The 228,102-nt window shown below is 74.4% G+C and carries 198 protein-coding genes and 6 pseudogenes (2 of these 204 only partly in view); 105 read left to right on the top strand and 99 right to left on the bottom strand.

Translation table 11 applies throughout. From position 1 onward, the window contains the following. Window positions 1-200, bottom strand: partial view of a TetR family transcriptional regulator gene (locus ACSU53_RS01280; RefSeq protein WP_437024351.1) — the beginning only. The gene continues 523 nt to the left of window position 1, outside the view; the window shows 200 of its 723 coding nt (coding positions 1-200); it begins with the start codon at window positions 198-200; its stop codon lies off the left edge, out of view. A gap of 133 nt (window positions 201-333) precedes the next feature. On the opposite strand from ACSU53_RS01280, the gene ACSU53_RS01275 reads away from it, so the two are divergent. Together ACSU53_RS01275 and ACSU53_RS01270 are read left to right on the top strand one after the other, a co-directional pair. Continuing rightward, entirely contained in the window at window positions 334-1,167 is an 834-nt protein-coding gene (locus ACSU53_RS01275; protein WP_437024350.1) for a hypothetical protein, read from the top strand. A gap of 73 nt (window positions 1,168-1,240) precedes the next feature. Continuing rightward, window positions 1,241-1,921 (top strand): peptidoglycan-binding domain-containing protein, encoded by a 681-nt coding sequence (locus ACSU53_RS01270; RefSeq protein ID WP_437024349.1) that lies wholly within the window; start codon window positions 1,241-1,243, stop codon window positions 1,919-1,921. A gap of 46 nt (window positions 1,922-1,967) precedes the next feature. On the opposite strand, the gene ACSU53_RS01265 is transcribed toward ACSU53_RS01270, so the two are convergent. From ACSU53_RS01265 to ACSU53_RS01255, 3 genes are all read right to left on the bottom strand, one after another. Beyond that, on the bottom strand, window positions 1,968-4,274 hold the full coding sequence (locus ACSU53_RS01265; protein WP_437032965.1) for a SpoIIE family protein phosphatase: 2,307 nt from the start codon (window positions 4,272-4,274) through the stop codon (window positions 1,968-1,970). 171 nt (window positions 4,275-4,445) lie between these two features. Further along, entirely contained in the window at window positions 4,446-4,820 is a 375-nt protein-coding gene (locus tag ACSU53_RS01260) for a hypothetical protein (protein ID WP_362097055.1), read from the bottom strand. Window positions 4,821-5,430: 610 nt separating this feature from the next. Further along, entirely contained in the window at window positions 5,431-6,351 is a 921-nt protein-coding gene (locus ACSU53_RS01255) for a MurR/RpiR family transcriptional regulator (protein WP_437024348.1), read from the bottom strand. Window positions 6,352-6,508: 157 nt separating this feature from the next. Between ACSU53_RS01255 and ACSU53_RS01250 the strand changes: the two genes are divergently transcribed. Together ACSU53_RS01250 and ACSU53_RS01245 are read left to right on the top strand one after the other, a co-directional pair. Continuing rightward, window positions 6,509-6,682 carry a hypothetical protein gene (locus ACSU53_RS01250; RefSeq protein WP_437024347.1) on the top strand — a complete coding sequence of 58 codons (174 nt, stop codon included), beginning with the start codon at window positions 6,509-6,511 and terminating at the stop codon, window positions 6,680-6,682. Window positions 6,683-6,703: 21 nt separating this feature from the next. After that, window positions 6,704-7,105 (top strand): DUF3662 domain-containing protein, encoded by a 402-nt coding sequence (locus tag ACSU53_RS01245; RefSeq protein WP_437024346.1) that lies wholly within the window; start codon window positions 6,704-6,706, stop codon window positions 7,103-7,105. A 200-nt stretch (window positions 7,106-7,305) separates the two neighbouring features. Here the strand turns inward: ACSU53_RS01245 and ACSU53_RS01240 are convergent, their stop codons facing one another. Further along, window positions 7,306-7,980, bottom strand: a complete 675-nt coding sequence (locus ACSU53_RS01240) for a nucleoside/nucleotide kinase family protein (protein WP_437024345.1) — start codon at window positions 7,978-7,980, stop codon at window positions 7,306-7,308. 77 nt (window positions 7,981-8,057) lie between these two features. Here ACSU53_RS01240 and ACSU53_RS01235 point away from each other — a divergent pair, with 77 nt between their 5' ends. The 3 genes from ACSU53_RS01235 to ACSU53_RS01225 all read left to right on the top strand — a co-directional run bounded on the left by ACSU53_RS01235 (window position 8,058) and on the right by ACSU53_RS01225 (window position 11,187). After that, window positions 8,058-8,798, top strand: a complete 741-nt coding sequence (locus ACSU53_RS01235) for an HAD family hydrolase (RefSeq protein WP_437024344.1) — start codon at window positions 8,058-8,060, stop codon at window positions 8,796-8,798. A 309-nt stretch (window positions 8,799-9,107) separates the two neighbouring features. Next, the gene (locus ACSU53_RS01230; protein WP_437024343.1) at window positions 9,108-10,670 is read left to right on the top strand and encodes a hypothetical protein; all 1,563 of its coding nucleotides are present in this window, start codon (window positions 9,108-9,110) and stop codon (window positions 10,668-10,670) included. Window positions 10,671-10,698: 28 nt separating this feature from the next. Beyond that, window positions 10,699-11,187 (top strand): DUF5709 domain-containing protein, encoded by a 489-nt coding sequence (locus tag ACSU53_RS01225; RefSeq protein ID WP_437024342.1) that lies wholly within the window; start codon window positions 10,699-10,701, stop codon window positions 11,185-11,187. Window positions 11,188-11,635: 448 nt separating this feature from the next. Here the strand turns inward: ACSU53_RS01225 and ACSU53_RS01220 are convergent, their stop codons facing one another. Continuing rightward, window positions 11,636-11,857: a hypothetical protein gene (locus ACSU53_RS01220; protein ID WP_437024341.1), complete on the bottom strand. Its 222-nt coding sequence runs from the start codon at window positions 11,855-11,857 to the stop codon at window positions 11,636-11,638. Window positions 11,858-12,151: 294 nt separating this feature from the next. Between ACSU53_RS01220 and ACSU53_RS01215 the strand changes: the two genes are divergently transcribed. Further along, entirely contained in the window at window positions 12,152-12,391 is a 240-nt protein-coding gene (locus ACSU53_RS01215) for a chaplin (protein ID WP_437024340.1), read from the top strand. Between the two features lie 236 nt (window positions 12,392-12,627). Here the strand turns inward: ACSU53_RS01215 and ACSU53_RS01210 are convergent. The 4 genes and pseudogenes from ACSU53_RS01210 to ACSU53_RS01195 form a co-directional block, all read right to left on the bottom strand. After that, window positions 12,628-13,710 (bottom strand): annotated as a pseudogene (locus tag ACSU53_RS01210) (PP2C family protein-serine/threonine phosphatase); the annotation flags it as partial. Window positions 13,711-13,892: 182 nt separating this feature from the next. Further along, a complete protein-coding gene (locus ACSU53_RS01205; protein ID WP_437024339.1) occupies window positions 13,893-15,086 on the bottom strand; it encodes a glycoside hydrolase family 64 protein in 1,194 nt (397 codons plus the stop codon). 287 nt (window positions 15,087-15,373) lie between these two features. Then, window positions 15,374-16,261: a Gfo/Idh/MocA family protein gene (locus ACSU53_RS01200; RefSeq protein ID WP_437024338.1), complete on the bottom strand. Its 888-nt coding sequence runs from the start codon at window positions 16,259-16,261 to the stop codon at window positions 15,374-15,376. A 118-nt stretch (window positions 16,262-16,379) separates the two neighbouring features. Further along, entirely contained in the window at window positions 16,380-16,787 is a 408-nt protein-coding gene (locus tag ACSU53_RS01195) for a VOC family protein (protein WP_437024337.1), read from the bottom strand. A gap of 239 nt (window positions 16,788-17,026) precedes the next feature. Here ACSU53_RS01195 and ACSU53_RS01190 point away from each other — a divergent pair, with 239 nt between their 5' ends. Then, window positions 17,027-17,284 carry a DUF5133 domain-containing protein gene (locus tag ACSU53_RS01190; RefSeq protein ID WP_437024336.1) on the top strand — a complete coding sequence of 86 codons (258 nt, stop codon included), beginning with the start codon at window positions 17,027-17,029 and terminating at the stop codon, window positions 17,282-17,284. Window positions 17,285-17,392: 108 nt separating this feature from the next. Here ACSU53_RS01190 and ACSU53_RS01185 read toward each other — a convergent pair whose 3' ends face one another. Then, window positions 17,393-18,361, bottom strand: coding sequence for a GlxA family transcriptional regulator (locus ACSU53_RS01185; protein WP_437024335.1), 969 nt, complete (start codon window positions 18,359-18,361; stop codon window positions 17,393-17,395). Window positions 18,362-18,549: 188 nt separating this feature from the next. On the opposite strand from ACSU53_RS01185, the gene ACSU53_RS01180 reads away from it, so the two are divergent. Further along, on the top strand, window positions 18,550-19,026 hold the full coding sequence (locus ACSU53_RS01180) for a hypothetical protein (RefSeq protein ID WP_437024334.1): 477 nt from the start codon (window positions 18,550-18,552) through the stop codon (window positions 19,024-19,026). 151 nt (window positions 19,027-19,177) lie between these two features. Beyond that, on the top strand, window positions 19,178-19,393 hold the full coding sequence (locus ACSU53_RS01175; protein WP_437024333.1) for a hypothetical protein: 216 nt from the start codon (window positions 19,178-19,180) through the stop codon (window positions 19,391-19,393). Between the two features lie 60 nt (window positions 19,394-19,453). Here ACSU53_RS01175 and tgmB read toward each other — a convergent pair whose 3' ends face one another. From tgmB to ACSU53_RS01160, 3 genes are all read right to left on the bottom strand, one after another. Further along, complete coding sequence (gene tgmB, locus ACSU53_RS01170) at window positions 19,454-20,443, bottom strand: ATP-grasp ribosomal peptide maturase (RefSeq protein WP_437024332.1); 990 nt, start codon at window positions 20,441-20,443, stop codon at window positions 19,454-19,456. Window positions 20,444-20,459: 16 nt separating this feature from the next. Continuing rightward, window positions 20,460-20,651: a putative ATP-grasp-modified RiPP gene (gene tgmA, locus ACSU53_RS01165; RefSeq protein WP_164336612.1), complete on the bottom strand. Its 192-nt coding sequence runs from the start codon at window positions 20,649-20,651 to the stop codon at window positions 20,460-20,462. Between the two features lie 119 nt (window positions 20,652-20,770). Next, the gene (locus ACSU53_RS01160; protein ID WP_437024331.1) at window positions 20,771-21,097 is read right to left on the bottom strand and encodes a YkvA family protein; all 327 of its coding nucleotides are present in this window, start codon (window positions 21,095-21,097) and stop codon (window positions 20,771-20,773) included. A gap of 270 nt (window positions 21,098-21,367) precedes the next feature. Here ACSU53_RS01160 and ACSU53_RS01155 point away from each other — a divergent pair, with 270 nt between their 5' ends. Then, window positions 21,368-22,957 carry a hypothetical protein gene (locus tag ACSU53_RS01155; RefSeq protein WP_437024330.1) on the top strand — a complete coding sequence of 530 codons (1,590 nt, stop codon included), beginning with the start codon at window positions 21,368-21,370 and terminating at the stop codon, window positions 22,955-22,957. Window positions 22,958-23,350: 393 nt separating this feature from the next. Here the strand turns inward: ACSU53_RS01155 and ACSU53_RS01150 are convergent, their stop codons facing one another. Next, window positions 23,351-24,499, bottom strand: a complete 1,149-nt coding sequence (locus ACSU53_RS01150) for a hypothetical protein (RefSeq protein ID WP_437024329.1) — start codon at window positions 24,497-24,499, stop codon at window positions 23,351-23,353. Window positions 24,500-24,988: 489 nt separating this feature from the next. Between ACSU53_RS01150 and ACSU53_RS01145 the strand changes: the two genes are divergently transcribed. The 4 genes from ACSU53_RS01145 (at window position 24,989) to ACSU53_RS01130 (ending at window position 27,194) form a co-directional block, all read left to right on the top strand. Beyond that, window positions 24,989-25,393 carry a hypothetical protein gene (locus tag ACSU53_RS01145; protein ID WP_437024328.1) on the top strand — a complete coding sequence of 135 codons (405 nt, stop codon included), beginning with the start codon at window positions 24,989-24,991 and terminating at the stop codon, window positions 25,391-25,393. Further along, complete coding sequence (locus tag ACSU53_RS01140; protein ID WP_437024327.1) at window positions 25,390-26,175, top strand: DUF4388 domain-containing protein; 786 nt, start codon at window positions 25,390-25,392, stop codon at window positions 26,173-26,175. Before ACSU53_RS01145 ends, ACSU53_RS01140 begins: the two co-directional genes overlap by 4 nt. 38 nt (window positions 26,176-26,213) lie before the next feature. Beyond that, window positions 26,214-26,732: a roadblock/LC7 domain-containing protein gene (locus ACSU53_RS01135; protein WP_437024326.1), complete on the top strand. Its 519-nt coding sequence runs from the start codon at window positions 26,214-26,216 to the stop codon at window positions 26,730-26,732. 87 nt (window positions 26,733-26,819) lie between these two features. Next, complete coding sequence (locus ACSU53_RS01130) at window positions 26,820-27,194, top strand: hypothetical protein (RefSeq protein WP_192233413.1); 375 nt, start codon at window positions 26,820-26,822, stop codon at window positions 27,192-27,194. A 166-nt stretch (window positions 27,195-27,360) separates the two neighbouring features. On the opposite strand, the gene ACSU53_RS01125 is transcribed toward ACSU53_RS01130, so the two are convergent. Both ACSU53_RS01125 and ACSU53_RS01120 read right to left on the bottom strand, forming a co-directional pair. Further along, window positions 27,361-28,566 carry a globin domain-containing protein gene (locus tag ACSU53_RS01125; protein WP_437024325.1) on the bottom strand — a complete coding sequence of 402 codons (1,206 nt, stop codon included), beginning with the start codon at window positions 28,564-28,566 and terminating at the stop codon, window positions 27,361-27,363. Between the two features lie 296 nt (window positions 28,567-28,862). Further along, on the bottom strand, window positions 28,863-29,246 hold the full coding sequence (locus tag ACSU53_RS01120; protein ID WP_437024324.1) for an STAS domain-containing protein: 384 nt from the start codon (window positions 29,244-29,246) through the stop codon (window positions 28,863-28,865). A 305-nt stretch (window positions 29,247-29,551) separates the two neighbouring features. On the opposite strand from ACSU53_RS01120, the gene ACSU53_RS01115 reads away from it, so the two are divergent. From ACSU53_RS01115 to ACSU53_RS01100, 4 genes are all read left to right on the top strand, one after another. Next, window positions 29,552-30,259 (top strand): helix-turn-helix domain-containing protein, encoded by a 708-nt coding sequence (locus ACSU53_RS01115; RefSeq protein WP_437024323.1) that lies wholly within the window; start codon window positions 29,552-29,554, stop codon window positions 30,257-30,259. 610 nt (window positions 30,260-30,869) lie between these two features. Next, window positions 30,870-31,604, top strand: coding sequence for a response regulator (locus ACSU53_RS01110; RefSeq protein ID WP_437024322.1), 735 nt, complete (start codon window positions 30,870-30,872; stop codon window positions 31,602-31,604). Window positions 31,605-31,710: 106 nt separating this feature from the next. Continuing rightward, window positions 31,711-33,435 carry a GAF domain-containing protein gene (locus ACSU53_RS01105; protein ID WP_437024321.1) on the top strand — a complete coding sequence of 575 codons (1,725 nt, stop codon included), beginning with the start codon at window positions 31,711-31,713 and terminating at the stop codon, window positions 33,433-33,435. A 135-nt stretch (window positions 33,436-33,570) separates the two neighbouring features. Next, on the top strand, window positions 33,571-35,943 hold the full coding sequence (locus ACSU53_RS01100; RefSeq protein WP_437024320.1) for a glycoside hydrolase family 65 protein: 2,373 nt from the start codon (window positions 33,571-33,573) through the stop codon (window positions 35,941-35,943). Between the two features lie 51 nt (window positions 35,944-35,994). On the opposite strand, the gene ACSU53_RS01095 is transcribed toward ACSU53_RS01100, so the two are convergent. From ACSU53_RS01095 to ACSU53_RS01070, 6 genes are all read right to left on the bottom strand, one after another. Continuing rightward, window positions 35,995-36,492 (bottom strand): lamin tail domain-containing protein, encoded by a 498-nt coding sequence (locus ACSU53_RS01095; protein WP_437024318.1) that lies wholly within the window; start codon window positions 36,490-36,492, stop codon window positions 35,995-35,997. 130 nt (window positions 36,493-36,622) lie between these two features. Beyond that, window positions 36,623-37,987, bottom strand: coding sequence for an FAD-dependent oxidoreductase (locus tag ACSU53_RS01090; protein WP_437024316.1), 1,365 nt, complete (start codon window positions 37,985-37,987; stop codon window positions 36,623-36,625). Between the two features lie 124 nt (window positions 37,988-38,111). Beyond that, window positions 38,112-40,856: a SpoIIE family protein phosphatase gene (locus ACSU53_RS01085; RefSeq protein ID WP_437024314.1), complete on the bottom strand. Its 2,745-nt coding sequence runs from the start codon at window positions 40,854-40,856 to the stop codon at window positions 38,112-38,114. Window positions 40,857-41,202: 346 nt separating this feature from the next. Further along, a complete protein-coding gene (locus tag ACSU53_RS01080) occupies window positions 41,203-41,397 on the bottom strand; it encodes a hypothetical protein (RefSeq protein WP_437024313.1) in 195 nt (64 codons plus the stop codon). Between the two features lie 482 nt (window positions 41,398-41,879). Further along, window positions 41,880-42,425 (bottom strand): hypothetical protein, encoded by a 546-nt coding sequence (locus ACSU53_RS01075; protein ID WP_437024311.1) that lies wholly within the window; start codon window positions 42,423-42,425, stop codon window positions 41,880-41,882. Between the two features lie 29 nt (window positions 42,426-42,454). Then, a complete protein-coding gene (locus ACSU53_RS01070) occupies window positions 42,455-42,883 on the bottom strand; it encodes an ATP-binding protein (RefSeq protein ID WP_437024310.1) in 429 nt (142 codons plus the stop codon). A gap of 329 nt (window positions 42,884-43,212) precedes the next feature. Between ACSU53_RS01070 and ACSU53_RS01065 the strand changes: the two genes are divergently transcribed. Beyond that, on the top strand, window positions 43,213-43,443 hold the full coding sequence (locus ACSU53_RS01065; RefSeq protein ID WP_164337438.1) for a DUF397 domain-containing protein: 231 nt from the start codon (window positions 43,213-43,215) through the stop codon (window positions 43,441-43,443). Between the two features lie 153 nt (window positions 43,444-43,596). Continuing rightward, window positions 43,597-44,517 carry a helix-turn-helix domain-containing protein gene (locus tag ACSU53_RS01060; RefSeq protein WP_437024307.1) on the top strand — a complete coding sequence of 307 codons (921 nt, stop codon included), beginning with the start codon at window positions 43,597-43,599 and terminating at the stop codon, window positions 44,515-44,517. Window positions 44,518-44,639: 122 nt separating this feature from the next. Here the strand turns inward: ACSU53_RS01060 and ACSU53_RS01055 are convergent, their stop codons facing one another. After that, a complete protein-coding gene (locus tag ACSU53_RS01055; RefSeq protein ID WP_437032963.1) occupies window positions 44,640-45,461 on the bottom strand; it encodes an SAM-dependent methyltransferase in 822 nt (273 codons plus the stop codon). 228 nt (window positions 45,462-45,689) lie between these two features. Between ACSU53_RS01055 and ACSU53_RS01050 the strand changes: the two genes are divergently transcribed. From ACSU53_RS01050 to ACSU53_RS01040, 3 genes are all read left to right on the top strand, one after another. Continuing rightward, complete coding sequence (locus ACSU53_RS01050; protein WP_437024305.1) at window positions 45,690-48,086, top strand: molybdopterin oxidoreductase family protein; 2,397 nt, start codon at window positions 45,690-45,692, stop codon at window positions 48,084-48,086. After that, a complete protein-coding gene (locus ACSU53_RS01045; protein WP_437024303.1) occupies window positions 48,083-48,586 on the top strand; it encodes a hypothetical protein in 504 nt (167 codons plus the stop codon). The genes ACSU53_RS01050 and ACSU53_RS01045 overlap by 4 nt, the downstream gene beginning before the upstream one ends. 105 nt (window positions 48,587-48,691) lie before the next feature. Continuing rightward, on the top strand, window positions 48,692-50,389 hold the full coding sequence (locus tag ACSU53_RS01040; protein ID WP_437024300.1) for a tetratricopeptide repeat protein: 1,698 nt from the start codon (window positions 48,692-48,694) through the stop codon (window positions 50,387-50,389). A 113-nt stretch (window positions 50,390-50,502) separates the two neighbouring features. Here the strand turns inward: ACSU53_RS01040 and ACSU53_RS01035 are convergent, their stop codons facing one another. Beyond that, the gene (locus tag ACSU53_RS01035) at window positions 50,503-50,697 is read right to left on the bottom strand and encodes a hypothetical protein (protein WP_437024298.1); all 195 of its coding nucleotides are present in this window, start codon (window positions 50,695-50,697) and stop codon (window positions 50,503-50,505) included. 138 nt (window positions 50,698-50,835) lie between these two features. On the opposite strand from ACSU53_RS01035, the gene ACSU53_RS01030 reads away from it, so the two are divergent. From ACSU53_RS01030 to ACSU53_RS00990, 9 genes are all read left to right on the top strand, one after another. Continuing rightward, on the top strand, window positions 50,836-51,048 hold the full coding sequence (locus ACSU53_RS01030) for a hypothetical protein (protein ID WP_437024296.1): 213 nt from the start codon (window positions 50,836-50,838) through the stop codon (window positions 51,046-51,048). 546 nt (window positions 51,049-51,594) lie between these two features. Beyond that, window positions 51,595-52,527 carry a bis(hydroxyethyl) terephthalate hydrolase gene (gene bdeA / locus ACSU53_RS01025; RefSeq protein WP_437024294.1) on the top strand — a complete coding sequence of 311 codons (933 nt, stop codon included), beginning with the start codon at window positions 51,595-51,597 and terminating at the stop codon, window positions 52,525-52,527. A 219-nt stretch (window positions 52,528-52,746) separates the two neighbouring features. Beyond that, window positions 52,747-55,593 (top strand): LuxR C-terminal-related transcriptional regulator, encoded by a 2,847-nt coding sequence (locus ACSU53_RS01020; protein WP_437024292.1) that lies wholly within the window; start codon window positions 52,747-52,749, stop codon window positions 55,591-55,593. Between the two features lie 142 nt (window positions 55,594-55,735). Continuing rightward, a complete protein-coding gene (locus ACSU53_RS01015; protein ID WP_437024291.1) occupies window positions 55,736-56,992 on the top strand; it encodes a PucR family transcriptional regulator in 1,257 nt (418 codons plus the stop codon). 950 nt (window positions 56,993-57,942) lie between these two features. Beyond that, a complete protein-coding gene (locus tag ACSU53_RS01010; RefSeq protein ID WP_437024289.1) occupies window positions 57,943-58,734 on the top strand; it encodes an ABC transporter ATP-binding protein in 792 nt (263 codons plus the stop codon). After that, window positions 58,731-59,633 carry an ABC transporter ATP-binding protein gene (locus ACSU53_RS01005; RefSeq protein WP_437024287.1) on the top strand — a complete coding sequence of 301 codons (903 nt, stop codon included), beginning with the start codon at window positions 58,731-58,733 and terminating at the stop codon, window positions 59,631-59,633. The genes ACSU53_RS01010 and ACSU53_RS01005 overlap by 4 nt, the downstream gene beginning before the upstream one ends. Further along, entirely contained in the window at window positions 59,630-60,526 is an 897-nt protein-coding gene (locus ACSU53_RS01000; RefSeq protein WP_437024285.1) for a branched-chain amino acid ABC transporter permease, read from the top strand. Before ACSU53_RS01005 ends, ACSU53_RS01000 begins: the two co-directional genes overlap by 4 nt. Further along, window positions 60,519-61,661 carry a branched-chain amino acid ABC transporter permease gene (locus ACSU53_RS00995; RefSeq protein WP_437024283.1) on the top strand — a complete coding sequence of 381 codons (1,143 nt, stop codon included), beginning with the start codon at window positions 60,519-60,521 and terminating at the stop codon, window positions 61,659-61,661. The genes ACSU53_RS01000 and ACSU53_RS00995 overlap by 8 nt, the downstream gene beginning before the upstream one ends. Continuing rightward, a complete protein-coding gene (locus ACSU53_RS00990; RefSeq protein WP_437024281.1) occupies window positions 61,658-62,944 on the top strand; it encodes an ABC transporter substrate-binding protein in 1,287 nt (428 codons plus the stop codon). Before ACSU53_RS00995 ends, ACSU53_RS00990 begins: the two co-directional genes overlap by 4 nt. Before the next feature lie 303 nt (window positions 62,945-63,247). Here ACSU53_RS00990 and ACSU53_RS00985 read toward each other — a convergent pair whose 3' ends face one another. The 5 genes from ACSU53_RS00985 to ACSU53_RS00965 form a co-directional block, all read right to left on the bottom strand. Further along, window positions 63,248-63,730: an MSMEG_6728 family protein gene (locus tag ACSU53_RS00985; RefSeq protein ID WP_437024279.1), complete on the bottom strand. Its 483-nt coding sequence runs from the start codon at window positions 63,728-63,730 to the stop codon at window positions 63,248-63,250. A gap of 112 nt (window positions 63,731-63,842) precedes the next feature. After that, window positions 63,843-64,886 (bottom strand): L-glyceraldehyde 3-phosphate reductase, encoded by a 1,044-nt coding sequence (gene mgrA / locus ACSU53_RS00980; protein WP_437024277.1) that lies wholly within the window; start codon window positions 64,884-64,886, stop codon window positions 63,843-63,845. Between the two features lie 419 nt (window positions 64,887-65,305). Continuing rightward, entirely contained in the window at window positions 65,306-66,628 is a 1,323-nt protein-coding gene (locus tag ACSU53_RS00975) for a lipase family protein (protein WP_437024276.1), read from the bottom strand. Between the two features lie 181 nt (window positions 66,629-66,809). After that, a complete protein-coding gene (locus ACSU53_RS00970) occupies window positions 66,810-67,991 on the bottom strand; it encodes a S1 family peptidase (RefSeq protein WP_437024274.1) in 1,182 nt (393 codons plus the stop codon). A 454-nt stretch (window positions 67,992-68,445) separates the two neighbouring features. After that, window positions 68,446-69,411: a hypothetical protein gene (locus tag ACSU53_RS00965; protein WP_437024272.1), complete on the bottom strand. Its 966-nt coding sequence runs from the start codon at window positions 69,409-69,411 to the stop codon at window positions 68,446-68,448. A 347-nt stretch (window positions 69,412-69,758) separates the two neighbouring features. Here ACSU53_RS00965 and ACSU53_RS00960 point away from each other — a divergent pair, with 347 nt between their 5' ends. Further along, window positions 69,759-70,373: a DUF2269 domain-containing protein gene (locus ACSU53_RS00960; RefSeq protein WP_437024270.1), complete on the top strand. Its 615-nt coding sequence runs from the start codon at window positions 69,759-69,761 to the stop codon at window positions 70,371-70,373. 130 nt (window positions 70,374-70,503) lie between these two features. Here the strand turns inward: ACSU53_RS00960 and htpG are convergent, their stop codons facing one another. Both htpG and ACSU53_RS00950 read right to left on the bottom strand, forming a co-directional pair. Then, complete coding sequence (gene htpG / locus ACSU53_RS00955) at window positions 70,504-72,411, bottom strand: molecular chaperone HtpG (protein ID WP_437024269.1); 1,908 nt, start codon at window positions 72,409-72,411, stop codon at window positions 70,504-70,506. A gap of 71 nt (window positions 72,412-72,482) precedes the next feature. Then, window positions 72,483-73,187, bottom strand: coding sequence for a TetR/AcrR family transcriptional regulator (locus ACSU53_RS00950; RefSeq protein WP_437032961.1), 705 nt, complete (start codon window positions 73,185-73,187; stop codon window positions 72,483-72,485). 369 nt (window positions 73,188-73,556) lie between these two features. Between ACSU53_RS00950 and ACSU53_RS00945 the strand changes: the two genes are divergently transcribed. The 5 genes from ACSU53_RS00945 (at window position 73,557) to ACSU53_RS00925 (ending at window position 81,054) form a co-directional block, all read left to right on the top strand. Then, window positions 73,557-74,471: an NAD(P)-dependent oxidoreductase gene (locus tag ACSU53_RS00945; RefSeq protein ID WP_437024267.1), complete on the top strand. Its 915-nt coding sequence runs from the start codon at window positions 73,557-73,559 to the stop codon at window positions 74,469-74,471. 342 nt (window positions 74,472-74,813) lie between these two features. Beyond that, the gene (locus ACSU53_RS00940; protein ID WP_437024265.1) at window positions 74,814-76,022 is read left to right on the top strand and encodes a carboxylate-amine ligase; all 1,209 of its coding nucleotides are present in this window, start codon (window positions 74,814-74,816) and stop codon (window positions 76,020-76,022) included. 318 nt (window positions 76,023-76,340) lie between these two features. After that, window positions 76,341-78,125: an N-acetylglutaminylglutamine amidotransferase gene (locus ACSU53_RS00935; protein ID WP_437024263.1), complete on the top strand. Its 1,785-nt coding sequence runs from the start codon at window positions 76,341-76,343 to the stop codon at window positions 78,123-78,125. Between the two features lie 68 nt (window positions 78,126-78,193). Then, complete coding sequence (locus ACSU53_RS00930) at window positions 78,194-80,455, top strand: S9 family peptidase (protein ID WP_437032959.1); 2,262 nt, start codon at window positions 78,194-78,196, stop codon at window positions 80,453-80,455. A 146-nt stretch (window positions 80,456-80,601) separates the two neighbouring features. After that, window positions 80,602-81,054 carry an ATP-binding protein gene (locus ACSU53_RS00925; protein WP_437024261.1) on the top strand — a complete coding sequence of 151 codons (453 nt, stop codon included), beginning with the start codon at window positions 80,602-80,604 and terminating at the stop codon, window positions 81,052-81,054. 33 nt (window positions 81,055-81,087) lie between these two features. Here the strand turns inward: ACSU53_RS00925 and ACSU53_RS00920 are convergent, their stop codons facing one another. Continuing rightward, on the bottom strand, window positions 81,088-83,769 hold the full coding sequence (locus ACSU53_RS00920) for a SpoIIE family protein phosphatase (protein ID WP_437024259.1): 2,682 nt from the start codon (window positions 83,767-83,769) through the stop codon (window positions 81,088-81,090). A 330-nt stretch (window positions 83,770-84,099) separates the two neighbouring features. On the opposite strand from ACSU53_RS00920, the gene msrA reads away from it, so the two are divergent. Further along, a complete protein-coding gene (msrA, locus tag ACSU53_RS00915) occupies window positions 84,100-84,612 on the top strand; it encodes a peptide-methionine (S)-S-oxide reductase MsrA (RefSeq protein ID WP_437024257.1) in 513 nt (170 codons plus the stop codon). Window positions 84,613-84,709: 97 nt separating this feature from the next. Here msrA and ACSU53_RS00910 read toward each other — a convergent pair whose 3' ends face one another. Then, on the bottom strand, window positions 84,710-85,186 hold the full coding sequence (locus tag ACSU53_RS00910; protein WP_437024255.1) for a carboxymuconolactone decarboxylase family protein: 477 nt from the start codon (window positions 85,184-85,186) through the stop codon (window positions 84,710-84,712). Window positions 85,187-85,450: 264 nt separating this feature from the next. Between ACSU53_RS00910 and ACSU53_RS00905 the strand changes: the two genes are divergently transcribed. Beyond that, window positions 85,451-85,642, top strand: a complete 192-nt coding sequence (locus tag ACSU53_RS00905) for a hypothetical protein (RefSeq protein ID WP_437032957.1) — start codon at window positions 85,451-85,453, stop codon at window positions 85,640-85,642. Window positions 85,643-85,772: 130 nt separating this feature from the next. On the opposite strand, the gene ACSU53_RS00900 is transcribed toward ACSU53_RS00905, so the two are convergent. After that, complete coding sequence (locus ACSU53_RS00900) at window positions 85,773-86,267, bottom strand: DUF5949 family protein (protein WP_437024253.1); 495 nt, start codon at window positions 86,265-86,267, stop codon at window positions 85,773-85,775. 247 nt (window positions 86,268-86,514) lie between these two features. Here ACSU53_RS00900 and ACSU53_RS00895 point away from each other — a divergent pair, with 247 nt between their 5' ends. Genes ACSU53_RS00895 through ACSU53_RS00885 form a run of 3 tightly spaced genes read left to right on the top strand, consistent with a single transcriptional unit; the run spans window position 86,515 to window position 90,411 of the window. Next, window positions 86,515-87,366, top strand: a complete 852-nt coding sequence (locus ACSU53_RS00895) for an ABC transporter ATP-binding protein (RefSeq protein ID WP_437024251.1) — start codon at window positions 86,515-86,517, stop codon at window positions 87,364-87,366. Further along, window positions 87,363-88,340 (top strand): ABC transporter substrate-binding protein, encoded by a 978-nt coding sequence (locus ACSU53_RS00890; protein WP_437024249.1) that lies wholly within the window; start codon window positions 87,363-87,365, stop codon window positions 88,338-88,340. Before ACSU53_RS00895 ends, ACSU53_RS00890 begins: the two co-directional genes overlap by 4 nt. 4 nt (window positions 88,341-88,344) lie before the next feature. Continuing rightward, window positions 88,345-90,411, top strand: coding sequence for an iron ABC transporter permease (locus ACSU53_RS00885; protein ID WP_437024247.1), 2,067 nt, complete (start codon window positions 88,345-88,347; stop codon window positions 90,409-90,411). Between the two features lie 86 nt (window positions 90,412-90,497). Here the strand turns inward: ACSU53_RS00885 and ACSU53_RS00880 are convergent. After that, window positions 90,498-90,949: pseudogene (locus ACSU53_RS00880) on the bottom strand (phospholipase). 883 nt (window positions 90,950-91,832) lie between these two features. Here ACSU53_RS00880 and ACSU53_RS00875 point away from each other — a divergent pair. The 3 genes and pseudogenes from ACSU53_RS00875 to ACSU53_RS00865 form a co-directional block, all read left to right on the top strand. Then, window positions 91,833-92,552, top strand: a pseudogene (locus ACSU53_RS00875) (vWA domain-containing protein); the annotation flags it as partial. A gap of 340 nt (window positions 92,553-92,892) precedes the next feature. Beyond that, the gene (locus ACSU53_RS00870) at window positions 92,893-94,518 is read left to right on the top strand and encodes an MFS transporter (RefSeq protein ID WP_437024245.1); all 1,626 of its coding nucleotides are present in this window, start codon (window positions 92,893-92,895) and stop codon (window positions 94,516-94,518) included. Between the two features lie 278 nt (window positions 94,519-94,796). Then, window positions 94,797-95,894 carry a glycoside hydrolase family 5 protein gene (locus ACSU53_RS00865; protein WP_437024243.1) on the top strand — a complete coding sequence of 366 codons (1,098 nt, stop codon included), beginning with the start codon at window positions 94,797-94,799 and terminating at the stop codon, window positions 95,892-95,894. Between the two features lie 81 nt (window positions 95,895-95,975). On the opposite strand, the gene ACSU53_RS00860 is transcribed toward ACSU53_RS00865, so the two are convergent. Further along, window positions 95,976-96,632, bottom strand: coding sequence for a CBS domain-containing protein (locus ACSU53_RS00860; protein ID WP_437024241.1), 657 nt, complete (start codon window positions 96,630-96,632; stop codon window positions 95,976-95,978). A 162-nt stretch (window positions 96,633-96,794) separates the two neighbouring features. Beyond that, window positions 96,795-98,231, bottom strand: a complete 1,437-nt coding sequence (locus ACSU53_RS00855; protein WP_437024239.1) for a cellulose binding domain-containing protein — start codon at window positions 98,229-98,231, stop codon at window positions 96,795-96,797. A 524-nt stretch (window positions 98,232-98,755) separates the two neighbouring features. Between ACSU53_RS00855 and ACSU53_RS00850 the strand changes: the two genes are divergently transcribed. From ACSU53_RS00850 to ACSU53_RS00825, 6 genes are all read left to right on the top strand, one after another. Beyond that, the gene (locus tag ACSU53_RS00850; RefSeq protein ID WP_437024237.1) at window positions 98,756-99,607 is read left to right on the top strand and encodes a GntR family transcriptional regulator; all 852 of its coding nucleotides are present in this window, start codon (window positions 98,756-98,758) and stop codon (window positions 99,605-99,607) included. Between the two features lie 371 nt (window positions 99,608-99,978). After that, window positions 99,979-101,208: a glycoside hydrolase family 64 protein gene (locus ACSU53_RS00845; RefSeq protein WP_437024235.1), complete on the top strand. Its 1,230-nt coding sequence runs from the start codon at window positions 99,979-99,981 to the stop codon at window positions 101,206-101,208. A gap of 66 nt (window positions 101,209-101,274) precedes the next feature. After that, on the top strand, window positions 101,275-102,387 hold the full coding sequence (locus ACSU53_RS00840; RefSeq protein ID WP_437024233.1) for an AI-2E family transporter: 1,113 nt from the start codon (window positions 101,275-101,277) through the stop codon (window positions 102,385-102,387). Between the two features lie 255 nt (window positions 102,388-102,642). Further along, window positions 102,643-103,632 carry a sporulation protein gene (locus ACSU53_RS00835; protein ID WP_437024231.1) on the top strand — a complete coding sequence of 330 codons (990 nt, stop codon included), beginning with the start codon at window positions 102,643-102,645 and terminating at the stop codon, window positions 103,630-103,632. Between the two features lie 125 nt (window positions 103,633-103,757). Next, entirely contained in the window at window positions 103,758-104,333 is a 576-nt protein-coding gene (locus ACSU53_RS00830) for a TerD family protein (RefSeq protein WP_362096847.1), read from the top strand. A 120-nt stretch (window positions 104,334-104,453) separates the two neighbouring features. Then, the gene (locus ACSU53_RS00825) at window positions 104,454-104,717 is read left to right on the top strand and encodes a GlsB/YeaQ/YmgE family stress response membrane protein (RefSeq protein WP_031102066.1); all 264 of its coding nucleotides are present in this window, start codon (window positions 104,454-104,456) and stop codon (window positions 104,715-104,717) included. A 281-nt stretch (window positions 104,718-104,998) separates the two neighbouring features. Here ACSU53_RS00825 and ACSU53_RS00820 read toward each other — a convergent pair whose 3' ends face one another. Both ACSU53_RS00820 and ACSU53_RS00815 read right to left on the bottom strand, forming a co-directional pair. Beyond that, window positions 104,999-105,364 (bottom strand): ArsR/SmtB family transcription factor, encoded by a 366-nt coding sequence (locus ACSU53_RS00820; RefSeq protein WP_437024228.1) that lies wholly within the window; start codon window positions 105,362-105,364, stop codon window positions 104,999-105,001. A 194-nt stretch (window positions 105,365-105,558) separates the two neighbouring features. Then, the gene (locus ACSU53_RS00815) at window positions 105,559-105,933 is read right to left on the bottom strand and encodes a hypothetical protein (RefSeq protein WP_362096841.1); all 375 of its coding nucleotides are present in this window, start codon (window positions 105,931-105,933) and stop codon (window positions 105,559-105,561) included. Window positions 105,934-106,408: 475 nt separating this feature from the next. Between ACSU53_RS00815 and ACSU53_RS00810 the strand changes: the two genes are divergently transcribed. From ACSU53_RS00810 to ACSU53_RS00800, 3 genes are all read left to right on the top strand, one after another. Next, window positions 106,409-107,614: a S8 family peptidase gene (locus ACSU53_RS00810; protein ID WP_437024226.1), complete on the top strand. Its 1,206-nt coding sequence runs from the start codon at window positions 106,409-106,411 to the stop codon at window positions 107,612-107,614. 210 nt (window positions 107,615-107,824) lie between these two features. Further along, complete coding sequence (locus tag ACSU53_RS00805) at window positions 107,825-111,199, top strand: pyruvate carboxylase (protein ID WP_437032955.1); 3,375 nt, start codon at window positions 107,825-107,827, stop codon at window positions 111,197-111,199. Between the two features lie 611 nt (window positions 111,200-111,810). Further along, window positions 111,811-112,557, top strand: a complete 747-nt coding sequence (locus ACSU53_RS00800) for a PepSY domain-containing protein (RefSeq protein WP_437024224.1) — start codon at window positions 111,811-111,813, stop codon at window positions 112,555-112,557. 50 nt (window positions 112,558-112,607) lie between these two features. Here ACSU53_RS00800 and ligA read toward each other — a convergent pair whose 3' ends face one another. Together ligA and ACSU53_RS00790 are read right to left on the bottom strand one after the other, a co-directional pair. Further along, window positions 112,608-114,728: an NAD-dependent DNA ligase LigA gene (ligA, locus tag ACSU53_RS00795; RefSeq protein WP_437024222.1), complete on the bottom strand. Its 2,121-nt coding sequence runs from the start codon at window positions 114,726-114,728 to the stop codon at window positions 112,608-112,610. 54 nt (window positions 114,729-114,782) lie between these two features. After that, window positions 114,783-115,010 carry a hypothetical protein gene (locus ACSU53_RS00790; protein WP_437024220.1) on the bottom strand — a complete coding sequence of 76 codons (228 nt, stop codon included), beginning with the start codon at window positions 115,008-115,010 and terminating at the stop codon, window positions 114,783-114,785. On the opposite strand from ACSU53_RS00790, the gene ACSU53_RS00785 reads away from it, so the two are divergent. Then, window positions 114,985-115,497, top strand: coding sequence for a hypothetical protein (locus tag ACSU53_RS00785; RefSeq protein ID WP_437024218.1), 513 nt, complete (start codon window positions 114,985-114,987; stop codon window positions 115,495-115,497). The genes ACSU53_RS00790 and ACSU53_RS00785 overlap by 26 nt on opposite strands. A gap of 411 nt (window positions 115,498-115,908) precedes the next feature. On the opposite strand, the gene ACSU53_RS00780 is transcribed toward ACSU53_RS00785, so the two are convergent. After that, window positions 115,909-117,591: a PucR family transcriptional regulator gene (locus tag ACSU53_RS00780; protein ID WP_437024215.1), complete on the bottom strand. Its 1,683-nt coding sequence runs from the start codon at window positions 117,589-117,591 to the stop codon at window positions 115,909-115,911. 206 nt (window positions 117,592-117,797) lie between these two features. Between ACSU53_RS00780 and ACSU53_RS00775 the strand changes: the two genes are divergently transcribed. The 3 genes from ACSU53_RS00775 to ACSU53_RS00765 all read left to right on the top strand — a co-directional run bounded on the left by ACSU53_RS00775 (window position 117,798) and on the right by ACSU53_RS00765 (window position 120,752). Beyond that, a complete protein-coding gene (locus tag ACSU53_RS00775; protein WP_437024213.1) occupies window positions 117,798-119,066 on the top strand; it encodes an NAD(P)/FAD-dependent oxidoreductase in 1,269 nt (422 codons plus the stop codon). 201 nt (window positions 119,067-119,267) lie between these two features. Beyond that, window positions 119,268-120,272: an NADPH:quinone reductase gene (locus ACSU53_RS00770; protein ID WP_437024211.1), complete on the top strand. Its 1,005-nt coding sequence runs from the start codon at window positions 119,268-119,270 to the stop codon at window positions 120,270-120,272. 45 nt (window positions 120,273-120,317) lie between these two features. Then, the gene (locus ACSU53_RS00765; RefSeq protein ID WP_437024208.1) at window positions 120,318-120,752 is read left to right on the top strand and encodes a PPC domain-containing DNA-binding protein; all 435 of its coding nucleotides are present in this window, start codon (window positions 120,318-120,320) and stop codon (window positions 120,750-120,752) included. 18 nt (window positions 120,753-120,770) lie between these two features. Here ACSU53_RS00765 and ACSU53_RS00760 read toward each other — a convergent pair whose 3' ends face one another. After that, a complete protein-coding gene (locus ACSU53_RS00760; RefSeq protein WP_437024207.1) occupies window positions 120,771-121,289 on the bottom strand; it encodes a MarR family winged helix-turn-helix transcriptional regulator in 519 nt (172 codons plus the stop codon). A 108-nt stretch (window positions 121,290-121,397) separates the two neighbouring features. Between ACSU53_RS00760 and ACSU53_RS00755 the strand changes: the two genes are divergently transcribed. Then, complete coding sequence (locus tag ACSU53_RS00755; protein WP_437024205.1) at window positions 121,398-123,527, top strand: MMPL family transporter; 2,130 nt, start codon at window positions 121,398-121,400, stop codon at window positions 123,525-123,527. A gap of 120 nt (window positions 123,528-123,647) precedes the next feature. Here the strand turns inward: ACSU53_RS00755 and ACSU53_RS00750 are convergent, their stop codons facing one another. From ACSU53_RS00750 to ACSU53_RS00735, 4 genes are all read right to left on the bottom strand, one after another. Next, a complete protein-coding gene (locus ACSU53_RS00750; RefSeq protein WP_437024203.1) occupies window positions 123,648-124,448 on the bottom strand; it encodes a thioesterase family protein in 801 nt (266 codons plus the stop codon). 87 nt (window positions 124,449-124,535) lie between these two features. Next, window positions 124,536-124,916, bottom strand: coding sequence for a hypothetical protein (locus tag ACSU53_RS00745; RefSeq protein ID WP_437024201.1), 381 nt, complete (start codon window positions 124,914-124,916; stop codon window positions 124,536-124,538). Window positions 124,917-125,022: 106 nt separating this feature from the next. Then, window positions 125,023-125,871, bottom strand: a complete 849-nt coding sequence (locus tag ACSU53_RS00740) for an NmrA family NAD(P)-binding protein (RefSeq protein ID WP_437024199.1) — start codon at window positions 125,869-125,871, stop codon at window positions 125,023-125,025. A 93-nt stretch (window positions 125,872-125,964) separates the two neighbouring features. Then, on the bottom strand, window positions 125,965-126,090 hold the full coding sequence (locus ACSU53_RS00735; protein ID WP_437024197.1) for a hypothetical protein: 126 nt from the start codon (window positions 126,088-126,090) through the stop codon (window positions 125,965-125,967). A 1-nt stretch (window position 126,091) separates the two neighbouring features. Here ACSU53_RS00735 and ACSU53_RS00730 point away from each other — a divergent pair, with 1 nt between their 5' ends. From ACSU53_RS00730 to ACSU53_RS00720, 3 genes are read left to right on the top strand one after another with little or no spacing between them, the layout of a single operon-like run. Beyond that, window positions 126,092-126,517 carry a hypothetical protein gene (locus tag ACSU53_RS00730; protein ID WP_437024195.1) on the top strand — a complete coding sequence of 142 codons (426 nt, stop codon included), beginning with the start codon at window positions 126,092-126,094 and terminating at the stop codon, window positions 126,515-126,517. 53 nt (window positions 126,518-126,570) lie between these two features. After that, window positions 126,571-127,260: a response regulator transcription factor gene (locus ACSU53_RS00725; protein WP_437024193.1), complete on the top strand. Its 690-nt coding sequence runs from the start codon at window positions 126,571-126,573 to the stop codon at window positions 127,258-127,260. Next, complete coding sequence (locus ACSU53_RS00720) at window positions 127,257-128,567, top strand: ATP-binding protein (RefSeq protein ID WP_437024191.1); 1,311 nt, start codon at window positions 127,257-127,259, stop codon at window positions 128,565-128,567. Before ACSU53_RS00725 ends, ACSU53_RS00720 begins: the two co-directional genes overlap by 4 nt. 9 nt (window positions 128,568-128,576) lie before the next feature. Here the strand turns inward: ACSU53_RS00720 and ACSU53_RS00715 are convergent, their stop codons facing one another. Next, on the bottom strand, window positions 128,577-129,446 hold the full coding sequence (locus tag ACSU53_RS00715; protein ID WP_437024189.1) for a CAP domain-containing protein: 870 nt from the start codon (window positions 129,444-129,446) through the stop codon (window positions 128,577-128,579). 239 nt (window positions 129,447-129,685) lie between these two features. On the opposite strand from ACSU53_RS00715, the gene ACSU53_RS00710 reads away from it, so the two are divergent. Next, the gene (locus ACSU53_RS00710; RefSeq protein ID WP_437024187.1) at window positions 129,686-130,291 is read left to right on the top strand and encodes a DUF998 domain-containing protein; all 606 of its coding nucleotides are present in this window, start codon (window positions 129,686-129,688) and stop codon (window positions 130,289-130,291) included. A gap of 13 nt (window positions 130,292-130,304) precedes the next feature. Here ACSU53_RS00710 and ACSU53_RS00705 read toward each other — a convergent pair whose 3' ends face one another. Further along, on the bottom strand, window positions 130,305-131,219 hold the full coding sequence (locus ACSU53_RS00705) for a YceI family protein (protein WP_437024185.1): 915 nt from the start codon (window positions 131,217-131,219) through the stop codon (window positions 130,305-130,307). Between the two features lie 966 nt (window positions 131,220-132,185). On the opposite strand from ACSU53_RS00705, the gene ACSU53_RS00700 reads away from it, so the two are divergent. Beyond that, window positions 132,186-132,695, top strand: coding sequence for a carboxymuconolactone decarboxylase family protein (locus ACSU53_RS00700; RefSeq protein ID WP_437024184.1), 510 nt, complete (start codon window positions 132,186-132,188; stop codon window positions 132,693-132,695). Between the two features lie 130 nt (window positions 132,696-132,825). Then, window positions 132,826-134,658 carry a Na+/H+ antiporter NhaA gene (gene nhaA, locus ACSU53_RS00695; RefSeq protein ID WP_437032953.1) on the top strand — a complete coding sequence of 611 codons (1,833 nt, stop codon included), beginning with the start codon at window positions 132,826-132,828 and terminating at the stop codon, window positions 134,656-134,658. A gap of 123 nt (window positions 134,659-134,781) precedes the next feature. Here the strand turns inward: nhaA and ACSU53_RS00690 are convergent, their stop codons facing one another. Next, entirely contained in the window at window positions 134,782-136,263 is a 1,482-nt protein-coding gene (locus ACSU53_RS00690) for an MFS transporter (RefSeq protein ID WP_437032951.1), read from the bottom strand. Between the two features lie 355 nt (window positions 136,264-136,618). Here ACSU53_RS00690 and ACSU53_RS00685 point away from each other — a divergent pair, with 355 nt between their 5' ends. After that, on the top strand, window positions 136,619-137,164 hold the full coding sequence (locus ACSU53_RS00685; RefSeq protein ID WP_437024182.1) for a DoxX family protein: 546 nt from the start codon (window positions 136,619-136,621) through the stop codon (window positions 137,162-137,164). Window positions 137,165-137,252: 88 nt separating this feature from the next. Here the strand turns inward: ACSU53_RS00685 and ACSU53_RS00680 are convergent, their stop codons facing one another. From ACSU53_RS00680 to ACSU53_RS00665, 4 genes are all read right to left on the bottom strand, one after another. Further along, window positions 137,253-138,467 carry a 4-hydroxybenzoate 3-monooxygenase gene (locus tag ACSU53_RS00680; RefSeq protein WP_437024180.1) on the bottom strand — a complete coding sequence of 405 codons (1,215 nt, stop codon included), beginning with the start codon at window positions 138,465-138,467 and terminating at the stop codon, window positions 137,253-137,255. 288 nt (window positions 138,468-138,755) lie between these two features. Continuing rightward, window positions 138,756-140,363, bottom strand: a complete 1,608-nt coding sequence (locus ACSU53_RS00675; protein ID WP_437024177.1) for an MDR family MFS transporter — start codon at window positions 140,361-140,363, stop codon at window positions 138,756-138,758. A gap of 261 nt (window positions 140,364-140,624) precedes the next feature. Continuing rightward, on the bottom strand, window positions 140,625-141,377 hold the full coding sequence (locus tag ACSU53_RS00670; protein WP_437024175.1) for a TetR/AcrR family transcriptional regulator: 753 nt from the start codon (window positions 141,375-141,377) through the stop codon (window positions 140,625-140,627). 239 nt (window positions 141,378-141,616) lie between these two features. Further along, complete coding sequence (locus ACSU53_RS00665; protein ID WP_437024174.1) at window positions 141,617-142,249, bottom strand: HAD-IA family hydrolase; 633 nt, start codon at window positions 142,247-142,249, stop codon at window positions 141,617-141,619. Between the two features lie 114 nt (window positions 142,250-142,363). Here ACSU53_RS00665 and ACSU53_RS00660 point away from each other — a divergent pair, with 114 nt between their 5' ends. Continuing rightward, window positions 142,364-143,722: an MFS transporter gene (locus ACSU53_RS00660; RefSeq protein WP_437024172.1), complete on the top strand. Its 1,359-nt coding sequence runs from the start codon at window positions 142,364-142,366 to the stop codon at window positions 143,720-143,722. A 31-nt stretch (window positions 143,723-143,753) separates the two neighbouring features. On the opposite strand, the gene ACSU53_RS00655 is transcribed toward ACSU53_RS00660, so the two are convergent. Next, window positions 143,754-144,326, bottom strand: coding sequence for an O-methyltransferase (locus ACSU53_RS00655; RefSeq protein WP_437024170.1), 573 nt, complete (start codon window positions 144,324-144,326; stop codon window positions 143,754-143,756). A 341-nt stretch (window positions 144,327-144,667) separates the two neighbouring features. Between ACSU53_RS00655 and ACSU53_RS00650 the strand changes: the two genes are divergently transcribed. Then, window positions 144,668-145,816: a PP2C family protein-serine/threonine phosphatase gene (locus ACSU53_RS00650; protein WP_437024168.1), complete on the top strand. Its 1,149-nt coding sequence runs from the start codon at window positions 144,668-144,670 to the stop codon at window positions 145,814-145,816. 674 nt (window positions 145,817-146,490) lie between these two features. Here ACSU53_RS00650 and ACSU53_RS00645 read toward each other — a convergent pair. Genes ACSU53_RS00645 through ACSU53_RS00620 form a run of 6 tightly spaced genes read right to left on the bottom strand, consistent with a single transcriptional unit; the run spans window position 146,491 to window position 151,751 of the window. After that, entirely contained in the window at window positions 146,491-147,720 is a 1,230-nt protein-coding gene (locus ACSU53_RS00645) for a cytochrome P450 family protein (protein ID WP_437024166.1), read from the bottom strand. A 10-nt stretch (window positions 147,721-147,730) separates the two neighbouring features. Further along, window positions 147,731-148,951, bottom strand: coding sequence for a cytochrome P450 (locus ACSU53_RS00640; RefSeq protein WP_437024164.1), 1,221 nt, complete (start codon window positions 148,949-148,951; stop codon window positions 147,731-147,733). Continuing rightward, the gene (locus ACSU53_RS00635) at window positions 148,948-149,568 is read right to left on the bottom strand and encodes a GTP-binding protein (RefSeq protein WP_437024162.1); all 621 of its coding nucleotides are present in this window, start codon (window positions 149,566-149,568) and stop codon (window positions 148,948-148,950) included. Before ACSU53_RS00635 ends, ACSU53_RS00640 begins: the two co-directional genes overlap by 4 nt. Continuing rightward, the gene (locus tag ACSU53_RS00630) at window positions 149,546-149,899 is read right to left on the bottom strand and encodes a DUF742 domain-containing protein (RefSeq protein WP_437024160.1); all 354 of its coding nucleotides are present in this window, start codon (window positions 149,897-149,899) and stop codon (window positions 149,546-149,548) included. The genes ACSU53_RS00635 and ACSU53_RS00630 overlap by 23 nt, the downstream gene beginning before the upstream one ends. Then, complete coding sequence (locus ACSU53_RS00625) at window positions 149,896-150,318, bottom strand: roadblock/LC7 domain-containing protein (protein ID WP_362096758.1); 423 nt, start codon at window positions 150,316-150,318, stop codon at window positions 149,896-149,898. Before ACSU53_RS00625 ends, ACSU53_RS00630 begins: the two co-directional genes overlap by 4 nt. A 2-nt stretch (window positions 150,319-150,320) precedes the next feature. Continuing rightward, entirely contained in the window at window positions 150,321-151,751 is a 1,431-nt protein-coding gene (locus ACSU53_RS00620) for an ATP-binding protein (RefSeq protein ID WP_437024158.1), read from the bottom strand. A gap of 740 nt (window positions 151,752-152,491) precedes the next feature. Between ACSU53_RS00620 and ACSU53_RS00615 the strand changes: the two genes are divergently transcribed. Both ACSU53_RS00615 and ACSU53_RS00610 read left to right on the top strand, forming a co-directional pair. After that, window positions 152,492-152,932 (top strand): OsmC family protein, encoded by a 441-nt coding sequence (locus ACSU53_RS00615; RefSeq protein WP_437024157.1) that lies wholly within the window; start codon window positions 152,492-152,494, stop codon window positions 152,930-152,932. A 327-nt stretch (window positions 152,933-153,259) separates the two neighbouring features. Next, window positions 153,260-153,607 (top strand): hypothetical protein, encoded by a 348-nt coding sequence (locus tag ACSU53_RS00610; RefSeq protein ID WP_437024155.1) that lies wholly within the window; start codon window positions 153,260-153,262, stop codon window positions 153,605-153,607. Window positions 153,608-153,775: 168 nt separating this feature from the next. Here the strand turns inward: ACSU53_RS00610 and ACSU53_RS00605 are convergent, their stop codons facing one another. Continuing rightward, window positions 153,776-155,563 carry an ATP-binding cassette domain-containing protein gene (locus tag ACSU53_RS00605; RefSeq protein WP_437024152.1) on the bottom strand — a complete coding sequence of 596 codons (1,788 nt, stop codon included), beginning with the start codon at window positions 155,561-155,563 and terminating at the stop codon, window positions 153,776-153,778. A gap of 173 nt (window positions 155,564-155,736) precedes the next feature. On the opposite strand from ACSU53_RS00605, the pseudogene ACSU53_RS00600 reads away from it, so the two are divergent. Then, a pseudogene (locus ACSU53_RS00600) lies at window positions 155,737-156,066 on the top strand (twin-arginine translocation signal domain-containing protein); the annotation flags it as partial. Between the two features lie 244 nt (window positions 156,067-156,310). Here ACSU53_RS00600 and ACSU53_RS00595 read toward each other — a convergent pair. Then, on the bottom strand, window positions 156,311-157,237 hold the full coding sequence (locus tag ACSU53_RS00595; RefSeq protein WP_437024150.1) for a LysR family transcriptional regulator: 927 nt from the start codon (window positions 157,235-157,237) through the stop codon (window positions 156,311-156,313). 49 nt (window positions 157,238-157,286) lie between these two features. Here ACSU53_RS00595 and ACSU53_RS00590 point away from each other — a divergent pair, with 49 nt between their 5' ends. Together ACSU53_RS00590 and ACSU53_RS00585 are read left to right on the top strand one after the other, a co-directional pair. Beyond that, window positions 157,287-158,264 (top strand): nitrilase-related carbon-nitrogen hydrolase, encoded by a 978-nt coding sequence (locus ACSU53_RS00590; protein ID WP_437024148.1) that lies wholly within the window; start codon window positions 157,287-157,289, stop codon window positions 158,262-158,264. A 175-nt stretch (window positions 158,265-158,439) separates the two neighbouring features. Further along, window positions 158,440-159,645: a cysteine desulfurase-like protein gene (locus ACSU53_RS00585; RefSeq protein WP_437024146.1), complete on the top strand. Its 1,206-nt coding sequence runs from the start codon at window positions 158,440-158,442 to the stop codon at window positions 159,643-159,645. Between the two features lie 62 nt (window positions 159,646-159,707). Here ACSU53_RS00585 and ACSU53_RS00580 read toward each other — a convergent pair whose 3' ends face one another. Together ACSU53_RS00580 and ACSU53_RS00575 are read right to left on the bottom strand one after the other, a co-directional pair. After that, window positions 159,708-159,839, bottom strand: coding sequence for a putative transporter small subunit (locus ACSU53_RS00580; protein WP_437024144.1), 132 nt, complete (start codon window positions 159,837-159,839; stop codon window positions 159,708-159,710). Between the two features lie 15 nt (window positions 159,840-159,854). Continuing rightward, window positions 159,855-161,597: a sodium:solute symporter family protein gene (locus ACSU53_RS00575; protein ID WP_437032949.1), complete on the bottom strand. Its 1,743-nt coding sequence runs from the start codon at window positions 161,595-161,597 to the stop codon at window positions 159,855-159,857. A gap of 574 nt (window positions 161,598-162,171) precedes the next feature. Here ACSU53_RS00575 and ACSU53_RS00570 point away from each other — a divergent pair. From ACSU53_RS00570 to ACSU53_RS00560, 3 genes are all read left to right on the top strand, one after another. Continuing rightward, window positions 162,172-162,744: a TetR/AcrR family transcriptional regulator gene (locus tag ACSU53_RS00570; RefSeq protein WP_437024142.1), complete on the top strand. Its 573-nt coding sequence runs from the start codon at window positions 162,172-162,174 to the stop codon at window positions 162,742-162,744. Window positions 162,745-162,833: 89 nt separating this feature from the next. Further along, on the top strand, window positions 162,834-164,027 hold the full coding sequence (locus ACSU53_RS00565) for a GDSL-type esterase/lipase family protein (RefSeq protein WP_437024140.1): 1,194 nt from the start codon (window positions 162,834-162,836) through the stop codon (window positions 164,025-164,027). Between the two features lie 119 nt (window positions 164,028-164,146). Further along, the gene (locus ACSU53_RS00560; RefSeq protein ID WP_437024138.1) at window positions 164,147-164,623 is read left to right on the top strand and encodes a VOC family protein; all 477 of its coding nucleotides are present in this window, start codon (window positions 164,147-164,149) and stop codon (window positions 164,621-164,623) included. A 76-nt stretch (window positions 164,624-164,699) separates the two neighbouring features. Here the strand turns inward: ACSU53_RS00560 and ACSU53_RS00555 are convergent, their stop codons facing one another. The 3 genes from ACSU53_RS00555 to ACSU53_RS00545 all read right to left on the bottom strand — a co-directional run bounded on the left by ACSU53_RS00555 (window position 164,700) and on the right by ACSU53_RS00545 (window position 168,488). Next, window positions 164,700-165,182 carry a GNAT family N-acetyltransferase gene (locus tag ACSU53_RS00555; RefSeq protein ID WP_437024136.1) on the bottom strand — a complete coding sequence of 161 codons (483 nt, stop codon included), beginning with the start codon at window positions 165,180-165,182 and terminating at the stop codon, window positions 164,700-164,702. Between the two features lie 338 nt (window positions 165,183-165,520). Further along, window positions 165,521-165,973 (bottom strand): DoxX family protein, encoded by a 453-nt coding sequence (locus ACSU53_RS00550; RefSeq protein ID WP_437024134.1) that lies wholly within the window; start codon window positions 165,971-165,973, stop codon window positions 165,521-165,523. A 343-nt stretch (window positions 165,974-166,316) separates the two neighbouring features. After that, window positions 166,317-168,488, bottom strand: a complete 2,172-nt coding sequence (locus tag ACSU53_RS00545) for a hypothetical protein (RefSeq protein ID WP_437024132.1) — start codon at window positions 168,486-168,488, stop codon at window positions 166,317-166,319. A gap of 116 nt (window positions 168,489-168,604) precedes the next feature. Here ACSU53_RS00545 and ACSU53_RS00540 point away from each other — a divergent pair, with 116 nt between their 5' ends. Further along, on the top strand, window positions 168,605-169,270 hold the full coding sequence (locus tag ACSU53_RS00540; protein WP_437024130.1) for an MSMEG_1061 family FMN-dependent PPOX-type flavoprotein: 666 nt from the start codon (window positions 168,605-168,607) through the stop codon (window positions 169,268-169,270). A gap of 101 nt (window positions 169,271-169,371) precedes the next feature. Here ACSU53_RS00540 and ACSU53_RS00535 read toward each other — a convergent pair whose 3' ends face one another. The 3 genes from ACSU53_RS00535 to ACSU53_RS00525 all read right to left on the bottom strand — a co-directional run bounded on the left by ACSU53_RS00535 (window position 169,372) and on the right by ACSU53_RS00525 (window position 171,965). Beyond that, entirely contained in the window at window positions 169,372-169,941 is a 570-nt protein-coding gene (locus ACSU53_RS00535) for a YdeI/OmpD-associated family protein (protein WP_437024128.1), read from the bottom strand. A gap of 226 nt (window positions 169,942-170,167) precedes the next feature. After that, entirely contained in the window at window positions 170,168-170,530 is a 363-nt protein-coding gene (locus ACSU53_RS00530; protein WP_437024126.1) for a VOC family protein, read from the bottom strand. 1,000 nt (window positions 170,531-171,530) lie between these two features. Further along, complete coding sequence (locus tag ACSU53_RS00525) at window positions 171,531-171,965, bottom strand: hypothetical protein (protein WP_437024124.1); 435 nt, start codon at window positions 171,963-171,965, stop codon at window positions 171,531-171,533. A 288-nt stretch (window positions 171,966-172,253) separates the two neighbouring features. Between ACSU53_RS00525 and trkA the strand changes: the two genes are divergently transcribed. The 4 genes from trkA to putP all read left to right on the top strand — a co-directional run bounded on the left by trkA (window position 172,254) and on the right by putP (window position 179,904). Continuing rightward, a complete protein-coding gene (trkA, locus tag ACSU53_RS00520) occupies window positions 172,254-173,567 on the top strand; it encodes a Trk system potassium transporter TrkA (protein ID WP_437024122.1) in 1,314 nt (437 codons plus the stop codon). Next, a complete protein-coding gene (locus ACSU53_RS00515; RefSeq protein ID WP_437024120.1) occupies window positions 173,564-175,096 on the top strand; it encodes a TrkH family potassium uptake protein in 1,533 nt (510 codons plus the stop codon). The genes trkA and ACSU53_RS00515 overlap by 4 nt, the downstream gene beginning before the upstream one ends. A gap of 210 nt (window positions 175,097-175,306) precedes the next feature. Further along, window positions 175,307-175,963, top strand: a complete 657-nt coding sequence (locus ACSU53_RS00510; RefSeq protein ID WP_437024118.1) for an alpha/beta fold hydrolase — start codon at window positions 175,307-175,309, stop codon at window positions 175,961-175,963. A 365-nt stretch (window positions 175,964-176,328) separates the two neighbouring features. Beyond that, window positions 176,329-179,904 carry a sodium/proline symporter PutP gene (putP, locus tag ACSU53_RS00505; protein WP_437024116.1) on the top strand — a complete coding sequence of 1,192 codons (3,576 nt, stop codon included), beginning with the start codon at window positions 176,329-176,331 and terminating at the stop codon, window positions 179,902-179,904. An 82-nt stretch (window positions 179,905-179,986) separates the two neighbouring features. On the opposite strand, the gene ACSU53_RS00500 is transcribed toward putP, so the two are convergent. Further along, window positions 179,987-180,337, bottom strand: coding sequence for a VOC family protein (locus ACSU53_RS00500; protein WP_437024114.1), 351 nt, complete (start codon window positions 180,335-180,337; stop codon window positions 179,987-179,989). Between the two features lie 521 nt (window positions 180,338-180,858). Here ACSU53_RS00500 and rpmG point away from each other — a divergent pair. From rpmG to ACSU53_RS00470, 6 genes are all read left to right on the top strand, one after another. Next, on the top strand, window positions 180,859-181,023 hold the full coding sequence (rpmG, locus tag ACSU53_RS00495) for a 50S ribosomal protein L33 (RefSeq protein WP_164334076.1): 165 nt from the start codon (window positions 180,859-180,861) through the stop codon (window positions 181,021-181,023). Between the two features lie 73 nt (window positions 181,024-181,096). Continuing rightward, on the top strand, window positions 181,097-181,219 hold the full coding sequence (gene ykgO / locus ACSU53_RS00490) for a type B 50S ribosomal protein L36 (protein WP_362096698.1): 123 nt from the start codon (window positions 181,097-181,099) through the stop codon (window positions 181,217-181,219). A 259-nt stretch (window positions 181,220-181,478) separates the two neighbouring features. Then, complete coding sequence (locus ACSU53_RS00485; protein ID WP_437024112.1) at window positions 181,479-182,588, top strand: NAD(+)/NADH kinase; 1,110 nt, start codon at window positions 181,479-181,481, stop codon at window positions 182,586-182,588. Then, window positions 182,585-183,121: a hypothetical protein gene (locus ACSU53_RS00480; protein WP_437024110.1), complete on the top strand. Its 537-nt coding sequence runs from the start codon at window positions 182,585-182,587 to the stop codon at window positions 183,119-183,121. The genes ACSU53_RS00485 and ACSU53_RS00480 overlap by 4 nt, the downstream gene beginning before the upstream one ends. A 155-nt stretch (window positions 183,122-183,276) precedes the next feature. After that, a complete protein-coding gene (locus tag ACSU53_RS00475; protein WP_437024108.1) occupies window positions 183,277-184,146 on the top strand; it encodes a GNAT family N-acetyltransferase in 870 nt (289 codons plus the stop codon). Window positions 184,147-184,377: 231 nt separating this feature from the next. Continuing rightward, the gene (locus tag ACSU53_RS00470; RefSeq protein WP_437024106.1) at window positions 184,378-184,776 is read left to right on the top strand and encodes an ASCH domain-containing protein; all 399 of its coding nucleotides are present in this window, start codon (window positions 184,378-184,380) and stop codon (window positions 184,774-184,776) included. A 48-nt stretch (window positions 184,777-184,824) separates the two neighbouring features. Here ACSU53_RS00470 and ACSU53_RS00465 read toward each other — a convergent pair whose 3' ends face one another. Both ACSU53_RS00465 and ACSU53_RS00460 read right to left on the bottom strand, forming a co-directional pair. Next, window positions 184,825-185,754, bottom strand: coding sequence for a phosphotransferase (locus ACSU53_RS00465; RefSeq protein WP_437024104.1), 930 nt, complete (start codon window positions 185,752-185,754; stop codon window positions 184,825-184,827). A gap of 196 nt (window positions 185,755-185,950) precedes the next feature. After that, window positions 185,951-186,619 (bottom strand): class I SAM-dependent methyltransferase, encoded by a 669-nt coding sequence (locus ACSU53_RS00460; protein WP_437024102.1) that lies wholly within the window; start codon window positions 186,617-186,619, stop codon window positions 185,951-185,953. A gap of 238 nt (window positions 186,620-186,857) precedes the next feature. On the opposite strand from ACSU53_RS00460, the gene ACSU53_RS00455 reads away from it, so the two are divergent. Together ACSU53_RS00455 and ACSU53_RS00450 are read left to right on the top strand one after the other, a co-directional pair. After that, window positions 186,858-187,841 (top strand): trypsin-like serine peptidase, encoded by a 984-nt coding sequence (locus tag ACSU53_RS00455; RefSeq protein WP_437024100.1) that lies wholly within the window; start codon window positions 186,858-186,860, stop codon window positions 187,839-187,841. A gap of 137 nt (window positions 187,842-187,978) precedes the next feature. Further along, the gene (locus tag ACSU53_RS00450) at window positions 187,979-188,767 is read left to right on the top strand and encodes an alpha/beta fold hydrolase (RefSeq protein ID WP_437024098.1); all 789 of its coding nucleotides are present in this window, start codon (window positions 187,979-187,981) and stop codon (window positions 188,765-188,767) included. Window positions 188,768-188,966: 199 nt separating this feature from the next. Here the strand turns inward: ACSU53_RS00450 and ACSU53_RS00445 are convergent, their stop codons facing one another. Then, a complete protein-coding gene (locus tag ACSU53_RS00445) occupies window positions 188,967-189,494 on the bottom strand; it encodes a DUF488 domain-containing protein (RefSeq protein ID WP_437032947.1) in 528 nt (175 codons plus the stop codon). Window positions 189,495-189,506: 12 nt separating this feature from the next. After that, window positions 189,507-189,716, bottom strand: coding sequence for a DUF2945 domain-containing protein (locus tag ACSU53_RS00440; RefSeq protein ID WP_437024096.1), 210 nt, complete (start codon window positions 189,714-189,716; stop codon window positions 189,507-189,509). A 298-nt stretch (window positions 189,717-190,014) separates the two neighbouring features. Between ACSU53_RS00440 and ACSU53_RS00435 the strand changes: the two genes are divergently transcribed. Next, window positions 190,015-190,440 (top strand): contact-dependent growth inhibition system immunity protein, encoded by a 426-nt coding sequence (locus ACSU53_RS00435; protein ID WP_437024094.1) that lies wholly within the window; start codon window positions 190,015-190,017, stop codon window positions 190,438-190,440. A 408-nt stretch (window positions 190,441-190,848) separates the two neighbouring features. Here ACSU53_RS00435 and exaC read toward each other — a convergent pair whose 3' ends face one another. Together exaC and ACSU53_RS00425 are read right to left on the bottom strand one after the other, a co-directional pair. Next, window positions 190,849-192,372, bottom strand: coding sequence for an acetaldehyde dehydrogenase ExaC (gene exaC / locus ACSU53_RS00430; protein WP_437024092.1), 1,524 nt, complete (start codon window positions 192,370-192,372; stop codon window positions 190,849-190,851). Between the two features lie 200 nt (window positions 192,373-192,572). After that, window positions 192,573-193,892 (bottom strand): GAF domain-containing protein, encoded by a 1,320-nt coding sequence (locus ACSU53_RS00425; protein ID WP_437024090.1) that lies wholly within the window; start codon window positions 193,890-193,892, stop codon window positions 192,573-192,575. Window positions 193,893-194,330: 438 nt separating this feature from the next. Between ACSU53_RS00425 and ACSU53_RS00420 the strand changes: the two genes are divergently transcribed. Continuing rightward, a complete protein-coding gene (locus ACSU53_RS00420) occupies window positions 194,331-194,408 on the top strand; it encodes a 50S ribosomal protein bL37 (protein WP_382554740.1) in 78 nt (25 codons plus the stop codon). A 154-nt stretch (window positions 194,409-194,562) separates the two neighbouring features. Beyond that, a pseudogene (locus ACSU53_RS00415) lies at window positions 194,563-195,171 on the top strand (class I SAM-dependent methyltransferase); the annotation flags it as partial. An 837-nt stretch (window positions 195,172-196,008) separates the two neighbouring features. Here ACSU53_RS00415 and ACSU53_RS00410 read toward each other — a convergent pair. The 3 genes from ACSU53_RS00410 to ACSU53_RS00400 form a co-directional block, all read right to left on the bottom strand. Further along, entirely contained in the window at window positions 196,009-196,746 is a 738-nt protein-coding gene (locus ACSU53_RS00410) for a nitroreductase family protein (protein WP_437024088.1), read from the bottom strand. A 225-nt stretch (window positions 196,747-196,971) separates the two neighbouring features. After that, window positions 196,972-197,934 (bottom strand): DUF5996 family protein, encoded by a 963-nt coding sequence (locus tag ACSU53_RS00405; RefSeq protein WP_437024087.1) that lies wholly within the window; start codon window positions 197,932-197,934, stop codon window positions 196,972-196,974. A 203-nt stretch (window positions 197,935-198,137) separates the two neighbouring features. Beyond that, window positions 198,138-198,878, bottom strand: a complete 741-nt coding sequence (locus tag ACSU53_RS00400; RefSeq protein WP_437024085.1) for a VOC family protein — start codon at window positions 198,876-198,878, stop codon at window positions 198,138-198,140. Between the two features lie 293 nt (window positions 198,879-199,171). Here ACSU53_RS00400 and ACSU53_RS00395 point away from each other — a divergent pair, with 293 nt between their 5' ends. Next, a complete protein-coding gene (locus ACSU53_RS00395) occupies window positions 199,172-199,627 on the top strand; it encodes an MmpS family transport accessory protein (RefSeq protein WP_437024083.1) in 456 nt (151 codons plus the stop codon). A gap of 157 nt (window positions 199,628-199,784) precedes the next feature. Here ACSU53_RS00395 and ACSU53_RS00390 read toward each other — a convergent pair whose 3' ends face one another. From ACSU53_RS00390 to ACSU53_RS00380, 3 genes are all read right to left on the bottom strand, one after another. Then, on the bottom strand, window positions 199,785-200,420 hold the full coding sequence (locus ACSU53_RS00390) for a dihydrofolate reductase family protein (RefSeq protein WP_437024082.1): 636 nt from the start codon (window positions 200,418-200,420) through the stop codon (window positions 199,785-199,787). A gap of 57 nt (window positions 200,421-200,477) precedes the next feature. Then, window positions 200,478-200,795: a hypothetical protein gene (locus tag ACSU53_RS00385; RefSeq protein ID WP_437024080.1), complete on the bottom strand. Its 318-nt coding sequence runs from the start codon at window positions 200,793-200,795 to the stop codon at window positions 200,478-200,480. Between the two features lie 196 nt (window positions 200,796-200,991). Continuing rightward, complete coding sequence (locus ACSU53_RS00380; protein WP_437024078.1) at window positions 200,992-201,600, bottom strand: TetR/AcrR family transcriptional regulator; 609 nt, start codon at window positions 201,598-201,600, stop codon at window positions 200,992-200,994. 137 nt (window positions 201,601-201,737) lie between these two features. Between ACSU53_RS00380 and ACSU53_RS00375 the strand changes: the two genes are divergently transcribed. The 3 genes from ACSU53_RS00375 (at window position 201,738) to ACSU53_RS00365 (ending at window position 205,315) form a co-directional block, all read left to right on the top strand. Beyond that, window positions 201,738-202,577, top strand: a complete 840-nt coding sequence (locus tag ACSU53_RS00375; RefSeq protein WP_437024076.1) for an alpha/beta fold hydrolase — start codon at window positions 201,738-201,740, stop codon at window positions 202,575-202,577. A gap of 294 nt (window positions 202,578-202,871) precedes the next feature. Further along, complete coding sequence (locus ACSU53_RS00370) at window positions 202,872-203,936, top strand: hypothetical protein (RefSeq protein ID WP_437024074.1); 1,065 nt, start codon at window positions 202,872-202,874, stop codon at window positions 203,934-203,936. Then, entirely contained in the window at window positions 203,933-205,315 is a 1,383-nt protein-coding gene (locus tag ACSU53_RS00365; RefSeq protein ID WP_437024073.1) for a hypothetical protein, read from the top strand. Before ACSU53_RS00370 ends, ACSU53_RS00365 begins: the two co-directional genes overlap by 4 nt. 61 nt (window positions 205,316-205,376) lie before the next feature. Here ACSU53_RS00365 and ACSU53_RS00360 read toward each other — a convergent pair whose 3' ends face one another. From ACSU53_RS00360 to ACSU53_RS00345, 4 genes are all read right to left on the bottom strand, one after another. After that, window positions 205,377-206,987: a hypothetical protein gene (locus ACSU53_RS00360; RefSeq protein ID WP_437024071.1), complete on the bottom strand. Its 1,611-nt coding sequence runs from the start codon at window positions 206,985-206,987 to the stop codon at window positions 205,377-205,379. 579 nt (window positions 206,988-207,566) lie between these two features. Next, a complete protein-coding gene (locus tag ACSU53_RS00355; protein ID WP_437024069.1) occupies window positions 207,567-209,273 on the bottom strand; it encodes a glycosyltransferase in 1,707 nt (568 codons plus the stop codon). 421 nt (window positions 209,274-209,694) lie between these two features. Next, window positions 209,695-211,077 (bottom strand): protoporphyrinogen/coproporphyrinogen oxidase, encoded by a 1,383-nt coding sequence (locus ACSU53_RS00350; protein WP_437024067.1) that lies wholly within the window; start codon window positions 211,075-211,077, stop codon window positions 209,695-209,697. Between the two features lie 835 nt (window positions 211,078-211,912). Continuing rightward, on the bottom strand, window positions 211,913-212,278 hold the full coding sequence (locus ACSU53_RS00345) for a hypothetical protein (RefSeq protein WP_437024065.1): 366 nt from the start codon (window positions 212,276-212,278) through the stop codon (window positions 211,913-211,915). Between the two features lie 23 nt (window positions 212,279-212,301). Here ACSU53_RS00345 and ACSU53_RS00340 point away from each other — a divergent pair, with 23 nt between their 5' ends. After that, window positions 212,302-213,357, top strand: coding sequence for an MmyB family transcriptional regulator (locus tag ACSU53_RS00340; RefSeq protein ID WP_437024063.1), 1,056 nt, complete (start codon window positions 212,302-212,304; stop codon window positions 213,355-213,357). 152 nt (window positions 213,358-213,509) lie between these two features. On the opposite strand, the gene ACSU53_RS00335 is transcribed toward ACSU53_RS00340, so the two are convergent. The 4 genes from ACSU53_RS00335 to ACSU53_RS00320 all read right to left on the bottom strand — a co-directional run bounded on the left by ACSU53_RS00335 (window position 213,510) and on the right by ACSU53_RS00320 (window position 217,175). Next, the gene (locus ACSU53_RS00335) at window positions 213,510-213,983 is read right to left on the bottom strand and encodes a hypothetical protein (protein ID WP_437024061.1); all 474 of its coding nucleotides are present in this window, start codon (window positions 213,981-213,983) and stop codon (window positions 213,510-213,512) included. A 441-nt stretch (window positions 213,984-214,424) separates the two neighbouring features. After that, window positions 214,425-215,063, bottom strand: a complete 639-nt coding sequence (locus ACSU53_RS00330) for a glyoxalase (RefSeq protein WP_437024059.1) — start codon at window positions 215,061-215,063, stop codon at window positions 214,425-214,427. A gap of 445 nt (window positions 215,064-215,508) precedes the next feature. Then, window positions 215,509-216,036 (bottom strand): DinB family protein, encoded by a 528-nt coding sequence (locus tag ACSU53_RS00325; protein WP_437024057.1) that lies wholly within the window; start codon window positions 216,034-216,036, stop codon window positions 215,509-215,511. 182 nt (window positions 216,037-216,218) lie between these two features. Continuing rightward, entirely contained in the window at window positions 216,219-217,175 is a 957-nt protein-coding gene (locus ACSU53_RS00320) for a MerR family transcriptional regulator (RefSeq protein WP_437032945.1), read from the bottom strand. A 124-nt stretch (window positions 217,176-217,299) separates the two neighbouring features. Between ACSU53_RS00320 and ACSU53_RS00315 the strand changes: the two genes are divergently transcribed. Both ACSU53_RS00315 and ACSU53_RS00310 read left to right on the top strand, forming a co-directional pair. Beyond that, the gene (locus ACSU53_RS00315; RefSeq protein ID WP_437024055.1) at window positions 217,300-218,811 is read left to right on the top strand and encodes an alpha/beta fold hydrolase; all 1,512 of its coding nucleotides are present in this window, start codon (window positions 217,300-217,302) and stop codon (window positions 218,809-218,811) included. A 274-nt stretch (window positions 218,812-219,085) separates the two neighbouring features. After that, window positions 219,086-219,277 (top strand): hypothetical protein, encoded by a 192-nt coding sequence (locus ACSU53_RS00310; protein WP_437024053.1) that lies wholly within the window; start codon window positions 219,086-219,088, stop codon window positions 219,275-219,277. Between the two features lie 171 nt (window positions 219,278-219,448). Here ACSU53_RS00310 and ACSU53_RS00305 read toward each other — a convergent pair whose 3' ends face one another. The 3 genes from ACSU53_RS00305 to ACSU53_RS00295 are packed head-to-tail and all read right to left on the bottom strand — an operon-like array spanning window position 219,449 to window position 221,510. Continuing rightward, window positions 219,449-220,306: a hypothetical protein gene (locus ACSU53_RS00305; protein ID WP_437024051.1), complete on the bottom strand. Its 858-nt coding sequence runs from the start codon at window positions 220,304-220,306 to the stop codon at window positions 219,449-219,451. A gap of 25 nt (window positions 220,307-220,331) precedes the next feature. After that, a complete protein-coding gene (locus tag ACSU53_RS00300) occupies window positions 220,332-220,862 on the bottom strand; it encodes a GNAT family N-acetyltransferase (protein WP_437024049.1) in 531 nt (176 codons plus the stop codon). Window positions 220,863-220,886: 24 nt separating this feature from the next. Further along, window positions 220,887-221,510, bottom strand: coding sequence for a PIG-L deacetylase family protein (locus ACSU53_RS00295; protein ID WP_437024048.1), 624 nt, complete (start codon window positions 221,508-221,510; stop codon window positions 220,887-220,889). A gap of 518 nt (window positions 221,511-222,028) precedes the next feature. On the opposite strand from ACSU53_RS00295, the gene ACSU53_RS00290 reads away from it, so the two are divergent. The 3 genes from ACSU53_RS00290 (at window position 222,029) to ACSU53_RS00280 (ending at window position 225,712) form a co-directional block, all read left to right on the top strand. Further along, window positions 222,029-223,384 (top strand): hypothetical protein, encoded by a 1,356-nt coding sequence (locus ACSU53_RS00290; protein WP_437024047.1) that lies wholly within the window; start codon window positions 222,029-222,031, stop codon window positions 223,382-223,384. 296 nt (window positions 223,385-223,680) lie between these two features. Continuing rightward, entirely contained in the window at window positions 223,681-224,823 is a 1,143-nt protein-coding gene (locus ACSU53_RS00285) for a DUF6183 family protein (RefSeq protein WP_437024045.1), read from the top strand. A gap of 364 nt (window positions 224,824-225,187) precedes the next feature. Continuing rightward, on the top strand, window positions 225,188-225,712 hold the full coding sequence (locus ACSU53_RS00280; RefSeq protein ID WP_437024043.1) for a gluconokinase: 525 nt from the start codon (window positions 225,188-225,190) through the stop codon (window positions 225,710-225,712). Window positions 225,713-225,829: 117 nt separating this feature from the next. Here ACSU53_RS00280 and ACSU53_RS00275 read toward each other — a convergent pair whose 3' ends face one another. The 3 genes and pseudogenes from ACSU53_RS00275 to ACSU53_RS00265 all read right to left on the bottom strand — a co-directional run. Continuing rightward, the gene (locus tag ACSU53_RS00275; protein WP_437024042.1) at window positions 225,830-226,804 is read right to left on the bottom strand and encodes a sugar porter family MFS transporter; all 975 of its coding nucleotides are present in this window, start codon (window positions 226,802-226,804) and stop codon (window positions 225,830-225,832) included. 76 nt (window positions 226,805-226,880) lie between these two features. Next, a pseudogene (locus ACSU53_RS00270) lies at window positions 226,881-227,171 on the bottom strand (MFS transporter); the annotation flags it as partial. A gap of 85 nt (window positions 227,172-227,256) precedes the next feature. Continuing rightward, window positions 227,257-228,102, bottom strand: the 3' portion of a protein-coding gene (locus ACSU53_RS00265; RefSeq protein ID WP_437024040.1) for a glucose-6-phosphate dehydrogenase. Its footprint extends 567 nt past the window's final position; 846 of the gene's 1,413 nt are visible here — the last part of the coding sequence; its start codon lies off the right edge, out of view; it ends in the stop codon at window positions 227,257-227,259.

Below are 228,102 nucleotides of genomic sequence, written 5' to 3'. Positions count from 1 at the left end.
AAGACCACGTCCTCCTTGGTGGGGAAGTAGCGGAAGAACGACCGCCGTCCGACCCCCGCCAGCGTCACGATGTCGCCCACGGTGGTGCGTTCGTAGCCCTGCTCCGTGAACAACCGGAAGGCCGCCGCGACCAGGGCGTCCCGCATGGGCGGCTGCTCGGTCCTGTCGCCGCGGCCGGCCGCCGCCCCGCTGGAACTCATGCAGGCGAACGTAGCACCCGCAGCGGTGCGCATGGCACTCGGTGCAGGGATCGACGGTACTCGGTGCTGCCCGGTGCCGGGCCGGGGACGGGGCTTCCTATGAGCGGACCACGCCGTTCCCGAGGAGCCCTCCATGCCGTCCGCCCGCGCCCGCCTCCTGTACGTCACCGACCTCGCCTACCCGGCCCGCGGACGCCGCTACTGCGACGAGGACGTCTTCCTCACCTCACGGCTGCGCGAGAGTTTCGACCTCGCCCTGTGCCACCCCCGGGACGCCGCCGCGCTGCTGGACGGCTTCGACGCCGTGGTGACCCGCAACAGCGGCCCCGTGCTCTACCACAGGGACGCCCACGACGCCTTCCGCGCCCGGGCCGGAGCGACCGGCATCCCGGTCTACAACCCGCTCACCGGCCGCGGCGACATGGCGGGCAAGCAGTACCTCCTCGACCTCACCGCCGCCGGCGAGGCGGTGATCCCCACCGTCGACCGGGCCGAGGACCTGCACCGGCTGCCCCGGGCGGAGCGGTACGTGGTCAAGCCCCGGCGGGGCGCCGACTCCGTGGGCCTGCGCGTGGTGAGCGCTGCGGAGGTGCCCGACCTGCTCGACGGCGACCTGCTGGCGCAGCCCCTGGTCGACTTCGCCCACGAGCTCTCGTTCTACTTCGTCGACCACGCCTTCCAGTACGCCCTCTACGCCCCCGACCCCGACCGGCGCTGGCAGCTGGAGCCCTTCCGGCCGGGACCGGACGACCTGGCCTTCGCCCGGCGCTTCGTCGAGTGGAACACCCTCGCCCACGGCATCCAGCGCGTCGACGCCTGCCGCACCCGTGACGGGGAGCTCCTGCTGGTCGAACTGGAGGACCACAACCCCTACCTGTCCCTCGACGCCCTCGACGACGCGGGCCGGGACGCCTTCGTGGCCGCCATGACGGCCTCCCTGCACCGCTTCCTGGACGCGCACGGCTGAACCGCCGCGCCCCGCGCCGCGTATCCCTCCCGTGAGGGCGACCGTGCCCCGCCCCGGCGGAAGGGAGAGCAGCGTGGCGACACCCCCCGGCCCGCGGTCACCGCACGACGGGCCGCCCCTCGAACCCATCCGGGTCCTGCGCCCGCGCCGCACCGACGCCCTCGCCGAACTCTTCCGGGAGTTCGAGCAGGACACCGCCGCGGGCTACGAGGCCGTGTCCGTCCCCCGCGCGGACGCCGAGGCGGAGGCGGAGACCCGGGAACTGCCGCCGGTGCCTCCCGCCGCCGCGGGCCGGGACCGCCTCCGGGCACCCTCCCACAGCCCCGGACAGCGCCGCGCCGCCGTGGTGATCGCCACCGCCGCGGCGGCCGTCCTGGGGTTCGGGGGCGCCGCCCTGCTCCTCGGCGCGAACGGCGACGCGGGGACGGCTCCCGGCGGGGGGACGCCGCCCGCCCGTGCCGCGGCGCCCGCACCCGGCCCGGCGACGAGTGCTCCGCCGGCGCCCGCCCCGGCCGCCCCCGGTGTGCTGCGCGAGGGCGACTCGGGCCCGGAGGTGAGCGAACTGCAGCAGCGGCTGCTGCGCATCCCCGACGTCTACCGGGACGGCGCGACCGACGGCCGTTACGACACCGCCCTGACGGCGGCCGTCGCCCGCTTCCAGCTCTGGTACGGCATCCGGGGCGACGAGAGCGGCGTCTACGGCGACGACACCCGCCTGGCCCTGGAGTCCCGCACTCCCGCCGTGGCCGGGTGACCCGGGTCCTGCCGGCCGGCCGCGGGGCGGGCGGCCCGCCGCGCCCTCACTCCTCCTTCTTGGGGACGCGGATGTCCAGGACGCACACGTCGTCGCGGCGGTCGTCGCCCGCCAGCATCGTCTCCAGCAGCGTGTGCAGGGATCCGGGCTCCTCGTCCGGATGGCTCGTCACGGCCTCCGCGAGCCGCTCCAGGCCCTGGTCGATGTTCTCCGGGGGGCGCTCCACCAGGCCGTCCGTGTACAGCAGCAGCCGGTCGCCCGGCTCCAGCACGCACTCGGCCTCCTCGAAGTGCGGGGCGGGCGTCGCGCCGAGCAGCATGCCCGGCGGGCGGCGCAGATAGGTCACGCCCCCGTCGCGCAGCAGCAGCGGCGGCGTGTGACCGGCCTGCGCCCAGACGAGCCGCCGTTCCGCGGGCCGGTAGCGGGCCAGCACCATGGTCGCGGTGGCCCGGCTCTCGCGGGAGTGCAGCAGCAGGGTGTTGAGCCGCCCGAGCGCACCGGTCAGGGAGGAGCCGGTGATGACCATGCCCTTCGCGGTGAACCGCAGCTGGGCCATGGTGGCGACGGCGTCGACGCCGTGCCCCGCGACGTCTCCCACCACGAACAGGGCGTCGCCGTCGGGCAGTTCGATGGCGCTGAACCAGTCGCCGCCGACGTGGATGTTGGTCTGGGCGGGCAGGTAGGCGACCTGCACCCGCAGCCCGGCCGGGTGCACCGGATGCCCGGGGAGCGGCAGCAGGGCGTGCTGCAGCCGGGCCACCAGCGCCCGCTCGGTGCGCAGGACGTCGTGCTGGGTGAGGATCTCCCGTTCGCTCTCCACCAGGGCCAGTTCGGCGCGGCGCCGCGCGGTGAGGTCCTGGATGAACCCGTGCACGTCGACCGGTCTGCCGTGGACGTCGGCCAGCGCCTCCGCGACCAGCCGCAGGTGCCGCGTGCCGCGCTCGGTGCGGACCCGGAACAGCACGTCGAAGGGCCGGCCCGCGCTGAGCATGTCCCGTACGGCGCACTCCAGGGCCGGGCGGTCCTCGGGCACCGCCAGCGTCGGCACGTCGGTGAGCGGGAACGGGCCGAGCGCGGGGGCGCGGTCGAGAATGGTGAAGGCCTGGGACGACCAGGAGGCCTCCCCGGTGCTCAGGTTCCAGTTGGCCCAGCCGAGGTTCCCCAGCCGCTGGAGCTCGGCGAGCCGCTGCTCCTGCCGGTCGGACGGAGCGTGCCGGACCCAGATGACGACCAGCGACTCCTCCAGCGGAGTCACCCGCACGGAGTACGTCGCCATCTCCCGGGCGCCGTCCACCGTCTCCTCGTGCGCGAACGGCTCGCCCTCGTGGCGTTCGCCGGTGGCCAGGGTGGCCAGACAGCACTGCCAGAGCGGTTCGTCCGCCACCCCGGGACGGTACGCGCGCAGTCGCCGCCCCACCGGCTCGTCCCCGGCGCCCCCCAGGAAGGCGCCCGCCTGGGCGGTCGCGGCCTCGATGCGGAAGTCCTCCGTCTCCCCGGAGGACGTGCGCAGCGGGGTGAGCAGCATCGCCGCGACCGGCAGCGCCTCGAACAGGGAGCCGACGGGGTCGGCCGACGCCGCGGCGGAGCGCCGGGCGGGCGCGGTGAACGCGTGCAGGGGGCGGGCGCACAGCCGGGCGATCTCGAGCAGGTGGGCCCGGTCGCCGGGGGAGAACGGCCGTTCCCCGGTGCGCAGGACGCCGAGGCACACGTCCGTGCCCTCACCGGGCACCGGCAGCCAGGCCCGCGACCGCCATCGCTCCGGCGGTTCGCCGATCAGCAGGTACCGCTTGCTGTCCTCGGCGAAGTCCTCCAGCCAGCGCGGTTCACCGCTGCGCAGGGCGTGCAGCGGGACGAGTCCGTTGAACGGCGGGAGCTGCCGCCACCGGACGGCCTCCCGGGCGTCGAGGCCGGCGTGGCCGACCAGGTCCAGGCCGCCGTCGGGCCGGCGGGCGTAGACCACCACCGCGTCGGCGCCCTGCGAGGCCGTGAGGTGCTCGAGCACGCTCCGTGCGAGGTCCTGCGGGGTGAGGGCGTGGGCGAGCGCCAGGGCGAGCCGACCGAGGCCGTCGTCGGAGCCGTCCGCGCTGCCGTCACCGGCGTGGGACGGGACCGGGCCGTCGTCCCGGACCGGGGCCGCGGTCCGCTCCGACGCGCCCAGGGTGAGCAGGCACTCCTCCAGCAGGGTGTGCCGGGCCGTGACCGAGCGCCGCAGGAGAGTGTCCCCGGCGGCTTCGGCGGAGCACCCCGTCAGGGCCATCACGACCCCCTTGGCGCGCTCCACGACGGCCGCGGTCGCCGCCTGCTCGTGCAGCCGGTCGAGTTCGGCGCGCTGCTGGGCCACGACCCGGGCCATGTGGGCCAGACCGGGAACGCCTCCCTGTTCCGCCGGGGTAACACGATCGCTCTTCACTTGTTGAGCATCGCACACGAAAGGTTATTCGAAGACCGGCTTCCGACCGGCCGGGACCGGGGGCCCCACGGACCCGCGCCCGGGCCCCGCGGCGGCCGGCCGCGGACCAGGCGCTCAGCGGCCCGCGTCCACCAGGGCCCGGGTCACCGCCCGGACGCTGCGCGCGATGTGCTGCAACTGCATCACCTCGGCGGCGTACAGCTTGATGGTGTGCTCGATGACACCCTCGTGCAGGCCCAGCCGGGGAAGATCGGCCCGTGCGGTCTGCAGGGCGGTCCGGGCGACCCGGATCTCGTGCTCGACCTGTATCTGCGCGTGCCGGGCGAGCAGCACGGGCTGCCGGAGGAACGCGGGATAGCTCGCGTAGCGCGCCGGTACGAGCTCGCGCAGCCACTTGGTGGCCGAGCGCTCCCAGTCGTAGCTGCCGGGGGTCTTGACCTGGCAGGGCCAGTCCGGGCCGAGGCGCGTGGAGGTCACGGTCATGGTCATCGCTTCCGGTGGTGCGGCGTCGCTGGGGTGGACGACGGGATGGGGCGGCCCCGGTCTAGGGGATGACCGGAGCCGCCACGGTGGCCGGGCAAGGGGACGCCCGGCCGAACACCGTGACCGCCGGAGCGGGTAGGACCCGGCGGTTGCGGTGTTCGTTCTGGGGCCCGGTCGGTGCCTGTGCCGTCCGCGGCGCGCGGTGTGTGCGGCGCGCGGGCGGACCGTCGGCTTCCGGGCGGAGCGGGTGGTGCGGTGGTGCGGCGTGGAGCCGGTGGTGCCGGTGGTGCGGGTGAAGCTGTCGGAGATACCGGTGGTGCTGGAAGTGGCAGGTGCTCCTGGTGGGTGTGGTGCGAAGCGGTCGGATCGCGTCCTGAGCGGTGGTCCGCGATCCGTGAGCAGTATTTATATATGCCATCTGGTTTGCAAGACGTATGAAAACATTCATGCGTGCTTCGATCGCGGGACGGCTGCTCGCCCGTGACCGTACGGCCACGCGGAGAGGGGCCGACGCGGCCGGGAGCCGGGCGCTCCGTCACGGCGGCACGCGTCGGGGTGACCCGCCGCCGTCCGGTCTCCGGGCCGGGGAGGGGGTGTTCCGGACCCGGCGCGGGCCTCAGTCCCGCAGGAAGAACTGGAGCTGGTCCGCCACCTGTTCGTACTCCTCCAGCCGCGCCTGGGAGCGCTCCGGGTCGGCGTCCGTCATCGCCTGGAGCAGGGCCGCGCACATCACGCCCGGCGCCGCGTAGGAGTCGAAGACCAGGCGGGAGCCGGTTCCCGTGGCGAGGGTGACATCGGCCTCGTCCGCCAGCGGGCCGAGCGCCAGGTCGGTGATCAGGGCGACCTTCAGCCCGGCCTCCCGCGCCACCTTCACCGCCGTCAGCGTCTCGTGCGCGTGCCGGGGCATCGAGAACGCCAGGACCCAGGTGCCGCCCGCCTCACGCGACTGCAGCAACGCGTCGTAGGCGACGCTGCCGCCGCGGGTCACCAGCCGCACGTCCGGGTGGATGCGGCGGGCGGCGTAGGCGAAGTACTCGGCCAGGGAGACGGAGATGCGCAGGCCGAGCACGGTCAGCGGCGCGGACGCGGCGAGGTCGCGGCCCACCTCGATGACCCGGTCGGCGTCCGCGAAGTCCCGCCGCAGGTTCTCCAGGTTCTCGATCTCCGCGTCGACCGCCGCCTGCAGTTCGTTGCCGCGGTTCTCCTCCGTGGCCTGGCCGCCGGCGAGGGGGCCGAGGGCGATCGACTGCAGTTTCTCCCGCAGCGCCGGATAGCCGCTGAAGCCGACCGCGGACGCGAACCGGGTCACGGAGGGCTGGCTCACCCCGACACGGTCCGCGAGGTCGGTGATCGACAGGAAGGCCGCCTCGTTGATGTGGTCGATCAGGTACTGGGCGATACGCCGCTGCCCGGGGGAGAGCCGGGGCCGGTCGAAGAGCGTGCGCAGCCGGGACGTCGGGGACACGTCCGTCTCCTGCGCCGCCCTGCCCGAGGTGATCGCGGATGCCTGTGCGCGTGCCTGCTGCGGCGATGGCACGTGTCCGCCTCCTTCGTCTTCCACGAGAGTTCAACATAGCTCACGCACCGTTGTGGCCGGCGGTGCTCACCGGACCCGCGGGGATAGCCCGGCGACCCCGGGGAACCCGCCCTCCCAGCGACAACCACCCACCCACGACACGAGGAGAGCGACGGAGATGACCGTCCCCGAGGAGAACCGGCCCAAGACCCACGACACCGACGAGACGCTCGGCCGTGCCGACACGGAGAACGGGAGCCACGACCAGGGGGCCACCGGCCGCACGATGCGCGAGGCCCTCGAAGAGGCCGACGTGCGCCCCGACGACTTCGACGACAACCAGGACCGGTGACGTTGCGGCGAGGTGCAGGCGATGAGCACGCTGCGTGCGTGGGAGAAGGCCCTGGAGACCCGGTGGGAGGCGCTGCGGGCACGGATCTCCGACCGCGGGCCGGTGGAACTCGTCGACGCCCTGCGGCGTGAGTGCGACAGCCACGCCGTGGTGTGCGCGGAGGGGCGGGTGATGGTCCCCAACGCCTACGACGTGGAACTGTCCGCCCCGGTGCACGAGGAACTCACCCGCCGGGGCAGCCGGGTGGGGCAGGCCCTGACCGACAGTCTGGCCCGGCACGCGGCCCGCAAGGGGTACGAGTGGGCGGGCCCGCTCGCCGTCCACGTCGGCCGGTCCGGCGACGTGCCCAACGGCCGCTACCGGGTGGCGAGCACCGTGATGCCCCACGTCAGCGCGGAGGGGTTCGGCAGAGCGAGCCGCTGAGGCCCGGGCGGGCGCAGGCGCCCGCCGCGCCCGCCGAGGGCGGGGGCGCCGCCGGCCCCCGTAGGTCCCGGGGCGGTGCACAGGGCGGGGGCGGTCCGGTCCGGCACCACGAGGCCGGACCGGACCGCCCCCGCCCCGCCGCGACGCGTCTTTCCCACCGCCGTACCCGGACCACTCACCGCCGTACTCGGACCACCGCTTCAGCCGTGCGTCGGCCCGTCCCCGGGCCCCGGCAGCGCCGACGCGGGGAGCACCAGGTCGGCCCGGTGGCGCGTGCGTGCCACCCGTTCGGCGTTGCGCTCGTCCGAGCGCCGCACCCAGGCCACCGCCTCGTCGTACGGCTTGCCGAACTCCACGTGCCGGGCGACCAGGCGCCGGAACCGGTCCTCCTCGTCCGGCGCGCAGAACCACACCTCGTCCAGCAGCGCCCGCACCCGCCGCCAGGGGCCCTCGTCGCACAGCAGGTAGTTCCCCTCGGTGACCACCAGGCGGGCCGTCGGCGGCACCGGGACGGCTCCGGCGAGCGGCTGCTCCAGCACCCGTTCGAAGGCGGGCGCGTACACGACCTCGTCCTCCGGCTGCTCGCGCAGCCGCTTGAGCAGGGCCGCGTACCCGGCGGCGTCGAAGGTGTCGGGCGCCCCCTTGCGGTCCCGGCGGCCGAGCCGTTCCAGCTCGGCGTCGGCGAGATGGAAGCCGTCCATCGGCACGTGGGCGGCCCAGTCCTGCCCGCCGGTGCCGTTCAGCCCCCGCACCAGCAGCTCGGCCAGCGTGGACTTGCCCGCACCGGGGCTGCCCGCGATGCCGAGGATCGCGCGCCGGCCGTCGCGGGGCAGGCTCCGGGCGCGGCGCAGGAGGTCGTCGAAGGTCGGTGCCACACGGCAGAGTGTGGCAGCACACCCCCGGTGTGCGCCGGTCACCGCCCCCGGCTGCCCCGCAGGGCACAGTGTCCCGTATGACGGACACGGGTCTGCCCGCCACCATCCGCGCCTGCCTCTTCGACCTCGACGGCGTCGTCACCGCGACGGCCGTGGTCCACGCGGCCGCCTGGAAGGAGATGTTCGACGCCTTCCTGCGCGACCGCGACGGGGAGAACTTCCGCCCCTTCACGTCCCTCGACTACGAGAACCACGTCGACGGCCGGCCCCGGGCCGACGGCGTCCGGACCTTCCTCGCCTCCCGCGGCATCGACCTGCCGGAGGGGGACCCGGACGACCCGCCCGGTGCCCGCACCGTGCACGGCCTCGGCAACCGTAAGAACGTCGCGCTGCTGCGCAGGATCCGCACCGACGGCGTCGAGACGTACGACGGCACCCTGCGCTACCTCCGCATCGTCCGCGCCCGCGGGCTGGGCACCGCGATCGTCTCCTCCAGCGCCAACTGCCGTGACGTGCTGCGCGCGATCGGCGCCGAGGACCTCTTCGACGTACGGGTCGACGCCGGGACCGCCGCCGCGCGGGGGCTGGCCGGCAAGCCCGCGCCGGACACCTTCCTCGCCGCCGCCCGCGACCTCGGCGTCGCACCGGCGCGGGCGGCCGTGTTCGAGGACGCGCTGGCCGGGATGGAGGCGGGCCGGGCGGGCGGCTTCGGGTTCGTCGTCGGCGTGGACCGCACCGGCCACCGCGACGCCCTGTACGCGCACGGCGCCGACCGCGTCGTCACCGACGTCGCCGAACTCCTGGACCCCACGCCCTGACACCGCGTCGCCCGCGGCCGGCGGCCGGGCCCCGTGCGGTTCCCCGTCCGGCGGCGGGGCGGACGTCGATACGGAACCCTTCCGCGGCACGAGGGACGGCGGGCCGGAACACCACCGGACGGCGCGGGCGGGCTCCGGGCAGGGCCCCGGCGCCCTTCCTCACGAGTGCCCGCCCGCCGTGTCCTGCCCGGCGAGCCCCGCACCCCGAGGTTAGTTTGACCATGATGCCCGGATCCCCCACGGCCGGTGCGCGCCTGCCGGCGGCCGCGGGACCCGGTACGGACGACCGCGCGGAAACGGGGACCGACGATGGCCGACGGCACCGCTGACCTGCTCCTCGGCAAGCGGCGGCACGACCGCTCCGCCACCGCCCGGCGGCCCCGGCGGGGCGCGGGGACCGGACCACTGGCCGCCGTCGCCGCCGTGTTCACCGTCGCGCAGCTGCTCCTGGTGCGGCCGGTGCTGGGCCTCGGCTGGGACGAGATCGTCTACGTCAGCCAGGTCACCTCCCACCACCCGGCCGCCTTCTTCAGCGCCCCGCGCTCGCGCGGCGTCTCCCTGCTCGTCGCACCGGTCGCCTCCTGGTCCTCCTCGACGGTGCTGCTGCGCGTCTACCTGGCCGTGCTGTCCGGCCTGGCCCTGTACGGGGCGCTGCGCGTCTGGCGCGGTCTGTTCCCCACCCGGGTGCTGGTGGCCGGCGGCGTGTTCTTCGCCTCCCTGTGGATCACCCTCTTCTACGGCCCGCAGGCCATGCCGAACTACTGGGTCGCCATCGGCGCGCTGGTGACCGTCGGCTGCTTCCTGCGCCGTCATGAGGACCCGTCCGCCCGGCTCGCGCTGTGGGGCGTCGCCGGCGGGGCGGCGCTCATGGCGCTCATGCGGCCCACCGACGCCGTCTGGGTCAGTGTCCCCCTGGTCGTCCTCGCCCTGGCCCGGCGGCACGGGCGGCTCCTGCTCGTCCTCGCCGCCGGGCTCCTCGCCGGCGCCGCCGACTGGATCGTGGCGGCCTTCGTCTCCTACGGCGGACTGGGGGAGCGGCTCGCCGAGGCGTCCCGCATCCAGGGCGGGCTCGGCTGGCAGATCGCGGTCGACGACCAGGTGCGCAGCCTGGGCGGACGCGCGCTGTGCCGCCCCTGCACCGGATCCATGCCGCACCCGGTGATCACCCTGTGGTGGTTCGTCCTGCCGCTGCTCGCGCTCCTCGCCCTCCACGTGGCGGTGCGGGCCGGACAGGTCACCCGCACCCTGCTCCCACTGGCCTGCGCGACCACGGCCGCCGTCCCCTACCTGTTCATGATCGGTTACGCGGCGCCCCGCTTCCTCCAGCCCTCCTACGCCCTGCTGGCATTCCCGGTCGCCGCCGCGCTGTGGCACCTGGCCGAGCGGCCCGGCGGCGGATGGCGGCCCGTCCTGGCGCCCCTGGTCGCCCTGTGCGTGGCCGGGCACCTCGCCGTCCAGCTGACCGTGCTGGTGTTCACCGCCGACCGGAACATCGACAGCCGGCGGGAGTGGACCCGCACGGCCGGGGAACTGCACCGGCTCGGTGTCGCCCCGCCCTGTCTCCTCACCGGCCACGAGGCCATCCCGATCGGGTACTACACGGGCTGTTCCTCCGGCGCGACCGCCGGCAACAACGCGAACACCACCGTCGGGGCGATCCTGCGCACCGCCGAGCGGATCCCCGTCGCCACCGTCGTCGCCCCCGGCGGCACCGCGCCCGCGTACGCCCGGTCCTGGCCCGAGCACCGCATCGGCGACCTGAGGTTCCGTGTCGCGCCGCCCCCGAAGGACGGACCGGGGGACGAGCCGGGCTCCGGCGGGGTTAGAGATCGCGTCACGGGAAACGCGGATCGGACACCCGGGACGACATGAGCCGACAGAGCGCGACAGGGAGGACCGCATGGGCACCGAACCGATGGCGGACGACGCCTACCAGCCCACCGGAAGCAACGAGCAGCAGGAGGACGCCGCCCCCCTGGACATGCAGGACGCGGTCGACGAGCGCACCTACGACGACATGCTCGACGAGGGTTACTCCCCGCCGGAGAAGCCGCTGGGAGTGACCAAGCACGGCACCACCGCCGCCGAGCAGAACGAGGGGGAGACCCTCGACCAGCGGCTGGCCCAGGAAGTGCCGGAGGTGTCCGCACCCGTCGGGGACGGCGTGGGCGACCTGCCCGGGGGCGAGGGCGAGCCCGTCGACCCGGAGACGGGCGCCGACCGGGCCGGGCGCCTGGTCGCCCCGGACGAGGGCCTGCGCCCCGACCGGACGAAGGAGACCGTCGCCGACGACGTGGGCATCGACGGCGGGGCCGCGGGGGCCGAGGAGGCCGCCATGCACGTCGTCGAGGACGACGAGTTGCTGCCGGAGGACCGGGAGGCCCCCTGACACCCGGCCGGCCAGGACCGGGTGACTCCCGCCCCGTGGACGAGGCCGCCGCCGGCCCGGTGCACGTACCGGGCCGGCGGCGGCCTCGTCCACGTGGCCCCTCCGCGTCCGCGAACCGTCACCGTCGGCCGGCGGCCCCGGTACTGAGGCCCCTCGGCGCACCGGCCTCCCGGCCGTACTCCCGGCTTCTCGCTCTCCCGCCGTCTCGGGGGCCGGGGGTCAGGGTGCGGGGGTCGGAGGTCGGAGGTCGGAGGGCGCAGGTCGGGGAAGTCTCCGTCGGGTGGCGGTCCCGTCGGCGTGCCCCGGTCGTGCCCCGGTCGTGTGCCTGCCCCGGGGCGTCGCGGTGGGTCCCGGCGCGCCGTGGAGCGGTCGCGGGGGTGGGGCGCCGTGCCGCCGTGGGACGGCAGAATGCCGCGGCCCGGGAGGCCCGGGCCGCGGCGACCGGAGTTCAGGGGAGCAGCTTGTCCAGGGCGGCGGGGCCCTCCTCGGCCAGCTTGCGCCTGGCCCATTCGAGACTCTCCGGCGTGAGGTCCTTGCCGGACGCGAGTACCACGTCCTCCGGCGACACGTCGGTGCCGGTGCGGGCGTGCAGCAGGTTGTCGGGGGTGGTGCCGCCCTCGGGCGGCCGGGACGCGCCGGGCTGCGACGCGTCGGGCTGGGACGTCGACATCTTGGGGCTCCTCGGGTCCGGATCGCTGTAGCGGCCCCGGTGCGGTCATCGGGTCCGCCCCCACCATTCGACGCGCGGGCCCGGCGTGCATCCGGAGCACGCGGGCCCGCGCGGGGGAGGGCCGCTCCTTGGCTGCCGGAGTACCTTCCCGCGCGTCCGGGAAACCTGCCCGGGGGGTCCGGGCCGGCCCCGCACGGCCGGCCGTCCGCCCGTTCGGACGCCCACCGATGTCGCCGCGCCGGACCCGAGGTGAAGGTGGACTCACATGTCCCTGCGAACGACAGGAGCCTTCCCATGCGCATACGTCTGATCACCGCGGCCGGCCTGGCGAGCGTGGCCCTGCTGGCATCCGCCGGCACGGCCGTCGCCGACGACGGTCCGGAGACGGTCGGCGTCGCGTCCAACAGCCCGGGCGTCCTCTCCGGAAACGTCATCCAGATTCCGGTCGACCTGGACGTCAACGCCTGCGGCAACTCGATCAACGTGGGCGGTCTGCTGAACCCGGCGTTCGGCAACACCTGCGTCAACGGCTGACCCGGGTCCCGTCGCACGGCTCACCGGCGCCCCGCCGCTCCCCCCGCTCACCGCGGGAGCGGCGGGGCGCCGTCCGCGTCCGCGCCGCCGCCGGGCCCGCCGCCCCCGCCGGACGGCCCCTCCCGCCGGCCCCGGCGCAGCCCGTCCGGCGCGTCCTGCTCCTCCCGCAGGTCCCGCCCGTCCCGCCCGTCCCGCCCCTTGCGCCCGCCCTGGTCGTCCCGACCCTCGGGACCGCCGGGCAGGACGGGGGCCAGCACGAGCATCGTGACGTCGTCGTCGACGTCGGGGGAGTGCCGCAGGAGGTCCGCCCACACCCGCCCTGCCAGGCCGGCCGGATCGCCGTCGGCGAACCGCGTCAGCCGCTCGGCCAGCGGATAGAACGCGCCCTGGGCGTCGCGCGCCTCGAACACCCCGTCGGAGGCGAGGAACAGACGGTCGCCGTGCCGCAGCCGCACCACCGTCCCACCGGGCATCCCGGGTTCCGCCAGCCCGATACCGAGCGGCAGGCACGGCTCGACCTCCAGCTCCACCGCCCGCCCGTCCCGCAACAGGAACGGCCCCGGCTGCCCGCAGGCCACCAGCCGCACCGACCGCGCGTCGGCGGCGAAGTCCAGCAGGACCGCGGTGGCGAACAGCTCGGCGTGCGGGTCGCCGGCCGCGTCCACCCTCAGCCGCCGGTCCAGCCGGGCCGCCACCGATTCCGGGTCCGGCTCGTCCAGCACCGCCTCCCGGAACGCGCCCAGCAGGGACGCCACCGTGGCCACCGCCGACAGCCCGTGGCCCTGCACGTCCCCCATGACCGCCCGCACCCCGTGCGGTCCGGCGCGGACGTCGAAGAAGTCGCCGCCGACCAGCGTCCCGCGCTGCGCGGCCCGGTACAGGCCCGAGCAGCGCACCGTGCCCACCCGGTCGGGCAGCGCCGGCATGACCGCGCGCTGGGCGGCGCGGGCCACGGCCCGTTCGGTGACCAGCTGGGCGTCCCGGCGGCTGCGGACGAACGACAGCAGCACGCTCAGCACCGCGACGAACGTTACGGTCAGCAGGTCGGTGCTGCCCGGCGCGTCGAGGTTGAACGCCGGCACGCTCAGCACCAGCAGCGTCAGGGCGCCCAGCACGGCGGTGGCGAGGGGACCGTGCGCCAGCACGGCGAGCGGGGGCACGGCCCCGAGCACGAAGCCGATGTCGAGCGGTTCGGTGCTGACCGCGGTCGTCACGCACACCGCCGCGAGCAGGACGACCGGCACCAGCCGGGCCCAGCCCGGCGGCGGTGCTCCGTGCAGATACCCCGTCCGGTCCCGGCGGGCCGTCCCGACGCGCAGTCCGCTCACAGGACCACGCTGCTACGCCGGGCGGGACCCCGCACGCCGGACGGTGCGCCGGCCCGGCGTGCCTCGCCCCGTCCTGCCCCGCCCGCGACGGGGGCGGGGCAGGACGCCGGCCGGGCGGACGCCCCCGGTACGGCGGGTCGGGGCACCCGGCCGGCGTCGCGGAGCCGGGGCGGTCAGAACCGCGTCAGGGTGAGCCGGAGGCCGGTCGGGGCGGTGTCCTGGATGTACGAGGCGAAGTCGGCCACGTCGTCGAAGGCGAAGCCGTACGCCCTGCCGTCCTCGGTGGCCGCGTGCACGGCCTTGGAGTAGTGGTTCGTCAGGTCGGTCCGGTAGAAGTCGGACGGGTCCGTGGTCGGCTGGTCGGGGTGGCTGAGCAGCGTGGAGCGGTTGAAGCCGGCCCCCAGCACGGCGGCGACCGGTCCGGTCGTGCCGTCGTTGGGCGCGGCGAGCGCCCCGTCGCAGAAGAGCACGTCCCGGGTGGACGGCCGGCCGAACGATACCTGGGCCGGCCCGTCGAAGGTGAACCGGTCGCCGCGCACCCGGCCGGTGAACGTGCCCGCGTTGGTGGTGACCTTCAGGTCCCGCCCGGTGTAGGTGCTCCACACCTCGTCGATGTAGGGGGCCAGGTAGTCCTTGTCGAACAGACCGGCGTCCAGGCCGTGGCCGGGGGCGATGATCCGGGTGTCGTCCACGACGAGCCGCGAGAACCCCTCCAGCCCGCGGACGGCGTCGAACGCGGCGGCCCGCCCGCCGTCCCGCACGGTGCCCGTCGTCTGGTCCTCGGCGCCGGTCAGCCTCAGGCTCAGGGGCACGCTGAACATGTCGACCATCGTCGTGTTGCAGAACATGCCGGCCGCGTTGTAGGTGAACTCCGCGCAGTCGTGCAGGACTCCGTAGTTGGGGTCGGACTCGACCCACCCGGCCGGGTACTGCAGGGCCGCGTTGCCGTCGCCGTCGGCCACCGCCTTGAACTTCAGCCTGCCGCCGAGGGCGACGTAGATCCGGCCGGACATGTGGGGGAGGGAGAGCCGGGTCTCGCCGCTGCCGGCCAGGTCGATCGCGTAGTCGGTGAAGCCGTCGGGGCCGTTGTCCGACAGGGAGACCGGGGCGAGGGTGCCCTCGGGGGTGAGGCGCACCTGGCGGCCGTCCTGGTTGCCGACGACGTAGAGGCGCACGCTCGCGTTGTCGAAGGAGCCGGTGTCGTTGACGATCGTCAGCGGCAGGGCGTCGGCGGCCGTCCGGTCGGCGGGGCCCTCGGCGAGCGCGTGCGGAGCGAGGGCGGCGACGGCGGGCGCGGCCACCGCAGCGCCGCCGAGCGCGAAGAGCACCTTGCGACGGCCGAGGGGGCGCTGGTGTCGGGGAGTCATGTGGGGGGTCTCCTGGAGGGTCGCGGGTCGCTGAGCGCGCCGGCCGACGTGGGGGGTGGCCGGGTCCGGATCCGCACCCGTTCAGAGAGCGCTCTCAGGACGGCCGTCGGTACCGGCGCGCGGCCCTGATGGTACGGACCGCGGCCGGCTCCGCCAACGGGTCCGACTTGTCCCCCGACCGCCGTTGACCTGGGCGTTCCCTGTGCGGGGCGGCGCTCGGCACGATTGTTTAACCGCTCCTTAAGGGTGGCTTAAGGCGGTGCCGTGCCGGGCGCCTCCAGGACGTGTCAGCGGCCGGCGGCGAGCAGGTCCTCCGCCGAGGCGAGGATCTCCGTGACGCGCAGCGCGAACGCGGCGTCGCAGGGGTGCGGCCGGCCGGTGTCCGCGGCGGCGAGCAGGGCGTCCGCGGCCCGGGTCAGGGCCGCCACCTCACCCTGTGTGGCCTCCGGCAGCCGGGTGACGCCGGTGGTGCCCCGCAGTTCGACGGTCGTTCCGGCGGCGGCGGGCGGAACGGTCAGGCTCAGCGTCGCGGTGCTCGAGGCGCCGCCGTCGTGCTCCAGCACCAGGTGCACGGTGTCGCCGGGGCCCGGAACCGCCGCCACCACCCGGCGGGCGTCCCCGAGGACCGGCAGCAGGACGGAAAGGGCGTGCGGGCCGACGTCCCAGAGCGCCCCCTTGTCCTGGCGCCAGGGTGATGCCGCGAAGGGGTTGCCGTCGACGGTGAACACCGCGCCGAGCCACTCCGCGCGGCCGGTGAACCAGCCGCCCGCCTTCTCCTGCTCGGCGATCCACGCCGCGGGCTCCGGCTGGAAGCGGGTGGTGAAGAAGACCACCGAGGCCACCCCGGCCCGGTCGGCCGCCTCGACCACCGCCCGCCCCTCGGCCACGGTCGGCGCCAGCGGCTTGTCCAGCAGCAGGTGGCAGCCCGCCCGCGCGGCGCGGACCGCCAGCTCCGCCTGCACGTCCGGGGGGAGCGCGACGGCGACCGCGTCCACGTCGGCGAGCAGCGCGTCGACGTCCGCGTAGGCGCGGGTGCCGTGCTGTCCGGCCAGTTCCTCGGCGGCCTCGGGGCGGCGGCCCCAGACACCGGTGAACTCCAGCTCCGCGTGTTCGCTGAGCGCGGGAGCGTGGGCCAGCCGGGCCCAGGGGCCGGTACCGAGCAGTCCGATGCGCATGGCGTCACCTCTCGACGTGGGGAATCACCCTCCGGCGGGGCGGGCCCGCCGGGGGTTCGCGCCCGAGCGTGCCACACGCCCCGGACGGCGGGGACCGGGGCCCCGCGGGCCCGGGGACTCAGCTCTGGACGATGTCGACCATCCAGGGAACGCCGAAACGGTCCGTACACATGCCGAACACGTCGCCCCACATCTGCCGCTCCAGCGGCACCGTCACGGAGCCGTCGCCGGACAGCTTCTCCCAGTAGCCCCGCAGCTCGCTCTCGTCGTCACCGCTCAGGCTCACCGCGTAGCTGCTCCCCGGGGCGTACTCCGTCCCGGGCGGGGTGTCGGCGCCCATCAGGGTCAGACCACCGGGGCTCTCCAGCATGCCGTGCATGATCTTGTCCGCGTGCGGGGCGTCGGTCTGCCCGAACTCGCCGAACGTGCTGAGCCGCAGCTCCCCGCCGAAGACCTCCCGGTAGAACTCCATGGCCTGCCGGGCGTCGCCGTCGAAGCTCAGATACGGGTTGAGGCGTGAGGTCATCGGAACCTCCCGGAAAGGGGTGGAAGGTGCTCTTTCGCGCAGCGTATCGCGGGGGTCCGACAACCGCCCCGGGGTGGCGCGGAGGCCGGCAGTCCCGGGCGTCGCCGGGCGGACGCGCCGGCCCGTCGGGTCCGGTCGCCCGGCGAACGGTTCAGGTCATCTGTGACCCGTTGAGTAAAAGAAGTGAATGCTTCCGCCGGGTCCGGGCATACGCACCGAAAACGAGAGAGGGGCGCTTCGTGCTCGAACCGGACCCGAAGGTCGTCAGGGAACTGCTCACGCGGTACGCGACGCTGCGGATCGCGCAGGCGGAGAGGTACTCGCCGGTCGCGGCGCGGGAACTGGAGGACGTCAGCTACACGCTCTGCGTGATGACGGGAACGCCCGGCATCCGGGACGCCATCGCGCGGGCGGACGCCCTCCTCGCGCGGAAGTCCGTGCCGGCCGGCCGGACCGCGCGCACCGAGGGCGAGAGCGGTCTGTCCCTGGCGGTCTGACCGCGCGGGCGCCGGCCGCCGCAGCGCGCGGGGCCGCGCGACGGAGCCCGGTGGGCACACGGATGCGTACCGTGTCCCCACCGGGCTCCGTGCTGTCCGCCCCCCGGTTCAGGTGACCCGGGAACCCTGCGGACCGGCCCCCTGGAACGCCGCGCGGTACCCGTGCGGCGTGGTCCCCACCACCTTGCGGAACCGTTCCCGGAAGGCCGTCGGCGACCCGAAGCCGGCCTGCCCCGCGATCCGTTCCACGGTGTGGTCGCTGTTCTCCAGCAGGTACTGGGCGCGCCGCACCCGGGCCCGCAGCAGCCACTGCACCGGGGTGGTGCCCGTCTGCTCCCGGAACCGGCGGCTGAACGTGCGTTCGCTCATCCCCGCCCGGGCCGCCATGGCACCCAGCGTGATCTCCCGCGCCAGGTTGTCCTCGATCCACTCCAGGACCGGCTCCAGATCCGAGCCGCGGGGCACCGGCGGATGTTCGTGGACGATGAACTGGGCCTGGCCGCCCTCCCGTTCCAGTGGCATGACCGACATCCGGGCGGCGTTCGCCGCCACCGCGGACCCCAGGTCCCGGCGGATCATGTGCAGGCACATGTCCAGCGCGGCGGCGGCACCCGCCGAGGTCAGGATGGTGCCGTTGTCGACGTACAGCACGTCCGGCCGCACGTCGACGAGGGGGAACTCCCGCGCCAGCTGCTCGGCCGCCACCCAGTGCGTCGTCGCGCGCAGTCCGTCCAGCAGCCCGGCCCGGGCGAGCACGAACGCGCCCACGCACACCGAGGCGATCCGCGTCCCGCTCTCCGCCGCCCCGCGCAGCGCCTCCAGGACGGCCGGGGAAGGGGGCGGGCCGTCGGCGACGCCCGGGACGATCACCGTGTCGGCGTCCGCCAGGGCCTCCAGCCCCCGGTCCACCCGCAGGGTGAACCCGCCGTCGGCGGGCACCTCGGGCGCCGGGGCGCACAGGCGCACCCGGTAGGCCGGGCGGCCGTCCGGCAGCCGGGTCCAGTCGAAGACCTGCATCGGGGCCGCCATGTCGAAGGGGATGACGCCCGGGAGCGCGAGGACCGCAACGGAGTGCATGGCGCCACGATAGACGGGTTCCCGCCAGCAGCCGGAACTGGGGTGCGGTGGGAGAACCGGAGAAGTGCCTGGTCGGCGCGGTTGGCGGGAATCCGTCGGCTTCTGTCGTTCCCGCCCCTGGGAGGACGCGGGAGCCGGGCCTAGCGTGAGGCCGGCGCCGCTCTCGTCCCACCGTCGAAAGGGTCCCGGTGACCAAGTTCCTGCTGTCCCTGCACGTCCTGGCCGCCATCGTGGCGATCGGGCCGGTGACCGTCGCCGCGAGCATGTTCCCCCCGGCCGCCCGCCGGGCCGCCGTCCCCGACGGCGGCGGGGGCGCCCTGGCCACGGCCACCACCACCGTCACGGTGCTGCACCGCATCTGCCGGGTCTACGCGCGCCTCGGGATCGCGGTCCCCGTCCTCGGACTGGCCACCGCCCTCGCGATGGGCGTGCTGGGCGACGCCTGGCTGGTCGCGTCGATCGCGCTGACCGCGGCCGCCGCGGGCATCCTCATCGCCTTCGTCCTGCCGGGCCAGGACGAACTCCTCGGGCAGATCGCCGCCGACGGACCGGTGGACCGTGCCGCCACCGCGCAACTGGCCATGTACACGGGTCTGTTCAACCTCCTGTGGGCGACCGTCACCGTCCTGATGATCGTCCGTCCCGGCTCCACGACCGGAGCCTGACCACGCGGCCCGGCCGGCGTACGGGCACCCGGCCGATTGTCCGTTCTGCGTCAACTCGTGCGCAGGAATTGGCACTCCACGGTGTGCGGGCGCCTACACTCGGCACTCGCGTCCCGCTCGGGGACCGCAGAGCAGAAAGGCACGTTGTCGGGTGTTCCAGGATTCCCCCATCTACGACCGACTCATCGCGGAGTGCGGCGATGTGCCCGGACAAGTCCGCCGTGAGGCCGAACGCGTGAGCAGGGAACTGGAGTCGGTCATGCGGCCCCTGCAGTCGCCCGGATCGCTGCCCGGAACGGACCGGCCGCAGGCCCCGGGCAACGGCTGGCAGCGCACCGCCCTGCTGCCCGGGCCCCGGCCGGCCTGACGGCCGGGCGTCCCGGACTGCGGCCGGGAGCCCGGGTTCCGGGTGCCCCGCCCGGCGGGCTCAGTGCGCGCCCGTCCGCGCCCCGTTCCCGTCACCGGCCCCCGCCGCCGTGGGGACGGGCCGGGCCAGCCACTCCGCGATGGTGCGGGCGATCGGCTGCTCCGTCTCCACCTCCACGAACCCGAACTGCCCGGACTGGTTGCACTCCAGGAACCACCACACCCCGTCGGCGTCCTCGGCGAAGTCGAAGGCCCCGTACGCCAGTCCGGCCTCGCGCAGATAGGCGCGGACGGCGTCGGCGGTGCGCGAGGGCACGTCCACCGGCTTCCAGGGGGCCGCGGACGCCGCGAAACGCACGTCCACCTCGTCCGGATCCGCCGCCGGGTCCGTCTCCTTGCGGGCGGCCAGCAGCCGCTCGCCCACGGCGGTGAGCCGGATGTCGGCCCGCTTGTCGACCCGCCGCTGGAACAGCGTCGGGCCGAACGCCACGGCGGAGAAGTCGGCGTCCGGAGGCACCCTGCTGGTCGGCACGGCCCGCGGCGGATCCTGCGGATGGGCGCCCGACACCGGCTTGACGACCAGGTCCGGGAACCGTTGCGCGAACTCCCGCGCGGCCCGCGGGAACGTGGTGATCACCGTGGCCGGCACGGGCAGGCCGCAGCGCTGCGCCAGCCGCAGCTGCCACGGCTTGTGCCGCGCCTGCCGGGCGGCGTCCGGATGGTTCATCCAGCGCGCGTCCGAGCCGCGCAGCATGCCGTAGAGCGCCTGCGACGCCTCCTCGGTCAGCCAGGCCGACGCCTGCGCCGCCCCGCTCGCCGGCGCACCCGGCCTGCGGACCCACACCGAGCGGAGCCCCCCGATGCTCACCAGCCTTCCCCCGGTGGACAGATGGCCGCGGAACCGGCCGTGGACGTACTCCCCGGACAGGGACACCCCGGCGGTGAGATCCGCGGGGTCCAGCCGCACGACGGGGACCCCGCGGCCGTTCAGGTGCACGACCACCATGTCGGCGGTCACGTCCTCCTCACAGGTGAGGATCAGCACGGTCATCGTCTACGGTCCGCTGTCAGTCGTCGAAGTGGGTCTTGGAGCCCGCGGTCGATGTCGTGGTCCCCACCTCCCGCAACAACGCGTGGTCGCAAGCGGCGATCCGTCCGTCGACGAGAACGTTCAACTGCAGTCCGGAGTCGTACGAATACGGAGTGGCGACCGCCAACTCCACCGCCGGACGGGCGTAGTTGAGCGCGAACGGTTGCATCGTCTCTCCCTCGTCGGTGCTGCGCCGACCAGACGGGGCCACCTGTGCGCCGTTGCCTGGTCCGCCGACTTCTTTTGGCTTCCAGTCACTTATACGAATCGAACGGGTGGTTGGTTTCCTCACGGAGCGTAGTCATCGGCGGGCCGGCGGACGGACCGCGCGGAAGCCGACGGAAGCGCACCCTCGCCGAGGGAGCCGCGCAAGGAGCGCAGGGCGAGCAGAAGGACGCCGATGTCGTCGAGATAGACCGGGTCGGGCAGCAGGTCCGTGGGCAGGACCAGATAGAGGACGGCACCCCAGAAGACCCAGCGGGGGCCCGTGGGCAGACCGGCACGCCGCAGTTCGCGCCGCGTACGGACCAGCCGTACCAGGACCACGAGTGCGGTGGAGAGCAGAACGGCCGCGAGTACCGCGACCACGACGAGCACCACGGTGGTCGAATCCACCAGCCGCCCTCCTCCCGGTGTGCCCCGACACGGGCCTCATGGACTGGATTCCCGTTTCCGGCCCGGGTATGGGGGCCGGGACCGGACATGTCCGACCGGGTCCGTTTCCCCGCTTCGGCGGTGCGAAACGCGGGAACGTCGCAGGTCATCCCCGTGGCCCAGTCGGGTGGCAGGGGGGTGGGGAGGGGCCTAGTAATGGTCAGCGTAACGCCGCTCGTCGCACGTGGGGGACGTCAGGAGCGGCCTCAGCCTTCACCCATGGAGCCGAGTATGACCTCCCATTCCTCGTCGCCCGAGCCGAACGACCCCTCCATACCCGGGGCCGGTCCGGCTTCCGCGCCCTTCGCGGCGACGGTCACGGCCACCGGGTCCCGGCGGCCGGATCCCGCCCCCGTCCGGCGGGACGACGCCCCCACCCGGCCCGCGGACCACCGGGCGCCGGCGGAGTCCCCGCCCGCCGGACGCACGGCGGACGCCACGGCCGCGGACATCCCCGCGCGCCCGGCCCGCCCGCCGATGCCGCCCGGCGCGCCGCCCGCGGGCGGCCCGGCGGACACCGGCGCCGCCGTGGACCGCACCGATCCGGCGGCCCGGTGGGACCCGGCGGACCCGGTGGCCGAGGACGCCCCCCGGACGGCACCGGACCGGGACCGCTCCGGTGACCCCGCGGCGGCCTGGGACCCGGTGGCCACCGTCGACCTCCTGGATCCGCCGACCCAGCCCGGCCGCGAGTCCCGGGCCGGCGAACCGGCGGCGGACGGTTCGGCGTCGGGGCCGGCGGAACCGGAACCCTTCCCGGACCCGGTCCGGGACCTCGTGCAGGCAGCCGTCGCGGACCGGCCGCTGGACGAGGTCGTGGACCTCATCACCTCCCTGGAACGCTCCCCCGAGCACACCCGCGCCGTGGTGGACGCCCTGCGCTCCGCCGGGGTGGACCGTCCCGTCGAGGACGTGACCCGCCTGGTCGCCCTGCTGACCCGCCCGCCGCGCGCGGACCACGACGCCGACGAAGTGATCCGGGCGGCCGCGGCGCACCGCCCCGTCGAGGAGGTGACCCGCCTGGTCGCGCTCCTGCACAGCGAGCCGCTGGCACCCCACTGCCGCGAGGAGGCCCTGCGGGCCGCCGCCACCGGACGGTCCGTCGAGGACCTGGTCGGCCTGATCGACCGTCTCGCGGCCGAGGGGCTGCCCCGCCCGGCGCCCCGCCCCGACGCCGGGCCGGCCGACGGTGAACGGGGCCACGGAGGACCGGAGTCCGGGCCGGGCCCGGGCCGGGACGACGGCCGGAGTCCGCGCAGGGGCGGCCCCGGCGGACGGGAGGCCCGCGGGCGGACGAAGCGTGCGCGCTCCGGCGGCGCCCGCTCCGGGCCGGGCCCCGCCGAGGCGTCCCGCGCCGGCGGGGAGACCACCGCCCGGCCCTCCGATCGGCGGCTCGGGCGCCCGGTGTCCTGGGCGGGCCGGACCGGTGCCGTCCTGCTGATCCTGTGCGCGGTGGCGCACTTCCCGCTGCACCACGACGGAGCCTCCGCCCGGCTGCACGCCCTGGCCCTCGGCCTGTCCGTGCTGTGCCTGGTGACCGGGGCGGTCCTGCTGGTGCGCCCGGGGGCACTGGTGCTGGCGCTCGCGGTCGTGGTCCCGGCCGTCCTGGCGGCGGCCCACGTCTACGGGCGGTCCCTCCCCTCGGCGGTCCCCTCCCGGGCGGTCGACCTCGCCCTGGCACCCCCGTGGCTCGCCGGTGCCGCCGCCGTCACGGCGGCCCTGGTGGCGCTGGCCGCGCTGATCGTGCGGATCGTGTCCCCGTTCCCGGGGAGGCGCTGGGCCGCCTGGCCGCCCCCGGAGGCCGGCCGCCTGGCGGACTGACCCCGGCCCGGCTGCCGGAGCCGGGCTGTCCGGGCCCCGCGGTCGTTCCGACGGGGGCCGCGCCGGACGGGGGCCCCGGGCGCCCGGGGCGTGACGTGTGCCCGTGGACCGTGGCCCCGTGGACCGTGATCCCCTCGGTCCGTGCCGGGGGCGGGGCGGCCTCGGCGGCACTCACGCGTCGCCGGCACGGCCCGGGTGGACGGCCCCGCCGCGTCGCGTGCCGCCCCCCGACGGGTGCCGGCCCGCCCGGCAGCCTCCGGGGACGGTCGCCCCGCGCGGACCGGCCCCGGCCGGCGCCCGTCCCCGCCCTTCCCGCGCGGCTGCACCGGGACGGCCGCCCAGCCCGGGGCCGGGACCACCGGACCACGCGCGGGCCCGGGGCGGAACGCGGGGTCAGGAGCCGGACGGAGCCGACCGGCCGTCCGGCTCCTGTGCCGCCCCGGAGCGGCGGAGCCCGGCCGTCGGCCTGAAGCGGTCCAGGGTGCGGGTGAGCTGCCGCAGCGGGGACGGCGCGGCGGAGGAACCGGACGGCTGCCCGCCGCCCGGCGGGTCACCCGCCGACTCCCGGTAGGCGGTCAGCGCCTCGTGCGCCCGCTCGGCCGCCTCGCGGTAGAGGTCCCGCGACTTCGTCATCGCCTCCAGCGCCTCGGCGTACATCGCCACCAACGCGCGCTGGCGGTCGAGTTCCTCCTCGACGGACAGCAGGTGCCAGTCCTCGCGCAGCGCGGTCAGCGCGCCCTGCGCCCCGTCCGGCACCGGCCGGGCCAGCGCCGCGAAGTCCCGGACCGCGCCGGTCAGGCCGACGGGTTCGGTCCCGTCCAGGAAGACCGCCCGGACCGAGAACGCGGCGGCGTCGTAGCCCTCGGGCGCCGGCCGGCCGGGCAGGACCAGCGCGCCGCCGCGCGGCACCTCGACGCCGGTCTCGCGCAGCGCCCAGTTGACGACCCGCAGCTGGTGCGGAGCCGCCCGGTGCTCCACCACCAGGGGCCGCAGCCCCGGCGGCAGCCAGTGCGTCAGGGGCACCCGTCCCCGCTCGTCCGTGGTCATGGCCTCGTGGACGAGGACGTGGATGCGCGTCCCGCTGCGGGCGCAGTTCCGCAGCAGCCGTCGTACGGCCTTGTCGTCCTCGGGCAGCTGATGGAGGGTGCCCGGCCGCAGCCCCGTGGCCGGGTCCGCGTCCCAGGCCGCGTCCGGCCCCTGCGGCCAGAACATGCCGGCCGGAGCGGGCCAGGCGGGATCCCAGGGCCGTCCGTCGGCCTCGGCGACGAGGGTCCAGTCCCGGCCGTCCTCGGTGGCGGGCGCCAGTTCGAGACGGGCCCGCACCACGACCCCGTCGCCGACCCGGGTGCGGGCCTCGAAGACCAGGTCCGGCGCCTCGCCGTCGCCCGGGGGAAGCTCCAGGAAGTCGTCGATGTCCCGGCTGTCCTTGAGGGCGCGCAGGGTGGCACGCAGGTCGTCTTCCGGGGCGGTCCCCGTGTGGCGGCCGCGCATCAGCCAGACCGTCGGGGGGACCGTGGCGCGGACGGTGGTGGAGGTCGGCATGGGTCCTGGGGGGAAGGGGACGATGGGTCCTGCCAGTATCGCCGCCGTCGGCCGGCGGACGGCACACGGGTCCACCGGACGGCGGACCCGACCTGCGAGTACCCCCGCCACCGGCCCGCATGTGCGGGGGCGTGCACGGTGCGGCGCGCGCGGGGTGTGCACGACGTGCACGCGGCAGGCCGCCGCACACGTGGCCGCGCCGCCGGGCCCCCGCCACAATGGGGTGCCGCGGGCAGGGCCGTCCCACCATCCGCATCGGGGAAGGCCCTGCCCGCACACGGCGAAGCCCCCGGAACCGGCCCCCGGCACCGTTGTCCCGGCGGTCCGTCGAACCGGCGGGCGGACGCGAGGGGCGCGGACCCTACCAAAGCCGGGATGGCCGTGTCGCATATTCCCCCGGAAAACGCCAAAGCCCCCACCTCGGTCGAGCACACACCGTAGCTTCGACGTCACGTTCGCGGTACAGCCGTGCGAGGAGGGGGATCCGGCGTGCCCGGAATAGACGAGAGCCTGCTGGAAGCCATGCGACTGCCCGGCGCCCGCGGGGCCCTGGTGGTCGACTGGATCAGCGGGCTCGCGCTGGGGGCGGTGGGCGACGCGCCGGGTGACGACCCCGAGGCGACGGCGGCCGAGACCGCCGAACTCGCCCGCCTGGCCATGGAGAGCGGCACGCTCGCCCCCGGCGGGACGAGCGTCCTGGCCCCGGCGGGCAAGGAACCGCCCGTCCAGGACCTCATCCTCACCACCGCGGACGCCTACCACCTGCTGAGATTCGTCATCACCACGTTCGACAGCACGGTGTTCCTGTACCTGTGGCTCGACCGCGGGGACGGCAACCTGGCCCTGGCCCGCATCCGGCTGGCCGAGATGGCGGACCGACTGGTGCTCGGATGACGACGACGACAGCCCGCGCGGACGGCTCCGCCCCGGAACTCCTCGGCACCCTCGCCGCCGATCGCGCCACCGGTGCCCTCACCACCCGGTACGGGGTGGTCTACCTCGCGGCGGGGCACGTCGTCCACGTCGAGTCCGGATACAGCCCCGACCTCGGTGACCTGCTCACCCGCAGCGGCGCCGTCACCCCGGACGGCTGGTGGGAGGCGGTGGAGCACGCCGGGGCCGGCCACCGGGTCGGCCGGCGGCTCATCGACAGCGGCCGCCTCACCACCGGGGCGCTCGAACTGTTCCACCTGGGCGCCCTGTTCGACGCCGCGTACTTCGCGCTCGCCCCCGACGGCGCCGCCCCGCGCTTCCGGCCCGGCGTCGCCCACTGGTTCGGCGCGGTCCGCCCCGTCCCTGTGGACGCGGTGCTGCGCGAATCGCTGCGCCGCCGCGACCTGTTGCACCGCATCTGGCCCGACCCGGCCGTCGACGTCGTACCGCTGACCCGCGCGTCGGCCGCCGATCCGGCCGACCTGCCGCCCCGCCGCGGCCGGACCCTCGCGCTGGTCGACGGCGCCCGCACCGCCGCACAGATCGCCTCGGCCCTCGCCTGCCGCACCTTCCACACCCTGGTCGAACTGCGCCGGCTGGCCGCCGACGGCCTGGTCACCCCCGCCCCGCCCCCACCCGTCGCCGACGTCCCCCCGGGGCCAGGTGACCCCCGGGGCGGGGCGTGGGACGAGCCCGACACAGCGCTGCTGCGACGGCTCCTGGACGCCTTGGAGGCACTGTGATCCGCGCGCGCCGACAGCGTGCCGAAAGGAGACTGCTCATGGCCGTCGAGACCGACGTGCTGGACGAACTGCGTCGGCTCCGCACCCGGATACCCCGGCTGACCGGATCGCTCGCGGCCACCGTCGACGGACTCGTCCTCGCCCAGGACGTCCCCGACACCGAGCCGGAGGGCCTGGCCGCCCTGACCGCCGCCGCCCTCGGCGTCGCGTACCGCATGACGGACGCCGCCGACCGCGGCGAGTTCCGCGAACTCCTCGTCCGCGGCACCCGGGGCTACGTCGCCACCTACGCCGCCGGCACCACCGCGGTGCTGACCCTCCTCGCCGACGACCGGGTCAACGTCGGCCGGCTGCACCTGGAGGGACGGCGCAGCGGCGCCCGGATCGCCGAACTGGTCGACGCCCGGATCGGCCCCGGCGGCGGGCGGCACGCCGAGCGCCCGGTCGCCGGCGGGCACCTCGCACCGCCCCCGGACCCGGCCCGCCGCATCGGCACCCTGCCGGTGCGCACCCCGCAGCGCCCCCCGCACCAGCCCCGCCCCCAGCCGGGCGGCTGATCCACCGGACACCCCTGCACGCCGGACGCCGCGGCACCACCCGGCGGCCGGCCCGAACCACCGATCACCACCGAAAGGAACACCCCCATGGCCAACACCGAGACCGCGCTCAAGGAATGCCTCGCCTCGATCGACGGCGCCACGGCCGCCGCGCTCGTCGACTACACCAGCGGCATGGCCCTCGGCACGCTGGGCGGCGGCAAGGACTTCAACCTGGAGGTCGCCGCCGCGGGCAACACCGACGTGGTGCGCTCCAAGCTGCGCACCATGGAGCACCTCGGCCTGAACGACGAGATCGAGGACATCCTGATCACCCTCAGCAGCCAGTACCACCTGATCCGCCTGCTCAAGGGCCGCGGCGGCAACGGCCTGTTCCTGTACCTGGTGCTGGACGCCGGACGGGCCAACCTCGCCATGGCGCGGCACCAGTTGCGCCGCTTGGAGGCCGAACTGGAGGTCTGAACGGCCCCGTCGACCCGCACGGCCCGGCCCGGCGGAACCACGTGGAACCACGTGACCCGCCGGGCCCGCCCGTGCCCGCCGTCCCGGGCGCCCGCGGCCGACGGCCGCCCTGCCCGTGGGGGCAGGGACCGCCGCCGGCCGTGCCGCCGGGTCCGTGGGGAGCCGGTCAGGCCGCCGTCGAGGGCAGCCAGAGGTCGGGTCCGAACACCTCGTAGTGCACGTTGCGGGGTGCCACCCCCGCGGCCAGGACCTGGGCGCGCACCGCCCGCATGAAGGGCAGCGGCCCGCACAGGTACACCGTGGCGTCCGCCGGGACGTCGATGTCCGTGAGGTCCATCAGGCCCGTGCGGGCGCCGGGCTCCTCGGGGCCCGGCCGCTCGTACCAGAACACCGCCTCCGCGTCCGGCAGCCGCTCCACCGTCTCGCGCACCTCGGTCCGCAGCGCGTGCTCGCCGGGCGAGGCGTCGGCGTGCAGGACCAGCACCCGGCGGCCGGAACGCAGGGCGTCGAGCCGCGCCAGCATGCCCGTCATGGGGGTGCAGCCGATGCCCGCGGAGACCAGCACCAGGGGCGTGTCGGCGTCGTCGAGCGACACGTCGCCGAACGGTGCGGACAGCGTGAGCTCGTCACCCGTGCCGACCTGGTCGAACAGCAGGCCGGAGACCTCACCGTCGGGCGTGCCGTCCTCGCCCGCCACCCGCTTCACCGTGATCCGGCGCAGATCGTCCCCGGGGTCCGAGGACAGGCTGTACTGACGCACCTGGTGCACTCCGTCGGGCATCCGCAGCCGGACGCTGACGTACTGGCCGGCCCGGGCCCGCGGGAGGGGCCCGCCGTCGGCCGGGCGCAGCAGGAAGGACACCACGTCGGCCGTCTCCTCGTGGCGCTCGACGACCGTCCACGGCCGCCACACCTCACCCGGTGCCACGCCCGCCTCGTGGTAGAGCCGTGCCTCCCGCGCGATCAGCGCCCCGGCCATCAGCCAGTACACCTCGTCCCACGCGGCGGCCACGTCCGGGGTGACGGCGTCGCCGAGCACCTCCGCGATCGCCCCGAACAGGTACTTGTGGACGATCGTGTACTGGTCGTCGGTGATGCCGACGGCGGCGTGCTTGTGGGCGATGCGGGCCAGCAGCGCGTCGGGCCGGGTGTCCGGCTCGGCGAGCAGCGCCTGGGCGAACCCGGCGATGGACCCGGCCAGCGCCCGGCGCTGGGCCCCGCTGGCCTGGTTGCCCCGGTTGAACAGTCCGTCGAGCAGCTCCGGGCGGTCCCGGAACATCGCGCCGTAGAAGCGCGCGGTGATCTCGTCGAGCGCACCGGCCACGGCGGGCAGGGTGGCCCGCACCACTGCGGCGGATTCTTCGGACAGCATGAGGTCTCCCAACGACGGGACGGGGAAGGGCGGTTGGCGCCGGAACCAGACTCCGGGGCCACCCTCTGTATAGCAATCGGATCATCGTGTTTTCCTGGCTCAGGGGCCGCTGAGCTGCACTTCGGGCCGACCGGACCACAGGAAGGGGACCTTCGGCCCCCGCGACCGGCCGGGGGAGGGGCCGGTCGGCGCGGCCCGCGGGACCGGGGGCCCGTGCCGCCGCCGACGGGGCCGTGCCGCGACGGGCCGCCGCCCGCCGGGGTCGGACCCGCCCGCCGTACGGCCGCGCCGAGCGGTCACGACCACCCGGCGCCGACCGGCCGGTCCGGGGCGAGCGAGCGGGGGAGCCCGGGCAGCAGGTCGAAGACGCCGTCGAGCCGGGTGTGGTGCAGCAGCCTGCGGAAGGCGGGGCTCCGCGAGACCAGCCGCAGCCGTCCGTTCCGGACCCGCGCGCGGTTGCGGGCGCGGCAGAGCACACCCAGGGCGGAGCAGTCGATGAAGGAGACGGCCCGCAGGTCCACCACCACGTCGGGGCACGGGCCTGCGGTCAGCGCGTCCAGGCGCGCCGCGAGAGCCGGTGCCGTGAGCAGGTCGAGCTCACCGTGCGGGGCGACGATCACCGTGCCGGCGACGGTGCTCTCCCTCAGCCGCACGCCGAGCCTGCCAGAGAAGTCGGACATGCGGAGAGCCAACACCCCTGATCCCGCACGGGGTAGGGCCGTCCGGCCCCGGGACGGAGGGCCGGGGGACACGGGCGCCCGGCCACCCGCCCCGCGCCGCCGCCCGGGCCCGGAGCGGCGGGCCCGAGCGGAATCCGGCGGAACGGGACAAGCTGGGTACGACGGCCCGTGCGGGCCGGCACCGCCCGACACCGTCCCGGGCCGTGCGGCCCCCGCGGCCCGCCGGAGAACCCGGCGCCCCGGCCCGGACCCCGTCCGCGCACCACCCGCCGGACGGCGCGGGGCACCGCGCGAGAGAGAAGGAAGTGACAGCCATGGCCGCAGAGGTCCCGCCGCCCGCCCAGAACGGAGCCCCGGACAGAGGCCAGGACGGCGCCCCGGTCGGTGACCTGGGACGCCGACTGGCCCGCCGCCGCACGGAACTCGGCCTCACCCGCGAGGAGACGGCGGCCCGCGCCGGCCTGGCCCCCAGCTACCTCGCCCATCTGGAGGAACACGCCGGCGCCTCGCCCAACACCGGCGTCCTGCTCCGGCTGGCCGGGGTCCTGGAGACCACCCTGAACAGGCTCGCCGGCGGCGACACCGACCTGCCGCCGGGCACCGGCCGGGCGTCCCGGCACGCAGAGTTCACCGTGCTGGAGCAGGAGGAGTCCCGGGCCCTGCTGGGCTCCCACGGCGTCGGCCGTCTCGCCGTCCCCACCGACGAGGGGCCCGTCATCGTCCCCGTGAACTACGACGTCGTCGACGACTCCGTGGTCTTCCGCACCGCGCCCGGCACCACGCCCGCCCGGGCCGTGGGACACCGGGTGGCCTTCGAGGTGGACCGCATCGACGACGCGCTGAGTCAGGGATGGAGCGTCCAGGTGCGCGGCGACGCGGTGGCCGTCACGGCACCCGAGGAGACCGCGCGGCTCGCCGAGCGGGCCCACAGCGAGCCCTGGGCGGGCGGGCGGCGCGACGAGTGGGTGCGCATCGAGCCGTTCGAGATCACCGGCCGCCGCATCACCGTCTGACCGGCCACGGCCGTGCGTGCGGCGACCCCCCGGTTGGACGCGGCGGACGCGCAGGGGACCGGCGGCCGGGCCGCGCAAGGCGGCGGCGGCCGGGACGTGCGGAGGACCACCGGCCGCGACGTGCGGAGCGCTTCCGGACCGGGCGAGAAGACGAAGCCCCGGCCCGGACACGAGGGAGGCGAAGCCCCGGGACCGGACCTGGAGGCGGAGAGGCCCCACGGGACGTGACGCTTCCGGGGCCCCGGACCGGACCTGGAGGCGGAGAGGCCCCCACCGGCCGCGACGCTGACGAGCCCCCGGACCGGACGCGAACCCGACGTGAACCGGACCGGACGCGGCGCCGACGTGAAGGAGCGGCACCGCGGGGGATCGGTGCCGCTCCGACTCCGAGGATGCCCGGCGGGACGGGTGCCGTCCAGTGGCCGGGGGTCCCGGCAGCGGGGGCCGTCCGGCCCTGCGCGGCGGACACACCCCCGGGCAGCGGGCCGGAGAGGGCCGACCGGCCCTGGCCGTCCGGCCCCGCAGGAGCGATGATCGCCGTAGCAGGAGAACCCTGCGACGCCGGAGTGCGACCGGCGGACCCAGTCGCACGGCAGACGAGGAGCACCAGATGACGGTCGGCGAGCAGCCCGGAACCGAGCAGCCCGGAACCGAGCAGCCCGGAACCGAGCAGCCCGGAGCGGAGCAGCCGATCCGGGTCTTCCTCCTGGACGACCACGAGGTGGTCCGGCGAGGAGTCCACGACCTGCTGAACGACGAACCCGACATCACCGTGGTCGGCGAGGCCGCCACCGTCGAACAGGCGCTGGTGCGGGTGCCGGCGCTGCGTCCCCGGGTCGCGGTGCTGGACGTGCGCCTGCCGGACGGCGACGGGGTGAGCGTGTGCCGCGAGCTGCGGTCCCGGATGCCCGACCTGGCGTGCCTGATGCTGACCTCCTTCGACGACGAGGAGGCGCTGCTCGACTCGATCATGGCGGGCGCCGCCGGCTACGTGCTGAAGCAGATCCAGGGCTCGGACCTGGTCCAGGCGGTGCGGACGGTGGCCGCGGGGCAGTCGCTGCTCGACCCGAGCGCCACCACCCGGCTGATGGCCCGCCTGCGGCAGGATCAGCAGCCGCAGGAGGAGGACGCGCTGCCCGGCCTGACCGAGCGGGAGCGGGAGATCCTCACCCTGATCGGCGAGGGACTCACCAACCGTCAGATCGGCCAGCGGCTCTACCTCGCCGAGAAGACGGTCAAGAACCACATCTCCCGGCTGCTGGCCAAGCTGGGGGTCGAACGCCGCGTCCAGGCCGCGGTGATCGCCACCCAGGCCCAGGACCGGCTGCGCCGCCCGGAACGCTGACCCGGACCTGCGGCAACCGGCGCGACGTCCGCGGGCCGTGCCCGATACCGTTGCTGCTGTCGGCCGCCGCGCACCGCCGGCCGCGGAGGACACGGGAGGTCCACGGGTGGGAAGCGCCGAGCGGGACGGGGACGCCCGGGTACGGCTGCCGCAGCTGAGGCTGGACGAGCTGCTGGAGGAGCTGCAGGGGCGCATCGACGCCGCCCGGGGCACCCGTGACCGCGTGCACAGCCTGCTGGAGGCCGTGCTCTCGGTCGGCCGCGAGCTCGACCTGGAACAGGTCCTGCACAGCATCGTCGACGCGGCCGCGGCCCTGGTCGACGCGGAGTACGCCGCGCTGGGCGTGATCGGGCCCGACGGCACGCGGCTGTCGGCGTTCCACACCGTCGGCATCGACGAGGAGACGATCCGGCGCATCGGGGCCTACCCCGAGGGGCACGGCATCCTGGGCGAGCTGATCCGGCACCCGGAGCCGCTGCGGCTGACGAAGCTCTCCGAGCACCCCGCCTCCTACGGGTTCCCCGCCCACCACCCGCCGATGAACTCCTTCCTCGGCGTCCCCATCCGGGTGCGCGACCAGATCTTCGGCAACCTGTACCTCACCGAGAAGCGCGGGGGCGCGCAGTTCGACGAGGAGGACGAGTCGGTCCTCGCCACCCTCGCCGTCGCCGCGGGCGTCGCCATCGACAACGCCCGGCTGTACGAGGAGTCCCGGCTGCGCGAGCGCTGGCTCCAGGCGAACGCCGAGCTCACCCACGGGCTGATGTCCGGCATGGGGCGCGGCGAGGCGCTGGCGCTGATCGCCGAACGCGCCCGGGAGATCACCGGCGCGGCCCTGGCCGAGGTCGCCGTGCCGATGGCGGACACCGGCTCACTGACCGTGGAGCTGGCCATCGGGCAGGAGGCGGACGCGCACCGCGGACTGGTGGTGCCGGTCGACGACAGCCTGCTGGGCCGGGCCTTCGCCGGTGCCGCCCCGGTCACCAGCACCGACGTCTCGTGCGACGAGCGGGTCTCGTCGGGGCCGCCCCGGTTCGCCGGTCTGGGCCCGGCCGTGGCGGTGCCCGTCGGCTCGGGGGACGGGGTGCGCGCCGTCCTGCTGCTGGTGCGGGCCACCGGGCAGGGGGCGTTCTCGGAGAAGGAGATCGAACCGCTGCGGGGCTTCGCCGCCCAGGCGGCGGTGGCGATGGAGCTGGCCGAACGCCGCGAGGACGCCGAACAGATCGCCGTCCTGGAGGACCGCGACCGCATCGCCCGGGACCTGCACGACCTCGCCATCCAGCGGCTGTTCGCCACCGGCATGACGCTGCAGAGCGCCGGCCGCTTCATCGAGCACCGGGGCGCTTCGGAGCGGGTGGCCCGCGCCGTCGACGACCTGGACGAGACCATCAAGATCATCCGGTCCACGATCTTCGGGCTCCGGGCCCGTGACGGTGAGACCGGCAGCGGGCTGCGGGCCCGGGTGGTGCGGGTGGTTGGCGAGGCGGCACCGGTGCTCGGCTTCGCGCCCAGCGTGCGGATGGAGGGCCTGGTCGACACCCACGTCACGAAGGAGACCGCCGACCACGTGGTGGCCGTCCTGTCGGAGTCGCTGACCAACGTCGCCCGCCATGCGCGGGCCGGCCGCGTCCAGGTGGGTCTGGAGACCGACGGCCGCGAGGTGCGGCTGACGGTGTCCGACGACGGGGTGGGCCTGCCGCAGGGCGGCCGCCGCAGCGGCCTGCGCAACATCGCCGAGCGTGCCGAGCAGCTCGGCGGCACCCTGGAGACCACCGTCCCCGAGGGCGGGGGCACCACGCTGGTGTGGTGCGTGCCGGTGACGCCGCGCTGAGACGGGACGCCCCCCGGCGGGTGAGGGCCTCGCCCCGCAGGAGGCCACGTGTGCCGGGTGCCGCGGAGGGGTACTTGGGTGCGCACCGTCCGCCCGGAGCGATCCCGGCGGGCCGCTGCCGGGAGGAGCGTCGAGGTGACGGGCTGGACCTGGGAGTACGAGGGCTACGACCCCGCCGACGAGCGGTTGCGGGAGTCGCTGTGCACGCTGGGCAACGGCCGCTTCGCCACCCGGGGCGCGCTGCCGGAGTGCCCGGCCGACGACGTCCACTACCCGGGGACGTACGCGGCGGGCTGTTACGACCGGCTGACCTCCGAGGTGGCCGGGATGCAGGTCGAGAACGAGGACATGGTCAACCTCCCGAACTGGCTGCCCCTGCGCTTCCGCCTGCCCGGGGGCGACTGGCTGACCCCCGAGACCGCGACGGTGCTCGACCACCGCGAGATCCTGCACCTGTCCTCGGGCCTGCTGGAGCGTCACACCCGCTACGACCTCGGCGACGGCCGGTCCCTGCGGGTGCGCCAGGAACGGCTGGTGCACATGGCCGACCCCTATCTGGCCGCGCTGCGCACCGAGTTCACGCCCGAACGCCACAGCGGCCCGCTCGAGGTGGAAGCCGCGCTCGACGGCGGGGTGACCAACGCCGGAGTGCCCCGCTACCGGGCCCTGGACGGGCGGCACCTGACGCACGTGCACACCGGCACCGCCGACAAGGACACGGCGTGGCTGCGCTGCCGCACCCGTACCTCCGACATCCGCGTCGCCCTCGCCTCCCGGCTGCTGTGCGAGACGCCGGTCGACGACCCGGAGGGGCAGGGGCCGCGCGCCGTGCAGCGGACCGTCCTGGACCTGGCCGAGGGCCTGACCACGGCCGTCGACAAGGTCGTCGCCCTGCACACCTCGCACGACCCGGCGATCAGCGACCCCCTGCACGCCGCCGTGGACCGGGTGGGCCGGGTGACGGACTTCGGCGCGCTGGTGGAGTCGCACCGCACCGCGTGGGGCCAGCTGTGGCGCCGGGGAGAGCTGGACGTGCCGGGGGAGGCGGGCGGCATCCTGCGCCTGCACCTGTTCCACGTGCTGCAGACCCTCTCCCCGCACACCGCCGACCTGGACGTCGGCGTCCCGGCCCGGGGGCTGCACGGCGAGGCGTACCGGGGGCACGTCTTCTGGGACGAGCTGTTCGTGCTGCCGTACCTCAACCTGCACTTCCCCGAGGTGTCCCGCGCCCTGCTGCACTACCGGTACCGGCGCCTGGAACGGGCCCGCACCGCGGCCCGGGACGCCGGGCACTGCGGGGCGATGTACCCCTGGCAGAGCGGCAGCGACGGCCGGGAGGAGTCCCAGACCCTCCACCTCAACCCGCGGTCGGGCCGCTGGGTCCCCGACCACACCCACCTGCAGCACCACGTCGGCTCGGCGGTCGCGTACAACGTGTGGCAGTACTGCGCCACCACGGGCGACGCCGAGTTCCTGCACACCAGGGGCGCCGAGATGCTGCTGCAGATCTCCCGCTTCTGGGCCGGCGCGGCGACCTGGGACCGGGACCTCGGCCGGCACCGCATCCGGGGCGTGGTCGGGCCGGACGAGTACCACGACGCCTACCCCGACGCGGACCGGCCCGGCCTGGACGACAACGCCTACACCAATGTCACCGCCGCCTGGGTGCTCGGCCACACGCTCGACGTGCTGCGCGGCCTGCCCGAGCCACGGCGGCGCGAGCTCGACGAGCGGACGGGCCTGGACGCGGCCGAGCTGGACCGGTGGGAGGAGATCTCCCGCACCCTGTACGTGCCCTACCACGAGGGCGTCATCAGCCAGTTCGCCGGCTACGAGGAACTGGCCGAGCTGGACTGGGAGGGCTACCGCGGGCGCTACGGCGACATCCGGCGCCTGGACCGGATCCTGGAGGCCGAGGGCGACAGCGTCAACCGCTACCGGGCCTCGAAGCAGGCGGACGTGCTGATGCTCGGCTACCTGTTCTCCCCGGCCGAACTGCGGGCGCTGTTCCGCCGTCTGGGCCACGACCTCGACGAGCACGTCTGGCGGCGCACCGTCGACCACTACCTGCACCGCACCAGCCACGGGTCCACCCTCAGCGGGCTGGTCCACGGCTGGCTGCTGGCCCGGGACCGCCGGGAGGAGGCGTGGTCGTTCTGCCTGGAGGCGCTGCGCGGTGACATCGCCGACCTCCAGGGCGGCACCACCGGGGAGGGCATCCACCTCGGTGCCATGGCCGGCACCCTCGACCTGGTCCAGCGCGGGCTCCCCGGTCTGGAGACCCGGGACGGCGCCCTGCGCCTCGACCCGGTGCCGCTGCCCCAGCTGTCGTCCTACGGCTTCACCCTGCGCTACCAGGGACACTGGGGCGTCCGCATCCGTCTGGAGCGGGGCGCGGTGGAGATCTCGGTGCCCGCCTCGGGGCCCGGGCCGGTCGAGGTGCGGCTGCCGGACGGAACGGCCCGCCTCCGGCCGGGGGAGACGGGCCGCCTGCCGCTCAGGGAGTGACCGGGGTGACCGGGGTGACCGGCCGGCGGGCGCCGGCCGGCCGACGGCCGGTCACTTGTGGAACGTGATGTACCCGTTGCCGTCGCGGTCCGAGCCCCGCTTGGTGTATGTGTGCACGTCGGCGCGGCTGCCGGACGGCTTGATCAGGTAAATGGTGTCCTTGTCGTTGTTCCAGAGGAAGTTGCAGTTGTTCCGGTAGGCGACGTTCTTCTTGTCGGAGTCCGTGCCGTGCCCGCCCCGCAGCTTCACGTAGTCGCCGGGCTCCAGGTAGTGGTTCGCGGTGAAGGTGAACCGGTTCCCGGCGGCGTCCTTGACGACGTACCCCCTGAGGTTGACCTTCTTGGTCTTCGAGTAGTTCTTGACCGTCAGGTACTCCTGGTGGGTGTTGCCCCCGGAGCACTTGTTGGAGTCGCGCCCCGGCGCGTCGTACTGGACCCCGCGCACCTTGAGCGCGGAGGTGTACTCGGCGGCCTGGGCCGGCGCGGCCGTGAGTGCGGCCAGCGCGCCCGCGGCGACGGTGGCCGCGACGGCGGCAGTGCGTATGCGCATGTGAGAATCCCCCCTCCATGTCCCTCCTGTGAAGGACATGTGGTCTTTCGGTGAAGGGGGATCGTACACAACCGCCGTCGCGCCCACCCCGGAAAGGCCGATCATCCGACCGGCCCCCGGGCCGGAGGGCTCAGGCGCCGCTCTCCCGCAGCATGTCCTCACGCTCGACGATCTTGACGCGGGCCCGCCCCTGGGGCTCGCCCAGCGCCTTCTCCGCCGCGTCCAGCCGGTACCAGCCGTCCCAGGTGGTGTGGCGGACGCCGCGCTCGGCCAGGAACGCGTCCACGGCCTCCGGGGCGGGCGCCTCGGGGGTCAGCAGCCGCCCGTTGGCGTAGTCGTCCAGCAGGTTGGCGACCGTCTCGTTGGCGTCGCCCTTGGTGTGCCCGATCAGGCCGACCGGCCCGCGCCGGATCCAGCCGGTGACGTACGTGGACGGCAGGTGCTCGCCGTTCTCCTGCAGCACCCGGCCGCCGCGGTCCGGCACCGTGCCGGAGTCGATGTCCCAGGGCAGCTTGGGCAGTTGGTCGGACAGGTAGCCCACCGCGCGGTACACGGCGCCGACGTCCCAGGTCTTGAACGTGCCGGTGCCCCGGACGTTCCCGGTGCCGTCCAGTTCGGTGCGCTCGGTGCGCAGGCCGACGACCCTGCCGTCCTCGCCGAGGATCTCCACCGGCGACTCGAAGAAGTGCAGGAACAGCTTGTGCGGACGGTCGCCGGTGTCGCGGATCGCCCAGTTCTCCAGGGTCTTGGCGACCATGTCGGCCTGCTTGTTGCCGCGCCGGGTGGCGATGGAGCCGTCGTCGTAGTCGATGTCCTCGGGGTCGACGATCACCTCGATGCTGGGGGAGTGGTCCAGCTCCCGCAGCTCCATCGGGCTGAACTTCGCCTGGGCCGGGCCCCGGCGGCCGAACACGTGGATCTCCACGGCCTTGTTGGCCTTCAGGCCGTCGTACACGTTGGCCGGGATCTCCGTGGGCAGCAGCTCGTCCGCGGTCTTGGCGAGGATGCGCGCCACGTCCAGGGCGACGTTGCCGACGCCGAGCACGGCGACCTTCTCGGCCTCCAGCGGCCAGGTGCGCGGCACGTCGGGGTGGCCGTCGTACCAGGAGACGAAGTCGGCGGCCCCGTAGGAGCCTTCCAGGTCGATGCCCGGCAGCGGCAGCGCGCGGTCGGCCATGGCGCCGGTGGCGAAGATGACGCCGTCGTAGAACATCCGCAGGTCGTCGAGGTGGAGGTCCGAGCCGTAGTCGACGTTGCCGAACAGGCGGATCTGCGGCTTGTCCAGCACCTGGTGCAGGGCGGTGATGATGCCCTTGATCCGCGGGTGGTCCGGGGCGACGCCGTAGCGGATGAGCCCGAAGGGTGCCGGCATGCGCTCGAAGATGTCGATGGACACCCCGGGGTCGGCGGCGACGTCGGACTTGAGCAGGGCGTCGGCGGCGTAGATCCCGGCGGGGCCGGATCCGACGACGGCTACCCGCAGGGGGCGGGGCATGTCAGGTTCCCTTCGAGCGAGGTCAGGCGTCTCCCGGGAAGCCTAAACTAAGGCAAGCCTAAGTCGGTACCGGGGTCCCGTCTATGCCCTCATAAGCCGATCTTATGGCATCCCTGGCATCGGCTTATGTGCCCGGAATAGCCTGTTCCGCCCAGATCACCTTGCCCGCGGGGAGGTACCGGGTGCCCCAGCGTTCGGACAGCTGCGCCACCAGGAACAGCCCGCGCCCGCCCTCGTCGGTCATCGTCGCGTACCGCAGATGGGGGGAGGTGCTGCTGCTGTCGAACACCTCGCAGATCAGGTGCCGGTCCCGCAGCATCCGCACCTGGATCGGGTCCCCGCCGTAACGCATCGCGTTCGTCACCAGCTCGCTGAGGATCAGCTCCGTGGTGAACGTCAGCTCCTCCAGCCCCCACTCGGCCAGTTTGCGGGTCACCGCGGCCCGCACCTCGGCCACGGCCGCCGGGTCGGACGGCACCGGCCACTCGGCGATCCGGTCCGCGCCGAGCGCCCGCGTCCGGGCCACGATCAGGGCGATGTCGTCCACCGCCTTCGCCGGGCGCCGGGCCTCCAGCACCGCACGGCAGGTGTCCTCGGGCGACTCCCCGGCCCCCGCCAGCGCCTTGCGCAGCTCCTCCAGTCCCACGTCGATGTCGTGGCGGCGGTCCTCCACGAGTCCGTCCGTGTAGAGGACCAGCCGGCTGCCCTCGGCCAGCTCCAGCTCCGCCGTCTCGAACGGCAGGCCGCCGAGCCCCAGCGGCGGACCGGCCGGCACGTCCGGGTACTCCACGGTGCCGTCCGGGTGGATCAGCGCGGGCGGCGGGTGGCCCGCGCGCGCCACGGTGCACCGCCGGGTGACCGGGTCGTAGACCGCGTAGACGCAGGTCGCACCCGTCACCGGGGCGCTGTGCTCGTCCTGCGTCTCGTCCTGGTCGATCCGGGCGACCAGTTCGTCCAGCAGGGACACCAGCTCCTCGGGCGGCAGGTCCAGCGCGGAGAAGTTGTGCACCGCGGTGCGCAGCCGCCCCATCGTGGCGGCCGCGTGCAGTCCGTGCCCGACCACGTCGCCGACCACCAGGGCCACCCGGGAGCCCGACAGCGGCAGCACGTCGAACCAGTCCCCGCCGACCCCCGCCTGCGCCGGCAGGTAGCGGTAGGCGATGTCGAGCGCCGTCTGCTCCGGCAGGGTGCGCGGCAGCAGACTCCGCTGCAGCGTCACCGCCATGCCGTGCTCCCGGGTGTACCGGCGGGCGTTGTCGATCGACACCGCCGCCCGCGCCACCAGTTCCTCACCCAGCGCCAGCTCGTCCTCGTCGAACGGCTCGGGCTTCTCCGAGCGCCAGAAACTCACGACCCCCAGGATCAGGGACCCGGCCCGCAGCGGCACCGTGATCAGCGAGTGGATGCCAAAGTCCACCACCTGCCCGGACCGCTCGAAGTCCTGCGCCCGCCAGCCGGGCGCGTCGCCGAGACGGGGCTCCAGGACCGGCCGCCCGGAGGTCAGGCTGCGCCCCTGCGGGGACGACACGACGTAGCGGATCGTGTGGTTCAGCGGATACAGCGGCGCGTCCTCGGTGATCCCGGCCCGCGCCGCCCTGCGCAGCGCGGCCGTGGCGTCCGGCTGTCCGCCGTCCAGCACCGGCTCGAACAGGTCCACCGTCGTGTAGTCCGCGAACCGCGGCACGGCCAGCTCCGTCAGCTCCTCCGCCGTCCGCGTGACGTCCAGGCTCGTGCCGATGCCGACCCCGGCGTCGTACAGCATGTTCAGCCGCTCCCGGGCGTCCTCCGCCCGGCCGGACAGCGCGCGCAGCTCGGTGGAGTCGCGGACCGTGGCCACACTGCCCGGCGGCCCTCCGGCCCGGTCGGTGGGCCGTTGGTTCACCGCCAGCAGCCGGTCGCCCACCAGGTGCACCTCGTCGGTGACGACCCGCCCGGAGGAGAGCAGCTCGGCGGTGCCCGGGTCCAGGCCGAGGTCGAGGACCTGCTTGCCCTCGGCGTCGTCGGGCAGCCGCAGCAGCCGGTGCGCCTCGTCGTTGGCCAGCATGAGCATGCCGTCCCCGCTGACGATGACGACGCCTTCCCGCACGGCGTGCAGCACCGCGTCGTGGTGTTCGTACATCCGGGTCATCTCGTAGGGGCCCAGGCCGTGCGTCTGGCGCAGCAGCCGCCGGCTCACCAGGGCCGCCCCGCCGGTCGCCAGGGCCAGCGCGGCGGCGGCCGCGCCCAGCACGAGCGGCAGCTGGTTGTCGGCGGCGCCCCCGACGTTCTCGGTGGTGATCCCGGCCGAGACCAGCCCCACGACAGTGCCGTCGCCCTCCTCGACCGGCACCACCGCCTGCACCAGCCGGCCGATCGTGCCGTCGATCTCCTCCACCACCGGCTCCCCGGCCAGCGCGGGATCCAGGGTGCCGACGAACTGCTTGCCGATGCGGTCCGGTCTGGGGTGCGTATAGCGGATGCCGTCGGTGTTCATGACGACGATGAAGTCGACCTCGGAGGCCTCACGGGCCGCCTCGGCCCGCGGCTGGAGCACGGCCGTGGGATCGGGGGACTCCAGCGCCTCGATCGTCCCCGGGGCGTTGGCGAACGTCTCCGCGACCGCCAGCGACCGGTTGCGGGCCTCCTGCGTGCTGTCCTTGCGCACCTGGAGCACCAGCGCGACGACGGCCGCCACGACCAGCAGCAGCACGATCACCAGATGAAGGACGAACACCTGTCCGGCGACGCTGCGCCCGCTCAGCACCGACCGCAGAGCCGCCGCCGGATGCCCTCGCGAGCGGTCGCCCTCCTCCCGCCGCTGCCGTACGGACGCGACGGCGCCGGGCCGAAGCGACGGCCGGGCCGTGGAGCGACCCCTGAGTCGGACCATGTGCCGAGTGTAACTACCGGCCAATGTGGCGCGTCTTCGCCCACGGAGGGGAGGGTGGGACGGCGTCCTCCGCCCCCGCCCCGCGGGTCGCGCCACCGGAACGGGCGCGGCGGGACCGATCGGCGCCGGTGCGCCGCCGGTGCGGTGCGCCGGGGGAGGGGGGACGGCCGCCCGGGCGCACGGCGGGCCCCGGCAGGCCACGGGACACGGTGCGCGCCGCGGCCGTGTCCCGCGCGGCGCGGCGCGGGCGCGTGTGGCGGGCCGCCGCCGGCCGCACCGCGCGACCACGGTCCGGCCGCGTCGCGCGCTGCCCCGAGAAACCCCGTCGGCGTGCCCGCCGGGCCTGTCAGGGCAGCAGGGGCCGCCCCTGCTGTGCGGCCTCGATGTGCTCACGTCTCAGCGCCTGCGCGCCGTGCTCGGCGACGAAGGCGCGCACGCGGCCGAGGGGCGAGTCGGGCGGCGGCGGCTCCTCGCTCAGGGTGCCGCCGAGGATGATCGCGCCGAAGGCGGCGCCGACGTCCTGGGGGTCGTTCATGTCCATGCGCCAACGCTAGACCGAGGGTGTGACAGCCGCGTGCGTACGGCGCGGGGGCGGCGGCGCGGGCCACGCGACGGCGGTACGCGGAACCGCGCCGGAGTACGAGAAGGGGAGCGACGGCCTCCCGCCGTGGAGACCGCGCCGCGGGGCAGCCGTACCGCGGGGGTCGCCCCTTCTCCCGGGCGCATGGCCCCCCAACTGCCGCCGATCCGCGGCGCAGAGGCGTATCCGGCACGCGCGGTGAGGGTCACGGTCCCGGCGGCGGGGGCGGCCGGCCGGCGCCGCTTCCGCCCCCGGGGTGCCGCCCGGCCGGGAGGGATAGCCACCCCGGGGGACGGAGGTCGCCCCCGTCCCCCGGCGTCACAGGGCCGCGCGCGGTCACCCCCCTGTGGCCGCGCGCGGCCCTTCCGCGGCGCACGGACCGTCCCCCGGCCATCCGCGAGCGGTCTTGCCCGGGCCGTCGTCACAGGACGGCGCCCGGTGTGTCAGTCGCCGAGGGCGCGGGCCAGTTCGCTGGTCGCGCGGGCGATCTCGGTGTCCGGCTCGGCCATCAGGCGGCCGAGGTCGGCGCGCCGGGAGCGGACCGCCTGCCGTGCGGCCCGCTCCCACACCACCGGGTTCTCCCGGCGGTTGAGCAGCTTGGGGTACGCGGCGGCGGTGCACTCCCACTGCCGGGCGTCGGCGATGGACTTGAGGAGCTGGATGATCTGCGGGCGGCAGCTGACGTGCGGCAGCTGGGCCAGCTCCCAGAGGAAGGGGACGGTGGCGGCGGTGGCCTGCTCCACCACGAACCCGTACTGGCAGATGCGTTGCCGCAGGTCCTCCAGCGCGGACCGGGCGGTCTCGGCGTCCCCCCAGGCGATGCCGTTGAGCAGCAGGGGGATGGCCGCCGCCGATCCGGTGGAGTCCTGGATGTCGGCCCACGGCACCCGGGACAGTCCGGTGAGGGGTGTCGTACGGACCACCCCGGTGGGGGGAGTGCGGCGCACGGGGCGCTCGCTGCTCGGCTGTTCCGTCGAAGCGCTGCGCATGGCGTCGGTGCCTTTCCGCGGCAGTCGTGTCAGTGGGGAGGGCGGGTGGACAGTCGGGCCCACACCGTCTTGCCCACCGGGGGCGTGGGGGACCAGCCCCACGCCTCGGAGAGGGCGTCGACGATGCACAGGCCCCGGCCGTGCTCCAGGAGGGAGCCGTTGCCGGGTCTGCGGACGGGCGGACGGTCGTCGGAGTCGGAGACGGTGAGCAGCAGGTGGGCCGGGCCCAGCCGGAGGCCGAGCCGCACTTCGGGTCCGCCCGCGCACCGCCGTGCCGCGTGGGTCGCGGCGTTGGCCGTGAGTTCGGTGATCACGAGGGCCGCGTCGTCACCGTGGTGTCCCAGGCGCCAGGCGTCCAGGGTGCTGCGGGTGAAGTACCGGGCCCGGGCGAACCCCTCCCGGCTGCACTCGACGCGCAGCGCCACCGGGGCCGGCGTGGCGCCGGCGGGATGCGGCACCGGGTGCGGCACCGCGGTGGGCGGACCGGCGGCGAGCACGGTGGCCGGGCCGGAGCCACTCGCCTGAGCTCCCGCTCCGGTCGGCAGCCGGAGGACGTGTTGCGCAGGTGATGACACGGCATCTCTCCCGATGCGACGTCAGAAACGGTGCGCCAACAAGGGGGTTGACGCCGCAGCTATTATCCACGCTGACAGCGCTCGCGTGCAATTGCACGAGAAATTGCGCGAGATTTTTCGGGAGGGGCGAGTGCGGCCGACAGTTCTCGGCTCTCCCGGGGTACGGCCGGGCCTCGTGCGCGGCAGGACACGTGAACAGCAAGGAGACTGCGGTGCCAGGAGTGCGGAACGGAGTGCGGGCGAGCCAGCTGGACGCCCACTGGATCAAGAGCCGGCACAGCAACGCCGAGGGCAATTGCGTGGAAGTGGCACCCCTGCTCGACGGAGGCGTCGCGCTGCGCAACTCCCGTGACCCCGACGGGCCCGCGCTGGTGTACACGGCGGCGGAGCTGGCCGCCTTCCTGGCCGGGGCGAAGGACGGGGAGTTCGACCACCTCGTCTGACCCTCCCGCACCGGCGTCGGTCCAGGCGGCCGGCGCCGGTCAACCGGAGCCCAACTCCCCACTTCTCAGCGGGTTCTCGTCGTCCGGTGCGGCGGACCGGGCAGAGGTGCGATAGTGTGAATCGCCCTTGTGCCGGTCTGTCTGGGAGCCAGGATGTCCGCCGCGTCGCCGCGTATCTCCCGTCTGGAGCCATATCTGGACCGGCCCGAGCCGGCCCCGACCTTGCTGAAGATGCTGGTCGGTGTGCAGCTCGCGGGCTTCCGCGAGGACGCCGGGCTCGCCCAGGAACAGGCCGCCCGTGCCGCCGGTTTCAGTGCCGCCAAGCTGTCCCGCATCGAGTCCGGCAAGGGCCGCCGCCCGCCGACCGAGGCCGACGTGCGGACCCTGCTGAAGCTGTACGGCACCGACGACTACGAGGCGTCCGTCCTGCTCAAGCTGCTGCGCCGGGCCGGTGAACCGGGCTGGTGGCAGCGGTACGACAAGCGGCTGATGCCGGAGTGGTTCGACCGGCTGGTGGGGCTGCAGGAGGCCGCCGCGACCATCCGCACCTTCGAGATCCAGTACGTCCCGGGCCTGCTCCAGACCGCCGCCTACACGCGTGCGGTGGTGGAGCGCGGCCTGCCCAACGCGCCCGCGGGCGAGATCCGGCGCCGCGTCGAACTGCGCATGCGGCGGGCCGAGTTGCTGATGCGGGACGGTGCTCCCCAGCTCTGGGCGGTCATCGACGAGTCGGTGCTGCTGCGGGTCCTGGGCAGTGCCGAGGTGATGCGCGAGCAGCTCCAGCACCTGGTGAGCATGGCCGCGCGGCCCAATGTGACGGTGCAGATCGTCCCGCTCGGCGTGACCAACGCGTCGGCCCCCGCCATCCCCGTGACCTATCTGCGGTTCGGCGGCCTCGACCTGCCGGACGTCGTCTACCTGGAGCACATCCGCAGCGCCAACTTCCTGGAGGACCGCGACGAGACGGAGGAGTACCGGATCGCGCTGGACCGTCTCGCCGACGAGGCGCTCAAGCCCCGCGACTCCCTGGAACTGCTGCGCACCACGATGGCCGAACGCTACCCCGGCCCGTAGGGCCGCGGCCGGGCCGGGTGCCCCGCGCACCCGGCCGGGACGACTCGACGCCCTTCGCCCGGCCTCCCAGGAGGCCGCGCGAAGGGCGTCGTCGTGTTCCGGGTGTCCGGGACCCGGCCGGGTCAGAGCGGAAGCCGGCCCACGCCGCCGAACTCGATCCACTCGTCCGTCAGCTGACGGGGCGCCACCTCCGTGTCGGGGCGCCACGTGGAGACCTCCACCAGTCCCGGCTCCAGGATCTCCAGACCCTCGAAGTAGCCGTGCACGTCCTTCGGCTCACGCACCCGGCCCCAGTTGCCCTGTGTCGCCTGGTCCATGAAATTCGTGACGAACTCACGGACCTCGGGGTCCTCGCTCACCAGCTGGCACATCACCATGAAGCTGCCGGGCGCGAGCCGTTCGCGCACCCGGCGGGCCAGCGCGAGCGGGCCGTCGGTGTCGCTGTCCGGGATGCAGTGGAACGTCGAGTTGAACAGCACGCACACCGGCTCGGAGAAGTCGATCAGGCGCTGGGTCTCCGGGTGGCCGAAGATGCCGTCGGTGTCGCGCATGTCGGCCTGGATGACCACCGTGCGCTCGTCCTGCTCCAGCAGGGCGCGGCCGTGGACCAGCACCATCGGGTCGTTGTCGACGTACACCACGTGCGTGGTGGGGTCGATGCGCTGGGCGACCTGGTGGACGTTCTCCTGGGCGGGCAGGCCGGAACCGTGGTCCAGGTACTGCCGGATGCCGTACTCCTGGGTGAGGGTGCGCACCACCCGCTGGAGGAAGCGGCGGTTGTTGAGGGCGAGGCGGCGCGTGCTCGGCACCACCTTGTCGAGTTCCTCCGTGGCGGCCCGGTCGGCCGCGTAGTTGTCCTTGCCGCCCAGGTAGTAGTCGTACATGCGTGCGGCCGTCGGCACGGTTGCGTCGATCTCGGTGGACAGCTGCTTGCCGGAATGCATCATTCCCCCTGCGGAGTACCGCGCCAACTGGACTGGCTGGACAGGGAGTACATCTTAGGGAGGCCCGAGCGCTCCCGGCCAGCCCGTTGGCGAACCGGCCCTCGATCGAACGACCCGCCGACCCCGGCCGGCCACAGGCCGCACGTGCACGGACACGTACGGTCATGTGACGGGCCCCGGGAACCGGGTACCCGCCGCTGAGCCGACTCTGCCCGCGGGAGGTGGACCTTGAACAGCACACCCCACCGGATCGCCGACCCCTGGGGGGCCCGCACCCCCTATGCCGCCGGTGCCCCCTGGCCGGTCCGAACAGACGTGCACCTCGCCGACGGCGTCACCGAGGACGAGGTGGACTGCTGGGTACGGACCGCGTCCCTGCTGCACTCCAACGGCGACGCGATGGACATCGCCGTGCGCGACGGACGCATCGTCGGCGTGCGGGGCCGGGCCGACGACCGGGTCAACCGCGGCCGCCTCGGCCCCAAGGACCTCTACGGCTGGCAGGCCAACCACTCGCGCGACCGCCTCACCAGGCCGCTCGTGCGCGAGAACGGCCGGCTCGTGGAGACCGACTGGGACACCGCCATGGAGCGGATCGCCGCCCGCACCCGCGACCTGCTGGACGAGCGCGGGCCGGGCTCCATCGGCTTCTACACCTCCGGACAGCTGTTCCTGGAGGAGTACTACACCCTCGCGGTGCTCGCCCGCGGCGGGATCCGCACCAACCACCTCGACGGGAACACCCGCCTGTGCACGGCGACCGCCGCCGAGGCCCTGAAGGAGACCTTCGGCAGCGACGGCCAGCCCGGCTCCTACGAGGACGTCGACCACGCCGACACCCTCGCCCTCTTCGGGCACAACGTCGCGGAGACCCAGACCGTGCTGTGGATGCGCATGCTGGACCGCCTGGACGGCCCGGACCCGCCCCGGCTGGTCTGCGTCGACCCCCGCTACACCCCCGTCGCCCGCCGGGCCGACGTGCACCTCGCACCCCGCGCCGGCACCAACGTCGCGCTCCTCGACGCCCTGCTGCACGAGATCATCCGCACCGGCCGCGTCGACCGCGCCTACCTCGACGCGCACACCGTCGGCTTCGACGGACTCGCCGCCGCGGTCGAGCGGTGCACACCGAAGTGGGCCGCGGAGATCTGCGACGTCCCGGCCGCCGAGATCGAGCGGGCGGCGGAGATCCTCGGCAGCGCCGAGCGGCTGCTGTCCACGGTCCTCCAGGGCGTCTACCAGTCCCACCAGGCCGCCGCCGCGGCCGTCCAGGTCAACAACCTGCACGTGATCCGCGGCATGCTGGGCCGCCCCGGCTGCGGACTGCTCCAGATGAACGGCCAGCCCACCGCCCAGAACACCCGGGAGTGCGGGGCCAACGGCGACCTGCCCGGCTTCCGCAACTGGGAGAACCCGCGGCACATCGAGGAACTCGCCCGGCTGTGGAACCTGGAGCCCGGGGACATCCCCCACTACGCGCCGCCCACCCACGCCATGCAGATCTTCCGCTACGCCGAGCAGGGCTCCCTGCGGATGCTGTGGATCAGCGCCACCAACCCGGCGGTGTCCCTGCCCGAACTGTCCCGCATCCGCTCGATCCTCTCCCAGGAACGGCTGTTCACCGTGGTGCAGGACGTGTTCCTGACCGAGACCGCGCAACTCGCCGACGTCGTGCTGCCGGCCGCCACCTGGGGCGAGAAGACCGGCACCTTCACCAACGCCGACCGCACCGTGCACCTGTCGGAGAAGGCCGTCGAACCGCCCGGCGAGGCGCGCTCCGACCTCGACATCCTGCTCGACTTCGCGGCCCGCATGGACTTCCGGGACAAGGACGGCGCCCCGCTCATCGGCTGGCACGACCCCGAGTCCGCCTTCGCCGCCTGGCAGCGGTGCAGCGCCGGACGCCCCTGCGACTACACCGGCCTCAGCTACGACAAGCTGCGCCGGCACGGCGGCATCCAGTGGCCCTGCACCGCCGACGCCCCCGACGGCACCCCGCGCCTGTACACCGACGGCATCGCCCACGCCGCCCCCGACGTGTGCGAGAGCTACGGCCGCGACCTGGTGACCGGCGCGAGCGTCGGCGCGGACCGGTACCGCGCCCTCAACCCGCAGGGCAGGGCCGTCCTCAAGGCGGCCGAGTACATCCCGCCGCACGAGGACACCTCCGAGGAGCACCCCCTGCAGCTCGTCACCGGCCGCACGGTGTACCACTTCCACACCCGCACCAAGACCGGCCGGGCCCCCGAACTGAACGCCGCCGCCCCCGACGTGTGGGCGGAGATCTCCCCCCGCGAGGCCGCCGCCCAGGGACTCGCCGACGGCGACCTGGTCCACGTCACCACCCCGCGCGGCGTGATCCGGGCCACCCTGCGCACCACCGCGATCCGCGACGGCATGGTGTTCGTGCCCTTCCACTACGGCTACTGGGACACCCCGGCCGGCCACCGCCCGCCCGACGACGGCGCCGGCCGGGCGGCCAACGAGACGACGGTCACCGACTGGGACCCCGTCTCCAAGCAGCCCCTGTTCAAGACGGCCGCGGCCCGCGTCACCCTCGTCGCCCGCCGCGCCGACCGGGACCGGGCCGACAGCCCGGACGAGACGACGGGGAGCGGCTCATGAACAGCATCGCCCTGGTCCTTCGCCTCCTGCACGACGGCGAACGGGACCTGGAGCAGGACCTGCTGGCCGCGGCGGCCCGCCACCGCGTCGAGCACGAGTTCCGCCACGTCGCGACCGACGTCGCCCGCTGGTCCCGGGAGCACGCCGCGCGGCTCGCCGACCTCGGCCGCGACCACGGCCTCGACCTGTCCGGACCACGCGACAGGCCCCAGGCGGGCATCCTGACCGCCCTGCGCGAGAAGGCGTCCGAGGCCCTCGGACGCCGCCCCGAGCCGGGCCTGCTCCTGCTGCACGACCTGCGCGACCTGCACCTGGCGGCGGCCGGCAACTCCCTGCACTGGGAGATGCTCGGCCAGGCGGCCCAGGCCCGCCGGGACACCCGTCTCCTCGGCCTGGTCTCCGACTGCCACCCGCAGACGGTGCGGCAGCTGCGCTGGACCGAGACGATGCTCAAGGTCCTGTCCCCCCAGCTCCTGACCAGCACGTCCGTCCCGGACTGAGGCTGCGGTCGGCAGGGGCGGCCGCGCACCGCTATCGTCGGTTCCGTCCCCTCAGACACGGGCGCGACCGCCCCGCCGGCCCGTCCGCCTCCCCGGGAGAGCGCCATGCGTGCCACGGACGACTACTACGACCTCGGCACCCACACCCGGCCCGTCACCACCGACTCCCCGCAGGCCCAGCTCTGGTTCGACCGGGGACTGGTGTGGACCTACGCCTTCCACCACGAGGAGGCCGTCGCCTGCTTCGAGAGGGCCGCGGCGGCCGACCCCGGCTGCGCCATGGCCCACTGGGGCATCGCGTACGCCCTCGGCCCCAACTACAACAAGCCGTGGGAGGCGTTCGACGGCGACGAACTCGCCCGCACCGTCGCGCGCACGCACGAGGCCGTGGAACGGGCCCACGCCACGGCGGCCCGCGCCACCCCCGTCGAACAGGCGCTCGTCGCCGCGCTGCGCGCCCGCTACCCGCAGGACCGGCCGGCCGCCGACTGCTCGGTGTGGAACGAGCCCTACGCCGACCGGATGCGGGAGGTCCACCGGGACGCCCCCGGCGACCCGGACGTGGCCGCGCTGTGCGCCGATGCCCAGATGAACCTGACCCCGTGGCAGCTGTGGGACCTGCGCACCGGGCTCCCGGCCGAGGGCGCCCGCACGCTGGAGGCCAAGGCCGTCCTCGACGCGGCCCTCGCCACCGACGCCGGCGCGCACCACCCCGGCGTCGTGCACCTCTACATCCACCTGATGGAGATGTCGCCCACCCCGGAAGCGGCCCTCACCGTCGCCGACCGGCTGCGCGGTGCCGTACCCGACGCCGGACACCTGCTCCACATGCCGTCGCACCTCGAAGTGCTGTGCGGCGACTACCGCCGGGTCGTCACCGACAACACCCTCGCCGTCGCCGCGGACGAGAAGTACCTCGCCCGCGCCGGGGCCATGAACTTCTACACGCTCTACCGGGCGCACAACATCCACTTCACCGTCTACGGGGCCATGTTCGCCGGCCTGTCCCGGACCGCCCTGGAGGCCGCGGCCCGGCTGGAGGCCGCCGTACCCGAGAAGCTGCTGAGGGTGCAGAGCCCGCCGATGGCGGACTGGCTGGAGGGCTTCCTCGCCATGCGGGTGCACGTGCTGATCCGCTTCGGCCGCTGGGACGACATCCTGGCGCTGCCCTTCCCCGAGGACCCCGGGCTCTACTGCGTCACCACCGCGATGCTCCACTACGCCCGCGGCGTCGCCCTGTCCGCGACCGGCGCCGTCGACCGGGCCGAGGAGGAACGGACGGCGTTCCGGGCCGCCGTGGAGCGGGTCCCGGACACCCGGATGCTGTTCAACAACACCTGTGCGGACATCCTCGCCATCGCCTCCGCGATGCTGGACGGCGAACTCGAGTACCGCAAGGGGAACCACCGCGCGGCCTTCGCCGCGCTGGAGCACTCCGTCCACCTCGACGACACGCTGCCCTACGACGAACCCTGGGGCTGGATGCAGCCCACCCGGCACGCCTACGGGGCGCTCCTGCTGGAGCAGGGGCGGGTGGAGGAGGCCGAGGCCGTCTACCGGGCCGACCTGGGCCTGGACCCCGTACTGCCCCGCCCGCTGCAGCACCCGGGCAACGTCTGGGCCCTGCACGGCTTCCACGAGTGCCTGATGCGCACCGGACGGACGGCGGAGGCGGCGATCGTGGCCCAGCAGCTGAGGACGGCGGCCGCGGTGGCCGACGTGCCCGTCGAGTCGTCCTGCTTCTGCCGGCTCGGGACGAGCCCGGCCGGACCCGCCGGCGACGAAGGCTGCCACTGCCCCTGAGCGCCCGTCCGCGCGGCCCGCGCGCGGACCGTCGCACCGGCCGGCGTGGCGGGCCGGCGCGGGTCCGTGCGCACACCGAGGCCCGGGTCCGGCCGTGGAGCCGGACCCGGGCCTCAGCGGGCGGACTGCGCGGACTGCATCGCGGCCTGGAACGACCGCATGCAGGAGAAGCAGTGCCGGTCGGTGGCGTGCCGCCGACGGGACTCGTCCTGCTTCTCCACGCCGCACAGCGTGGCGTTCTTGTCGGGGGTCAGGACGTGCCACACCGGCTCCCCCGAAGTGTCCGCACCGCACCACATCTCGTGCATTCCCAGCTCCCTCCGGGTCGGCATGCATGCCGCCTCCCATACGACCACCCGGGCGCCGGGGCGGCGCGCCCGGACGGCCGAGCGGGTGACGCACGGGGCCCGGATGCGGGAACCGGGCGACCGCCGGATGCTGGAGGGATGACGAAGGCGCCGATCGTGGTGCACCCGCCGCTCGGCTCGGGCGGCCGGCGGGTGACCGTGCGCGGTGAGATCGTCGGGCTCGCCCACTCCGACCGCGACGTGGTGGAGTTCCTGCGGCGCGCCGGGCTGCCGGAGGGGGAGCGGCTGCTGGACGACCCGGCCTGGGTGAAGTGGTCCGGAGGCCGCGCCCACACCTACGACGCCGCCTGACCCGGACCGGGGCGACCCGGGGGACGCCGCACGGTGCCGCGCGGCCGTGGACGAGAAGCGGCCACCGTCGGCGCCGACTCCGACGGTGACCGCGTCCTGCCCGTATACCCCGGGTTCCCCACCGCATGCAGACCGTTTTCCGACGCCGGGACGGCCCTGTCCGCGGTCGCGCCCGCGCGGTGCCCCGCCGTGCCCCGTCACGGCCCTCGTCCGGCGCTGCCGGCCTGGCCCTCGTTCCGTCGCTCCCGGCGGTGCGCCGCACCGCGTCCGCGGCCCGGGTGGCCGCTCGCACCGGGTGCCGCCGCCCCGCCCCGCCCCACGGCGTGGTCCGCCGCTCTCCCTGACTCCCGGCGGCGTTCCGGGCGGTCCGGTCCGCCCTGCCGCCGCACGAGACCGGTGATATTGCCGGTCCGCTCCGCTCCCCTCCTCTCCGACAGTGGCACCGCCAGCCCACAGGCGGCGCCCCGGCCGGTGCACGTCCGCACCTCACGCCTTCACCGTGCACCGGCCGGCCGGGCGGACCGCCGCGACAGAGAGGACCCCCTCGTGCAGCAGCACCCCCACAGCAGCATGAGCGCACCGGCCCCGGCCCGGGCGGGACGCCGCCGTACCGGCAGGCTCGCCGGACTGGCCGCGAGCGTCGCCGCCCTGGCCGCCCTCGGCGCCTTCGCCGGGCCGGGCGCCCACGCGGCGGACAACCCCTACGAGCGCGGCCCCGCGCCGACCGAGTCGAGCATCGAGGCGCTGCGCGGCCCGTACGCGGTGTCGGAGACCTCCGTCTCCTCACTCGTCGCCCGTGGCTTCGGCGGCGGCACGATCTACTACCCGACCAGCACCTCCGACGGAACCTTCGGCGCGATCGCCATCTCGCCCGGTTTCACCGCCTACGAGTCCTCCATCGCCTGGCTGGGCCCGCGCCTGGCGTCGCAGGGCTTCGTCGTCTTCACCATCGACACCAACACCACGCTCGACCAGCCCGACTCGCGCGGGGACCAACTGCTCGCGGCACTGGACTACCTGACGGAGCGCAGCTCGGTGCGCGGCCGCGTCGACAGCAGCCGGCTCGGCGTCATGGGCCACTCCATGGGCGGCGGCGGCAGCCTGGAGGCGGCCAAGGACCGGCCCTCCCTCCAGGCCGCCATCCCGCTCACCCCCTGGAACCTCGACAAGACCTGGCCCGAAGTGCGGACGCCCACCCTGATCTTCGGCGCCGACGGCGACTCCATCGCCCCCGTCCGCACCCACGCCGAGCCCCTGTACCAGGGGCTGCCGTCCTCACTGGACCGCGCGTACATCGAGCTGAACAACGCCAGCCACTTCACGCCCAACACCTCGAACACCACGATCGCGAAGTACAGCATCTCGTGGCTGAAGCGCTTCATCGACAACGACACCCGCTACGAGCAGTTCCTGTGCCCGCTGCCGCGTCCGAGCCTGACCATCGAGGAGTCGCGGGGCAACTGCCCGCACACCTCCTGACCCCCGCACCACCCCGTGCCCCCGGTGGCGGTCCGCGAACGACGCGGGCCGCCACCGGCGTTGTGCGGGCGCACCGCCCCGGCCGGGGCGCCTTGGGCCGGCGCACACTCCGTTCCCCCGCGGCGGGGCCGAAGCCGCTGGCCAGGCGGCGGATGACCCATCAACGACCCCCGGACGCACATCTTCCGGTGGAACTTACGCTTGAGTAAGGTCCCGGGGATGACCGGACAGACGACCCCCGGACCCGCTTCCCACCGCTACCGCGCGGGCACGCAGCGGCGGGCGATCGCCGACCTGATGGACCGGCTGCGCACCGAGGGCGGCGTGCGGCTGGTGACCGGTGAACCCGGAGGCGGACGCTCCGCCTTCCTCGCGCACGCCGCCCGCTCCTTCCGCGCCGGGCCGGTGTGGCAGGTGCGCGCCGACCCGGCGGGCTCCGCGCGGCCCCGCAGCGGTCTGCACACCGTGCTGCGCGCCCTCGGCCGTCCCGTGTCGCCGCCCGGCGGCCCGACGGGCGAGACGCTGCTCGCCGCGCTCCGGGCGGCCGCGGGCGGCGCCCCCCACCTGCTGTGCGTGGACGACGCGCACCTGTGGGACCCGGCGTCCCGCGCCGTCCTCGGGGAGGCCGCCGCCCGGGTGCGCGCGGCGGGCGGGACGGGCCTCCTCCTCGCCGTCCCCGGCCACCGCGCCGACGTCCCCGAACTGGCCGGCCTCCCCGCCTTCCCGCTCGCCCCGCTCACCCCGCACGACGCCGCGCACCTGCTGGACGACGTCACCGACGGCACCGTCGACCCGGGCGTCCGCGCCCAGCTGGTGTCCGAGGCCGACGGCAACCCCGCGCTGCTGCTCGCCCTGGCCCACCGCCTGTCCCCGGCACAGCTGCGCGGTCACCGCGAGCTGCCCGATCCGGTGGCGGACGCGGAGGTCCTCGGCGCCGTCGTCGGCGGTCACCTCGCCGGATTACCGGCGGACCACGCCGGCCTGCTGCTGACGGTGGCGGCGGCCCAGCGGGCGGACGGCGGGCCCGGCGCGGACGCGGACCTCGTCCGCCGGGCCGCCCGGAGCCCCGGCCTCGCAGGAGCACCCGCCGAGCCGGCGACGGCGTCCCCGTTCCTCGTCGCGGCGGAGGGCCGGCTGCGGTTCCGCAGCCCGCTGCTCGGGCGGGCCGTCCATGCCACCGCCCCGCCCGAGCGCCGCCGTGCCGCCCACCGGGCACTCGCCGCGGCCCTGCCCGCCGGGCTCCCCGCGCTGCTGCACCGCGCCTGGACGGTCACCGGACCCGCACCGCACCTCGCGGCCGCGCTGGCGGCCGCCGCGGCCTGCCCGGAGGCCGCGCCGCCGCCCGGGCTACGGCGCACGGCGCACACCCGGGCCGCCGAACTGAGCGCGGACGACGCCGAACGCGCCCGCCAGTACACCGCGGCCGCCGAACAGGCCCTGCTGGCCGGGGACGCGCCCGGCGCCCTGCGACTGCTCGACGCCGCCCGGAGCCGCCCCGTACCCACCGCCGTGCGCGGCCGGACCGAACTCCTGCGCGGCCGGGTGCTGCTCGCGGACGGCCCGGTGGACGACGCCCGCGAGTCCTTCCTGCTGGCCGCGGGCCTCCTGGCCGGAACCGGACCGGGGACGGCCGGCCCCCAGGAGCACGAGCCGGCCGTCGCGGCCGGGCTCGGCGCGGCGGACGCCGCCTGGGCGGCCGGCGACCCCGCTTCCTGCTTGCGCGCCCTCACCCACGGCCACGACGACACGCCCGGCCCCGGCGCCCGTGGTGCGTCCGACCCCGCCCCGCCCTCACCGGCCCCTGCGTCGCCCGCTCCGCCGTCACCGGCCCGGCCGACCCTGCTGCGCGACCACCGGGACGGCATGCGCGCCGTCCTCCTGGCCCGCTTCGACCTCGCCGCCGGACCCCTGGGGCGGGTGGTCGACCGGGGGCAGGACGCCGACGACTGCGAGGAACTGATGCGCGCGGCCGCCGCGGCGCTGATGCTCGGTGAGGTCACCGCCGCCCGCCGGGCGGGTGCCCGCGCCCTGGCCGCGGCCCGCACCGCCGGGTACGCCGCCCTGGAGGCGCGGGCACTGGAGTACCTCGCCTACGCCGACCTGCGGGCCGGCCGCCACCAACTGGCCCGCACCCACGCCGAGGAGGGGCTGCGGGCCGCCCGGCGGGCGGGACAGCGCAACACGGCCGCCCACCACCACGCGGTGCTGGCCCTCGCCGCGTCCATCGAGGGCGACCCGGTCGCGGAGCACGTCACCGAGGCCCTCACCACCGCCCGGCGGCACGGCCTGGTCCAGGCCGCCACCCTCGCCCAGTGGGCCGCGGCCCGGGCGGACCTGGGGGCGGGCCGCCCCCGCGAGGCCGCGGACCGGCTCGGCCCACTGGTGCGTCCCGGACCGCGGCGGGGCCACTTCGCGGTGTGGATGCTCGCCGTGCCCTGCTACGTGGAGGCGGCCGTCCTCGCCGGGCACCCGGAACACGCCCGCGCGGTGGTGGAGGACTTCGCGCTGTGGGCCGCCTGCGGCGCGGATCCCCAGGCCCCGGCCCAACTGCTGCGCTGCCGAGCACTGCTGGCCCCGCCGGCCGCCGCCGACGAACTGTTCCTGCGCGCCCTGGACAGCCACGAACGGACGAGCGGAGCGGGGGACTTCGAGCGGGCCCGCACCGAACTGCTGCACGGCATGTGGCTGCGGCGCCGGCGCCGGCTGCGGGAGGCGCGCACCCGGCTGGGCGAGGCGCTGCTCGGCTTCGAACGCTGCGGCGCGCAGGTCTGGGCCCGCCAGGCGGGGGCCGAGCTGCGGGCCAACGGCGCGGCGTCCGGCTCGGGGACGGGGGAGGGGAGCGGCGGCGCGGGCGGGGGGCTGTCCCGGCTGACCCCGCAGCAACTGCGCATCGCGCGCCGGGTGGCGGAGGGCGCGACCAACCGTGAGGTGGCGCTGAGCCTGGCGGTGAGCACCCGCACGGTCGACTACCACCTGCGGAACGTCTTCGCCACGCTCGGGGTGCGGTCCCGCGTCGAACTTGTCCGGCTGGTCGAACAAGAGGAAAAGACCGGTGCACAGCTCTAGGGACCGACCGGACGGTATGCCATCCTTCGGGGCAGGACGAGTCAGGTGGCGGCCGCCCCATGGGCTCCGCGGCCGGCCGGGCGCCGGTACGGGGACCGCCGCACGGGCACCGCCGGGAAGCCGACCCTGGGGGAGATGCGCGATGCACCACGCCGTACGGCCACGTACTCTGCCACGCCCCGGGCCCGTGCCCGCCCCGCGCCCACGGCCCGCACGCGTGCGTCCGCTGATCGACGCCGACGCGCTGCGGGTCCTGCACCGGGGCGCCCGCGTCCTGCTGGACGACCTGCCCCACCTCACCGACCGGCTGGTCGCCGTGCTCCAGGAGCAGGAAGCCGCCTACCGGGCCTCGGTGGAGGCCGACGCCACGGGCACCTGGCAGGAGGTGCACCGTTCGCTGCGGCACAGCGTCGCCTCCCTGCTCGACCCGCGCGGCACCCGCGACGCGGCCCGCCGCTGCACCTGGCGGATCGGCGCCGCCCGCGCCGAACAAGGGCTCCCGCTCGACGCGTTGCTGCACGCCTTCCGGCTGGGCGGGTCGCTGGTGTGGCAGGCACTGGTCGACGAGACCTGCCGGACGGCGCCGGAGGACGTGCGGCTGCTGGTGCACGTCGCGTCCGACGTGTGGGAGTTCGTCGACGAGCACTGCACCCTGGTGGCCGACGCCTACCGGCAGACCGAACGGCAACTCGCCTGGCGGAGGGAGAACAGGGTGCGCCTGCTGGCCGCGGCCCTGCTGGACGGCAGCAGCCGCATCGCCGACCTCCCGGAGGCCGCCGAGGCCCTGGACCTGCCCGAGCAGGGCCGGTACGTGGTCGTCGCCGTGGCCGGCGGCCGGCCGGCCGGCTGTCCGGGCGCACAATCGCTGCTGCCCCCGACTGTGCGCGTGCACTGGCACCCGGGGCCGGACGTCGACTACGGCATCGTCCTCGCCGGCGACGACCCCGAACCCGTGCCGGCGGACGCCCGGCCCGGACTGCGCATCGGCGTCAGCAGCGCCGTCGAGGGTCTGGCCGCCGTCGGCGGGGCCCGCGCCCTCGCGGACACCGCGCTGGGCCTCTGCCCGGCGACCGGCGGCACCGTCCGGCTGACGGATCACCTGCCCGCCGCGCTGGTGATGTCCTCGCCCGACCTCGGCGCCGCGCTCACCGACCGGCTGCTGGGCCCGCTGGCCGAGCTGGAACCGGCGGACGCGGACGTCCTGCTGGACACCCTCGCCACCTGGCTGGCCTGCGACGGCTCCGCCCAGCGCGCGAGCCGCCGCCTGTACTGCCACCGCAACACGGTCCTCAACCGGCTGCGCCGCTACGAGCAGTTGACGGGCCGCTCGCTGTCCCGCCCCTCCGACCTCGTCGAGGTCACCCTCGCCCTGACGGCCCACCGCCTGCTGCCGCGCTGACGCCCTCCGGGCGGGCACGGCGACGCGGCCCGCCGCGCGGCCGGCCCCCCGACAGCGGCGCCGGTCCGCGTGGTCCTCCGGACGGCGTCGGCGGGGGGACCCCCGTGCGTGCGGCCGTGCCCCTGCCGCTGCCCGGGTGGCACAGCGGGACCGGGCCGCCGGCCGCGCCCGCTCCGGGCGGACGGAGGCGCGAGCCGTACCGCCGTGTCCCCTCGCGTGGGGCGGCCACCGGTCCGTGGGCCCGGCCCGCCGCACCGGCGGACCGCACCCCGGACCGTCCCGTCGCACGGCGCCGGGCCGCGCCCCGGGACGGCGCCGCCGACGGCTCCCGGCCGGTTCAAGCTGCCGGCCGGTTCAGGCACCCGGGCGGGCCGCCACCCCACCGCCCGCGCCGGCCCGCCCGCCCGCGCGGCCGGGGCAAGGTCCTCCGCGCGGCCGGTGGGACATCCCTGCGCGATGCCGTGCCCACGCCGGCGCGCGGGCAGCGCAGCAGGACCGGACCGCTCGCCGCGCCCGCTCCGGACGGACGGAGGCGCCGGCCGTGCCCCCCGCGCCCCCCGTTCGCCCGAATGCGCGGAGCCCGGTCCGCGGGTCTCGGTTTGCGGCCCTTGGCCGCCGCACCGGTGGACCGCACCCAGGGCGGCCCCGTCGCGCGGTACCGGGCCGCGCCCCGGGATCGCGCCGCCGGCGACCCCGGCACCCGGGACCGTCCTGGCAGCCGGGACCGTCCTGGTACCCGGATCCGTCCCGGCACCCGGCCGGACCGGTCACCCCACCGCCCGTCACCTGCCCGGAGGGCATGGGCACCGGCACAACCCCCGCCCCGGCCCGTTGGGAACCCGCAGCGAGAGGCGGCGCAACGCTGTACCGCCCGCCCGCGCCCGTGCTGTCGTGGCCTCCCCTTCCCACCAAGCCGTCGCCGTCCCGCGGTACGGCCCCGAGGAGCCGTGATGCCCGAAGCACCACCGGACGACCGGCCCGCCCTGCACGTCGAGAATGTCGACGTGACCTACGGGCGCGCCCTGTCCGCCCTCCGTTCCGTGTCCCTGACCGTGCCGCACGGCGCCGTCGTGGCCCTGCTCGGCGCCAACGGCGCGGGCAAGACGACCCTGTTGCGCGCCGTGTCCGGCACGCTGCGCCTGCACCGCGGAGCCGTCACGGGCGGCCGCATCCGCTACGGCGACACGGTGCTCGACGGCAAGGACCCCGTCACGGCGGTACGGGCCGGAGTCGTCCAGGTCCCCGAGGGACGGCGGGTGTTCGCCGGCCTCTCGGTGGACGAGAACCTGCGCAGCGGCGGCCTCGGACTCACCCGCCGCGACCGGGCCGGGACCCAGGAGGCCCGGGACCGCGTGTTCGCGCTGTTCCCCCGGCTCGCCGAACGCACCCACCAGGCGGCCGGGTTGCTCTCCGGCGGTGAGCAGCAGATGCTGGCGATCGGCCGGGCCCTGATGGCCGCCCCGCGGCTGCTCCTGCTCGACGAGCCGTCCCTGGGCCTCGCCCCGCAGATGGTCGACCGGATCGCCGAGGTGGTCCGGGAGATCAACGCCCAGGGCACCGCCGTCCTGCTGGTCGAGCAGAACGCCGGCATGGCGCTCTCCCTCGCCGACCACGCGCACGTCCTGGAGGTCGGGGAGACGCGCCTGTCCGGCCCCGCCGCCGAACTCGCCCGCACCGACGCCGTGCGCCGCCTGTACCTGGGCGAGACGGCCGGGACGGACGAGGACCGGGGGGCCGCGTGAAGGACCGCACCCCGCCCGCGCCGCCCGTGCTCGACGTCCGGGGGGTGACCGTGCGCTTCGCCGGGCTCACCGCCCTGGACGAGGTGTCGTTCACCGTCGCCCCCGGCTCGGTGCACGCGCTCATCGGACCCAACGGCGCCGGCAAGTCGACCTGCTTCAACGTGCTGTCCGGCCTGTGCCGCCCGGCCGCCGGCACGGTGACGCTCGGCGACACCGAGCTGACCCGGCTCGCCCCGCACCGCATCGCCGCGCTCGGCGTGGCCCGTACCTTCCAGAACATCGTCACCACCCACGGCACGGTCGCCGACAACCTGATGCTCGGCCGCCACGCCCTGTCCCGCGCCGGCTTCGTCGCCACCGCCCTGCGCCTGCCGGGCGCGGTGCGCGAACAGCGCGAGCACCTCGACCGCGCCCGGGAGATCGCCGAACTGACCGGTCTCGGCCCCCACTTCGACAGCCCGGTCGCGCTGCTGTCGTACGGCGACCGCAAGCGGGTGGAACTCGCCCGCGCCCTCTGTCTGGAGCCCCGTGTGCTGCTGCTCGACGAACCCGTGGCCGGCATGAACGCCACCGAACGCGCCCGCACGGCCGAGGCCGTGGCCGCACTGCGGACCGAACTCGGGCTGTCCATCGTCCTGGTGGAGCACGACATGGGCCTGGTGATGCGGCTCGCCGACGACGTCACCGTGCTCGACTTCGGCCGGGCCATCGCGCACGGCACGCCGGACGAGGTGCGCCGGGACCCGGAGGTGCTGCGCGCCTACCTCGGCACCGGGGCGGCGCCCGCCGAACCGGCGGCGGACGGGCCCCACGGCCCGCCGGCGGACACGACGCCGGGCACGGCGACCGGCACGACGGCCCGCACGACGCCGGGCACCGCGGGGGAGGGCGTGGCATGACCGGGTTCCTGGACAACGTCCTCGGCGGAGTGGCGCTCGGCGCGGTCTACGCGCTCGTCGCGCTGGGCTTCGTCGTCATCTTCAAGGCGTCGGGCGTCCTGAACTTCGCCCACGGCTCCATGCTGCTGTTCGGCGGCTACCTGATCGCCGTCCTGCACGACGACCTCGGCTTCGCGGGAGCCCTGGCGCTGGCCGTCCTGGCCACCGCCGCCCTCGCGGGCGTCGTCGACCGGTTCCTGCTGCAACGCGGCGGCCAGGACGGCCACGCCGCGCACGTGCAGACCATCGTCACCATCGGCATCGACATCGTCCTGCTCACCGACCTGGCCCGCCGCATCGGCGGCGACCTGCTGTCGCTGGGCGACCCGTGGGGCTCCTCGGTCACCGAACTCGGACCGGTGACCGTCGCCGACAGCCGGCTCGCCGCCATCGTGGTGTCCACGGTGGTCATCGGCGCGGTGTTCGCCCTGTTCCGCTTCACCTCCTGGGGCCTGTCGCTGCGGGCGGCGGCGGAAGACCTGGAGGCCGCCGCCCTCATGGGCGTCCGGCTCGGCCGGGTGCGGGCGGGAGCCTGGTGCCTGGCGGGCGCGCTGGCCGCCCTGGCGGCCGTGTTCCTCGCCGCCTTCCCGGCACCCGGACTGGAGCGCACCACCGGACAGATCGCGCTGAACGCCTTCCCGGCCGCGATCCTCGGCGGGCTCGCCTCCCCGGCCGGCGCGCTGGCGGGCAGCCTGCTCATCGGCCTCACCGAGGCCCTGGTCGTCGGCTACCAGTCCGACCTGCACCTGCTCGGCGAGGGATTCGGGGACGTCGCGCCCTACGCCGTGATGCTGCTGGTGCTCCTGGTGCGGCCCACGGGGCTGTTCGGCGCCAAGGGGGTGGCCCGTGTCTGACCGCCTCCTCGCCGCCCTCACCCGCCGCCGGGCCTGGTTGCTGGTGCTCGCCGTCCTCCTGTGCCTGCCGCCGTTCTACCTGGACGCCTTCTGGCTGCGCATCGGCCTGTTCTCCATGGCGGCCGCCATCGGTGCCATCGGCCTCGCGCTGCTCTCCGGCACCGCCGGCCAGCTCTCCCTGGGCCACGCCTTCTTCCTGGCCGTCGGGGCGTACGGGTACGCCTGGTTCGCCGGAGATCCCGGGGCGGGCCTGCCGCCGGTGCTCGCGGCCGTCCTCGCGGTGCTGCTCGCCGGCGCGGCGGGCGGGCTGTTCAGCCCCGTCGCCGCCCGGGTGAAGGGCATCTACCTCGGCATCGCCACGCTCGCCCTGGTCTTCCTCGGCCACCACGTCCTGCTGACCGCCGACTCCGTCACCGGCGGCTTCAACGGCCGCTCGGTGCCGCCGCTGACCGTCGGCGGGTTCAGCTTCGCGGAGAGCGACCCCTCACTGACCGTGCTCGGCGTGCCGTTCGGCGCCGAGGAGCGGCTGTGGTTCCTGGGCCTGGCCCTGTTCGCGCTGACCTGGTTCACCGCCCGCGGCCTGCTGCGCGGGCGACCCGGCCGGGCGCTGGCCGCGCTGCGCGACAGCGAGACCGCGGCCTCGGTGATGGGCGTCGACGTCGCCCGGCACCGTTCGGCGGCGTTCGTGGTGTCCTCCATGTACGCCGGGCTCGCGGGAGTCCTCCTGGCGCTCTCCTTCCGGCGGGTCGTCCCGGACTACTTCTCGCTCATCCTCTCCGTCGACTACCTCGCCATGATCGTCATCGGCGGGCTCGGCTCCGTCGCCGGAGCCACCGCGGGCGCCGTGTTCGTCACCGCGCTGCCGCTGCTGATGACCCGGTACGCCGACCAGCTCCCCCTGGTCGCCGCCCCCGGCTCGGCCGAGGGCGCCGTGGGGCCCACCGAGGCCGCCCGCTACCTCTACGGCGCCGCGATCGTCCTCGTCCTGCTGTACGCGCCCGACGGCCTGCACGGCCTGGCCCGCCGGACCCGCGAACGCCTCCGGCGCCGCCGCGCCCGCCCGCCCGCCGAGGCCCCCGTCCCTTCGCCCCCGCAAGCCCCCGCAGCCGCACGAACCAAGGAGCACACCCCGTGAACACCACCCACCGCACCCGCCGCAACCGGCGCCGCACCACCGGTACCGTCCTCGCCGGCACCCTCGCCCTGCTGCTCGCGGCCACCGGGTGCAGTTCCAAGGCGGACGGCGGCAAGGGGGACGGCGACGCGGCCGACGGCGTGCGCACCGGTCCCGGCGTCAGCGCCGACACCATCAGACTGGGCGCCCTCACCGACCTGACCGGCCCGTACGCCACCCTCGGCAAGAGCATCGTGCAGGCCCAGCAGATGTGGGCCGAGGAGACCAACGCCGAGGGCGGCATCTGCGACCGCAAGATAGAGATCGTCGTCAAGGACCACGGCTACGACGTGCAGAAGGCGGTCACCGCCTACGCCGACATCGCCCCCGACGTCGTCGCCCTGCCGCAGGTCATCGGCTCCCCGGTGGTCGCCGCCCTGCTCGACGACATCCAGCGCGACACGATGCTGACCTTCCCGCAGGCCTGGGCGGCGTCCCTGCTCGGCAAGGACGCGATCCAGGTGCTCGGCACCACCTACGACGTCGACATGATCGCCGCGGTCGACTTCCTCACCCGCACCAAGGGCCTGAAGAAGGGCGACACCATCGGCCACGTCTACTTCGAGGGGGACTACGGCGCCAACGCGCTGGAAGGGTCCACGTGGGCGGCCGAGAAGGCCGGTCTGAAGATCGCCGGGCAGAAGATCCAGGCCACCGACACCGACCTGTCGGCGCAGGTGTCGGCGCTGCGCAAGGAGGGCGTGAAGGCGGTCCTGATCAGCGCGGGCCCCGCCCAGACCGCCTCCCTCGTCGGTGTGGCCGCCTCGCGCGGGCTGAAGGTCCCGGTGGTCAGCAGCGCCCCCGGCTTCGCTCCGCAGCTGATGAAGACCCCCGCCGCGCCCGCCCTCGCGGCCATGCTGCACGTCGTGAGCGCGGCGCCCGCGGTCAGCTCCGACCTGCCCGGCGTGCGGAAGATGGTGGCCTCGTACCAGAAGAAGTACCCGGGCTCCCCGGTGGACTCCGGCGTGCTCTCCGGCTACAACGCGGCCCAGCTGATGGGCAACGACCTGAAGGCGGCCTGTGAGGCGGGCGGTCTCAGCCGTGAGGACGTCGTCAAGGCGCACCGCGCGCAGACGAACGCCGACACCGGCCTCGGCACCGCGCAGAACTTCTCCGACGTCGACCGTCCGGCGAGCGTCGAGACGTACGTCCTCAAGCCCGACGCGAAGGCCGTCGGCGCGGTCGTCAACGCCGAGGACGCCCACACGGCGCCGGGCGTGGAGGACTACCTGGCCTCCAAGTGACCGGCGGCCGGGGCACGCCCCGGCCCGTCGCCCCGCGGGGCGAGTACCGCGCGTGACGCCGCGGCACCGGATGCCCCCGGCGGCCCTCTTCCGAGGAGCCGCCGGGGCATCCGTGCGTTCCGGCCGGGGCATCCGTGCGTTCCGGCCGGGCACCCGGCCGACCGGCGCGGGCCGCCCACCGCGTGCACCGCCCGGCCGCCGGGACACCCCCGGGGGTGGTGAGCGCGCCGCAGGGCGCGTTCCTCACCGGCACGACCGGGGTGCCGCGACCCGCCACCGGGGCCGTCCGGCCCGCCGCGGGCGTCATCCGGTGACGGCCTCCGGGTCACGGTCGGAGGAGGGCCACAGATAGGGCAGGTCGTCCGGCTCGCCGGGGAAGACGTCCGCGTAGACCTCGGGGTCCTTGCGGACCAGGGCCGAGCGGTGGCTGCGGTGCAGGCCCGGGTCGCCCAGCCAGGGCGGCAGCTCCCCGGCGTCGGCCAGCTCCCGCTGCTCGCGCACCGGCGCGCCCGGACGGACGGCGGCGAGCTCCGCCACCAGCTTGGCGGCGCAGCTGTCCTGGTGCCCCCGGTCCCGCCACACCCGGCAGATCTCCAGGCCGTAGCGCACCAGGGCCTCCTCGTACCCGGTCCACATGCGGACCGCGGGGTGACGCCGCCACCCGTAGCCGGGCACGGTCAGACCCCGCAGCACCTGCAGAGCCTCGACCCGCTGCTTGCCGAGCCGGCGCCGGTCCAGCACCAGGGCCGTCGCGTCGAAGTCCGGGTAGGGCAGGAAGGTCTGCATGGCGCCGTCCGAAGGAGTGGGAAGGCCGCCGGCGGGTGCCCGGCGCACGCACCGCGTTCCCCGTCCCCGGCCGGGCACACCCCGGCACACCCCGGCCGGGGGACCGCGGCCCTCAGCCCATGGTGCCCAGCCGGGCGTCGCGCCACAGGTCGACGCCGCCGTCGGTGGCGTACCGGTCGATCTCGGCGAGCTCCTCGTCGCTGAAGCCGGGGTTCTCCAGCGCGGCGACGTTCTGCTCCAGCTGCTCGGTGCGCGAGGCACCGATGACGAGCGAGGTGACCCGCGGGTCGCGCAGGGCCCAGGCGAGGGCCATCTGAGCGAGCGTCTGGCCCCGCTCGGCGGCGATGCCGTTGAGCGCGCGCAGCCGCTGCAGCATGTCGTCGGTGAGCCACCCGGCGTCGAACGACGTGCCCGCCGCCGCACGCGAGTCCTGCGGCACGCCGTCCAGGTAGCGCCCGGTCAGCAGCCCCTGGGCGAGCGCGGTGAAGCCGATCACCCCGAAGCCCTCCTCCTGGGCCACGTCCAGCAGGCCGTCCGTCTCGATCCAGCGGTTGAGCATGTTGTACGACGGCTGGTGGATCAGCAGCGGCGTCCCCAGGTCGCGCAGGATGGCCGCCGCCTGGCGGCTGCGCTCGGCGTCGTACGACGAGATGCCGACGTAGAGGGCCTTGCCCTGGCGCACGGCGGTGTCGAGCGCGCCCATGGTCTCCTCGAGGGGAGTGGTGGCGTCGAGCCGGTGCGAGTAGAAGATGTCCACGTACTCCAGCCCCATCCGCTTCAGGGACTGGTCCAGGGACGCCAGGAGGTACTTGCGGGAGCCGCCGCCCTGGCCGTAGGGGCCGGGCCACATGTCCCAGCCCGCCTTGGTGGAGATCACCAGCTCGTCCCGGTAGGGGGCGAGGTCCTGCCGCATCAGCCGCCCGAAGTTGATCTCGGCGGCGCCGTAGGGCGGGCCGTAGTTGTTCGCCAGGTCGTGGTGGGTGATGCCGAGGTCGAAGGCGCGCAGGGAGATCGCCCGCTGCGTCTCGAAGGGCCGGTCGTCGCCGAAGTTGTGCCAGTAGCCCAGGGACAGCAGCGGGAGGTCGAGCCCCGAGCGGCCGGTGCGCCGGTAGCGCATGGTGCCGTCGTAGCGCTCGGGATTGCTGACGTGGTTCATCGGTGCTCTCCGGAGGGGGCGGGGTCGAATCGTCGCAGGTGGATCGTGGGATCCCCGTCAACCCTGCCCCCGCCCGATCGGGAAGTCCAACCGGTCCCCGCCATGGGATTGAGCGACCGCGCTTCTGAATCGGCCGACGGCTGCGAGCGGATGTGACGACGGGCGCCCCGCCCGCTATGATCGACGCGAGCCATGGGGCCGAACCACCGGAACCATGACGCGCGTTGGTGGTCCAAGGAAAGACGCCCCGCTTCCTGCGGGGAGATGCAGGTGCAAGGCCTGCCCAGCGCTCCGTACGACGAGCCCCGCACCCGTTCCCGGGTGCGGGGCTCGTCGCGTCGTACGGCCCTCAGGGGTCTCTTCGTCGGGACCGGGCCGGGCCCCGCGAGCCCGGCGTGGTCCGGAACGGGAGGTCCCGGCTAGCGCTGGAAGGGCATGGTCCGGCAGTTCGACTGCGCCGGACGCCCTTCGAGCCGGTCGGTCAGCCAGGACACCGCGTCGCTCTGGTCGGTGAGCAGCGGCACCAGGTGGTTGGTCAGCAGCTTGTCCCCGAGGTTGGGCAGCGCGACCGCCTTGTAGGTCACGTCCGCGCCCTTGCGGCACCAGTCGACGGCCAGTTGGCGGGCCTGGGCGTGCGGGACGATGTCGTCCTGGACGCCGGTGACCACCCGGACGGGTCCGGTCGGCTTCAGGGCGCCGATGCGCTGCTTGTCCAGGACGGCCTGCGCGCGGGGCTCGTTGGCGATGACCTGGGCGAGCGAGGCGCCGCTCCGGGTCCACTTGGTGCTCTTGGTGAAGCCGTGCCCGAGGATCGCGTCGCCGACGCAGCTGGTGGCGATGTCGTCGAGCGCGGCCCGCCCCTCCGCGTTGATGTGCTCGTCGACGACCCGCTCGAGGTCGGGTTCGGCCTGCGCGAAGCCGTTGATCGACCAGCCCAGCGCGGCCGCCAGGGCGCTGCCGTCGATGCCCTTCATGACGGACGTCAGGTCGGCGGGCGGGGCGCCGCTGTAGGTGCCGACGAGGGGCAGTTCGGGGGCGTACGTGCCGTGCAGCTCGGCCGCGGACGCGCTGGCCCCGCCGCCCTGGCTGTAGCCGTACAGGCCCACCCGGGAGGCGGCGGTGACGGACGCGCCGGGCACGGAGCGCGCCGCGCGGGCCGCGTCCAGCATGGCGTGGCCCTGGTCGAGCCGGTTCACATAGGTGTGCAGCCGGTCGGTCGTCCCCAGTCCCGCGTAGTCCGTGACGACGACGGCGGCGCCGGTGGCGAGCAGCCGGTAGACGGCGAGGTTGTCGTACCCGATGGACACCGTCTCCCCGGTGAGCGTCAGCGGCCGCTCCAGCGCCAGCGACGGAGCGCACTGGTCGCCCTGGCCCATGGTGCCGGAGCCCACGACCACCAGCGGGCGCGGTCCTCCGCCCTTCCAGCGGGCCGAGGGCTCGATGTACGCGCCCGTCACGGCGACGCGCCGGCCGCCGGAGTCGGTGGAGGCGTACATCAGGCGGGTGGCCGTGCCGGGCAGCGGACGGCCGTCCAGGCCGGGCAGCGACAGCCCGAGGCGGAGCGGTTCGTGCCGGATCAACGCGCCGTTCCTCGCGGGCAGTTCCTCCGGCGGGGTGTAGAAGGCGGGGATCGTCACCCCGCGGGACTCCACCGGCTCGCTCGCGGCGGCGGGCGGTACGGCCACACAGGCACAGGCGGTCGTCGCGACGACGGTGGTCAGCACCCTGCTGAGACGGCTCACGGCTCACTCCTCGCTCTGACACAGAAAGATGAACCGGAAACTAGCACCGCTTACTTACCGGCGGTAACACGTCAACAGGTCACGGGCTGGTAACACTTACTCCCGAGTAACCACGGACCATGCGAAAGCGGGCCCCGCCGGTCGTCCGGCCCGGCGGGGCCCGCTCGTCGTGCTGGTCCGGTCAGGCCGTGTGCAGCGTCAGCCCGTAGCGGTTGAGGATCTCGTTGACCGGCTGGAACCAGGTCTCGCCGCCGCTGGAGCAGTTGCCCCAGCCACCCGAGGTGACACCCTGGGCCTGGTCACCGCTGATGAACGCGCCGCCGGAGTCGCCGGGCTGGGCGCAGACGCTCGTCTTCGTCATCTGGTGCACCGCGCCCTGGCTGTAGTTGACGGTCTCGTTCTTGGCCAGCACCCGTCCGCAGTGCCAGCGGGTCGTGGAGCCGGACCGGCAGACGGAGGCGCCGACCGGCGCCTCGGCCGAGCCGCGCACCAGCTGGTCCGGCACCGTGCCCCAGCCGAGCACCACGGGTACGGTCCACCAGCCGCTGCCCACGTTGACCCACGCGTAGTCGTTGCCGGGGAACGAGGAGCCCTGGAAATGGCCGATGTGCGAGCCGTCCCAGCCGCGCACCGCCGCACCCGCGCCCCCGCAGTGCCCGGCGGTGACGAAACCGCCGTGCACCGAGAAGCCGATGGAACAGCGGACGTTGCCGGTGTAGTACGGGTCGCCGCCGACCGTCCCGGCGGCGAAGGTCCGCGCCGGCTCACGGACCGTGCGCACGGTGACCGGGCCGGCCTCGCGGGCCTCGGCCACGAACCGCCGGACATCGTTGTCGTTCTTCCGTTCGCGCGCGACGTTCACGACCACCGTGTTGGCGGCCGGGTCCACGGACCAGCTGCTGACCCCGTCGGGGGCGTCCAGCCGGTCGATGCGCGCCTTGGCCGCGTCGAGCGTCGCGGCGCTGTGCTCGACGGTGCGCACGGCGGCGCCGGCGGCGCGGACCGCCTTCAGGGTCGCGGCGCCGGCTTCCTCGGTGACGGCGACGGTCAGTTCGCCGTCGGTGCTGTCGAGCCACGCCCCGCCGTAGGCGGAGCCGGCCGCCTCGCGCGCCTCGGGGACGGCGTCGGTGGCCCGGCGCTCGGCGGACAACCGCGCCTCGGCCTCGGAGCGGGTCAGCCCGAAGTCGCGCTGCATGGCCTGCAGCAGGCCGGCGGACGCGGGCTCGGGTGCGGTGGGGGAGGAGGCGGCGGATGTGGCCGGACCGGTGTCGCTCGCCGCGGCGGGCAGGGTGCCGGCCGCGGTCCAGCTGCCGATCATGAGCAGGGCGGCCACGCCGGCATGCGTGAGTCGGGTGCGTCTCATGGGAAGTGCCCTTCGTCGTTCCAGCAGAGGTGGGGGTGGAACAACCGCCGATTGAGAGCGCTCTCACAGGGAGTTGAGCCGAGCATAGCGACCCGGCGATGACAGGTCTATGCCAAGTGCGGGTCGAACTTGCCGCCGGGGAGAGCTCGTTGCCCGTTCGTGGACGGCTCTCGTGCAGAGCCGGAGGGGGAGTGGCCCGGCGGCGGGGGCGGCGGAACGGCAGCGGGGGCGGCGGAACGGCACCGGTGGTGACGAATCGGCAGCGGTGGTGACCCAGCGGCAAGGGGTGCGGCGGAACGGCGGCGGCCCGGGGGGTGCGGAGTGTCCGTGCCGTGCGGGCCGACGGCGCGGCTCTGTGCGTGCGAGCCTCGGCGTACGTACGAGCCCGGGCGTACGTGGGCGAGGCGCGGCGCGGACGCGGCTCAGCGGGTGCGGCGGGAGAGGCGTTCGACGCTCAGCGGGTGCGGCGGGAGAGGCGTTCGACCTCCCGCGCGGCGTCCTTCGCCGCCCGTTCGGCCCGCTCCAACGCGTCCGCCGCCGACCGGTCCCGGTCCTCGGCCTCCTGCCGGATCCCCTCCGCCCGTGTCATGTCCTCGCGGGCCGACCGCAGTTGTTCCTCGGCCCGCGCCAGATCCCGCTCCGCCCGCGTCACGTCCTCCCCGGCGGCCCGCTCCCGCTCGCGTGCCGTCCGCAGGACCTCCTCCGCCTCCGCCCGCTCGGTTCGGCGCCCACCGAGCCGTTCCTCGGCCGCCTCGGCCTCGGCCCGCGCCCGCTCCAGGCGCTGTTGCCGTTCCCTGCGCCGCTCGGCGAGTTCGTCCGTCCTCCGGGAGGCCGCCTGCTTCGACGCCCGGGGGGCGGAGCGCTCCGCGGTCTCCGGGCGTTCCCGGACCGCCGGGGCGGTCCCTCCGGCCCCGGAGGGGAACTCCGACGGCGGGGTCAGCGTTTTTTCCAGCCGGCCCGTCGCCCACCGGTCCGCGGCCTCCGCGTCGGCCAGCACCGCGTGCAGCGTCGTCTCGACGTCCCGCTGCACCGCGTCCGACAGCGGGTGCCCGGCGTCCCGGGCCAGCCCGGCGGCCTGCCGGGTCAGCTGCGTGACGAGACGGCGCCGCTGCGCGGACAGTTCCTTCATGCTCCCGGCGTCCAGCCCCGTGTACGCCTCGCGCAGCGCCCGGCCGAGCTCCAGGAACCGCTCCGCCTCCTGAGGCCGGGACCGCCGCAGCAGGTTCGCCGCCCACGCCCCGAGCGGCGGGCGGCGCGCGGCCCGCAGCCGCCGCGCGTCGTCCGCCCGGCCGGCCGACCTGGCGGCGGCGGCCAGCTCCTCGCGCCGGGGCACGAACGCGGACGGCGGCAGCCCGTAGAGCTCGTCCAGCATCTCCTCCACGTCCGCCGGCCCGCCGCCGTTCCCGCCTGTGCGCCGCATGGCACCCAGACTCCACCGCGCGGGACGCGGGCGCACATCGGCCCGGCCCGGACGCGGCACCGCCCTCGCCGTCTCCCCCTCCCGTCCCGGCGGCCACGGCTCGACCGGCCACTGCCGCACCGGTCACCGGCCACCGGCCGCCGGCCCTCGCCTCCCGGGCGGCTCCGGCTCCGGGTTCCTCCGGGAACCGCCGGGCGGAGCGCGGAACCGCCGGACCTCGGCGCGCCACCGCGGCAGCAGCCCGGGGCGAACGGGGACGGGAGCGGCCCTCCGTACGCCGGGCTCGGTACGCGCGCCTACTCCCCTGGTGGGACGCGCCCGGCGCCCGCGCCCGGCACCGTGGGGACATGCGCCTCAGCCGGCCCGCACGCCGGGCCTTCCTCGTCGTCCATGCCGCGGCCGCAGCCTGCTGGCTCGGGCTCTCGCTCGGACTGCTCGCGCTCGGCGTCGCCGCCGCCACCGGCGACTCCGCCGCGACCGTAGAGGCGTCCGTGCGCGCCATGAAGCTCTTCGCCGACCTGCTCCTGCTGCCCCTCGCGCTGCTGACCCTCGGCAGCGGCCTGGTGCTGGCCCTGGGCACGGCCTGGGGGCTGGCCCGGCACCGGTGGGTCGTCACCAAGTTCTGGCTGACCCTGGCCACCACGGCGGCGACCGCCTTCGCGCTGCGGCCGGGCGTGAACGGGGCGGTGGCCGCCGTGGCCGACGGAGGGCCGCTGCCCGACGCGGGCGACGTCCTGTTCGGGCCGGCCGTCTCGCTGTCCGCCTACGTGTTCATGACCGCGATCTCGGTCCTGAAGCCGTGGGACCGCACCCGCCGCGGACGCCGCGAGGGCGTCGCGGCGGGCCGGCCCCGGCGCGCGGTGGCGGCCCCGGCCGCGCGGCCGGGACCCGTCGCCGACGGCCCCGCGCGGCAGCCCCGCACAGCCGGATCCGCCGTCGGACACGGCACACCCCAGGATTGAGCCCACCCTTCCTCGGGCGGACGCCCAGGCGAACCGGCCCGCTCCGGAGAACGGCCGCCCAGGCGGACCGGCCGCCCTGGAGAAACAGGCCGCCCGGGCGAACCGGCCGCCCGGACAGCCACCGCGGGAGCTACAGGCCGCGCTCCATCCGGTCCGCCACCAGCCGCACGAAGCGGGCCGGGTCCTTCGGCCGGCCGCCCTCCGCCACCACCGCCAGGGAGTACAGCAGTTCGGCCGTGTCGACCAGGCCGGACCGGTCCTCCTGCTCCCGGTGGGCCGCGTTCAGCCCCTTCACCAGTGCGTGGCCCGGGTTGAGTTCGAGGATCCGCTTGCTGCGCGGGACCTCCTGTCCCATCGCCCGGTACATGTTCTCCAGCGCCGGCGTCAGGTCGTCCGCGTCCGCCACCACACAGGCCGGCGACACCGTCAGCCGCGAGGACAGGCGGACCTCCTTGATGTCCTCGGCCAGCTGCTCGCGCATCCAGTCGAGCAGACCGGCGTACTCCTCGGCCTGCTTCTCGCGCTCACCCTCGCTCTTGGTGTCCTCCGACGCGCCGAGGTCGATCTCGCCCTTGGCGATCGACCGCAGCGGCTTGCCCTCGAACTCGCCGACCGCGTCCGTCCACACCTCGTCGACCGGGTCCGTGAGCAGCAGCACCTCGATGCCGCGCTCCCGGAACGCCTCCATGTGCGGGGAGTTGTCGACGCTCTGCCGGGACTCGCCGGTGATGTAGTAGATCGCGTCCTGACCGTCCCGCATGCGTTCCACGTACGAGCGCAGCGACACCGGCCCGTCGCCGTCCTCGCCCTGGTGCGTGCTGGCGAACGAGCACACGGAGAGGAGGGCGTCGCGGTTGTCGGAGTCGGTGACCAGGCCCTCCTTCAGCACCGCGCCGAACTCCCGCCAGAAGGTGGCGTACCGCTCCGCGTCGTCGGTCATCATCGTCCGGACGGACGACAGGACCTTCTTCGTCAGGCGGCGCTGCATCATGCGGATGTGGCGGTCCTGCTGGAGGATCTCCCGGGAGACGTTGAGCGAGAGGTCCTGCGCGTCCACCACGCCCTTGACGAAGCGCAGGTACGACGGGAGCAGGGCCTCGCAGTCGTCCATGATGAACACGCGCTTCACGTACAGCTGGAGCCCGTGCCGGTGGTCCCGGGTGAACAGGTCGTGCGGGGCGTGCCCGGGGACGAACAGCAGGGCCTGGTACTCGAAGGTGCCCTCGGCCTGGAGCTGGATCGTCTCCAACGGATCGCGCCAGTCGTGACTGATGTGCTTGTACAGCTCGTGGTACTCGTCCTCGGACACCTCGTCGCGCGAGCGGGCCCACAGCGCCTTCATGGAGTTGAGCGTCTCGGGCTCGGCGGCGGCGCCGTCCTCGCCCTTCTCACCGACCAGCCGCACGGGCCAGGTGATGAAGTCCGAGTAGCGCTTGACGATCTCCTTGATCTTCCACACCGAGGTGTAGTCGTGCAGCTGGTTCTCGGTGTCGGCGGGCTTGAGGTGCAGCACCACCGAGGTGCCCTGCGGCGCGTCGTCCACCGCCTCCAGGGTGTACGTCCCCTCGCCCCGGGACGACCAGCGGGTGCCCTGCTTCTCGCCCGCGCGCCGGGTCAGCAGGGTGACCTCGTCGGCCACCATGAACGCCGAGTAGAAGCCGACGCCGAACTGGCCGATCAGCCCTTCCGCCCCGGCTCCGTCCTGCGCCTCCTTCAGCTCGCGCAGGAACTGGGCGGTGCCCGAGTTGGCGATGGTGCCGATGAGCCGGCCGACCTCGTCGTACGACATGCCGATGCCGTTGTCCCGCACGGTCAGGGTGCGGGCGTCGCGGTCGATCTCCAGCTCGATGTGCAGGTCGGAGACGTCGGCGCCGGGCGCCTCGTCCCGCAGGGCCGCCAGGCGCAGCTTGTCGAGTGCGTCGGAGGCGTTGGAGACGAGCTCCCGGAGGAAGACGTCCTTGTTCGAGTAGACCGAGTGGATCATCAGCTGGAGCAGCTGACGGGCCTCTACCTGGAACTCAAACGTTTCGGTCGGCATGGTGCGCGGTTACCTCACTCGTCACGTGCGGGCCGGAAGACTTGGCGCAGTCACTGTAATCAACTCCACCGTCACCCCGGGTCGTCGTCCCCGGCTTCCCGCCCGGCCGGGGCCCGTTCCCCGGAGTCACCGGGCACCGCCGCGGGCGTCAGCCGTGTGCCTTCCGCCCCTGAAGTTCCCGTCCCCCTCCGCGCCCGGTTCCCGTCCCCCTCCGCTTCCGGCGGGCCGGCCGCCGCGTCGAGCAGCGGGCCGAGTTCGCGGGCGACGGCGGTGAGGGGGCGGACGTCCCGCTCGGCCCGGGCCAGCAGGATCGCCCCCTCCAGCGCGCTGATCATCACGGTGGACAGGGAGGCGGCACGCGCCCGCGGCACCCCCATCTCCACCAGGGCGGCGGCCACGGCGTCCGTCCAGCGGGTGAAGGCGGCGGCCACCGCCTCCCGCGCCGCCCCGGTGGCCCCGGCGCGGTCCACGGTCGCCGCGGCGACCGGACAGCCGCCCGCGAACCCCTCGGACGCGTACTCGTCGGTCCACTGCCGCACCATCGCCGCGAACAGCCCGGACGGCGTCGGCTCGGGCAGCGCGGCCACGAAACGGCCCACCCGGTCCGCGGCGTAACCGCCCGCCCAGGCCACCGCCTCGTCGACCAGCTGCTCCTTGCCGCCCGGGAAGTAGTGCTGGAGCGACCCCCGGGGCGCCGAGGCGTGCTCGGCGACGTCCCGCATGCCGGTGGCCCCCACGCCGTCCCGCCGGATGAGCTGGGCCGCGCTGAAGACCATCCGTTCGCGCGGGTCCCGGTCACGTTCCGCCGTCACCCGACCTCCCACCGTGCGCCGCCGGGACGCCGCTCCGCCGCACCGCCGCACCGCCCCGGTCCGCAGTCGCGGTCGGTGCGCGGTCACCGCGTCGCTCCCGGCTGCTGCGGCTCCCCAAGCTGTTCCGGCTGTTCCGGCTGTCCGGCTGTCCGGCTCCACCCTATGACGTTCGTCATAGCGCGACTACTATGACGGCTGTCATGAACGTATGACGGCTGTCATAAGCGCGGCTGCGCCACGGTCCCGCCCCGTCCACACGGCGGCGCCCACCCCGGCGCGGCAGTCCCGAGCAGGCTCGCGGCGGACCCCGGGGGCCGGAGACGGTGGTGGGTCGTGAACGTCGGATTCCTCGGACTCGGGGTGATGGGGGCGCCCATGGCGCTGCGGCTCGCGCACGCGGGCACCCCGCTGGTCGTCTGGAACCGCACCGCTGCCCGGTGCGACCCCCTGCGGGAGGCTGGTGCGCGGGTGGCGCGGGGCGCCGCCGAGGTCTTCGAGCGGGCCGGGGTGGTGTTCCTGATGCCCGCCGACGAGACCGCGACCGACCAGCTGCTGGCCCGCGGCACCCCCGGCTTCGCCCGCCGGGTCGCCGGACGCACCGTCGTCCAGATGGGAACCGTGGCGCCGGAGCACTCGGCGGCCCTGGAGGCGGACGTCCGCGCGGCGGGCGGCGCGTACGCCGAGGCGCCGGTGTCCGGCTCCCGGGTGCCCGCGGAGCAGGGGCAGCTGGTCGCGATGCTGGCCGGCGACCCGGCCACCCGGGACACCGTCCGCCCGCTGCTCGCCCCCATGTGCCGCGAGGTCGTGGACTGCGGGGCCGCGCCGGGCGGACTGCTGATGAAGCTCGCCGTGAACATCTTCCTGATCACGCAGGTCACCGGCCTCACCGAGGCGTTCCACTTCGCCGACCGGCAGGGACTGGACCGCCGCACGTTCCTCGACGTCCTGGACGCCGGTCCCATGGCGAGCGCCGTCCACCGCATGAAGGCGCCGAAACTGCTGGCAGGCGACTTCTCCGTGCAGGCGGCCGCCACGGACGTCCTGAAGAACAACCGCCTGATCGCCCGGGCCGCCCGCACGGCCGGACTGGCCTCCCCGCTCCTCGACGTCTGCCACGCCCTCTACGAGGAGACGGTCGCCCGGGGCCACGGCGGCGAGGACATGGTGGCGGTCCTGCGCGCCCTGGAGGCCCGCAGCGACGGCGGAGGCACGGCGGCTGTCGCCGGGGCCGACGACGTCGTCGGCTGAGGGCGGTCTCGCGCGCCGGAGGCCGTCCCCGCGGGCCCGGGACGGCGGGGCGTCCGGGTGCTGCCCGTGCCCCTGCGTCCCGCCCGCCGGCCGCCCTGTCCCGCCGTGCCGGCCGTCACCCGGCGGGCGTCGCGCCGGTCCTCGTCCGGGCCGGCGGGGGCGACCGGGGCGTCCGGGAGACCGGCCGCAGCTTCCCGCCCGCTTCCCGCCCCGCAAGATCCGCACGCTTGTTCTTCACCCATCCGGGGAACCCGGATCCCGCCGATCCGCCGCCGGTGAACCCAGGGCCCCGACCCGAGGCGCCGCAGTGGACGGCGTTCGACTACGGGCAAGGGGACGGACGTGACGGTGCGTTTGGGAGCAGAGGAAGAGTTTCACGTGCTGGACGTGGAGAGCGGTCGGCTCGTGCCACGTGCGGACGCGTTGCTCACCCGACTCGGCAGAGCGGAGTTCACCCGCGAACTCCAGCGGTCCTCGGTGGAGAGCAACAGTCAGGTCCACGCCACCCTGGACGGCCTGTACGCCGACCTGACCGCCGCCCGGCGCCGGCTGGACTCCGCTGCCTCCTCCCTCGGCCTCGCGGCCGTCGCCGCGGGCACCGTCCCCCTCGCCGGCCTCGCCGCCGGCACCACCACACCCGACGCCCGCTACCGGCGCATGGCGGACGAGTACCGCCGGGTCGCCGACGAACAGCTCATCTGCAGCGCCCAGGTGCACGTCGACGTGCCCGACCGGGACACCGCCGTGCGCCTCATGTGCCCCGTCTCGCCCTGGCTCCCCCCGCTGCTGGCCCTGTCGGCCAGCTCACCGTTCTGGCTCGGCGCGGACACCGGCTACGCGAGCTGGCGCACCATGCTGTGGCAGCGCTGGCCCACCGCGGGCCCGGCCGGCTGCTACGGGAGCGCCGCCGAGTACGAGCGCGCCGTCGCCGAACTCATCGGCACGGGCGTGGTCAGCGACGCCGGCATGCTCTACCAGGACGTCCGGCCCTCCGCCCACCAGCCCACGCTGGAGCTGCGCATCTGCGACGCCTGCCCGCGCGCCGAGACCGTGGTCCTCGTCGCCGGACTCTTCCGCGCCCTGGTGCGCGACGCCCGCGACCGGCTGGAGCGCGACCGGGCCCCCGCGTGCGACGGCCACCACGAGTGGCTGCGGGCCGCGGTGTGGCGCGCGGCCCGTTCCGGGCTGGAGGGGGACCTCGTCGACCCGTCGACCCGCCGCGCGGCCCCCGCCCCCCACGTGCTGCGCGGCATGCTCGGCCGGCTGCGCCCCGCCCTGGAGGAGGCCGGCGACTGGGCCACCGTGAGCGCCCTGCTGGAGGAGGCACTCGCCGAGGGCAGCGCCGCGCACCGCATGCGGCGGACCGCCCGTCAGGAGGACCTGCTCGCCTGCGTCGACCTGCTGGCGGCCGAGACCCGTGGCGCGCACCTCACCCCGCAGGCCCCCGTGCGCCGCCCGCGCCCGCACCGCAGGCCCTCCGCCCCACTGGGGACGGCCTCCCGCGTTCGCCCGCGGACGCAGACCCGCGCGGCGCCCGGCGCCACCGGCTGACCCGGCGGACCGGCACCGCCCGACCGGTGCCGCGCCCCCATCCCGTGCCGAGCCCCGGCACGCACGACCGAGGAGAGTGGCAGCTCCCATGCCCCGCACCCGCACGACCCCGTCCGCGTCGTCACCGTTGTCCGCGTCGTCACCGTCGTCTCCGTCGTCGCCGCCGTCGGCGTCGTCACGGTCTTCCGCACCGGCGTCCCCGGCGGACGACCCCTCCCCGTCCGCCCGCGCCGGGCGCGCACCCGCTCCCGTACCGCCGTCGCCCGTGGGCACGCAGCCGCCCGCCCGGACGGCCCCCGGCGGAAGGAGGGCCCGCTGATGTGCGGCCTGAGCGGTGAACTGCGCCTGGACGGCGGGCGGCCCGACCTCGCGGCGGTGGAGCGCATGACCGACCGCCTCGCCCCGCGCGGCCCCGACGGACGCGGCCTGTGGTGCCAGGGCCCCGTGGCCCTCGGCCACCGCCGCCTGAAGATCATCGACCTCTCCGACAGCGGCGCCCAGCCGATGACCGACCCGGGAGCCCGGCTCGCCGGGGTCTTCAACGGCTGCGTCTACAACTACCGCGAGCTGCGCGACGAACTGCACGCCCTCGGGCACCGCTTCTTCTCCGGGTCCGACACCGAGGTCGTCCTCAAGGCGTACCGGGAGTGGGGCACCGACTGCGTCAGCCGGTTCCACGGGATGTTCGCCTTCGCGCTCGTCGAACTGGACACCGGCCGGCTGGTGCTGGCCCGCGACCGGCTCGGCATCAAGCCGCTGTACCTCTCGGCCACCGCCGAACGCCTCCGCTTCGCCTCCTCGCTGCCCGCCCTGCTCGCGGGCGGCGGGGTCGACACCTCCCTCGACCCGGTCGCCCTGCACCAGTACCTCAGCTGGCACGCCACCGTGGCGGCACCGCGGACCGTGCTCAACGGCGTGCGCAAGCTGCCCCCCGCCACCGTCCGCGTCGTCGAACCCGACGGCACCGAGCACGACCGGTGCTACTGGCAGCCCGACTACACCCGCCGGGCCGAGGACGCCGGACGCAGCGCCGAGGACTGGACCGACGCGATGCTGGAGGCGCTGCGCACCGCGGTGCGCCGCCGGACCGTCGCCGACGTGCCGGTGGGCGTGCTGCTCTCCGGCGGACTGGACTCCAGCCTCATCGTCGCCCTGCTCGCCGAGGCGGGACAGCACGACCTGGCCACCTTCAGCGTGGGCTTCGAGTCCGAGGGCGACGAGGAGGGCGACGAGTTCGCCTACTCCGACCTCGTGGCACGCCACTTCGACACCCGCCACCACCAGCTGATGGTGCCCTCCGACCGGGTGGCCGGAGCCCTCGACGGGGCCGTGCGCGCGATGAGCGAACCGATGATGAGCCACGACGTGGTGGCCTTCCACCTGCTGTCCGAACAGGTCGCCAAGGAGATCAAGGTGGTCCAGAGCGGCCAGGGCGCCGACGAGGTCTTCGCCGGCTACCACTGGTACCCGGCGATGGCCGGAGTACCGCGCCCGCAGGCCGCGCAGGCGTACATCGACACCTACTCCGACCGCTCGCACGCCGACCTGGCCGGCGTCCTCGCGCCCGGCCTGCTCCCCGGACACGACACCTCCGCCGCGTTCATCCGCGCGCACATGGCGCGGCCCGGTGCCGAGACCGCACTCGACGCCGACCTCCGCCTCGACACCCACGTCATGATGGTCGACGACCCCGTCAAGCGGGTCGACAACATGACCATGGACTGGGGCCTGGAGGCGCGGGTGCCGTTCCTCGACCACGAACTCGTCGAACTGGCCGCCGCCTGCCCGCCCGAGCTCAAGCTCGCCGACGGCGGCAAGGGCGTCCTCAAGGCCGCCGGGCGCAAGGTCCTGCCCGCCCGGGTCGTGGACCGGCCCAAGGGCTACTTCCCGGTCCCGGCGATCAAGCACATGGCCGGTCCGGTGCTGCAGCGCGTCCGCGAGGCCCTCACCGCGCCCGAGGCCCGCGCCCGCGGCATCTACCGGCCGGAGTACGTCGACGCACTGCTCACCGCACCGAACGCACACCGCACCAGGCGAGGAGCGAACGCCCTGTGGCAGACGGCCCTGCTCGAACTGTGGCTCCAGACGCACGGGATCCGCTGACCGGCGCGGCGACCGGACGGACGGCCGGCGACGGCCGGGAGACGGGCCCGGCGACCGCCGGATTCGCCGTGCACGGCGGCGGAGCCGCCCTGCGGGCCCGCCCGCCGGGACCGCCCGGCGCCGTGCCCCCGGACGCCGCCGACCACGCGCCGCGGCCCCGGCCGCTCGCCGACACCTCGTCCGTCCACGACCTGCCGCCCCCCGCCGTCCATGGCTGCTGGTACCCCTCCGCCGACCCCTCCGGGCGCCGGCTGGCCTTCGTCTGCGACCGGGCCGGGGTGCCGCAGCTGTGGACGGGAGCGGTGGACGGGACCGAGGTGCGCCTGCTGGACGCCGACCCGCACCCCGTCACCGAGGTGGCCTGGTCCCCGGACGGCCGCTGGATCGCCTACACCACGGCGCCCGGCGGCGGCGAACTGACCCGCGTGCTCTGCGTACGCCCCGACGGCAGCGGACGGCGGCTGCTGGCGGGCGGCGGCCCCGGCACCTCCGCGCATCTGGGCCGCTGGCTGCACGACGGGTCGGCCGTCGCGGTCACCGTCACCGACCCCGCCCGGCCCGGGGACGCGCGGGCCGCCCATACCGACCCCGACGTCTTCGAGGAGCCGCAGCCGCCCGACGACCCGCACTGGGCCGGTCGCGACGGCCGCGCGGTCCGCCTCGACGCCGCCTGGGCGCGGCCGGTGGACGCGCACGGCCGGCCGGACGACCGCGCCTCGGTGCAGGAGCCGGAACCGCGCACCCTCTCGGCCTACCTCGTCGACCCCGAGGGCGTCGCCGCGCCGGCCCTGGTCACCAGCGAACGCGGGGCCCCGACCCTGCGGGTCTGCGACGTCAGCCGCGACGGCCGGCTCGCCCTCGTCCACCGCGGGCCGCGCGGCCGCCGCGAGGCCCTCGTGGTCCGCACCCGCGACCGGACGGTCACCTGCGTCCTGCCGGTCGCCGACGGCGACCCGTGGATCGGCGGGTTCTCCCCCGGGGCCGGCACGGTCTGGCTGCGCAGCGACGGCGGCCGCGAGTTCGCGGCCCTCGTCGCCGCCCGCCTCACCGCCGAGGGGGAACTCCTCGGGACCACGGTCGTCGCCGAGCGCCCCGACTGCGGCCTGGAGCTGTTCGCCCTGGGCCGAGAGGGGCGGCGCGCGCTGCTGGCCTGGAACGTGCGCGGGGTGAGCGAGCTGGAGACGGCCGAGCTGACCGCGGCCGAGCCGGCCGCGGCCGGGCCCGCACCGGACGAGCCGGACCCCACCGACCCGGACCCCACCGACCCGGACCCCACCGAGCCCGCCCGGGCCGAGCCCGCCCCGGACGGGCCGCCCGCCCCCGGCCCGGACGCCGGGTTCCGGTGGCCCGCCGCGGCGGGCCCGCGCCGGCGGCTGGCACTGCCCCACGAGGTCGTCACCCGCATCGAACCGACCGCCGACCCCGACGCACCCGTCGTCGCCCTCTCCGGCTCCGTGCGCCACCCCGGCGTGTGGTGGCTGCCCCAGGGCCTGCCGCTGCGCACGCCCTGGTCCTCCCGCGACGAGGACGCCGCCCCGTCCGGCCGCACGCCCGTGCGCCCCCTGCCGATGAGCCCGGTGGCCCGCGACGGCCTCACCCTCGGCGGCTGGTACTACCGCGCCCCGAGCCGGCCCGCCGGCGAGCCCGCGCCCTGCGTCGTGCATCTGCACGGCGGCCCCGAGGAGCAGGAACGGCCCGTCCTCCACCCGCTCTACCTGGAACTCCTCGGCCGGGGCATCGACGTCTTCGCCCCCGACGTCCGCGGCTCCTCCGGCCACGGCCGCACCTTCGTGGACGCCGACCTCGGCGCCGGCCGGTTCCGCGCCATCGACGACGTCGCCGACTGCGCGGCCCACGCCGTCGTCGAGGGCCTCGCCGACCCCGGGCGGCTGGCCGTCATGGGCCGCTCCTACGGCGGCTACCTGGTGATGGCCTCCCTGGTCTGGCACCCGGAGCTGTTCCGCACCGGGATCGCCGTGTGCGGCATGTCCGACCTGAGGACCTTCTTCGCCGGGACGGAGCCCTGGATCGCCCAGTCCGCCGCCCACAAGTACGGCCACCCGGAGCGCGACGGCGAACTGCTGCGCGACCTGTCCCCGATGAACCGTGCCGACGCCCTGCGGGTACCCTTTCTCGCCGTGCACGGCGAGCACGACACCAACGTGCCGCCGGGCGAGTCCGAGCAGTTCGTCCGGGCCGCCCGGGAACGCGGCGTGGAGGCGGGACTGCTCCTGCTGCGCGACGAGGGCCACGACTTCCGCCGGGCCGACAACCGCCGGCTGTTCCGCCGTACGGCGGCCGACTGGATGGAACGCCACCTCGCCACGTGAGGCGGCGGACGGAACGCTGTCACCGGCACCTGTCACACTTTGCTGGTGTCGCGCACCGGCCGGCGCGGCCGTGTGCGGGGCCGGGGGCGTGCGGGGGAGTGGCGCGGGTAGTCGCGCGGTGTGATCGGTGAGTGAGGGCGGACCGGATGGAACCAGTTCCAGTCGACGAAGGGGATGCGGTGACGGGGGCGCGGGCCACGTATGCCCTGGAGGGCGACGGCGCGTGGATAGCCAGAGCCCGCGGGCTCGCCGCCGCCTTCCTGACCCGGGCCGCCGAGACGGCGGACGGCCTGGCCGTGTCGGCCCGTGCCGTGGAGGTCACCCAGTTGGTGGTCAGCGAACTGGTGACCAACGCGCGCAAGTACGCGCCCGGCCCCGTGCGGCTGGACCTGTGCATCTCGGGCGACGCCCTGGAGGTCGGCGTGCGGGACGGCAACCCGGTGCTCCCGGTGGCCCGGGCCGCGGACCCCGGTCGGGTGGGCCAGCACGGCCTGGAGATCGTCATGGCCCTCGCCGACGCCCTCGAAGTGCGCCCGGAGGCCGCCGGCAAGCGGGTCACCGCCCGCATCTCCCTGGTGGACGCGCCCGGCGACCGGTGACACCGCGCGCCGGACGCCCGCCCCGGCCCGCCGTCAGCCCCGGCCCGGCGGCAGCGACTGCTCGGTCCAGACGACCTTGCCCCCCGGCACGCAGCGCGAGCCCCAGCGGTCCGCGACCCGGGCCACCAGGAACAGGCCGCGCCCGCCCTCGTCCGTGCCCGACGCCCGGCGCAGATGAGGGAAGGTGCTGCTGCCGTCGCAGACCTCGCAGATCAGCACCCGGTCGCGGATCAGACGCACCCGCACCGGAGGCGCGGCGTGCCGGACGGCGTTGGCCAGCAGCTCACCGACGATCAGCTCCGTGGCGGACGCCTGTGCCGACAGCCCCCAGTCCGCCAGCGTCCGCAGCACCGCCGCCCGCGCGCCGCTCACCGCGGCGGGCTCGTGCGGGACGTCCCAGCAGGCCACGTGACGGCGGTCCGCGGCGCGTGTCCGGGCCACCAGCAGGGCCACGTCGTCGCGGGAACGCCCGGGGAGCAGCGCCTCCCACACCGCCTCGCACACGGCCTCGGCCCCCGCCCCGGCCCCCGCGCGCCCCGCCGCCTGCCGCAGCAGCGTCAGCCGCTCGCCGGCGTCGCGGTCGTCGCCGCCCAGCAGGCCCTCGCCGGGCAGCACCAGGGTGCTGCCCGGCGGCAGCGGCAGCGACGCCGTCCCGGCGGGCAGGCCGCCGCGCCCCAGCGGCGGCCCGGCGGGCACGTCGACGACGTCGGCCCGCCCGTCCGGGGCGATCAGCACCGGCCGCGGGTGTCCGGCACGGGCCAGGACGCACCCGCCCGACCAGGGGTCGTGGACCACGTACAGACAGGTCGCCCCCGTGACCGGCGCGGACTCCCCGGTGCCGGCCTCGTGCCGGTCGATCCGGGCGACGAGTTCGTCCAGCCGCCACAGCAGTTCCTCGGGCGGCAGGTCCAGGGCCGCGAAGGTGTGCACCGCCGTGCGCAGCCGGCCCAGGGTGGCCGCGGCGTGCAGCCCGTGGCCCACCACGTGGCCCGCCACCAGCGCGACCCGGGCGCCCGGCAGCGGGACGACGTCGTACCAGTCCCCGCCGGCCCCGCTGCGTCCCGCCGGGGCGGGCAGGTGGCGGTGGGCGACGTCGACGGCGTTCTGCGCGGGCAGCGCCCGGGGCAGCAGGCTGCGCCGGAGACCGGCCGCCAGGGCGTGCTCGCGGGTGTACCGCCGGGCGTTGTCGATGCTGACCGCGGCCCGCGCCACCAGCTCCTCGGCGAGCGCCTCGTCCTCGTACCCGAACGGCTCCGGGGAGCGGGAGCGCCAGAACGTCACCACGCCCAGGACGGCGCCCCGGGCCCGCAGCGGCACCACGAGCATGGAGTGCGCCCCCGTGGCGGCGTCCCCGGGCGCGGGCGGCGGCGGCCCGGGGACGAGCCGCCCGGAGTATCCCGCCGTGTCGCGCCGCAGGAAGCAGTCGCCGGAGCGGTAGGCGAGGCCCTGCGGGGTGGTGGGGGAGAACGCGATCAGCTCGCCGGCCGCCGGGAACGGGGTACCGTCCGCCGCGCCCCCGGCCGCGACGCGGCGCAGCGCGGGCAGCTCCTCCTCCGGCGGCTCCTCGCCCCGCAGCACCGCCTCCGGCAGGTCGACGGCGACGGCGTCGGCGAACCGGGGCACGGCGAAGTCCGCCAGTTCCCGAGCCGTGTGCGGCACGTCCAGGCGGCTGCCGATCCGCACCCCGGCGTCGTACAGCAGCCTGAGGTGCTCCCGGGCGGTCGCGGCCCGCCCGGACAGGGCCCGCAGCTCGGTGGTGTCGCGCAGGGTGGCGACGGTCCCGCCCGGGCCGCCGGCGCGGGCGGCGGGACGCTGGCTCACGGCCAGCAGCCTGCCGTTGGCCACGTGCACCTCGTCGGTCACGGTGCGGCCCTCGGTGAGCAGCCGGGCCAGGTCCCCGCCGACGCCGAGGGCGCCGGGCGTGTGCCCCTCCGCGTCGGGCGGCAGGTCCAGCAGGCGGCGGGCCTCGTCGTTGACCAGCGTCAGCCGTCCGTCGGCCGCCACGATCAGCACCCCCTCCCGCAGGGCGTGCAGGACGGCGTGGTGGTGTTCGTACATCCGGGTCATCTCGGCCGGTTCCAGCCCGCGGGTCTGCCGCCGCAGGCGCCGGCCGACCAGGGCCGCCCCCAGCAGGGACAGGGCCAGGGCGGCCGCGGTGGCGCCGAGCAGCAGCGGGAGGTGACCGTCGGCGGTGTCGGCGACCCCCTCCAGGGTGATGCCCGCGGACACCAGTCCCACCACGGTCCCGTCGCCGCCCGAGACGACGGGCACCACGGCCCGGGTCGACGGGCCCAGGCTGCCGTTGACGGTCTCCCGCACCGTGCCCCCCGCCGCGGCCGGGGCGACGGTGCCGCGGTGGCGCAGGCCGATCAGCGCGGGGTCCGGGTGGGTGTGCCGGACGCCCTCCGGGGTCATCACCACGATGAAGTCGACCCGCGCCGCCCGCCGCGCGCTCTCCGCACGCGGCTGCAGCACGGCACTGGGGTCCGGGGCGGCCAGGGCCTCCTCGAGGCCGGGCGCCCGGGCGAACGCCCACGCGACGGCGAGCGCCCGGTTCTCCGCCTCCCGTTCGGCGTCCGCCCGCGCCTGCAGCACCAGGGCCGCGGCGGCGGCGAGGACGAGGACGAGGACGATGGCGAGGTGCAGGGCGAAGACCTGACGGGCCACGCTGCGGGCGGTCACCACCGGTCGGAGGCGGCCGAGGAAACCGGCCATGAGTCCGTTCTAACACCGCCCACGGGGAGGCCGCGAGCGAGGGGCGCCCGGCCCAGGCCGGGACGCCCGCCCGGCCGACGGACCTCCGCACGCACCGGGGTCCCACCGCCCGGCCGCGCCCGGCGGCACCCGTCGCACCGGGGGAAGGCGCCCCCGGTGGCAGGCGTGAGGCGCGCCCGCGCGCGGGGCGGGCCGGGCCCGCCGGCCACGTGGCCGGGGGCACCCGGAACAATCGGCTGCCGGAAGCGGTTGTCATCGCTGAACGAAACGGCTGTCCGCCGGGCCCGCGCCCGGCGGAGCCGCCGCCGACGCGGGAGAAGGGCACAACGAATGACGAGGACCGAGGAGAAGGCGCTGCTCGCGGGCGGCTGCTTCTGGGGCATGCAGGAACTGATCCGCACGTTCCCGGGGGTCCTGAGCACGCGCGTGGGCTACAGCGGCGGCGACGTGCCGAACGCCACCTACCGCGACCACGGGACGCACGCCGAGTCGATCGAGATCACCTACGACCCCGCCGTGACGGACTACCGCACGATCCTGGAGTACTTCTTCCAGATCCACGACCCGTCCACCAGGAACCGGCAGGGCAACGACATCGGGACCAGCTACCGCTCGGCCATCTTCTACTTCGACGACGAGCAGAAGCGCATCGCCGAGGACACGATCGCCGACGTCGACGCGTCCGGGCTGTGGCCGGGCAAGGTGGTCACCGAGGTCGCGCCGGCGGGCCCCTTCTGGGAGGCAGAGCCCGAGCACCAGGACTACCTGCAGCGCTACCCGGACGGCTACACCTGCCACTTCGTGCGGCCCGGCTGGCGCCTGCCGAAGCGCGCGGCGTCCTGAGCCGCCGTCACACCGCACCCACCACAGGGGCACGCCCGTCGCGGGCGCGCCCCTGTGCCGTTGCGGTCCCCGTCCCGGGGGCCGGGTCCCGGGACGGTCAGCCGAACTGGCCCGGCGTGTAGCCGCCCGCGGGCTGCCGGTTGATGACGTTGATGCGGTTGTAGGCGTTGATGACCGCGATGAGGGACATCAGCGCGACCAGCTGGTCCTCGTCGTAGTGCTCGGCCACCCTCGCCCACGTCGCGTCCGTCACGCCCCCGGCCGCGTCGGCGATCCGGGTGGCCTCCTCGGTGAGTTCCAGGGCCGCGCGCTCGGCCTCGGTGAAGACGGTGGCCTCCCGCCAGGCGGCCACCAGGTGGAGCCGCTGGTGCGTCTCCCCGGCGGCGACCGCGTCCTTGGTGTGCATGTCGGTGCAGAATCCGCAGCCGTTGATCTGGCTGGCCCGGATCTTCACCAGCTCCTGGGTGGCCGTCGGCAGCCCCGACCGGGACAGCACCCCGCCGGCCGCGTTGATGTGCTTGAGTACCTTGGCCGCGAGGGCGTTGCCGAAGAAGTCGACACGGGCATCCGTCATGATCTCTCCTGGGTCGTTCGTCATGGGGTACACACCACTGACGGAGCGGCTCGGTGCCGTGTGACAGGGAGAGGATGTGGCGTGCGTCACCAGGCCGACGGGAGCGTGGTCCGGCTCCGGGAGCGGGACGTGCGGGACGTGCCGGGGGAGCCCGGGGAGCCGGGGGAGAGGGACGGGGACGTCCGGGAGGAAGGGCGGGACGGCATGGGCCGGCGGGGGAGCGGAGCATCGGCGGACGGGCCCCGGGAGTGCGACTGGACGGCCATGACGCCGGGCGACTTCGACCGGGAGGCCCCGCTGTGCCTGAACGTCGGCACCGGCCCCGTCGTGGTGCCGGCCGAGCCCGACGAGTACGGCACGGCCCCGCTGTTCGGCCGGGAGGCGCCGGAGCAGCGCCCCGGCCCGCGCCGTGCGCCGCGCCCGCCGGCCCCCGGTCAACAGGGCCGGCTGTTCTGACCGCCCGCCGCCGGCCGCCCGCCGTCCGGCGGGCGGCGGCACGGGAGGGCCCGGCGGGCGGCGCGTCAGGGCCCGGGGCCGGGTGTCCAGGAGCTGACGTTCCCTCACCGGCCCTGCCCACAGGGCGGGTTCAGCCGGTGCGCAGACTCCGCACCGGCAGCAGCACGTGCGCGGCCGAGGTCAGGGTCTCCTCGTCGGAGGTGAACGCGTCCAGCGTCGTGAGATCGCCCGGCTCCACTCCTTGCGGCCACGGACGGGTGGCGAACAGCAGGTACACATAGCGGCGTTCGTCGGCCGCGGCCACCCACTTCGGCGGCGGGACGAACTGTGCGTTGAGGCCCGGCATGGTCAGGGAGGCGGCACCCGGCACCACCAGGACGCCGGCCGACTCGCCCGACTGTCCGCTGGCGTCGACGAGGCCGCCGCCCACGGAGAGTCCGGCCGCCCGCAGCAGCTGCCGCACGGCGTCGGCGCCCGCCTCGGGGCCGTTCGCCCCGTCACCGAGCGAGCAGGCGAGCAGGAAGGGGATGTCGCCGTCGGGGGTCTCCCGGCGCCAGGCCATCACGACCAGGGAGCCCAGGTCGGCGGCGCGCCACGGCTGAGTTTCGGTTGAGGTGGAGGTCACCGCGGCACCGTACCGACGCGGGGGCGCCGGGCCCGGGTCCCCGTCACCCGGATGGACGATCCGCCGTGCGGTTCCCACACGTACGAGGGAAGCGACCCGTGGGCCGTGCCCTCCGGGGGCTCGGCGCCCGTGCCGGAGCGGGTCCGAGGCCCCCGGGACCCCAGCGGAAGCGTCGGTCCGGGTGTCCCCGCCGACCCCGCAGGTCACCGGTGCATAACGCCGACTAAGGGTAGGCTAACCTTGCTCCGTGAAACCTGGTGAAGAGGTGTCCCCGGGCCCGCGTGGCCATGAACTGACCGCCGAGGGCGTGACGGTGGCCTACGACGGTGTGGACGTCGTGCACGACGCCGCGCTGGCCCTGCGGCCCGGCGAGGTGACCGTCCTCGTCGGCCCCAACGGCAGCGGCAAGTCGACCCTGTTGCGCACCGTCGCCCGGCTGCAGCGGCCCCGCAGCGCCACGCTCACCCTCGACTCCACCACCGACGCCCTGGCGCTCGGCCCCCGTCAGTTCTCCCGGCACGTCGCCCTGTTGCTCCAGGGACGCCCCACGCCCAGCGGGCTCACCGTGCGCGACGTGGTCGAGTTCGGCCGCTACCCCTACCGCGGCCGGTGGGGCGGGACCGACCCCGGCGGCCGGGAGGCCGTGGATCGCGCCCTCGCCATGACGGGGGTCGCCGAACTGGCCGAGCGGGGCGCCGAACACCTCTCCGGCGGGCAGCTCCAGCGGGTCTGGCTGGCCGGCTGCCTCGCGCAGGAGACCGGCGTCCTCCTCCTCGACGAACCCACCACCTACCTCGACCTGCGGTACCAGGTCGAACTCCTCGACCTCGTCCGCGACCTGGCGGACGACCACGGCATCGCCGTCGGTGTCGTGCTGCACGACCTCGACCAGGCGGCCGCGGTGGCGGACCGGATCGTGCTGCTCGCCGGGGGGCGGGTCGTCTGCGAGGGCCTCCCCGAGGAGGTCCTGACCCCGGACCGGCTGACCGACGTCTACGGCATCCGGATCGAGGTCGCCACCGACCCCATGACCGGCAGGCTGCGCACCCGCGCGATAGGCCGCCACCACACCCGAGAAAGGCTCACCACCCCCTCATGAACCGCCTCCTGCGCACGCTGCCCGCCGTCACCGCCGCGGCCCTCCTGCTGGCCGCCTGCGGCACCACCGAGCCGGCCGCGAAGGACTCCGGAAAGTCCTCCGACGCCATCACCCTCACCGACGCCTCCGGCGCGAAGGTGGAACTCGACGGCCCCGCCGAGAAGGTCGTGGGCACCGAGTGGAACGTCGTCGAGAGCCTCGTCTCGCTCGGCGTCGACCCCGTCGGCGTGGCCGACGTCAAGGGCTACCGGGCCTGGGACACCGCCGTCCCGCTCACCAACGAGCCGAAGGACATCGGTACCCGGGGCGAGCCCAGCATGGACACCATCGCCTCGCTGAAGCCGGACCTCATCGTCGCCACCAGCGACCTCCCGCCGGCCGCCGTGAAGCAGCTCCGCGAGGTCGCCCCGGTCCTGGCGGTGAAGTCCGCCGACGGCGCCGGCCAGATCGACCAGATGCTCGAGAACGTGGACCTCATCGCCGAGGCCACCGGCACCACCGACAGGGCGGCCGCGCTCAGGAAGGACTTCGAGGCCACGCTGGACGAGGGCAGGAAGACCCTCGCCGACGCCGGTCTCGACGGCGAGGGCATCGCGTTCGCCGACGGCTACGTGACCTCCAACCAGGTCTCCGTCCGCCCGTACACCGGCACGTCCCTCATCGGCGAGGTCAACGAGCGGCTCGGCCTGAGGAACGCCTGGAAGCAGAAGGGCGACGAGGCCTACGGCCTGGCCGCCACCGACGTCGAGGGCCTGACCGGCCTCGGTGAGGTCCAGTTCGCCTACATCGGCAGTGACAAGGACCCCAACAGCGACCCCTTCGGCAAGCAGCTCGCCAAGAACTCCGTGTGGAAGTCGCTGCCGTTCGTGAAGTCCGGTGACGTCCACCGCCTGCCCGACGGCATCTGGATGTTCGGTGGCCCCGGCTCGATGCAGGCCTACGTCGACGCCCTCGTCGCGGCCCTGACGAAGTAGCGCGATGGCCGTCACCGCCACCACCCCCTCCGCCCGTCCGGAGACCGCCGCCTCCCGGACGGGCGCGGCCGCGGTGACGACCGCGTTCGTGCTCCTGGTCGCGGCCCTGGCCGTCGTCGACATCACCCAGGGCACGGCCGCGGTCGGCCCGGCCGAGGTCCTCAAGGCCCTCACGGGACGGGCGGACCCGGCCGACGCGTCCGTCGTCGTCGCCTCCCGGCTGCCCCGCATGACCGCGGGGCTGCTGGTCGGCGCGGCGCTCGGCATGGCGGGCGCCGCGCTGCAGGCCGTCAGCCGCAACGTGCTCGCCTCCCCCGACACCCTGGCGGTCAACGCCGGTTCCTACGCCGCGCTCGGCGTCGCCGCCGTCACCGGCGTGTCGCTGCCGCTGCTCGCCTCCTCCGGCGTCGCCTTCGCCGGAGGACTGGCTGCGGCGGCCGTGGTGCTCGGGCTGTCGGGCCTCGGCGCCGGCACCGTCCGCCTCGTGCTCGCCGGCACGGCCCTCGCCCTCGGCCTGACGGCGGTCACCGAGGGCCTGCTGCTGCTCTTCCCGGAGCAGACCGAGGGCCTCTACCAGTGGAACCAGGGCAGCATCGCGCAGAACGGCTTCGACGGCGTGGTGCAGATGCTCCCCGTCGTCGTCGTGGGACTCGCCGGGCTCCTGCTCGTCGCCCGCCGGGTCGACGCCCTCGCCCTCGGCGAGGACACGGCCCGCGGCATCGGCGTGCCGGTGCGCTCGACGCGGATCACCACGGTCGTCCTGGCGACCCTGCTCTCCGCGGCGGCCGTCACCCTGGCCGGGCCCATCGGCTTCGTCGGTCTGTGCGCCCCCGCGATCGTCCGGCTGCTCGCCCGGCGGCTGCGCGGAGCGCTCCGGCTGCGGACCGCCGTGCCGCTCGCCGGACTCGCCGGGGCCACGCTGGTCCTCGGCGCGGACGTGCTGCTGCGGACCTTCGTGTCCGCGGAGCGGTCGGTCGCGGTGCCCACCGGCGTGGTCACCAGCATCGTCGGCGCGGTCTTCCTGGTCGCCATGGCCGCCCGGCTGCGCGACACCGCGGGCGCCGCCGCCGTGGACACGCTGCGCATCCGCAGCCGCGCCGTCTTCCTCGTCACCCTCGGCGTGCTGGTCACGGTGCTGGTCGGCGTCACCATCGCCGCCGTGCTGGTCGGTGACAGCAAGCTGCTGCTGGGCGACGTCGTCAACTGGGCGCAGGGCAGGGCGGGCCGCACCGTCAGCTTCGTCCTGGACACCCGTGTCCCCCGGGTGCTCGCGGCGCTCCTCGCCGGGGCCGCGCTCGCCCTGGCCGGCACTCTGGTCCAGGCCGTCACCCGCAACCCGCTGGCCGAACCGGCGGTGCTGGGCGTCTCCGGCGGCGGTGCGCTCGGCGCGGTGATCCTGGTGACGACCGTGCCGGTGGCCGGCTCCTGGAGCGTGGCCGGTGCCGCGTTCACCGGGTCGGCCGTCACCGCGGCCGTCGTCTTCGGACTGGCGGCGCGCGGCGGCTTCCGGCAGAACCGGCTGGTGCTCGTCGGCGTCGGGGTCGCGGCCGGGACCACGGCGCTGATCAGCCTGCTGATCGTGCTGACCGACCCGTTCAACGCCACCAAGGCCCTGACCTGGCTGTCCGGTTCGACCTACGGCCGGACCCTGCCCGACGTGCTGCCGCTCGCCGCCGTGCTGGCGGCCGGCGTCGTGCTGACGGCGGTGCGCCACCGGGAGCTCGACCTGGTGTCCCTCGACGAGGACACCCCCCGGCTGCTCGGACTGCGCCTGGCCCGCGGACGGCTGGGCTTCCTCGTGCTGAGCGTGCTGCTCACCGCGACCGCGGTCGCCGCGGCGGGCACCATCGGGTTCGTCGGACTGGTCGCGCCGCACGCGGCCCGCGCCCTCGTCGGGCGCCGGCACACCCGGGTGCTGCCGGTCGCGCTGCTGCTGGGCGCCGTCCTGGTCTGCACGGCCGACCTGCTGGGCCGCACGGTCATCGCCCCGGCCCAGCTCGGCGCGGGACTGATGACCGCCGTCATCGGCACGCCGTACTTCCTCCACGTGCTGGTGCGCGCCCGGAGGTAGCCGTCGGGTTCCCGGGGCCGCCGGCGGGTCCGGGCGGCGCCGCTCCAGTGGGGTGAGCGGCGACGCCCGGCCGCCGGACCGGCGGGTCAGCCGAGGGCCCGCACGGCCTGGGAGTAGGTCCACGCGGTGCTGTTGCACGCGGTTCGGTGGCCCCGCCGTGCCCGGCGCAGACCCGTTCGAGGTCCTCGTGGAAGGCGTTGTCGAGGCGTGACTTGTGGGCGGAGAAGGTGCCCATGGCCTTGTAGTTGCGGTAGCCGAAGTCGTGGCGGGCGCAGGAGGCGGAGAACGGGAAGCCGAACGGGTTGTCGGGGGAGGAGGAGCAGTGGTCGGTGGACCAGTCGAATCCGTAGGCGGCCCAGGCCGCCCGGTCGGTCCGGGCCGCGTTCCAGCTCTGCTGACTCGACGCGCCGGTCTGCGTCCACCCCGACAGGACCCGCGCCTTGTCGGCCGGGGCGGCGTGGGCGGCGGTCGCGGTGCCCAGGGCGGTCACGACGGCCAGGACCGGAGCGGCGAGCACGGTGGCGAGTCTTCGGCGCATCCCACACCTCCACGGGGTGCGGACCCGGCCATCGCGCCCGCAGGTGCATGACAAGTGGATGCCCGCCGGAGCGCCTCGCCCAACCTCGAACAGCTGACGCAGTGTCAGATGGCCTCCCGTGCGGGGCTGGTGAGACGGGCCCGGAGAAAAATGCGCTGACGGTCCGCCGGCCGCGTGGCTATGCTCGCCGCGATGACGACTCACTGTGCACACAGATGGGGGGTCCCGTCCGCGCAAGGTGAGTGCTGATGCACCCGCCGACCGCCCACGGGGGCACCCTGCCGCCCTTCTGGCCGCGCGTGCGTGCCTACGCCGTGCCGCCCGCCATGATCGAGACGGCGACCGCCCGCCGCCGCGCGGGCGATTGGGCCGGCGCCTGCGCCGCCGCCGCCCGCGTCGACGCCGACCTCCGCCCACGGGACCTGGCCCGCACCCACGGCCGCGACCTCGCCGACCGGGTCCGCGCGGACCTCGCCCGCCTCGCCCCCGACCTGCTGCGCCGGCACCTGCCGAGGATCGCCCCCGACGGCCTCCTGCGCCCGGGCCTGACCATCCCCCTCGCCCGCTACGACCACCCTGGGGACGGCGGCGGCCCCGCCCCGGTCCACCTGGTCGTGCGGACCCCGCCCGCCCGCGCCGACGGCGGACAGCGGATCGCCCTCACCCTCTGGGACGGCGACCGCCTCCGCCACGGCGCCCGGACCCACCCGCATCCGCGCCCCTCCCGGCGCTTCCGCCTGGACCTGCACCGGCACCTGTGGGACGCCGACCGCAGCGGCGAGCTGCGGACCCGGGCCGGCACCGGCCGCCCGGACCCCCTGCTCGACGGGCAGCACCTGCTCCCGCCCGGGCACCGCTTCGCCGTCGACCGGTGGGCCGACGAGGCCCGGACCGTGCTCCGCGACGCCGGACACGACGGCGTGCCGTCCGCTTCCGGTGTCGCCCGGGGCATCACCGCCCGGCCGGGCGACACGCCGAGGAGCTGGCGGAGGTGGGCCGAGGAGGTCGTCCATCCGCCTCAGCCCTGGCGGGAGTTGCTCGGTTCGGCGCTGCGCGCCGCGGTCTCCGGCTCCGGCGCGGGCGAGGACTACAGCTACGGGCGGCCCTCGCGCCGCTCGTCCTCGGTCCCCGGCGCCGTGCTGCCGAGTCTGCGGCGCACCCCGCCGCGGGTGTCGGTGGTCATCGACACCTCCGGGTCGGTCAGCGACGGCGAACTGGGCAGCGCACTGCTGGAGGTGGCGGCCATCTCCCGTGCCGTGGGCGGCCGTCGGGATCTGTCACGGTGGTGCCCTGCGACGCGGCCGCCGGCCGGGTGCACCGGATGTGCCGGGCCGAGGGCATCCCGCTCACCGGCGGCGGGGGGACGGATCTGCGGGCGGGCTTCTCCCGGGCGCTGGCCGCACGGCCCCGGCCCGACGTCGTGGTCGTCCTCACGGACGGACAGACACCGTGGCCGGCGACCCGGCCACCGTGCCGGACGGTGGTGGGTCTCTTCCCCCGCGACCGGCCGCCCCGGGACGAGGACGACCCCGAGTACGTTCCCGACGGCCCGCCCGCATGGGCGCGCGTGGTGACGATCGGGCCCGGGCCCGCCGCGCGGTGAGGACGGCGGACCTCCGCGACGACGGGGCCCGCGCGGGCCCTGCACGGGCCCGTCACCCGGCCGGCGGATGCCGTCGTGCGGCGCCGTCCCGCGCATGGCTACGGTCGTACCGGACGCGCCCCCGGATCTCCGTCCGGGGGCCGTGCGTTGGTGGTCCAAGGCAAGACGCTCCGCCGCCCGCGGGGAGATGCAGGTGCAAGGCCTGCCCAACGCTCCGACCCCCCATCCCCGGTGACGCCCGGGGCCCGGCAGGCGCCTGCCGGGCCCCGGGCGTCGGGGCTGGTCAGTGGGGTGCCGCGCACCGGATGCGACGTCACCCGTTCCGACGCAGACTGGTCGAATGAAGGTCCAGCACTCGGGACGCGAGGGGACCGTTTCGTCCCCGCACGGGCGGGCCCGGCAGAACGTGGCCCTGGCGGCCATGCTGTTCGCGGTCGCCATGACGTTCATCGACCAGACCATCGTGTCCATCGCCGCCCCGGACATCGACCGTGAACTGGGGCTCTCGACCTCGGGTATGCAATGGGTGGTGAACGCCTACCTGTTGTCGCTGGCGGCGTTCTTCGCCCTGGGCGGCCGGCTGACGGACATCCTCGGCGCCCGGCGCGTGGTCGTCGCCGGGACGGTCGTGTTCGTCGTCTCGTCCGTGCTGTGCGGCTGCGTGCCCCGGGGGGACTTCGCGCAGACCTGGCTCATCGTCTTCCGCGCCACCCAGGGACTGGGCGCCGCCCTGCTCTTCCCGGCGGCGCTCGCCGTGGTGGTCGCCGTGTTCCCGGTCGAGCGGCGGGGCAGGGCGCTGGCCCTGTTCTTCGGTCTGTCGGGCGCGCTGACCGCCGTCGGCCCGCTGCTGGGCGGCTGGCTCACCGCGTGGACGTGGCGGGCCATCTTCTGGGTCAACGTCCCGGTCGCGATCGTGGCCCTGGTCCTGACGGCCACGGCCCACATCACCGACCGGCGGCGCGACGAACGGCTGGACGTCGGCGGAGCCGCCCTCATCGCGCTGGGCATGGGGCTGAGCGTCCTCGGCTTCCAGCAGGCGTACTCCTGGGGCTGGGACAGCGTGGCGACCTGGGCGTGCATCGCCGGCGGGCTCGCCGTCCTCGCGCTGTTCGTCCGTCACGAACGGGGGCAGCGCCATCCGCTGATCAACCTGTCGGTGTTCCGGGACCGGGCGTTCACGGTGGACTCGGTGGTGCTCTTCTTCGCGATGCTCGCCTTCGTCCCCCTGTTCTTCTTCGCCTCCGTCTACGCCCAGGTGTCGCTGAGCGCCTCGCCCAACCAGGCCGCCCTGTTCCTGCTGTACTTCTTCGCCGGTTTCGCCGTCGCCTCGCAGTGGGGCGGCCGGATCCTCGACAAGCGCGGCGCGCGCCCCGCCCTCAAACTCGGCACGGTGCTCGGCGCCGTCGGCTTCGCCCTGTGGGCCGGTGAGCTGACGAACCTGTCGATGCACGACCAGTGGCCCTACGCGGCCCTCTCGGGCGCGGGCATCGGCTTCCTCCTCGCCCCGGCCTCCACGGACGCCGTCAACCGCTCCATCGGTGCCTCCTACGGGGAGGTCACCGGCATCACGCAGACGGTGCGCAACTACGCGGCCAGCGTCGGCCTGGCCGTCTTCGGGACGATGCTCGCCCACGCCACCACCGACAAGGTGGTGGGCACCCTGACGTCCCACGGCATCCCGGACGAGGAGGCCCGCGGCGTCGCACGGAGCGTCACCGAGGCGGTCACGGGCCACTCCGACGACCGCGTCCCCGAAGGGGGCGGCAGGGCCGCCGAGTCCATGCGGGAGACGATGTCCGCGATCCGCATGGACTTCGCCGAGGCCAACCAGTGGGTGTTCTACGGCATGGCCGTCGCCCTCGGCATCGCCTTCCTGTTCTCCCTGCGCCATCCGGGCGGCCGGGTGACCGAGTCCCCGCCCCAGACCTCCAGCGACGCGCCCGCGTCCACCGCCGGCCCGCGCTGAGCCGGGCCTCGCCACGCGCACCACACACGCGCCCCTCCGTGCCCGCGCACGGCTCTGCGCATGCGCGCGCGGGCACGCCTCCCGCTTCCCGTAGGCCACCGCTTCCACCGCGCACGCCCCGCCATAGGCGCAACCCCTCCTTCGGGGTCCCTGCGTCCTGGGTCGTACGGTCATTCGTCCGGCGTCCGTCCGGAACCTTGCCATCCGGTCTCCGCTCCGGTTCCATCCTGTCAGGAAAGTTTCCTAACCTACCTCCACGGGCGAACGGAGACCCCCCCATGAGACCGGCACGATCGCACCCCCGCACGGCCACGCTCGCGGCCGCCCTCGGCAGTGCCCTGCTCCTCACCCTCGCCACCGCTGCCCCCGCCGCCGGCGACCGCGCCCCGGCCGCCGCCCCCACCGCGGCCGAGGCCACCGCCGACCCGCCCCCGGGCACCCCCGTCGCCGTCAACGGACAACTCGAGGTCTGCGGCACCCGGCTGTGCAACGAGCACGGCAACCCGGTCCAGCTGCGCGGCATGAGCTCGCACGGCACCCAGTGGTACGCCCAGTGCCTGACCGACGGCTCCCTCGACGCCCTGGCCGGGGACTGGAAGGCCGACGTCCTGCGGGTGTCGACCTACGTCCAGGAGGGCGGCTACGAGACGAACCCCCGGCACTTCACCGACCTGGCGAACTCCCTGATCCAGCAGGCCACCGACCGCGGCATGTACGTGATCGTCGACTGGCACATGCTGGATCCCGGTGACCCCATGGTGAACCTCGACCACGCCCGCCGCTTCTTCACCGACATCGCCCGGAGCAACCAGGGGAAGAACAACATCCTGTACGAGATCGCCAACGAGCCGAACGAGGTGAGCTGGTCCCGCATCAAGAGCTACGCGGAGCAGATCATCCCCGTGATCCGGGGCGTCGACGCCGACGCGCCCGTCCTCGTGGGCACCCGGGGCTGGTCCTCGCTCGGCGTCTCCGACGGGTCCGACGAGTCGGAGGTCGTCGCCGACCCGGTCGACGCCTCGAACATCATGTACACGTTCCACTTCTACGCGGCCACCCACGGTGACGCCTACCTGTCGGCCCTCTCCCGCGCCGCCGACCGCATCCCGGTCTTCGTCACGGAGTTCGGCACCCAGAACAGTGCCGGCGAGGGAGCCGACGACTTCGCCCGGTCCCGGCGCTACCTGGACCTGATGGCGGCCAAGAAGATCGGCTGGGTCAACTGGAACTTCTCCGACGACCACCGCTCGGGTGCCGTCTTCACCCCCGGCACCTGCGCCGCCGACGGTCCCTGGACCGGCACCGCGTCGCTGAAGCCCGCCGGGGCCTGGATCCGCGACCACCTCAGGACGCCGGACGACTTCCCGGTGCACTGAACCCCGCCCGGCCCGGGTGCGCCCGGGCCCCGAGCGGCCTCCGCCCGTCCGGACCGTCCGTCCGGGCGGGCGGTACCGCCGTCAGACGGTCACCGGGCCGTCGGAGTCGTCCGGCACGGGCCGGAACTCCACCTCCACGACCCCGTCGACCTCCCGGCACAGCTCCAGCAGCTTCACCGGGGCGGCGCCGGAGGAGAGCCGCCCGGTGAGGACCACGAACCCGTGCGAGACGGTGACCTGGACCGCGGACGGCGGCTCGCCCAGCGACTTCACCAGCACGTCCTCGACGATCTCCGTCCGGATCGCCTGGTCCTTGCGCACGAACACGCGCAGCAGGTCGCTCCGGCTGACCACCCCGGTCAGCCGTCCGTCCGCACCGACCACGAGGAGCCGCTTGACACCGTGCTGGGCCATGACCCGGGCGGCGTCGACGACACTCCATTCCTCCTCGGCGCAGAGGGGCGGCGAGGTCATCAGCCCGGCCGCGTCGACGGCCCACGCCTTCGTGGGCCGGGACGCCGGCACCGGGTCCCCGACGTCACCTTCCTGGCGGCCCCACATCTTGTGCAGCAGGTCCGCCTCGGACACCACACCCACCGGGCGGTCCTCGGCGTCCACGACGGGCACGGCGGTGATGTCGTACTCGAGCAGCAGGTGCGCGATCTCCTTGAACGGCGTGCCGGCCTGGATCCGCACGACCGCGTCGCTCATGACGTCGCGCACCTTCCGGTGGTTCATCGCGGCGCTTCCTCCTCGCTCCGGCGCACGGCCCACGCTCGCGACGGCCGGTGTGCGCGGGCGGCCGTCACCAACATCATTGTCCGCCATGACCTGCGGAAGCGGCGACACAGCGGCCGGTGACGGGCGGGCGGGAGCGTGGCGGAAGGCCGGGGAGCCGGGTTAGGAGGCGGGCACGTCGTCCTCGAAGGAGGTGCCCGCGGCGCGGTAGGCGCCGACCCGTTCCGCCACCTGGCCCGGTGTCAGCACCCGGTCCTTGACGTGCAGGACGTAGTCCACCTGCTGGTCGTAGGCGCGCGGCGTGGTCGAGGTCTGGCCGTCGAGGTCGATCAGCCACTGGTTGAAGTTGATCGACATGGGACGCTCGGGCAGGTACGCGGCGTCGTGCGTGCCGAACAGCTGCCCGTCGACGTAGTAGGTGATGGCCCGGTCGTCGATGGTCACCACGAGGTCGTGCCAGCCGGCGAAGCTCCGCCGGCTCTCGGTGTGCTGGTTGTCCGCCTCCCAGGGGTCGGGACGGTAGGTCTCCCACGAGGTCGTGTACAGGATGTTCGACGGTTCGCCCCAGCCGCCGTTCGGCAGGTACTCGAAGTCGTACTCCGCGTAGTCGTCGGCCATCGGTGCGGTGAGGTCGTTGATCGTGAAGAAGGTCTGCACGACGTGGTCGCCGTCGGGCCCGTGGACCGGCGTGTCGGAGAACCGCACCCGGGCGGCGTAGGTGCCGTTCTTGAACTTCGTGGCCCGGGTGAGGACTTCGGTGTGGACGGTGGAGGCGCCGGTGCCCGCGCTGGAGGTGCGCAGGTTCATCACGGAGGTGCCGCCCGAGGAGGCGAAGGTGACCCGGGAGGGGTCCCAGGTGGCTCCCGGCACTCCGGGACCGCCCGCCTCGGAGCGCACGCGCCAGCCGTGGGCGGTCAGGGCCGGGTCGGTGTGCGAGGCGTAGTCGAAGTCGTCGAACAGGGCCTGGCCGCCGCCCGGCGGGTCGGCCGGGTCGGTCGGGTCCGTGGGGTCGCCCGGGTCCTCGCCGCCGGGCGCCGTGCCCCACACGGTCTCCCCGTCGATACGGGCGGTGACCCGGTCCCAGTCGGCGTACGCGGTCCGGTCCCCGGCGAACGAGTGGTCGTCGCTCTGCCGCAGCGGCTGCCACGACGACCGGTGGAAGCGGAGCTGCAGGTCGCCGGTGTCCTCCCCGGGCGCCAGGGATCCGGCCGCGGCCGTGAAGCCGATCTCCAGGTAGCGGTCCGCCGTCGCGGTGGGCCGCTCCGGCGTCCCGAAGGTGCCCGTCACCGCGGCACAGCCCCGGACGGCCCAGGAGCAGGCGAACCGGTAGGCGGCGTCCGGCGCGTCCGCCGAGAAGTAGTAGCGGACCTTCACCCGGCTCAGCGGGATCGGCGCGGACCCGGTGTTGCGGACCTTCAGCCAGGGCTCGCTCTGATCGGCGGTCGCTCCGGTGGCGCTCGTGCGGTACTGGACGGCGAGGGCGCCGTCGGCGGCCGGTGCGGCGGTGGCGGGCACGGCCGCGAGGGCCGGGCCCGCCAGGAGCGCGGCGGCGGCGAGGACCGCGCGGGCGCGGCGCGAGGCGGGGGGACGGGTGCTCATCCGTGGTCCTTTCGGAAGTCCCGCGCGGTGGCGGGCGTGGGGGCGTGGGGGAGTGGGGGGAGTGGAGCACGGCGCGCGGGCGGGGCCGGCGGGTGGGGCGGCCGATGTCCGTGGACGGGCGTCCGGTGCCGGTGGGGCGACACCGCCGTGTCGGCGGGACACCGGACGGGAGCGGGGCGGGCGCACGCGGGTTCCGGCGGATTCCGGTGCTCCCGGGCCGTCGGAGGCTCACGGCGGCGTCGGGAGGCGGCGGAACCCTTGGGAATCACTGACCAGTTACCCGCCGGCGCCTTACCAGTGGTGCCGCTCCGAACGTGGCACGGGTGTCGGCGCCCGTCAACCCTTTGCGGTGCAAGTTCTGTGCCAATGCGGGGTGTTGACTGGTGGTTGGATTACTCGGTCGGTCCCATGTGACGGCTCCCCCCGGAGGGTTACCAGTTAAGGTGAGCGGGCATACCAGTGCCCGTCGGTGACGGTGATGGTGACTGTGTCGGTGACGTACAACGGACGAACGGGGGAGCCGTATGGAGATCGACGCCGCCGTCTCGGGCGCGGTGCTCAAACGGGAGCGGGTCCGGGACGCGATCCTGGAACTGATCGAGGCGCGACGGCCCGGCGACGCCATCCCGTCAGAACGGGCGCTGTGCTCCCGGCTCGGGGTGTCGCGGCCCACGGTGCGGGCCGCGGTGGACGAACTGGTCGTCGCCGGACTGCTGGTGCGCGAGCACGGCCGGGGCATGTTCGTCGCCGACGAGAAGATCACTCAGGAACTGGTCCCGGACCGGGATTCCTTCAGCCTGCCCCGCGCGGCCGGCCGGTGGACCAGCAGGCTGATGGAGCTGCGCACCCTGCCGGCCGGGGCGCGGGTGGGGCGCAGACTGCGCCTGTCGCCCGCGGCGGAGATCCGGTACGCGGCCCGGCTCCGGCTGGTCGACGGTTCACCCATGGCCATCGAGTACCTCCACGTCCCGGCCGCGCTGGTGCCCGGCCTGACCGGCCAGGAACTGGAACAGGGCGATCTGTACGAGCACTTCCGCGACCGCCACGGCGTGCAGGTCGGCGAGGCGGTGCAGTCGATCGAGCCGACCGTGCTGACCCGCGCCGAGGCCGGCCTGCTCGACGTGCCCGAACTGTCCCCGGCCCTGCTCTTCGAGCGCCTGACCACCGACACCGCCGGACGGCCCGTCGAATACGTCCGCTCCCTCTACCGCGGGGACCGCTACCGCATCGTCTCCCGCCTCGCCGTCGGCCCCCGCCCCGCGGCAGCCCAGGCACCGCCGGAAGGGCAGCACCACCCCGGCATTCCGCCGGGGGACTTCGCGGCCGGGGGCCCGGTCAGCTTCTCCACGCGCGGTGAGGTGCAGCGGGGTTCCTGACCGGGGCCGACGCGCGCCCCGGCGGCCTCTCCCGCCGCGGCCGGCGCCGCGCCCCGGCCCCGCGCCCCAACTCAACCAAATGCGCCGGTGAGCGGCACCACCGGGTTGCTGCCGGAAGGCGGCCGAAGTGCCGCGCCGGCCCCGCGTGGCCCACCGCTCCTCACAGCGCACCGCTCCCGCGCCCGTCCGGCCGTCGTCCGGTCCCTGACCTTGTCCCCGGCCCTCTCCCCGGTACTCACTCGAGCCCCGGTGGGCGCTCCCGACTCCCCGGAACCTCGCCCTCCGCAATGCATTGACAGGTTCCTGCCACAGCGCGACGCTGAGAGCGCTCTCAGGAAGTCGAATCGGCAACTGTCGAACGGAGAAGCACCATGCTGCGCACTCTCGGACGGCGGACCCTGGCCACGGGCCTGACGCTCGCCACCCTGCTCGCCGGCTCACTCGTCGCCACCGCCCCGGCGGCCCCCGCCCGGGCCGCCACGCCCGCACCGGAGGCCGCGGTCCCGGCGACGATCCCCCTGACCATCACCAACAACTCGGGCCGCGCGGACCGGGTGTTCCTCTACAACCTCGGCACCCAGCTGTCGACCGGCCGGCAGGGCTGGGCCGACGCCAACGGCACCTTCCACCCGTGGCCCCCGGGCGGCAACCCGCCCACACCCGCCCCGGACGCCGCGATACCGGGCCCCGCGGCAGGACAGTCCACGACCATCCAGGTGCCCAGGTTCTCCGGGCGCATCTACTTCTCCTACGGCCGGAAACTGGACTTCCGACTGACCACCGGGGGACTGGTCCAGCCCGCCGTGCAGAACCCCGCCGACCCCAACCGCGACATCCTCTTCAACTGGTCGGAGTACACGCTCAACGACGACGGCCTGTGGCTCAACAGCACCCAGGTCGACATGTTCTCCGCGCCCTACACCGTGGGCCTCCAGCGCGCCGACGGAACCTCGGTGAGCGCCGGGAAACTGAGGCCGGGCGGGTACCGGGGCTTCTTCGACGCCCTCCGGGGACAACCGGGCGGCTGGGCCGGCCTGATCCAGACCCGGCCGGACGGCACCGTACTGCGCGCGCTGTCCCCGCTGTACGGAGTGGGGACCGGCGCGCTGCCCGCGACGGTCATGGACGACTACATCGACCGCGTCTGGCAGAAGTACACGACCTCGACCCTGACCGTCACCCCCTTCGCCGACCGGCCCGGCATCCGCTACTCCGGACGCGTCGTGGGCGGCGTCCTGCGCTTCACCGACACCTCCGGCGCGGTCGTCACCAGCTTCGAGAAGCCCGACGCCTCCTCCGTCTTCGGCTGCCACCGCCGGCTCGACGCGCCCAACGACCAGGTGCGCGGCCCGATCTCCCGCACCCTGTGCGCCGGTTTCAACCGCACCACCCTGCTGGTCAACTCCCAACAGCCCGACACCGGTTCGGCCGCGTTCTACCGGGACCCGGTCGTCACCAACCACTACGCCCGCGTGGTGCACGCGCAGATGGCCGACGGCAAGGCGTACGCCTTCGCCTTCGACGACGTCGGCCACCACGAGTCCCTCGTCCACGACGGCGCACCGCGCCAGGCCCGGTTGTCGCTGGAGCCCCTCGACTGACACGGCAGCCGGTCACATCCGCCCTGGGCCGCGGCGGGGCAACGGGAGCCCCATAAGGTGAAGCCCATGTCTGCCACGTTGAGTTCGAGGAGAGCGCGCGCCGCGCTCCACACCTCGGCGCGTATCTCCGGTGAACTGCTCCTCGTGCTGCTGATGGCCGCGGTGGTGCTCTGGCTCCTGGGCCGGATGTGGCCGGTGGTCTGGCCCCTCATCGTGGGCCTGCTCCTCACCACGCTGACCTGGCCCCCGACCCGGGCCCTGCGCAACCACGGTCTGCGCCCCGCCGTGGCCGCGTCGGTGGTGACCGTGCTGTTCCTGGCGGTCGCCGCCGGCACCGTGGCGCTGATCGCCGTGCCGGTCGCCTCCCAGTCCGGGCAGCTGACCGACGGGGTCATCGCGGGCATCGACCGGCTGCGCGACTGGGCCGCCGGGCCCCCGCTGAACATCGGGGACGACCAGATCGCCGAGGCGTTCGACGCGGCGACCGCGCGCGTCCAGGACAGCGCGGGGACCATCGCCGGCACCGTCGTCACCGGCGTGAGCACCGTGTTCAGCGGCGTGGTCACCGCCGTCCTCGCCCTGTTCCTGATGTTCTTCTTCCTCAAGGACGGGCCGCGTTTCCTGCCGTGGCTGTCCCGTCAGCTCCCCGGCCGGCTCGCGGTGCACGTCCCGGTGACGGTCGGCCGATGCTGGGACACGCTCGGCGCCTTCGTGCGCTCCCAGGCCCTGGTCGGTCTGATCGACGCCGTGCTCATCGGCCTGGGACTGTGGATCCTCGGCGTCCCGCTGGTGCTCCCGCTGGCCGTGCTCACCTTCGTGTCCGCGTTCGTGCCCATCGTGGGTGCCCTGTTCGCCGGGTTCGTCGCGGTGCTCATCGCGCTGGTGTCGAACGGCCTGATGGACGCGCTGATCGTGCTGGCCATCATCGTGGGCGTGCAGCAACTGGAGGGCAACGTGTTCCAGCCCATGATCCAGAGCCGCGGCCTCGGCCTGCACGCGGCGGTCGTCCTCCTGGCGGTGACGCTGGGCGGCAGCCTGGCCGGCATCGTGGGCAGTCTGCTCGCCGTACCGGTCGCCGCGTTGATCGCCGTCGTCTGGAACCACCTGCGCGAACAACTCGTCCTGCCGCCGGACGAATCCGACGACGGCCGGCGGCCGGAGCCCGCTCCGGGCGCCTGACCCGGGGGAAGCGGGTCCGGCCGCGGTGCCTCGGGCCGGCGGTGGCCGGCCGTCCCCGACGCCGCCACGAGCTGTCCGGCACCGGGCACGGTCGTGCCGCGCCCGGCAGACGGTTTTCGGCCGTTCCCGTGGCGGCCGCCCCGACCTGCGCTTTCGCCGACTTCCACGGCTCTATGCTCTACGCGTTTGTAGAGGGCCCGCCCCGGTGGAGCGGGCCTCTCGTGGCACACACACGCGTAAGGAGTGGACGCCATCATGGTGTTCAAGCGACTGCTCGGCTCCCTCGGAGTCGGCGGCCCCACCGTCGACACGGTCCTCGACCCGGCTCCCGTCCGTCCCGGCGGCACCCTCACCGGGCAGGTCGGGCTGCAGGGCGGCACCGCCGCCTTCGACATCGAGCACATCACCCTGGAACTGGTGGCCCGGGTCGAGGCCGAGCACGAGCAGGGGGAGAGCGACGCGGTGGTCGCCTTCGAGCGGTTCACCGTCGGCGGCGGCTTCCGCCTCGCCGAGGGGGAGCGGCGGGACGTGCCGTTCGCCGTGACCCTGCCCTGGGAGACACCCGTCACCGAACTGCACGGGCAGCCCCTGGGCATCGTGCTCGGCGTGCGCACCGAACTGGCGGTGGCCGGAGCCCGGGACAAGGGCGACCTCGACGCCCTGACGGTGGCTCCGCTGCCCGTCCAGGAGACGGTCCTGGAGGCGCTGGGGCAGCTCGGCTTCGGCTTCCGCTCCGCCGACCTGGAATACGGGCGGATCGGCGGCACGGGGCAGCAGCTGCCCTTCTACCAGGAGATCGAACTCACCCCGGCACCGCAGTACGCCCACCAGGTCAACGAGATCGAGGTGACCTTCCTGGCGCACCCCGGCGGCATGGAGGTGGTCCTGGAGGCCGACAAGCGCGGAGGGCTGTTCTCCGGCGGGCACGACGCCGTCACCCGCTTCACCGTCACCCACGACGGTCCCGCCGTCCCGGTCGCGGAGGTCGACGGCTGGATCCGCCACCTGGTGGAGCACCGGGCGTCCTACGGTCCCCAGGGTGCGTACGGCCACGGCGACGCGTACGGCGGGCACGGCCACGAGGCAGGCCACCGCTCCGGACCGGGTCTGGGCACGGCGGTCGCCGCGGGTGCGGCGGGTCTCGCGGTCGGAGTGGCCGGCGGCCTCGTGGCGGCCGAAGTCGTCGACGAGGTGGGGGACTTCTTCGAGGGCGACGAGGGGGACGAGGAGGAGGACGAGGGCTGAGCGTGCCCGGCGGGGAGGGGCGGCCCGGGGCCACCCCTCCGTTCGTTTCTACAGTGCTGTAGATTCGATGTACGGGGCCGCGCACGCAGGGGTCCCGACCGCGCACGCCGAGAAGGAGTCACACCGTGGGAGTTTCCCTGTCCAAGGGCGGCAACGTCTCGCTGAGCAAGGAGGCGCCGGGGCTGACCGCCATTCTGGTCGGCCTGGGCTGGGACGTCCGCACCACGACCGGCACGGACTACGACCTGGACGCCTCCGCGCTGCTCCTGGACGCCTCCGGCAAGGTGCCGTCCGACCAGCACTTCGTCTTCTACAACAACCTGCGCAGTCCGGACGGCTCGGTCGAGCACACCGGTGACAACCTCACCGGTGAGGGCGAGGGCGACGACGAGTCCGTCAAGGTGAACCTGGCCGGTGTCCCCGCCGGGATCGACCGGATCGTCTTCCCCGTGTCCATCCACGACGCCGAGAACCGGGGCCAGAGCTTCGGCCAGGTCCGCAACGCCTTCATCCGGGTGGTGAACCAGGCCGACGGTGCCGAGATCGCGCGCTACGACCTGTCGGAGGACGCGGCCACCGAGACCGCGATGATCTTCGGCGAGCTCTACCGGCACGGCTCCGAGTGGAAGTTCCGCGCCGTCGGACAGGGATACGCCTCCGGACTGGCGGGCATCGCCGCCGACTTCGGCGTCAACGTCTGACCTCGCCGCCCTCGCCGCGATCCGCAGCTGCCCGGCGGTCCCGGGCGGCTGCCGGGACTGCCGGGCCGCGGAGCGGGCACCCGGAGGAAGACACCAACGACTGAGGGGTGACGGACGCTCATGGAGATCTCAGGCGTCATCAGCGCCATCGTCATCGGCATCGTGATCGGGGTGCTCGGCCGGCTCGTCGTCCCCGGGCGGCAGCGGATCGGAGTCCTGTGGACCATCCTGATCGGCATCGTCGCCGCGTTCATCGGAACCGGCATCGCCTCCGGCCTCGGAGTCGCCGACACCAAGGGCGTCGACTGGGTCGAGTGGCTGATCCAGATCGCCCTGGCCGCGCTCGGCGTGGCCGCGGTCAGCCGGATCAAGCTGCGCGGCTGATCGGACCGCGCGACTGAGCTGGCGGCACCGCCGACCGAGCCGCACGGCTGAGCGAGCGGCACCGCTGACCGAGCCGCACGGACGAACGAACGGCGCCGCTGACCGAGCCACACGGACGATCAAGCCGTGCGGCCGACCCGCCGACCCCTCCGACCGAGCCGGGGCCGGCCGTCCGGTCCCGTGCCCGGTCGGCGCGGGCACGCGCGCCGTCGCTTCCGGGGCACCACCCTCGCGGCACCACCCGGCGTCCCGGGAGCCGTTCGCCTGCCCGCGCCCCCGCCTCACCGCCCCGGGGGCGGCCCGGCCGACACCGGTGGTGTGTCGCTCTGCCGGAGTTCGGCGAGGAGTTCGCTCTGGCCCGCCAGCAGTTCCGTCAGGATCCGGCGGGCCGCCCGCAGCAGCTCGGCGACGTCGCCGCCGGCGAGGGCGTAGCGGACCGTGGAGCCCTCGCGCACCGACACCACGATGCCGGAGCGGCGCAGCACGGCCAGTTGCTGCGACAGGCTCGACGGCTCGATGTCGATGTCGGCGAGCAGGTCCCGCACCGGGACCGGCCCGTGCTGCAGCAGTTCCAGCACTCTGATCCGCACCGGATGTCCGAGCATGCGGAAGAACTCCGCCTTGGCCTGATAGAGGGGGACCTGCATGCTGCGCTCTCCCTGCCGCATCGGGGTGTCCGCCGTCGCGGGGCGGCGCCCGGCCGCGCCGCCCCGCCGTGTTGGTTGCAAGCCGATCCTTCTCGCCCGGGGCCGCGCACATCCACGGATTGGGATCATCTTGATGTGGTGACTTGAAGAAGTCTTCACATCATGGGCGTGCGTCGGCCCGGGCCCCGGGGCGGTCAGACTTCCAGCTGCTCCTCGATCCGCTTGAGCTGGTGACGGGCCATCGCCAGGTTCGACCGGGACTTGTCGAGCACCACGTACAGGAAGAGCCCGTTGCCCGACCGTCCGGTGACCAGCCGGATGAGGTGGTACTGGCCGCCGAGGGTGATGAGGATGTCCTCGATCTGCCCGGTCAGGCCCAACAGTTCCATGGTGCGCACCTTGGCCCTGATCACGTCCGTGTTGCCGGCCGCCGCGACCGTGAGGTCCAGGTCCTTGCCCCCGCCCAGGGTGCCCAGGGCCATGCCGCTGGAGTAGTCGACGACGGCTGCCCCGAGGCACCCTTCGATGGCGGTCATGATTTCCTTCAGCGACACTTCGACACTCGCCATGGGACCCATCCTCTGCTCGTAGGTGTGACGACAGGAGGCGGACGCCGTGTGGGAACGGCTCTCGCCCTGTCCGGTGCCGGAACGTTAGGCAAGTGACCGGGGCATGTGGGGGCGTCTGACCGGGGCTGATCCGTAGTGATCGAAAGCATGCGCAGGCGAACGCCTGTCTGTCTGACCCGTGCGCGAATTTCTCCGTACGGCTCCCGGAAAACGCCTGCTCCCGTGAGGGTTGGGTGAGGGGATGGTCACACGGTTCCCGCAGCCGCTGGTGCTCGCTTCAACCAAGCCGTTCACCTGCGCCTTCGTCTCGGGGTTGGCTCCGACTTGGGCGGACCTTGTGGAGATGTGACCGGACGTCAATCCGCCCGCTGAACAGCACTATTGATCTGACCGCGACAACTGGCCACGCTTCTCGTCATCCTCCGCGCAACGCCGTGCCGGAGGACATCCCCCCACGACGAGGAGACCCCTCTTCATGTCGCATCAGATGCGTACCGGCGCCCGCAGGATCACCATCGCCACCTTCGTGGCGGCCACCACCACGGCAGCCCTCCTCGGGGCACCGGCCGCCCACGCCGACGCACCCGCCCAGGGCACCGTGTACGGCCTGAACGCCGAGAACGCCGTGACCGGCAGCTACATCGTCCTGCTCGACGAGGACACCACGTCCGCCGCCAAGAAGAACCTGGCGAAGGAGTACGGCGGCACGCTCAGCCGCACCTACGCGGCCGCCGTCGACGGCTTCTCCGCCACCGGCCTCACCGAGACCGAGGCCAAGCGCCTCGCCGCCGACCCCGCCGTCGGCAAGGTCGTCGCCAACCGCACCCTGCACGCCACCGCCACCCAGGACGACCCGCCGTCCTGGGGCCTGGACCGCGTCGACCAGGAGGACACCGCAGGCGACGCCAAGTACACCTACCCCGACCAGGCGGGCGAGGGCGTCACCGCGTACGTCATCGACACCGGTGTCCGCGTCACCCACGAGGACTTCGAGGGCCGCGCCCGCCACGGCTACGACGCCGTCGACGACGACGACACCGCCGACGACGGCAACGGCCACGGCACGCACGTCGCCGCCACCATCGCCGGAGCCGCCCACGGAGTCGCCAAGAAGGCCGACATCGTGGCCGTCAGAGTCCTCGACGACAACGGCTCCGGCACCACCGAGCAGGTCATCGCCGGCATCGACTGGGTCACCGAGAACCACCAGGGACCCTCCGTCGCCAACATGAGCCTCGGCGGCGCCGCCGACCCCGCCCTGGACGCGGCGGTCGCCAAGGCCGTCGCCGCCGGCGTCACCTTCGCGGTCGCCGCCGGCAACGAGTCCGCCGACGCCGGCCAGGGCTCGCCCGCCCGCGTCCCGGAGGCCCTCACGGTCGCCTCCAGCACCAAGGACGACGCCCAGTCCGACTTCTCCAACTACGGCTCCGTCGTCGACCTGTACGCGCCGGGCTCCGACATCACCTCGGCCTGGAACGACAGCGACCAGGGCACCAAGACGATATCCGGTACCTCCATGGCGAGCCCCCACGTCGCCGGCGCGGTCGCCGTGTACCTGGCCGGCCACCCCGACGCCACCCCCGACGCCGTCGCCACCGCACTGACCGACGGAGCCACCGCCGACAAGATCGGCAACCCCGGAGCGGAGACCCCGAACAAGCTCCTGAAGATCACCGAATAGCCCGCCGCCCACTGGGCAGCAGCCCCGGGGGGCCGCGACGGGAACCGATCCCGTCGCGGCCCCCCGCACCGGTTCCGGACGCCCCCGCGGGCGCCCCGCGAACGGTGCGGACGACGAGACCGGCGCCGGTGAGTGGCCCGGTTCACATGGCGTACCGGACGTGCCACCGACACGATGGTCTTCGTCACCGGCAGGCTGAAGGGATCAAGAATGTTCCGCAAGGTGCTGGTCGCCAATCGCGGTGAGATCGCGATTCGGGCGTTCCGCGCGGGCTACGAGCTGGGTGCCCGGACCGTGGCCGTCTTCCCGCACGAGGACCGCAACTCGCTGCACCGGCTCAAGGCCGACGAGGCCTACGAGATCGGCGAGCCCGGTCACCCCGTGCGCGCCTACCTCTCCGTCGAGGAGATCGTGGGCGCGGCGCGCCGTGCCGGGGCCGACGCCATCTACCCGGGGTACGGCTTCCTGTCCGAGAACCCCGAGCTGGCGCGGGCCTGCGAGCAGGCGGGCATCACCTTCGTCGGACCGAGCGCGCACATCCTGGAGCTGACCGGGAACAAGGCCCGCGCCGTGGCCGCCGCCCGGGAGGCGGGCGTGCCCGTCCTCGGCTCCTCCGAGCCGTCCACCGACGTCGACGCCCTCGTACGGGCCGCCGACGACATCGGCTTCCCCGTCTTCGTCAAGGCGGTCGCCGGCGGCGGCGGACGCGGCATGCGCCGCGTCGAGGAACCCGGCCAGCTGCGCGAGGCCATCGAGGCCGCCTCCCGCGAGGCGGCGTCCGCCTTCGGCGACCCGACCGTCTTCCTGGAGAAGGCCGTCGTCGAACCCCGTCACATCGAGGTGCAGATCCTCGCCGACGGCGAGGGCAACGTCATGCACCTCTACGAGCGGGACTGCTCCGTGCAGCGCCGCCACCAGAAGGTCGTGGAACTCGCCCCCGCGCCGAACCTCGACCCCGCCCTGCGCGACCGCATCTGCGACGACGCCGTCCGCTTCGCCCGCCAGATCGGCTACCGCAACGCGGGCACCGTGGAGTTCCTCCTCGACCGGGACGGCAACCACGTCTTCATCGAGATGAACCCCCGCATCCAGGTCGAGCACACGGTGACCGAGGAGGTCACCGACGTCGACCTCGTCCAGTCGCAGCTGCGCATCGCCGCCGGGGAGACCCTCGCCGACCTCGGCCTCTCCCAGGAGACCGTCACCCTGCGGGGCGCCGCGCTGCAGTGCCGCATCACCACCGAGGACCCCGCCAACGGCTTCCGCCCCGACACCGGCCGGATCAGCGCCTACCGCTCCCCGGGCGGCTCCGGCATCCGCCTCGACGGCGGCACCACCCACGCCGGCACCGAGATCTCCGCCCACTTCGACTCCATGCTGGTCAAACTGACCTGCCGGGGCCGGGACTTCGCCACCGCGGTGGGCCGCGCCCGGCGCGCGGTCGCCGAGTTCCGCATCCGCGGCGTCGCCACCAACATCCCCTTCCTGCAGGCGGTCCTGGACGACCCCGACTTCCAGGCCGGCCGGGTCACCACCTCCTTCATCGAGCAGCGCCCGCACCTGCTCACCGCGCGCCACTCCGCCGACCGCGGCACCAAGCTGCTGACCTACCTCGCCGACGTCACGGTCAACAAGCCCCACGGCGAACGCCCCGAACTCATCGACCCCCTGACCAAGCTGCCCGAGGTGCCGGCCGGGGGACCGCCCGCGGGCTCCCGGCAGCGGCTCGCCGAACTCGGCCCCGAGGGCTTCGCCTCGTGGCTGCGCGCGTCCCCCACCGTCGGCGTCACCGACACCACCTTCCGCGACGCCCACCAGTCGCTGCTGGCCACCCGGGTCCGCAGCAAGGACCTGCTGGCCGCCGCCCCGGTCGTCGCCCGCACCCTGCCCGAGCTGCTCTCCCTGGAGTGCTGGGGCGGTGCCACCTACGACGTCGCCCTGCGCTTCCTCGCCGAGGACCCCTGGGAGCGGCTGGCGGCCCTGCGCGAGGCGGTGCCCAACCTCTGCCTGCAGATGCTGCTGCGCGGCCGCAACACCGTCGGCTACACCCCTTACCCGACCGAAGTCACCGACGCCTTCGTCCAGGAGGCCGCGGTCACCGGCATCGACATCTTCCGCATCTTCGACGCCCTCAACGACGTCAACCAGATGCGCCCCGCCATCGACGCCGTCCGCGAGACCGGCACTGCCATCGCCGAGGTCGCCCTCTGCTACACGGCCGACCTGTCCGACCCCTCCGAGCGGCTCTACACGCTCGACTACTACCTGCGCCTGGCCGAACAGATCGTCGAGGCGGGCGCCCACGTCCTGGCCGTCAAGGACATGGCCGGACTGCTGCGCGCCCCGGCCGCCGCGACCCTGGTGTCCGCCCTGCGCCGCGAGTTCGACCTCCCCGTCCACCTGCACACCCACGACACCGCCGGCGGACAGCTCGCCACCTATCTCGCCGCGATCCAGGCGGGCGCCGACGCCGTGGACGGAGCGGTCGCCTCCATGGCCGGCACCACCTCGCAGCCGTCGCTGTCCGCGCTCGTCGCGGCCACCGACCACTCGGAGCACCCCACCGGCCTGGACCTCCAGGCCGTCGGCGACCTGGAGCCGTACTGGGAGAGCGTCCGCAAGGTCTACGCGCCCTTCGAGGCCGGCCTGGCCTCACCGACCGGCCGCGTCTACCACCACGAGATCCCCGGCGGTCAGCTCTCCAACCTGCGCACCCAGGCGATCGCGCTGGGCCTGGGCGACCGCTTCGAGGACATCGAGGCGATGTACGCCGCCGCCGACCGCATGCTCGGCCGCCTGGTGAAGGTCACGCCCTCCTCCAAGGTGGTCGGCGACCTCGCCCTGCACCTCGTGGGCGCGGGCGTCTCCCCGGCGGACTTCGAGGAGTCCCCGGACCGCTTCGACATCCCCGACTCGGTCATCGGCTTCCTGCGCGGCGAACTGGGGACCCCGCCCGGCGGCTGGCCCGAGCCGTTCCGCACCAAGGCCCTGCGGGGGCGCGCCGAGGCCAAGCCCGTGCAGGACCTGAGCGCCGACGACCGGACCGGCCTCGCCAAGGACCGCCGGGCGACCCTCAACCGGCTGCTCTTCCCCGGCCCCACGCGGGAGTTCGACACCCACCGCAGCTCCTTCGGCGACACCAGCGTCCTGGACAGCAAGGACTTCTTCTACGGCCTGCGCCCGGGCAAGGAGTACACCGTCGACCTCGAACCCGGGGTGCGGCTGCTCATCGAGCTCCAGGCCATCGGCGACGCCGACGAGCGCGGCATGCGCACCGTGATGGCCACGCTCAACGGCCAGCTGCGGCCGATCCAGGTCCGCGACCACGCCGCCGCCTCCGACGTCCCCGTCACCGAGAAGGCCGACCGGACCGACCCCGGCCACGTGGCCGCCCCCTTCGCCGGCGTGGTCACCCTGGCCGTCGCCGAGGGCGACCAGGTGTCGGCGGGCGCCACGGTGGCGACCATCGAGGCCATGAAGATGGAAGCCGCGATCACCGCCCCGAAGGACGGCACGGTGTCCCGGCTGGCCATCAACCGCATCCAGCAGGTGGAGGGCGGCGACCTCCTGGTCGAACTCACCTGACCGGCCCGGACACCGGGCCCGCCGGACCACGCGGGACACCGCTGCGACGCGGGAGACGGCACCCCGGCCGCCTCCCGCGCGGTGGCCGACGAGCGGGCGGCGCCCGGGCTGCCGGGCGGCCCGGTGCCGGGGGTGTCCGGCCCTCCGGGCGCGCCGTAGGAGGCCGGAGGGGCTTCCGGCGGAACGGGCCGTCCGGCGGAACGGGCCCTCCGGCCGGCCGCGGAGCGCCCGGGGGCCGGCGGCGGGTGGCGGGCGCCGGGCGGGCCTGAAGCACCGGCCGGCGGAGCCAGGCGGCCCGGGGTACCTGGGCTCGACCACCTGGCCGCCCGGACGCCCAGCCCGCCCGGCGGCACCCGGAACAGCGGAACAGCGGAACAGCGGAACAGTGGAACACCGGAACACCGGCCGCCCGGAGCAACGACTGCGCTCCGCCATCCACCGCCGAGCCGCTGCCGCCGAGCCGCCGAGCCGCCGAGCCGTCGAATCGCCGAGCCACCGCGCCGAGGAGCCGCCCCACCCGGCCATTCCGGTGGTTTCGGTGAGGGTGCCGTGTGCTCGTGTGGCGCGGGGGTTACGGGAGCAGTATGAGCTCTTTGCGACGTGTTTCCCCTGTGCGTTCCCTCGCCGCCGTCTGTGCGCTGGGCGCCTCCGCCCTGCTGCTGACCGCCTGCGGGAGCAGCGGCACCGACCGTGCCGATGTCGCCGCGGCGGCCCCGACCAGCCCCGGCGCCACCTCGGCCACCGCGACCTCCGCCCCGCCCTCGCCCTCCGGTTCGCTGAGCGCGGAGCAGACCGAGCGCAAGGACCTGGTCAGCGCGGCGAAGGTGACCTGGGACAAGGCGGCCGACACGGCCGTCCAGGCGGTTCCCGACAGCCGGCTGGTGGGCCTGGAACTGAAGGCCACGCCCGCCGACGCGACGGCCTCGCCGGGGACCGCCTCCCCGGGAACGGCCTCTCCGGGCACCGCGAGTCCCAGCACGCCGGCCCCCGCCCCGTCGCCCGGCGCCCCGGAGTGGGAGGCCGAGGTCGCCACCGAGGACGGCACCGTGCACCGCATCGAGATCGACGCGGTCAGCGGCGAGGTCTTCCGCACCCGGGTCGAGGAGGACCAGAGCGCGGACGACAAGCAGGAGGTCGCCAACCGGCTCAACGACGCCACCCAGACCCCCGAGCAGGCCGTCAAGGCCGCCACCGACAAGGTCGACGGCACGGTCACCGCGCTCGAACTCGACCAGGACGACAACGAACAGGTGATGTGGTCCGTCGACGTCGTCAACCCCGACACCTGGGTGCTGACGGCCGTCGACGTCGACGCCGCCAGCGGCGAGGTCCAGCGCGAACAGGTCGACCGCGACTGACGGCCCGGCCGCGGGCCGCCCGCCTCCACCGGGCGGCCCGCGGGGCCCGTTCAGCCGAGGAAGTCGCCGACCAGGACGGCGAACTCGTCCGGCGTGGCGAGGCGGACACCGAGTTCCTCCGCCCTGGCACGCTTGGACCCGGCTCCCTCACCCGCCACGACGAGCGACGTCTTCCGCGACACGCTGGACGAGGAGCGTCCGCCGGCCCGTTCGACCAGTTCGTTCATCTCGTTGCGGGACAGCTTCTCCAACAGACCGGTCATCGCACCTGTGACCACCACCCGCATTCCGGCCAGCGGGCCCCGCGGCGCGGTTGCCGGCGCCCCCGCCGCGCCGCCACCGTCCGCGTCGGTGTCACCGGTGACCGCTTCCCCGTCCGGCGGGGGAGTGGCGCCGGGCTCGGCCATGGAGACGCCGGCCGCCACCAGCTTGTCCACGAGCGGTGCGAGCACGGCGAGTTCGGCCACGATCGCCGCGGCCTTCTCCGGCCCGATCCCGTCCACCCGCTGCATGGCCGCCGCGTCGGCGGCCCGGATTCGGTCCATGGTGGCGAAGTGCCGGGCGATGCGCCGCGACATGGATCTGCCGGTGCCGCGCACCCCGAGCGCGCACAGCACCCGCGACAGCGGCTGCTGCCTGGCCCGGTCGATCGCGGCGAGCAGGTTGTCGGTGCTCGTCTCCCCCATCCGCTCCAGCGCCAGCAGCTGTTCGCGCCGCAGGGCGAACAGGTCCGCGAGGTCGGTGACCAGACCGGCGTCGACGAGCTGGACGATCCGGGTGGACCCCAGGCCCTCGATGTCGAGCTGGTCGCGGCCGACGGCGTACGCCAGCGAGGCCACCAGGTGGCAGGTGCGCCCCTGGCCGCAGCGCCAGCGTTCCTCCCGCTTGTCGATGTCCGAGCCGCAGCGCGGACACCGCACGGGGAACTCCACCGGCCGCTCCCCGCCGGTCCGCAGATGCGCCACCGGGGCCTGGACGCGGGGGATCACGTCTCCCGCGCGCAGGACCATGACGTGGTCGCCCAGGCGCAGGTCCCGGCGGGTGATGTCGGCGGGGTTGTGCAGCGTGGCGTAGGTGATGGTGGAGCCGTCGAGGACGACCGGTTCGAGGACCGCGCGCGGGGCGATCACGCCGGTGCGGCCGACGTTCCACTCCACGTCCAGCAGCCGGGTGATCTTCTCCGCGGCCGGCAGCTTGTAGGCGACCGCCCAGCGGGGGGCGCGCGAGCCGGAGCCCGCCGCGTGCCGGTCGGCGGCGAGGTCGGCCTTGACGACGACCCCGTCGATGCCGAACGGCAGCTCCGCGCGGAGCGCGGCTATCTCCGCCACCCGTTCCAGCACCCGGTCGACGCTCTCCGCGACGATGTCCGCGGCCGCCGTGCGGGCGCTGGTGTGCACCCCCAACTCGTCGATGAGAACCATCAGTTCGCCGTAGGACAGCTCGCCGAGCCGGGCGGCGGTGGCGGGATCGGTGTCCGGCAGGGGAAGCAGCCCGTACCCGAAGAACGTCATCGGGACGGTGTAGGCGCGCTCCCTCGCCCGCAGGGTGCCCGCCGCGGCGTTGCGCGGGTTGGCGAACGGCTGCCCGCCGTGACCGGTGCGCACCTCGTTGGCGTACGCGAACTGCGCCGTGGTCATGAGGACTTCACCCCGCACCTCCAGGGTGACCGGTTCGGCCAGCCGCTCGGGCAGGCCCTCCACGGTGCCGATCGCGTGCGAGACGTCCTCCCCGGCCGTCCCGTCCCCACGAGTGATGAGCCGCGTCAGGCGGCCCCCGGTGTAACGGGCGGCGACGGCCAGACCGTCCAGCTTCGGCCCCACGCCGAACCGGGTGACGTCGCGTCCGACGCGGCGCGCCAGGGACGCCGTCCACGCGGTCAACTCCTCGGCGGAGAAGACGTTGTCGAGGCTGAGCATCGGCACCGTGTGCGGTACGTCGCCCCCGGCCGCGCCGCCCGCGACCTTGCCGGTGGGCGAACGGGGCAGCACCTGACCGGGGTGCGCCGCCTCCCAGGAGGCGATCTCGCGGACCAGGCGGTCGTAGGCGTCGTCGTCCAACGGCGAGGTGCCGCCCGCGTAGTAGGCGGCCGCCGCGTCGACGGCGGTGTCCACCGCACGGGCGTAGGAGGAGGCGTCCACGATCAGTGCTGCTGATGTCGTCATGACCGTCATCCTGCCGCCCGCCACTGACAATCGGGCCGCGCGCCCGGGCGGCCCCCGGCCTGCTCAGCGGGCCGGGGAGACGATCAGGCACCAGTAGCCGCCGTGGCTGCCGATGCCGATCCGGCCGCCCTGCGGCACCAGTGCCGGGTCCGGCGGACCCACCGACGCGACCGAGCACGCCGGGTCCCCGACGACCCCGGCGGCGGCCATGCGCCGCGCGGCGGCCACCGCGGCGGGGGAGGTGTACCAGGAGGTGGTCGGCCCGGTGAACGTCGGCGCCGTGGTCGGCACGGCCGAGGGGGACGGCGCGGCCGGCGTCGACGGGCGGGGCGTCGACGGGTGCGACGGGCTCGGCGTCGGTGCCGCCGTCCGGGTGACGGTCGGCGCCGGCGCGGTGCGCGAGGGGGAGGCGCCCGGCGGGCGGGTGACGGACCGGGACGGGGCCGTCCCGGGCGCCTCGGGAGAGGCGGGCGCCGGGGTACGGGAGGCGGGGGGCCGGGGGGTGGCGGACGGGGGGCGCGGCGTCGGGGCGGGCGAGGCCGTCCGGCGGGGCGGGGTGCCCTCGGTGGCCGTCGGCGCGGTGTCCGGTGCGCCGGGCGTCCGGCCGGCCGTGCGCGACGCCCCCGGAGTGGGGGCGGCCGTGCGGGTGGCCGGCGGCGCGGCTGAGCGGGACGCCGTCGGCGCGGCCGTGCGCGAGGCCGTCGGATCCGGTGTCGCGGTCGTGGTCCCGTCGTCCGTGGGCTCGGCCGTGCCGGGCGTCTCCGGGGGCGACGAGTAGGTCGGCAGCGGGTCCAGCGTCGGCAGGGTCAGGTCCGTCGAGGCGGACGGCGTGGGACTCGGTGTGTCGCCGTCCTGCGAGACCAACGCCCACACGCCGACGCCGCCGAGGGCGAGTGCGACGGCGCCGCCCACGATCCACGGGGCACGCCGGGGCGGGCGTCGGTGACGGTTCATGCACCCACTGTGCTACGGGACCGGTCGGAGCGCTCCCTCGCCGACTCCACCGGGGAGAGCCCTCCCCCGGCCCCGGTACCGGCCGCCGAGCCCCCGGCCGGCGTGATCCGGGCCCGCGCCGGTGGCGGGGACGCCCGTACGGCCGGGGCCGTACGCACCGGCCCCCGCGGTGCCCGGCCGCGGGCCGTGCCGGCAGGTGCGAGCGGGCACGCCCCGTCGCGCAGCCGGTGCGGGATCACCTGACCGGCGGTGCGCTCCCCCCGCCGGGACCGTGCTCGTGCGGAGGCATCTGGTCCATCGCCGCGAGCTGCAGCCGCAGCGCCAGCCGGGTACGGGGGGAGGAGACGTCCACGGCGGCCACCTCCTCCAGCTTGCGCAGCCGGTAGCGCAGGGTGTTGGGGTGGACCCGCAGCACCCGCGCGGCGCTCTGCGGATCCCCGAAGTAGTCCAGCCAGGCCGCGAGGGTCGCGAGATAGGGCGTGCCGTGCTCCTCGTCGTGGTCGCGCAGCCCGGCGAGCGGACCGCCGAGGAGACCGGAGTCGATGCCGACGGCGGCCCGGGCGCGCTCGACGACGACGGTGTCCCAGGCGTCCTCCATCAGCACCGTCCCCGCCCCGGTGCCCCGTGGCAGCCGGCCGCCGCCGATCAGCCGGTGCAGCTCGACGGCCTCCGCCCGGGAGCGCGGCAGCCGGTCGGGGGCGGACACCGGGCTGCCGGCGGCCGCGTACAGCCCGGGGTCGTGCGCCCGCACCTCGGCCAGGACGTGCCGCAGCCAGCGCAGGCTGCCGGCCTCGGCGGCCGCCGGGGCGCCCGGAGTGCCGCGCCGGGTGCCGCGCGGACGGTCGGTGACCAGCGCGAAGAGCAGCCCGTCGAGGTCCGCCAGCAGCGGCTGGTGCCAGCCGAAGCGGCGGGCGACCGACTCCCACAGGTCCAGCTGCCGGCGGATGTCGCCGGTGCCCTCCGGGGAGCCGAGCGCCACCACCCGCCACGGACCGGCGGGCAGGACCGGCCCGGCGTCGGGGCCGGCCTCGGTGCCCGGGGCGCCGGGAGCGAGGGCGGCACCCTCGCGCAGGGCCGCCCGCAGCTGCCCGGCCGACACCCGCCGGGCGATGCCCGCCTCGGCCCGCAGCCGCAGCAGGTGCAGGGCGATGACGGACGCCACGTCACTCAGCTCCCGGATGCGCTCCGGGGCGACGGGCGACTGGACCACGGCCCAGATGGAGCCCAGCCACTCCCCGCCCGCCCGGACCGGGACGATCAGCCGAGGCAGGGTGCCGTCGGGGCCCGCGGGGGTCCAGACCGGGTCCGCCGAGCGGGCCAGCCTGCGGAACACCCCGCTCGCCCGGAAGTGGGTGAGCGTCTCCGGCGGAACGCGTCGTCCCACGATCGTGGAGACCCGCGCCGGGTCGGTGGTGTCCTGCCGGGCCGAGTAGGCGAGCACCCGGGACTGCGCGTCCTCGACCGTCACCGGCGCGTCGATGATCTCGGCGGCCTTGTCGGCCAGGGCGAACAGGTCGTGGTGCGGGCCGGGCGCGCCGAACGCCCCCGCCCCGGGCGCGGCGGCATGGTCGAGGACACCCCGCAGCAGCCACACCACGTGCGCCCAGGAGGTGTGCGGCCGCAGCTCCACCAGGGCCGGGCCCGCCGCCCGCCGGGCGGCGCGGATCACCTGCCCGTCGGCGGCGACGGGACCCTTCAGCACGACGCCCGCGGCTCGCGCGGCGGCGGCCCGGTCCAGCAGCGCGAGGGCGTCCGCCCGGTCGGCGACCCCGACGCCCAGCACCAGCTCGCCCGGCCGTCCTCCCGCGTCGCCGGGCTCGGCGAGGCTGACGTCGTGCACCTCTGCGTCCCCGGCCGCGACGACCGTGCGCAGGAAGCCCGCGCCGAGGGCGTCCACCAGGTCGGTGACGGCGATCATGGCCCGCACCCTGGGGCGACGGGGCGTACGCACGTGGTCATGCACACATTGTGGCCCACCCGGATGGTGCGCGGAGCACCATCCGTACGCGCTCCCTTGGCCGAACGGCACAAAGACAACGTCCCCCGGCCGGGCCCACCATCGAGATACGCCCCCCTTTCCTTGTTCCTTCCCTGTCCCCGGCAGTACGTGAGAAGAGGTTCCGCATGGCCCGCCCTTCCTCGCCCGCATCCAACGGCCCGAGCCGTGTCGCCGTCGTCGGCGCCGGCATGGTCGGTCTGTCCACCGCCTGGTTCCTTCAGGAGCGGGGCGTCGAGGTGACCGTCTACGACCGTGAGGGCGTCGCCGCGGGTTCGTCCTGGGGCAACGCCGGATGGCTGACGCCCGGGCTGGCCACGCCGCTGCCGGAACCCGCCGTCCTCACCTACGGCGTGCGCGCGGTGCTCAGCCCGTCGTCCCCGGTCTACGTGCCGCCGAGCGCGAACCCGAGCCTGCTGAGGTTCCTGACCGGCTTCGCCCGCAACAGCACCGCCACCCGGTGGCTGCGTGCCATGCGCGCGCTGGTCCCCATCAACGACCTGTCGCTGTCCAGCTTCGACCTGCTGGCCGACGGCGGTGTCGAGGCCCGCACCCTCGACGCCAAGTCGTTCCTCGCGGCCTACCGTACGGCCGAGGAGCGCAAGGTCCTGCTCGAGGAGCTGGAGCAGATCCACGCGGCGGGCCAGAGCATGGAGTTCGACGTGCTCGACGGCGACGAGGCCCGGGGCGTCGAGCCGTCCCTGTCGGACGAGATCGGCGCGGCCATCCGGCTGCACGGCCAGCGCTACATCGACCCCGGTCACTTCGTGCACGCCCTGGCGGACGCCGTCCGCGCCCGGGGCGGGCGGATCGAGGAGCGCACGGAGATCACCGACCTGCACGACACCGGCAGCACCGTCGCGATCCGTACCGCGGACGGCGCGGTCGAGCGCTTCGACTCGGTCGTCCTGGCCACCGGTGCCTGGCTCGGCCGGCACGCCCGGAAGTTCGGCGTCCGCTCCGTGGTCCAGGCGGGCCGCGGCTACAGCTTCAGCGTGCCGATCGAGCACGTCCCGACCGGCCCGGTCTACTTCCCCGCCCAGCGGGTCGCGTGCACCCCGCTCGGGGACCGGCTGCGCGTCGCCGGGATGATGGAGTTCCGCAAGCCGGAGGCACCGCTGGACTCGCGCCGGATCAACGCCATCGCCGAGGCCGCGCGGCCGCTGCTGCGCGGGGCGGACCTGAACGCCCGCCAGGACGAGTGGGTCGGCTCGCGTCCGTGCACGACCGACGGTCTCCCGCTCATCGGGGCCACCAGGTCGCCCCGGGTCTTCGCCGCGGGCGGCCACGGCATGTGGGGCATCACCCTGGGCCCGGCCACCGGTCTGCTGCTGGCCGAGACCATGGTCACCGGACGCCGTCCGGCGGAGCTGGCGCCGTTCGACCCGCTGCGCTGACCCTCCTCGCCGCGGGGCGGGGGCGGCACCACGGTCCGCCCCCGCCCCGCGGCGCGCCCGACACGGGCCGGCGGCGCGCCCGACACGGGCCGGCGGCGCGCCCGACACGGGCCGGCGGCGCGCCCGACACGGGCCGGCGGCGCGCCCGACACGGGCCGGCGGGACCGGGCGGGGAGCCCGCCGGTCCGTAGCATGACGCGCATGACGACCGGCACCGTCCCCGGCCTGATGAAGGCCGCCTGCATCGACGCCGTCGGCCCGGCCGACGCGATCCGCCACCGGGACCTCCCCGTACCGTCGTACGGCCCCACCGACGTCCTCGTCCGGGTGCGCGCCGTCGCCGTCAACCCGGTGGACACCTTCGTGCGCTCCGGTGCCTACGCCACCCCCGTCCCCTTCCCGTTCGTCGTCGGCCGCGATCTGGTCGGGGAGGTCGCCGCGGCCGGACCCGGCGCGGTCGGGTTCGCTCCCGGCGACCGGGTGTGGTGCAACAGCCTGGGGCACGCCGGCCGTCAGGGAGCCTCGGCCCAGTACGCGACCGTCGCCGCGGACCGGCTCTACCCGGTCCCGCCCGGCGTCGACGAGGAGCAGCTGGTGGCCGCCGCGCACCCCGCCGCCTCCGCCTGGCTGGCACTGTTCCGGCACGGCGGGCTGACCTGCGGGGACACCGTCTACATCGGCGGCGCGGCCGGGAACGTCGGCGGCGCCGCCGTCGCCCTGGCCGCCGCGGCCGGGGCGCGCGTCCTGTGCACCGCGCGGGCCGAGGACGTCCCGGCGGTCCGCGCCCTGGGCGCCGCCGAGGTTCTCGACTACCGGGCGCCGGACCTGACCGCGCGACTGCGCCGGGCCGCGCCCGATGGCGTCGACCTCCACCTCGACACCTCCGGGCGCGGGTCCCTGGCCGACTCCGTGGACCTGCTGGCCCACGGCGGGCGCCTGGTCGTGATGGTGGGACTGGGCGGCGGTCCGGGCGAGCTGGCACCGGGCAGCCTCTACGCCAAGGACGCGAGCATCGTGGGGTTCGCCATCAGCAACGCCTCCTCGAGCGACCTCGCCACCGCGGCCCGGGCCGTCGGGCGCCTGCTGAGCGCGTCCCCGTGGCGCCCGCGCATCGCGGACCGGCTGCCGCTGTCGAGGGCGGCGGAGGCCCACCGCAGGCTGGAGGCCCGGGAGGTCCGCGGCCGGCTGGTCCTCACGGTCGCCTGAGCCGTCCCCGGCGTGGCGGGGACGCCGCCGGGTACCCGGCGCGCCATGCAGTGGCAACAGGTGCAGCAGGGACCGTCGGCGGTGTACGTGGTGGTGCTCGACCCGGGCGAGGACGCCGTCCGCGCACTCACCGCCTTCGCCCGGGAGCGGTCGCTGGGCGCCTCCCAGATCACCGCCGTGGGCGCCTTCTCCGAGGCGGTCGTCGGCTGGTTCGACCGGGAGGCCATGGACTACCGGCCCATCCCGGTCGAGGAGCAGTGCGAGGTGCTCTCGCTCATCGGTGACGTCGCCGTCGCCGACGACGGGCCGGCACCGCACCTGCACGTCGTGCTCGGCCTGTCCGACGGCTCCACCCGCGGCGGCCACCTGCTGTCGGGCCGCGTCTGGCCGACGCTGGAGGTCATCGTCCGGGACAGCCCCGCCGAGCTGGCCAAGACCCACCACCCCGAGCTGGGCCTCGCCCTGATCGACCTCGGCTGAGCGGGGACGGGGGACGTGTCAGCCGGCCGGGGAAGAGGACGCGGGGACCTCGCGCAGACGGGCCAGTTCGCGGTTCATCTCCGCGAGGAAGCGGGCGACCACCAGCAGCTCGTCCCGGGTGAAGCGGCCGCGCGCGGTGTCGGTGCTGCGGGCCAGCGGCTGGAAGAACTCCCGCGCGACCTCCCTGGCGGCGTCCGCGTAGTGCAGGTGCACCACGCGGCGGTCCTCGACCGCCCGGACCCGCCGTATGTGCCCGGCCTTCTCCAGGCGGTCGACGCAGGCGGTCATCGCACCCGACGTCAGGTTCAGGTGCCTGCGCAGACGGCCGGGCGTCATCGGGCCGAGCGCCGGGTCGTCGTCCAGGATCGCGATCAGCGCCCGCATGTCGGTCAGGTGCAGATCCTGGGCCTGCGCGAACTCCTCGGTGACACGGTTCAGCTCGCCGTTCATGCGGCGCAACAGAACCGCGAACGACTGCAACCCCGTGGGGTCGTCCTGCGGAACAAGGGGCGAGGGGGTGCTGACCGGGCCGCTCATGGGCCCAGTATATATTTGCTCGACCATCGAGATACTCGACCGATGAGTTAATCCCCGCTCCCTTGCATGTCCCCATCCCGTGTCGTCCGCAGCATCCGGAGGAGCTTGATGAGAACCGCACCGCGCTGGGCCCGGTGGGCCGTACCGCTCGTCCTGCTGGTGGTGTGGCTGGGCGTGGGCGGCACCCTCGGGCCGTACGCGGGCAAGCTGGGCGAGGTCGCCACCAACGACCAGTCGACGTTCCTGCCCGAGAGCGCCGAGTCCACCCAGGTCCTGGAGGCCCGCGAGGCCTTCGACCAGTCCGGTACGCAGCCCGCCATCGTGGTCTGGACGGCGGACGGCGACCGCATCACCGGCGCCCAGCGGGCCGCGGCCACCGAGGCCGTCGCCGGGCTCGCCGGGCAGCCCGGCGTCGTCGAACGCCCGTCACCCGCCTTCGTCTCCGACGACGGCCTGGCCCTGCAGGCGGTCGTCCAGCTGGAGTCCGACCTCGGCGACGAACTCCCCGAGGTCCTGGAGGACGTACGCCGGGCCGCGGGGGACGTCCCCGGGACCACGGCGCAGATCGCGGGACCCGCCGCCAGCCAGGCCGACCTCTCCGACGCCTTCGCCGGCATCGACGGACTGCTGCTGGGCGTGGCCCTGAGCGCCGTCCTGCTGATCCTCCTGCTCGTCTACCGCAGCGTCCTGCTGCCCTTCGTGATCATCCTGGGCTCGGTGTTCGCCCTCGCGCTGGCGTGCGCGGTGGTCTACGTCCTGGCCGACCGGGACGTCGTCATGGTCGACGGCCAGGTCCAGGGCATCCTGTCCATCCTCGTGATCGGCGCCGCCACCGACTACGCCCTGCTGCTGGCCGCCCGCTTCCGCGAGGAACTCGCGCTGCGGGACGACCGGGCGGCGGCCGCCCTGGTCGCGGTGCGCCGCTCCTTCGGCGCGATCACCGCCAGCGCCGCCACCGTGGCCCTCGGCCTGCTGGCCCTGCTCGCCAGCGACCTCACCAACACCCGCGCCCTCGGACCCGTGGGCGCCATCGGCATCGCGTGCGCCGTGCTCTCCACGCTGACGTTCCTGCCCGCCGTGCTGGCCCTGCTCGGGCGGGCCGCCTACTGGCCGTCCCGGCCGAAGGCGCCCGCCACGGACGAGGAGGACAAGGGACTCTGGCACCGCGTCGCGGCGACCGTGGACCGCCGCCCACGCCGTACCTGGGTCGTCACCGCGCTGGGCCTGGCCCTCCTCGCGGGCTTCTCCTCCACCCTGACCGCCAAGGGCGTGCCGCTCGACGAGATCTTCGTCAACGACGCCCCCTCGGTCGCCGCCCAGAAGACGCTCGCCGAGCACTACCCGGGCGGCTCGGGCAACCCCGCCGTCGTCATCGCCGGCGCCGACCGCGCCGCCGAGGTGACCGCCGCCGCCAAGGACACCGAGGGCGTCGCGTCGGCCGCCCCCGTCTCCGAGTCGGGACGGCCGGGAGGCGGCGAACCCCTCGTCGTCGACGGCCGGGTCCGCATCGACGTCACCCTCAGTGACCCCGCGGACAGCGACGCCGCCAAGGACACCGTCCAGCGGCTGCGGGACGCGGTGCACGCCGTGCCCGACGCCGACGCGCTGGTCGGCGGCTACACCGCCCAGCAGTACGACACCCAGCAGACGGCCTCGCGCGACCGGATGGTCATCGTGCCCGTCGTGCTCGGCATCATCCTGCTGATCCTGGTGGCCCTGCTGCGCTCCCTGCTCGTCCCCGTGCTCCTGGTGGCGACGGTCGCGCTGAACTACCTGGCGACCCTCGGGGTGGCGGTCCTCGTCTTCGAGCACCTGCTCGGCATCAGCGGCATGGACGCCTCGGTCCCCCTGTACGGCTTCGTGTTCCTGGTCGCCCTGGGCGTGGACTACAACATCTTCCTGATGTCCCGGGTGCGGGAGGAGGCCAGGACGCTCGGCTCCCGGCGGGGCGTCCTGCGCGGACTCACCACGACCGGCGGGGTGATCACCTCGGCCGGCGTGGTGCTCGCCGCCACCTTCGCCGCGCTCATGGTCATCCCGCTGGTGTTCCTGGTCCAGCTCGCGTTCATCGTCGCCTTCGGCGTCCTGCTCGACACCCTGGTGGTCCGGTCGCTGCTGGTGCCCGCCCTGGTGATCGACATCGGCCCCCGGGCCTGGTGGCCCAGCTCCCTGGCCCGCGGCGGCCCCGGCACGCCCGCCGCCGGCACCGCCGGGGCGAAGGCCGGGGACCGCGCGTAGGTCCTGTCGTCGAATGCCCGTCGTCCGCCCGCACGGCAGACGGGAATGTGACGACAGGGCCCGGCAGCGGGGGCCCGGCACGGGAGCGCGACGCCGCGCCCCGCGCCGGGCCTCGGCGCCCTACGCTCCGGCGGCGCCCGGCAGCGGCCGGACGGTGAGGATCTGCTGCGCGTGCCCGACCGGCCCCTCGACGTCGTGGAGGACGGTACTGGTGATGCCGTGCCCGGCGGGGCCGAAGGCGACGGTGGTGTCGAGCCCGGTCCAGCGCCCCGCCGGCTGCCGGTGGAGGTGGATCGTGAGGTCCACGTTGGGGAACATCCAGGCGGTCGGCGGCTGCCTCACCGCGATGCCGTTGGCGGTGTCGACCAGCGCGACGAACGACGCGAGCGCGCCGACGCGCTGCCCGGCGACGAGGTCGAGCCCGGTGGAGAGCCAGGCCGTGCCGCGGCCCGGCCGCGGGGGAGCCACCGGCCGCACGTCCAGGGAGGCCACGTACCCGCCGGGCCAGACCGAGTCCATCGGCCAGGGCGCGAGACTTTCGGGGGCCGGGAGCCGGTCGTCGGGTCCACCGGCGACGGCGGACGTGTCGTGCGGCGCCAGCAGCCAGGCACGGGCCCGCACCACGGGCCGGCCGGCGATCAGCGCCACCGCCTCGAGCAGCTCTATCGTGCGGCCGGGCCGGATGGACTCCACCCGGATCTCGCACTCGTCCAGGGCCAGGCGGCCGAGGATGTCGTAACTGATGCGCGCCAGGGGCAGCGCCCGTTCCGGCCGTCCTGCGAGAAACCGGTCGATCGCGTGGACGATCAGTCCGCCGAGCGGGCTGAAGTGCAGCTCGTCGGTGTCCCACGCGCCGCTCGCGTGCGCGGTGGGCTTGTAGCGGTGCTCGTCGATGGCCTCGTAGTAACTGCCGCGGTACAACGGATGGTCCTCGTGCTTCGGTCGGCGGACGGCGGATGCCGGTGTCCGCCGACCGTACCCGGAGGGACCGTCCGCGGGTGAGGCCGGTCAGAGCCCGTCCAGCTCGGTGAGCAGACCGGCGTCGCGCATGCCGGGCAGCGCGTACCCCTCCTCCTCGTCCCAGTCGACGTCCAGGTCGTCCAGGTGCACGTGCCACGCCGCGCCGGGCAGGGCGCGGCGCAGCGCGGTGACGGAGTCCAGCACGTGGGCGATCACCGGCAGCACCCGGTCCGGGGCGCTCGGCAGCTTGGTCGAACCGGCCAGCACCTGCTCCGGCGCGCCGCCCCCGCCCTCGTAGAGGTGCAGACCCTCCTCGCCGGGGTGGGGGAAGGACGCGTCCCGGGCGGCGGCGATCCGGCCGACGGCGGCGGTCTCGGCGTCCGTCAGCGGCTCGTCCCGCCGGGCGGTGTAGTAGAGGGAGACGCTCATGGCACGAGCGTATCGACGGCCTGCGACAACGGCCCGGCAGCCGGGGCGCCGCCGCGCGTGGCCCGGGGCCCGGCGAAGGCGGGCCCCGGGACGGAGCGGGCGGCGGTCAGGGAGCGGCGGGGGCGGTGAACGCCGCCGCGTGCTCGGCCGCCCACTGCGCGAAGGTGCGGGCCGGCCGGCCGGTGACCTTCTCGACGGTGTCGAGGACCGTGCGGCCGGCCTCCGGGGTGTTGCCGTACATCTCCAGCAGGAAGCCGATCACCTCCTCGGGCTGCCCCGCGGCCCGCCACCGCGCGACGGCCTCCTCCTCGGTCAGCTCCACCAGGGCGATCTCCCGGCCGCGGGCGGCGGCGATCGCCGCGACCTTGTCCCGCACGGTCAAATTCTCGGGTCCGGTGATCACGTACTCCTGGCGCGCATGACCCTCCTCGGTGAGGGCGACCGCGGCGACGGCGCCGATGTCCGCCTCGTGCACCATGGCGCTCAGCCGGGAGACGAACGGCTCGCGCACCTCGTCCGCCCGCACGATCCCCTCCGCCCACTCCAGGGCGTTGGCCATGAACTCGACGGGCATCAGCACGGTCCAGTCGACCGCGTCGTCGGCGCGTACGGCGTCCTCCAGCGGGGTCGGCCCGCCGCCGTGCAGCACGGTCACCCGGCGCACCCCGGCCGCGCGGGCGGCGGCGAGGAGCGGCGGACCGGTCTCCAGCGGGGCGAACCCCCCGCCGTCGAAGGTGATCAGGTGCAGGCCGGTGACGCCCTCCAGGGCGGGGGCCAGGGTGCCGGGTTCGGTCAGGTCGCCCCGGACCACCTCGACGCCGGCCGGGAGGCCGGCGCGGGACGGGTCCCGGGTCAGCGCCCGCACCGCGTGGCCGCGGGCGAGCAGTCCGGCGACGACCTGCCGGCCGACGGTGCCGGTGGCGCCGGTGACGAGAATCCTCTGCGTGTGGGTCATGGGGCGACCGTAGGAAGCCTTGCGGTCAGCCGCTGTCCGCGGACTCCGCGGACTCCGCGGCTCGCGCGGGACGGTGCGGGCGGGCTCGGAACATCAGAACGCGGACTCGCGCACGCTCACCCGGTCCGGGGAACCGGCGGTCGCGGTGACCTCGGAGCGCCGGCGCGGGCCGGAGAACGTCACCGTCAGCGCCTGCGGGGAGCCCTGCTGCGTACTCACCGTGAACCCCTGGTTCGGCACCGCGGAGATCAGGCACACCCGGCCACCGCCGAAGCGCACGGTGGCCTTCCCGCCCTGCGAGGGCACCGTGTGCACCCCGGAGCCGGGCCCCGCACACCCCGGGTCGCCGCCGCCGGTGTCCGTCGGCCGGGGCGCGGGCCGGGACGCCGGGGCGCGCGTCGGGCTCGGCTCGGGCGCGGCCTCGGTCGTGCGGGACGGCGAGGGGCTCGGCTTCCGGGTGCTGGGCGACGCACTGGGGGAGGGGGCGGCGCTGGACGGCGGGGCGGACCGGGTGGCCGGCGGCAGCTCCTCCGGCGCCGACTGGGCGACCGGCGCCGTGGGACGGGTGGAATCCACGACGAAGGAGATGGTGACGATGACGGCGGTCACACTCGCTGCCGTGCAGGACAGCCATATCAGCAGGTAGCGCAGGAGGCGGGGCACGACACCATGGTGACGGACCCGCTAACGTTTCCGCTCATGGCCTCCGTACTGGTCGTCGAGGACGACGCCGTCATCCGGGCCGCGCTGATCGAGGTCCTCAGCGGACACGGCCACGCCGTGAAGACCGCCCACCAGGGCTTCGAGGCGCTGCGCGAGATCACCCAGAGCCCGCCGGACATCGTCGTGCTCGACCTCGGGCTGCCCGATCTCGACGGCCTCGACGTGCTCCGCATGATCCGCGGGATATCCCGCGTGCCCGTCCTCGTCGCCACCGCCCGCGACGACGACACCGAGATCATCCGGCTGCTCAACGCCGGCGCCGACGACTACATGGTCAAGCCGTTCTCCGGCGGCCAGCTCCTGGCCCGGCTGGGCGCGGTGCTGCGCCGTTCGGCGCCCGCCGACGTCCCCGCCCCGCGGCAGCCGGCGCTGCACATCGGGGACCTGCACATCGACCCCACCGCGCGCACGGCCCACCTGGCGGGCCGGGAGCTGCCGCTGACCCGCCGCGAGTTCGACCTGCTCGCCTACCTGGCCGCGCACGCCGACCAGGTCGTGTCGCGGCGGCGCATCCTCACCGAGGTGTGGCAGCAGCCGTACCTGGAGGAACAGACGGTCGACGTCCACCTGTCCGCGCTGCGCCGGAAGCTGGGGGAGAAGGCGCGCCAGCCGCGCTACCTGCGCACCGTGCGCGGCATCGGCATCAAGCTGGTCGGCAGCCCGTGAGACGCGCCCTCGCCGGGATCGCGCTCGCCGTCACGTCGATGGTGGCCCTGTCCTTCCTGATACCGCTCGCCCTGCTCGTCCGCGAGCAGGCCCGCGACCAGGCCACCACCGTCGCCGAGCAGCGCGCCTCGGCCCTGTCCCCGGTGCTGGCGCTCACCACCCGGCGCGCCGACGTGGAGCAGGCCCTCGGCGAGATCGGCTCCCCGGACCGGCTCGCGGTGCGGCTGCCCGACGGCGACGTGGTCGGACGGTCGCACGCCCCCCGCAGTGCCCTGGACCGCGCGGTGGAGGACCGGCAGACGCTGGCCCTGGACACCGACGACGGCTGGAGCTACCTGCAGCCCGTGGTGCTGCGGGGCGACCGGGTCGCGGTCGTGGAGTCCTGGGTGCCCGCCGCCGATCTCAGCCGGGGCGTCGCCGCGTCCTGGGGGGTGATGGCGCTGCTGGCCCTCGGGCTGGTCGGCGGTTCCGTCCTGGTCGCCGACCGGCTGGGTGCCCGGGTGGTCCGCTCCTCGCGCAGCCTGAAGAAGGCCTCGCTCGCGCTCGGTTCGGGCGACCTCGACGTCCGGGTCGAACCGGACGGGCCCCCCGAGCTGCAGGAGGCCGGGGCCGCGTTCAACACCATGGCCGACCGGGTCGTGGACCTGCTCGCCGTCGAGCGCGAACTCGTCGCCGATCTCTCCCACCGGCTGCGCACGCCGCTCACCGCGCTGTGCCTGGAGGCGGACCGGATGGGGCCCACCCCCAGCGCCCGCCGGATCGCCGAGGCGGCCGCCCAGCTGGAGAGCGAACTCGACGCGGTGATCACGGCGGCCCGCGCACCGCTGGCCGTGTCGCAGCCGGGCGGCGCGGCCCACGATCCGGCGAGACCCTGCGACGTGTCGGAGGTGGTCGCCGTGCGCCTGGACTTCTGGGCCGTGCTGGCCACCCAGCAGGACCGGCCGTGGGAACGCTACTTCACCCCGCGGCCCACTCCCGTCCGCTTCTCGCCGGACGACCTGGCGGCCGTGGTGGACGCCCTGATCGGGAACGTCTTCCGGCACACGCCGGTCGGGACCGCCTTCGCCGTCCGGGTGGAGCGGGCCGACGAGCGGGTCCTGCTCACCGTCGACGACGCGGGTCCGGGGGTGGCCGACCCGGAGGCGGCGCTGACGCGCGGGGTCAGCGTCGGCGGCTCCACCGGCCTGGGCCTGGACATCGTGGCCCGCGCGGCCCGGGCGGCCGACGGAGAACTGACGATCACCCGCGCGCCGATGGGCGGCGCACGGGTGCGGGTGTCGTTCCTTCTGGCCCCGGAGCGGGGCTGAGCGGGACCGTCAGCGGCTCGCGCCGAAGTTCTGGGTCCACCAGGGGCCGCCGTCGCCGAAGTGGACGCCGACGCCTATCTCCTTGAAGGAGCAGTTGAGGATGTTGGCGCGGTGGCCGGGGCTGTTCATCCAGGCCTTCATCACCGACGCGGCGTCGGCCTGCCCCCGGGCTATGTTCTCGCCCAGCGTCGACCACTGGTAGCCCGCGGCCTCGACCCGGCTGGCCATGGTGGAGCCGTCGGGGCCCGTGTGGGACATCACGCCGCTCGCGGCCATCACGTCGCTGTAGTCGTCCGCCGCACGGGTCAGCTTGGCGTTGGCCTTCAGCGGGGAGCAGCCGGCCGAGGCCCGCTCCTTGTTGACCAGCGTGATCACCTGCGACTCGGTGCTGCCGTCGGAGCTGCCGGAACCCCCCGAACCGCCGGAGCCACCGGAACCGCCGGAACCGCCCGAACCCGAGCCGGAACCGCTGCCCGGGCGGCTGCCGCCCGCCTGCGCGGCGGGACGCTCGGGAGCCTTCGCCGCCGCCGTCGGGGTCGCGGTGGCGGACGGGCTCCGCGACGCCTTCGCCTTCTTCTCGTCCTTGTCCTTCTCGTCCTTGTCCTTCTTGCCGGGGGACGGCTCGGCGCTCGCATCGGCGCTGTCGGACGGCGAGGAGGAGGGCGCCGTCTCCGCGGCCGACGGCGCGTCGTCGACCGAGCTCGCGGCCACCCGGTCCGAGGCCCCGCCGTCACCGCCGTCGTCACCGATGCCGGTGAGGGCGAAGCCGACCCCGGCCGTCAGGACGGCGGTACCGAGCACCAGGGCGGTGTTGCGCGTCCGGTGCCCGCCGGGGCGGGCGTGGGAGCGGGACGGGCGGGAGGCTCGGCGGGAACCCATGCGTGAGACACCTCGGTCGGTCGGTCGGAGGGAGACCCGGTGGGCGCGACCGCACCCACCGGGACTGTGGGGGTGCTGCGAGCGTAGGGCGCGGAGGATGGGATTCCGCCGTGCGAAGGTCAACTTCAAGAAGCCTTAAGAAAACCGCCAAGGTCCGCTGAGGTCGGACGGCCCGCCGGGCCCGGACCGGCCGCCCGGAGGTCCGACGAATGGCGTTTTGTCTGCTTTACCGTGTTCCGGTGCGATCTGTGCCCAAGTGGACCCTGATCTCGTCGGGATGCGCGCCCCTCGTGCTGGCCGGGGGCTGGGCGGTCGCGGGGCGGCTCGAAGGGCCCGCCTACGATCCCGTCACGCAGACCATCAGCGCGCTGGCGTCCGACGGAGCGGCCGGGGCGTGGGTGATGACGGCGGCGCTGATGGCCCTGGGCGTGTGCCACCTGCTGACGGCGTGGGGTCTGCGCGCCGCGGCGCCGGCCGGGCGGGCGGCGCTGGCCTGCGGGGGAGTGTCGGCGGTGGTGGTCGCCCTGGTGCCCGCGCCGAGCAGCGGCGGCTCGCTCCACCACGGCTCGGCCGTCGTGGCCGGCTTCACCCTCCTCGCCCTGTGGCCGGTCCTGGCCGCCGACCGCACCCGCACGGCACCGTGGCCGCTGTGGCCTGCCGTCGCCCTCGGCGTGACGCTGCTGATGGGGGGCGGGGCGCTCTGGTTCCTGTTCGAGATGGACGCCGACGGCGCCGCCGGACTGGCCGAACGCGCGGTGACGTCCCTGCAGTCGGTGTGGCCCTTCGTGGTCTGTGCCGCGTGCGTCCGCCGTGCCCGGAGCCCGTACCGCGCCACCGCGTCCTGACGGCCGGCGGGGGCTACTCCGGGGGCGTCGGCGTGTCGTGGGTGCGGTACATGGCCTGGACGTCCAGTTCCAGCTGGACGGTGGGGCCGACCACCGCGATCCCGCGGGCCAGCATGGACCGCCAGTTGAGCGTGAAGTCCTCGCGGTGCAGTTCCGCCCGGGCCAGGGCCGCGCAGCGCAGTTCCTGCCCGTAGCCGCCGTTGACCGTGCCGAGGTAGGTGGTGTCCAGACCGACCGAGCGGCTGGTGCCGTGCATGGTGAGCGTGCCGTGCACGGTCCACTTCGAGCCGCCGTGGTACGCGAAGCGGCTGCTGACGAAGTCGATGAACGGGTAGCGCTCGACGTCGAGGAAGTCGGCGGACCGCAGGTGGTTGTCCCGGGTGCGGTTGCCGGTGGCGATGCTGGAGGCGTCGATGCGCACCGAGACCTGCGAGTCGGCCATGTCCGGCGCCACCCGGATACCGCCCTGGAACCGCGTGAACCGGCCGTGCACGTGGGCCATGCCGACGTGCTGGGCGATGAAGCGGATCGCGGTGTGCGGGGGGTCGAACAGCCAGGTCCCGGCGGACGGCAGCTCCAGCCGCCGCGCGGGCACGAGCTGCACCCGGGCCGGGGCGGGCGTGTGCCCGGCGTGTATCTCGACGCTCCGGCGGTCGGGGGAGAGCCCTTCGGCCGAGGTCAGCACGCTGTACGTGCCGGGCGGCAGCGCTGCCAGGAACAGCCCGTAGGGATCGGTGGTGCCCCGGGCGGCGACCCGGTGGCTGTCCAGGGCGGTCACCGTCACCTCGGCACCGCCGACGGGCTGCTCCATGCTGTCGACGACCGCGCAGCCGAACCCGCCGGCACCCGCCGGCAGGAGGGCGGAGAGATCCGGCGCGGAGGCGGGGGCGCCGTGATCGCGCCGTCGCCTCAGCAGTCCGAGGACCATGCTGTTCACACCTTTCGTCACACGTGCCACCGGCGCGCGAGTGTGCCGCGCCACTGTTCGCGGTTGCCAAGAGCGGTCGAGCAGAGGGACGGCGCACACCGGAGGCGGCCTGTTCCCGTTGTGATCATAAAGCCGCCGACAAGGAGCAGATCACCCCGCATCGGCTTCCTGGAGTGACGGACCGAGAGGACGGACCGTGCCGTTCATGCCCCTGTGTCCTGGTATGCGTGAGTTTCACGATCGATCGGCGGGTGTCGGTTTGCGTTCCGGTACCGGCAAAGTGTGAGCGGTGTGACGTCCGGTTCACGTCGGCCCCACGGGTCCCGCACCTGGTCGCAGGAATGGGCGGGGCGGCGAGGGCTACCCGGACCCTCGTCCGTGACGGAGGTCGCGGGCGTAGGGCAAAGGCTCTCTTTGCTTGTTCTTGACCTGCGTATAAGGTGGCGAACAGATGGACGAGCGCCCCTGTGGTGATCGTCCGCCTTCGTGCCCCCTCGTTGCCCCTTCGTTCGACCAGGCGGGACGAGATGTTTGGCACAGTATGAGGAGAGGTTGTGCGGGGGATGTGTCCCCCTGGGGCCCACGGTGGACGCAAGGGTGGAGGTTTCGTGTGATGAGCGGACCGGTCAGTGCGGTGAACGTTCCCGCCGACCGCGCCCACACCGGCCACCCCCGGTCCGGCCGCGGCGTGCCGGCCGCCGGCCGGCGCGCGCACGCCGACGCCCCCCGGGCCCGTCGGAGCGTCCTCCGCCCGGACCGCCGCGCCCTCGGCACCCGGTGCGCGGCCGCGCCCGCCCGTCGCTCCGGGTCCGCCCGCGGCTCCGACCCCGCCGGCGCCGGCGGACCGGTCCCCGCCTCCCGCCCTCGCGGCCGCACCGGCACCGCCGGCCGCCCGGCCCGTGCCGCCTTCCCGGTGACTCCGGTCACCGCCGCGCCCCTCGTCCGGCACCCCGGGGCGGGGGACGCATGAGCGGGCCCCCGGCCGGCGGCCGGATCGCGATCGACCGGCAGCACCCGGAGCTGTACCGGGCGCAGGCCGAGGTCGCCAAAGCGGTCCGTCGAGCCGCCCGCGAGGCCGGGCTGGACCGGACCCTGGTCGAACTCGTCAACATCCGCGCCTCGCAGATCAACGGCTGCGCCCCGTGTCTCGACGTCCACGTGAGAGCCGCGCTGCGAGGGGGAGAGTCGTCCCAGCGCCTCGCCGTGCTCCCGGCCTGGCGCGACACAGACCTCTTCACCCCCGCCGAACGCGCCGCGCTCGTCCTGACCGAGAGCCTCACCACCCTGCCGGACCCACGCGTCCAGGACCAGGATCATGCCGAGGCCGCCCGGCACCTCACGCCGGAGCAACTCTCGGCGGTGACCTGGATCGTGATCACCATCAACGCCTTCAACCGGGTGTCGATCGCGAGTCGCCACCCCGTGCATGAACGGGGGGCCGTGAGCCCGCCCGCAGTCCGTCCGCACAACCCCTAGAAAGGGCACGCATGACCTCCAGCGTCCGCCTCGATCCAGACCAGCGCCTTCGCGAGATCTCCTGGCGGCGCCCGTGAGCGAGGTGACAGACCGCCGTCGGCCCAAGAGCCAGACCACGGCCAAGCGGCGCATGCTGGGGGCCCAGCTGGCGGGCCGGGCACGCAACTTCCTGACGACCGAGGCGGGCAGTGTCGGCCTGCTGCTGGCCGCCGTCGTGATCGCCCTGACCTGGGCGAACTCACCCTGGTCCGACGCGTACACCTCGCTGTGGTCGACGGAGGCGTCCTTCTCCGTCGGCGGCGCCGACCTGTCCATGAACCTGGGCCACTGGGTCAGTGACGGCCTGATGGCGGTGTTCTTCTTCGTCATCGGCCTGGAGGTCCGTTACGAGGTCTCCGTCGGTGTGCTGAACAGCCGTCGGCGCATCGTCATCCCCGCCATGGCGGGCATCGGCGGCATGCTGATCCCCGTCCTGCTGTACCTGGCCGTCTCTCCCGGCGGCGAGGCCGCCAAGGGCTGGGGCATCGTCATCGGCACGGACACCGCCTTCATGCTGGGCGCGCTCGCCATCGTCGGACCGCGGTTGTCCACCCAGCTCCGCGTCTTCCTGCTGGCCATCACCGTCATCGACGACATCGTGGCCGTCACCGTCATCGGCTTCGTCTACTCCGGGTCGGTGCGCTACGGACCGCTGCTCCTCGCGCTCGCCCTCTGCGTGCTCCTGTCGAGCCTGACCCGGCTGGGGGTCTGGCGCGCCGCACCGTACGTGATCGTCGTGCTCGTCCTGTGGGTGGCCACCTACGAGGGCGGCCTGCACGCCTCCATCGCGGGGATGATCGGCGGTCTGCTCATCCCCGCCCAGGCGCCCGCACGTCACGCGGTGGAACGGGCGGCCAGGCTGTTCCGCGCCTTCCGGCAGTCGCCCCGGGCCGATGTGGGCATGACCGCCCGACGGGGCCTCAAGCAGGCCGTCTCGGTCAACGAGCGCCTGCAGACCGTGCTGCACCCCTGGAGCAGCTACTTCATCGTCCCGGTGTTCGCGCTCGCCAGCGCGGGCGTGGACCTGCGCGACGGCGTGCTGGCCGACGCCCTGACCTCCTGGGTCACCTGGGCCGTCGTCATCGGTCTGGTGCTCGGCAAGCTGCTGGGCGTCAGCGGCGGTGCGCTGCTGGGCACCCGGCTGGGACTCGGCAGCCTGCCGCGCGGTGTCGGCGAGGGCCAGGTGATGGGCGGCGGAGTCCTGTCCGGCATCGGCTTCACCGTCTCCCTGCTGATCGCCCAGCTGGCCTTCGCGGACAACGAGGACCTGCGTGCGCAGGCCACGGTGGGCATCCTGCTCGCGGCCGTCTTCGCCACCCTCCTCGGGTGGGTGGCGTTCCGTCTCGCCGCGGTCCTGCGCGGCGAGACGGAGGCCGACCTGCCGCGCTTCCTGGACGCGCCCGTCGACCCGGAGACGGACCACATCTCCGGCCCGGTGGACGCCCCGCTGACCCTGGTCGAGTACGGCGACTACGAGTGCCCGTTCTGCGCGCACGCCACGGGTGTGCTGCAGGAGCTGCGGGACCGGTTCGGCGACCGGCTGCGGTACGTCTACCGGCACCTCCCGCTGCCCGACGTGCACGAGCACTCCGAGCTCGCCGCCCGGGCCGCCGTCGCCGCCGACCAGCAGGGGCGCTTCTGGGACATGCACGACCTGCTGTTCGCGCACCGGGAGCACCTGGAGTTCGACGACGTCGTCGGGTACGCCGGAGACCTCGGGCTGGACATCGAGAAGTTCCTGGACGACCTCGACGACGAGCGGACGGCCGAGCGGGTGCGGCAGGACGTCGCCAGCGCGGAGGCCAGCGGTGCCACCGGAGCGCCGACGTTCTTCATCGGCAACCGCCGGCACACCGGACCGTACGACGCCGCGACCCTCGCCCGGGAGCTGGAGGCGTCCGACACCGGTGCGGTGACGTCGTGACGGCCGCGGACTAGCCGAGGCCCGCGCACGCACCCGCGCCTCCCGGACCGCATCGGTCAGGCGCGCGGACGGCGGCGCGGGCGGCACCGGCCGACGGGCCCGGCCGGGTGGGAGCAGCACGTCTCACACCCGGCCGGGCCCGTCGCCTCCCTGCAGGCGTTCCAGGTCGGAGGGCCGGACCTGGATGGCCACGACGGCGATCAGTGCGGCGAGCACGGCGAAGATCGCCGCCGCGACGAAGGCGGCCGAGACCCCGGCGGTGAGCACCTCGTCGGACCAGGGCGGCGGCAGTTCCCCGGTGCGCCGGAACTGCAGCCGCTCCGCCGGGTCGGCCTGCTGCAGGAACCGCGGGATCTGCCGCTCGGCCTCGTTGGTGCCGGCGGTGCTGGACATGGTGACCAGGATGGACAGGCCGAGCGAACCGCCCACCTGCTGGGTCGCGTTGAGCAGACCGGAGGCCGCGCCGGTCTCGGCGGTGCGGACGTTGGACAGCGCCATCAGCGTCAGCGAGACGAAGTTCATGCCCATGCCGAGGCTGAAGACCAGCATCGGCCCCAGGACACTGCCCGCGTAGGTCGAGTGGACGTCGGTCAGCGTCAGCCAGCCCAGGCCGGCCGCCGCCAGGATGGCGCCCGCGACCATGAAGGGCTTCGGCCCGTACACGGGCAGGAACCGCGAGGCCAGCCCGGCGCCGATCGCGATGACGGCACTGACCGGCAGGAAGGCCAGCCCGGCCCGCAGCGGACTGAAGCCCAGCACGTTCTGCACGAAGAGGGTCAGGAAGAAGAACATGCCGAACATCGCCGCGGCCAGGCACAGCATGATGCCGTAGGTGCCGGCGCGGTTGCGGTCGGCGAACATGTGCAGCGGCGTGATGGGCTGCCGGGACCGCCTCTCCACCTGGACGAACAGCACCAGCAGGACCACGGCCGCGGCGAACGAGGCCAGCGTGAGCGGGTCCCGCCAGCCGTCCTGCGCGGCCCGGATGAACCCGTAGACCAGCAGCACCATGCCCGCCGTGGAGGTGAGCGCGCCGGTGAGGTCGAAGCGCCCCGGGCGGCGTTCGGACTCCCTGATCCAGCGGGGCGCGGCGAGCACGATGAGCAGCCCGATGGGGACGTTGACGAACAGCACCCACCGCCAGTTCAGCCACTCGACGAGCATGCCGCCGGCCAGCAGGCCGATCGCCCCGCCGCCCGCCGACACCGCGGCGAACACCCCGAAGGCGCGGTTGCGTTCCGGCCCCTCCCGGAACGTCGTGCTGATCAGGGCGAGGGACGTCGGCGAGGCGATGGCGCCGCCGACGCCCTGGAGGGCGCGCGCGGCGAGCAACTGCCAGGGGCTCTGCGCGAGTCCGCCCAGCAGGGACGCCACCACGAAGAGCAGCACACCGACGATGAAGACCCGCCGACGGCCGAGGATGTCCCCGGCCCGGCCGCCGAGCAGGAGCAGCCCGCCGAAGGTGAGCGTGTAGGCGCTGACCACCCACGACAGGCTGGTGGTGGAGAAGGCCAGCGACGTCTGGATGTGCGGCAGTGCGATGTTCACGATGGTGATGTCCAGCACCACCATCAGCTGGCACGCGGCGATGACCAGCAACGCCATCGCACTTCCGCCACCGCCGGTGCGCCGGGCGGTGGTGTCAGCGGAGGCCGACTGCGGACCCTGGGTCACGCCGGGCCTCCCGTTCGAGAACCCACCCGACGACCGTACGCCCGGCCCCCGTTGGTCACCACTCGGCCGGCCCCCGGCTGTCCGCTCCTGCAGCGCCTCCTCTTCGGCCGCCCTGTGGTGCGGGGCCGGCGCCCGGCGGATGAAGGTTCCGTGAGAGAGCACCCGGAGGAATTGTTGAACTTTCACGCGTCGGTTAGGGTCGGGATCGCTTGAAGGTTCAAGCGACGGGCCCTTCGGGGTCTGCCGTCCGTCCTGTTCGTCCGCCCCCGGAAAGGGCCCCCACACGATGACGTCCACGCTCGACCGCCCCCGCACCTCCGTCCCGGCCGGCACCGCGAGCCCGGCCGCCCACCCCTACGACGCGGGGCTGCTGGTCCTGCGCCTGGCCCTCGGCCTCACCATGGCCGCGCACGGCGCCCAGAAGCTGTTCGGCTGGTTCGGCGGCGGCGGACTGGAGGGCACCGGCCAGTTCTTCACGATGAGCGGCTATCCGGCGGGCGAGACCATGGCACTGGTCGCCGGCCTCACCGAGACCCTCGGCGGGCTGGCCCTCGCCGTCGGCCTGCTCACCCCGCTCGCCGGGGCCGCCGTGCTCGGCACCATGATCAACGCCATCGCCGTCAAGTGGGGCGGCGGCTTCTTCGCCCCCGAGGGCGTCGAGTACGAACTGCTGCTGGCCGCGGGCGCCGCCGCGCTGACCCTGACCGGCCCCGGCCGCTGGGCGGCCGACCGCTTCCTGCCTGGCCTGCGGGCCCACGGCCTGCTGCGCGGAGCCGCCGCCGTCCTGCTGGCCGTGGTGGCCGCCGGGGTGGTCCTGCTCGTCCGCGGCTGACCCGCCGCGTCCCCCGCGCCGAGCGTCTCCGCCCCGGCCGCCCCCGCCCCGCCCGCCGTACCCCGCGGCGGGCGGGGCGGTCGCCGGCTCAGCGCTCCCGGGGCCACCCGGTGTACCCCTCGGCGAGGTAGGCGGAGCCGGCGGCCGAGCCGGTCAGCGCGGACAGTTCGCCCTCCTGCCGCCGCACGTCGAACGGCGTCGCGCCGGGCGGGGTGTGCAGCATCGTGGTCATCCAGTACGAGAAGTGCTGCGCCCGCCAGACCCGGCGCAGCGCACGCTCGCTGTACGCGGCGAGCGGAGCGGTGTCCCCGCGCGCGACGGCCCGTTGCAGCTCCTCGGCCAGGATGCGGGCGTCGGCGAGCGCCAGGTTGAGGCCCTTGGCGCCGGTGGGCGGCACGGTGTGCGCGGCGTCACCGGCCAGCACCAGCCGGCCGTGGTGCATCGGCTCCTGGACGAAACTGCGGAACGGCAGCACCGACCTGGCGGTGACCGGCCCCTCCTCGAGGCGGTGGCCGTTGGCGCCGACCCGCGCCTGCAGCTCCGCCCAGATCCGGTCGTCGGACCAGTCGGCGACGTCCTCGGCGGGGTCGCACTGGAAGTACATCCGCTGCACGGTGTCGGTGCGTTGGCTGATCAGGGCGAAACCGCGCGGCGAGTGGCTGTAGATCAGCTCCGGAGCACTGGGCGGGGCCTCGGCGAGGATGCCGAACCAGGCGTAGGGGTAGGTGCGCGCGAACCGGGTGCGCCGCGCCTCGGGCACCTCGGACCTGCACGGGCCGCGGGAGCCGTCGGCGCCGACGACGAAGTCGGCGCGCACGACGTGACGGGTGCCGTCCGCGTCGGTGAACCGCAGCACCGGGGAGTCGGAGAGGAGGCCGCCGACCGACACGTCGCGCACCCCGAACCGCACGTCGCCCCCGTCGCGTTCACGGGCGTCGGCCAGGTCGGCGAACACGTCGGTCTGCGGGTAGAGCCGGGTGGAGGCACCCACCAGATGCTGGAAGTCGATGCGGTGACTGCCGCCGCCGAACGCCAGGACGATGCCGTCGTGGCGCGCTCCGTCCCGGTGCACGCGGTCGGACACGCCGCTGTCGGCGAGGAGGTCGACGGAGCGCTGTTCGAGGATCCCGGCCCGTGGGGTGTGCTCGATCTCGTGGCGGGTGCGCAGGTCGACGGCGACGGAGTCGATCCCGGCGCGGGCCAGCAGGTGGGTGAGCATGAGCCCGGCGGGACCGGCCCCGACCACGGCTATCCGGGTACGGCTGCGGACCGGTGGGGAGGGCGCGGACGAGGAGAAGGCCATGGCCCGCATTCTCGGGCCCGCCGCCCCGGAGCCGCGACCACTTCGGTGACGTCCGGGACGTCACCCGCCCGGCGGTCACCGGGCCACCGCCCTGCCCGGACCGGCGGACGGCGACGCCCTCGGCGGTCCCGTCCACGAGACCGCCCCCGCCGCCGACGAGGCCCCGGACCGGGGCACCGGCACGTCCGCGGCAGCAGCCGGCGCCCGCACCGCCCGGCCGGCGCTCACGGGGTGAGCGGGGCGAGCGGTGCGGGCGCCGGGGGAGCGGCGTGCCGCGGAAGCGGGGTGTCAGCCGCGGGGCGACGCCGGTTCGGCCTCCACGACCGTCCCGGGACCGGCCTCCTCGGCGAGCCGCTCCATGCCGCTGGTCGTCTTCAGCGGCTTCTCCTTGAGGAACACCACCGTGAGCAGCGCCAGCAGGGCGCACGGGGTGGCGATGAGGAACAGTTCGGCGGTGGCGATGCCGTAGGCGTGCTCCACGATCTCCCGGATCGGCGCGGGCAGGGAGTGGATGTCCGGGACGCTCGAGTCGCCGCCGGTCGCCTGGCCCGCCGGGACGCCCGCCTCGGCCAGACCCTTGGTCATCTCGCTCGTGACCCGGTTGGCCAGGATCGCACCGAGCACGCTCGTGCCGATGGTGCCGCCCATACTGCGGAAGAAGGACAGCACGGAGGTCGCGGCGCCCAGTTCGGCGGCGGGCACGTCGTTCTGGGCCGCCAGCACCAGGTTCTGCATCAGCATGCCGACGCCGACGCCGAGGATCGCCATGTAGAGGCTGAGCAGGGTGAAGGAGGTGTCCGCGTCGATCGTGGAGAGCAGGCCGAGGCCGACGGACATGATCACCGCGCCGGCGACCAGGTAGCGCTTCCAGACACCGGTCCTGCTGATCACCTGTCCGGCCACGGTGGACGACACCAGCAGACCGAAAATCATCGGCAGGCTCATCAGGCCGGCCACGGTGGGCGTCTTGCCCAGCGACACCTGGAAGTACTGGGAGAGGAAGACGGTGCCGCCGAACATCGCCACGCCGACCAGGAGGCTGGCGACGGTGGTGAGGGTGACGGTGCGGTTGCGGAAGATATACAGCGGGATGACCGGCTCGGGCGCCCGGGCCTCGACGAACACGGCGGCCCCCAGCAGCAGCACGCCGGCACCGGTGAGGGCCGCGGTCTGCCAGGAGGCCCAGTCGAAGTCGTTGCCCGCCAGGGACACCCAGATGAGCAGGGCGCAGACGCCCGCGACGATCAGGAAGGCGCCCAGGAAGTCGATCTTCGCCTTGCGCCGGACGACGGGCAGCCGGAGCGTGCGCTGGAGCAGCACGATGGCGAGCAGCGCGAACGGGACACCGATGAAGAAGCACCAGCGCCAGCCGAGCCAGGAGGTGTCCACCAGCACACCGCCGACCAGCGGTCCGGCCACGGTGCCGATGGCGAAGACGGCACCGAAGATGCCGGCGTACTTGCCGAGCCTGCGCGGCGGGATGATCGCGGCCATGACGACCTGGGCGAGGGCCGTGAGGCCGCCGGCGCCGATGCCCTGGATCACGCGGCTGACGATGAGCAGTTCGATGCCGTTGGAGAAGCCCGCGAGGAGCGAACCGACGACGAACAGGCCGAGTGACGACTGGAGCAGCAGCTTCTTGTCGAACAGGTCGGACAGCTTGCCCCAGAGCGGGACGGTGGCCGTCATGGCCAGCAGTTCCGAGGTGACGACCCAGGTGTACGCCGACTGACTGGCGTTCAGGTCGGTGATGATCGTGGGCAGCGCGTTGGCCACCACGGTGCCCGCCAGGATCGCCACGAACATGCCGGCCATCAGCCCGGACATGGCCTGGAGTATCTGCCGGTTGGACATGGGTGCGGGTGACGCCGGTGCGGGCGCCTCGGTTGCGGTCACAACATCTCTCTCAACGGTCGGTGCGGCAGAAGATCAGAAAGGAGGGAGGATCGAAGAACGGAACGCCGGGAAGGCGGCGGAACGGGACGGTGCGGGAGGTGCCGCAGGCGGGGGCGGCGTGACGCGACGGCCCGGGACGGAGCCGGCCGGCGCCCGGGGGAGCCGGACGGGACGGCCGCGGAGCCAGGGGCTCGCGGCGGACGCCGTGCGGCGCCGGGCGGGCCCTCGCTCCGGGGCCCGCGTCCCGCCGGCGTGCCGCGGTTACCGCGCAGGCGCCGGGAGCCCCGCCGCCAGCAGGTCGAAGACCTCGCGGAAGACCTCGGCGAAGGGGCGTTCGTCCTGTCGGAGCGACCAGTGCTCCACGCTCACCCGGACCGCCGCCCCCGCCACCGCGGCCAGCAGCCGCGGGTACAGCTCCAGCGCCCGGCGCCGCTCCGGCTCGTCCGCGTCGTCGCGGGGCGGGGCCGGTGCGGACGGCGAGTCGGCGCGGGGTTCGGGTACCGGCGAGGGAACCGAGGCCGCGTCGCTCGCGGTGGCGGCCCCGGAGGCCGCGTCGTGAGCGAGCCGTCGGCCGATCACCTCGGCGATGGCCGTCTCGTCGGCCATGTGTGCGACGAGATGGCGCACCAGCAGGTGGGGGGACGTCCGCAGCACCGCGGCGTGCAGACGCCACAGCTCGTGCTGCCGTTCGGCCTCCGCGAGCTCGTCGGCGAGCGCGTCGCGCAGCGCGTCCAGCGGCGCGAGGCCGGCGGGAGCGTCGAGCACCGCCCGGCGGATCCGTTCGGCCGCGTACGCGTCGATGACGACGAACGCGTCGTCGCGCGAGGTGAAGTAGTTGAAGAAGGTGCGCACGGACACGCCCGCGGCCGCGCTGATCGCCTCCACGGTGACGTGGTCCGCCCCGTGCTCGGCGGCCAGGCGTACCGCGGCCTCCGTGAGCGCGGCGCGGGTGGCCCGCTTCTTGCGCTCGCGCAGCCCGCCGCCCGCGGCTTCCTTCCCCGTCATGGATTGCATGCTATGCAAAGATGCATGCTCTGCAAAATTGTGGGCGGGGTGTCGGTCGTCACGTCACCGCCGGAGCGCCGGCCGCCCCGCCAGGGCTGCTTCGCCCGGGTCGGCGCCGGCCGTACGCTCGCCGGCCGGACGGCCGGCGACGGGCACCCGGACCCCCGCGGCCGAGTGGGGTCGGACACCCGGCGGACCGCGGACGGCGGCCGGGGACGGGAACCCGAGCCCGGCCCCGGTGCCCGGGCTCACTCACCCAGCACGGGAGCCAGCGCGTTCCTCAGGTCCGCCGGCCCGCGGAAGTGCGCCCCGGTCATGCCCAGGGCGGCCGCCGCCTCGACGTTCTCCCACCGGTCGTCCACGAACAGGCACCGCCCCGCCGGCACCCCCGCCCGCTCGGCGGCGAGCGCGTAGATCGCCGGATCCGGCTTGGCCACCCCCACGTGCGCGCTGCCCACGACGTGGTCCGCGAGGTCCGCCAGCCCCAGGGACGCGAGGTCGTCGTACAGCCGCAGCGTCGCGTTGGTCACCAGGACGAGCGGCAGATGCCTGCGGGCCCGCCGCAGCAGTGCGACCACCTCCTCGTCCGCGCGGAACGGGGCGTGGGCGAAGGCCGCCGCGAGGCCGCGCGCCAGGGCTCGTGGCACCCGGCCCGCGAGACCGCGCACGATGGCCGCCTCCCACTCCGCCGGTCCGATCCGCCCGAGCAGCAGCGGCAGGTCCACCTCCGGCGCGTAGGCCACGTCCGCCGTCGTCCCCGCCGCCAGCCCGGCCGCGTGCTCCAGCGCGGCCACCCGGCTCATGTCGTAGTACCGGATCACGTTGTCGAGGTCGTACAGCACCGCGTCGAACGGCCGCGCCGGGGCGGAGGAGACGATCATGCCGGCTGCCTAGCACACCCGGCCGGCCCCGCGGGCCCGAAGCCGCACATCGATACGGAGCCGCGCCGATATGGAGTTGCGTCGTGACTCGGGTCCGGCGCAGGATGACCGCTCGTGACCTCCAAGATCTCCGCGGTACTGCCGGATCTCTCGCCCTGGCGTTCCTCACGCGACTTCCGGCTGCTGTGGGTGCAGGGGCTGATCACGTACTTCGGCAGCTTCATGGCGCTGGTCGCCCTGCCGCTCCAGATCAAGGAGCTGACCGGCTCCCCGCTCGCGGTGGGCGCCATGGGCGCGGTCGAACTGGTGCCCCTGGTGATCTTCGGTCTGTACGGGGGCGCGCTCGCGGACGCCGTGGACCGGGGCAGGGTCATCCTGCTCACCGAAGCGGGACTCGGCCTGCTCGCGGTGATCCTGCTGGTCAACGCCATGCTGCCGGAACCCCTGCTGTGGCCCCTGTACGTCGTGGCGGCCGGGGTGGCCGCCCTCGCCGGACTGCAACGGCCCGCCCTGGACTCCCTGCTGGCCCGGATCGTGCCGCACGACCAGCTCCCGGCGGCAGCCGCCCTGAACGCCCTGCGCTGGCAGGCCGGGGCGATCGCCGGCCCCGCGGTGGCCGGCCTGGTCGTGGCCTACGCGGGCAACGCCCCCGCCTACGGCACCACCGTGGTCTGCTTCGCCGTGTCGGTCGCGCTGTGCCTGCGGCTCTCCCCCGCGCCTCCCGCGGAGAACGCCGACAAGCCCTCCCTGCGCGGCATCGCCGAAGGGGCCCGCTACGCCTGGTCACGGCCGGTGCTGCTGGGGACCTACGCCATCGACCTGGCGGCGATGTTCTTCGCCTTCCCGAACACGATCTTCCCCTTCCTCGCCGACGAACTGGACGCCGACTGGTCGCTGGGACTGATGTACGCGGCCGGGTCGGTCGGCTCCGTGGTGGTCAGCCTGACCAGCGGCTGGGTCTCCCGGGTGCGGCGCCACGGGCTGCTGGTGGTGTGCGGTGCGGCCGGCTGGGGCCTGGCCATCGCGGGTGCGGGCCTGCTGACCGACATCTGGCTGGTCCTGGTGTGCCTGGCCGTCGCCGGTGCGGGGGACATGCTCAGCGGACTCGGCCGCTCCACCATCTGGAACCAGACCGTCCCCGACGAGCTGCGCGGCCGCCTGGCGGGGATCGAGGTCCTGTCCTACAGCGTCGGCCCCCAGCTCGGACAGGTGCGGGCGGGCGCGATGGCCGGCTGGACCGGCACCCGTCCGGCGTTCTGGACGGGCGGTCTCGCCTGCATCGCCTCGGTCGGCCTGCTCGCCGCCGCCCTGCCCCGGCTGGTGAGCTACGACGCCCGGACCGACGAGGACGCCCTGCGCCGCCGCGCCGCCCACGAGGCCGCGTCCGGCGGTCCCGCTCCGGCGGACCCGCCCGCGCCGGGAGCCGGAACCGCGGGGGAACCCCCGGCCGCCGACCCGGTCCCCGGGGGCTGAGCCGCCCGCACCGCCCGGGGCTCCGCCGGGCTCAGCCCCGGCGCGCCGCGAGCACCGCCGTGCTCCGGGGCGTGGTGAGCACCTCGGTGGCGTCGAGGTCCGGATGGGTGAGGTAGAACAGGCGCAGTTCGTCCACCTCCCCCTCGAAGACCGGCGGCCAGTGCGGCGACGGCGTGAAGTCGTCGAGGATCAGCACGCCGCCGGGCGCCAGCAGCTCGACCACGCGGCGCGGGTCGTCCCGCTTGCCGCCGCCGTCGCAGAAGAACACGTCGAACGGGGCGTGCGCCTCCAGCAGCCGCCAGTCCCCGCTCAGCACCCGGACGCGCGCGTCGTCGGCGAAGAGACCGGCCGCCCGGCGGGCGAGCTCCGGGTCGCGCTCCGCCGTCACCAGCCGAGCACCCGCGCCCAGTCCGCTGTGCAGCCAGGCCGTGCCGACTCCCGCCCCCGTCCCGCTCTCCGCCACCACGCCGTCGGGTTTCGCCGCCGCGGCCAGGCGCAGCAGCCGGCCCACCTCCGGAATGCAGCTCCGGGTGAAGCCCGCCGCGGCGGCGAACCGCTCCGCCGCCGCCACCCGCTCCGGAACGTCCCGCCGTGCCGTGGTCATACCGCCGCCCCTCCCGACCCCGCGATGCTACCGACCGGGGGCAGGGCCCGGAGCGGGTCGCACGGATTCCGCCGTACGACCTCGCCGGATGCCGGACAGCGCCCGTGGCCCTGCACGCCCCTCAAGTTCCGCCCCTCCCGTGGCCCGCCCCTTCCCCGTCCCGGAATTGACGTCCCTGCGTCAAGAGACCGGTGCACGTCGGACCTTCCCGGGCACCCGCGACCGGGGACGGCCGCCCGTGTCCGCGCGTGCGGCCGACCGCTGTGCGGTCGCACGGGTCCCGGGAGTGGATGAGACTGGGGCCACCGTCAGGACGGATGGCACGAGGACGCGAAGTGCGAATGGGCCGCAGGGATGCGACAGAGGAACGGAGGCAGCGGCTCCGCTGGCTGCCGGCCGTCGTCATCCTCAGTGCGTTCGTGATGGACATCGTCACCCGGGGAGAGGTCAACACCTTCCCGGCGCTCTCCGCGGCCCCGGTGATCGCCGCTCCCCTGCTCTCCCTGGCCGGCACGATCACCACGGGAGTGATGGCGAACCTGGTCGGCCTCGCCCTGGTGTACCTGGAGCGGGCGCCGACCCGCGCGGACGTCGCCCCGTTCACGAGCCTGATCCTCCTCACCGTCATCGCGGCGGGCCTCAACGTCAGCCTGACCCGTGACCGGCGGCAGCTGGCCACCAGCCGTGAAGTGGCCGCAGCCGTCCAGCGCGCGGTGCTCCCGGACCCGCCCCGGCGCGTCGGGCGCCTGCTGGTGGCCTCCCGCTACGAGGTCGCCCACCAGGAGGCGGCGATCGGCGGCGACCTGTTCGCGATCCGGGACACCCCGCACGGCATCCGCATGCTCATCGCCGATGTACGGGGCAAGGGCCTGGAGTCGATCCGCACGGTCAACGCGCTGCTCGGGTCGTTCCACGAGGCCTGTTACCACCAGCCGGACCTGCCGGGCATCGTCTTCCAGCTGGAGGAACGCATGCGGGGGATCGTGGACGAGGCGAGCGGGGCGGACACCGAGTCGTTCGCCACCGCCGTCATCGCGGAACTGCCGTCCGACTACTCGGTGCTGCGTCTCGTCAACCGGGGCCACGAAGCCCCGCTGCTGGTCCACGACGGCCGGGCGGTGTCCCTGGAACCGTCCACGCCCGCGCTGCCGCTGGGCCTCGGCATGCTCGGCTCCGACGACGTCCCGGTCGACCGGTTCCAGCTGCCCCCGGGCGCGACGCTGGTGCTCTTCACCGACGGCATCGACGAGGCGCGGGATGCCCACGGCGCGTTCTTCGACCCGCGTCGCGCCCTGTCCCGGCCCCTGCCGTCCGACCCGGACACGATCCTCGACACCCTCCTGACCGCCGTGTCCCGTCACACGGGGGGCACTCTGACGGACGACGCCGCGCTCTTCGCCGTGACCCTGGGAGCCGACCGGCCCCCCGGCGGAACCGGCGAGCGGCACCCGGAACCGGCTCGGGGCGCGCGCCGGAACCGCGGCGCGTAGGCCGGGCCCCGGCAGTGGGCCCGGCCTGTGGTGGGGCCCGTGTCAGGCCCGCGTCAGACCCGCTCCGTCCGGTTCGTGCCCGTGCCCGTGTCCGCGCCCGTGCTGACGTCGGTGTCACGGTCGGTGCCGGTGCCGGTGCCGGTGCCGGTGTCCGCCCGGCGCCGGCCTGCCGCTCCCGGCGACGCCCCAGCAGGCCCGTGCCCGCGACCACCAGACCGACGGCCACCACCTTGGCCACCTGGAGGTAGCCCGCCGCCGGCGTCTCCGGTGTGCCCGGCAGGCCGTGGAACATCCACACCGCGGCGACGACCCCCAGCACGATCAGGCCGACGGCCCCCCACGTACCGAGGTCCGCCCACCAGGGGGCGATCGGATGGTGGACCGTCCGCCCGGTGTCCGGAATGCCATCCGTGCCTGCGGCGTCCTGCTCGGTCAAGGGTCGCGTCTCCCGCGTAGGGGCCCGCCGTCCGCGGGCCGTCGTTCGTGTGCCGGGTGTGGCCGGGGTGCGCGGACCGTCGTCCGCGGCCCGTTCGGGCCGTCACCGCGGCCCGTTCCCGGCCGCCGTCCGTGGAGGAGGACGCGGGCCGGGGCGGCTGGGTTCACCCCGGCCCGCGTCGTGTCCCGGCGCAGCCCCCACCGGGGAGTGCGCCGCCGCGCCGGTCGTACGGGTGGGCTCAGCCCGCGTGCAGGCGCACCGGGAGGCGCTGGTGGCCGTTGCTGATCAGGGAGGGGACCGGAGCGAGGTCCTCCGCCGGTTCCGCCAGACGGAGCTCGGGGAAGCGGTCGAACAGGCGCTGGAGCGCGATGGAGACCTCCATGCGCGCGAGGGGCGCGCCGAGGCAGAAGTGCACGCCGTGACCGAAGGCCATGTGCTCCTTGACCGTACGCGTCGCGTCGAAGGTGTCGGCGTCCTGGTGCCAGTCCGGGTGCCGGTTGGCGGCCGCGTAGGAGGCCAGGATGGCCTCGCCCCGGGCGATGGTCCGCCCGTCGGGCAGCGGGATGTCGGTGACGGCGAACCGCAGCGGCAGGTGCTTCACGGCGGGTTCGTGACGCAGGGTCTCCTCCACCACGTCGTCCCAGGTGATGGTGCCCTTGCGGACGTGGTCCAGCTGTCCGGGCCGGGTCAGCAGGGTGAAGACGGCCTGGTCTATGACGTTGACCGTCGTCTCGTACCCGGCGCTGATCATCAGCAGCAGCGTGTCGCGCAGTTCCTCGGGGGAGAGCCGGGCGCCGTCGCTCTCGTCGTCGCGGGCCGAGATGAGCAGGGACGTCATGTCGTCGCCGGGGGTGCTGCGCTTCTCGGCGATGAGCCGGTCCAGCTGCTCGTACAGCAGGGCCGCGTTGGCCTGGGCCTCGGCAGGGTTGAGCGTGGTGTCGAAGACGCCGTCGACCTGGGCGCGGAAGTCGTGGCGGCGGTTCTCGGGCACACCCATCAGATGGCTGATGACCGCGATGGGCAGGGGGTAGGCCAGTTCCTGGCGCAGGTCGACGGTCCGGTCCGCCGGAAGGGCCGCGAGACCGTCGACGATGCCGTCCACCAGGTCCTCGACGGCCGGCCGCAGAGCGGCTATCCGCCGTGAGCTGAAGGCGGGGGCCACCAGGCGGCGCAGCTTGCGGTGCTGCGGGCCGTAGGCGGTGAACATGTTCTCCACCGCGACCCACAGGGCCAACGGCCAGGTGCTGACGGCCTGTTCGAAGCCGGGCCAGTGCGCGCGGGCGTCCTTGGAGACGTCGGGGCTGGTGAGCAGCTGTTTCAGCAGGACGGGGTCGGAGACGGACCACGCCTCGACCCCCAGTATGTCCACGCGGGTCGCCACCCCGCGGGCCCGCAGGGCGCGTTGCTCGGATATGTGGTCGGCCCCGGAGGGATCGAGGACGAGGGGGGCCGAGGACTGCTCGGTCATGACCGGTCTCCTAGCGGTGCGTCGGGAACGTGACGGGCAGGGCTTCCAGGGCCCGGTGGAACGGGCCGGGGCGCCAGGTGAGTTCGGCGGCGGGGCGGCCGAGATCCGTCTCCGGCAGCGCGTCGAGCAGGTGGGTGACGGCCGTCTCCGCGATGAGGTAGGCGTGCGACCGGGCGGGGCAGGTGTGCGGGCCGACGCTCCAGGCGAGGTGGGCGCGGTTGCCCGCCAGCCGGCTCCCCGGGACGCCGTCGGTGAGGGCGGGATCGTTGTTGGCGGCCGCCATGGAGATCACCACCGGCTGGTGGGCGGGCAGCAGCACCCCGTCCACGTCGACCGGGTACGGCGGGTAGGAGATGCAGTAGTTCGCCATCGGCGGGTCGGTGTAGAGGACGGTGTCCAGCGCGTCGCGCACCGTGGACAGACCGGCGTGCAGGTCGGCGGAGAAGTCCTCGTCGGTGAGGATCTTCAGCACGGTGTTGCTGATCAGGTTGGTCAGCGGCTCGATGCCCGCGCCCCAGAGCGTGACGAGCTGATGCCCCATCTCCTCGTCCGTCAGCCCGGCCGGGTGCATGACCAGCCGGGAGGTGATGTCGTCACCCGGCTGCTCCCGGCGCAGCGTCACCAGGTCGGCGACGGCCTGCGCGAGGATCCGGTTGCCCTCGGCGGCGTCCGTGGCGTTGAAGATCCGTGCCATGCCGTCGGCGACGCGCAGTCCGATCTCGTCCGGGCAGCCCAGCAGGGCGCTCAGGACGCGGAAGGCGATGGGGAACGAGTACTCGGTGAGCAGGTCGGCCTCGCCGCGGAGGCGGAACCCGTCGATGGCCTCGTCGGCGACCTTCTCCACCAGGGCGCGCAGCGCGTGCTGGTCGACCTTGTCGATGGCCGCGGTGTTCGCGCCCCGGTAGCGGGCGTGCTCGGCGCCGCCGGACCGCAGCGCGTTGGGGCGCCACTCCATCATGGGCCGCACCGGGCACGACGCGGGGACCGACTTCTCCCAGACGCGCGGGTCGGCGGGGAAGTGCAGCGGGTCGTTGAGGATGCGGCGCGCCTGGTAGTAACCGATCACCAGGGTCGCGGGGACCCCGGGGGCCAGATCGACGGGGACCAGCGGGCCGTGGTCGGCGCGCATGCGCCGGTAGCAGCCGTGCGGGTCGGCGGCGAACTCGGGGGCGTACAGGGGGAACCGGTCCGGTGGGCTCGCCGGTCCCGGATCGGCGGAGGGCATCGTCATCGGAGGGTCTCCAGGGGTTGGGCCGACCGTCGTGCGGAGAGGTACTCGGTGAGCTTGATCAGGGCGTGCAGGGAGGAGGTGCGGTCCCGGGCGTCGCAGACCGTCAGCGGCGTCGCCTCGTCCAGGGCGAGCGCCTGGCGCACCTCGTCGTCCGGGTAGGCCGGCGCGCCGGGGAAGGCGTTGATGGCGACGGCGTACGGGATGGCCGCGTTGTCCAGCAGCGTGAGCGCGTCGTGCGAGGCGTCCAGGTCACGGGTGTCGGCCAGCACCAGACAGCCCAGCGCCCCCTCGGCCAGGTCCTCCCACAGCGGCTGGAACCGGGACTGCCCGGGCAGCCCGAAGAGGTACAGCGCGAGCCGGCCGTCCGCCATGTGGATCCGGCCGAAGTCCATCGCCACGGTGGTCGTCGTCTTGTGCGGAGTGCCCCGCAGATCGTCCACCCCGACGCTGGCCTGGGTGATGGGCTCCTCCATCCGCAGGGGCGTCACCTCGGAGACGCTGCCGATGAGCGTCGTCTTGCCGACCCCGAAACCCCCCGCCACCACGATCTTGGCCGACCGCGTCACCGAGGCCGGGACGTAGGTGACGGGCGGGTCAGACCATGGAGCGAAGTCCACGGAGCACCTCCTGCAGCAGGTCGAAGTCGGGCTGGTGGCCGGGCTCCGCGACGGGAGCGGCCAGATGGCCGGAGTCCATCAGCGACGACACGAGGATCCGGACCGTCGACGGCGGCAGCTCCAGCGCGGCGGCGATGTCGGCGACGGCCAGGCCGCCGCGGGAACCGGCGAACAGACGCATCACCCGGCGGGCGTCCGGACCCAGGGCGTCCGTGGGGCCGGTCGCGGCCACGACCACGCTCTCCGGACGCACGTCGGCGCGTGGCCGGACCTGCCCGCCGGTTCGGACGTAGGGCCTGACCATGTCCGGGTCACGCCGCGGCCCCGTCATGCCCGGGAGCCGCCGTCCACCGCCGGCTGTCGCTCCGCGGTGGCCATCTCGTGCCCGACGCGGGTCGCCAGCCGCACCATGTGGTGCGAGATCAGTCCCACGTCGGCGTCCGGGCCGGTGGTGCACACCGAGAGCATGGTGTTCCTGGCCGCGGTGGTCGTCAGACCGATGCAGCCGACCGACTCGATCAGCAGCTGCCGCATGCCGTCGCCGCCGGTGAACTCGTCCCAGGCCTTCCCCGCGGCCCGCAGCGCCGCCGTCAGCGCCGCGAACTTCTCCCCGTCGTCCTGCCCGATCGTCTCGGTACGGGCCTTCAGGAGTCCGTCGCTGCTCATGAGGACGGCGTACCGCACGCCTTCGACGGTGCCGAGTTCCTGGTCGAGCAGCCAGCCCAGGCTGTTGGAATGTGTGTCTCGCACGGTCAGTGTCCTTCGTCGTGTGCGTCGTGTGCGGGGGTCGCCTCGGGATCTTCGGGGGGCGGGGACGGATGGTCCTGACGGCCGCGGCGGGTGCCCTCGGCCCAGGCCGCGGCGATCGCGGGACGGCCGGGCTCGGCCGCGGCGGGCTCGGGGGCGGTGCGCCGCGCCGGGCCGGGCACCGCCGACCGCCTGCGGACGGTGAGCCCGCTGGCGGTGGTGGCCGGTGCGGCGGGCTCCGCCTCCGGCGCGCGCTCGGGCCGCGGCTCGGAGGCGGGCGCCGGCACCGAAGGCACCGGCGGCACCGACGGCTTCGCGGCGGCCACGACCGCCTCGGGTGCCGGCGTGGTGAGCAGGTTCTTCGGCAGGACGAGCATGGCGCGGGTGCCCTGGTAGATGTTCGGCGCGGTCAACTCGACCCGGAAGCCGTACTCCTCGGCCAGCAGCGACGCCACGCGCAGCCCGGTCTGGGGGTGGGCGCCCAGGCGGGTGATGTCGTCGCGCTGCTCACCGGACATCACGTTGCTGGCCCACAGCAGCCGCTCGTCGTCCATGCGCAGTCCGGCGTCGTCCACGACCAGGAAGCAGGCGTGGTGGCCCTGTTCGAGGGAGACGTGCACCTTGGCGGCGGGCGGCGAGTAGCGCAGGGCGTTGTCCAGCAGCACGGCGAGGGCGTGCACGACCGCCTCCACCGCGCGGCCCTCGACGACCACGGACCCCATCTCGGGGTGCTCGACCCGCTCGTAGCCCTCGATCCGGCCCATCGCCGACCGGACGATGTCGGTGAGCGAGGTGGCGGGCCAGCGGCGGGAGAGCTTGTCCCCGGCGAGCACCGCGTACCCGGACGCCGTGAGCAGCATCTGCTGCGCCAGGTGGTCGATCTCCACCAGGGTCGCGTACGCCTCGTCGGAGATGTGGCGGCGCACTCCGCGGCTGACCGTCCGGCCGAGCCGCGCCGCGCGCGCCACCACGTTGTTGGCGAAGCCGCGCACCGCGGCACGGGCCACACCCACGGACTCCTCGCGCACCTGCGCGATCTGACGTTCCGTCTCCTGCTTGACCAGTTCGGCGTCCCGGGCGGCCGCCGTGCGTTCCTGGGCCCGGACCTCCTCCACCGCCGAGGTCACCGCCGCGGGGAGCGCCCTGAGCCGCTCGGCGAGCGGTGTCCCGTGCAGGGACGCGGGAACGATCGGGCCGGTGTCGGGGCTCACGCCGTCCGGCCCCTGCGCCTGCGCCAGGGCCGCGGGGAGCACGGTCGTGGTGATCCGGTCCAGGCACTGCTCGGTGGCGAGGAGCTGCTGGGTGAGCAGATCGGCGTGCCGCTGAAGCGAGTCGGCCCGGCGCCGGTCCTCCTCGCGCCGACGCCGGAAGTGCCACACGCCCCCGACGCCGGTCACCGTCAGCAACGCGGTGGCGGTCCATAACAGTTCAGTCATCAGGTCCTCACGGATCAGCAAGCCGTCGGGGTGCGGGGGGAGGGGCGGAGCGGGACGGCCCGGCTCCGAGCCGGTGACCGGGGTTCGTGGCGAGGGGCGGACGTGCGGCCGGCGGGCGGCGGCGCTGTGCCGGATCACCCGGGGGAGTGCGGCACCGGACGGGTGTGCGGGGCCGGAGTGGTGGGAGCGACCGGCTTCCGGTGCCGTGCCGGTGACGTCGCCCGATCGCGGCCGGGGTCCTAACAAGCCAGATCCGGCCCGTGTGCCGCGATCCGTATCGAGGGGGCACGGCGGCGCCCCTCCGCGCGCGTGCGCAGCACCGTCCCGAGGGGCCCCCGGCCCCGGTTCCCGGAGGCCGGGAACACGTCGGTGCGGACAGCGGCGAGGGCGTGCGACATGGATCTCCCAGGAACGGAACGAGGGCGTGCACGTGCAGAGGACCCAGCGCATGCCGGGTCCACTGGTGGCCTTCGGCTACGGACCATACCCCTCGCGCTCACGTCTTGTACCGGCTTGGTGACGGCGGACCCCCAACGCCGTGGATTTGCTCCGAGAAGTCGGGGTCGCCCGCGGCTCCGGCTGGCTGAAAAGGGCTCCTGTGCGCCGTGCTTTCGGCTGCCGGATCGGCCAACAAGCGTTCGATCAGGCTGAGTTGCGCGCCGGGATGCCGCCCGGCGCACGCCCGGCGCGCGGGAGCGGATGCCCCGCTCCGCGCGCACCGGGCGGTTACCGTCTGCCGCATGAGCGAGAACACAGAGCGGTCCGTCGTCGTCCGGCGCACCGCGGCCGGCCGTTTTACGGCGACCAACCCCCGTGGCGGGACGATCGACTTCAGCACCGTCCCGGGCGACGCCCCGGCCACCGAGTTCAGCCCCGTCGAACTCCTGCTCGCCGCGATCGGTGGCTGCACCGCGGCGGACGTCGACGCGGCGACCAGCCGGCACATCGAGCCGAGCGAGTTCACGGTCACCGTGTCCGGCGACAAGATCAGCGACGAGCTCGGCAACCGCATGACCGGCCTGAAGGTCGCCTTCACCGTCGCCTTCCCGGACGGGGACGGCGCGGAGCGCGCCCGCACCGTCCTGCCACGTGCCGTCCGGACCTCCCACGAGCGTCTGTGCACGGTCAGCCGCACCGTCGAACTCGGCACACCGGTCACGACGACGGTCGACGCGCCGTGACGCGGCACTGACCGTCCCGGGGCGGCATGGCCCCGGCCACGGTCACGACGGGCCGAAGCCCGCCCCGGCCCGTCGTGACGCACCCGCCCCCACTGCCGGGGCCTGGCCGGCCCACTGGTTCTGCACCGTCAGCCGGCGTCCGCGTCCGGCGTCCGGCTCCGCGTCCGGCGTACGCGTCCTGGGTCCGGCTCCGCGTCCGGCGTACGCGTCCTGCGTCCGGCGCACCGGCTCGTCCGGTCTCACGCCGTCGGCCGGGGCACCTCTCCCGTGCTCCGAGAGTGAGCCGGTGGCCGATACGATCGACCGCCGGAGCCGAAGGAGGGGCTGGTGACACTCGTCGTCGAGCTGCGGCGTGGAGCCTCAACCGTCCGGACCGGCCGGAAGCCGGGACGGCGTCCCCCGACCGGGGTACTGGAGCGGATGGTCCTCGACGGCGAGTTGTGGGCAGCCCTGGACGCGCTGGGCCCGCACCGGCTGCCCACCCTCGCTGACGTCGATCCCTATGGGGACACGGTGCTGCGCGGTGAGGCGGTGGAGCGCATGGTGCGGGAACTGGAGGCTTCGGAGACTGCCCGGCTGAGGAGCGCCGAAGGCAAGGCTGTCTCGACGCTCCTGGCCTGGGGCCGGCGCTGCCGTGCGGACCCAGACCTGCGCATCGCCTTCTCGGGTGATTGAAGCCGCTCGCCGGCCGCTTCGCGGTCGTGGGACCGTCGGTTGGGGTACGGACGGCTTCCGTGCAGCGGGCGCGGCCGAGCCGTTGGTCCCGGGAGTCAACTGCCGTGCCGGCCTCGAACCGGCAGGTGCCGGAACAGGCGTTCCTGCGGCGTATGTACGGCGATCCCATCAGCCGCCACCCCCGCCGGAGCGGGAGCCATTGCCCGTGTCCCGCCCGGCCGTACCCGCGGGCGGCGCTGTCCGAGTGCGACTCCGTGTCTGCGTCGGCGTCTGCGTATGCGTCAGAGCCTGATGCTGAGCCGTCGGCGCCGTCGACGCGGGTGCGGGCGTCTGCGTGCCGAGTGCCAGGCGCGGCCAGTCCGCGAGATCGCGCAGCAACTGCCGGTCGTGCGTGGCGACGACGACCGCCGCGGCGGTCTCCCGCAGAGCCCGGGTCAGCTCGTCGACGAGCACCGGCGACAGGTGGTTCGTCGGCTCGTCCAGCAGCAGGAGCCCGGGCCGTACGGCGAGCGCCAGCGCCAGGTCCAGACGCCTCAGCTGCCCCTGGGACATCCTGCCCACCGGGGTGCCGGCCGCCTCGGTGCCGAGCAGGCCGAGCGCGCCCAGCGGGACGGTCTCCGCCGCACGGATCAGGCCGTCGCTCACCAGCCGCCCCACGTGCCGTGCGTACACCTCCCGCGCGGCGAGCCGGGGGTCGTGCGCGGTGGTCTCCTGGGCGACCCGGACCACCCGGGCGCCCCTCGCGGCGCGCACCTGCCCCGCGGTGGGCGGGAGCGCACCGCCCAGCACCGCGAGCAGGGTGGACTTCCCCGCCCCGTTGCCGCCGGTGACCAGCAGCCGGTCGCCGCCGTCCAGGACGACGTCCACCGGTCCCGGCAGTCGTCCGTCGACGGCCACCCCTTCCGCCCTGACCAGGGGGGAACCCGCGCGCACGTCCAGCCGCGGCCACCGCAGCGCCGGGGGCGGCTGCGGCACGTCGATCCGGTGTGCCCGCAGGGCGGCCTGCTGCCGGTTCAGCGCCTGGACCACGCCCGGTGCGCGGGACTGCCGTTGGTGCTTGCCGGTGCCCTTGGCCGGCCGCCAGCCCGTGGAGAGCCGGTCGCGTGCCGTGGACACGGCCTCCTGGAGCCGCGCGTGCTCGGCCAGCTGTTCCTCGTACTCCTGCTCCCACCGCTCCCGCTCCCGGCGCCGGGCGTCCTGCCAGGCGTCGTACCCCCCGGCGTACAGGCGGGGCAGGCCGTCGCGGGTCGGATCGAGGTCGACGAACCGGTCGGCGACGTCCCGGAGCAGGGCCCGGTCGTGGCTCACGACGGCGAGGCCGCCGTCGTGCCCGCGCAGTCTGCGGGTGAGGAAGTCCAGTCCGTCGGCGTCGAGATGGTTGGTCGGCTCGTCGAGCAGCAGGATGTCGTGGTGCGCGCCCAGCAGGCAGGCCAGCCGGACGCGGTAGCGCTGTCCGACCGACAGGGTGGACAGCGGGCGGGTGCGGTCGCCGCAGGCGCCGAGCGCCTCCAACGCGACGTCGACGCGGCGTTCGGCGTCCCAGGCGTCCAGCCGGGTGGCCTCCTCCAGGGCCGTCGCGTACGAGTCGCCGGCCGCCGGGTCGCCGTCGGCCAGGGCGGCGGTCGCCGCGTCCAGCGCCGACAGGGCCGCGTGGGAGGCCGCCAGCGCCGCCGAGGTGAGCGTGCCGACCGTCTCACCGTCGAGCGCGGCGAGTTCCTGGCGGGCCAGGCCGATGGTGCCCGCTCGGTGCACGGTGCCCTCGTCGGGCGTGAGCAGACCGGCGAGGACGTGCAGCAGGGTGGTCTTGCCCCGGCCGTTCTCGCCGACGACCGCGATCCGTGACCGTGCCGACACGGTCACGGAGACGTCGGTGAGGACCCGGCGGGAGGCGCGGGTGACGGTGATGCGCTCGGCACGGACGTGGGCGCTGCCGCCCGCCCCGAGGGGGAGGGACACGGCTGGGGAACTGGGGGTGGAGGACAAGTCGGGCTCCGCGGCTCGCAGGGGAGCCGGGCAGCACACATCGGCCGCCCGGCGTGGACCGGAACGGCGAGCGCGCAGTCGATGGGAGGAGAAGGCGCCGCCGTCAGCGGGCGGATCGGACCTTCTGCGACCAGATTCCTCGTGCCATGTCCGCCAGGCTAGCTGCTCCGGCGCGCCGGATCATCCGGTTTTCCCGCCGGTGGACGGTGCCGGCCGGACGAGGTGCCCGCCCGTGGCGGGCGACGGGGCCCCGACGGGAGCGCCACGGCGGCGCCACGAGGGCGCCGTCCTCCGTGCGCGCACGCCCATGGCATGTTCATGGCGTCCGTGGAGGTTCCCGGTCGTCGGCCTCGCCGCCGCCGGCCGCGAGTGGGCCTCTGACACCCTCGGGAGCGATCGTGGAACGTCGGAACTTCCTGCGTGCGACCGCCGTCGGCGGGGCCTCCGCGGCCCTCGGCGGCACCTTGTGGCGCGGCGCCGCCCACGCCGCGCCGGCCCAGCCGGGCACGGGCCCCTACGGGCCGCCCGGGGCGGCGGGCGCCAACGGGATCGGACTGCCGAGATCACCGGCCCGGCGTTCTCCCCGGACGGCAGCCGGCTCTGCTTCTCCAGCCGGCGCGGCACGAGCGGGAGGTCGTCCGGCGGAATCACCTGCGAGGCGAGGGGGCCCTTCCGCTCGTAGACCGCCGGACCGCCGAACCCCGTCCCGCGGCTCCCGGCTCAGGGATGCCGCAGGGCGTGTGCCGCCTCCTGCACGAGGCCGCGCAGCCAGCGCAGGCCCGGGTCGTCGGTGCGGGTGGCGTGCCAGATCGCGCTCACCGTGTAGGTGGGCATCGGCAGCGGTGGGGGAGAGGTCGCGAGGCCCAGGACCTCGGCGTAGGGGGTGGCGGCGTGCGTGGGGAGGGTGGCCAGCGCCGCCAGGGCGGGCAACTGGAGGGCCGCCCCGGCGAAGTGCGTGGTGGAGGCGACCACCCGGCGGGTCAGCCCCCGGGCCTCCAGCAGGTCGTCCACGATGCCGCGGCGGCCGTCGTAGGAGATCAGCAGGTGCGGGTGGGCCAGATAGTCGTCCAGGCCGAGGGGCGTGCGCAGCGGGAGCAGCCGCGGGGAGAACAGGCACGTGTAGCCGGACTCGAACAGGTCCAGGCTGCGGTGATCGGCCCCGTGCGCGGGCGCCGCGGCCACGCCCAGGTCGATCTCGCCCCGGTCGATCATGCCGCCGACGCTGTTCCGCGTGGTCTGCCGCACCGCGAGCCGGATGCCCGGCAACGCGCTGGTGGCGGCCAGCAGCCGGGGGAGGAGCGCCGTCTCCAGGTCGTCGGACATGCCCAGGGTGAAGGCCCGCCGGGCCGTCGCCGGTTCGAAGCGGTCCCGGTCGGTCACCGCCCCGTGGATCAGGCTCAGCGCGGGCTCGACCCGGCGCGCCAGCTCCAGCGCGCGGGGCGTCGGCTCGACACCGCTGCGGGTGCGGGTGAACAACTCGTCGCCGAACAGCGTCCGGAGGCGGCCGAGGGCGGCACTGGTGGCCCCCTGGCTCAGATGCAGGGCGGCCGCGGCGCGGGTGACACTGCGCTCACGCAGCAACGCCGAGAAGACCACCAGCAGGTTCAGGTCCGCCTTGCGGAATTCGGTCTCATAGATGTCGATCATCGCGAGGATGAGTTTGCCGGACGAGCGCCCCGCTTCCTACGGTCGGCGCATGACAGCCGCCGAGGCCCAGCCCCGCCGCCCCGACTCCGCCGCGCCCCGCCGGAGCGTCACCGCCGCCGTCGTCCAGGCGTCCGCCCCGCTGTTCGACACCCCGGCCGCGCTGGCCAGGGCCGAGGAACTGCTCCGGGAGGCCGTCACCGGACGGGGCGCCGAGGTGGTCGTCCTGCCCGAGGCGTTCCTGGGCGGCTACCCCAAGGGACTGGACTTCGGCATCACGGTCGGCAGCCGCACCCCCGCCGGACGCGACCTGTTCCGCCGCTACCACGCCGCGGCCGTCGAGATCCCCGGCCCGGAGGTCACGAGGCTGGCCGCCGTCACCCGCGAGCTGGGCTGCCACGCGGTGATCGGAGCGGTCGAACGCAGCGGCGGCACCCTGTACTGCGTCGCCCTCCTCTTCGGCCCCGACGGCTACCTCGGTCTGCACCGCAAGCTGATGCCCACCGCCGCCGAGCGCTACCTGTGGGGGCAGGGCGACGGCTCCACCCTCCCCGTCGCGGACACCGGCAACGGCATGCTCGGCACGGCCATCTGCTGGGAGAACTACATGCCGCTCTTCCGCACCGCCATGTACGCCAAGGGCGTCGACCTGTGGTGCGCGCCGACCGTCGACGACCGGGACGCCTGGCAGGCCACCATGCGGCACATCGCCCTGGAGGGCCGCTGCTTCGTCCTCAGCGCCTCCCAGTACCTCCGCCGCGACGGACTGCCCGACGACCTCCGGCCCGTCCAGGGCGACGATCCGGACACGGTCCTCATCGGCGGCGGCTCCGTCATCGTCTCCCCGCTCGGCGAGGTCCTGGCCGGGCCGCTGCGCGACGGCGAGGGCATCCTGACCGCCGAACTCGACCTCGACGACCTGGTCCGGGCCCGCTTCGACTTCGACCCCGTCGGCCACTACGCCCGACCGGACGTCTTCACGCTCCACGTCGACGAGTCCCCCGCCGGCACGGTGACCTGGACCCGGTGACATCCTCGACCGGAGCCGCCGGCCGCGGGTGACGGCCACCGCCGGTCCGGACCCCGGCCACCGGGCTCCCGGTCCACCGGCGTCCACCCCCGTCCCGACACCGGCCCCTGCCCCCGACCGCCGCCCCTCCGACGCCGCAGCCGCACCCCGCGCGCGCCCACGAACGGGAGACTCCGTGACGTACGACATCGACGCACTCCGCGCCCAGTTCCCCGCCCTGGAGGCCGGGATCGCCCACTTCGACGGGCCCGGCGGCACCCAGACGCCCCGCCCCGTCATCCAGGCCGTCTCCGACGCCCTGTCCGCCCCGCTGTCCAACCGGGGCCGGTGGGCCGCCGGGGAACGCAACGCCGAGACGATCGTCGTCGAGGCCCGGCGGGCGATGGCCGACCTGCTCGGGGCGGACCCGGCCGGCATCGTCTTCGGGCGCAGCGCCACCCAGCTCACCTACGACTTCTCCCGCACCCTCGCCCGGACCTGGTCGCCCGGGGACGAGGTGGTGGTGACCAGCCTCGATCACGACTCCAACATCCGCCCCTGGATCCAGGCGGCCGCGCAGGCCGGCGTCACCGTGCGCCGCGCCGACTTCGACCCGGCGACCGGGGAGCTGACGCCGGACGGCATCCGTTCCGTCCTCACCGGGCGCACCCGCCTGGTCGCCGTCACCGCGGCGTCCAACCTGATCGGCACCCGCCCGCGGATCGCCGAGATCGCCCGCGCGGTGCACGAGGCGGGCGCCCTGCTCCACGTCGACGGCGTGCACTACACCGCCCACTGCCTGGTCGACGTGGAGGAGCTGGGCGCGGACTTCTTCACCTGCTCGCCGTACAAGTTCCTCGGCCCCCACCACGGCGTGCTCGCCGCCCGGCCCGCCCTGCTGGAGACCCTGCGCCCCGACAAGCTGCTGCCGTCCAGCGACGCCGTGCCCGAGCGTTTCGAACTGGGCACGCTGCCCTACGAGCTCCTCGCCGGCACGCGCGCCGCCGTCGACTTCCTGGCCGGCTTCGACCCGGCCGCCACGGGGACCCGGCGGGAACGGCTGACGGCCGGTTACCAGGCCCTGGAGCGGCACGAGGAGACCCTGCGGACCCTCATCGAGAAGGGCCTGGGCACCCTCGACGGCGTCACGGTGCACTCCCGCGCCGCCGAGCGCACGCCCACCCTCCTGCTGACCTTCGACGGGCGCGACGCCACGGACGCCTACCGGTTCCTGGCGGAACGCGGTGTCCACGCACCCGCGGGGTCCTTCTACGCCGTCGAGGCGTCCCGTCGCCTCGGTCTCGGGGACACCGGCGGCCTCCGCGTCGGTCTGGCCCCCTACAACCACGCCGACGACGTCGACCGGCTCATCGAGGGCCTGGCGGACTTCCTGCGGTCCTGAACGGGAACGCCCCGTCCCCGGCCGGAGGAACCGGCCGGGGACGGGGCGCTGGGCGGGAGGGGTCAGATCAGGTCCTCGCCGTTGCGGCGGGCCTCCGCCCACTCACGGAAGAACCCGCGGCTGATCACGAACAGGACGACCGCCACCAGGACGGGCCACATCAGGATGTACGCGGTGAGAACTGCGGTGGACACGGTGCCTCCTCGGGGTCACTTGCTGCCGGTGGCGGCCGGTTCGGGATCGCTGTCGCCGTCCTCCGCCGCACGCCCCGCGGGGGCCGCGGCACCGCTGCCGGCCGGGACGGGCGCCGCGGCGGTCGCGGCGGAGCCGTCGTCGAAGTCACCGGTGCGCTGCGCGATGACGGCGAAGTCGAAGTCCTCGCGCTGCCGCACCGACATGGACCAGCAGATGATGGTCGACACCGAGTAGGCGACCAGCGAACCGCTGAGCGTGGCGTACTCGTGCAGCTCGCCGATGGCGAACGGCGCCGTCACGACGACGGCCGCCACACCCACGACGCGGGCCGGGCGGGCGCCGAAGAAGCCGAACACCATCAGGCCCAGGACCACGCCGACGCCGATGACCGCCAGGACGTCCACGACGAGGCCGAGCCCGTTGTCGAGCGGGATCCAGCCGAAGCGGACGGGCAGGAACACCGCGAGCGCGGCCAGGACCGAGGTGGTGAAGGCGCGTCCGGTGACCTTGCCCCAGTAGAAGCTGGCCAGGACCGGGAACACCAGGGCGCCCCACAGCGCACCGACGAAGACCAGCAGGTCCAGGATGTTCAGCTGGAGGCTGGCGAAGGCGACGGCGGTCGCGGTGGCCAGCACCATGGTGATGCGGCCGATCAGCAGCATCGTCGCCGGGTTGGCCTTGTCCTTGCCGGCCACGTTCTGGCCGTAGACGTCGGCCATCATGATCGAGGAGAGGGCCGCGAGGTCGGAGTCGGCGGTGGACGACAGCGCGCCGACGATCATGATGAAGAACACGGCCAGCAGCACGGGCGGCAGGTACTCGGCGGCCATGCCCGGGATGATGTTGTTCGGGTCCCCGCCGGTCGGCTCGAAGCCCAGGTAGAGGGCGAGCACGCCGAGCATGCCGACGCCGATCACCATGGCGCCGTACCCGACGGTCGCGGTGATGAAGGTCGGCTTGATCAGGCTCTCCTTCACGGCGAACAGGCGCTGCGCGATGGTCTGGTTGCCGATCGCGTAGGCGAGCACCGCGGCGATGTAGGGGGCGCCCTGTTCCATGAAGGCCGTGCTGGAGAAGAAGCTGCCCTGCTCGGCGGTCAGGTTGCTCGCGCCGGTCTCGAAGGCGGCGGGGAAGTCCGCGGCGAAGAAGATGAACGGGACGATGACGGCGACGGCGCCGAGCATCGCGACGACCTGCACGAAGTCCGTGAGCACCGAGGCGCGGAAGCCGGACCACAGGGTGTAGAGCAGCACCCCGGCCGCGACGGCGAAGACGCCCTGGGTGAAGGTGAACGGCGACAGCATCGAGATGAGCACGCCGCCGGCGATGAAGTTCGACATCAGGCTGATCAGGCTGCCGACGATGTTCGAGCCGGCGAGCATCAGCTGACTGGACCGGCCGTGCCGGACGTAGAGCACCTCGGCGAGGGTGTGCGCCTTGGGCGCCACGGCCCGGATGCGGCGGCCGAAGGGGTAGATGAAGAGGATCATCAGGGCGCCCCACAGCCCGTAGTGGATCGGGCCGGAGATGCCGTAGGTGTAACCGGAGGTGGCGGACGCGTACATGGAGGAGGCCCAGATCCAGGTCGCCGTCATGCTGGCGGCGGAGATGCCGAATCCGAGGTTGTTCCCCGCCGTCATGTAGCCGTCGGCGTTCTCCTCCTTCTTCCCGATGCGGGTCGAGATGAGGAAGGTGCCTCCGTAGAAGAGGACCAGCAGACCGACGATGACCAGGGCGTTGAACTGGGCTGTGTCCATTTCGCCCACACACGCCACCTCCTTCGACTCTGGGAGCCCGGCGTCGGCAGCGCGCCTGCGTTGTCACGGGCAGGCGGCGGCACCGTCCCGCGCGCCGCGCAGCGGGAGGACCGACCCGGCAGCTCAGCGCTGTACAAGGGACGTTCACGAAAAGATGCGGGCTTTGAGCCCGCAAACCGTCGGCACCGTAACAGCTCTTTCCGGCCAGCGGGAGGCCGCTCGTCCGGAGGGGCTGCAAGGCTGTACGCTGCGGCTCCGTCTGAATTGTGCAAGTTCCTGACGCATTTCGAGCGCCGATAGGTCCGAGAAGGCACGGTTTGCCCTTCGTGACGATGGCGCTTATTTGCTCGTTGCATGTGCAATATTGACCCCTTTTGTTACGGCAAAGAGATCAACGGATGGTGTCGCGTGTCACTGCGCGGCCTCGCCGCGGCGCGGCGGCGGTGGCGTTCGGTGGCCGGCCCGTGCCCGAGGGTGTCGTCGGGTGTCCACTTGCCGACCACTTGCCTAAAGCAATTAGGTAGCTGCATAATCTCTGTAGGAAGCAGTGTGGAGTGCGATCGGGAGGGACCCCGTGACCCGAGTGGGGCTGACGACGGAACGCCTGGTCAGGGCAGGGGCCGAGATGGCCGACGCGATCGGCTTCGAGCGCACCACGCCCTCCGAACTCGCGCGGTACTTCGGCGTCCGGACCGCGAGCCTGTACGCGCACGTCAAGAACGCGCACGACCTCAAGGTGAGGATCGCGCTCCTGGCGCTGGAGGAACTGGCCGACCGGGTCTCCGCCGCGATGGCGGGCCGCGCGGGCAGGGACGCCCTGGTCGCGTTCGCCGACGCCTACCGCGACTACGCCCGGGAACACCCCGGCCGGTTCGCCGCCACCTCCTTCCCCCTCGCCCCCCAGGAGGCGGCGGGCAGCGCCGGTGTGCGGCACGCCGCCATGGCCCGGGCGCTCCTGCGCGGATACGCCCTGGAGGAGCCGCGGCAGACCCACGCCGTGCGCCTGCTCGGCAGCGTCTTCAGCGGCTTCGTGGGGCTGGAGGCGGCGGGCGGTTTCAGCCACAGCGCGCCCGACGCCCAGGAGAGCTGGACCGAGATCCTCGACGCGCTCGACCTCCTGCTGCGCACCTGGAGCACCGCCCCCTGAGCGGGCCTTCCCCGGGCCGCCGGCGCGGCACCGCGTCATGTCACCCCACCCGGACCCACCGATCCCGGACCACCGAAGAGGCACCCCCCATGACCACCCGGCACCACTGGACCCCCGTACCCCTCACCACCGACGTCGTCCGGGGCGCCCTCGACCTCGAACGCACCGACCGGGGCGTCCTGCCCCACCGCCTGCCCGCCGGCGCGCGCCGCCGCATCCCGGACGGACAGCTGGCCATGGCCGAGTCGCAGCCCTCCGGGGTGCGGCTCGCCCTCCGCACCCGCGCCACCGCCGTCGAGCTGGACGTCGTGGCCACCAAGCGGGTCTACGCCGGAGCGCCCCCGCGTCCCGACGGCGTGTACGAACTGCTCGTCGACGGGCGGCTGGTGGACGCCGCGACCGTCCCGGACGGCGACACGCTGACCCTCGACCTGACGACCGGGGCGGCCGGGACCCGGCGGGGGCCCGTGCGCACCGTGCGCTTCGACGGCCTGACCGGCGACGAGAAGGACATCGAGATCTGGCTGCCGCACGACGAGACGGCCCTGCTCGTCGAACTGCGCACCGACGCCCCGGCCCGCCCGGTGCCGGCCGGCGGGCGCAAGGTCTGGCTGCACCACGGCAGTTCGATCAGCCAGGGTTCCAACGCCGCCACGCCCACCGGCACCTGGCCCGCCGTGGCCGCCGCACGCGCCGGAGCGGACCTGCTCAACCTGGGCTTCGGGGGCAGCGCGCTGCTCGACCCGTTCACCGCCCGCGCGATGCGCGACACGCCCGCCGACCTGATCAGCGTCAAGATCGGCATCAACGTCGTCAACGCGGACCTGATGCGGCTGCGCGCCTTCGGCCCGGCCGTCGACGGCTTCCTCGACACCCTCCGCGACGGGCATCCCACCGCTCCGCTGCTGGTCGTCTCACCGGTCCACTGCGCCATCCACGAGACGACCCCGGGTCCCAGCGCCCCCGATCTGGACGCGATGAGCGAGGGACGCCTGAGGTTCAGGGCGGCCGGCGATCCCGAGGAGACCAGGTCCGGGAAGCTGACCCTGACGGTGATTCGGGAGGAACTGGCCCGGATCGTCCGCCGGCGCGCCGAGGACGACCCCCGGATTCACCACCTCGACGGCCGCGAGCTGTACGGCGAGTCCGACGCGGAGGCCCAGCCCCTGCCCGACGCACTCCATCCCGCCCCCGCCACCCACCGGCTCATCGGCGAACGCTTCGCCCGCCTGGCCTTCGGCGACGACGGCCCGTTCGGCCCGCCGGACTCCGGGAACCGCTGACGGCACCGGACGGCGTGCCGACGCCCCGGCGGCGCTTGACCTCGACCGAGGTCGAGTTCCTACGGTCCCGACCGGGCCGCGGATATCCCTCCGCGGCCCGCGAGACCAGGAGGCACACGGTGAGCGACACCCGTACCGAGATCCCCGACCACTACCGGCACGCCGTGATCCCGCACATCATGGTGGACGACGCCGACGCGGCGATCGACTTCTACCGGCGGGCGTTCGGCGCCCGCGAGGACTTCCGGCTCCAGGCGCCGGGCGGCGGCATCCTGCATGCCGAGATCTCCATCGGGCCGTCGGTCCTCATGCTGGGCGACGCCGGTGCCGAGGGGGTGGGCGCCGCCGTCTGGTCGGCGCCCCCCGCCCTCGGGGGCACGTCCGTCACCCTGCACGTCTTCGTCCCGGACGTCGACGAGCTGGCGCGGCGCGCGGTGGCGGCCGGGGCGGAACTGCTCCAGCCGCCGACGGACATGTTCCACGGGGACCGCACCGCGGTCCTCGGGGACCCCTTCGGCCACCTGTGGGTCTTCCTCACCCACGTCGAGGACGTCACCGAGGAGGAACTGCGCAGCCGGCTCGCCGCGGCCCGCTGAGGGACCGGACCCCGGCGCTCGCCGCCGGCCCCGGCCTGAGACCCGGGGCCCCGGCCGGGACCCCGGGCGTCACCGGCTACAACTGCCGGTAATAGACGGCGGTCGGGAGCCGTGTGCACCCGAGCGCCTCGTACAGCGCCCTGGCGGGAGCGTGGAACGGGTCGCCGCCCGTGCCGATCTCCACCACCTCGGCCCCCTGCGCGCGCATCGCCGCGAAGGCGTGCTCGCACAGGGCGGTGCCCACGTGGAGACGGCGGTGCTGCGCGGCCACGGCGAGCAGGGTGATGCCGCCGTTCCTGCGCCCGGGGTCGACGCTCCACGCCACGTAGCCGGCGAAGCCGTCCCCGGCCTCGGCGACGGCGACGTGGGCGTGCCGCTCGGGAGCGTGGAGACCGGCGACCAGACGGCGGTAGTCACCCTGCCAGTCGCCGTGCTGGTTGGCGAAGACGGCTTCCCCGACCAGCGGGCGGAACGATTCCTCGTAGAACGGACGGAAGGTGTCGATGGTGAGTTCGGTGAGCGGCACGAGGTCGTGCCGGTGGAACGCGCGGATGAGCATGGATGTGCGCCTTTCGGACCGAGGGCTCGGGGCCCTGGCAGAACGGGGACCTCTGCCGGCCCGCGCGCGGCCGGAGAACCGGCGGCGAGCAGGCCCTCAGCGACGCGTTCGCCCAGCGGCGGAACATTCCATGACGCCAGGGTAGCCCTCCGGCGCACGACCGTGCCCCGGAAGGGCGGCGGCCGGGCCGAAGGGCAGGGGGGCGGCCCCGGCGGAACCGGCCGCCCGTGCCGGGCCGTCGGTTCCGGGGTGCGAGGGTGCCGGGATGCCGGTGCTCCGGGATGCCGGCGCGCCGAGAGCCGGGTTGCCCGAGCGCCGGGGGTCGCCCTCCCCGGCCGTCAGTCCCGCACCGGCTGCTGGGGGAGCGGGGTCCCCGCAGGGCGGGCACCCGTGGCACGGCCGCCGCCCGCCAGGGCCAGGGCGCCCGGACCGGAGAACACCAGGAGCAGGAAGCCCCAGCAGAACAGCGCGGGCGGGAGACCGCCGTTCTGCAGCGGGAACAGGCCGTCCTGCTGGTGCTCGGTGAAGTAGGCGAAGGCCATGATCCCGGAGCTGAGGAAGGCCGCGGAGCGCGTCCCGACGCCGAGGAGGATCAGGGCGCCGCACACCAGCTCGATCACTCCGGCGTACCAGAACGGCCACTCGCCCACCGGACTGGCCTTGCGGTCCAGCACACCGAAGAGGGTGGCCGCGCCCTCGCTGGTGAACAGCACGCCCAGGACGATGCGGAACAGACCCAGGACGAGGGGTTGACGGGCCGTCAGCCAGTCGCTGAGGCGTGCGGTGTTCATCGGTGCTCCTCGTGGATGTCGCTCGGTGTCCGGACCCCGGGGGCAGGCGGGAGCCCGGCGGGGCGCGTCGTCCCCTCCTCCCTACGCACGCGGGGCCCGGCGCGTTCAGACGAACGGCACGATGGTGGACGGCGGCCCCGAGGGACGGCACGGGATCCCTGCACGGCCGCGGCGCCGCGCGGAACCGGCGCACGGTCCGGCCGGACGCACAGCCGGTGGCCGCCCCGCGTGCTGCGGGGCGGCCACCGGCCGCGGAAGAACGGTGAGGAGAGCGAGGGGACTGGGTCACATAGGAAGTGGAGAAGGAAGCCCCCTCATGGCCTCGCCGCGGTCACGCTAGCAGTCAGGCGGGGATCAGGTCGCGCAGATTCTCGGGGGTTATGACGCGCGCGTGCGGATGCAGCCCCTCGGGGCGGTCCAGACCGATGTAGGTGACGGGCCCCTCGGGGAGGGTGCCGCCGTCCCGGACGTCCACCGTCGCCCCGGCCCCGGCCATCAGGTCCGTGAGGTACCGGACCGTGAGCTGCTCCCGCTCGACGACCGCGCGCACCAGCGTCGCGACCGTCAGACGGTTGCCCTCGACCCGGTTGTGCGACGGATCGCCCCGCAGGTACAGGTGCAGCCACTTCGCACGCCAGCGGCCGTCGGCGCCCCGCAGGAACACCAGCGGCAGGGCGACCCGGCCGGGACCGCGCAGCTCGGACTTCATGCGCACCGTCCGCGGCTCGAACGGGCGCCCCCGCTGCTGTCCCTCGCGCAGCATGAACCCGAAGAACGACTCCGCCACCTCCTCGAAGCCCTCGCCGTCGAAGACGTTCACCTGGGGCACCACGAACGCGCCCCGCACCGCGTCCAGGCGCAGGTCGATGAACTCCGAGGCGCCCTCGGGCGCGCTGATGACGTCACCGGAGTGCCTGCCCCCGACGTCCCGCAGATGGGTGTACGACAGCCAGGAGACGGTCGCGTACCGCCTGTCGAGCAGCAGCGCCGACAGGTCGAAGTCGGTGGTGCCCGCGGTCTCCCGCCAGTACACGAAGAAGCGCAGCAGGTCCCCGTCCACCGCGGACACCGAGCCGCGCGGCAGCACCCCCAGCCCGGCCGTGCTCGCGCGGCCGCTGAGCGGCAGCGCCACGTCCAGGACGTCCGGATCGACCAGCACGCGCCCCGCACCGCCCACCCGGCGGCGCAGCTCCGCGTCGAGCAGGGCGAGCAGCCGCTCGCGCACGGCGTCCGGCACCGGCCGGCGGGTGTCGTCGGCGACATGGCCGCGTCCGAGGCGGTTCACGAACACCCGCTGCGCTCCCGTCCGGCGGGCACGGTTGCGCAGGTGCTCGACCACGGACAGCAGAACCCGGCCGGAAACCTCCGGGAGGACCTGCTCGACGGCGGCGACGACCGCGTCCTGCTCGTCGTCCGTGGCCGCGGTGCGCAGCAGCCGGTCCAGGGAACGCAGCAGTCTGCCGGGTGCGGCCCGCAGCAGCCGGGCCGCCGCGCCGGCGTCGCCCCGGGTGAACAGCTCCTCGGCGCGGCTCTCCAGGGACCGGGCCTCCTTCTCCCCACGCGCGACGGCGAACACGTCCGCCGCGTGCGGCCACTGCGGGTACTCGTGCGGGTGCAGCCGCTCCCCGAGCCGCTTCCACATCTCCCGGTGCGCGTGCACGTCGGCCGCCTTGGCCGGCGCGGCGGCGACCACCGCGTCGAGGCCCGCGAGCAGCGCCCGGCGCACCGAGCGCGGCAGCGACCGCAGCCGCACGGGCTCCTGGAGGCCCATGTCGACGCCGTTGAGCGCGCAGGCCAGCCGGAGGACGTCGGTCACCGTGTCCAGCAGCAGGTCCGCCCCGGCCATGAGGCGGGCCTGGTTGACCACGGCGCGGTTCTCCCGCACCGGGATCCGCTCCGGCTGCGGCCCCGCCGCGCAGTGCCCCGCGAGCTCCGCCAGATCCCGCAGTCCCTCCTCCCCGAGGGGCGTGGTGCTGCCCGCCAACGCCAGGTACAGGGACGTGACTTCGTCCTCCAGCCGGTCACCGGGGTGCAGGACGGTCACTCGGTCGCCCGCCGCTGCGATCAGCTCCTCGTGACGGGCGAGCAGGTCCGTGAAGGAGTGCTGGTACGTGCCGTAGGACGGGAGAGTGAGCAGGTCCACCACGCCCGCGTCCAGCTGCTTCGGCGTGCCCGCCCGGGCCGTGTCGTCGGCGAGTGCTTCGGCGACGCACTCCCGCCAGAAGTCCGCGGTGGCCGGGACGTTGGCGGGGAAGTCGATGAAGTACGGGTTGTGCCGGACGTGGTCGCCGGCCATCTCCCGCACCGTGCCCAGGACCCGTACGGCGAGGTCGGTGACCGTCCCCTCGGACAGGCCGGCCAGGCGGCCGAACAGGCGCGCCGACAGCTTGAAGCCCGCGCACATCAACGCGGCGTCGAACTGGCGCACCACGACGGTGCCGTCCCCGGAGGGCCCCTCGGGGACGGGGACGCGAAGGGTGTGCCGGACGATCAGGGGTTCGTGACGCGGGGACATTCCCGCATGGTTCCAAGGCGGGAGCAGCGGCCGCACCCGGTTTTCGGGGGCGGGCGGGGGCTGGGACGACGCGGGGCGCCGCGCCCCGTACGGCGATCGTCTCCTAGGGTCATGCCATGATGACCGACACCGAGGCGGCCGGATCGTTGTTCGCATCCCTACAGGCCGACGCCGTCACCAGCCCCGAGCGGCTCCGCGAGCTCTACCCGGAGCCGAACCCGAACGCGCTCCGCAAGGAGACCGACCGCCTGACCGAGGAGACCCGGGCCCTGATCGGCTGTTCCTCGCTGGTGTTCATCGGGAGCACGGACTCCGAGGGCCGGGCGGATGTGACACCGCGGGGCGGCCCCGCCGGGTTCGTCTCGGTGCTCGACGACCGGACCCTGGTCATCCCCGACGCGACCGGCAACCGGCGGCTCGACACCCTGCACAACGTGCTGCAGACCGGACGCGTCGGCCTGCTCTTCGTCATTCCCGGCCGCCCGACGACCCTGCGCGTCAACGGCCGCGCCTGCGTCTCGGCGCGACCGGAACTGCTCGACCGGCTCACGCCCGTGGGCAAGCCGCCGGTCGCGGCGATCGTGGTGCGGACCGAGGAGGTCTACCCCCACTGTCCGAAGTCGCTGATGCGCGCCGGCGCCTGGCGGCCGGAGCGCTGGGTGCCCGCTGACGCCCAGCCGGCCAGCGCCCAGGTCACCCTGACCCAGCGGAACCTGCCGGGCCTGACCCTCGAACGGATCGAGGAGGCCGAGCGGGAGTCACTGCGACTGCGCTACGAGTGACGGGGGCGAACGCCCGGTCACGGCGCGGCCGACGCGCCGCGACCGGGCCGTCCGACACGGCCGTGGAGCCGGAACCGCCGGGCCCGGCCGGCCGGGGAGCGTCACGGATAAATCACTTCGTGGTTGGCCATCATGGCGACGAACTTCTCGATCCGCCTGGCACGCGTCTCGGGCTTCTTGGCACTCTGTACGCGATAGAGGATCGCGTACCGGTTCTTGCTGTTCAGGGTGTCGAAGAACTCGGCGGCCCCGGGCACGTCCAGCAGGGCGTCCCGCAGATCGTCCGGGACGGTCATCCTGCTCTGCGACGCATAGGCGGCCTCCCACCGCCCGTCGGCCTTCGCGGCGTCGATCTCCCGCCGGCCCGCCGGACGGATCCGGCCCTCGGCGGCCAGCCGCTCGGCCCGTTCCCGGTTCACCTGGGACCAGGGACTCGTCCTGGTGCGCGGCGTGAACCGCTGCTGCCAGTACAGGTCGTCGACCTTTTCGCGCCGGCTGTCGATCCAGCCGAAGCAGACGGCGACGTCGAGGGCCTCGGTGTAGGTGACGCTCGGCAGGCCGCCGGCCTTCTTCGCGATCCTCACCCACACCCCGGCCGCGCTGTCGTGGTTCTCCTCCAGCCACTGCTCCCACTGGAGCTGATCCTGGAACGTGAGGGTCGGTTCACTCATGCTCAATCCCATCGGAACGCGTCAGGACGGTGTTCCCGGGCGGGGCGGCGCACCCGGACGGTCCCGGCCCCGGGCGCCGAAGCCGGCCGTGGCGCCGTGCACGCCGCCGTCCCGGCCGGGTGCGGCAGTGCCGGCGGGTCGGCGGAGCACGAACACCAGGATGCCGTCGGCGCGCCCCCGGGGCCCGTGTGCCGCCGCCGGGGGACGCGGCCGCCGGATGCGTGTGTCAGGCCATCGAGGTGATGCAGAACGGGTAGCCGGCCGGGTCGAGCAGCACCGTCCACTTCCCCTCACCGGGCTGCTCCTCGGGCTTGCCGGCTCCGAGCGCCAGCAGTTCGGCCTCGGCCTTCTCCAGGTCCGGGACGCTGAAGTCGAGGTGCACGCGGTTGCGCGCCTCCGGCCAGGACGGGGGCTCGAACCCGTCGATCCTGACGAAGCCCATGCGCATGCCGTTCCGGCCGTCGAGGTAGGCCGCCGACTCACTGCTGAAGATCTTCTGCCAGCCGGTCACCCGCGCGTAGAAGTCCGCGAGCGATCCGGGGTCGGAACAACTCAACGTGACGGCCCCGGGCTCGGCAATCGCTGTCATCGATCCACCTCTCGGTCTGTGGGTCACTACTCATCGGCGTACGGCGGTGCTCTTGCTCAACGGATCTTCCCGCACGCAGTCTTGCACGACGGGAGCGCGGAACGGGCCGCTCCGTGAAGGTGTCTGGAACGGCGACGTCAGGGTCCACAAATGGGCATGAGGATTCCGCCGCCGGCCGGTCGTCACCGCGGCCGCGGAGCCGCGGAACCGCTGTGCCGCGACGGGGAGAAGAGGCCGTCCCGGACCGCCGCCCCGGTGCCGCGCCCGGCCCGGCAGGCCTTCGGCAGGACGTCCGGCGGCGGCTCCGGCATCTGTGCCCGCTGAGGACCAGCCCGGCCGCCGGTACGCTGGGAGGACGTGAGCGCACCGGTCCGGGCCGCGCACCGGCCGGGTGCGGCACGCTCGCACCTGTCGTCCGCAACCGCTGGGTGTCCTCATGCCGTGCCGTCAGCCGCACGGTGCCCGCGTCGGCGGTGTCCACCACGATCTCGCGCGGCCCGTCCGGCCGGCCGTGGCCGCGCACCAGGTCCACGGAGACCGAGTCGAGCCAGTCGACCTGGTCGCCGTCCGTCCAGTGGACGGCCATCTCGTCCCGGTGGGCGAAGACCGCGGGGAGGCCGAGGGGACCCTGGACGGCCTGCCTCAGCCCCGGCACGCGGCCGGCGTCGGCGCGTGCGAGCACCGGACGCAGCAGTGCCTTGCTGGGCTGCCATCGCCCCCACGGTCGCGGTGAGGACGCCGCTCGCCGTGGTCGCCGTGTACCGCCAGCCGGCCGGCGCCCCCGCGACGTCCAGGGCGAGGGCCGCCTCGCCCAGCAGTGTCCCGGCGGCCGGCCCGAGCGCCGGGACCACCCCAGAGGCCGGCCCGGACGTACTGCCGCGCCCGGAACCGGGTGGCCCAGGTGACCATGGGCGGCCTCCGCGGTAGGGGGCACGGTCCGGCCGGGCGGGTACGTCACCGGCCCCGGTGGATCAGGCGTCCGGGGGACGCCGACGGGCCGTCAGTGGCGGCGCCTGAGCCCTTCGGCCATCAGGGAGAGCCCGATGCCCAGCATCCACACGTCCTTGGCCAGCGACAGCCCCTGCTCGGTGGGGCGCAGGCTGCCGTCCTGCCGCATCCCCGGCGTCCGCAGGTAGAGCCCCAGGGTGCCGAGCGAGAACGCGGTCACCGCGGTGCCCGCCACGGCGGCCGGGACCACCGGCAGCAACAGCGCGCCGGCGATGGCGATCTCGCTCGCGGAGAGCGTCCGCACGAACTGGCCGGGGCCGTACTTCCCCAGGACCGGATAGGTGCCGGACGCGAACTGGTGCAGGCCTTCGGCGGTGGCGTCGTCCGCCTCGCGTTTGGCCAGCCCGGAGTTCAGGAAGAACGCGCCGGCCGAGAGCCGGAGCGGAAGCTGCCGTGCCACCGAGCGCCATGCCGGTCGCCGTCCCATGTCGGGTCTCCTCACGACGTCGTCGCCCCCGCCTTCCAGACTCGCAGCCCTGCACCGGCTGTCAAACGGACGGGGGCCGCCCCGGCTCCGTCCGGCGGGCGCGCGGACCGGGGCCCCCGGACGGCGGCACGGGACGCCCGCCCCCGCCCCGGCCGGGAACGGCACCGGCGCGGCCGGGACCACCGGGCACCTGGCCGGCGAAGGCGCCTGCGCGGCCGTCGGTCGTCCGCCGGGGTGTCGCGCGAGCCGGTCGTCGCGGGCCACGCCGGTGCGTGCCACGATGCCGGTATGCGAGTCGTCGTGGTGGGTGCGGGGCAGGTCGGGCACACCGTGGTCAAGTCGCTCGCCGAGACGCACGACTGCACGGTGGTCGACATCGACCGGGCGCGCCTGGACGCCCTGGCGCACGCCTACGACGTGCGGGTCACGCAGGGCAGCGGCACCCGGCGCGAGACGCTGCTGGACGCCGGGGTGGCCGACGCGGAACTCGTCCTCGCCTGCACCTCCCGGGACGAGGTCAACCTGGTGACCGCGATGCTCGCCCGCAGGCTGTCGTCGGCCCGCACCGTCGTCCGGGCCACCGGCACCGACTACCTGGCCGCCTGGCACGCGGGCGACCTCGACGTGGACCTGCTCGTGTCGACGGCGTTCGAGACCGCCGAAGCCGTCGCACGGGTTCTCCAGGTCCCCGGTGCCCGGCACGTGGACTTCTTCGCCGACGGCAAGGTGGCCGTGATCGGCGTCCACGTCCCCGAGACGGATCCGCCGCCGTTCGCCGGCCGTCCGCTGCGCGAGGCGGACCTGCCCGAGGCGTCCCGGGTGGTCGCCGTCGTACGGGACGGCGTGGTGATCGGCCCGCCCGCGACCGAGACCGTGCGGCCCGGTGACCTCCTCGTCGTCATGACGTCCCCGGCCGGGGCACGGGCCTGGAGCCGCACCGTGTCCGGGGCCGAACCCATCGGCGACGTCGCGGTCTTCGGGGCCGGACGGGTGGGGATTGCGATCGCCCGGGTGCTGCTCGACCGGGGCCTCGTCGTGCGGATCGTCGAGCACGACGCACGCCGTGCCGAGGCGGCCGCCGCCGCGCTCGACCGGGCGCGGGTCTACCACGCCGACGGCCTCGACCCCGAGTTCCTGCGCCGTGAGCGCATCGGCGCGGCCGGCGCCGCCGTCCTCGCACAGGGGGACGACTCCCGGAACCTGCACGCCGCCGTGCTCGCCAAGGTCCACGGGGTCGGACTGACCCTCACCGTCCTCGAGGACCCGGCCGCGGCCGAGGTGTTCGAGGCCGCGGGCGTCGACGTGACCGTCGACCCGGGGGACGAGACCGCCGAGAAGATGGCCCGCTACACCTTCGACCGGCGCACCCGCCAGCTCGCGATGCTGGAGGACGACCGTTTCGAGGTGCTCGACATCACCGTCCGCCCCGGCAGCCGGTACGCGCACCGCTCCGTCGGCGCGCTCCCCGGGGCCGGCGTCGGCGCGCTCGTCCGCGACGGCGAGGCGATCTTCCCCCACGACGGGGACGAACTGCGGGCCGGCGACCGGGTCATCGTCCTCGCCGAGCCCGACCACGTCGTCACCCTCGAGCGCGACCTGTGAGGCGGGCGCGTCCCCCGGCGCGGGCACGACGGCGTTCCGGCACCGACGTACGGGTCGCCCTGGGCGTGGTCGGCGCCCTGCTGCTGTGGTTCGCCCTCGCCTTCGCCGTCCCCGCGGTCGCCGCGCTCGTCACCGGCCGGCCGCCGTGGCCCTTCCTGGGGGCCGGGGCCGCCACCGCCGTGGCCGGCCTGGCGCTCAGACGGCTCACCGGCAGGCGGCCCTCCCTGGGCGTCCGGGAGGGGTTCCTGGTCGTCGTCGCCGTCTGGCTGCTCGTCCCCGCCTTCGGCGCGCTGCCGTTCGTGTTCGGGCGCGTGCCGCAGCTCGCCCACCCGCTCGACGCCTACTTCGAAGCCATGTCGGGCTTCACCGCCACCGGCGCCACCGTCCTCACGGACGTGGACGCGCTGGGACCCGACATGCTGTTCTGGCGGCAGCTCACCCACTGGCTGGGCGGCATGGGCATCATCGTGCTGGCCCTCGCGGTGCTGCCGCGGCTGCGCATCGGGGGCCGTGACCTGCTGCGCTCCGAACTGCCGGGACCGGTCGCCGTCGAGTCGCTCGACGAGACCGTCCGCGGGACCGCCCAGCGGCTCTGGAAGGTGTACGTCGCGGTGACCGCGGCCGGCTTCCTGGTCCTGGCCGCGCTCGGCCGGTCCGGACTGGACCGGGGGATGAGCGTCTTCGACGCGTTCGCGTACGCGACGTCCGCCGTCTCGCTCGGCGGGTTCACCCCCGACGCGGACTCGGCCCGGGAGCTCGCCCCGGTGACGCAGTGGGTGCTGTGCGCCCTGATGGTGGTCGCCGGGATGAACCTGCTGCGGCTGTACCGGCTCGCCGCCCTGCGCCAGGTACGGGCGGCGGCCCGCGACGAGGAACTGCGTCTGTACCTGGCGCTGCTGGCCGCCGCCACCGCGCTGCTGGCCGTCGAACTGTTCGCCGAGGGGCTGGTGGACGGGGCCGCCGGCGTCCGGCACGCGGCCTTCCAGACGGTGTCGGTGATGACCACCACGGGCTTCGCGACGCTGGACTGGTCGGCCTGGGGGACGCTCGCCATGTTCACCCTGCTGGTCCTGATGTTCGTCGGGGCCTGCGCGGGGTCGGCGACCGGTTCGGTGAAGGTGGTCCGTCACCTCGTGCTGTTCCGCTTCGCCCGCCGCGAGCTCGACCGGTCCGTGCACCCGGACGCGGTCGTCCCGCTGCGGGTCAGCGGCCGGGTCGTCGACGGGGCGGCGCTGCGCTCGGTGCTCGCGTTCGCGGTCCTCTACCTGCTCGCCTTCGCGCTCGGCACCCTCGGACTGGCCCTCGACGCCGAACCGAGCCCGCCCGGCACCGGCGCGTTCACCGCGCTCGGCGCGGCGGCCTCCTGCCTCGGCAACGTCGGCCCCTCCTTCGGCGAGACGGGCCCGTTCGGTTCCTATGCCCCGCTGGGCGGGCTGTCGAAGGTGATCCTCACCGCGCTGATGTTCCTCGGCCGCATCGAGATCGTGCCGCTCGCGGTGCTGCTGCGCCGCAGCTACTGGCGGGTGTAGGAACCGGGGGATCCTGCAGAACCCGCGCGGGCCGCGTGATACGAAGGCGTCCACGGCGCACGACAGGGACGGGCCCCCGCCCGGGCAGCGGACCTGCCGCTCCCGCCGGGCACGGCCACCCGGACGAGGCGGGCGCACGCGGACACCGGTCCGCCCCTCGGCGCCCGCGCCGGGCAGACGGGCACGACCACCCCGCTGAGGAGGAGACGCATGGCAGGGAACGGGACCGCACGCCCGCCCGCCGCCGCGCTGCGGCCCCGGCGCGTCCCGCACGCTCCCCGGGCGGCGGTCCTCTTCCTGCACGGCGGCAGCGCCGCCGGCCGTGCCGCCTCCCGGCCCTGGTATCCGGCGCCGCTGCGGATGCGACCGTTCGTGCGGGCCGTCGCCGCGGCCGTCCCGGACGACGTCCTGCTGGCGGAGGTGCGCTACCGCGTCCGGGGCTGGAACGGCGCCGACGCCGACCCCCTCCACGACGCCCGCCGGGCGCTGCGGGAACTGGCCGGCCGCGCGGGGGACGTCCCGGTCGTCCTCGTCGGGCACTCCATGGGCGGCCGGGCCGCCCTGCGCGCCGCGGCGGCCCCGGAGGTCCGCGGGGTGCTGGCCCTCGCGCCCTGGTGCCCGGACGGCGAGCCGGTGGCGCACCTGCGGGACAAGGACCTCGTCGTGCTGCACGGGGACCGTGACCGGTTGACCGACCCCCGGGAGTCGGCGGCCTTCGTCCGGCGGGCGCGCGAGGCCGGCGCGCGGGCCGAGCTGCGGCTGGTGCCGGGCGGCGACCACGCCATGCTCCGCCGGGCCGGCCACTGGCACCGCACCGCCGCCGCGACGGTGGCGGCGCTGCTGGCCGCCGGCCGCACCCCCGCGTGAGTCCCGCGCCGCACCCCCGGCTGAGTCCCGCGCCGCGCGCCCGCCGTTCCCGGCGCGCACGGCGCACGGGGAGGGGCGACCGGGGGGATGCCGCCCGGCTCCGCCGGGGCGCGCCCCCACCTGCGCCCCGGGGCCCCGGCCGAGGGGCCGCAAGGCGCCGGGGCATGGGCCGTGAGCCCCGCCATGCCGGGGCCGGTGGGCCGGCGCGTCCGGGAGCCGCCCCGCCCCGTGCGCCGGTCCCTTCGTGCGGCCGGATGCTGGGGGACGACATGCGTGAGTACATTTGGGACAAGTTGCCGATTCGGGCTGATCGGGTGGAGCAAACGGCGCACCCCTGATCGTGAACCTCGCCGACGAGGACGTTCATGTTCCCCACGAGTGCTCCGACGATCACGGTGTTCGTGCTGTACGCGGGCGCGCTGATCGGCACGGGCCTCTGGGCGTACCACCGCACCCGCACCTTCGCCGACTTCGCCATCGGCGGGCGCCGCCTCGGCCCCCTGGTGTCGGGCCTGTCGGCCGGGGCCAGCGACATGTCCGGCTGGCTGTTCCTGGCCCTCCCGGGCGCCGTGTACGCGGCGGGCATCGGAGCCGTCTGGCTGGCGGCCGGCCTGGCCCTCGGCACCTACCTGAACTGGCTCTTCGTCGCCCCGAGACTGCGCACCTACACCGAGCGCGCCGAGAACGCCGTCAGCCTGCCCGCCTACCTGGAGGAGCGGTTCGAGGACCGCACCCGGACGCTCAGGATGGTCTCGGCCGCCGTCATCCTGGTCTTCTTCACCGTGTACGTCGCCGGCGGCCTGGTCGCGGGGGGCCTGCTCTTCGAGACGATCTTCGACGTCCGCTTCGGCGTCGGCGTGACCCTCACGGCCCTGCTCATCGTCCTGTACTCCTGCCTCGGCGGCTTCCTGGCGATCAGCCTCACCCACGTCCTGCAGGCCGCGCTCATGGCCGTCGCGCTGGTCGTGGTCTCCCTGACCGCCGTCGCCTCCCTCGGCGGCTTCGGCGAACTCGGCGACGACCTCGACCGTGCGGAGCCCGGCCTGACCCGGCTGGGCGCCCGCGTGGCCTACGACGGCGGACAGTGGACGTCCGACGGGACGCTCGGCGCGCTGGCCATCGTCTCCCTGCTCGCCTGGGGCCTCGGCTACTTCGGCCAACCGCACATCCTGGCCCGCTTCATGGGCATCCGCAGCGTGCGCGACATCCCCGCGGCCCGGCGCATCGGCACCGGCTGGGTCGTGGTCGTGCTCGCCGGGGCCACCCTCGTCGGCCTCGCGGGCATCGGGGAACTCGGAGTACCGCTCACCGACCCCGAAACGGTCTACATCGCCCTGTGCCGCGTCCTGCTCGACCCCTGGGTCGCCGGAATCATGCTGATCGCCGTCCTCGCCGCGATCATCTCCACCGCCGACAGCCAGCTCCTCGTGTCCTCCGTGGCCCTCACCGAGGACTTCTACCGGGCCTTCCTCGACCGGCGCGCCCCCGACCGGTCCCTGGTCCGCATCGGCCGCGGCGCCGTCGTCCTGGTCATCCTGATCGCCTGCCTCATCGCGCTGCGCGGCGACGGAGTGCTGAGCATCGTGGCCCACGCCTGGGCCGGATTCGGCGCCGCGTTCGGGCCGGTCGTGCTGCTGTCGCTGTACTGGCCCCGCATGACCTGGGCCGGAGCCATGGCGGGCATCGTCGCCGGCGCCACCACCGTCCTGCTGTGGGAGTCGGTCAACCCCCTGCTCGGACCGCTCGAATCGGGCCTCTACGAGATGGTGCCGGGCGTCCTCGCCGCCACCCTCGCCGCCCTCCTCTTCGGCCGCTACGCCGGCCGGCCGCCCGGGCGGGCCTTCTGGCGCGTGCCCGGCGGCGGTGTCAGCCAGCTGATGGCCAACCCCTTCGTCATGCACGCGCCCATCGGGATGGCCGTCCTGGACACCGATCTGCGCTACGTCTGGGTCAACACCGCCCTCGACCGGGTCATCCCCGTCGAACGGCGCCTGGGGCGACGGGCCGTCGACATCCTGCCCCCCGACGAGGCCGCACCCCTCGAGGAGCGGATGCGCCGGGTCATGCACACCGGCCACCCCGTCACGGACTACGAGATCCGGGCCAAGACCGACGACTCCGGCCGGGAGCGCGCCTCCTCGGTGTCGTTCTTCCCGATGCGGGACCGCCACGGCCGCACCGTCGGCATCCTCTACATGGTCATCGACGCCACCGAACGCCACCGCGCCCAGGAACGCCTCGCCCTCCTCAACGACGCGGGCGCCCGCATCGGCAGCACCCTGGACGTGACCCGGACCGCGCAGGAACTGGCCGACGAGGCCGTGCCGGCCATCGCCGACTTCGTCGCCGTCGACCTGCTCGACTCGGTGATGCGCGGCGAGGAACCGGCGCCCGGGCCGGTGGGCATGACACCCGTCATCCGCCGGGCCGGCCAGGCGTCGGTGCGCGAGGGCTGTCCGGAGGCCACCCTGGCCGTGGGGGAGGCGGTCCGGCGGGCCCGGATCTCCCCGGTGACCCGGTGCCTCCAGGACGGCAGGACCCTGGTGGAACGCAGCCTCGACCGGGTCGCCAGCCCCTGGGTGACCCAGGACCCCACCCTCGGGGCCTCCCTCATCAAGTACGACTTCCGCTCCCTCATGGTGGTCCCGCTGCGCGCCCGGGGCACCACGCTGGGCGTGGCCACCTTCGCGCGGTCCGGCAGTTCCGGCCCCTTCCAGGACGACGACATCCGGCTCGCCGAGGAACTCGTCTCCCGCGCCGCCCTCTGCGTCGACAACGCCCGCCGCTTCACCCGCGAGCGCACCGCGGCCCGCTCCATGCAGCGCTCACTGCTCCCGCGCGGACTCACCGGCGGGTCCGCCCTCACGGTCGCCTCCTGGTACCAGCCCGCCGACGCGCCCAGCGGGGTCGGCGGCGACTGGTTCGACGTCATCCCGCTCTCCGGCGCCCGGGTCGCCCTCGTCGTCGGCGACGTCGTCGGCCACGGCCTCAACGCGGCGGCCACCATGGGGCAGCTGCGCACCGCCGTGCGCACGCTCGCCAACCTCGACCTGGCCCCCGACGAACTGCTCGCCCACCTCGACGACCTCGTCGACGGACTGATGCGCCCGGACGGCAGGAAGACCACCGCGGACGGCCACGATCCGGACGCGGCGGCCGCCTTCATGGGCGCGACCTGCCTCTACGCCGTGTACGACCCGGTCAGCCGGTGCTGCACCCTGGCCCGCGCCGGCCACGTACCACCCCTCGTCGTCGGCCCCGACGGCACCGCCGAGGTCCTGGACCTGCCCGCCGGCCCGCCCCTCGGCCTGGGGTACCTGCCCTTCGAGTCCACCGAGCTGCGCCTGGCCGAGGGAACCCTTTTGGCCTTCTTCACGGACGGTCTCGTCGGCACCCACGACCGCGACATCGACGCCGGCCTCACCCGCCTGAGCGAGGCCCTCACCGCGCCCGGACCGGGCCTGGAGGAGATCGGCCAGGGCGCCGTCGACGCCCTGCTCACCGGCCAGCCGCCGGACGACGCCGCCCTGCTCCTGGCCCGCACGCGCGCCCTGGCCCCGGACCAGGTCGTCTCCTGGGACCTCCCGAGCGACCCGGCCGCGGTCTCCGACGCCCGCGGTCTCGTCGTCCGTCAGCTGTCCGACTGGGACCTGGACCACCTGGCGTTCACCACGGAACTCATCGTCAGCGAACTCGTCACCAATGCCATCCGCTACGCCGCCCCGCCCGTCTCCCTCCGGCTCATCCGCGACGACACCCTCATCTGCGAGGTCTCCGACACCGGCAACGCCTCCCCGCGCCCGCGTCACGCCCGCACCACCGACGAGGGCGGCCGGGGGCTGATGATCGTGGCCCAGATCGCCGGGCGATGGGGCACCCGCTACACGCCCCACGGCAAGATCATCTGGACGGAACAGCCGCTGTCCGCGCCGGATCCGTAGCCGTCCGGCCGTCCCGGGACGCCACGGCGGCCCGGGCACGCCGGACGTGCGGACGGGACGCCGCACGCTCCCGCGGACAGCGTCAGCGACGGTGGCCGAGCACATTGACCACCCGGCCGGCGGGATCGCGGACGAAGAACCGCCGCACACCCCACTCCTCGTCCTGCAACGGGTGGACGATCTCGGCGCCGCTGTCCCGCAGGACGGCGTACGCGGCGTCCACGTCGTCGACCTCCACGCTCATGTCGGGGGTGACCGGGGCGGTCCGGTCCTCGGCCATGATGCCGACCTGGGCGGTCGGAGCGGCCGGCGAGGCGAGCGTCACGATCCAGCCGAGGTCCATGACCGGCTCGAAGCCGAGCAGGCCGTAGAACTCCCGGTGCTCCTCGGCGGCTTGCGAACGGATGACGGGCATGACACGGCGGACGGACACGGGAGCCTCCCGGAGACGGACGGACACGGACGGACACGGACGGACACGGACGGACGCGGAACGGACGCGGACGTGTGACGCCACCAGACCTACTACGGCCCGCTCGTGCCCGCACGCGGTTCCGCGCGACGCGCCCCGCCGGCGGCGGCCCGCCGCCCCGGTGCCGGGCCCCACGGCGGTCCGGACGGGCCGGACGGCGGGCCCGGCCGTCCTCCGCGTCCCCCCGGGCGCGTCCCGCGCCGGACAGCGCACCGGCGGCCGGCCGCCCGGGAACAACCGCGGCGGGTGCCGTGTTGGGGAAGGCGTGGCCGTGGAGGGGACAGTGTCCCCGGGCCTCACCCCTTGCCTGCGGGGACGATCGTCCGGCTGAAGCCCCGCAGAGCCGTTCGCCGCGCAGGCGACCGCCCTCCACGGCCGCGCACCAGCGGAATACGGCGCCCGCCGGCGCCGTTGTCCACCTCGCCCACCCTGTCCGGCATGCGCGAGTCGACGCAGACGGACGGTCGCGGAAGGAGCACCCCATGGCACGCAGCACCACACGGCCGGTCGTCAAACTGAGGTCGACCGCCGGAACCGGCGTCACGTACGTGACCCGCAAGAACCGGCTGAACGACCCGGACCGGCTCGTCCTGCGCAAGTACGACCCGGTCGCGGGCGGACACGTCCTGTTCCGCGAGGAACGCTGACCCCCGCCCCCCGCGTCTCCTCCGCCGCCGGTCCGGCGACGGAGGCGGCCCGGCCGCTTCCCGAGGAGTCACGATGAAGGTGCGCGCATCCCTGCGCTCGCTGAAGTCCCGGCCCGGCGCCCAGGTGGTGCGCCGCCGGGGCGTCACCTACGTCATCGACAAGAAGGAGCCGCGCTTCAAGGCCCGCCAGGGCTGACCGACCGCTCCGCCCGTCCGACGGCCCGGTACCGCACCCGCGGTACCGGGCCGTCCGGCGTGTGCGGGCCCCGGGTGACAGGCGGCCCGGGGCGGCGTGGCGCGCCGCGCCGCCCGCCCCGGGCGGACGAGTATGGCGGGCGGTGAGTGGCCGGGAGCGCCGGGCGGCACCGCACCCGCCCGGTCACGTCGGCCAAGACGGCGGCGGGCGGGGCGGACGGCGGCCACCCGGTCAGGGCAGGGACGCGCGGGAGGCGAAGATGACGGTGACCCGGGTCGGCATGGTCGTGCACGGCGGACGCCCCGAGGCCGCCGAGGCCGCCCGTACGGTCCGCGCCTGGTGCGCCGAGCACGGCGTCGAGTGCAAGGACATCGACGTGTGGGCCGACGGCGGCCGCCACAGCGCCCGCGAGGAGGTCGCCGCCGCGGGCGACCCCGACCTCGTCGTCACGCTCGGCGGCGACGGCACCTTCCTGCGCGGGGCACGCCTCGCCGCCGCCATCGACGCCCTCGTGCTCGGCGTCGACCTCGGCCGGGTGGGCTTCCTGACCGAGGTACCCATGACCACCGTGCGCGCGGCCCTCGACGCCGTGCACGGCGGCCGCGTCGAGGAGGAACGACGCATGCTGCTGACCATGCGCGCCTCCCGACGCCTGGAGGTGCCCTCGGACATCGGGGCCCTCATGCGGTACGGCCGGGGCCCGCTGCTGCCGCCCACCCGCGTGCGCCCCGACTGCGAGACGAGCGGCGAGTGGGGCGTGCCGCTCGACGTGGCGGCGCTCAACGACGTGGTGCTGGAGAAGCTCGCCCGGGACCGCCAGGTCTCCGTCGGCGTCTACATCGCCGGCCGGCTGCTGGCGTCCTACTCCGCCGACGCCCTGCTGGTGGCGACGCCCACGGGCTCGACCGCGTACAGCTTCGCCGCCGGCGGCCCGGTGGTCTCCCCGCGTGCCGAGATGCTGGTCTTCACCCCGGTCGCCGCGCACATGACCTTCAACCGCTCGGTGCTGGCCGCCCCGGACGAGCCCGTCGGACTGCGCGTCCTCGAACGCTCGGGCCGGGCCGCCATCAGCATCGACGGCCAGCTCCGCGGCGTGCTCGGCCCCGGCGACTGGGTCGGCGTCTACGCGTCCCCGCGCCGCCTGCGGGTCGCCCGGCTCGGCACGATGGACTTCTACGGCCGTCTCCGCGACCGCATGAACCTCACCGACGCCCCCGCCGCGATCGCCGACGGCATGCCCGCGCCCCTCTGGCCGCACGCGAGCCCGCCTCCCGGAGACCTGGCCCACCTCGCCATGCCCCACGCCCCGTCCGCGGCGGGCCCGGAGCAGGGCACGCCGCGCGCCGTGCGGGGCGGGGCCGACGGATGACGGACGACCCGCGGCGGGGACCGGCGACACCGGCGGGGGAGGCGGCCGTCACCGACGCGGCAGCCGTCGCCGGCCGCCTCAAGGAACGCATCTACGCCACGATCACCATGATCGCGGTGGTGATCGGCCTGTCCGTCAGCAACGCGGGGCCCAGGGGCGCCATCGCCACCGTCCTGACCACGGCCCTCGCCCTGTGGCTCGCGGCGGTCGTCGCGGACCAGCAGGCCCACCGCACCGTCCACCGCCGCTACGCGACCGGCGCCGAACTGCGCCGCATGCTCCACGTCAGCAGCCCGCTGCTGTCCTGTGCGGCGGGGCCGGCCGTCACCATCGCCCTGGCGGCCCTGGACGTCATGTCGCTGAACGCCGCCCTGCTGACGGCAGCGGGAGTGGGCGTCGCCTCGCTGTTCGTCTGGGGCTGCGTCGGGGGCCTGCGGATGGGCGCGGGCGCCCTCGCGGCCCTCGTCGCCGGCCTGGTCGACGCCGCGCTCGGCGTGGCCATCGCCCTGGTGAAGGCGGCGGCCGGACACTGACGCGGCGACCCCGGAGAGGCCGGGGAAGCCCCGGTGCACGGCTGGTCCACCACGGAACCCGCACGGTTGCCGCCTCCGCCTCCGCCGCCTCCGGCTCCGCTCGCCGAGCCGAAAACCGATTGCAAAGGACCGGCCCGCGGTGTGTGCTCGGCGCCATGACCATGGTGATCCGGGTGCCCGAAGTCGACGAACTGCCGGAGGCCGTGGCCGCGTTGAGGGAATGGCAGCACGACCGCGCCCCCATGCAGCTGCATCCGGGCGACCTGGGCTGGTACGGGCGGTGGGGTGCCGACGCCACGGCCTCGGCTGTCAGGACGTGGCACCGCGACGGCCGCCTCCTCGCCGTCGGCCTGCTCGACGGCCCCGCACTGCTGCGGCTGACCACCGCGCCGGACGTCCGGCAGGACGAGGAACTGGCCCGGCGGCTGGCCGACGACGTGTCGGCCCCGGAGCGCGGTGTGCTGCCCGGCGGCCGGGTGAACGTCGAGGCACCCGCGGACGCACGGGTCCAGGATCTCCTCGCCGAGGCCGGCTGGAGCACCGACGAGCCGTGGACCCCGCTGCGGCGCGACCTGACGGATCCGGTGGAGGACCCGGGGCTGCGCATCCGGACGACGGGCCCGAGGTCGGCCCCCGTGCGCACCGCCGTCCACCGGGCCGCGTTCGACGGGTCGACGTTCACGGACGACCGCTGGCACGCCATGGCAACCGGCGCACCGTACGCCGACGCCCGGTGCCTGGTCGCCCACGACGAACGGGACGTGCCGGTGGCGGCGGTGACGGTCTGGTCGGCGGGCCCGGGCAGGCCCGGCCTGCTGGAACCCATGGGCGTGCACCGGGACCACCGCGGCCGTGGCCACGGCAGGGCGATCACCCTCGCGGCGGCGGCCGCCCTGCGGGAACTCGGTTCCTCCAGCGCGCTGGTCTGCACGCCCAGTGCCCTGGCCGGTGCCGTCGCCACCTACCGGTCGGCCGGGTTCCGGCCGGAACCGGAGGTCCGTGACCGGTGCCGGGACACCCCCTGACGCCGGGGGAGGGGCAGCGCCGCCGGGAGGAGCGTCCGTGGCCGCGGCGGGATCGACCGTCGCGCCGCGCGGCGGCCTCCGGCCGGACCGCGCGCGTCGCCCGGACCGCGCGCGTCGCCCGGACCGCGCGCGTCGCCCGGGCCCGTCGGTCGCCGGCCGGACCGCGCGCCATAATGATCGCGTCGGTGTGAACCCGCGCCGACGCGCGGACGAGGAATGGGGCGAGGGGTCATGTGGCCACGGGTCGACGGCATGCGGGCCCTGGAGCTCGGTGCACCCGGTGAGATGCGCGACCGGCTCAACTCCCTGGTGCTGGCAGGCCGCAAGACCGCCACGACCGGACTGCTGGCCGAGTACACCGAGGAGACCGAGGGCCTGGAGTTCGCCGGGGAGCGGCTGGCCCTGCTCGACAACGACGGCAGCGCGGTCGCCACGCTCGAGGTCACCGGAGTGACCCGATGCTCCTTCGCCGACGTTCCCTGGGAGCACGCCCGCGCCGAGGGCGAGGGCGACGCGTCGCTGGACGACTGGCGCGCCGTCCACCGCCGCTTCTGGGCCGACGCGGGCACACCCGTGGACGACGACACCCCGGTCGTGTGCATCGCGTTCCGCGTGGCGGCGGGCGCGTAGTCCGGCGGGCGCGGGCGGGGATCGTCGCGGGCCGGCTCGCGAGCCCGTTCACGCGGAGGCGTCCCGCGCCGGGTCGCAGTCCATGACCCGGCGGAGCGCCGCCCGGCCCGCCGGTCCCCAGGCGGGCTTGCCGCCCGGCAGACCCCGCTCCCCGTTCTGCCCCATGAGGACCAGGAACAGGGCCTTCAGCGCGGCGAGCCCGCGAGCACGCCGGACGGTCGCCGCGTCGGCCCGCGCGTACCGCTCGAAGAACCGTCGCGTCGCGTCCCCGGGCAGGAGCAGCCAGGCGGCGGCGAGGTCCCAGGCCGGGTCGCCGGCGAACAGGTCACCGAAGTCGACGACACCGCAGAGCGTCCCCTCCGAGACGACGACGTTGGCGGGGTGAAGATCGCCGTGCAGCCACACCGCCGGTCCCCGGGCGCGGGATGCGGCGACCGCGTCGTGCCAGACGTCCCGGACGCCGGTCCGAATGCCGTCGGGGAGGCCGTCGGGCGCGATGGCGTCCAGGAACCGCTGGAAACCGTCCGTGCAGTCCGCGGGATGCGCGCCCCGGTCCGTGGCGGCCGGTGCGTCGGCCGGCGCCTCCTGGTGGAGCGCCCGGAGGAACTCCGCCAGCGAGTCGGCCGCGTGGCCGGCCCGGTCGATCCGGGCCGCGTCGAGCGGGCTGCCGGGCACCCACGTCATCACGGTCCACGGCCCGGGGAAGAGCGCGGACGGCGTGCCGGCCCGCACCGGGACCGGCACCGGAAGCGGCAGGCGCGGTGCCAGGACGGGGAGCCAGCGGCGCTCCTTGAGCTGGAGGCCGGGGGCGCGTTCGGTGCGCGGGACGCGGACGGCCAACGTGTCCCCGAGACGCCACATGCGGTTGTCCCAGCCGCCGCCCACCTCGCGGAGGGGCAGTTCGGACAGGTCGGGATGCTGGTCCCGCAGGAGCGCGCGGACCAGCTCGGGGGTGACCCCGGCGGCGGAGTCGGTCATGCCGCCCCACCCTACGGGCCGTTCACCCCGCCCGGCCGGGTTCGGTCCGCGCCGCCCGCGAGCCGTGCGCCCCCGGACCCGCCGCTGTCCGGGCCGTATGGCACGGGCCCGGGACGGAGGACGGAGCGCGCCGTGCGGCGGCGGGGTCCTCGCCCGGGTCGTGACCTGCCGCCCCGGGTGTCCGCCGCCCCGGTCCTCAGCCGGGGCGCCGTGCCATCACGACCACTCCCGGGCCGGTGTGTTCGTCGGCGGGGAGCCGGAGTTCGGCCACCGGGCGGAGGCCGGCCCGTTCGATCAGCTCCACCAGCCGTTCGGGCCGCCACTGGTGGGTCGTCCAGCGGACGGGCACCCCTCCGTACGCCTCGGTGCGCGGCACGTCGTCGTCACCGACGTGGGTGGCGGTGATGAAGTGACCGCCCGGCACGAGGGCGCGGGCGAACCGGGCGAGGACCTGCGGGAGCACGTGGCGGGGGAGGTTGAACAGCGACCACCAGCCGAGCACGCCGCCCAGTGACGCCTCGGCGAGGTCGAGCTCGGTCGCGGAGGCGACGGCGAAGCGGCACCCCGGGTGCAGCCGCCGGGCGTTCTCGATCATGCGGGGGGAGAGGTCGACACCGGACACGTCGAGCCCGCGTTCGGCGAGGTAGGCGGTCACGGTACCGGGGCCGCACCCGACGTCGAGGACCGGGCCGAGGCCGTCCACGCTGTCGGTGAAGGCGTCGATCGACGCCTTGAGCCAGGGATGCCGGCGGATGTCGCCGATTCCCGTGGTCAGCACCATGTGGGCGTAGTTGTCGGCCGCCCGGTCGTAGGAGTCGCGCACCGCGTCGAGATCGGCCGGTCGTTCGATGGGGGGTGTGGGCATCGCCCCACGATAGAGGGCGACGAACCCGGACGGCCGCCCGGGGAGCCCGCCTTCCGCGGACGGCCGTAGCTCAACTCCCGCACGGGGGCCCGACGTTCACAATCGGACATCTTATTGACGCGACCCTGACAAAAGCGGCCCGGCATGGCACTCTGCGTCACGCACGTCCATCCGCACCGCTCTTCGTCCCTCACCCGGCCGGGATCCCTCGGTCCCGGTACGGCAGAAGGAGGCATGCGTGAGACGCAACCGCACCGCCGCGGGCATCCTGGTGGCCCTCGGGGCCCTCCTGGCCGCCGGACTCTCCGGCGCCGGCGCCGCGGGAGCCGCGGCCCCGCACCCGTCCGAGAAGCCGTCGGCCGCCGTCGCCCACTCCGTCCCCCTCGCGCAACAGCAGGCATCCCGCACGTACTGGACACCCGAGCGCATGCGCGGTGCCACCCCGCTCGATCTGCACCTCACACCCGACGCGGCCCGGAGTCTCAAGCCCGCGCCCCGCGGGCGGACGGCCACCGTCGTGCCCGGTGCCGCCCCCGCCTCCTTCCCGCAGGCCGGTGCACCCTGGACGGGCGGGGGAGCGGTGGCCCGGACGTCCGGGCGGGTGTTCTTCACCTTCCAGGGACGCACGGCCTCCTGCTCCGGCAACGCCGTCACCAGCCAGAACGCCAGCACGGTCATCACGGCCGGCCACTGCGTGAAGTACCAGGGCAGCTGGCACACCAACTGGGTCTTCGTGCCCGGCTACGACAACGGCGACGCCCCGTACGGGCAGTGGACCGCGACGAAGACGCTGACCACCCCGCAGTGGGAAGCGAGCGAGGACATCAACCACGACGTCGGAGCCGCCGTCGTCGCCCCGCTGGACGGACGCACCCTCACCTCGGTGGTCGGCGCACAGGGGCTCCAGTTCAACGGCGGCTACAACAAGCCCATGTACGCCTTCGGCTTCCCGGCGGCGTCGCCCTACGACGGCTCGCGACTCATCCACTGCAGCGGCAACAGCTCCCGGGACTTCCTCTTCTCCCAGGACCACAGCCTCGGCTGCAACATGACCGGCGGCTCCAGCGGCGGCCCCTGGTTCACCGGCTTCGACGAGGCGACCGGGACCGGACTGCAGGTGTCGGTGAACAGCTTCGGCTACATCTTCCTGCCCAACAGGATGTTCGGCCCGTACTTCGGGGACGTGGCGCGTGCCCTCTACGACAGGGCCCAGACCTCCTGAGGGCGCTGTTCGCACGGCTGGTGGCGTGCCCGCCCGGACGGCCGGGCTCGTACGCCACCAGCCCTCGCGTTGCGGGGTGCCGGACCAGCGGCGGAGACTGGACGACGCGGGCACGCACCACGTCGGAAGGGTCTGCGATGGGCGAGTACGTCGGGCTTCCCGGTGTCAGGACCTGGTACGAGACGGAAGGGAGCGGCGAACCGCTCGTCCTGCTGCACGGCGGGTTCTGCACCAACGAGACCTGGGGCGCCCAGCGGGCCGATCTCGCCGCGGCCCACCGGCTGTTCCTTCCCGAACGCCGGGGCCACGGGCACACCCCCGACGTGCCGGGGCCGCTGACGTACCGGGACATGGCCGACGACACGGTGTCCTTCGTCGAGACGGTCGTCGGCGGACCCGCGCACCTGGTCGGCTGGAGCGACGGCGGCGTCGTCGCCCTGCTGGTCGCCCTCGCCCGGCCCGACCTGGTCCGCACCATGGTGGTCGTGGGGGCGAACTTCCGCCCCGGTCCGGAGTGCTGGGCGGACCCCGGGATGCTGGACCGGATGCGTCCCGAGAGCCCGGACGTGGCCTTCTTCCGTGAGCTCTACGAGGCGGTGAGCCCGGACGGCCCCGGCCACTGGCCGGAGGTGGCCCGGAAGGTCCTCGACATGTGGCGCACCCAGCCCGCGCTCACCATCGGCGACCTGGCCCACATCGAGGTGCCCACGCTGGTCCTGGTCGGCGACGACGACCTGGTCACCCTGGAGCACACCATCGCCCTCTACCGCGCGATCCCCGGCTCCCAGCTGGCCGTCGTCCCCGGCGCCTCGCACACCGTTCCGCTGGAGAAGCCGTCCCTGCTGAACCGGCTGGTCCTCGACCACCTCGCGAACAACCCCGTGGAGACCATGCTCCCCGTGCGGAGGGCCGCCACCCCGGCCTGAGCGCAGCAGCGCCCGGCCCCGCAGCGGCCCGCGCGGCGCCCGCCCCGGCCCGGGGCGGCGGGAGGCACGTGCCGGCCGCGGGGCGGATGTCGACCGCCGGGCGGACGCCGGCCGAGGACCGGACGCCGGCCGAGGACCGGACGCCGGCCGGGGGCCGGTTGTCGGGCCGGGGGGCGCAGGTCAGGCCCGGGGGCGGAGGTCATGCGGGAGGCGGATAGGTGAGCCGTCCGTCCTGGACCCGCGCGAGTTCGTTGAGGGAGGCGGGTTTCGACGCCGTGCGCGACATGATGTGCACGACCTCCACCCCCGCGACGAGCAGCGCGTCGGTGATGAGCCGCCGGTGGCACCGCCACGGCACCGCCTCACTGCACATGATCGCCGGGCGGCCGGCCTCGGCCAGCTCCAGCAGCTCGCGCAGCCCGGCGGCGAACTCCTCACCGGCCATGTAGTCGGCGTAGTCGCGGAACGCCTTGACCCGCCAGCCGCCGTTCTCGCTGGGGACACCCTTCGGCGTGTGCCTGCGGCCGCCGAGCCGCCGGATCCACCGGTACCCGATGTCCGACGGCAGGGCCTCGGTCAGGGCCGCCTGGTTCCATTGGGGGTGCTTCCGGGAGGCCGGGAACGAGCGCACGTCGACCAGACAGCTGATGTCGTGGACGCGCAGCATCTCCAGCACCTCGTCGAACGTCCGCGTGGAGTGCCCCACCGTGTGCACGGGACCCGTCACCACCGGCACCCCCTACACCTTCGTCAGCGCGTCACCCTTGTGCATCGCGATGTGATCGGTCCGGTCGCTCTTGATCTCGTACTGCGGATGCTCCTGCGAACAGCGTCGGGTGCGCCCCTTGAACGTCACGTCGCGGGTGTGTTTCCGGACGATGACGCCCTCGACGTGACCCGCCTCGGAATTCCACCGCACATGGTCACCCACGGCGAAGTGCTGCGGCATGGCCGGCTCCCCTCTCCTCCGGACGTGGCGCGCGCCGGCCCTCTCTCCGGGCGTGGCGCGTGCCGTTCGGCCCGACATCGCGTGCGCCGGCGCATCAGGGCCGGTCGCGGGCCGGACGGGTACCCCTCCCGGCGGCGGTGTACGCCCGGCCACGTCCACCCCGGCGCACGTGAGCGGCACCGGCCCCGCGCAGGAGCCCGCCGTCGGCAGCCCTCACCGGACTCTCCGGGCGCACCGGACGTCCCTGACTCCCCGGAATCCCCGCACCGCCGGCGGGCCGGCCGATGAGAATGAACCCATGGACCATCTGCTGCACCTCGACCGCCGGCTCGACGAGCTGGACCCGCCCCGGTGGCCGGCTCCGGACGCCGACGCGACCCCCTTGATCCGCAAGGTGCACGCACTGCGACGTGTGCCCCTGGGGGAACTCGGTCCCGAGGAGCTGCGCATGCTCGTCGTCCAGCAGGTGGCCCTGCCCTTCGTCCTTCCCCTCGTGGTACGGCTGCTGGCCGAGGAACCCCTGCTCGACGCGCGCTTCTACGAGGGTGACCTGCTCCTCGCCGCCGTCGGCGTCCCCGCGTCCGCCTGGGCCCGGTTGCCGGAACCGGCCGCGCGGTTGAGGGCCGTCGTCGCGACGCTGCCGGAGACCGCGGTGGCCGAGCTGCCGAGCGGCGCCGCCGCGTCGCTCGGCCGCTTCCTCGGACAGCCGGACCCGCCGCGCTGACCCCCGTCGCCCCCCCCGTCGTCGTCCCGGACCGCGGCCGGTCGAGGCGGCGGCGCCGCCACACCGCCGCCGAGCCACGAGCCGGACGGTCCGCCCCAGTCCTCGACCGGGGCCCACTCCAGAACGAGCCGCGGATGGTCGCTGGAGCCGGAGCCCACGGCGGGGCGTCCCGGGCCATGGCGGTCGGAAGGGGCGACGCACGAGGCGGAGCGCACGACTCAGGGCACCCCTGGCCTGGCCTGGCCTGACCGGAACCGCTGGGCGGAGTCGGCCGGAACACGGGGTGTCCGGTGGGAGACCTCGCGACCGAGGCCGCCTCGCGGCCCGCGGCGCGGGCCCGCGGCGTCTGCGTCGGACAGGGCGCCCGCCGGGTGGTCCCCGGTCGGGCGCCCCTCTCAGCCGAGCCGTCTAGAAGAAGCCCAGCTTCTTCGGCGAGTACGACACCAGCAGGTTCTTCGTCTGCTGGTAGTGGTCCAGCATCATCTTGTGCGTCTCCCGGCCGATCCCGGACTGCTTGTAGCCGCCGAACGCCGCGTGGGCGGGGTAGGCGTGGTAGCAGTTGGTCCAGACGCGGCCCGCCTGGATGGCACGGCCGGCGCGGTAGGCGGTGTTGATGTCGCGGGTCCACACGCCCGCCCCCAGACCGTACGACGTGTCGTTGGCGATCTTGATCGCGTCGTCGAAGTCGTCGAACGAGGCCACCGAGACGACCGGGCCGAAGATCTCCTCCTGGAAGACCCGCATCCGGTTGTCTCCCTCGAAGATGGTCGGCTGCACGTAGTAGCCGCCCTTCAAGTCACCGTCGTACTCGGCCCGTTCACCGCCCGTGAGCACCTTCGCGCCCTCGTCCCGGCCGATGTCGATGTACGAAAGGATCTTGGCCAGCTGCTCGCTCGACGCCTGCGCGCCGATCATCGTGTCGGTGTCCAGCGGGTGCCCCGGCCTGATGAGTTCGGTGCGGGCGACGGCCGCCGCGATGAAGTCGGGGTAGGTGCCGCGCTGGATCAGCCCCCGGGAGGGACAGGTGCACACCTCGCCCTGGTTGAGCGCGAACATGGTGAACCCTTCGAGGGCCTTGTCGCGCAGGTCGTCGTCCTTCTCCCAGATGTCGTCGAAGAAGATGTTCGGCGACTTCCCGCCCAGCTCCAGCGTGACCGGCTTCAGGTTCTCGGCCGCGTACTGCATGATGAGCCGGCCCGTGGAGGTCTCTCCCGTGAAGGCGATCTTCGCCACCCGCGGGCTCGACGCGAGCGGCTTGCCCGCCTCCGGACCGAAGCCGTTGACGATGTTCAGCACGCCCGGCGGCAACAGGTCCGCCACGAGACTCAGCCAGAAGTGGATGGAGACCGGCGTCTGCTCCGCGGGCTTCAGCACGACCGCGTTGCCCGCCGCCAGCGCGGGCGCCAGCTTCCAGGTCGCCATCAGAATCGGGAAGTTCCACGGGATGATCTGGGCGACCACCCCCAGCGGCTCGTGGAAGTGGTAGGCCACCGTGTCGTCGTCCACCTCGCTGAGCGAGCCCTCCTGGGCGCGCACCGCGCCGGCGAAGTAGCGGAAGTGGTCGATGGCCAGCGGGATGTCGGCCGCCAGCGTCTCCCGTACGGGCTTGCCGTTCTCCCAGCTCTCCGCGACCGCGAGCGCCTCCAGGCTGGCCTCCATGCGGTCGGCGATCCTCAGCAGGATGTCCGACCGCTCGGTCGCCGCCGTGCGTCCCCAGCCGGGCGCCGCCGCGTGGGCCGCGTCGAGCGCCGCCTCGACGTCCTCGGCCGTACCCCGGGCCACCTCGGCGAACGGCTGCCCGTTGACCGGGCTGGGGTTCTCGAAGTACTGGCCCCGGACCGGCGGCACGTACTCCCCACCGATGTAGTGGTCGTAACGGGACTGGTAGGAGACGATCGCGCCCTCGCTCCCGGGCGCCGCGTATCGAGTCATGCGGAACTGGCCTCCTTCAGCAGCGCTGCCCGCCGTTGGGCAGCTCTGCGTCGGGAGCGTAGGGAGGCGGACGTTGCAAGCACGTTGCGTGGCACGCGCGTCACACCGCGGCCCCGACGGTAGCGGTGCCGGGAGCGTCCGCCCCATCGCGTTGGCCGGCGGCCTTCCGCCGCCGGCGGCACCGGGCGGGAGCGCGCCGCCTACTCCGCCTCGAAGCCGGAGCGGTACCCGCCGCCCGGGGCTGCCAACTCCGCCTCCAGAGCGGCCAGTCGCGCCCGGTGCGCCGCCGTGGGGCGGACCATGGTCAGCGCCCGCCACACCTCACGATCGTCCTCACCCCACGGGGCGTGGGCCCAGTCGGCCAGCAGATCGGGGTCCGCGCCGCTGATCAGAGCGGCCCGCAGCCCGTCGGCCAGCCGCTGCCTCAGCCGTACGACCGCCGGTGCCCGGGACGCCGGCAGCAGGGGACCCGAGTAGGCGGCCAGGGCGCCGGTGACCGCACCCGACGCGAGCCGGCGTTCGACGACGGCGAGATCCGACTCCAAGTGCGCGGTGAGCCGGTAGGGACGTGACGCGAGCAGTCCCTCCGGGCGGCCGGGAGCACCGGGGCCGGCGCCGTGGGAGTCGAGCACCTGGCGCAGCCGTGCCAGCTCCGCCCGCAGCGTCACCGGCGTCACCGACTCGTCCTCGTACAGGGCGCAGAGCAGTTCGTCACCGGTGAGGCCACCGGGATGCGTGGCGAGGAGGACGAGGATCTCACTGTGCCGGCGGCTGAGCCGCAGTGTGCGCCCGCCCGTCGTCAGCACGGCCCGGTCACGGCCCAGCACCGCCAGTTCCGGGCCGCCGGCCGGCGGATGCCGGGGGCCCAGCAGCGCGAGCTGCGCCTCCGCGGCCCGCGCCACCGCCTGCACGAAGCCCAGGCTGTGCGGATGCGCCAGCCCGTCCCCGCCGGTGATGTCCACGGCGCCGAGCAGACGCCCCGTCCGGGGATCGTGCACGGGCGCCGCCGCGCACGTCCACGGCTGCGCGCGCCGCACGAAGTGCTCGGCCGCGAAGACCTGCACGGGACGCCCCACGGCGACCGCCGTGCCCGGCGCGTTCGTCCCCACCGCGCTCTCCGACCACCGGGCGCCCGCCACGAAGTTCATCCGCTCCGCCTGCCGCAGCGTCGCCGCGTGGCCCTCCACCCACAACAGCCGCCCGTGCGCGTCGCACACCGCCAGCAGATGACGCCCGTCGGAGGCGAACGACCCGAGCAACTCCCGCATGAGCGGCATGACATGGGCCAGCGGGTGCTCGGCACGGTAGGCCCCGAGGTCCCCGTCGGCCAGTTCGACGTCGGCGCCGCCGTCCGGGTGGACCCCCGCGCGTGCCGACCGCCGCCAGGACTCGGCGACCACTCCGCGCACCGGGCGCGGCACCGTCCCCGCCTCGGTGAAGGCCGCGTGCGCCCGGTGCAGCGCGCGGACACGCTCGGCAGGGTCGGCTCCTGGCTCGAGAGCCACCCAGGAATCGGTCACCTTGGCCTCCCGCGGGGGCGACGTGCTGGGGACTGGGGACATCGTGGCCCGGGGGCGGCCCGGCGACAACCGTCCCGACCTCCGGGAGCCGCCTCCGGCGACGCCGGCCTCCTCAGGAAACCCGGGCAGCCCGCGCGTCCCGCGGAGGGCGGTGCCTCTCCCGCAGCCAGTGCGCCTCCCCGGATGCCGCGGCTCGGCGACCACCATGCCACCGCCCCTGGCCACCCGTGGGGCCCGATGCCGGTGAGCGCGGATGACCCGGGGCGACGGGGGACGACGGGGGCGACGCGCCCGACCAGGGCAGAAGGGCCTTCCACCGACGGTCGGACCACGATTGGCCAGGACGGACGCGACGGGCGACAATGGGCCGTCGACCCCGGCGGTACAGCAAGGCCGGGGGAGTGAAACAGCCCGACTCAGCCCTGAGGGAGGTCCTCCATGTCGTCGAAGAGGCGCCGGAAGAAGAAGGCGCGCCGCAAGAGCGCGGCGAACCACGGCAAGCGCCCGCAGTCCTGAGTCCGTTACTGCGACGGCTGCCACCGCCCGCCGCCGACCCGGAACCCCAGCGTGCGGACCGCACGCGCAGCAGGGGCCCCGTGTCGGCGGCGGGCCCCCGTCCGTTCCCTTCCGGGCCGAGGAGCGCCGTCCAGGGAGCGTGAGCCGCACAGCGATGGGCGCGACCGTCCTCACGAACGCCCGACTGCCGGAAACCGCCGACCACCTGCTCGCCCGCACGCTCAGCTTGCCCGCTCGCCCGCTCGCCCGCTCGCCCGCTCGCCCGCTCGCCCGCTTGCCCGCGCGCCGACCGTCCGGGACGGCTGCCGCGCGATGCGGCACGATGTGGGGTATGGCCGAGAACCGGATCGTGAACACCCACCAGTCCGAGGCGTGGAACGGCTACGAGGGACGGCACTGGGCCGAGCACCAGGCGCGCTACGACGCGCTCAACGACCCCGCCAACGCCCCGCTCCTCGAAGCGGCCCGCATCCGGGCCACGGAGAGGGTGCTGGACATCGGCTGCGGCAACGGCCGTCTGACCCGGCTCGCCGCGCGCGCCGCAGCCGGCGCCGTGGGCGTCGACCTGTCCGAGCCCATGCTCGAACGGGCCCGGGCGAGCGCCGCCGACGAGCACCTCGACAACGTCACCCACCTCCTCGCCGACGCCCAGGTGCATCCGTTCGAGGAGGCCTCGTTCGACGTGGCGCTGAGCCGTTTCGGCGTCATGTTTTTCGCCGATCCGGTCGCCGCGTTCGCGAACATCGGGCGCGCCCTGCGGCCCGGCGGACGGATCGCCTTCGTCTGTCCGCAGTCCGTCTTGCGGATGGACCAGGCGGTGATCTTCGAAGCCGTCGGAGAACACGTCACGCTGCCCGACTTCTCCGCGCCGGCGCAGACAGGCCCCGCCGCTTTCGCGGACCCGGCGCGCGCCGAACACATCCTGTCGGACGCCGGGTTCGACGCCGTCGCCGTGGAGCCGGTCGAAGTACCGCAGGGCTGGGGCCGCGACGCGGCGGACGCCACCGCCTTCCTGTTCGGCTGGGGGCCGATGCGCCACTGGCTGCGCGACGCCGCCCCCGACGCCGTCGACCGCGCCCGTGACGCGGCCACCGAGGCGTTCCGTGCCTACGAGACGGACGAGGGCGTGCGCCTGGTCGCCCGCCACTGGCTGGTGACCGCCGACTGGCCGGGGGCGCCGGAGCGCGGGGACGCACCGGGAGAGGATCCGCGTCCGGCGTCCGACCGGCCCGCACCGGGGCGCCGGCTGACCGCGAGGCGCCGCCGACGGGGTGCGGCCGACGGGGTGCGGCCGACGGGGTGCGGCCGGCCAGGCGCCGGGGTTGGATCTTCAGGGGTTCACCCGCGAGGCGCCGGCACCGCACCGGGGTCACCGGGGCCGTTCACCGAGGGCCGGCGGCGGCGCCCCCAGTCGTCTGCCGTTGCCGCCGGTCAGCCGGTCAGCCGGTCAGCCGGCCGGCCGGCGCGGCGATCGTGTCGGAGGCCATCGTCCCGCGCGACGACGTGGGGGTCCGAGCCCCTGAAAGGGTGGACGTCCACCCCGGGCGAGGCACAGGAGGTGCCCCGCCCGGGGGAGTCAGGGGGACTCGGTGGGGGCGCGCTACCAGCGGTTCCGGTGCACGACCTCCGCCACCGGACGGCGGCTGACCGGACCGAACCTGCCGCGAGGCCATCCCACCGGGATGGCGGCGAAGGTGTTCATGTCATCAGGGATGCCGAGCACGGCCTTCCACTCGTCCTCCAGCATCAGGTGCCAGATCGTGATGTTGGCGGCCAGGCCCAGCCCGCGGGCCGCGAGCAGCAGGTTCTGCACGCCCGGGTAGACGCAGGACCCCTCGGCCAGGGCGTTGAAGCGCTCCTCGATCCTGGCCATGTGCGCCGTGCCGTCGGGCCCCAGTTCCTCCGCGTACCGCTGCAGCCCTTCCGGGTCGAGCCTCGGCTCAGGGAACCGGTAACACGGGATGACCAGCGCCGGGGTCTCGGCGAAGTGGTCGCGCTGGTACTCGATCGCGGCCACCATGCGGCCGTACGCCGCCTCGTCCATGCCGGCCGGCGCGTACTTGCCGGTGGTCGCCAGGTAGGCGTTCACGCAGCGCTCCCACAGCGGCGCCAGCTCGGCCATCACCGCCGGGTCGGTGACGACGACGTACTCGTAACGCTGCATGTTGCCGCCGCTGGGACCCCAGACCGCGGCTTGTATCAGCCGGTCCAGGAGTTCGTCGGGCACCGGGTCGGGCCGCAGCCGGCGCATGGCCCGCATGGTGGACATGGTCGCGAAGAGGGCAGGATCCGGGGCGCCGTCGGCCGATGCCGCGGACGGCGTGACGTCAAGGTTCATGATCGCAGTCTAGGGACGTACGCAGTGAGGCAGGGCTCCATCTCGGTTACGGATTCACCTACTTGACGAACCGTCTGCTCAAGCACAGGCCGGTCCGACCGCACCCCAGCCCGCCCCCACCCCGCCCCCGGCCGGAGACCGGCCGGAGATCGGCCGAGCGGGCCAGGGCACGGACCACGGCCGGCGTGACGCCGAGACCATGGGATACGTGCGGAGCGCCGAGGATCAGCCCGCGACCGCGTCCCCGTGCCCGTGCGGCCGGAGGCCGGGGTCCGTCACCCCGCCCGGGCAGGCCAGAGCCTCGAGATCCCAGCCCGCCCTGCGCGCACCGGCCCGGTAGGCGCTCTCGTAGAAGGCCAGCACGGCGGCGCGCCGGTCGGTCTCCGCGCGGACGTCGTCGTAGCGCAGCACGGCCAGGTGGCTTGCGCCCCGGTCGAGCCAGTGGGCCGTCGCCGGCTCCAGCGGGTCGTCGGGGAGGCCCGCGGGCTCGGGCGCCGTGTACGCGTAGAAGGCCGGCTCGGGGAAGGTGTCGTCCCCGAACCAGAAACCGAAGCTGATCACCTCACGGGAGTACGCCTCCCGGGTGACCGGGTCCGTCCGCGCGGGCTGGGGAACGTGCCGCTCGGAGAAGCGGGTGTGGGCGATGTCGAAGGTGTGCCAGAAGTGGTGCACCGGGCTGACCTTGCCGGAGTATCCGGCCGCGAACTCCTCCAGGACGGAGGCCACTTGACTGAGAACGCGCCAGTAGCGGTTGGCCTGCACGGGATCGTACGTGGCGTGCTCCGTATCGTCGCCGAACGGCCGTCCGGAGTCCGGCAGGTCGAAGGGCCTGGCCAGCGCGGGCCGTGTCCGGACACCCAGCGTGGCCAGTGCTTCCATGACCGCGTCGTAGAACGAGGCCACGGACCGTCCGGCGAGCGGGAACGAGATCTCCCTGCCGTCCAGGGACGACACGACCAGCCGGTGCGCCACGAAGTCGAAGTCGATGGTGAAGATCGGGTTGCCGTCCACCTGACCCATGGGGGAGGTGGTGGTCCCGCGCCCGGTGAGGCGGAAGGGTACGTTCCACCAGTGGTTCCGCCGGACGCTCGCGGCGAGCCGGATCTTGCCGACGACCTGGGCGAAACGGTGCAGGGTCTCCTTGGTGTCGCGCCACTCGGCGAGCGGGATGGGCGGAAACAGTTCCATGGTCGTCCCTTCCTCCCCCCCGGCGGCTCCGGTGACGGCCGGACGGACGGCCGGACGGGGGCCCTCACGACCATGATGGGCACTGCCGCCGGCCGCGGCACGTTCGCGGCCGGAACGGAACGCGACGACGCGTGGAGTGGGACGACGCCGAGTGGGACAGCGCGAGCGGGAGGGGGCCGTAGAGCGGGAGGGGGCCGTGCGTCTCAGGGCGGCGCGAGGACGCAGAACTCGTGGTCCTCGGGGTCCGACAGGCACACCCACGGGACATCGCCCTGGCCGAGGTCGAGGTCGGTGGCACCGAGAGCACGCACGCGGGCCACCTCGGCGGCCTGGTCGTGGCCGGGCCCCGGTAGCAGGTCGAGATGGACGCGGTCCGGCGCTGCCTCACGGTCCGGTGTGCGGATGAACTCCAGATACGGCCCCCTTCCCGTGGCGGACCGGAAGACCGCGAACCGGTCGGTCGCGTCGTGCAGCGTCCAGTCCAGGGCCGCGCCCCAGAACCGTGCCATGAGCCGGGGGTCCGCGCAGTCGACCACGACCGCGGCGACCGGCCCGGTGTCGCGGTAGACGTCCCGGGGCTCCAGCACGCAGAACTCGTTGCCCTCCGGATCGGCGAGCACTTCCCAGGGCACATCGCCCTGGCCCACCCGGACGGGCGTCGCGCCGAGGTCCCGGACCCGGGCCACCACGGCCGCCTGATGCTCGGGGGATGTGGTGGCGAGATCGAGGTGGACGCGGTTCTTCACGGCCGTCTTCCGTTCCGGGACCGGCACGACGTCGATGGAGAGGCCGATCGGGTCCGGCCAGACCAGGCCGCCAGGAGGACCGACACAGGTCGTCACGCCGGCGTCGTAGGCGGTCCAGCCGAGAGCCTCCGCCCAGAAACGCCCGATCGCCCGGGCGTCGACTGCCTTGATGTTCACCTGCGCGGGACGAAGGGTCATGGCGAGAGATCGTACGTGTGCGGCCGAGCGGACCGTCCCGTCCCGGAGACGTGCTCGACGGGGTGCGAGCGGCGTCTGGCGCGGGCCTGCCGTCCGCCGCTGATCCGTCCGACGTCACCGCTGTGGTGGCTGTCCACGTGGGTCCCTCACTGCAGCGTCGGCGAGCCGTGCACGCGGTGGACGGCCGCACCGGGCACTTTCCTCACCGGCCCGCTGTGCGGCTTGACTTCGCAGGTCGAAGCGGGTTCTCTGCGGATGCACGCCGCTGCCGCGTCCTACTGGGGGGTCCCACCATGAAAGCCGTCCGTCGCCGCCCACGCACGATCGCCGTGGCCACGGCAGGAGTCCTCTTGTCGCTGGGCGGCTGCTCCGGTGTCGGTGACGAGGTCGCCGAGAAGGCGGAGGACGAGTTGGTCGAAGAGGTCGACCGGCAGATCGACCAGGAATACGAGGTCACCTACGAAGTGACCGGCGACAAGGTCGACTTCATCGAGTTCAACGCGGGCGGCGGCGACGCGAGCAACCCGGAGTTCGAGACGGTGGACGAGCCGGAACTGCCATGGCGGAAGACGGTGAAGCTGCGCGGCATCGAGGCGCCCACCGTCCTCCCCGTCCTGGTGGAGGCCGACCAGGACTCGGGCCGGCTCACCTGCAGGATCCTGCACGAGGGGAAGAAGCTGGCCGAGAATTCCGGGGCAGGAGCGGTGTCGGCGGCGGGCTGCGTGGCGGTGTCACCGATCGCGCAGTGAGCTGAGCGCAGGATGCCACCGGCTTGACCGGCTTCACCGGGCTACCGGGTTGACCGGGTGTCACCCCGCGTCGGTCCGGGGGCCCCGCGAGTGCCGTGCGCGAGGCGGTGCGGCGGGGGGACCCGCCGCACTGTGACCCCGAAGCCGTACCGGCGCGTCACCGGCCGGGCTGCCGGCGCAGCACGCGGTAGGTCACGTGGGTGGCCAGGCGCGCCGACCGCACCGCCGACTGCTCCAGCCTCATCGGCGGTACGCCGTCGAAGAGCCGGGTACTGGCTCCCATGGTGAACGGCGCGATGTGCAGGCGGAGTTCGTCGACGAGCCCGGCGGCCAGGTACTGGTTGACCGTGGTCGCACCGCCCATGATCGACACGTCGCCGTCACCCGCAGCCGTACGGGCACGGGCCAGGGCCGACGTGATGCCGTCGGTGACGAAGTGGAAGGTGGTGCCGCCTGCTATCGGCTGCGGTGCGCGGGCGTGGTGGGTCAGCACGAACACCGGGGCGCGGAACGGGGGTTCGTCACCCCACCAGCCGTTCCAGGGCCGGTCCCAGGCGCCGCGTACGGGGCCGAACATGTTGCGCCCCATGATGAACGCCCGGGCTTGCGTCATCGCTTCGGCCTCGGCCCGGTTCTCCTCGGGTGTGTCGAACATCCAGGCGTGCAGCAGGCGGCCCGTGCCGTCGTCGCCGTCGTCACCGAACGGACGCTCCTCCGTCTGGTTCGGGCCGGCCGCGTACCCGTCCAGCGAGACCGTGATGTTGCAGAGCACCGAGCCCTTGCGAGCGTTCATGTCATGGCTCCTCATCGGCGTGCGTGATGCGGGTCCGGGCGGAGTGGGGATGGTGCGCTACGAGGGGTCCCACCGCTGCCAGAGCATTTCCAGCCCCAGCACGATGGCACACAGCACCGCTACGGAACCGGGCACGGCCACGAACACCACGTGGATCGGGTCGTTCTCGTCCGGGAGGAAGAGGTCCACCCACCCCAGGGAGAGGGCGAGCGCGGTGGCGATTCCTCCCACCCGGGAGGCCCATTCGAAAAGACGTGCATGCCACGGCTTCGACGCGCTCGCATCCCGGGATCGCACGTCGATGCTGAAGAAAACCAGCAGGACCGCGAGAAACGAGATGAGGCTGACCATGTCGGCCGACGGCATCTGACGCATGGCGTGACCATAAGCCCACCGTGGGGCAAAGTGCGTGAACCTCCCGTGGCCGCACGTCCGGGGGCTTCCACCACCCGGGGCTCACGCCCCCGAGGGCCTCACCCGGGCCCGCCCCTGGTCGTGCGGGCCCTCGTCGCTCCCACAGCCGGCCGAGGTTCCCACGGTCGGCTGAGGTTCTCACGGTCGGCCGAGGTTCTCACAGCCGGTCGAGCAGGTCGGCCGCCATGGTGCGCGCCTGACGGAGGCAACGGCTGTCACTCTCCAGGCCGGCCCGGGTGATGGCCCCCTCCAGCAGGAACGACAGGTGTGCGGCCGCGGTCCGTGCCGTGTCCGGCCGGTCGGGAAGCAGTTCGGCGAGGTGGTCCGCCATGATCTGCTCGACCTCCTGCTTCTGGCGGCCGACCAGGGCCCGCGTCTCATGGCCCACCGGCATCTCCGCCGCGGCGTTGAGCAGCGCACATCCGCGGAAATCCCCGTCGTCGGCCGAACGGGTGCTGTCGATGTACGTGTCGAAGACGGTCAGGACGCGGTCGCGCGGGTCCTGACCGGGACTCAGCCGCGCGGCATAGCGCTCGCGCCACGCCGCGTGCCGCCTCTCCAGGTACGCGCGCACGAGCTCGGCCTTGGACGAGAAGTTGTTGTACAGGCTCATCTTGGCGACACCGGCGTCCGCGGTGATCGTGTCGATGCCGGTCGCCGTGATGCCGTCGCTGTAGAAGCGCCGTGCCGCCGCGGCCAGGATGCGCTCCCGCGCCGGCCGCCGCCGGCCCCCACCCGTCCCCGTCACCTGCTGGATGCCGCTCATCCCGCCCCACCTCTCGTCCAAGGCCCTCGCACACAGCCATTAGGTAGACTAGTCTACCTAATGAGTGGTGGGGGGCGCCGTCAGAGATCCGCAGCCCCCGCACTCCGTCCGAACGTCAGCAACGTGAGGAAGACGCCATGACCGTCCTGACCGACCACCTCGTCGTCGACGGAGTGCGTCTGGCCTACCGGGACCGCGGCCGAGGCGAACCCGTGATCTTCATCCACGGCACGCCCTCCCATTCCTACGAGTGGCGCGACATCGTCCCCCACGTCGAGGCGACCGGACGGCGGGTCGTCACCTACGACCTGCTGGGATACGGGCGATCCGAGCGGCCGGTCGACCGGGACACCTCGGTCGCCGCCCAGACGGATCTCCTGGGACACCTGCTGGACGCGCTGGACCTCGACCGGGTGAACGTCGTGGCGCACGACATCGGCGGTGCCGTCGCCCTGCGCTTCGCGCTGGCCCACCCCGGGCGCGTCCGGCGACTCATGATCATCGACACGGTCAGCTACGACTCGTGGCCGTCCCCGACCTGGCAGAAGATCATCGACGAACGGCTGGACGAGGCGGCCGCCATGTCGCGGGACGAGTTCGACACCCTGCTGACCGGGCAGCTCACCATGGCCGTCGCCGACCCGGCGCGCATGACCGGTGACGTCCTCCGGGCGTACCTGGAGCCCCACCGGTCCCCGCTCGGCCGCGTCTCCTTCTTCGAGCACCAGGTCCGCCACTACGACTCCACGTACACCGAGGAGATCAGCGACCGGCTCGGGCAACTGACCATGCCGGTGCGCATCGTCTGGGGCGAGGAGGACCAGTGGCAGCCCCTCCACTACGCGAAGCGGCTCCGTGACGACATCCCCGGCGCGGAACTCGTCGTCGTCCCCGGCGCCGGCCACTTCCTCATGGAGGACGCCCCCGAACGTCTGGTGGGCGAGATCCTCGACTTCCTCGCCGCACCGACCTCGTAGCACGGACGGCGACGCGGCGGCCTCCGTCGTCCGGACGGCGACGCACGAGGCGCCGACGGCCGCGTCGTGCGCGGCGGCCACCCCGTGGCCCCCGCGCACCCGCTGACGCACTCGCTGACGTGGCCGTGGACGGTCACGGTCCGGATCGCGCCCCGGACCGTGGCGCAGTCGGGCGCCGGTACCACTCCCGTCGGAACGTACGGCCCCTCCCGCACCCCGGTCCCTGGACACGGAAACGCGGCACGTAACATCGCGGTGCTTGCTCTGACTTCGCGGTTTCAACGGGGGAACAACGTGGGTATCGGCGCGCGCAAGCGCCTTGCTGCCATGGGCGGAATACTGGCCGGCGCGGTGGTGGCCGCCGGAATCGGCCTGTACGCCACGGACAGCGGACCGTTCCACAGCACCTACTGCTGGGGCGCCTGGCACGAGGACAGCGGAGCGCCGTTCCTCGACGACGAGAAGCTGGAGGAGTCCGGCAGCCGCCGCGAGGGCAGCGAAACCGCCCCGCCCTCCGCCGAGCACCCGCGGGCGACCTGCTGGGTCGAGATGACCTCGACCTGGGACGGTGACGCCTCGCAGGAACCGATGCGCTTCGGGGACCGGATCACGGTCGACTACGGCCCCGTGCCCGGCGGCGGCACCGAGCGGCACAAGTGGCTGGCGCAGAACCTCCACGGATCGGCTGCCCCGCTCCCCGACGGGCTCGACGGCGTCGTGGGCTCCGACCGGGCCATGCTGGTGCTGCCCGAGGAGTGCGACGTGAGCGGCAGACCGTCGGCCGTGACGATCCGCGCGGAGAGCCGGGGCGACGGGCCGATGGGGGAGAAGACCCTGTCGAGCGCGATCGGACCGCCCACCGTCGTGGCGGGCCTGCTGCTGGACGTCGCCAACACGGCGATGGGGACGGTGGGTTGCGCGCCGGAGGAACCGCTGCGCAGCTCGTCCCCGTTCGTCACCGTCGCGGAGGACGACGACGGAGTCGAGGACCCGCTGTGCCGCATCCCGGGGGTACGCCTGGACGTGGACCGGCAGTCGTACTACCGGCAGCAGGTGGGCGCGGTGACCGACCGGCTGCAGACCTGCTCCGTCGCCTGGAGCCTGCTCGGGCAGGAGAGCGAGCCGGTGGCCCAGTACGTCATGACCAGCATCCCCCGTCTGGCGGCCCTGTTCGACGGACTGCCGGAGGGCCGGCAGAACGGCCTGACGCGCGTCACGTGCGACGGTCGGGAAACCGTCTTCTACGGGCGCGTCCATGGTGCCCCCGCCGTCGAAAAGGTCGCCGTGGAGCGGTCGTTCGAGAACTTCGTCGCGTCCGTGGGCCACCGCATCGGGTGCAGAACAGAGGGCAAGGCATGACCAGTGACGAAAACGACCGCACGACCGAGCCCGCCGGGAACGACGGGAACGGGAACGGTGGCGACGGCAATGCGACCGGCCGCGACGGCAATGCGACCGGCGGCGACGGCAACGCGACCGGAGGGAACGGAACCGGCAGCGACAGGAACGGAAACCCTGGCGACGACACCGTCCGGGCCGCCCGCCCCGCCGACGGTACGCCGACCGCACCCGCGTCCGCACCCCCCGCGTCCGCACCGGCCGCCGCACCCCGCGCGGCCGCACCCGCCCCGCGGAGCCGGATCGCCCCCCGGCCGTCGTGGGTCCGCCGGGTCCTCAGCCACCGCACCGCCGTCGCCGCCACGGCCGCCGGCCTGGTCGGCGTCCTGCTGGGCGCGGGCACCGTGGCGTGGCGCACCGACACCCTGCCGCTGCTGAAGCCCGATCCCTGCTGGGACTCCCTCAGTGAGGGCAGCGTCTCCGCACTCTTCGGCGACCGCCGCCTGGAGGTCGAGGAACAGCGACTGCGACGCGACCCGAGTACCGTCGCCTACCACTACGGGCAGTGCCGCATCACCAGTTACCGGGGCGACGAGGCGCTCCGGCAGGTCACCGTGCGCGTCCACGCCCTCGACACCATGTACGGCAAGGACGGCCGCAAGTGGCCTGCCGAGTTCCTCTCCAGCCGCATGGTGGCACTGGGCGCCGACCTGCCCGGCATGGTGTCCGCCTCCCGCGCGTGGCTCGCCCTGCCGCAGAGCTGTGTGGGACGGCCGGGGCTCGCGTACGGTTCCACCGTGGTCGACGTGGCGCGGGGCGAGCACGACTTCGACAACAGCTTCCCGGACGACCGGGAAGAGCGCGCCGCCCTGGCACGCACGGTCGTCGACGCGGCCAACGGAGTCATGCGCGACCTCGGGTGCCGGGGCACCTACGACGCGCCCGGCACGCTGGCCGACCTGCCCGAATGGCAGAAGGCGCAGCCGGACGCCTTCTGCGGGGTGAAGGGCCTCGAACTCCCCGCCCCGCACAGGAAGGAAGTCAAGTTCAGCCGCGTCAGCGGTGAGGACGGGGCGGCACGGACCTGCGAAGCGGGGCGGACTCGCAACGCGACGCTGCGGATGTCCACCCTCGTCGACCCCGGAGTGTCGGGGATCCACGACAAGGAGCTGGGCAGCGGCGGTGACCCCGTCAAGGGGACGAAGGGGAGCGGAGTGATCAGCCCCACCCGTGCCGCCTACCGCATGACGTGTCAGACGGGCGCCGTGGTGATGACCGTGGAGACCGTCGACCGCGTCGACCACAAGGACTTCGTCCGCACGATGCTGCCGCGCTACGTCCGGGCCGAGGCGGAACGCATCGGCTGCGGCCCGGCGGAGGTGAAGCTGCCCGCGCCCTGACGCGCACTCCGGCGGCGCCGGACGGGGGCGGCCCCCGGCCTCTCCCGTCCGGAGCTGCGGATCAGGCGAGCGGGCAGGTGAACGGCAGGACGCGTTCGCTCAGCCGACCCGTGAGATGCGTCGCGGAGAGGGCGGCGTCCGTGAGCCACCCCGCCCGTGTCAGCTGGTCGGTCATCGCCTGCAGCGCGTCGGCGTCCGTCTCCACCCGGGCGGCGAGCGAGGCGAGGGGGATGCCCTGCCCTCCCGTGCCCAGCAGCCCCGAGGCATCGGTCCGGGTCGCCAGTTCCAGGGCGAGCAACCGCACCGCCGAGGTCGCCTTGGCCTTGCGGAGCTTCTTGTCGGAGATCACCCGCTGCGCCCAGCCGCTGAGCTTCGGCCGCAGCTTCCTGCCGAACGTGAACGGGCCGGAACCGTCCGGGCCGGGCAGCAGACTCGGGATGGTGATGGGGGTGGGGCTCTCCGGTCGTGAGGCGAGGAGGTCGTCGACGGTGCCGGGAAGACGCAGCCAGCCACAGCCGGTCAGCTGCTCGACGAGCTCCTCGGGACCGGCCACCCCCAGGGAGTTGAGGTCCTGTCCGACGAGGTTGCCCTGACCGGAGTGCGCGGCGCGCAGCGTCAGCACCAGCACCAGGAGCCGCGCGTCGGCGCCGGGCAGCGGGCAGTGCTCGGCGACGTGCGCGAGGACGGAGCGCGCGTGGTCCCACTGGGCCGGCGAGGTCAGCACCCGGGCCACGGCCGGTGTGCCGTCGTCCGGGGACTGGCCGGTGCGCTGCAGGTGCTGCGCCCGCGCCGTGGCGGCGGCCTGTTCGGCGCGTCGGGCCTCCAGCCGGAGGTTGACGTCGCCGCTGACGTCGGCCCAGGCGGCGAAGGCCCGCGCCTTGCGCTCGTGGAGCTCGGCGAGCAGGGCCAGATCGGGTTCGCTGCGCTGCTGGTAGGCGCGGAACCGGCTGCCGAGCTCCACGAGTTCGTCCCGCAGCACGGCGGGCTGCAGATCGTGCGGAACGTAGCGCTGCGCGATCCTCCCCACGGGAGGCCGTCGCCGCGGCGCCGCGGAACGCGGCTGTGGCACCGCCCCGGGGCGGGCCCCGGGTTCGGGAAGGTGGGAGAACTGCGGCACGCCGACCGGCCCCCGGGCGGACGGTTCGGCAGGAACGGCCGGATCACCGGCCGGACGGGGGCCCACCGGGCCGGCCGCCGCGCCCCGGGGTGTGCGGGCCGCCGTGCCCGGGGGTGTGCGGGGCGTCGCGCCCGGGGCGGTGTCGACGACCTGCGCGCCGGGGGTCGCGGCGGCGCAGCGCGAACAGCACTCCATCACCTGCCACCACCGTCCCTCCCGGTCGGCGACAACGGCCAGGACGACCGCCCCGCCACAGCGCCACGCCGGCGCCCGGTCGGGCCGTTCGGCCGGCCGCAGATGCAGGTGACAGCTCTCCGAGCGGCAGGCGCAGTGGGCGTCCGCTCTCGGCCCGGCGGCCGCTCGGAGGTGGGCCTTCAGGTGAGCCACCGCGGCCGCGCGGCCGACGGCCGGGGACGGCAGGCGCTGGTCGGCACAGGCCGGGCGGCTGCACGAGACGCGCACCACCGTGCTGCCCCGGCCCGCCGGGTCCAGACGCACCGTCCACCGACGGCCGGCGACCCGCTCGTCCGGCTCGTTCGCAGCGACCTCCGCCATCCTGCTCTTCCTCCCCGCGTTCCGCGTCCCGGCCCACCCTCGTCTCACGCACGCCCGGACCCGGCGCAGCGCCGTCCCACCGTACGGGGCGCCGCCGGCTCGGCGATCGCGCACCAGAGGGGAAGTACCGGAACAGCCTCCGACACGCAACAGGGCCGCCAGCACGCCGACATGCGGCCCCGGAAGCGCGGACGCCTGCGTAGCCGCCCCCGGCCAGGCCCACGGCCCGGCGATTCCAGGGGCCCTCGGTGTACTTCACCCTCCGTCCCGTGGCGGGACTCCCGCCCCGAGTCCCGGGCCGGGCCGCCCGCCCGCGCCTCCCCACGAGGGCCCCAATTCACCCGTTCGAGTGGGGAAGTGAAGGGCGACACGTTGACGTAACGCAAGAGCCCCGGACGCGTCACCGTTCACGCCCGCTGCCGTTGCGGTCGCACTGCGGGTTTCTCCCGCAGCCCGTGGGTGCGCGTCGAGGTGATCTCCTGAAGCGCCGTCCCGGGAGGCATGGGGGAAGGCATCGTCTCACCGGCGTCATCGGCCACCGTCCCCGCCGCCGCAGCACCCGGCCCGCGGCTCCGGGCCCTACTTCTTCCCCGCCCTCGTCCAGGGATCCGCCCTGCGCGCCAGGGCCCGGGCCTTGGCACGGGCCCTGGGCGGCAGGTGGTTGACGAGCGTGCGCGCGGTACGACGCAGACGGGGCGCCGACGCGGTGGACAGCAGGACGCGCCGGGCGGCCGTCGCACGGTCGGTCCGGGCGACCGACAGGCGCAGTTGACCGGACGGGCCGCCCCAGTCCGGGACCACGAGCAGGGGCGGATCACCGGCTGCCGTCGTGCCCTGGCGCTTGAGACCCCCGCGTTCCGTCGGAAGAGGAAGCGGGGTTGTCTGCCCGGCCACGCGCACCCGGCGTCCGACGCCGAGGAGTTGGGCGCTGGCCCACACCGTGTAGGTTCCCGGCGCCAGTGCCTCGCCGTGCGCCAGCGCTCCCGGGTCGATGACGGTCCGGCCCTTGACGACCACGCGGTGACGGTTGTCGCCGACGGGCTCGGTGCAGGGGTGGAGGTCGTCCTCCGTGAACAACCACTGGTTCCGGGCCGTGTCGTGGACGAGGAAGTCACCGTGAGCGTGTCCGAGGGGGTGCGGGACCTCCCAGTCCTCGGCGCCGGGAATGCCGGCGAGGAACTCGGGATCGAGATGCAGACGGCCGTGGCGCTCGACCAGGGTCAGCGGCTCGCCGTCGGGGCGGATCATGCCGACCGTGGCCTCGAGGTGGAGCCGGCCGTCCCGCCAGCGCACGGCGTTGACGGTGAGCCGCGGTTTCACGCTCGCGGTTCTGCGGGCGAGCTCCACCAGGGAGTCCAGGTGGCCCTCCTCCAGCAGATGCGCCCTGAGCCGGCTGATCGCGGGCAGACCGTCCCTGACGCCCGGCGGGAAGCTCTCGCGGGCGAGGCCGCGGACGACGGTGAAGTAGCGCTCCAGGTTCTGCCCGGTGCGCTGCAGGACCCGGGGCTCGGTGACGGGGCGGAGCAGTTCGACGCGGTAGGAGCGGCGCAGGAGGTGGTCCTGGAGCGCTCCCGGCGGGATGACCTCCTTGACGGCGTCGACGACGGTGCGCAAGTGGCCGTAGTAGTCCTCGGGGGTCGTGGCCCGACTGCTGGTGTTGCCGCCGTCGTCGCGGCGGTTCCACAGGTAGCAGGGAGGACCGGCGAGGATCGAGACGACCTTCGCGCGGACGTAGGCGCGGGCCATGAACAGCTGGTCCTCCAGGCGGACCGGCCCTTCCGGGAACTCGATGCCGTGCCCCAGGAGGAAGTCGCGCCGGAACATCTTGTGCGGGGTCAGGCTTTCGAAGAGGGGGGCGTCCTCGACCGTGCACTGTTCGACGGTGTGCTTGAAGACCCTGCTGGGGCCCTGCATCGTGCCGCCGACCTTGCCCATGACGATGTCGGAGTTGTTGCGGACGGCGAGGTCGTGGAGGCGTTCGAGAGCCTGCGGGGTCAGTTCGTCGTCCTGGTCGACGAACTGGACGTATTCGCCGCGGGCGGCACGTACGCCGACGTTGCGGGGCTTGCCGGGCCAGCCGGAGTTCTCCTGGTGGATCACCCGCACGTGGGGGTGATCGGCGGCGAGTCGGTCCAGGCGCTGCGGCGAGTCGTCGGTGGAGCCGTCGTCCACGTAGACGATCTCGTAGGCGTCCGGGCCGAGACTCTGGCGGAGCAGGGACGGAGCGCAGAGTTCGAGGTAAGGGCCCGCGTTGTACACGGGCACCACGATGCTGACCTTGGTCACTGATCTCCCTGGAGGAACCGCATGAACCGATGACTTCCGGGAGAAATGGTGTCGCACATATGCGGCCAAAGGAATGATTGGGGCGGCAGATGTTGCCGGGACGTGGTCGGCCTCCGCCCGGGAGCGTGAATCCTGCTGGTCAACACCGGATGTGAGCGGGAGAACCCGGGCGGACCCGCAGACGTTCGGCGCGTCGCCCCTCGTCGCCCCCATAGTTCGGGCGGCGACCGCCGGCGCGGACTGCTGCCGCCGGCCCCGCCAGAGACGCCCACCCCAGTCGTGCGTCCGGTGGTCCGCACCTCCCCGGACGGTTCAAGGCGCTGCTTGGCGATCCGGGGGAACGTCATGACGGCGGGGGACGGGATGCTCACCGTCTCGGCGGGCGCCGTGGTCGTGCGGTCAGCGACCCCACCCGGACGGGTCACCGCCGGGTGCGGTCGGCGGCCGATAGTGCGACGGCGAGTCGCATGGCCGCCGCTTCTCCGGAGGCGAGGGCGGCATTGGTGCTGCCGAAGGAGAAGTAGTCACCGGCCGGCGTGATACGGGAGGTGCGGTCCAGGCTGTGCACCGCTTCCTTCAGCTCGGCGATGCTCCCGGGGTGGGTGAGAGGCACACAGGGGCGGCAGCGGGAGACCCGAGTCATCTCGATCCGGTGCCTCAGGCCGGGAAACAGCCCGAGTCGCTCCAGGTCCCGCAGCGCACGCGCGGTGACGTCCGCGTCGGGCTCGTCGTGGAGGGCTTCGCTGAGGTGGGTCGGCCAGTACAGGGTGAGCAGCCCCTTGCCGTGAGGCGCCCTCCCGGGTGCCCGATTGTGGTCGAGGCACAGGCCCAGCCCGCCGGGAAACTCTCGTCGTGGGACGAAGATCCAGGTGGAGGGCTCCGAGGGGCGTTCGGACAGACCGAACGAGACGTGCAGGCACGTGGAGTAGCGCAGCCTGGCCAGGTAGGAGCGCAGGGCCGCGGGTATGCCGGGCCATATGCCGGAGACCTCAGGGCCGGGGACAGCGATGACACAGCCCGCCGCCGACTCCCGGCACTCGTCGCCCAGGTGGTCCGTGTAGTGAACGACGACGCCGTCCTCCTCCTCTTCGACCGAGTGCACGGTGCTGTGGTGACGGACGTCGAGTTGTTCTGCCAGACCCCGGGGAAGAAAGGACATGCCTTTGGGGGAGTTGAAGTAGCCCGTGCCCAGGGCCGCGGTCGCTGCGAGGTACACATGGGTCATGGACAGTTCTTCCGGGGGTGCGAAGTAGTAGTTCGTGCTGAGGGGTTCGATGAGGTAGTCGAACAGTTCCTGGTTCAGTCGCCGGTCGGCGCACCCGGTGCACGACTCGTCGGCCTCGGGAACGAGGGGCAGGTCCCGGAAACCGATGCGGTCCTTGAGACGGCGGGCGTCCGCCGCGAGCCGCAGCAGGCGCAACTTGCTGCCGGGCGACAACAGGCCGGTGGTGATCAGGCGCAGCGGCAGATGTTTGCCGAAGCGGTGCACCGTGCCGTCGCGGAGAAAGCCGTAGACGTCGCCCGAGGGCTGCACGTCTTCGGTCAGGCCCGCATCACGGATGAGGCGCCGCATCTCGTGGTAGCTGTCGGGAAGCAGAGCGGCGCCGGTGTCGATGCGGTAGCCGTCGATCTCCTCCGTCCACATCCTGCCGCCCACGTGCGCGGCGCTTTCGAGCACCGTCACGGAGTAGCCGGCTCGTTGGAGCCGGAAAGCGGCCGAGAGGCCGCCGATTCCGGCTCCGACCACGAGGATCTTCTGGCCGTTGGGGGACGGCGCGGAATGGGGAGCGGGTCGGTCCTCCATGAGGCCTCACTTCTGTCTGTCGGGTGCCGACTCCCGGTCGTCGGAGTGGGCGGGGCGTGGTGCAGCGATGTTTCGCCCGGCGGCTTCCTGCCGTCGGACCCGTGGCGCGGTACGTCGGTCCGGGCCCGGCGCGAGAGCCCGTGAGACGGAGCACCGGAACGGTGCGGCCGGACCGTTGAGCACACCGGAGCATCAGGCGAGAGGCTCTCGGGGCGGGTGGTGTGGCGCGAGGAAGCCGCAGCTCCCGGATACCCGGGCCGTGTACCCGGGTCCGGTCAGTGGCGAGGGGCGGGCTGCAGGCGTCCTGGTGTGCGGGTGTGTGCAGGGCCGGGAGGCCGTCCTACAGCAACGCCGCTTACCCCTGACGTTCAGGGCACCACGTGCCGCCCGCCGTCCACAAGGCGTCAGTCGAAGCAATGGGGGACCCGGGTGCGAGCCCCGCGCACCGCGTGCACGGCGCACGCACACGTTGCGCGGTGCGTGCTCCGGCCCAGCCGAGGTGGCCTCACGCTCGACAGACAGCACACAGAGGCTGCGGAGACGTGCTGCGCGCTCATCGGTGCGGTCGCCGCCGTGTCCGCCCGTGACGGCCAGCGCGATGGTGGCCGCGATCGCGGCGACGATGGCGCCGCCGATGGTCCACAGCAGGAGGCCCGTATGGGCGACGTCGGCGAACGGACCGTTGCCCGCCCGGCTCAGCAGGGTCGCCACGTCCGAGGAGTGCGGCCCTCACCGACGACGAGGCTCGCCCGGAGCTTCGGCGTCCCGGCAGCACGAGGCGGTGGTGACCCGGCACGGTGCGCGCCGGGTCACCACCGCTCACGGGTGAGGCGGATCAGCAGACCGCGGTCCGGTCGTAGCGGCCGCCGACGGTGCGGAAGTAGGCGCTCTTCTTGTTCTTGATGGTCTGGCACGAGGTGTCGCGCCAGTTCTTGACGACGACCTTGACGCGCATCGTCTTGCCGCACTTGTTGTACAGCCAGGCCTGCATGCCGCCGTCGGGGTTGTTCACGACGCTCCGCTGGATGCACGCGGGCGCGGTACCGCCCGCGGTGATCTGCACCGGAGCCGCCTGTGCCGGAGCGGCCTGTGCCGGAGCGGCCTGTGCCGGAGCGGCCTGTGCCGGAGCCACCCCGCCGACGACGCCGGCCAGGACGAGGGCCGCGGACCCGAGAACGGTGGTGAAGCGCTTGGTCAGCATGCTGTTCCCCCTTCTGTCGTCCCGTGCCGTTCGCACGGAACCCTGTGTGGTCGCCATCGAAGGTAGGACGGCCCCCCGCCGCGGGCATCGGACACCGGTGTGACTTCCGGGTAAACCAGTGCGGTAGCGCACCGTACGGCCGTGGTGGGACCGTAGGCGGCCGTCATCCCCCGCCGTTACGGCGTCCGTTGAGCGGCTCGTACGCCGCAGGGTGTGGAGGGCGGACCGGCGACGCTCCCGGGGAGGCAACCACCGGGGGAGGGACAACGGCGACCGGAGGGAAGCCACGACCGCAGGAGGCAAAGGGCGACCGGCGGGGCCATGACGACCGGTGGGGCCATGACGACTGCCGGACTGACGCGGACAGGAACCGGAGCGAGAGGCGGACCGGCGCCCGCGGCCCGTCCTGGTGGAACCCCCGGTGGGCGCTGTTGTTCGGCGACCCCACGGCGATCGCGGAGGAGGAGCGCAATCTGGTACGACTGCGCTTCCCGGTCGCCTCGGACCGGGGCCGCCTGACCAGCTGGCCCGTGACCCCCGTGGACGCCGAGGCCGCCGACCGCGCCCTGGTGGCCGACCTGCGCCGGGCCGCTGCCAGGTTCCCCGACGATCCGCGTTTGTCCGCACCGGTGGCCGGGAGGGTCGCCGGCAACCCCCGGTTCGCCGCGTTGTGGGCTGACGATGCCGTGGGACGGCATGCCGAGGACCGGAAGACCATCCGCCACCCCGTCGCGGGCGAGGTGAACCCCGACTGCGACGTCCTGACCGACGGAGACACCGATCTCAAGATTGTCGCCTATACGGCGGTGCCGGGCAGCGACGACGCGTCCCGGCTCGCCCTTGCGGGCATCGTCACGCTTCCGGGGAGCGACGCGTCACCCAGCGCGGGCACCGACCAAGTGGGCGAGGGCGCTGCCACGCGCCACCGGACGCGCAGCCACGCGCAGCCACGCGCCACCGGAGGTGTCGGTAACTCACCGCCGACCCGGCGTCGGCACACCGGCCAGCGCCTCCGCCTCCCCGGGACTGACGGCGCGTCACGTCCCATGACCGGGCACCACGCCCGCACCGCCCGTTGAATCTGCCCGTGCGTGCCCACACCGCTCCCGGAGGGCGGTGACGGTGACGGGGGAGTGGCCGGGAGGCACAGACCGAGTGCTCGGGTACAACGACGATCGACGAGGCCGGCCCCGCCCCGGGCCGGGGGGGGGCCGGACCACGGTGCCCTGGATCAGGCCTTGGCAGAGAACCAGCTCGTGCAGCCGTGGCTGGTGCTGCCCTTCTTGATGCAGGCACGGAACTGGATCTTGGTGCCTTCCTTGAGGTTCTTGGTCTTCTTCACCTTGGAAGGCGCGGGCTTGCCCTTGGTGTTGATGTTGATGATCACCTTGCCGGTCGAGACCTGCTTGACCTGCCCGACGACGTAGTAGCCGTCGCTCTCCTTGTCGGTGACGTAAAGAGTGTCGCCGGTCCAGGAACCCACGAGCGGATCGGCGGCCCACGTGATCGCGCCGATGTTGTTCGGGTGGTGGTACAGCTGGAAGCCGCGGGTGCCGTCCTTCTTCAGCTCCTGCTTGTAACCGATCTCCTTCCAGGTGAGCTTGGGGGCTGCGGCGGCGGTCGTGGTCAGGCCCGAGCCCGACAGGGCGAGACCGATGACAGCGGCGACCGTGGCTGCACGGCGCAGGATGCGCGAACGCGGCACTTCATGTCCTCCTTGGTCGGTGCGCCCCCGCGTGGGTGTTCCGGGTTCCCACTGCCCGGGTGGCGCGATCTCGGAGGTTAGGCGGCGATCGGGGCGTCCCGCTGCCGGGATGGGACACCGTGGGACGGGCAAGCCCTCGACCTGCACGAACCCGCCCGAAGACGGGACAGGATCAGGACGTGGGACACCTGTGGGACACCTGTAGAACCCGGTCGGGACGATCCGTGCCGGACGTCGTGCCAACCGAAGAGGAGCGAACGGGGCCGCGCTCTTGCGGCCGACGCGTCATGATTCGTCGAGAGCGCTGCGGCGCGGCGCAGGCTTCCCTCGTGCAGTGGGCCGTGGCTCCGGGCAGTGGCGGGGCGCAGGAGGCGCGCACCGGTCGGGCCCGGTTTCCGCCCAACCCCACGCCTCGTCAGGCGGACCGGTGACGGGCCGGGATCAGGCACCGTCCGGTGTGCCGGGTGCGGGAGCGGGGCTCCAGGTGAACCCGTCGGGGTCGGTGAACTCTCCGCTGTGCCCGTGAAGGATGACACGGTGTGCGCCGGAGCCCTTCTCGTCCACTCCGGCGACCTTGGCGAGGCCGCGGCGCTTGTACAGGGCGAGGCTGACCGCGTCGGTGTCCTGCGGGGTGAACTCCGCGTACTTGCCGCCGAAGCTCTTGCCCACCTTCAGGCCCTGCTCCGCGTAGAACTGCTTGCTCGCCTTGACGTCCTCGACCCCGAGCAGGAGAACGAGGCTCTCGACGGTGCGCGTGGCGGGCCCACTGCCCTTCTTGGTGGACGTGGCGAGCTGCCAGACGGTGCCGTCGGGTGCCTGTACGACGCCGCCGTAGCCCCACAGGGACTTCGCGGCGGGCTTCAGCTGCGTGGCCCCGGCCTGGAGAGCACTGTCGACGAAGCTGTCGACGTCGGCCGGCTGAGGCACGGTGATCGACATGGTGAAGCCGCGGAATCCCGAGGTGGGGGCGGTCGAGGACCGAAGGAGCACCTGTGGGCCCAGACCGAAGGCGGCGGCGTAGAAGCGGGAGGCGGCGTCGAGGTCGTCCACCTCGAGGGTGACGGTGGTGAGGGAGTTCATGCCGATCACGCTAATCGCGGACCGCCTGCGGTGGCTTCTTGATTCCTGCTCGCTACCGCCCCTTGCCACCACCGGGGGAGGGGCCGCAGCCTCCGGAGGACTACGGGCTCCGCCGTTCGGGGGAGGGGACTCCGCCGACGCCGACGCCGACGCCGACGCCGACGCCGACGCCGACGCCGACGCCGACGCCGACGCCGACGCCGACGCCACGCCGAGGCGCCGACGCCACGCCGAGGCGCCGACGCCACGCCGAGGCGCCGACGCCGGTCCAGCCGGTGCGGCATGCCCTGACCCCGGGAACCCCCGAAGCCCCGAACCCCCGAAGCCCGAACCCCCGAACCCCCGAAAACCCCGCCGGCTCAGGGAAGGCCAGGGAAGGCCACGGAAGCCCCGTGAAACTCGGCGTTCCCTGGTAGGCCCGGGGATTCCGGGCTCCGGGCACGCCTCAGGCGCCGGTCGTTCCGTCGACCTGCTCGCGGAGGAGATCGGCATGGCCGTTGTGCCGTGCGTACTCCTCGATCATGTGGACCAGGATCCAGCGCAGGGAAACCCCCTGATCGCCGACGTGCCCCGCCTCCTGTCCGGACAGGAGGCCGGAGTCGTCGAGGGATGCATCGGCGATCAGTTCACGCCCCCGCTCGACCTCCGCCCGCCAGGCAGCCGTCGCCTCGTCGAGCCCCACCTCCGGGCGGAGGGCGAAGCCGTCCCGGTTGTCCTCCCCGAAGACCGGCGGCAGCTGCTGACCGGCGAAGACACGGCGGAACCAGTTGCGCTCGATCTCCGCCATGTGCTGCACGAGGCCGAGCAGCGTCATCGACGACGGCGAAGCGGCTGCGGTCCGCAGTTGGTCGTCCGTGAGGCCGGAACACTTCAGCGCGAGCGTCGCACGGTGAAAGTCCAGCCATGCTTCCAGCATGGTGCGTTCGTCGGCGTGCGCAGGCGGGATCGGCCGTCCGTCCGGTGTCGTCTTCATGGCGACACCCTGGCAGAGGAACCGCCGCGGATCACACCCGTCTTCGCCGGCGACGAACAAGCGGTCCAGCTACCGACCCGGGCCCCCGACGGGTGAAGACCTGGCACCCCGACGGCTCCCGGGCCCCCCGACCGCCGGAGACCCGCGCACCCCGGCCGGTGAAGAGACGACGGCCCCGCGCTCTACGCTCCCTCGGCGTTGTCCCGCTCGAGCGCCGCGCGCAGCCAGTCGTCCGCGTCCCCGGGGGTCGGCTCCGGGAGTGCGCCCGGCGCCGTGCGGACCACGGAGGCCAGCTCCCAGTACCGGGTCAGGCGCGGCTCGGTCGCCAGCCGCGAGGCCAGCCGCCGGCGGAACTGCCGGGTGTCCGTGCTGCCGTACGCGCTCGCGTACGCCGCCACATAGGCGTCCAGCGCCTCGCCGGCGTACGGATCCCGCGCCCGGCGGACCTGCGGGCCCGCGATCTCGTACGCCTCGGCGAGCCCCGCGTACAGCATGGCCGCGCCGCGGGCCCCGGCCAGCCGGTGCACCTCGGGCTGCGGCTGCTGGCCGTCCGGACAGGGGGCCGTGGTCATCGCGTGGAGCCGGGCGAAGGCGAGGACCTGTGCCGGCTCCGGCTCATCGGGCGGCTGGGGAACGGCCACGTCCAGGAACGCGGCCGTGGCCCGGGCCGGCATCCGGGGCGGGAGCCAGGCACGCCAGAAACGCGCCAGCGGCGCCGTGCTCGGCGGGGTGCCCAGCGCGCCGATCAACCGCAGCCGGGCGGCCAGCTCGGCGGGCGGGCACTCCCGCACCAGCTGCAGCGCGGCCTCCCGCCAGCGCAACGCCTTCAGCTCACCGCCCACCTCGCGCAGGCGCCCCGCGACGGCGTCCTCCAGCACGCGGTCCGCCGCGGCCCCGGCCTCCAGGACCCGGCGCACCTCGGGCAGCGGCAGGTCCAGGGCGCGCAGGGACCGGATCAGCCGGAGCCGCTCCAGGGCCTCAGGGGCGTACCGGCGGTGTCCGCCCCCGCTGCGGGCGGCCTCGGGCAGCAGGCCCCGGTCGGAGTAGAAGCGGACGCTCTTCACCGTGACGCCCGCGCGCTCGGCGAGCTCACCGATGCTCCACAGAGCCTCGTGCGGTGCGGCATGCGACGTGGACAGTTGAACCTCCCTCCGGGGGAGTTCCTACGGTAGCGGCGCACGCGGACCGGGCGTACCCCCGGCTCCGCGCACCCTGGCGTACGCCGGACGGCGTGACGCCCCGCGACGGACCGAGGAGAGGGCCATGGCCGTGTTCATCATGGTGGCGGGCGCGTTCACCGGCGCCCACGTGTGGCGGGAGACGGCCGAGCGGCTGACCGCCGCCGGCGGCGAGGTGCACGCGGTGCCGCTCACCGCGGTCGACCCGGACCGCCCCGCCCCGGCGGACCGGGTCGGTCTGGAGACACACATCGCGGACGTGACCGCCGCGATCGACGCCGCGTCCGGCCGGGAGATCGTCCTCGTCGGTCACGACTACGGCATCCATCCCGTGCTCGGAGCCGCCGACCGGCGGGCCGAGCACGTGGCCCGCGTGGTGCACCTGGACTGCGGGATGCCGCAGAACGGCGTGCCGGCCCTCGCGGCCGTCCCCGACCAGACCCTGCGCGCGCGACTGGCCGAGCGGGCCGAACGCGGTGATCACGAGGGCGTGCTGGCGCCGCCGGCCCGCGACGGGTGGCAGAGCTGGGGGAGCACCGCCGGCGTCCCCGACGCCGCACTGGACCGGCTCACCGCGCTCGCAGCGCCTCAGCCGCTGGGCACCCTGCTCCAGCCGCTGCGGCTGACCGGACGGGCGGCCGCGGTGCCCAGCACCGGAGTGCTGTGCACCCACAACGGCCTCAGCATCGACCTCCTGCAACGCCTCGTCGACTTCGGCGACCCCGCTCTGGCCGCCCTGACCGACGCCCGGGCCGGCTTCTTCGAACTGCCCACCGGGCACTGGCCGATGCTCTCCTGCCCGGCGGAACTGGCCGACGTCCTGCTGCAGGCGGCAGCGGGCGAGGGGCGCCGCCTGCGGCCGACCGGATCCGGCGTCCTGCCCGCCCACCTGCGTCCCTTCCCGCTGGACGTGCCCGAGCTGCCCCGGGACCGCAGGGAACACGTCGACCTGTACGTTCCCGAAGCCGACGGGCCGCGGCCGGCCGTGGTGCTGGTGCACGGCGGGCCCCTTCCCGCCGGTGCCCGGCCGACCCCGCGCGACTGGCCGACCCTGGTGGGGTACGCCCGCCTGGCCGCCGCCGAGGGCGTGGTCGGCGCGACCCTGGACCACCGGCTGCACGACGTCACCGACTACGAGCGTGCCGCCGCCGACGTCACCGCCGCCGTGGACCTGGTGCGGGCCGACCCCCGGGTGGACGTCGACCGGGTCGCCGTGTGGTTCTTCTCCGGCGGCGGCCTGCTGGCTGCCGACTGGCTGGCCGGGCCCCCGGCCTGGCTGCGCTGCCTGGCCGCCTCCTACCCGATCCTGGCGCCGCCGCCCAACTGGGGCCTGACCGGCAGCCGCTTCCACCCGGTTCGGGCGGTCGAGCACGCCGGTGACCTGCCCGTCGTCCTCCTCCGCGCGGGGCGGGAGACACCCGAGATCGCCGCCACCGTCGAGGCGTTCACGGCCGCGGCGCAGGCGTGCGGAGCGCACCTGGAACCGATCGACGTCCCGAACGGCCACCACGGCTTCGAGACCGTCGATGCCCCCGAGGAGGTCGGACCGGCCCTGCGCCGTGCGATGCGCTCGGTGGTGACCCACTTGACCGCCTGAACGCGGGCGGCTGCCGTGCCCTTCCCCGCACGCGAGACGAGGGTCCCGCCCCCGCAGGACCGATGGCGCCCTGCGGGGGGCCGGGGGAGCGCCCGTCGGTCACCCCCGGTGCGGTCCGCGGTCACCTTCGGTGCGGTCCGCGGTCACCTCCGTGCGAGGCGCGGTCACCTTCGTGCGCGGCGCGGCGCGGCGGAGCGGAGCGGAATCCACCCGCCGTGTCCGGAAGGCGCCGCCGAGCGCTGCGGCGGAACCGCGGAGCGGAGAGAATGCGGCCATGGCGATGTGCAAGAAGTGCGGCGCGCAGAAGCGCAGATGGCCCCGTTCCTGTACCCGGTGCCCCTCCGCGTCGGACCGGGGGGACGCCGCCACGGACGCCGCCGAGCTGGTCGTGGAGACCGGACTGCTCGGGTGGATCGGGCGCGCGCTGATGAGCATGCTGCGGTTGATCGGTCGCGCGGTCGACTGACCGCGGCCCCCTGCCGCACTGCCGAGTTGCCGAACTGCCGCGCTGCCGAGTTGCCGCACCTCGGCGCCATCACGCGAGGACGGCATGCGCAACGCCGGTGACCGCGTCGGGCAAGGGCCTCACCTGTTCCAGCACCCGGCACGCGTGTCACCAACGTCCCGGACAGCACACCTAGAGCGTGAACGTCTGTCCGTCGACGATGCCCGTCTGCAGGCGGGTTCCGCCGCTGTGCACGTCGACGCGCAGGAGCAGGGCGAAGGGGCGCCCCTTGCACGTACGGGCGATGCGACGCCAGTTGGCCAGAAGGAAACGGACGCCGGCCTGCGTGGCGGCGTCGCTGCTCCCGGTGCAGATGGTGATCCGAGGCCCGTCAGTCCGTGCGGCGAAGGACTGCACGGTGGCGATCTCCGTGTCGGGCGCACTGCCCCGCCCCGGGAAGAAGTGCCCCGCCAGCGGCCCGGCGGTGACCCTCAGCCCCCATTCCCCGTCGCCGTCCTGTTGCTCGGGGACGGCCTGGGCCAGCGGATGTCCGAAACCCAGCCGTGTCAGATGGTTGTAGACGGGGCCGCCGATCAGCACCAGACTCCGGTCCGCCAGGTGACTGGGCAGGTGGGCGAAGGGCTCGGCGGAGGCCGACGCGGCGGCCAGAGCGCTGCTCGGAGGGCAGATCTCGGTGCCCTCCACGGGGCCCGCCGCACCGATCCTGCCGGGCGGTGACACCGCGGTGCGGGGGCGCAACAGCCGTACCAGGGGATCGGTCAGGGACTCACGCAGGGCGACGGCGGCCTCGAACTCGCGTCGGGACACCACGTTTCCGGTGAAACCGTTGCGCCGGTAGCCGCCGATGGTTCCTCCTTCCCGCACGACCATGTCGGGCAGCACGATGAGGAGTCGGCGGCCGCCAGCGGCACCGAGGAGACGCGCCAGTCCGCGTGTCTGACGGCGCAGCAGCAGGTAGGCCAGTCCCACGGCGAGTCCTGACCACAGGAGGTCGGCCGCGAGGTTCTCCGCGATCGCCGTCACCTCCATGTGCACCGTCCTGGCAGCAGGGGATTCACCAGATGTCTCCGCTTCGCATGTCGGTGGCGAGATCGGCGTCGGGGCTGACCGTGCTGTTCTCGGGAAGGCGGAACATCACCGCCCCGCGGTCCGGAGCCGCCGGGCGGGTGTCGGGCCCGTCGTCCACGAAGGTCGGCCCCCGCCACTTCTGCCAGCCCTGGCGCTCGTAGAAGGCGTACTTGCTCGCAGCGAACACGCCGATGTCGTAGTGCATGCGGACCTCTGCGGTGGCCATGGCCACCACGATGCTGCCGAGTCCGCGGTGGCGCAGGTCGGGAACCGTCGCCATCGACTCCCCGTACACCCCGTTGAGTGTCCGGGAGCCCTGCCGGAAGTACCGTGGCACCAGGGCCCCGTGACACACGAGCCGTCCGCCGTACCGCACGAGGTAGTGCACACCCCCCAGGCAGTGATCCCAGGACGTCCTGTCGTAGCGGGGGAACGAGAGCTCGAGCATGGCCCGCAGCTCCGCGCGTCCTGCTTCGCCGAGTTCCTGTGTGGTGCGCACTTCGACAGCCAGGGACATGGTGGCATCGCTCTCTGTTCCGGTTCAGCACGCAGCGGCGGCGAACGGCAGCCTGAATCGAAGCGGGGAGAACATCTCGGCATGACCGCAACCCAGTCGTGTGCCGTGCAACAGGGCTCTGGCGCGAACGGATTCGGCCGTCAGCTCCGTGCGGCCCCTGAGTTGCGAGGCGTGCGTGGCCAGGAGGCCGGTCTTCTGCTCGATCACCGAGCCGATGGCCACACCGATGCCGACGGACAGCAGCGGTGAACGCGGGGACTCGAACATGAGCACGTTGGGCACGTACCGGGCGGCTATCTGCACCGCCCGGTGGGTCTGTGCGTGGTCCTGGTGGGTGTCCTGCGGCAGATGCGTGTAGACAAGCTCCGGGGCGCTGCTGTCGACTTCCGCCTCCAGGAGGCCGACCAGGTCGTGCAAGGGGCCGGGACGGCCGTCCGGCAACCCCAGCATCACGGTCTTCGCACCGAGGATCTCCGCCGCGCGAGCCTGTTCCGCGGCCCGTACCACCGCGTCCCCGCCCAGAGCCCCGTCCGTGACCACCACCAACGTGATGGAGGCACCTTGCCCGGCGTGGCGCAACAGGGTGCCACCGCAGCCGAATTCGATGTCGTCCGGATGCGCCCCGACTGCCAGCACCCTCTTCCACATGCGTTTCCCCCGTCGGACGCAACCATGGACCGGTGACCCCACCATGCATCGATCAGTGGGTGAAGTCCCGGGCGGCCAACGTAAATAGTGGCCTTCTACGGTCTTTTGCTCATGGGTGGATGCACCACATGAGCGTGACCATTCCGCACCCTGCGTACGTTTACGGGCCTGATCCGCCGATGACTGCCGTGCGCATGAGCGGCGAACCGCTTCGCCGGCCGTCCGCAGATCCAGGCAGGGGCGGCCTCTCGGCTGGCCGCGACGGGGCACGCACGAGCCGGCGCGCGGGACGCGGCCTGCGATGCCTCGCCTCCCCTCGGAGCGGGGTGCCCGGCTCCTGCTGGGACCCGTCGCAGGGCGCGGGTCTCTCCGGTGGCACGCGCCGGCGTGGCTCCTTCCCGGGCACGGCGGGCCCGGCGGGCATCACCGAAGCTCCGGCTTCCTCCGCAGCCGCTCCGGCCCCTGCTGCGGACCCGGCACGCGAGGTGCCCGGACGGCCGGTACTACAGTCGGTGCGCATGAATGCTTCCCTGCCCACGCGGCGGACACTGATCGGCCTGGCCGTACTCGCCGGAGCATCGGCGCTGACCGGGTGTGCCACGGGCGACGAGCCGGGCGGGAAAGGGAAGAAGCAGTCGCCCTCCGGGCGCCCCGAGCCGACCGGCACGGCCGGACTCGAAGACGCCCCGCCCGCTGCCGACGCCGCGTCGGCGGCCTCGCCGGACAACGCGTGGCGCTACACGCACCTCGCCCCCGAGCCCGACGGCTCCTACCGTGCCATGGCCGTCGCCTCGCGGGACGACGTGTGGCTGCTGGGGACGCGGGGCCAGTCCGCCCCGGTGCCGTTCCTCGAACACTGGGACGGCACCCGGTGGAGCGAGCCCGGACTGCCCGACGAACTGAAGGCGGGCGACCGGTACTTCTCCTGGGCCCTGGCCGTGGACGCGCCCGGTGAGCTCTGGCTCGCGCGGCGCACGGGACAGGGCGGCGGCGGGCCGGCCGTGTTCCACCGGAAGGGCGGGACATGGCGGCGGCTCCCCGACCCTCCGGCCGCGCGCGGCCAGGTGTGGGCGGACGGTCTGAAGGAAGCCGCCTGGTGCGTGGCGTCCGGAACCGGCCTGTGGATCAACCACTACGGCAAGGTGCTCCACTGGGACGGTGAACGCTGGGAGGTCCCCGCCCTCCCCTTCGCTGCCGCCGCCCTGGCCGCCGCGCCCGCCGAGGACGGCACGGCCCGAGTCTGGGCGGCCGGCTGGCAGGACGGCGAGTGCGACCGGGGCACGTGCTACCCGCAGCCCGCCACGGCCCGATGGTCGGACGGTGTCTGGCAGCCACTCGACACGCCCGCCTACCGCTTCCCCGACCCCGTACCGCCGGAGGCGTCCGCCACGCTCGCCGCCATCGTGCACGACCCGGCGGGCGACCGCCTGTGGGCACTCGGCAGCCACGACTTCAACCACGGCGAGGTGGAGGAGGAACCGGACCGGGAGGAGATCGTCCTGACCGGTGACGGCACCTCCTGGTCCAAGGCCGGCGTCGCGGATTCCGGCCGGGCCTTCATGACCGCCACGGCCGTCGCCGACGGAACCGGCGGCCTGCTCCTCGACGCACACACGCGCCGCACCGGAGACGGCAGGGTGCACAAGCTGCGCAGCCCGGAACGGCTGCCGGAGCCGTCCGAGGTGCCGAAGCCGAAGCGGAAGTACGACTTCAAGCAGCCGTTCGACATCGCCGTGACACGGCTGATCCCCGGCACCCGCACCGTGCTCGCGGCGGGATCCGTCACCTTCGCGAACTCCTCGGACTCGGGCAGTCCGCCGCGGCGCCCCGCACTCGCCCGCTACGACGCGGACGCGGCGGAGGGCACGGACTGACCCCCGCCGTCCCGGACGTGGGGACGTCGTCCGGTGCTCCGCGGGTGACCGGAACGCGGACCCGGCGAAACCGGGCCGCAGCCGCGAGGGGGCGGGAGAACCCGCGACGCCCCCGGCGCCCACGCGCCTCGCTACGGACGGGTGCTGCTCGCCGCGGTGGCGTGCGAAGGAGAACGCCGAGCCCGAGGAGAGACGGTTCCGCAGCCGGCGCCCGGACGGGGCGCGAACGCCGCCCGGCGGGACTCTCGTCCGGGCCGGACCTGTGCCCCGGGCCGACCCTCCCGTAAGGTCACGGCGTGAGCGACCGGATACAGAAGATCGTTTCGGAGCTGCCCGACCTGGAACGGGTCACCGAGGTGGGAGATCTGGCCGCGCGCAGGCTCGCCCGAGGCGACGCCGCGTTCGTGGCCGACCTGGGTATCGCGCTCAGCGGCCGGTACGGCGCCAGTGCCGCGGGGATCTGGCAGTACCGCAGTGTCTTCGACCGACTGCTCCGCCTGGTGGCTCTGACCCCTGGCCCGGGGCACGTGGAACAGGCGGTGCGACTCGTGTCCGCCGCCGCGCGGACCGACCGTCGACTGCCCCGCCGCGCGGCGTCGATGCTTGCCGCCGCCCGGCCTCCCGGTGAGCTGAACGGCCTCTATGCGGGCGGCGGTTCGAGCGCGGGTGCCTCGGAGGAACTGCGTGCCTGCCTCCTCCACGAGCTGGTGCTGCGAGGCGTCGCGATCGCGCAGTGGCCGGCCATCGAGGCGTGGGCGACGTCTGGGCACTGGCGCCGTCATCCGCTCGCCCGGCTGCCGTTGGAGCGAACGGTGATGGAGGAGGAGCCGCCGCTGCCGAGCTACTCGGAGAACGGGAGCAGCTTCCCGATGCCCTACGAGCCGCCAGGCGGCCCACGCGTCACGTCGGGCAGCACCGCGGACCTGCCCGGCGTGACCGACACGACGACGGAGGAGTTCAGCCGGGCCGCCGCCGCAGCGGTGATCAACTGGAGCGAGGAGTCCAACGGTCACATCGAGACCCGCCGGTACGAGCCGGCCCGGCCCGTCGGTGCGGACCGCCTCCCGGCTCTCCTGCCGACGCTGGGCCTGGAGTGCCTGGACGGAGCGGGAGCGGGCCGACGCCTCGCCCTCTGCTCCGGCCCGCCCGGACACGCGTGGCGCGTGCTGTTCGCCGCGGCCTCCTGCGGCGGTGCGTACAACAGCGGTGTGTACGGCGCCTACGGGCGACTGGCTGCCTGGCGTTCCGTCGCAGCCCTGTCCGGAGCTGCGGCCGACGCCCCGGTGGGCGAGGTGGAACAGCACGCCCTGGCGTGCGACTGGTACGACTTCGGCGGCGCCACCCGCTGGTTCAGCCGCGTGGCCTGGGACATCGGGCTGGTCTGCGTCGCCCCGGACGCTCGGCGCGTGACCGTCCTGGCCGCCACGGACACGGACTGAAGCCGGGACGCTGCCGTGGTGTCCGACGAAGCCGCCGACGCCGGTCACCGTGCGCGCGGAGCGGCGGTCCGGCGCGAGTCGACGACTGTCCGCAGTCGGTGCGCGCCGGGACGCCGGGACGCCGGGACGCCGGAACGCCGGGAGACCGGGTCGGCGGGACGACCAACGACCGGGCGGGAGCAGGCGCGTCGAGCGCGGGGAACGCCCCGCAGCGGTCCAGCGGTCCGCGCCCCGACGAGGCGGGGAACCCGATGGGCCGGTCCAGGACTGCCGGCTCTCCGATTCCCTGAGACGATCGCGTCATGACACCTCCCGCCCCCGCCACGATGCCCGCCGTCCGCCCCCTGCCGCTGCGGGACGCACCATGAGCGGCACCCGGGTCGTGGTCGTCATGGGGGTCACCGGCACCGGCAAGACCACCATCGGTGTCCTGCTCGCAGCCCGCCTGGGCGTCCCGTTCGCGGAGGGGGACGACTTCCACTCCCGGGCCAGCATCGCCAAGATGTCCGGCGGCACTCCGCTCGACGACGAGGACCGCGGACCCTGGCTGGACACCATCGGCGCCTGGGCGCGCGACCGGACGGAGGACGGCGGGGTGATCAGCGGTTCGGCGCTGCGCAGGGCCTACCGCGACCGGGTGCGGGCCACGGCCCCCGACATCGTGTTCGTCCACCTCACCGGTGATCGCGCGCTCATCGAGGAACGGCTGGCCCGCCGTCAGGGGCACTTCATGCCCACGGAACTGCTCGCCTCCCAGCTCGCGGAACTCCAGCCGCTGGAGCCCGACGAGAAGGGAGTGACCGTCGACGTGTCCGGTGCCCCCGAGGAGATCGCCGACCGCGTCCTGGAGGCGCTGCACGAGCTGGACGCTTCGTCCTTCGCACCGTAGGCACCCCGCCCCTGCGGCCGGCCCGCACCACGAGCGGCGCTCACCGGCCGGACGGCCCCCCGGCCGCCGCCCTTCGGCCCCGGCCCGCCCCGTCGTGCAGCGGCCGCTCACGCCGTCTCAGCGTGCACGGACGTTCCAGCGTCGGTGCAGGTCCTGCCCCACTTCGTCGATGTGCCGCCCGCGCGTCTCGGGGACCCACTTGGCGACGAACGCCACACCGAGCACACAGATCCCGGCGAAGATCCAGAACGTCGGTCCTTCCCCGATGGCCGAGATCAGCGGCAGGAACAGCAGGCTCACCACGAAGTTCGACAGCCAGTTCACCGTTGCGCTCGCACCGGATCCCTCGGCGCGCTGGGCCGGAGGGAAGATCTCACCGAGCAGGACCCAGAAGACCGGGCCCAGGCCGATCCCGAACGCCACGATGTACAGCATCGTCGCGACGAGCATGACCACCGGACTCAGATCCGCGGCGAACGCGACCCCCAGCAGGGCGATGGCGACCGCCATGCCCGCGAGGGAACCGATCAGCAGGGGACGGCGGCCGATCCGGTCGACGAGGCCGAGCGAGATCACGGTGATGACGACGTTCACGATGCCGATGAAGACGGAGTAGTAGATCGCGTTCGAGGCGGACAGTCCGGCCTGGCCCATGATGGTCGGCGCGTAGTACAGGATCGTGTTGATGCCGGAGAACTGCTGCAGCGCGGCGAGGATGACGCCCACCAGGAGCGCGGGCCGGACGGCGGGGACCCACAGGGCCCGCATGCCCCCCGTCCCGGTTCCGTCCCCACCGCCACCGCCACCGCCACCGCCACCGGTGTCGGTGTCGTCGTAGCGGGAGACGACGAGGTCCGCGCCGCCCTCCTCGGTGACCCGGTCGAGCGTCCGGCGGGCCCGGTCCGTCCTGCCGTTGTTGATCTGCCACACCGGGGATTCGGGCAGCCACAGGCACACCAGCACCAGCAGCGCGGAGGGGATGCCGCCGACCCAGAACATCGCGCGCCACTGCTCGGCATCGGCGAACGCCCAGTTCACGAGGTAGGAGGCGAGCAGGCCCAGCGTGATGAGCAGCTGGTTCAGACTGAGCACCCGGCCCCTGGATCTGGGCCGGAGCCATCTCGCCGAGATAGGTCGGCACCGTCGCCGACACCCCGCCGACGGCGAGACCCATGATGATGCGCCCGAGCATCAGCATCCAGTAACCATTGGCCACCGCGGCGACGATGATGCCGAGGAGGAACAGCACGCCGAGACCGGCGAGGAGCGGACGCCGCCCGTAGCGGTCCGAGACCTTTCCGCTGCCCAGCGCACCCGCGACCGCACCGAGCAGCAGGACGCTGACCACCGAGCTCTGTTCGAAGGAGGTCAGTTCGAACTCGTCGCGGATGAACAGCAGCGCGCCGGAGATGATCCCGGTGTCGAAACCGAACAGGAAGCTGCCGATGGTGATGGCCATCGCCCAGCGGCGGACGATCCCGAGCCCCTTCGGCGTGAGCTGCACGAACGGCTCTGCGCCGCGGGACGTGTGTCCAGTGGTTCGCTCATGACGGCAGTTCCTCCCAATGCGCGGGTCCGGCACTGCCGGCCGGATACTCGTCGAGGGGGACACGCCCGTCGCTCCAGGCGTCCAGCACCGGTTCCACGATGCGCCACGACTCCACCGACATGTCGTCGCGCACCGACAGCGGCTTCTCGTCCTCCAGTACGCCCCGGAGCACCTCCCCGTACTCCAGCAGCTCGCCCGGCCCGAACGTGGTGTCGAGGGTGACCGGGGAAATGGTCGACGGGTCGCCGGGGCCGTTGACGTTCAGGTCCAGTTGCAGACGGTGCGGACCGATGCCCAGACGCAGCCGGTTGTCGGGCACGTCACCGACGAGCCCGTCCGGCACGTGCTGTGGGGCCTTGAACCAGAAGGTGACCTCCTGCCGTGGCGCACCGATCGCCTTGCCCGAACGGACCCGGAACGGGACACCCGCCCACTGCCAGGTGTCGACCGCGAACACCACCTCGGCGAGCGTCTCGGTCTCCCGGGCAGGGTCGATGCCCGGCTCGTCGGTGTAGGAGGGCAGCGAGCGCCCGTCCACCGTTCCGGCGGTGTAGCGGGCACGCCGGCTGAACCGCTCGGGACGGTCGTCCCAGACGTGGGTGGCGCGCAGCACGTGCGCCTTGGCGTCCCGCACGTCCAGCGGGTCCAGCTTGCTCGGCGCGGGCATCGCCACCAGCGCCAGCACCTGGAGCAGATGGCTCTGGATCATGTCGCGCAGCGCGCCCGTCGTGTCGTAGAAGCCGGCCCGGCCCTCCAGACCGAGCGTCTCGTCGAACACGATGTCCACCGCCGCGACGTGCTCCGAGGTCAGCAGGGGCTCGATGACCCGGTTGGCGAACCG

Origin of the sequence: Streptomyces sp. enrichment culture, from assembly GCF_964273255.1 — a bacterium.
Taxonomy (GTDB): domain Bacteria; phylum Actinomycetota; class Actinomycetes; order Streptomycetales; family Streptomycetaceae; genus Streptomyces.
The sequence above is the reverse complement of the archived record's forward strand: the minus strand, read 5'-3'. Positions and strand labels throughout refer to the sequence as shown.

Coding starts and splice junctions, on each gene's coding strand:
- ACSU53_RS01275 (WP_437024350.1), top strand. CDS start 334: ATGCCGTCCGCCCGCGCCCGCCTCCTGTACGTCACCGACCTCGCCTAC.
- ACSU53_RS01265 (WP_437032965.1), bottom strand. CDS start 4,274: ATGGCCCGGGTCGTGGCCCAGCAGCGCGCCGAACTCGACCGGCTGCAC.
- ACSU53_RS01260 (WP_362097055.1), bottom strand. CDS start 4,820: ATGACCATGACCGTGACCTCCACGCGCCTCGGCCCGGACTGGCCCTGC.
- ACSU53_RS01250 (WP_437024347.1), top strand. CDS start 6,509: ATGACCGTCCCCGAGGAGAACCGGCCCAAGACCCACGACACCGACGAG.
- ACSU53_RS01245 (WP_437024346.1), top strand. CDS start 6,704: ATGAGCACGCTGCGTGCGTGGGAGAAGGCCCTGGAGACCCGGTGGGAG.
- ACSU53_RS01235 (WP_437024344.1), top strand. CDS start 8,058: ATGACGGACACGGGTCTGCCCGCCACCATCCGCGCCTGCCTCTTCGAC.
- ACSU53_RS01230 (WP_437024343.1), top strand. CDS start 9,108: ATGGCCGACGGCACCGCTGACCTGCTCCTCGGCAAGCGGCGGCACGAC.
- ACSU53_RS01225 (WP_437024342.1), top strand. CDS start 10,699: ATGGGCACCGAACCGATGGCGGACGACGCCTACCAGCCCACCGGAAGC.
- ACSU53_RS01220 (WP_437024341.1), bottom strand. CDS start 11,857: ATGTCGACGTCCCAGCCCGACGCGTCGCAGCCCGGCGCGTCCCGGCCG.
- ACSU53_RS01215 (WP_437024340.1), top strand. CDS start 12,152: ATGCGCATACGTCTGATCACCGCGGCCGGCCTGGCGAGCGTGGCCCTG.
- ACSU53_RS01205 (WP_437024339.1), bottom strand. CDS start 15,086: ATGACTCCCCGACACCAGCGCCCCCTCGGCCGTCGCAAGGTGCTCTTC.
- ACSU53_RS01200 (WP_437024338.1), bottom strand. CDS start 16,261: ATGCGCATCGGACTGCTCGGTACCGGCCCCTGGGCCCGGCTGGCCCAC.
- ACSU53_RS01195 (WP_437024337.1), bottom strand. CDS start 16,787: ATGACCTCACGCCTCAACCCGTATCTGAGCTTCGACGGCGACGCCCGG.
- ACSU53_RS01185 (WP_437024335.1), bottom strand. CDS start 18,361: ATGCACTCCGTTGCGGTCCTCGCGCTCCCGGGCGTCATCCCCTTCGAC.
- tgmB (WP_437024332.1), bottom strand. CDS start 20,443: ATGACCGTGCTGATCCTCACCTGTGAGGAGGACGTGACCGCCGACATG.
- tgmA (WP_164336612.1), bottom strand. CDS start 20,651: ATGCAACCGTTCGCGCTCAACTACGCCCGTCCGGCGGTGGAGTTGGCG.
- ACSU53_RS01155 (WP_437024330.1), top strand. CDS start 21,368: ATGACCTCCCATTCCTCGTCGCCCGAGCCGAACGACCCCTCCATACCC.
- ACSU53_RS01150 (WP_437024329.1), bottom strand. CDS start 24,499: ATGCCGACCTCCACCACCGTCCGCGCCACGGTCCCCCCGACGGTCTGG.
- ACSU53_RS01140 (WP_437024327.1), top strand. CDS start 25,390: ATGACGACGACGACAGCCCGCGCGGACGGCTCCGCCCCGGAACTCCTC.
- ACSU53_RS01135 (WP_437024326.1), top strand. CDS start 26,214: ATGGCCGTCGAGACCGACGTGCTGGACGAACTGCGTCGGCTCCGCACC.
- ACSU53_RS01130 (WP_192233413.1), top strand. CDS start 26,820: ATGGCCAACACCGAGACCGCGCTCAAGGAATGCCTCGCCTCGATCGAC.
- ACSU53_RS01125 (WP_437024325.1), bottom strand. CDS start 28,566: ATGCTGTCCGAAGAATCCGCCGCAGTGGTGCGGGCCACCCTGCCCGCC.
- ACSU53_RS01120 (WP_437024324.1), bottom strand. CDS start 29,246: ATGTCCGACTTCTCTGGCAGGCTCGGCGTGCGGCTGAGGGAGAGCACC.
- ACSU53_RS01110 (WP_437024322.1), top strand. CDS start 30,870: ATGACGGTCGGCGAGCAGCCCGGAACCGAGCAGCCCGGAACCGAGCAG.
- ACSU53_RS01095 (WP_437024318.1), bottom strand. CDS start 36,492: ATGCGCATACGCACTGCCGCCGTCGCGGCCACCGTCGCCGCGGGCGCG.
- ACSU53_RS01090 (WP_437024316.1), bottom strand. CDS start 37,987: ATGCCCCGCCCCCTGCGGGTAGCCGTCGTCGGATCCGGCCCCGCCGGG.
- ACSU53_RS01085 (WP_437024314.1), bottom strand. CDS start 40,856: ATGGTCCGACTCAGGGGTCGCTCCACGGCCCGGCCGTCGCTTCGGCCC.
- ACSU53_RS01080 (WP_437024313.1), bottom strand. CDS start 41,397: ATGGACATGAACGACCCCCAGGACGTCGGCGCCGCCTTCGGCGCGATC.
- ACSU53_RS01075 (WP_437024311.1), bottom strand. CDS start 42,425: ATGCGCAGCGCTTCGACGGAACAGCCGAGCAGCGAGCGCCCCGTGCGC.
- ACSU53_RS01060 (WP_437024307.1), top strand. CDS start 43,597: ATGTCCGCCGCGTCGCCGCGTATCTCCCGTCTGGAGCCATATCTGGAC.
- ACSU53_RS01055 (WP_437032963.1), bottom strand. CDS start 45,461: ATGCATTCCGGCAAGCAGCTGTCCACCGAGATCGACGCAACCGTGCCG.
- ACSU53_RS01045 (WP_437024303.1), top strand. CDS start 48,083: ATGAACAGCATCGCCCTGGTCCTTCGCCTCCTGCACGACGGCGAACGG.
- ACSU53_RS01040 (WP_437024300.1), top strand. CDS start 48,692: ATGCGTGCCACGGACGACTACTACGACCTCGGCACCCACACCCGGCCC.
- ACSU53_RS01035 (WP_437024298.1), bottom strand. CDS start 50,697: ATGCACGAGATGTGGTGCGGTGCGGACACTTCGGGGGAGCCGGTGTGG.
- ACSU53_RS01030 (WP_437024296.1), top strand. CDS start 50,836: ATGACGAAGGCGCCGATCGTGGTGCACCCGCCGCTCGGCTCGGGCGGC.
- ACSU53_RS01020 (WP_437024292.1), top strand. CDS start 52,747: ATGACCGGACAGACGACCCCCGGACCCGCTTCCCACCGCTACCGCGCG.
- ACSU53_RS01015 (WP_437024291.1), top strand. CDS start 55,736: ATGCACCACGCCGTACGGCCACGTACTCTGCCACGCCCCGGGCCCGTG.
- ACSU53_RS01010 (WP_437024289.1), top strand. CDS start 57,943: ATGCCCGAAGCACCACCGGACGACCGGCCCGCCCTGCACGTCGAGAAT.
- ACSU53_RS01000 (WP_437024285.1), top strand. CDS start 59,630: ATGACCGGGTTCCTGGACAACGTCCTCGGCGGAGTGGCGCTCGGCGCG.
- ACSU53_RS00985 (WP_437024279.1), bottom strand. CDS start 63,730: ATGCAGACCTTCCTGCCCTACCCGGACTTCGACGCGACGGCCCTGGTG.
- mgrA (WP_437024277.1), bottom strand. CDS start 64,886: ATGAACCACGTCAGCAATCCCGAGCGCTACGACGGCACCATGCGCTAC.
- ACSU53_RS00970 (WP_437024274.1), bottom strand. CDS start 67,991: ATGAGACGCACCCGACTCACGCATGCCGGCGTGGCCGCCCTGCTCATG.
- ACSU53_RS00965 (WP_437024272.1), bottom strand. CDS start 69,411: ATGCGGCGCACAGGCGGGAACGGCGGCGGGCCGGCGGACGTGGAGGAG.
- ACSU53_RS00960 (WP_437024270.1), top strand. CDS start 69,759: ATGCGCCTCAGCCGGCCCGCACGCCGGGCCTTCCTCGTCGTCCATGCC.
- htpG (WP_437024269.1), bottom strand. CDS start 72,411: ATGCCGACCGAAACGTTTGAGTTCCAGGTAGAGGCCCGTCAGCTGCTC.
- ACSU53_RS00950 (WP_437032961.1), bottom strand. CDS start 73,187: ATGGTCTTCAGCGCGGCCCAGCTCATCCGGCGGGACGGCGTGGGGGCC.
- ACSU53_RS00935 (WP_437024263.1), top strand. CDS start 76,341: ATGTGCGGCCTGAGCGGTGAACTGCGCCTGGACGGCGGGCGGCCCGAC.
- ACSU53_RS00925 (WP_437024261.1), top strand. CDS start 80,602: ATGGAACCAGTTCCAGTCGACGAAGGGGATGCGGTGACGGGGGCGCGG.
- ACSU53_RS00920 (WP_437024259.1), bottom strand. CDS start 83,769: ATGGCCGGTTTCCTCGGCCGCCTCCGACCGGTGGTGACCGCCCGCAGC.
- msrA (WP_437024257.1), top strand. CDS start 84,100: ATGACGAGGACCGAGGAGAAGGCGCTGCTCGCGGGCGGCTGCTTCTGG.
- ACSU53_RS00910 (WP_437024255.1), bottom strand. CDS start 85,186: ATGACGGATGCCCGTGTCGACTTCTTCGGCAACGCCCTCGCGGCCAAG.
- ACSU53_RS00905 (WP_437032957.1), top strand. CDS start 85,451: ATGACGCCGGGCGACTTCGACCGGGAGGCCCCGCTGTGCCTGAACGTC.
- ACSU53_RS00890 (WP_437024249.1), top strand. CDS start 87,363: ATGAACCGCCTCCTGCGCACGCTGCCCGCCGTCACCGCCGCGGCCCTC.
- ACSU53_RS00885 (WP_437024247.1), top strand. CDS start 88,345: ATGGCCGTCACCGCCACCACCCCCTCCGCCCGTCCGGAGACCGCCGCC.
- ACSU53_RS00870 (WP_437024245.1), top strand. CDS start 92,893: ATGAAGGTCCAGCACTCGGGACGCGAGGGGACCGTTTCGTCCCCGCAC.
- ACSU53_RS00865 (WP_437024243.1), top strand. CDS start 94,797: ATGAGACCGGCACGATCGCACCCCCGCACGGCCACGCTCGCGGCCGCC.
- ACSU53_RS00860 (WP_437024241.1), bottom strand. CDS start 96,632: ATGAACCACCGGAAGGTGCGCGACGTCATGAGCGACGCGGTCGTGCGG.
- ACSU53_RS00855 (WP_437024239.1), bottom strand. CDS start 98,231: ATGAGCACCCGTCCCCCCGCCTCGCGCCGCGCCCGCGCGGTCCTCGCC.
- ACSU53_RS00850 (WP_437024237.1), top strand. CDS start 98,756: ATGGAGATCGACGCCGCCGTCTCGGGCGCGGTGCTCAAACGGGAGCGG.
- ACSU53_RS00845 (WP_437024235.1), top strand. CDS start 99,979: ATGCTGCGCACTCTCGGACGGCGGACCCTGGCCACGGGCCTGACGCTC.
- ACSU53_RS00840 (WP_437024233.1), top strand. CDS start 101,275: ATGTCTGCCACGTTGAGTTCGAGGAGAGCGCGCGCCGCGCTCCACACC.
- ACSU53_RS00835 (WP_437024231.1), top strand. CDS start 102,643: ATGGTGTTCAAGCGACTGCTCGGCTCCCTCGGAGTCGGCGGCCCCACC.
- ACSU53_RS00825 (WP_031102066.1), top strand. CDS start 104,454: ATGGAGATCTCAGGCGTCATCAGCGCCATCGTCATCGGCATCGTGATC.
- ACSU53_RS00820 (WP_437024228.1), bottom strand. CDS start 105,364: ATGCAGGTCCCCCTCTATCAGGCCAAGGCGGAGTTCTTCCGCATGCTC.
- ACSU53_RS00815 (WP_362096841.1), bottom strand. CDS start 105,933: ATGGCGAGTGTCGAAGTGTCGCTGAAGGAAATCATGACCGCCATCGAA.
- ACSU53_RS00810 (WP_437024226.1), top strand. CDS start 106,409: ATGTCGCATCAGATGCGTACCGGCGCCCGCAGGATCACCATCGCCACC.
- ACSU53_RS00805 (WP_437032955.1), top strand. CDS start 107,825: ATGTTCCGCAAGGTGCTGGTCGCCAATCGCGGTGAGATCGCGATTCGG.
- ligA (WP_437024222.1), bottom strand. CDS start 114,728: ATGACGGTCATGACGACATCAGCAGCACTGATCGTGGACGCCTCCTCC.
- ACSU53_RS00780 (WP_437024215.1), bottom strand. CDS start 117,591: ATGATCGCCGTCACCGACCTGGTGGACGCCCTCGGCGCGGGCTTCCTG.
- ACSU53_RS00775 (WP_437024213.1), top strand. CDS start 117,798: ATGGCCCGCCCTTCCTCGCCCGCATCCAACGGCCCGAGCCGTGTCGCC.
- ACSU53_RS00770 (WP_437024211.1), top strand. CDS start 119,268: ATGACGACCGGCACCGTCCCCGGCCTGATGAAGGCCGCCTGCATCGAC.
- ACSU53_RS00765 (WP_437024208.1), top strand. CDS start 120,318: ATGCAGTGGCAACAGGTGCAGCAGGGACCGTCGGCGGTGTACGTGGTG.
- ACSU53_RS00760 (WP_437024207.1), bottom strand. CDS start 121,289: ATGAGCGGCCCGGTCAGCACCCCCTCGCCCCTTGTTCCGCAGGACGAC.
- ACSU53_RS00755 (WP_437024205.1), top strand. CDS start 121,398: ATGAGAACCGCACCGCGCTGGGCCCGGTGGGCCGTACCGCTCGTCCTG.
- ACSU53_RS00745 (WP_437024201.1), bottom strand. CDS start 124,916: ATGAGCGTCTCCCTCTACTACACCGCCCGGCGGGACGAGCCGCTGACG.
- ACSU53_RS00740 (WP_437024199.1), bottom strand. CDS start 125,871: ATGACCCACACGCAGAGGATTCTCGTCACCGGCGCCACCGGCACCGTC.
- ACSU53_RS00725 (WP_437024193.1), top strand. CDS start 126,571: ATGGCCTCCGTACTGGTCGTCGAGGACGACGCCGTCATCCGGGCCGCG.
- ACSU53_RS00715 (WP_437024189.1), bottom strand. CDS start 129,446: ATGGGTTCCCGCCGAGCCTCCCGCCCGTCCCGCTCCCACGCCCGCCCC.
- ACSU53_RS00705 (WP_437024185.1), bottom strand. CDS start 131,219: ATGGTCCTCGGACTGCTGAGGCGACGGCGCGATCACGGCGCCCCCGCC.
- ACSU53_RS00700 (WP_437024184.1), top strand. CDS start 132,186: ATGAGCGGGCCCCCGGCCGGCGGCCGGATCGCGATCGACCGGCAGCAC.
- nhaA (WP_437032953.1), top strand. CDS start 132,826: ATGCTGGGGGCCCAGCTGGCGGGCCGGGCACGCAACTTCCTGACGACC.
- ACSU53_RS00690 (WP_437032951.1), bottom strand. CDS start 136,263: ATGGCGTTGCTGGTCATCGCCGCGTGCCAGCTGATGGTGGTGCTGGAC.
- ACSU53_RS00685 (WP_437024182.1), top strand. CDS start 136,619: ATGACGTCCACGCTCGACCGCCCCCGCACCTCCGTCCCGGCCGGCACC.
- ACSU53_RS00680 (WP_437024180.1), bottom strand. CDS start 138,467: ATGGCCTTCTCCTCGTCCGCGCCCTCCCCACCGGTCCGCAGCCGTACC.
- ACSU53_RS00670 (WP_437024175.1), bottom strand. CDS start 141,377: ATGCAATCCATGACGGGGAAGGAAGCCGCGGGCGGCGGGCTGCGCGAG.
- ACSU53_RS00665 (WP_437024174.1), bottom strand. CDS start 142,249: ATGATCGTCTCCTCCGCCCCGGCGCGGCCGTTCGACGCGGTGCTGTAC.
- ACSU53_RS00655 (WP_437024170.1), bottom strand. CDS start 144,326: ATGACCACGGCACGGCGGGACGTTCCGGAGCGGGTGGCGGCGGCGGAG.
- ACSU53_RS00650 (WP_437024168.1), top strand. CDS start 144,668: ATGGGCCGCAGGGATGCGACAGAGGAACGGAGGCAGCGGCTCCGCTGG.
- ACSU53_RS00645 (WP_437024166.1), bottom strand. CDS start 147,720: ATGACCGAGCAGTCCTCGGCCCCCCTCGTCCTCGATCCCTCCGGGGCC.
- ACSU53_RS00640 (WP_437024164.1), bottom strand. CDS start 148,951: ATGACGATGCCCTCCGCCGATCCGGGACCGGCGAGCCCACCGGACCGG.
- ACSU53_RS00630 (WP_437024160.1), bottom strand. CDS start 149,899: ATGACGGGGCCGCGGCGTGACCCGGACATGGTCAGGCCCTACGTCCGA.
- ACSU53_RS00620 (WP_437024158.1), bottom strand. CDS start 151,751: ATGACTGAACTGTTATGGACCGCCACCGCGTTGCTGACGGTGACCGGC.
- ACSU53_RS00615 (WP_437024157.1), top strand. CDS start 152,492: ATGAGCGAGAACACAGAGCGGTCCGTCGTCGTCCGGCGCACCGCGGCC.
- ACSU53_RS00595 (WP_437024150.1), bottom strand. CDS start 157,237: ATGATCGACATCTATGAGACCGAATTCCGCAAGGCGGACCTGAACCTG.
- ACSU53_RS00590 (WP_437024148.1), top strand. CDS start 157,287: ATGACAGCCGCCGAGGCCCAGCCCCGCCGCCCCGACTCCGCCGCGCCC.
- ACSU53_RS00575 (WP_437032949.1), bottom strand. CDS start 161,597: ATGGACACAGCCCAGTTCAACGCCCTGGTCATCGTCGGTCTGCTGGTC.
- ACSU53_RS00565 (WP_437024140.1), top strand. CDS start 162,834: ATGACCACCCGGCACCACTGGACCCCCGTACCCCTCACCACCGACGTC.
- ACSU53_RS00555 (WP_437024136.1), bottom strand. CDS start 165,182: ATGCTCATCCGCGCGTTCCACCGGCACGACCTCGTGCCGCTCACCGAA.
- ACSU53_RS00550 (WP_437024134.1), bottom strand. CDS start 165,973: ATGAACACCGCACGCCTCAGCGACTGGCTGACGGCCCGTCAACCCCTC.
- ACSU53_RS00545 (WP_437024132.1), bottom strand. CDS start 168,488: ATGTCCCCGCGTCACGAACCCCTGATCGTCCGGCACACCCTTCGCGTC.
- ACSU53_RS00540 (WP_437024130.1), top strand. CDS start 168,605: ATGATGACCGACACCGAGGCGGCCGGATCGTTGTTCGCATCCCTACAG.
- ACSU53_RS00535 (WP_437024128.1), bottom strand. CDS start 169,941: ATGAGTGAACCGACCCTCACGTTCCAGGATCAGCTCCAGTGGGAGCAG.
- ACSU53_RS00530 (WP_437024126.1), bottom strand. CDS start 170,530: ATGACAGCGATTGCCGAGCCCGGGGCCGTCACGTTGAGTTGTTCCGAC.
- ACSU53_RS00525 (WP_437024124.1), bottom strand. CDS start 171,965: ATGGGACGGCGACCGGCATGGCGCTCGGTGGCACGGCAGCTTCCGCTC.
- trkA (WP_437024122.1), top strand. CDS start 172,254: ATGCGAGTCGTCGTGGTGGGTGCGGGGCAGGTCGGGCACACCGTGGTC.
- ACSU53_RS00510 (WP_437024118.1), top strand. CDS start 175,307: ATGGCAGGGAACGGGACCGCACGCCCGCCCGCCGCCGCGCTGCGGCCC.
- putP (WP_437024116.1), top strand. CDS start 176,329: ATGTTCCCCACGAGTGCTCCGACGATCACGGTGTTCGTGCTGTACGCG.
- rpmG (WP_164334076.1), top strand. CDS start 180,859: ATGGCACGCAGCACCACACGGCCGGTCGTCAAACTGAGGTCGACCGCC.
- ykgO (WP_362096698.1), top strand. CDS start 181,097: ATGAAGGTGCGCGCATCCCTGCGCTCGCTGAAGTCCCGGCCCGGCGCC.
- ACSU53_RS00485 (WP_437024112.1), top strand. CDS start 181,479: ATGACGGTGACCCGGGTCGGCATGGTCGTGCACGGCGGACGCCCCGAG.
- ACSU53_RS00480 (WP_437024110.1), top strand. CDS start 182,585: ATGACGGACGACCCGCGGCGGGGACCGGCGACACCGGCGGGGGAGGCG.
- ACSU53_RS00475 (WP_437024108.1), top strand. CDS start 183,277: ATGACCATGGTGATCCGGGTGCCCGAAGTCGACGAACTGCCGGAGGCC.
- ACSU53_RS00470 (WP_437024106.1), top strand. CDS start 184,378: ATGTGGCCACGGGTCGACGGCATGCGGGCCCTGGAGCTCGGTGCACCC.
- ACSU53_RS00465 (WP_437024104.1), bottom strand. CDS start 185,754: ATGACCGACTCCGCCGCCGGGGTCACCCCCGAGCTGGTCCGCGCGCTC.
- ACSU53_RS00460 (WP_437024102.1), bottom strand. CDS start 186,619: ATGCCCACACCCCCCATCGAACGACCGGCCGATCTCGACGCGGTGCGC.
- ACSU53_RS00450 (WP_437024098.1), top strand. CDS start 187,979: ATGGGCGAGTACGTCGGGCTTCCCGGTGTCAGGACCTGGTACGAGACG.
- ACSU53_RS00440 (WP_437024096.1), bottom strand. CDS start 189,716: ATGCCGCAGCACTTCGCCGTGGGTGACCATGTGCGGTGGAATTCCGAG.
- ACSU53_RS00435 (WP_437024094.1), top strand. CDS start 190,015: ATGGACCATCTGCTGCACCTCGACCGCCGGCTCGACGAGCTGGACCCG.
- exaC (WP_437024092.1), bottom strand. CDS start 192,372: ATGACTCGATACGCGGCGCCCGGGAGCGAGGGCGCGATCGTCTCCTAC.
- ACSU53_RS00420 (WP_382554740.1), top strand. CDS start 194,331: ATGTCGTCGAAGAGGCGCCGGAAGAAGAAGGCGCGCCGCAAGAGCGCG.
- ACSU53_RS00410 (WP_437024088.1), bottom strand. CDS start 196,746: ATGAACCTTGACGTCACGCCGTCCGCGGCATCGGCCGACGGCGCCCCG.
- ACSU53_RS00405 (WP_437024087.1), bottom strand. CDS start 197,934: ATGGAACTGTTTCCGCCCATCCCGCTCGCCGAGTGGCGCGACACCAAG.
- ACSU53_RS00400 (WP_437024085.1), bottom strand. CDS start 198,878: ATGACCCTTCGTCCCGCGCAGGTGAACATCAAGGCAGTCGACGCCCGG.
- ACSU53_RS00395 (WP_437024083.1), top strand. CDS start 199,172: ATGAAAGCCGTCCGTCGCCGCCCACGCACGATCGCCGTGGCCACGGCA.
- ACSU53_RS00390 (WP_437024082.1), bottom strand. CDS start 200,420: ATGAACGCTCGCAAGGGCTCGGTGCTCTGCAACATCACGGTCTCGCTG.
- ACSU53_RS00385 (WP_437024080.1), bottom strand. CDS start 200,795: ATGCGTCAGATGCCGTCGGCCGACATGGTCAGCCTCATCTCGTTTCTC.
- ACSU53_RS00380 (WP_437024078.1), bottom strand. CDS start 201,600: ATGAGCGGCATCCAGCAGGTGACGGGGACGGGTGGGGGCCGGCGGCGG.
- ACSU53_RS00375 (WP_437024076.1), top strand. CDS start 201,738: ATGACCGTCCTGACCGACCACCTCGTCGTCGACGGAGTGCGTCTGGCC.
- ACSU53_RS00365 (WP_437024073.1), top strand. CDS start 203,933: ATGACCAGTGACGAAAACGACCGCACGACCGAGCCCGCCGGGAACGAC.
- ACSU53_RS00360 (WP_437024071.1), bottom strand. CDS start 206,987: ATGGCGGAGGTCGCTGCGAACGAGCCGGACGAGCGGGTCGCCGGCCGT.
- ACSU53_RS00350 (WP_437024067.1), bottom strand. CDS start 211,077: ATGGAGGACCGACCCGCTCCCCATTCCGCGCCGTCCCCCAACGGCCAG.
- ACSU53_RS00345 (WP_437024065.1), bottom strand. CDS start 212,278: ATGCTGACCAAGCGCTTCACCACCGTTCTCGGGTCCGCGGCCCTCGTC.
- ACSU53_RS00330 (WP_437024059.1), bottom strand. CDS start 215,063: ATGAACTCCCTCACCACCGTCACCCTCGAGGTGGACGACCTCGACGCC.
- ACSU53_RS00325 (WP_437024057.1), bottom strand. CDS start 216,036: ATGAAGACGACACCGGACGGACGGCCGATCCCGCCTGCGCACGCCGAC.
- ACSU53_RS00315 (WP_437024055.1), top strand. CDS start 217,300: ATGGCCGTGTTCATCATGGTGGCGGGCGCGTTCACCGGCGCCCACGTG.
- ACSU53_RS00310 (WP_437024053.1), top strand. CDS start 219,086: ATGGCGATGTGCAAGAAGTGCGGCGCGCAGAAGCGCAGATGGCCCCGT.
- ACSU53_RS00305 (WP_437024051.1), bottom strand. CDS start 220,306: ATGGAGGTGACGGCGATCGCGGAGAACCTCGCGGCCGACCTCCTGTGG.
- ACSU53_RS00300 (WP_437024049.1), bottom strand. CDS start 220,862: ATGTCCCTGGCTGTCGAAGTGCGCACCACACAGGAACTCGGCGAAGCA.
- ACSU53_RS00295 (WP_437024048.1), bottom strand. CDS start 221,510: ATGTGGAAGAGGGTGCTGGCAGTCGGGGCGCATCCGGACGACATCGAA.
- ACSU53_RS00290 (WP_437024047.1), top strand. CDS start 222,029: ATGAATGCTTCCCTGCCCACGCGGCGGACACTGATCGGCCTGGCCGTA.
- ACSU53_RS00280 (WP_437024043.1), top strand. CDS start 225,188: ATGAGCGGCACCCGGGTCGTGGTCGTCATGGGGGTCACCGGCACCGGC.